Origin of the sequence: Enterobacter sp. Acro-832 (genome assembly GCF_011752745.1) — a bacterium.
In the GTDB taxonomy this organism is placed as follows: domain Bacteria; phylum Pseudomonadota; class Gammaproteobacteria; order Enterobacterales; family Enterobacteriaceae; genus Enterobacter; species Enterobacter quasiroggenkampii.
In genome coordinates this window covers 401,714-629,767 of record NZ_VWWX01000002.1, presented here as the reverse complement: position 1 = coordinate 629,767, position 228,054 = coordinate 401,714, and the positions used below count along the sequence as shown (strand labels likewise).

Annotated in this window: 222 protein-coding genes, 4 tRNA genes, 1 other RNA gene, 1 pseudogene and 1 riboswitch (2 of these 229 only partly in view); of the genes and pseudogenes, 100 read left to right on the top strand and 128 right to left on the bottom strand. The window is 56.3% G+C overall.

Annotated features, from left to right (window positions below):
* The 3 genes in view from lolE to lolC are tightly spaced (each overlapping or abutting the next) and all read right to left on the bottom strand, a layout consistent with a single transcriptional unit that may run on beyond the window.
* Positions 1–1,105: the 5' portion of a lipoprotein-releasing ABC transporter permease subunit LolE gene (gene lolE, locus F3J31_RS09455; protein ID WP_046091778.1), read on the bottom strand. The gene continues 140 nt to the left of window position 1, outside the view; the window shows 1,105 of its 1,245 coding nt (coding positions 1–1,105); its start codon is at positions 1,103–1,105; the stop codon falls past the left edge of the window.
* Positions 1,105–1,806 (bottom strand): lipoprotein-releasing ABC transporter ATP-binding protein LolD, encoded by a 702-nt coding sequence (gene lolD, locus F3J31_RS09450; RefSeq protein WP_008500772.1) that lies wholly within the window; start codon positions 1,804–1,806, stop codon positions 1,105–1,107. The genes lolE and lolD overlap by 1 nt, the downstream gene beginning before the upstream one ends.
* Positions 1,799–2,998 carry a lipoprotein-releasing ABC transporter permease subunit LolC gene (gene lolC / locus F3J31_RS09445; protein ID WP_045372942.1) on the bottom strand — a complete coding sequence of 400 codons (1,200 nt, stop codon included), beginning with the start codon at positions 2,996–2,998 and terminating at the stop codon, positions 1,799–1,801. The genes lolD and lolC overlap by 8 nt, the downstream gene beginning before the upstream one ends.
* 256 nt (positions 2,999–3,254) lie before the next feature.
* Between lolC and F3J31_RS09440 the strand changes: the two genes are divergently transcribed.
* The 3 genes from F3J31_RS09440 (at position 3,255) to F3J31_RS09430 (ending at position 9,373) form a co-directional block, all read left to right on the top strand.
* Entirely contained in the window at positions 3,255–4,328 is a 1,074-nt protein-coding gene (locus F3J31_RS09440; RefSeq protein WP_167212734.1) for an acyltransferase family protein, read from the top strand.
* 149 nt (positions 4,329–4,477) lie between these two features.
* Positions 4,478–7,924, top strand: coding sequence for a transcription-repair coupling factor (gene mfd, locus F3J31_RS09435; protein ID WP_167212732.1), 3,447 nt, complete (start codon positions 4,478–4,480; stop codon positions 7,922–7,924).
* A gap of 483 nt (positions 7,925–8,407) precedes the next feature.
* On the top strand, positions 8,408–9,373 hold the full coding sequence (locus F3J31_RS09430; protein WP_167212729.1) for a L,D-transpeptidase family protein: 966 nt from the start codon (positions 8,408–8,410) through the stop codon (positions 9,371–9,373).
* Positions 9,374–9,448: 75 nt separating this feature from the next.
* Here F3J31_RS09430 and bhsA read toward each other — a convergent pair whose 3' ends face one another.
* Positions 9,449–9,706 (bottom strand): multiple stress resistance protein BhsA, encoded by a 258-nt coding sequence (bhsA, locus tag F3J31_RS09425; protein ID WP_045910210.1) that lies wholly within the window; start codon positions 9,704–9,706, stop codon positions 9,449–9,451.
* A 244-nt stretch (positions 9,707–9,950) separates the two neighbouring features.
* On the opposite strand from bhsA, the gene comR reads away from it, so the two are divergent.
* Positions 9,951–10,586 (top strand): TetR family copper-responsive transcriptional repressor ComR, encoded by a 636-nt coding sequence (comR, locus tag F3J31_RS09420; RefSeq protein ID WP_028015740.1) that lies wholly within the window; start codon positions 9,951–9,953, stop codon positions 10,584–10,586.
* A gap of 59 nt (positions 10,587–10,645) precedes the next feature.
* Here comR and F3J31_RS09415 read toward each other — a convergent pair whose 3' ends face one another.
* From F3J31_RS09415 to hinT, 8 genes are all read right to left on the bottom strand, one after another.
* Positions 10,646–11,185, bottom strand: a complete 540-nt coding sequence (locus F3J31_RS09415; protein WP_008500779.1) for a glycine zipper 2TM domain-containing protein — start codon at positions 11,183–11,185, stop codon at positions 10,646–10,648.
* Positions 11,186–11,378: 193 nt separating this feature from the next.
* The gene (locus tag F3J31_RS09410; RefSeq protein WP_008500780.1) at positions 11,379–12,683 is read right to left on the bottom strand and encodes an NAD(P)/FAD-dependent oxidoreductase; all 1,305 of its coding nucleotides are present in this window, start codon (positions 12,681–12,683) and stop codon (positions 11,379–11,381) included.
* 239 nt (positions 12,684–12,922) lie between these two features.
* Positions 12,923–13,465, bottom strand: coding sequence for an alpha/beta hydrolase YcfP (ycfP, locus tag F3J31_RS09405; protein ID WP_167212726.1), 543 nt, complete (start codon positions 13,463–13,465; stop codon positions 12,923–12,925).
* 34 nt (positions 13,466–13,499) lie between these two features.
* Complete coding sequence (gene nagZ / locus F3J31_RS09400) at positions 13,500–14,525, bottom strand: beta-N-acetylhexosaminidase (RefSeq protein ID WP_167213165.1); 1,026 nt, start codon at positions 14,523–14,525, stop codon at positions 13,500–13,502.
* An 11-nt stretch (positions 14,526–14,536) separates the two neighbouring features.
* Positions 14,537–15,361 carry a thiamine kinase gene (gene thiK, locus F3J31_RS09395; protein WP_167212723.1) on the bottom strand — a complete coding sequence of 275 codons (825 nt, stop codon included), beginning with the start codon at positions 15,359–15,361 and terminating at the stop codon, positions 14,537–14,539.
* On the bottom strand, positions 15,342–15,989 hold the full coding sequence (gene lpoB / locus F3J31_RS09390; protein WP_045326975.1) for a penicillin-binding protein activator LpoB: 648 nt from the start codon (positions 15,987–15,989) through the stop codon (positions 15,342–15,344). The genes thiK and lpoB overlap by 20 nt, the downstream gene beginning before the upstream one ends.
* Before the next feature lie 10 nt (positions 15,990–15,999).
* Positions 16,000–16,374 (bottom strand): YcfL family protein, encoded by a 375-nt coding sequence (locus F3J31_RS09385; RefSeq protein ID WP_045910208.1) that lies wholly within the window; start codon positions 16,372–16,374, stop codon positions 16,000–16,002.
* A gap of 1 nt (position 16,375) precedes the next feature.
* Entirely contained in the window at positions 16,376–16,735 is a 360-nt protein-coding gene (hinT, locus tag F3J31_RS09380) for a purine nucleoside phosphoramidase (RefSeq protein ID WP_008500786.1), read from the bottom strand.
* Between the two features lie 350 nt (positions 16,736–17,085).
* Here hinT and fhuE point away from each other — a divergent pair, with 350 nt between their 5' ends.
* The gene (gene fhuE / locus F3J31_RS09375) at positions 17,086–19,275 is read left to right on the top strand and encodes a ferric-rhodotorulic acid/ferric-coprogen receptor FhuE (RefSeq protein WP_167212720.1); all 2,190 of its coding nucleotides are present in this window, start codon (positions 17,086–17,088) and stop codon (positions 19,273–19,275) included.
* A 144-nt stretch (positions 19,276–19,419) separates the two neighbouring features.
* On the opposite strand, the gene ptsG is transcribed toward fhuE, so the two are convergent.
* The 6 genes from ptsG to pabC form a co-directional block, all read right to left on the bottom strand.
* Positions 19,420–20,853 carry a PTS glucose transporter subunit IIBC gene (gene ptsG / locus F3J31_RS09370; protein ID WP_167212717.1) on the bottom strand — a complete coding sequence of 478 codons (1,434 nt, stop codon included), beginning with the start codon at positions 20,851–20,853 and terminating at the stop codon, positions 19,420–19,422.
* Positions 20,854–21,151: 298 nt separating this feature from the next.
* A complete protein-coding gene (locus tag F3J31_RS09365; RefSeq protein WP_045910206.1) occupies positions 21,152–21,946 on the bottom strand; it encodes a metal-dependent hydrolase in 795 nt (264 codons plus the stop codon).
* A 10-nt stretch (positions 21,947–21,956) separates the two neighbouring features.
* Entirely contained in the window at positions 21,957–22,961 is a 1,005-nt protein-coding gene (gene holB / locus F3J31_RS09360; protein ID WP_048027447.1) for a DNA polymerase III subunit delta', read from the bottom strand.
* On the bottom strand, positions 22,958–23,599 hold the full coding sequence (tmk, locus tag F3J31_RS09355) for a dTMP kinase (RefSeq protein WP_167212714.1): 642 nt from the start codon (positions 23,597–23,599) through the stop codon (positions 22,958–22,960). The genes holB and tmk overlap by 4 nt, the downstream gene beginning before the upstream one ends.
* Entirely contained in the window at positions 23,589–24,611 is a 1,023-nt protein-coding gene (gene yceG, locus F3J31_RS09350; RefSeq protein WP_167212711.1) for a cell division protein YceG, read from the bottom strand. Before yceG ends, tmk begins: the two co-directional genes overlap by 11 nt.
* Before the next feature lie 2 nt (positions 24,612–24,613).
* Positions 24,614–25,423 carry an aminodeoxychorismate lyase gene (gene pabC / locus F3J31_RS09345; RefSeq protein ID WP_167212708.1) on the bottom strand — a complete coding sequence of 270 codons (810 nt, stop codon included), beginning with the start codon at positions 25,421–25,423 and terminating at the stop codon, positions 24,614–24,616.
* Between the two features lie 410 nt (positions 25,424–25,833).
* Here pabC and F3J31_RS09340 point away from each other — a divergent pair, with 410 nt between their 5' ends.
* The 6 genes from F3J31_RS09340 (at position 25,834) to F3J31_RS09315 (ending at position 31,768) form a co-directional block, all read left to right on the top strand.
* Entirely contained in the window at positions 25,834–26,382 is a 549-nt protein-coding gene (locus tag F3J31_RS09340) for a fimbrial protein (protein WP_167212705.1), read from the top strand.
* A gap of 76 nt (positions 26,383–26,458) precedes the next feature.
* Positions 26,459–27,133, top strand: a complete 675-nt coding sequence (locus F3J31_RS09335; protein ID WP_167212702.1) for a molecular chaperone — start codon at positions 26,459–26,461, stop codon at positions 27,131–27,133.
* A 24-nt stretch (positions 27,134–27,157) separates the two neighbouring features.
* Positions 27,158–29,698, top strand: a complete 2,541-nt coding sequence (locus F3J31_RS09330) for a fimbria/pilus outer membrane usher protein (RefSeq protein ID WP_167212699.1) — start codon at positions 27,158–27,160, stop codon at positions 29,696–29,698.
* A 13-nt stretch (positions 29,699–29,711) separates the two neighbouring features.
* On the top strand, positions 29,712–30,698 hold the full coding sequence (locus F3J31_RS09325; RefSeq protein WP_240152756.1) for a fimbrial protein: 987 nt from the start codon (positions 29,712–29,714) through the stop codon (positions 30,696–30,698).
* 12 nt (positions 30,699–30,710) lie between these two features.
* Positions 30,711–31,229, top strand: coding sequence for a fimbrial protein (locus F3J31_RS09320; RefSeq protein ID WP_167212696.1), 519 nt, complete (start codon positions 30,711–30,713; stop codon positions 31,227–31,229).
* A 14-nt stretch (positions 31,230–31,243) separates the two neighbouring features.
* On the top strand, positions 31,244–31,768 hold the full coding sequence (locus F3J31_RS09315; RefSeq protein WP_167212694.1) for a fimbrial protein: 525 nt from the start codon (positions 31,244–31,246) through the stop codon (positions 31,766–31,768).
* Positions 31,769–31,824: 56 nt separating this feature from the next.
* On the opposite strand, the gene fabF is transcribed toward F3J31_RS09315, so the two are convergent.
* From fabF to yceD, 8 genes are all read right to left on the bottom strand, one after another.
* A complete protein-coding gene (gene fabF, locus F3J31_RS09310) occupies positions 31,825–33,066 on the bottom strand; it encodes a beta-ketoacyl-ACP synthase II (protein WP_167212691.1) in 1,242 nt (413 codons plus the stop codon).
* A 91-nt stretch (positions 33,067–33,157) separates the two neighbouring features.
* On the bottom strand, positions 33,158–33,394 hold the full coding sequence (gene acpP / locus F3J31_RS09305) for an acyl carrier protein (protein WP_003857954.1): 237 nt from the start codon (positions 33,392–33,394) through the stop codon (positions 33,158–33,160).
* Positions 33,395–33,548: 154 nt separating this feature from the next.
* The gene (gene fabG / locus F3J31_RS09300; RefSeq protein ID WP_008500795.1) at positions 33,549–34,283 is read right to left on the bottom strand and encodes a 3-oxoacyl-ACP reductase FabG; all 735 of its coding nucleotides are present in this window, start codon (positions 34,281–34,283) and stop codon (positions 33,549–33,551) included.
* 12 nt (positions 34,284–34,295) lie between these two features.
* Positions 34,296–35,225, bottom strand: a complete 930-nt coding sequence (fabD, locus tag F3J31_RS09295; protein ID WP_045910200.1) for an ACP S-malonyltransferase — start codon at positions 35,223–35,225, stop codon at positions 34,296–34,298.
* A 15-nt stretch (positions 35,226–35,240) separates the two neighbouring features.
* Entirely contained in the window at positions 35,241–36,194 is a 954-nt protein-coding gene (locus tag F3J31_RS09290) for a beta-ketoacyl-ACP synthase III (protein WP_008500797.1), read from the bottom strand.
* Between the two features lie 6 nt (positions 36,195–36,200).
* Positions 36,201–37,235, bottom strand: a complete 1,035-nt coding sequence (plsX, locus tag F3J31_RS09285; protein ID WP_063621375.1) for a phosphate acyltransferase PlsX — start codon at positions 37,233–37,235, stop codon at positions 36,201–36,203.
* Between the two features lie 80 nt (positions 37,236–37,315).
* Positions 37,316–37,489, bottom strand: coding sequence for a 50S ribosomal protein L32 (rpmF, locus tag F3J31_RS09280; RefSeq protein WP_003857964.1), 174 nt, complete (start codon positions 37,487–37,489; stop codon positions 37,316–37,318).
* A 16-nt stretch (positions 37,490–37,505) separates the two neighbouring features.
* A complete protein-coding gene (yceD, locus tag F3J31_RS09275; RefSeq protein WP_014883375.1) occupies positions 37,506–38,027 on the bottom strand; it encodes a 23S rRNA accumulation protein YceD in 522 nt (173 codons plus the stop codon).
* Between the two features lie 140 nt (positions 38,028–38,167).
* Between yceD and F3J31_RS09270 the strand changes: the two genes are divergently transcribed.
* Entirely contained in the window at positions 38,168–38,752 is a 585-nt protein-coding gene (locus F3J31_RS09270) for a nucleoside triphosphate pyrophosphatase (RefSeq protein WP_167212688.1), read from the top strand.
* 79 nt (positions 38,753–38,831) lie between these two features.
* Here the strand turns inward: F3J31_RS09270 and rluC are convergent, their stop codons facing one another.
* Positions 38,832–39,779 (bottom strand): 23S rRNA pseudouridine(955/2504/2580) synthase RluC, encoded by a 948-nt coding sequence (rluC, locus tag F3J31_RS09265; protein WP_021240761.1) that lies wholly within the window; start codon positions 39,777–39,779, stop codon positions 38,832–38,834.
* A 572-nt stretch (positions 39,780–40,351) separates the two neighbouring features.
* On the opposite strand from rluC, the gene rne reads away from it, so the two are divergent.
* On the top strand, positions 40,352–43,471 hold the full coding sequence (gene rne / locus F3J31_RS09260) for a ribonuclease E (RefSeq protein WP_167212685.1): 3,120 nt from the start codon (positions 40,352–40,354) through the stop codon (positions 43,469–43,471).
* Positions 43,472–43,519: 48 nt separating this feature from the next.
* Here rne and F3J31_RS09255 read toward each other — a convergent pair whose 3' ends face one another.
* Positions 43,520–44,458: a LysR family transcriptional regulator gene (locus F3J31_RS09255; RefSeq protein WP_205246222.1), complete on the bottom strand. Its 939-nt coding sequence runs from the start codon at positions 44,456–44,458 to the stop codon at positions 43,520–43,522.
* A gap of 109 nt (positions 44,459–44,567) precedes the next feature.
* Here F3J31_RS09255 and F3J31_RS09250 point away from each other — a divergent pair, with 109 nt between their 5' ends.
* A complete protein-coding gene (locus tag F3J31_RS09250) occupies positions 44,568–45,782 on the top strand; it encodes an MFS transporter (RefSeq protein ID WP_167212682.1) in 1,215 nt (404 codons plus the stop codon).
* Positions 45,783–45,857: 75 nt separating this feature from the next.
* On the opposite strand, the gene flgL is transcribed toward F3J31_RS09250, so the two are convergent.
* The 11 genes from flgL to flgB form a co-directional block, all read right to left on the bottom strand.
* Entirely contained in the window at positions 45,858–46,811 is a 954-nt protein-coding gene (gene flgL, locus F3J31_RS09245) for a flagellar hook-associated protein FlgL (protein ID WP_045910193.1), read from the bottom strand.
* 14 nt (positions 46,812–46,825) lie between these two features.
* Positions 46,826–48,466, bottom strand: a complete 1,641-nt coding sequence (gene flgK / locus F3J31_RS09240; RefSeq protein ID WP_063621370.1) for a flagellar hook-associated protein FlgK — start codon at positions 48,464–48,466, stop codon at positions 46,826–46,828.
* Positions 48,467–48,541: 75 nt separating this feature from the next.
* A complete protein-coding gene (flgJ, locus tag F3J31_RS09235) occupies positions 48,542–49,495 on the bottom strand; it encodes a flagellar assembly peptidoglycan hydrolase FlgJ (protein ID WP_021240767.1) in 954 nt (317 codons plus the stop codon).
* A complete protein-coding gene (locus F3J31_RS09230) occupies positions 49,495–50,592 on the bottom strand; it encodes a flagellar basal body P-ring protein FlgI (protein WP_029740346.1) in 1,098 nt (365 codons plus the stop codon). The genes flgJ and F3J31_RS09230 overlap by 1 nt, the downstream gene beginning before the upstream one ends.
* Before the next feature lie 12 nt (positions 50,593–50,604).
* On the bottom strand, positions 50,605–51,303 hold the full coding sequence (flgH, locus tag F3J31_RS09225; protein ID WP_032666985.1) for a flagellar basal body L-ring protein FlgH: 699 nt from the start codon (positions 51,301–51,303) through the stop codon (positions 50,605–50,607).
* Between the two features lie 57 nt (positions 51,304–51,360).
* On the bottom strand, positions 51,361–52,143 hold the full coding sequence (flgG, locus tag F3J31_RS09220; RefSeq protein WP_008500810.1) for a flagellar basal-body rod protein FlgG: 783 nt from the start codon (positions 52,141–52,143) through the stop codon (positions 51,361–51,363).
* Positions 52,144–52,154: 11 nt separating this feature from the next.
* Entirely contained in the window at positions 52,155–52,910 is a 756-nt protein-coding gene (locus F3J31_RS09215; protein WP_008500811.1) for a flagellar basal body rod protein FlgF, read from the bottom strand.
* 20 nt (positions 52,911–52,930) lie between these two features.
* The gene (flgE, locus tag F3J31_RS09210) at positions 52,931–54,181 is read right to left on the bottom strand and encodes a flagellar hook protein FlgE (protein ID WP_032650841.1); all 1,251 of its coding nucleotides are present in this window, start codon (positions 54,179–54,181) and stop codon (positions 52,931–52,933) included.
* Between the two features lie 26 nt (positions 54,182–54,207).
* Positions 54,208–54,918 carry a flagellar hook assembly protein FlgD gene (gene flgD / locus F3J31_RS09205; RefSeq protein ID WP_032650840.1) on the bottom strand — a complete coding sequence of 237 codons (711 nt, stop codon included), beginning with the start codon at positions 54,916–54,918 and terminating at the stop codon, positions 54,208–54,210.
* Positions 54,919–54,929: 11 nt separating this feature from the next.
* Complete coding sequence (flgC, locus tag F3J31_RS09200) at positions 54,930–55,334, bottom strand: flagellar basal body rod protein FlgC (RefSeq protein ID WP_008500814.1); 405 nt, start codon at positions 55,332–55,334, stop codon at positions 54,930–54,932.
* 3 nt (positions 55,335–55,337) lie between these two features.
* Positions 55,338–55,754, bottom strand: coding sequence for a flagellar basal body rod protein FlgB (gene flgB / locus F3J31_RS09195; protein WP_008500815.1), 417 nt, complete (start codon positions 55,752–55,754; stop codon positions 55,338–55,340).
* A gap of 157 nt (positions 55,755–55,911) precedes the next feature.
* Between flgB and flgA the strand changes: the two genes are divergently transcribed.
* The 3 genes from flgA (at position 55,912) to flgN (ending at position 57,388) form a co-directional block, all read left to right on the top strand.
* On the top strand, positions 55,912–56,571 hold the full coding sequence (gene flgA / locus F3J31_RS09190; protein WP_023327100.1) for a flagellar basal body P-ring formation chaperone FlgA: 660 nt from the start codon (positions 55,912–55,914) through the stop codon (positions 56,569–56,571).
* Positions 56,572–56,664: 93 nt separating this feature from the next.
* The gene (flgM, locus tag F3J31_RS09185) at positions 56,665–56,958 is read left to right on the top strand and encodes a flagellar biosynthesis anti-sigma factor FlgM (RefSeq protein WP_008500817.1); all 294 of its coding nucleotides are present in this window, start codon (positions 56,665–56,667) and stop codon (positions 56,956–56,958) included.
* Positions 56,959–56,962: 4 nt separating this feature from the next.
* Entirely contained in the window at positions 56,963–57,388 is a 426-nt protein-coding gene (flgN, locus tag F3J31_RS09180) for a flagella biosynthesis chaperone FlgN (protein ID WP_008500818.1), read from the top strand.
* 59 nt (positions 57,389–57,447) lie between these two features.
* Here the strand turns inward: flgN and murJ are convergent, their stop codons facing one another.
* From murJ to rimJ, 4 genes are all read right to left on the bottom strand, one after another.
* Entirely contained in the window at positions 57,448–58,983 is a 1,536-nt protein-coding gene (murJ, locus tag F3J31_RS09175) for a murein biosynthesis integral membrane protein MurJ (RefSeq protein ID WP_167212679.1), read from the bottom strand.
* Positions 58,984–59,112: 129 nt separating this feature from the next.
* Positions 59,113–60,036 carry a Gfo/Idh/MocA family oxidoreductase gene (locus F3J31_RS09170; RefSeq protein WP_167212676.1) on the bottom strand — a complete coding sequence of 308 codons (924 nt, stop codon included), beginning with the start codon at positions 60,034–60,036 and terminating at the stop codon, positions 59,113–59,115.
* Between the two features lie 2 nt (positions 60,037–60,038).
* Complete coding sequence (locus F3J31_RS09165; RefSeq protein ID WP_167212673.1) at positions 60,039–60,689, bottom strand: YceH family protein; 651 nt, start codon at positions 60,687–60,689, stop codon at positions 60,039–60,041.
* Between the two features lie 9 nt (positions 60,690–60,698).
* Positions 60,699–61,283 (bottom strand): ribosomal protein S5-alanine N-acetyltransferase, encoded by a 585-nt coding sequence (gene rimJ, locus F3J31_RS09160; RefSeq protein WP_008500822.1) that lies wholly within the window; start codon positions 61,281–61,283, stop codon positions 60,699–60,701.
* Positions 61,284–61,519: 236 nt separating this feature from the next.
* Here rimJ and mdtH point away from each other — a divergent pair, with 236 nt between their 5' ends.
* From mdtH to F3J31_RS09115, 9 genes are all read left to right on the top strand, one after another.
* Entirely contained in the window at positions 61,520–62,728 is a 1,209-nt protein-coding gene (mdtH, locus tag F3J31_RS09155; protein WP_047071489.1) for a multidrug efflux MFS transporter MdtH, read from the top strand.
* 123 nt (positions 62,729–62,851) lie between these two features.
* Positions 62,852–63,412 (top strand): lipoprotein, encoded by a 561-nt coding sequence (locus tag F3J31_RS09150; RefSeq protein WP_045910186.1) that lies wholly within the window; start codon positions 62,852–62,854, stop codon positions 63,410–63,412.
* A 126-nt stretch (positions 63,413–63,538) separates the two neighbouring features.
* Complete coding sequence (gene pyrC / locus F3J31_RS09145; protein WP_045334677.1) at positions 63,539–64,585, top strand: dihydroorotase; 1,047 nt, start codon at positions 63,539–63,541, stop codon at positions 64,583–64,585.
* 74 nt (positions 64,586–64,659) lie between these two features.
* Positions 64,660–64,905, top strand: coding sequence for a DNA damage-inducible protein I (gene dinI / locus F3J31_RS09140; RefSeq protein WP_008500826.1), 246 nt, complete (start codon positions 64,660–64,662; stop codon positions 64,903–64,905).
* Positions 64,906–65,177: 272 nt separating this feature from the next.
* The gene (gene bssS / locus F3J31_RS09135) at positions 65,178–65,432 is read left to right on the top strand and encodes a biofilm formation regulator BssS (RefSeq protein WP_008500827.1); all 255 of its coding nucleotides are present in this window, start codon (positions 65,178–65,180) and stop codon (positions 65,430–65,432) included.
* Between the two features lie 116 nt (positions 65,433–65,548).
* Positions 65,549–66,667: an N-methyl-L-tryptophan oxidase gene (gene solA, locus F3J31_RS09130; protein ID WP_167212670.1), complete on the top strand. Its 1,119-nt coding sequence runs from the start codon at positions 65,549–65,551 to the stop codon at positions 66,665–66,667.
* 60 nt (positions 66,668–66,727) lie between these two features.
* Positions 66,728–66,841: a DUF2770 family protein gene (locus tag F3J31_RS09125; protein WP_032645429.1), complete on the top strand. Its 114-nt coding sequence runs from the start codon at positions 66,728–66,730 to the stop codon at positions 66,839–66,841.
* Positions 66,842–67,048: 207 nt separating this feature from the next.
* The gene (locus tag F3J31_RS09120; protein ID WP_048224381.1) at positions 67,049–67,615 is read left to right on the top strand and encodes a cytochrome b; all 567 of its coding nucleotides are present in this window, start codon (positions 67,049–67,051) and stop codon (positions 67,613–67,615) included.
* A gap of 1 nt (position 67,616) precedes the next feature.
* Positions 67,617–68,195 carry a YceI family protein gene (locus F3J31_RS09115; protein WP_045401851.1) on the top strand — a complete coding sequence of 193 codons (579 nt, stop codon included), beginning with the start codon at positions 67,617–67,619 and terminating at the stop codon, positions 68,193–68,195.
* Positions 68,196–68,236: 41 nt separating this feature from the next.
* Here the strand turns inward: F3J31_RS09115 and F3J31_RS09110 are convergent, their stop codons facing one another.
* A complete protein-coding gene (locus tag F3J31_RS09110; RefSeq protein ID WP_008500831.1) occupies positions 68,237–69,286 on the bottom strand; it encodes a rhodanese-related sulfurtransferase in 1,050 nt (349 codons plus the stop codon).
* Positions 69,287–69,507: 221 nt separating this feature from the next.
* Between F3J31_RS09110 and F3J31_RS09105 the strand changes: the two genes are divergently transcribed.
* The 3 genes from F3J31_RS09105 to F3J31_RS09095 all read left to right on the top strand — a co-directional run bounded on the left by F3J31_RS09105 (position 69,508) and on the right by F3J31_RS09095 (position 72,266).
* Complete coding sequence (locus F3J31_RS09105) at positions 69,508–70,434, top strand: Kdo(2)-lipid IV(A) acyltransferase (RefSeq protein ID WP_045910183.1); 927 nt, start codon at positions 69,508–69,510, stop codon at positions 70,432–70,434.
* A 143-nt stretch (positions 70,435–70,577) separates the two neighbouring features.
* On the top strand, positions 70,578–71,795 hold the full coding sequence (gene mdtG, locus F3J31_RS09100) for a multidrug efflux MFS transporter MdtG (protein ID WP_167212667.1): 1,218 nt from the start codon (positions 70,578–70,580) through the stop codon (positions 71,793–71,795).
* 96 nt (positions 71,796–71,891) lie between these two features.
* Positions 71,892–72,266 (top strand): MysB family protein, encoded by a 375-nt coding sequence (locus F3J31_RS09095; protein ID WP_008500834.1) that lies wholly within the window; start codon positions 71,892–71,894, stop codon positions 72,264–72,266.
* A 6-nt stretch (positions 72,267–72,272) separates the two neighbouring features.
* On the opposite strand, the gene F3J31_RS09090 is transcribed toward F3J31_RS09095, so the two are convergent.
* The 3 genes from F3J31_RS09090 to mdoG form a co-directional block, all read right to left on the bottom strand.
* Positions 72,273–72,500, bottom strand: a complete 228-nt coding sequence (locus F3J31_RS09090) for a YceK/YidQ family lipoprotein (RefSeq protein WP_008500835.1) — start codon at positions 72,498–72,500, stop codon at positions 72,273–72,275.
* An 84-nt stretch (positions 72,501–72,584) separates the two neighbouring features.
* On the bottom strand, positions 72,585–75,113 hold the full coding sequence (gene mdoH / locus F3J31_RS09085) for a glucans biosynthesis glucosyltransferase MdoH (protein ID WP_045908288.1): 2,529 nt from the start codon (positions 75,111–75,113) through the stop codon (positions 72,585–72,587).
* The gene (mdoG, locus tag F3J31_RS09080; protein WP_021240787.1) at positions 75,106–76,659 is read right to left on the bottom strand and encodes a glucans biosynthesis protein MdoG; all 1,554 of its coding nucleotides are present in this window, start codon (positions 76,657–76,659) and stop codon (positions 75,106–75,108) included. The genes mdoH and mdoG overlap by 8 nt, the downstream gene beginning before the upstream one ends.
* Before the next feature lie 254 nt (positions 76,660–76,913).
* Here mdoG and mdoC point away from each other — a divergent pair, with 254 nt between their 5' ends.
* Positions 76,914–78,053 carry a glucans biosynthesis protein MdoC gene (mdoC, locus tag F3J31_RS09075; protein WP_045908289.1) on the top strand — a complete coding sequence of 380 codons (1,140 nt, stop codon included), beginning with the start codon at positions 76,914–76,916 and terminating at the stop codon, positions 78,051–78,053.
* Positions 78,054–78,087: 34 nt separating this feature from the next.
* On the opposite strand, the gene ymdB is transcribed toward mdoC, so the two are convergent.
* The 5 genes from ymdB to csgB form a co-directional block, all read right to left on the bottom strand.
* Positions 78,088–78,630, bottom strand: coding sequence for an O-acetyl-ADP-ribose deacetylase (gene ymdB / locus F3J31_RS09070; RefSeq protein ID WP_045908290.1), 543 nt, complete (start codon positions 78,628–78,630; stop codon positions 78,088–78,090).
* A 105-nt stretch (positions 78,631–78,735) separates the two neighbouring features.
* Positions 78,736–79,056: a type 1 fimbrial protein gene (locus tag F3J31_RS09065; protein WP_167212664.1), complete on the bottom strand. Its 321-nt coding sequence runs from the start codon at positions 79,054–79,056 to the stop codon at positions 78,736–78,738.
* 160 nt (positions 79,057–79,216) lie between these two features.
* Positions 79,217–79,549, bottom strand: a complete 333-nt coding sequence (gene csgC / locus F3J31_RS09060) for a curli assembly chaperone CsgC (protein ID WP_048222497.1) — start codon at positions 79,547–79,549, stop codon at positions 79,217–79,219.
* Positions 79,550–79,610: 61 nt separating this feature from the next.
* Positions 79,611–80,063 (bottom strand): curli major subunit CsgA, encoded by a 453-nt coding sequence (gene csgA / locus F3J31_RS09055; RefSeq protein WP_063621360.1) that lies wholly within the window; start codon positions 80,061–80,063, stop codon positions 79,611–79,613.
* Positions 80,064–80,104: 41 nt separating this feature from the next.
* On the bottom strand, positions 80,105–80,560 hold the full coding sequence (csgB, locus tag F3J31_RS09050) for a curli minor subunit CsgB (protein ID WP_048027369.1): 456 nt from the start codon (positions 80,558–80,560) through the stop codon (positions 80,105–80,107).
* A gap of 764 nt (positions 80,561–81,324) precedes the next feature.
* Between csgB and csgD the strand changes: the two genes are divergently transcribed.
* From csgD to csgG, 4 genes are read left to right on the top strand one after another with little or no spacing between them, the layout of a single operon-like run.
* The gene (gene csgD, locus F3J31_RS09045) at positions 81,325–81,975 is read left to right on the top strand and encodes a biofilm master transcriptional regulator CsgD (RefSeq protein WP_021240790.1); all 651 of its coding nucleotides are present in this window, start codon (positions 81,325–81,327) and stop codon (positions 81,973–81,975) included.
* A 4-nt stretch (positions 81,976–81,979) separates the two neighbouring features.
* Positions 81,980–82,369 carry a curli production assembly/transport protein CsgE gene (csgE, locus tag F3J31_RS09040; protein WP_008500845.1) on the top strand — a complete coding sequence of 130 codons (390 nt, stop codon included), beginning with the start codon at positions 81,980–81,982 and terminating at the stop codon, positions 82,367–82,369.
* A 23-nt stretch (positions 82,370–82,392) separates the two neighbouring features.
* A complete protein-coding gene (gene csgF / locus F3J31_RS09035; RefSeq protein WP_023311106.1) occupies positions 82,393–82,806 on the top strand; it encodes a curli production assembly/transport protein CsgF in 414 nt (137 codons plus the stop codon).
* A gap of 26 nt (positions 82,807–82,832) precedes the next feature.
* The gene (csgG, locus tag F3J31_RS09030) at positions 82,833–83,666 is read left to right on the top strand and encodes a curli production assembly/transport protein CsgG (protein WP_045357119.1); all 834 of its coding nucleotides are present in this window, start codon (positions 82,833–82,835) and stop codon (positions 83,664–83,666) included.
* Between the two features lie 43 nt (positions 83,667–83,709).
* Here csgG and F3J31_RS09025 read toward each other — a convergent pair whose 3' ends face one another.
* The 4 genes from F3J31_RS09025 to ghrA form a co-directional block, all read right to left on the bottom strand.
* The gene (locus tag F3J31_RS09025) at positions 83,710–84,192 is read right to left on the bottom strand and encodes a DUF1097 domain-containing protein (protein ID WP_139125294.1); all 483 of its coding nucleotides are present in this window, start codon (positions 84,190–84,192) and stop codon (positions 83,710–83,712) included.
* Between the two features lie 96 nt (positions 84,193–84,288).
* A complete protein-coding gene (locus tag F3J31_RS09020; RefSeq protein WP_045908295.1) occupies positions 84,289–84,843 on the bottom strand; it encodes a molecular chaperone in 555 nt (184 codons plus the stop codon).
* 21 nt (positions 84,844–84,864) lie between these two features.
* A complete protein-coding gene (locus F3J31_RS09015; RefSeq protein ID WP_008500850.1) occupies positions 84,865–85,602 on the bottom strand; it encodes a phosphatase in 738 nt (245 codons plus the stop codon).
* An 84-nt stretch (positions 85,603–85,686) separates the two neighbouring features.
* A complete protein-coding gene (gene ghrA / locus F3J31_RS09010; protein ID WP_167212661.1) occupies positions 85,687–86,625 on the bottom strand; it encodes a glyoxylate/hydroxypyruvate reductase GhrA in 939 nt (312 codons plus the stop codon).
* Between the two features lie 232 nt (positions 86,626–86,857).
* On the opposite strand from ghrA, the gene F3J31_RS09005 reads away from it, so the two are divergent.
* Positions 86,858–86,945: transfer RNA gene (locus F3J31_RS09005), tRNA-Ser, on the top strand.
* 134 nt (positions 86,946–87,079) lie between these two features.
* Here F3J31_RS09005 and F3J31_RS09000 read toward each other — a convergent pair.
* Complete coding sequence (locus F3J31_RS09000; RefSeq protein ID WP_167212658.1) at positions 87,080–87,985, bottom strand: LysR family transcriptional regulator; 906 nt, start codon at positions 87,983–87,985, stop codon at positions 87,080–87,082.
* A gap of 109 nt (positions 87,986–88,094) precedes the next feature.
* Here F3J31_RS09000 and F3J31_RS08995 point away from each other — a divergent pair, with 109 nt between their 5' ends.
* From F3J31_RS08995 to F3J31_RS08980, 4 genes are all read left to right on the top strand, one after another.
* Positions 88,095–88,955 carry a pirin family protein gene (locus F3J31_RS08995; RefSeq protein WP_069719459.1) on the top strand — a complete coding sequence of 287 codons (861 nt, stop codon included), beginning with the start codon at positions 88,095–88,097 and terminating at the stop codon, positions 88,953–88,955.
* Positions 88,956–88,975: 20 nt separating this feature from the next.
* Positions 88,976–89,653: an isochorismatase family protein gene (locus F3J31_RS08990; RefSeq protein WP_048027360.1), complete on the top strand. Its 678-nt coding sequence runs from the start codon at positions 88,976–88,978 to the stop codon at positions 89,651–89,653.
* A gap of 147 nt (positions 89,654–89,800) precedes the next feature.
* Positions 89,801–89,888: transfer RNA gene (locus F3J31_RS08985), tRNA-Ser, on the top strand.
* A 44-nt stretch (positions 89,889–89,932) separates the two neighbouring features.
* A non-coding RNA gene (locus F3J31_RS08980) (RtT sRNA) lies at positions 89,933–90,069 on the top strand.
* A gap of 153 nt (positions 90,070–90,222) precedes the next feature.
* Here F3J31_RS08980 and phoH read toward each other — a convergent pair.
* The 4 genes from phoH to efeU all read right to left on the bottom strand — a co-directional run bounded on the left by phoH (position 90,223) and on the right by efeU (position 94,802).
* Positions 90,223–91,011, bottom strand: a complete 789-nt coding sequence (phoH, locus tag F3J31_RS08975) for a phosphate starvation-inducible protein PhoH (protein ID WP_008503509.1) — start codon at positions 91,009–91,011, stop codon at positions 90,223–90,225.
* 500 nt (positions 91,012–91,511) lie between these two features.
* Positions 91,512–92,795, bottom strand: coding sequence for an iron uptake transporter deferrochelatase/peroxidase subunit (gene efeB / locus F3J31_RS08970; RefSeq protein ID WP_167212655.1), 1,284 nt, complete (start codon positions 92,793–92,795; stop codon positions 91,512–91,514).
* Positions 92,796–92,800: 5 nt separating this feature from the next.
* Entirely contained in the window at positions 92,801–93,928 is a 1,128-nt protein-coding gene (gene efeO / locus F3J31_RS08965) for an iron uptake system protein EfeO (RefSeq protein ID WP_167212643.1), read from the bottom strand.
* 40 nt (positions 93,929–93,968) lie between these two features.
* Entirely contained in the window at positions 93,969–94,802 is an 834-nt protein-coding gene (gene efeU / locus F3J31_RS08960) for an iron uptake transporter permease EfeU (protein WP_167212640.1), read from the bottom strand.
* A gap of 251 nt (positions 94,803–95,053) precedes the next feature.
* On the opposite strand from efeU, the gene F3J31_RS08955 reads away from it, so the two are divergent.
* Positions 95,054–96,238, top strand: a complete 1,185-nt coding sequence (locus tag F3J31_RS08955; protein ID WP_167212637.1) for a nucleoside transporter C-terminal domain-containing protein — start codon at positions 95,054–95,056, stop codon at positions 96,236–96,238.
* 71 nt (positions 96,239–96,309) lie between these two features.
* Here F3J31_RS08955 and F3J31_RS08950 read toward each other — a convergent pair whose 3' ends face one another.
* Together F3J31_RS08950 and putP are read right to left on the bottom strand one after the other, a co-directional pair.
* Complete coding sequence (locus F3J31_RS08950) at positions 96,310–96,729, bottom strand: DUF3574 domain-containing protein (RefSeq protein WP_167212635.1); 420 nt, start codon at positions 96,727–96,729, stop codon at positions 96,310–96,312.
* A gap of 115 nt (positions 96,730–96,844) precedes the next feature.
* Positions 96,845–98,353, bottom strand: coding sequence for a sodium/proline symporter PutP (putP, locus tag F3J31_RS08945; RefSeq protein WP_045908304.1), 1,509 nt, complete (start codon positions 98,351–98,353; stop codon positions 96,845–96,847).
* Between the two features lie 423 nt (positions 98,354–98,776).
* Between putP and putA the strand changes: the two genes are divergently transcribed.
* Together putA and F3J31_RS08935 are read left to right on the top strand one after the other, a co-directional pair.
* A complete protein-coding gene (putA, locus tag F3J31_RS08940; RefSeq protein ID WP_167212629.1) occupies positions 98,777–102,739 on the top strand; it encodes a trifunctional transcriptional regulator/proline dehydrogenase/L-glutamate gamma-semialdehyde dehydrogenase in 3,963 nt (1,320 codons plus the stop codon).
* 101 nt (positions 102,740–102,840) lie between these two features.
* Positions 102,841–103,230 carry a lysozyme inhibitor LprI family protein gene (locus F3J31_RS08935; protein WP_045908306.1) on the top strand — a complete coding sequence of 130 codons (390 nt, stop codon included), beginning with the start codon at positions 102,841–102,843 and terminating at the stop codon, positions 103,228–103,230.
* Positions 103,231–103,300: 70 nt separating this feature from the next.
* Here the strand turns inward: F3J31_RS08935 and rutR are convergent, their stop codons facing one another.
* The gene (rutR, locus tag F3J31_RS08930; RefSeq protein WP_167212626.1) at positions 103,301–103,939 is read right to left on the bottom strand and encodes an HTH-type transcriptional regulator RutR; all 639 of its coding nucleotides are present in this window, start codon (positions 103,937–103,939) and stop codon (positions 103,301–103,303) included.
* A 245-nt stretch (positions 103,940–104,184) separates the two neighbouring features.
* Between rutR and rutA the strand changes: the two genes are divergently transcribed.
* From rutA to rutG, 7 genes are read left to right on the top strand one after another with little or no spacing between them, the layout of a single operon-like run.
* A complete protein-coding gene (gene rutA / locus F3J31_RS08925) occupies positions 104,185–105,276 on the top strand; it encodes a pyrimidine utilization protein A (RefSeq protein WP_023617762.1) in 1,092 nt (363 codons plus the stop codon).
* The gene (rutB, locus tag F3J31_RS08920) at positions 105,276–105,965 is read left to right on the top strand and encodes a pyrimidine utilization protein B (protein WP_167212623.1); all 690 of its coding nucleotides are present in this window, start codon (positions 105,276–105,278) and stop codon (positions 105,963–105,965) included. The genes rutA and rutB overlap by 1 nt, the downstream gene beginning before the upstream one ends.
* A gap of 11 nt (positions 105,966–105,976) precedes the next feature.
* Positions 105,977–106,363, top strand: coding sequence for a pyrimidine utilization protein C (gene rutC / locus F3J31_RS08915; protein WP_167212620.1), 387 nt, complete (start codon positions 105,977–105,979; stop codon positions 106,361–106,363).
* A gap of 7 nt (positions 106,364–106,370) precedes the next feature.
* Positions 106,371–107,171 (top strand): pyrimidine utilization protein D, encoded by an 801-nt coding sequence (gene rutD, locus F3J31_RS08910; protein WP_167212617.1) that lies wholly within the window; start codon positions 106,371–106,373, stop codon positions 107,169–107,171.
* 9 nt (positions 107,172–107,180) lie between these two features.
* Positions 107,181–107,771 carry a malonic semialdehyde reductase gene (locus F3J31_RS08905; protein WP_023327079.1) on the top strand — a complete coding sequence of 197 codons (591 nt, stop codon included), beginning with the start codon at positions 107,181–107,183 and terminating at the stop codon, positions 107,769–107,771.
* Positions 107,772–107,780: 9 nt separating this feature from the next.
* Positions 107,781–108,275, top strand: a complete 495-nt coding sequence (rutF, locus tag F3J31_RS08900; protein ID WP_167213154.1) for an NADH-dependent FMN reductase RutF — start codon at positions 107,781–107,783, stop codon at positions 108,273–108,275.
* 21 nt (positions 108,276–108,296) lie between these two features.
* Positions 108,297–109,619 carry a pyrimidine utilization transport protein G gene (rutG, locus tag F3J31_RS08895; protein ID WP_069719463.1) on the top strand — a complete coding sequence of 441 codons (1,323 nt, stop codon included), beginning with the start codon at positions 108,297–108,299 and terminating at the stop codon, positions 109,617–109,619.
* Positions 109,620–109,692: 73 nt separating this feature from the next.
* Here rutG and F3J31_RS08890 read toward each other — a convergent pair whose 3' ends face one another.
* The 4 genes from F3J31_RS08890 to F3J31_RS08875 all read right to left on the bottom strand — a co-directional run bounded on the left by F3J31_RS08890 (position 109,693) and on the right by F3J31_RS08875 (position 111,757).
* Positions 109,693–110,214: a GNAT family N-acetyltransferase gene (locus F3J31_RS08890; RefSeq protein ID WP_167212614.1), complete on the bottom strand. Its 522-nt coding sequence runs from the start codon at positions 110,212–110,214 to the stop codon at positions 109,693–109,695.
* A 6-nt stretch (positions 110,215–110,220) separates the two neighbouring features.
* On the bottom strand, positions 110,221–110,490 hold the full coding sequence (locus tag F3J31_RS08885) for a DUF1778 domain-containing protein (protein WP_167212610.1): 270 nt from the start codon (positions 110,488–110,490) through the stop codon (positions 110,221–110,223).
* A gap of 61 nt (positions 110,491–110,551) precedes the next feature.
* Complete coding sequence (locus F3J31_RS08880) at positions 110,552–111,469, bottom strand: DMT family transporter (protein ID WP_167212608.1); 918 nt, start codon at positions 111,467–111,469, stop codon at positions 110,552–110,554.
* Positions 111,470–111,586: 117 nt separating this feature from the next.
* On the bottom strand, positions 111,587–111,757 hold the full coding sequence (locus F3J31_RS08875) for a general stress protein (protein ID WP_023311077.1): 171 nt from the start codon (positions 111,755–111,757) through the stop codon (positions 111,587–111,589).
* A 391-nt stretch (positions 111,758–112,148) separates the two neighbouring features.
* Here F3J31_RS08875 and wrbA point away from each other — a divergent pair, with 391 nt between their 5' ends.
* Together wrbA and F3J31_RS08865 are read left to right on the top strand one after the other, a co-directional pair.
* Positions 112,149–112,745 carry an NAD(P)H:quinone oxidoreductase gene (gene wrbA, locus F3J31_RS08870; RefSeq protein WP_006809323.1) on the top strand — a complete coding sequence of 199 codons (597 nt, stop codon included), beginning with the start codon at positions 112,149–112,151 and terminating at the stop codon, positions 112,743–112,745.
* Between the two features lie 20 nt (positions 112,746–112,765).
* Complete coding sequence (locus F3J31_RS08865; RefSeq protein ID WP_008499832.1) at positions 112,766–112,993, top strand: YccJ family protein; 228 nt, start codon at positions 112,766–112,768, stop codon at positions 112,991–112,993.
* A gap of 33 nt (positions 112,994–113,026) precedes the next feature.
* Here F3J31_RS08865 and agp read toward each other — a convergent pair whose 3' ends face one another.
* Positions 113,027–114,268, bottom strand: a complete 1,242-nt coding sequence (agp, locus tag F3J31_RS08860) for a bifunctional glucose-1-phosphatase/inositol phosphatase (protein WP_167212604.1) — start codon at positions 114,266–114,268, stop codon at positions 113,027–113,029.
* Between the two features lie 152 nt (positions 114,269–114,420).
* Between agp and F3J31_RS08855 the strand changes: the two genes are divergently transcribed.
* Both F3J31_RS08855 and F3J31_RS08850 read left to right on the top strand, forming a co-directional pair.
* The gene (locus tag F3J31_RS08855) at positions 114,421–114,864 is read left to right on the top strand and encodes a helix-turn-helix domain-containing protein (RefSeq protein WP_167212601.1); all 444 of its coding nucleotides are present in this window, start codon (positions 114,421–114,423) and stop codon (positions 114,862–114,864) included.
* 124 nt (positions 114,865–114,988) lie between these two features.
* Complete coding sequence (locus tag F3J31_RS08850) at positions 114,989–115,783, top strand: SDR family oxidoreductase (protein ID WP_045908317.1); 795 nt, start codon at positions 114,989–114,991, stop codon at positions 115,781–115,783.
* Between the two features lies 1 nt (position 115,784).
* Here F3J31_RS08850 and F3J31_RS08845 read toward each other — a convergent pair whose 3' ends face one another.
* Positions 115,785–116,144, bottom strand: a complete 360-nt coding sequence (locus F3J31_RS08845) for a helix-turn-helix domain-containing protein (RefSeq protein WP_063621345.1) — start codon at positions 116,142–116,144, stop codon at positions 115,785–115,787.
* Positions 116,145–116,244: 100 nt separating this feature from the next.
* Here F3J31_RS08845 and F3J31_RS08840 point away from each other — a divergent pair, with 100 nt between their 5' ends.
* Positions 116,245–116,994 (top strand): SDR family oxidoreductase, encoded by a 750-nt coding sequence (locus F3J31_RS08840; protein ID WP_048027333.1) that lies wholly within the window; start codon positions 116,245–116,247, stop codon positions 116,992–116,994.
* Between the two features lies 1 nt (position 116,995).
* On the opposite strand, the gene F3J31_RS08835 is transcribed toward F3J31_RS08840, so the two are convergent.
* The gene (locus tag F3J31_RS08835) at positions 116,996–117,499 is read right to left on the bottom strand and encodes a DedA family protein (RefSeq protein ID WP_048222448.1); all 504 of its coding nucleotides are present in this window, start codon (positions 117,497–117,499) and stop codon (positions 116,996–116,998) included.
* A 158-nt stretch (positions 117,500–117,657) separates the two neighbouring features.
* Positions 117,658–117,827, top strand: a riboswitch (M-box (ykoK) riboswitch).
* 60 nt (positions 117,828–117,887) lie between these two features.
* Between F3J31_RS08835 and F3J31_RS08830 the strand changes: the two genes are divergently transcribed.
* Positions 117,888–118,889, top strand: coding sequence for a magnesium transporter (locus F3J31_RS08830; protein ID WP_167212598.1), 1,002 nt, complete (start codon positions 117,888–117,890; stop codon positions 118,887–118,889).
* Between the two features lie 42 nt (positions 118,890–118,931).
* Here F3J31_RS08830 and F3J31_RS08825 read toward each other — a convergent pair whose 3' ends face one another.
* Positions 118,932–120,008 carry a LacI family DNA-binding transcriptional regulator gene (locus F3J31_RS08825; protein ID WP_024909621.1) on the bottom strand — a complete coding sequence of 359 codons (1,077 nt, stop codon included), beginning with the start codon at positions 120,006–120,008 and terminating at the stop codon, positions 118,932–118,934.
* 269 nt (positions 120,009–120,277) lie between these two features.
* Between F3J31_RS08825 and F3J31_RS08820 the strand changes: the two genes are divergently transcribed.
* Complete coding sequence (locus F3J31_RS08820; RefSeq protein WP_010429455.1) at positions 120,278–121,543, top strand: maltoporin; 1,266 nt, start codon at positions 120,278–120,280, stop codon at positions 121,541–121,543.
* 104 nt (positions 121,544–121,647) lie between these two features.
* Here F3J31_RS08820 and F3J31_RS08815 read toward each other — a convergent pair whose 3' ends face one another.
* From F3J31_RS08815 to F3J31_RS08790, 6 genes are all read right to left on the bottom strand, one after another.
* Positions 121,648–121,890: a PTS transporter subunit EIIB gene (locus tag F3J31_RS08815; RefSeq protein ID WP_167212595.1), complete on the bottom strand. Its 243-nt coding sequence runs from the start codon at positions 121,888–121,890 to the stop codon at positions 121,648–121,650.
* A gap of 139 nt (positions 121,891–122,029) precedes the next feature.
* Entirely contained in the window at positions 122,030–124,087 is a 2,058-nt protein-coding gene (locus tag F3J31_RS08810; protein ID WP_167212592.1) for a beta-galactosidase, read from the bottom strand.
* 29 nt (positions 124,088–124,116) lie between these two features.
* On the bottom strand, positions 124,117–125,319 hold the full coding sequence (locus tag F3J31_RS08805; protein ID WP_167212589.1) for an arabinogalactan endo-beta-1,4-galactanase: 1,203 nt from the start codon (positions 125,317–125,319) through the stop codon (positions 124,117–124,119).
* 2 nt (positions 125,320–125,321) lie between these two features.
* On the bottom strand, positions 125,322–126,173 hold the full coding sequence (locus tag F3J31_RS08800; protein ID WP_042715482.1) for a sugar ABC transporter permease: 852 nt from the start codon (positions 126,171–126,173) through the stop codon (positions 125,322–125,324).
* A gap of 11 nt (positions 126,174–126,184) precedes the next feature.
* Positions 126,185–127,489, bottom strand: coding sequence for a sugar ABC transporter permease (locus tag F3J31_RS08795; RefSeq protein ID WP_061715575.1), 1,305 nt, complete (start codon positions 127,487–127,489; stop codon positions 126,185–126,187).
* A 57-nt stretch (positions 127,490–127,546) separates the two neighbouring features.
* The gene (locus F3J31_RS08790) at positions 127,547–128,761 is read right to left on the bottom strand and encodes an extracellular solute-binding protein (protein WP_167212586.1); all 1,215 of its coding nucleotides are present in this window, start codon (positions 128,759–128,761) and stop codon (positions 127,547–127,549) included.
* Positions 128,762–129,082: 321 nt separating this feature from the next.
* On the opposite strand from F3J31_RS08790, the gene F3J31_RS08785 reads away from it, so the two are divergent.
* Positions 129,083–130,198 (top strand): ABC transporter ATP-binding protein, encoded by a 1,116-nt coding sequence (locus tag F3J31_RS08785; protein ID WP_167212583.1) that lies wholly within the window; start codon positions 129,083–129,085, stop codon positions 130,196–130,198.
* Here F3J31_RS08785 and hpxK read toward each other — a convergent pair.
* The 7 genes from hpxK to hpxU all read right to left on the bottom strand — a co-directional run bounded on the left by hpxK (position 130,195) and on the right by hpxU (position 136,543).
* Positions 130,195–131,433 carry an allantoate amidohydrolase gene (hpxK, locus tag F3J31_RS08780; protein ID WP_167212580.1) on the bottom strand — a complete coding sequence of 413 codons (1,239 nt, stop codon included), beginning with the start codon at positions 131,431–131,433 and terminating at the stop codon, positions 130,195–130,197. The two genes, F3J31_RS08785 and hpxK, sit on opposite strands and share 4 nt — an antisense overlap.
* The gene (locus F3J31_RS08775; protein ID WP_167212578.1) at positions 131,430–132,671 is read right to left on the bottom strand and encodes an alanine--glyoxylate aminotransferase family protein; all 1,242 of its coding nucleotides are present in this window, start codon (positions 132,669–132,671) and stop codon (positions 131,430–131,432) included. The genes hpxK and F3J31_RS08775 overlap by 4 nt, the downstream gene beginning before the upstream one ends.
* Positions 132,672–132,684: 13 nt before the next feature.
* Positions 132,685–133,422, bottom strand: a complete 738-nt coding sequence (locus F3J31_RS08770) for an amino acid ABC transporter ATP-binding protein (RefSeq protein ID WP_023327069.1) — start codon at positions 133,420–133,422, stop codon at positions 132,685–132,687.
* Complete coding sequence (locus tag F3J31_RS08765) at positions 133,403–134,059, bottom strand: amino acid ABC transporter permease (RefSeq protein WP_167213146.1); 657 nt, start codon at positions 134,057–134,059, stop codon at positions 133,403–133,405. Before F3J31_RS08765 ends, F3J31_RS08770 begins: the two co-directional genes overlap by 20 nt.
* Positions 134,059–134,724 carry an amino acid ABC transporter permease gene (locus F3J31_RS08760; RefSeq protein ID WP_048027626.1) on the bottom strand — a complete coding sequence of 222 codons (666 nt, stop codon included), beginning with the start codon at positions 134,722–134,724 and terminating at the stop codon, positions 134,059–134,061. The genes F3J31_RS08765 and F3J31_RS08760 overlap by 1 nt, the downstream gene beginning before the upstream one ends.
* 4 nt (positions 134,725–134,728) lie before the next feature.
* Positions 134,729–135,511, bottom strand: a complete 783-nt coding sequence (locus F3J31_RS08755; protein ID WP_008499846.1) for a transporter substrate-binding domain-containing protein — start codon at positions 135,509–135,511, stop codon at positions 134,729–134,731.
* A 192-nt stretch (positions 135,512–135,703) separates the two neighbouring features.
* Entirely contained in the window at positions 135,704–136,543 is an 840-nt protein-coding gene (gene hpxU, locus F3J31_RS08750; RefSeq protein ID WP_048027314.1) for a MurR/RpiR family transcriptional regulator HpxU, read from the bottom strand.
* 144 nt (positions 136,544–136,687) lie between these two features.
* Here hpxU and hpxW point away from each other — a divergent pair, with 144 nt between their 5' ends.
* The 4 genes from hpxW to hpxZ are packed head-to-tail and all read left to right on the top strand — an operon-like array spanning position 136,688 to position 140,247.
* A complete protein-coding gene (gene hpxW / locus F3J31_RS08745; RefSeq protein WP_167212575.1) occupies positions 136,688–138,271 on the top strand; it encodes an oxamate amidohydrolase in 1,584 nt (527 codons plus the stop codon).
* Between the two features lie 10 nt (positions 138,272–138,281).
* Positions 138,282–138,470: an oxalurate catabolism protein HpxX gene (gene hpxX, locus F3J31_RS08740; RefSeq protein WP_024909607.1), complete on the top strand. Its 189-nt coding sequence runs from the start codon at positions 138,282–138,284 to the stop codon at positions 138,468–138,470.
* Positions 138,467–139,864, top strand: coding sequence for an AtzE family amidohydrolase (locus F3J31_RS08735; protein WP_167212572.1), 1,398 nt, complete (start codon positions 138,467–138,469; stop codon positions 139,862–139,864). The genes hpxX and F3J31_RS08735 overlap by 4 nt, the downstream gene beginning before the upstream one ends.
* A complete protein-coding gene (hpxZ, locus tag F3J31_RS08730) occupies positions 139,861–140,247 on the top strand; it encodes an oxalurate catabolism protein HpxZ (protein WP_167212569.1) in 387 nt (128 codons plus the stop codon). The genes F3J31_RS08735 and hpxZ overlap by 4 nt, the downstream gene beginning before the upstream one ends.
* Positions 140,248–140,362: 115 nt before the next feature.
* Here the strand turns inward: hpxZ and puuE are convergent, their stop codons facing one another.
* The 3 genes and pseudogenes from puuE to F3J31_RS08715 form a co-directional block, all read right to left on the bottom strand.
* Positions 140,363–141,295, bottom strand: a complete 933-nt coding sequence (puuE, locus tag F3J31_RS08725) for an allantoinase PuuE (protein WP_167212566.1) — start codon at positions 141,293–141,295, stop codon at positions 140,363–140,365.
* Positions 141,285–142,053: pseudogene (locus F3J31_RS08720) on the bottom strand (aspartate/glutamate racemase family protein); the annotation flags it as partial. The gene puuE and the pseudogene F3J31_RS08720, both read right to left, overlap by 11 nt.
* Positions 142,053–142,769 carry a GntR family transcriptional regulator gene (locus F3J31_RS08715; protein WP_167212563.1) on the bottom strand — a complete coding sequence of 239 codons (717 nt, stop codon included), beginning with the start codon at positions 142,767–142,769 and terminating at the stop codon, positions 142,053–142,055. The gene F3J31_RS08715 and the pseudogene F3J31_RS08720, both read right to left, overlap by 1 nt.
* A gap of 144 nt (positions 142,770–142,913) precedes the next feature.
* Between F3J31_RS08715 and F3J31_RS08710 the strand changes: the two genes are divergently transcribed.
* Positions 142,914–144,410 (top strand): NCS1 family nucleobase:cation symporter-1, encoded by a 1,497-nt coding sequence (locus F3J31_RS08710; protein WP_167212560.1) that lies wholly within the window; start codon positions 142,914–142,916, stop codon positions 144,408–144,410.
* 104 nt (positions 144,411–144,514) lie between these two features.
* The gene (guaD, locus tag F3J31_RS08705; protein WP_167212556.1) at positions 144,515–145,834 is read left to right on the top strand and encodes a guanine deaminase; all 1,320 of its coding nucleotides are present in this window, start codon (positions 144,515–144,517) and stop codon (positions 145,832–145,834) included.
* Here the strand turns inward: guaD and uraH are convergent.
* Positions 145,814–146,137, bottom strand: coding sequence for a hydroxyisourate hydrolase (uraH, locus tag F3J31_RS08700; protein WP_167212553.1), 324 nt, complete (start codon positions 146,135–146,137; stop codon positions 145,814–145,816). The genes guaD and uraH overlap by 21 nt on opposite strands.
* On the bottom strand, positions 146,134–146,634 hold the full coding sequence (gene uraD / locus F3J31_RS08695; RefSeq protein WP_167212550.1) for a 2-oxo-4-hydroxy-4-carboxy-5-ureidoimidazoline decarboxylase: 501 nt from the start codon (positions 146,632–146,634) through the stop codon (positions 146,134–146,136). The genes uraH and uraD overlap by 4 nt, the downstream gene beginning before the upstream one ends.
* A gap of 239 nt (positions 146,635–146,873) precedes the next feature.
* On the opposite strand from uraD, the gene hpxO reads away from it, so the two are divergent.
* Genes hpxO through F3J31_RS08680 form a run of 3 tightly spaced genes read left to right on the top strand, consistent with a single transcriptional unit; the run spans position 146,874 to position 150,027 of the window.
* On the top strand, positions 146,874–148,028 hold the full coding sequence (gene hpxO, locus F3J31_RS08690; RefSeq protein ID WP_167212547.1) for an FAD-dependent urate hydroxylase HpxO: 1,155 nt from the start codon (positions 146,874–146,876) through the stop codon (positions 148,026–148,028).
* A 14-nt stretch (positions 148,029–148,042) separates the two neighbouring features.
* A complete protein-coding gene (gene hpxD / locus F3J31_RS08685; protein ID WP_167212544.1) occupies positions 148,043–149,080 on the top strand; it encodes a molybdenum cofactor-independent xanthine hydroxylase subunit HpxD in 1,038 nt (345 codons plus the stop codon).
* Positions 149,081–149,091: 11 nt separating this feature from the next.
* On the top strand, positions 149,092–150,027 hold the full coding sequence (locus F3J31_RS08680; RefSeq protein ID WP_167212542.1) for a PDR/VanB family oxidoreductase: 936 nt from the start codon (positions 149,092–149,094) through the stop codon (positions 150,025–150,027).
* Between the two features lie 123 nt (positions 150,028–150,150).
* On the opposite strand, the gene F3J31_RS08675 is transcribed toward F3J31_RS08680, so the two are convergent.
* Genes F3J31_RS08675 through F3J31_RS08660 form a run of 4 tightly spaced genes read right to left on the bottom strand, consistent with a single transcriptional unit; the run spans position 150,151 to position 155,092 of the window.
* Positions 150,151–150,750, bottom strand: a complete 600-nt coding sequence (locus F3J31_RS08675) for a DJ-1/PfpI family protein (protein ID WP_167212539.1) — start codon at positions 150,748–150,750, stop codon at positions 150,151–150,153.
* Positions 150,751–150,772: 22 nt separating this feature from the next.
* Complete coding sequence (locus tag F3J31_RS08670; protein WP_045908342.1) at positions 150,773–151,963, bottom strand: glycoside hydrolase family 88 protein; 1,191 nt, start codon at positions 151,961–151,963, stop codon at positions 150,773–150,775.
* Between the two features lie 13 nt (positions 151,964–151,976).
* Positions 151,977–153,257 carry an oligosaccharide MFS transporter gene (locus F3J31_RS08665; RefSeq protein ID WP_063621329.1) on the bottom strand — a complete coding sequence of 427 codons (1,281 nt, stop codon included), beginning with the start codon at positions 153,255–153,257 and terminating at the stop codon, positions 151,977–151,979.
* Complete coding sequence (locus tag F3J31_RS08660; RefSeq protein ID WP_167212536.1) at positions 153,254–155,092, bottom strand: DUF2264 domain-containing protein; 1,839 nt, start codon at positions 155,090–155,092, stop codon at positions 153,254–153,256. Before F3J31_RS08660 ends, F3J31_RS08665 begins: the two co-directional genes overlap by 4 nt.
* Before the next feature lie 228 nt (positions 155,093–155,320).
* On the opposite strand from F3J31_RS08660, the gene F3J31_RS08655 reads away from it, so the two are divergent.
* A complete protein-coding gene (locus tag F3J31_RS08655) occupies positions 155,321–156,202 on the top strand; it encodes an AraC family transcriptional regulator (RefSeq protein WP_167212533.1) in 882 nt (293 codons plus the stop codon).
* A gap of 69 nt (positions 156,203–156,271) precedes the next feature.
* On the opposite strand, the gene F3J31_RS08650 is transcribed toward F3J31_RS08655, so the two are convergent.
* A tRNA-Ser gene (locus F3J31_RS08650) sits at positions 156,272–156,359 on the bottom strand.
* Positions 156,360–156,637: 278 nt separating this feature from the next.
* Between F3J31_RS08650 and F3J31_RS08645 the strand changes: the two genes are divergently transcribed.
* The 5 genes from F3J31_RS08645 (at position 156,638) to F3J31_RS08625 (ending at position 161,679) form a co-directional block, all read left to right on the top strand.
* Positions 156,638–157,774: a D-alanyl-lipoteichoic acid biosynthesis protein DltD gene (locus F3J31_RS08645; protein ID WP_167213143.1), complete on the top strand. Its 1,137-nt coding sequence runs from the start codon at positions 156,638–156,640 to the stop codon at positions 157,772–157,774.
* 128 nt (positions 157,775–157,902) lie between these two features.
* On the top strand, positions 157,903–159,021 hold the full coding sequence (locus F3J31_RS08640) for an MBOAT family O-acyltransferase (RefSeq protein ID WP_048222390.1): 1,119 nt from the start codon (positions 157,903–157,905) through the stop codon (positions 159,019–159,021).
* Entirely contained in the window at positions 159,018–160,451 is a 1,434-nt protein-coding gene (locus tag F3J31_RS08635) for an AMP-binding protein (protein WP_111966963.1), read from the top strand. The genes F3J31_RS08640 and F3J31_RS08635 overlap by 4 nt, the downstream gene beginning before the upstream one ends.
* Before the next feature lie 17 nt (positions 160,452–160,468).
* On the top strand, positions 160,469–160,687 hold the full coding sequence (locus tag F3J31_RS08630) for an acyl carrier protein (RefSeq protein WP_008499867.1): 219 nt from the start codon (positions 160,469–160,471) through the stop codon (positions 160,685–160,687).
* A gap of 155 nt (positions 160,688–160,842) precedes the next feature.
* Positions 160,843–161,679 (top strand): alpha/beta hydrolase, encoded by an 837-nt coding sequence (locus tag F3J31_RS08625; RefSeq protein WP_167212530.1) that lies wholly within the window; start codon positions 160,843–160,845, stop codon positions 161,677–161,679.
* A 106-nt stretch (positions 161,680–161,785) separates the two neighbouring features.
* Here the strand turns inward: F3J31_RS08625 and F3J31_RS08620 are convergent, their stop codons facing one another.
* From F3J31_RS08620 to F3J31_RS08605, 4 genes are all read right to left on the bottom strand, one after another.
* Positions 161,786–162,493, bottom strand: coding sequence for a methyltransferase domain-containing protein (locus F3J31_RS08620; protein ID WP_167212527.1), 708 nt, complete (start codon positions 162,491–162,493; stop codon positions 161,786–161,788).
* Positions 162,494–162,502: 9 nt separating this feature from the next.
* The gene (locus F3J31_RS08615) at positions 162,503–162,760 is read right to left on the bottom strand and encodes a YjhX family toxin (RefSeq protein WP_021240841.1); all 258 of its coding nucleotides are present in this window, start codon (positions 162,758–162,760) and stop codon (positions 162,503–162,505) included.
* A gap of 290 nt (positions 162,761–163,050) precedes the next feature.
* A tRNA-Ser gene (locus tag F3J31_RS08610) sits at positions 163,051–163,138 on the bottom strand.
* Between the two features lie 130 nt (positions 163,139–163,268).
* Positions 163,269–164,897: an ABC transporter substrate-binding protein gene (locus F3J31_RS08605; protein WP_167212524.1), complete on the bottom strand. Its 1,629-nt coding sequence runs from the start codon at positions 164,895–164,897 to the stop codon at positions 163,269–163,271.
* Positions 164,898–165,167: 270 nt separating this feature from the next.
* On the opposite strand from F3J31_RS08605, the gene yccA reads away from it, so the two are divergent.
* Complete coding sequence (gene yccA / locus F3J31_RS08600; RefSeq protein WP_023335168.1) at positions 165,168–165,827, top strand: FtsH protease modulator YccA; 660 nt, start codon at positions 165,168–165,170, stop codon at positions 165,825–165,827.
* Between the two features lie 53 nt (positions 165,828–165,880).
* Here yccA and F3J31_RS08595 read toward each other — a convergent pair whose 3' ends face one another.
* Together F3J31_RS08595 and F3J31_RS08590 are read right to left on the bottom strand one after the other, a co-directional pair.
* Positions 165,881–166,357, bottom strand: coding sequence for a hypothetical protein (locus F3J31_RS08595; RefSeq protein ID WP_045908354.1), 477 nt, complete (start codon positions 166,355–166,357; stop codon positions 165,881–165,883).
* A complete protein-coding gene (locus F3J31_RS08590) occupies positions 166,354–167,109 on the bottom strand; it encodes a winged helix-turn-helix domain-containing protein (RefSeq protein WP_048027267.1) in 756 nt (251 codons plus the stop codon). The genes F3J31_RS08595 and F3J31_RS08590 overlap by 4 nt, the downstream gene beginning before the upstream one ends.
* A 327-nt stretch (positions 167,110–167,436) precedes the next feature.
* Here F3J31_RS08590 and F3J31_RS08585 point away from each other — a divergent pair, with 327 nt between their 5' ends.
* From F3J31_RS08585 to tusE, 6 genes are all read left to right on the top strand, one after another.
* Positions 167,437–168,162, top strand: coding sequence for a fimbrial protein (locus tag F3J31_RS08585; RefSeq protein WP_231597078.1), 726 nt, complete (start codon positions 167,437–167,439; stop codon positions 168,160–168,162).
* A gap of 75 nt (positions 168,163–168,237) precedes the next feature.
* Positions 168,238–168,744 (top strand): CS1 type fimbrial major subunit, encoded by a 507-nt coding sequence (locus F3J31_RS08580; protein WP_167212521.1) that lies wholly within the window; start codon positions 168,238–168,240, stop codon positions 168,742–168,744.
* Between the two features lie 72 nt (positions 168,745–168,816).
* Positions 168,817–171,534: a TcfC E-set like domain-containing protein gene (locus F3J31_RS08575; protein WP_167212518.1), complete on the top strand. Its 2,718-nt coding sequence runs from the start codon at positions 168,817–168,819 to the stop codon at positions 171,532–171,534.
* 1 nt (position 171,535) lies between these two features.
* The gene (locus tag F3J31_RS08570; RefSeq protein ID WP_167212515.1) at positions 171,536–172,693 is read left to right on the top strand and encodes a CfaE/CblD family pilus tip adhesin; all 1,158 of its coding nucleotides are present in this window, start codon (positions 171,536–171,538) and stop codon (positions 172,691–172,693) included.
* Between the two features lie 10 nt (positions 172,694–172,703).
* The gene (locus F3J31_RS08565) at positions 172,704–173,255 is read left to right on the top strand and encodes a LuxR C-terminal-related transcriptional regulator (protein ID WP_047071952.1); all 552 of its coding nucleotides are present in this window, start codon (positions 172,704–172,706) and stop codon (positions 173,253–173,255) included.
* A gap of 68 nt (positions 173,256–173,323) precedes the next feature.
* Positions 173,324–173,653 carry a sulfurtransferase TusE gene (tusE, locus tag F3J31_RS08560; RefSeq protein WP_008499913.1) on the top strand — a complete coding sequence of 110 codons (330 nt, stop codon included), beginning with the start codon at positions 173,324–173,326 and terminating at the stop codon, positions 173,651–173,653.
* Here the strand turns inward: tusE and yccX are convergent.
* Genes yccX through F3J31_RS08545 form a run of 3 tightly spaced genes read right to left on the bottom strand, consistent with a single transcriptional unit; the run spans position 173,650 to position 175,299 of the window.
* On the bottom strand, positions 173,650–173,931 hold the full coding sequence (gene yccX, locus F3J31_RS08555; RefSeq protein WP_023617863.1) for an acylphosphatase: 282 nt from the start codon (positions 173,929–173,931) through the stop codon (positions 173,650–173,652). The genes tusE and yccX overlap by 4 nt on opposite strands.
* 11 nt (positions 173,932–173,942) lie before the next feature.
* Positions 173,943–174,731: an AraC family transcriptional regulator gene (locus F3J31_RS08550; protein WP_167212513.1), complete on the bottom strand. Its 789-nt coding sequence runs from the start codon at positions 174,729–174,731 to the stop codon at positions 173,943–173,945.
* A 10-nt stretch (positions 174,732–174,741) separates the two neighbouring features.
* Positions 174,742–175,299 carry a kinase inhibitor gene (locus F3J31_RS08545; RefSeq protein WP_167212510.1) on the bottom strand — a complete coding sequence of 186 codons (558 nt, stop codon included), beginning with the start codon at positions 175,297–175,299 and terminating at the stop codon, positions 174,742–174,744.
* A 174-nt stretch (positions 175,300–175,473) separates the two neighbouring features.
* Between F3J31_RS08545 and rlmI the strand changes: the two genes are divergently transcribed.
* Positions 175,474–176,664: a 23S rRNA (cytosine(1962)-C(5))-methyltransferase RlmI gene (gene rlmI / locus F3J31_RS08540; protein WP_167212507.1), complete on the top strand. Its 1,191-nt coding sequence runs from the start codon at positions 175,474–175,476 to the stop codon at positions 176,662–176,664.
* Positions 176,665–176,724: 60 nt separating this feature from the next.
* Positions 176,725–177,042, top strand: coding sequence for a heat shock protein HspQ (hspQ, locus tag F3J31_RS08535; protein ID WP_008499919.1), 318 nt, complete (start codon positions 176,725–176,727; stop codon positions 177,040–177,042).
* A 37-nt stretch (positions 177,043–177,079) separates the two neighbouring features.
* Here the strand turns inward: hspQ and F3J31_RS08530 are convergent, their stop codons facing one another.
* Positions 177,080–177,493, bottom strand: coding sequence for a CoA-binding protein (locus F3J31_RS08530; protein WP_028012609.1), 414 nt, complete (start codon positions 177,491–177,493; stop codon positions 177,080–177,082).
* A gap of 173 nt (positions 177,494–177,666) precedes the next feature.
* Between F3J31_RS08530 and F3J31_RS08525 the strand changes: the two genes are divergently transcribed.
* Complete coding sequence (locus tag F3J31_RS08525; RefSeq protein ID WP_045908361.1) at positions 177,667–178,329, top strand: DUF2057 family protein; 663 nt, start codon at positions 177,667–177,669, stop codon at positions 178,327–178,329.
* A gap of 80 nt (positions 178,330–178,409) precedes the next feature.
* A complete protein-coding gene (mgsA, locus tag F3J31_RS08520) occupies positions 178,410–178,868 on the top strand; it encodes a methylglyoxal synthase (RefSeq protein WP_167212504.1) in 459 nt (152 codons plus the stop codon).
* A gap of 58 nt (positions 178,869–178,926) precedes the next feature.
* Here the strand turns inward: mgsA and helD are convergent, their stop codons facing one another.
* Positions 178,927–180,981 (bottom strand): DNA helicase IV, encoded by a 2,055-nt coding sequence (gene helD, locus F3J31_RS08515; protein ID WP_167212501.1) that lies wholly within the window; start codon positions 180,979–180,981, stop codon positions 178,927–178,929.
* 123 nt (positions 180,982–181,104) lie between these two features.
* On the opposite strand from helD, the gene F3J31_RS08510 reads away from it, so the two are divergent.
* Together F3J31_RS08510 and yccS are read left to right on the top strand one after the other, a co-directional pair.
* A complete protein-coding gene (locus F3J31_RS08510; protein ID WP_023343701.1) occupies positions 181,105–181,551 on the top strand; it encodes a YccF domain-containing protein in 447 nt (148 codons plus the stop codon).
* Positions 181,552–181,570: 19 nt separating this feature from the next.
* Complete coding sequence (yccS, locus tag F3J31_RS08505) at positions 181,571–183,733, top strand: YccS family putative transporter (RefSeq protein ID WP_167212498.1); 2,163 nt, start codon at positions 181,571–181,573, stop codon at positions 183,731–183,733.
* On the opposite strand, the gene F3J31_RS08500 is transcribed toward yccS, so the two are convergent.
* Complete coding sequence (locus F3J31_RS08500) at positions 183,690–184,316, bottom strand: TfoX/Sxy family DNA transformation protein (RefSeq protein WP_023618860.1); 627 nt, start codon at positions 184,314–184,316, stop codon at positions 183,690–183,692. The two genes, yccS and F3J31_RS08500, sit on opposite strands and share 44 nt — an antisense overlap.
* 217 nt (positions 184,317–184,533) lie before the next feature.
* Between F3J31_RS08500 and sulA the strand changes: the two genes are divergently transcribed.
* Both sulA and ompA read left to right on the top strand, forming a co-directional pair.
* Positions 184,534–185,043: an SOS-induced cell division inhibitor SulA gene (gene sulA / locus F3J31_RS08495; RefSeq protein ID WP_032637628.1), complete on the top strand. Its 510-nt coding sequence runs from the start codon at positions 184,534–184,536 to the stop codon at positions 185,041–185,043.
* A gap of 354 nt (positions 185,044–185,397) precedes the next feature.
* Positions 185,398–186,453, top strand: a complete 1,056-nt coding sequence (ompA, locus tag F3J31_RS08490) for a porin OmpA (RefSeq protein WP_008499928.1) — start codon at positions 185,398–185,400, stop codon at positions 186,451–186,453.
* A gap of 65 nt (positions 186,454–186,518) precedes the next feature.
* Here the strand turns inward: ompA and matP are convergent, their stop codons facing one another.
* Positions 186,519–186,971, bottom strand: coding sequence for a macrodomain Ter protein MatP (gene matP / locus F3J31_RS08485; RefSeq protein WP_008499929.1), 453 nt, complete (start codon positions 186,969–186,971; stop codon positions 186,519–186,521).
* A 186-nt stretch (positions 186,972–187,157) separates the two neighbouring features.
* Here matP and F3J31_RS08480 point away from each other — a divergent pair, with 186 nt between their 5' ends.
* Together F3J31_RS08480 and fabA are read left to right on the top strand one after the other, a co-directional pair.
* Positions 187,158–188,918: a Lon protease family protein gene (locus tag F3J31_RS08480; RefSeq protein WP_167212495.1), complete on the top strand. Its 1,761-nt coding sequence runs from the start codon at positions 187,158–187,160 to the stop codon at positions 188,916–188,918.
* Positions 188,919–188,986: 68 nt separating this feature from the next.
* Positions 188,987–189,505, top strand: a complete 519-nt coding sequence (fabA, locus tag F3J31_RS08475) for a 3-hydroxyacyl-[acyl-carrier-protein] dehydratase FabA (RefSeq protein ID WP_008499931.1) — start codon at positions 188,987–188,989, stop codon at positions 189,503–189,505.
* 71 nt (positions 189,506–189,576) lie between these two features.
* Here fabA and rmf read toward each other — a convergent pair whose 3' ends face one another.
* From rmf to rlmKL, 6 genes are all read right to left on the bottom strand, one after another.
* Positions 189,577–189,744 carry a ribosome modulation factor gene (rmf, locus tag F3J31_RS08470; RefSeq protein ID WP_013097261.1) on the bottom strand — a complete coding sequence of 56 codons (168 nt, stop codon included), beginning with the start codon at positions 189,742–189,744 and terminating at the stop codon, positions 189,577–189,579.
* A gap of 255 nt (positions 189,745–189,999) precedes the next feature.
* Positions 190,000–190,566 (bottom strand): membrane integrity-associated transporter subunit PqiC, encoded by a 567-nt coding sequence (gene pqiC, locus F3J31_RS08465; RefSeq protein ID WP_167212492.1) that lies wholly within the window; start codon positions 190,564–190,566, stop codon positions 190,000–190,002.
* Positions 190,563–192,203 (bottom strand): intermembrane transport protein PqiB, encoded by a 1,641-nt coding sequence (pqiB, locus tag F3J31_RS08460; protein ID WP_024907768.1) that lies wholly within the window; start codon positions 192,201–192,203, stop codon positions 190,563–190,565. Before pqiB ends, pqiC begins: the two co-directional genes overlap by 4 nt.
* Before the next feature lie 4 nt (positions 192,204–192,207).
* Positions 192,208–193,461, bottom strand: coding sequence for a membrane integrity-associated transporter subunit PqiA (pqiA, locus tag F3J31_RS08455; protein WP_048222348.1), 1,254 nt, complete (start codon positions 193,459–193,461; stop codon positions 192,208–192,210).
* 13 nt (positions 193,462–193,474) lie between these two features.
* Positions 193,475–195,382, bottom strand: a complete 1,908-nt coding sequence (locus tag F3J31_RS08450) for an ABC transporter ATP-binding protein (RefSeq protein ID WP_167212489.1) — start codon at positions 195,380–195,382, stop codon at positions 193,475–193,477.
* Positions 195,383–195,394: 12 nt separating this feature from the next.
* Positions 195,395–197,503: a bifunctional 23S rRNA (guanine(2069)-N(7))-methyltransferase RlmK/23S rRNA (guanine(2445)-N(2))-methyltransferase RlmL gene (gene rlmKL / locus F3J31_RS08445; protein ID WP_021240859.1), complete on the bottom strand. Its 2,109-nt coding sequence runs from the start codon at positions 197,501–197,503 to the stop codon at positions 195,395–195,397.
* A gap of 98 nt (positions 197,504–197,601) precedes the next feature.
* Here rlmKL and F3J31_RS08440 point away from each other — a divergent pair, with 98 nt between their 5' ends.
* Positions 197,602–198,711 (top strand): YcbX family protein, encoded by a 1,110-nt coding sequence (locus F3J31_RS08440; RefSeq protein ID WP_167212486.1) that lies wholly within the window; start codon positions 197,602–197,604, stop codon positions 198,709–198,711.
* Here the strand turns inward: F3J31_RS08440 and zapC are convergent.
* Both zapC and pyrD read right to left on the bottom strand, forming a co-directional pair.
* Entirely contained in the window at positions 198,708–199,250 is a 543-nt protein-coding gene (gene zapC, locus F3J31_RS08435; protein ID WP_032651189.1) for a cell division protein ZapC, read from the bottom strand. The two genes, F3J31_RS08440 and zapC, sit on opposite strands and share 4 nt — an antisense overlap.
* 166 nt (positions 199,251–199,416) lie before the next feature.
* On the bottom strand, positions 199,417–200,427 hold the full coding sequence (pyrD, locus tag F3J31_RS08430; protein ID WP_167212483.1) for a quinone-dependent dihydroorotate dehydrogenase: 1,011 nt from the start codon (positions 200,425–200,427) through the stop codon (positions 199,417–199,419).
* A gap of 248 nt (positions 200,428–200,675) precedes the next feature.
* Here pyrD and ssuE point away from each other — a divergent pair, with 248 nt between their 5' ends.
* The 5 genes from ssuE to ssuB are packed head-to-tail and all read left to right on the top strand — an operon-like array spanning position 200,676 to position 204,916.
* Positions 200,676–201,251, top strand: a complete 576-nt coding sequence (gene ssuE / locus F3J31_RS08425) for an NADPH-dependent FMN reductase (RefSeq protein ID WP_008499940.1) — start codon at positions 200,676–200,678, stop codon at positions 201,249–201,251.
* Complete coding sequence (locus F3J31_RS08420; protein ID WP_048027225.1) at positions 201,244–202,206, top strand: sulfonate ABC transporter substrate-binding protein; 963 nt, start codon at positions 201,244–201,246, stop codon at positions 202,204–202,206. Before ssuE ends, F3J31_RS08420 begins: the two co-directional genes overlap by 8 nt.
* Positions 202,203–203,348, top strand: a complete 1,146-nt coding sequence (gene ssuD / locus F3J31_RS08415) for an FMNH2-dependent alkanesulfonate monooxygenase (RefSeq protein WP_167212481.1) — start codon at positions 202,203–202,205, stop codon at positions 203,346–203,348. Before F3J31_RS08420 ends, ssuD begins: the two co-directional genes overlap by 4 nt.
* A gap of 9 nt (positions 203,349–203,357) precedes the next feature.
* Positions 203,358–204,149: an aliphatic sulfonate ABC transporter permease SsuC gene (gene ssuC, locus F3J31_RS08410; protein ID WP_023311016.1), complete on the top strand. Its 792-nt coding sequence runs from the start codon at positions 203,358–203,360 to the stop codon at positions 204,147–204,149.
* Complete coding sequence (gene ssuB, locus F3J31_RS08405) at positions 204,146–204,916, top strand: aliphatic sulfonates ABC transporter ATP-binding protein (RefSeq protein ID WP_048027219.1); 771 nt, start codon at positions 204,146–204,148, stop codon at positions 204,914–204,916. Before ssuC ends, ssuB begins: the two co-directional genes overlap by 4 nt.
* A gap of 94 nt (positions 204,917–205,010) precedes the next feature.
* Here the strand turns inward: ssuB and pepN are convergent, their stop codons facing one another.
* A complete protein-coding gene (gene pepN / locus F3J31_RS08400; RefSeq protein WP_167212478.1) occupies positions 205,011–207,623 on the bottom strand; it encodes an aminopeptidase N in 2,613 nt (870 codons plus the stop codon).
* 254 nt (positions 207,624–207,877) lie between these two features.
* Here pepN and pncB point away from each other — a divergent pair, with 254 nt between their 5' ends.
* The 4 genes from pncB (at position 207,878) to F3J31_RS08380 (ending at position 213,732) form a co-directional block, all read left to right on the top strand.
* Positions 207,878–209,080: a nicotinate phosphoribosyltransferase gene (gene pncB / locus F3J31_RS08395; RefSeq protein ID WP_167212475.1), complete on the top strand. Its 1,203-nt coding sequence runs from the start codon at positions 207,878–207,880 to the stop codon at positions 209,078–209,080.
* A 166-nt stretch (positions 209,081–209,246) separates the two neighbouring features.
* Entirely contained in the window at positions 209,247–210,647 is a 1,401-nt protein-coding gene (asnS, locus tag F3J31_RS08390; protein ID WP_023615887.1) for an asparagine--tRNA ligase, read from the top strand.
* Positions 210,648–211,253: 606 nt separating this feature from the next.
* Positions 211,254–212,357 (top strand): porin, encoded by a 1,104-nt coding sequence (locus tag F3J31_RS08385; protein WP_047651295.1) that lies wholly within the window; start codon positions 211,254–211,256, stop codon positions 212,355–212,357.
* A gap of 184 nt (positions 212,358–212,541) precedes the next feature.
* Entirely contained in the window at positions 212,542–213,732 is a 1,191-nt protein-coding gene (locus F3J31_RS08380) for an amino acid aminotransferase (RefSeq protein ID WP_167212472.1), read from the top strand.
* 48 nt (positions 213,733–213,780) lie between these two features.
* Here F3J31_RS08380 and F3J31_RS08375 read toward each other — a convergent pair whose 3' ends face one another.
* The 7 genes from F3J31_RS08375 to cmoM form a co-directional block, all read right to left on the bottom strand.
* Positions 213,781–214,428, bottom strand: coding sequence for an MBL fold metallo-hydrolase (locus tag F3J31_RS08375; RefSeq protein ID WP_157188860.1), 648 nt, complete (start codon positions 214,426–214,428; stop codon positions 213,781–213,783).
* Positions 214,429–214,448: 20 nt separating this feature from the next.
* Positions 214,449–215,000, bottom strand: a complete 552-nt coding sequence (locus F3J31_RS08370; RefSeq protein ID WP_014169403.1) for a YcbK family protein — start codon at positions 214,998–215,000, stop codon at positions 214,449–214,451.
* Between the two features lie 174 nt (positions 215,001–215,174).
* Positions 215,175–216,998: a L,D-transpeptidase gene (ldtD, locus tag F3J31_RS08365; RefSeq protein ID WP_167212469.1), complete on the bottom strand. Its 1,824-nt coding sequence runs from the start codon at positions 216,996–216,998 to the stop codon at positions 215,175–215,177.
* Positions 216,999–217,176: 178 nt separating this feature from the next.
* Entirely contained in the window at positions 217,177–221,628 is a 4,452-nt protein-coding gene (mukB, locus tag F3J31_RS08360) for a chromosome partition protein MukB (RefSeq protein WP_167212466.1), read from the bottom strand.
* The gene (gene mukE, locus F3J31_RS08355; protein ID WP_008499954.1) at positions 221,628–222,332 is read right to left on the bottom strand and encodes a chromosome partition protein MukE; all 705 of its coding nucleotides are present in this window, start codon (positions 222,330–222,332) and stop codon (positions 221,628–221,630) included. The genes mukB and mukE overlap by 1 nt, the downstream gene beginning before the upstream one ends.
* Positions 222,313–223,635: a chromosome partition protein MukF gene (gene mukF, locus F3J31_RS08350; protein ID WP_008499955.1), complete on the bottom strand. Its 1,323-nt coding sequence runs from the start codon at positions 223,633–223,635 to the stop codon at positions 222,313–222,315. The genes mukE and mukF overlap by 20 nt, the downstream gene beginning before the upstream one ends.
* A gap of 3 nt (positions 223,636–223,638) precedes the next feature.
* A complete protein-coding gene (gene cmoM / locus F3J31_RS08345) occupies positions 223,639–224,418 on the bottom strand; it encodes a tRNA uridine 5-oxyacetic acid(34) methyltransferase CmoM (protein ID WP_032649174.1) in 780 nt (259 codons plus the stop codon).
* A gap of 124 nt (positions 224,419–224,542) precedes the next feature.
* Between cmoM and elyC the strand changes: the two genes are divergently transcribed.
* Positions 224,543–225,322 carry an envelope biogenesis factor ElyC gene (gene elyC / locus F3J31_RS08340; protein ID WP_167212463.1) on the top strand — a complete coding sequence of 260 codons (780 nt, stop codon included), beginning with the start codon at positions 224,543–224,545 and terminating at the stop codon, positions 225,320–225,322.
* On the opposite strand, the gene F3J31_RS08335 is transcribed toward elyC, so the two are convergent.
* The 4 genes from F3J31_RS08335 to F3J31_RS08320 form a co-directional block, all read right to left on the bottom strand.
* Entirely contained in the window at positions 225,299–226,192 is an 894-nt protein-coding gene (locus F3J31_RS08335; protein WP_045908382.1) for a YcbJ family phosphotransferase, read from the bottom strand. The genes elyC and F3J31_RS08335 overlap by 24 nt on opposite strands.
* A 142-nt stretch (positions 226,193–226,334) precedes the next feature.
* On the bottom strand, positions 226,335–227,081 hold the full coding sequence (kdsB, locus tag F3J31_RS08330; protein WP_008499959.1) for a 3-deoxy-manno-octulosonate cytidylyltransferase: 747 nt from the start codon (positions 227,079–227,081) through the stop codon (positions 226,335–226,337).
* Positions 227,078–227,260 carry a protein YcaR gene (gene ycaR / locus F3J31_RS08325; protein ID WP_006174474.1) on the bottom strand — a complete coding sequence of 61 codons (183 nt, stop codon included), beginning with the start codon at positions 227,258–227,260 and terminating at the stop codon, positions 227,078–227,080. The genes kdsB and ycaR overlap by 4 nt, the downstream gene beginning before the upstream one ends.
* A gap of 45 nt (positions 227,261–227,305) precedes the next feature.
* Positions 227,306–228,054 carry the 3' portion of a winged helix-turn-helix domain-containing protein gene (locus tag F3J31_RS08320; protein WP_167212460.1) on the bottom strand. It continues 481 nt past the right edge of the window, so 749 of the gene's 1,230 nt are visible here — the last part of the coding sequence; its start codon lies off the right edge, out of view; its stop codon occupies positions 227,306–227,308.

Genomic DNA, 228,054 nt, shown 5'->3' with positions numbered 1-228,054 from the left:
CAATAAAATAGATATCACCCGACAGGAACTGGTGACCAATAAGCTTTTCAATCCCGTTGATAATCGGCGTCAGCTGCAGGGAAACCACCACGCCAATCACCACGCCGCACAGGCTGCCGAACAGGCCCGCCAGCAAACCGTACCAGACGAAGATGGCGCGAATAAGACCGTCTTTTGCTCCGAGGGTACGCAGCACGGCGATGTCGCCGCTCTTGTCCTTGACCGCCATGACCAGCGTCGAGACGATATTAAAGCACGCGACGCCAATCACCAGCACCATCGCCAGATACATAATGGCGCGGATCATCTGGATATCACGGTACATATACCCGTAAGTGCCGATCCAGCTTTTGATGTAGACATAGTTATTGGTCACGCTGCCCGCGTCGCGCACCAGTTTGTTGGCGTTAAAGACGTCGTTCACCTTAATCGCAATGCCCGTCACGCTGTCGCCCATGTCGAGATACTGGCGCGCATCCTCCATCGGCACCATCGCAAAGCTGTGGTCAAGCTGGCCGCTCAGCTGAAGAATACCGGTAACGTGCAGGCGCACGCGTTTTGGCTGCTGCAGTTTGTGATCGGCGCTGGCGTTGGGGATCATGATTGACACCCAGTCGCCCTGCTTCACCTTCAGGGCATCAGCAACGCCTTTACCCATGATGATCTGCTGCTCGCCAGCCTTAAAGTTGGCCCACGCGCCGTTCTGCACATAGTTCGGCAGCGCGCTGAGACGCGCTTCCTGCGCCGGGTTCACCCCTTTCACCTGAATGGCGCGCAGGTTTACCCCGCTCTCCACCAGCCCGGTAAAGTTAATGTAGGGCGCGGCCGCGGCGATGCCCGGCACTTTTTCAACTTTGGTGAGCGCATCGCTCCAGTTCGTCCACGGCTGGTTAACCGGTTCGATCTCCCCGTGCGGCACCACCGCCAGAATGCGGTTATTCAGCTCGCGCTCGAAACCGTTCATGGCGCTCAGGCCGACAATCAGCACCGCCACACCCAGCGCAATACCGATGGTCGAGATGACGGAGATCAGCGACACCATGCCGCCGCGACGGCGGCCGCGGCTAAAACGTAAACCGATGAGTAACGATAACGGTGACGCCATTACTCTGCTCCCATCAGGGTCAGTTCCGCGTTCAGATGACCGTCGCGCATCTCAAGCTGGCGCCCCATGCGTTTTGCCAGCTGCAGATCGTGGGTCACCACCAGAAACGCGGTACCCTGTGAGGCGTTCAGCTCGCCCAGAAGCTGGAAAATACTGTCCGCATTGCGGGCGTCCAGGTTACCGGTGGGCTCATCCGCCAGCACCAGACGCGGGTTGTTGACCAGCGCACGGGCAATCGCCACGCGCTGGCGTTCGCCGCCGGACAGCTCCGACGGACGGTGGTTACCGCGATGGCCCAGCCCTACCGCTTTCAGCATGTCGCTGGCCCGGGCGTTAATTTCTGCGGGTTTCTTTTTGCCAATCAGCAGCGGCATCGCCACGTTTTCCAGCGCCGTGAAATCCGGCAGCAGGTGGTGGAACTGGTAGATAAAGCCCAGCTCGCGGTTGCGCAGCTCGGCCTTCGCCGCCGAGGACATTTTGCTCATAGGCTGGCCGGAGAAAATCACGTCGCCGTTGGTTGGGGTATCCAGCCCGCCCAGCAGATGTAATAAGGTACTTTTACCGGAGCCGGAGCTGCCGACAATCGCCATCATCTCGCCTTCGCCCACGCTAAAGCTCACATTGTGCAGCACGTCGGTTTGCACAGTGCCTTCCTGATAGCGTTTGGACAGGTTGTCGCATTGCAACAGGATCTTATTCATAACGTAAAGCCTCAGCGGGTTGAGTGGCGGCGGCGCGCCAGGAAGGATAAAGCGTTGAAAGCAGCGCAATGGCCATCGCGGCCAGCGCAATACCGACCACCTGCAGCGGCTCGATAGCCACCGGCAGCGCCGCGCCGTCGAGCAGCGCGCCGATAATCGGCATTAAGTTGTTGAGCTGGCTGGCAAGCAGTGCCCCCAGCACGGCCCCGAGCAGCGCACCGATGATACCGGCGCTGGCACCCTGCACCATAAACACGGCCATGATCTGGCGCGGCGTCAGCCCCTGGGTTTGCAGGATAGCGACCTCGCCCTGCTTCTCCATCACCATCAGCCCCAGCGAGGTGATGATGTTAAATGCCGCCACGGCGACGATCAGGCTCAGCAGCAGCCCCATCATGTTTTTCTCCATCCGCACGGCCTGGAACAGCTCGCCTTTACGCTCGCGCCAGTCCTGCCATTTGGTGCCGTCCGGCAGTTTTTGCTGGCTGAGGGTATCCACCTTCAGCGGCGCGTCAAGCCACAGGCGCCAGCCGGTGATATTTCCGGCCGGGTAGCGCATCAGGCGTGACGCGTCCTGGATGTTAACCAGCATCTGGTAGCCATCGACTTCGCTGTTGGCGGCAAAGGTACCAATTACGTTGAACAGGCGCTGGCTTGGCAGGCGCCCCATCGGCGTAAACTGGCTGGCTGAAGGGACCATCACGCGCAGCTGGTCGCCACGGTTGACGCCAAGCTGGCCGGCAAGCTGCTCACCCAGAATCACGTTGTATTTCCCGGCTTCCAGGTCAGTCTGCTTCACGTTAACGAGATACGGCGTCAGCGGATCTTTTTGTGCCGGGTCGATACCCAGCATCACGCCGACCGCCACGCTGCGGGCGCTTTGCAGCACCACGTCACCGGTGGTCAACGGCGCAACGCGCGTGACGCCCTGTAACTTCGCCGCGCTTTCCGGCAGCTGCTGCGGGTTAACCGAACCGTTAGTCGATGAGAGAACGGCCTGCGGCATCAGCCCCAGGATGTTATTTTGCAGCTCGCGCTCAAAGCCATTCATGACGGAAAGCACCGTCACCAGTGCCATCACGCCAAGCGTAATGCCAATAGTCGAAAGCCAGGAGACAAAGCGACCGAAGCGGTCCGCGGCGCGCCCACGCATGTAGCGTAAGCCTATGAAGAGTGCGACAGGTTGATACATGAAGTCCGTCTGTTTGCTGATAGCAGACCCACGAGTATATAAGCGAATCCGTTAAGCGTAAATGACTGAAACCGTAAGCTTTGGTAATCATTTTTCCGAAAAATTCAGATAAATCAGGGTACTAATGTCTGAAACCGCCCCTCGCAACCTCCACCTTTTCCGAAAAACCTCCTGATACAGACTGTTACCCATTACAGCCCGGTTTCGTTTAACAACAATTGTTCGTTCGTCTATGGCAATAAGGTAGTTGCGAACAATGAAGCAAAAAGCATTATGGATTAACCAGATAAAAGGGCTATGTATCTGCCTGGTGGTTATCTATCATTCGGTTATCACGTTTTATCCGCACCTGATCGGGCTGCAACACCCGCTCTCCGGCCTTCTCGCCAAATGCTGGGTCTATTTTAATCTCTACCTCGCCCCCTTCCGTATGCCGGTCTTTTTCTTTATCTCCGGCTATCTGATCCGTCGTTATATTGATGAGGTGGACTGGCGAACCAGTCTCGACAAGCGAATCTGGAGCATTGTCTGGGTCCTGGCGCTGTGGGGGATTCTGCAATGGCAGGCGCTGACCCACCTGAATGCCTGGCTGGCCCCCGATCGTGAGCTTGCCACTTCGTCGAACGCGGCCTACGCCGATTCCCTCTGGGGATTTGTGCGAGGCATGCTCACCGCCAGCACCAGCCTGTGGTATCTGTATGCCCTGGTTGTGTACTTCACGCTGTGTAAACTGCTGAGCCGCTGGAAGCTGCCGATGCTGGGGCTGCTGGCGCTGGCAAGCATCGCGATCAACTTCCTGCCGCTGCCGTGGTGGGGAATGAACAGCGTGGTACGCAACATGATCTACTACAGCCTCGGGGCGTGGTATGGCGCAGCGCTGATGACGTGGATGAAAAACCTCAGCCTGCGCCGCAGCTGGCTGACAACCGGCGCTTTCGCCGCCGTCTCCGTGGTGCTGTGGTTTGCTAACGTTCCGCTGCTGCTCTCATTGCTGTCGATTGTGCTGCTCATGAAGCTGTTCTACAGCTTTGAGCAGCGCTATGCCGTTCACCCTGACAACCTGCTGAACGTGATTGGCTCCAATACCATTGCGATTTATACCACCCACCGCATCCTCATTGAGGCCTTCAGCCTGTTCCTGATTGGCGAGATGAATGCCGCTTACTGGCCGGTCTGGGCCGAGCTATCCCTAATTCTTGTCTATCCGTTTGCCAGCCTGCTGATCTGTACCCTTGCCGGACTCGGGGTGCGTAAGATTTCCACCGCGCTGTTTGGGGACATTTTCTTCTCTCCGCCTTCACCGCTCACGCTGTCACCCACCACCCGTTAATGCCCTCACCGCCCCCATTCCGGGGGCGTATAATCCCGCCGTGCGGTTACGATTTGCTTATGTAAAACGATCGAGGATAATAAAGACATTGCGTATCAGTGATATGCCCCAATACTGTTGGTATATCCATAAGAGACTCTGACATAGCCATGCCTGAACACTATCGTTATTCCTTGCCTGTCAAAGCGGGCGACCAGCGCCAGCTGGGTGAACTCACGGGCGCAGCGTGCGCCACGCTGGTAGCGGAAATCGCCGAGCGTCATCCTGGCCCGGTGATCCTGGTTGCCCCGGATATGCAAAACGCCCTGCGCCTGCACGATGAAATTCGCCAGTTCACCGATAATCTGGTGTTCAGCCTGGCCGACTGGGAAACGCTGCCCTATGACAGCTTCTCTCCGCACCAGGAGATCATCTCCTCGCGCCTGTCGACGCTCTATCAACTCCCGACCATGCAGCGCGGCGTGCTGATTGTCCCGGTGAATACCCTGATGCAGCGCGTCTGTCCGCACAGCTACCTGCACGGTCACGCGCTGGTGATGAAAAAAGGTCAGCGCCTGTCCCGTGATGCCCTGCGGGCGCAGCTTGACGGTGCCGGTTATCGCCACGTCGACCAGGTGATGGAGCACGGGGAATACGCGACCCGCGGCGCGCTGCTCGACCTTTACCCGATGGGCAGCGACCAGCCGTATCGTCTGGACTTTTTCGATGATGAAATCGACAGCCTGCGCGTCTTCGACGCCGACACGCAGCGCACGCTGGAGGAAGTGGAGTCCATCAATTTACTGCCCGCACATGAGTTCCCGACGGACAAAACCGCTATCGAACTGTTCCGCAGCCAGTGGCGCGATAAGTTCGAGGTGAAGCGCGACGCGGAACATATTTATCAGCAGGTCAGCAAAGGCACGCTGCCTGCCGGGATCGAATACTGGCAGCCGCTGTTCTTCAGCGAGCCGCTCCCTGCCCTGTTCAGCTACTTCCCGGCGAATACCCTGATTGTTAACACCGGGGATATCGACGCCAGCGCCAGCCGCTTTGAAAGCGAAACCCGCGCTCGCTTCGAAAACCGGGGCGTTGACCCGATGCGTCCGCTGCTGCCGCCGGAAGCGCTGTGGCTGCGTACCGACGAGCTCAACGCCGAGCTGAAGCGCTGGCCGCGCATGCAGCTGAAAACCGATTCGCTTGCCGATAAGGCCGCCAACACCAACCTCGCCTTTCGTACGCTGCCGGACCTGGCCGTCCAGGCGCAGCAGAAATCCCCGCTGGATAATCTGCGCAAGTTCCTGGAGTCGTTTACCGGCCCGGTGGTGTTCTCCGTTGAGAGTGAAGGCCGTCGCGAAGCGTTAGGTGAGCTGCTGGGACGCATTAAGGTGGCGCCGAAGCGCATCCTGCGCCTGAGCGAAGCGACCGGAAACGGTCATTACCTGATGATTGGCGCCGCCGAGCATGGGTTCATCGACACGCTCAACAACCTGGCGCTGATTTGCGAAAGCGACCTGCTGGGTGAGCGCGTCGCGCGCCGTCGGCAGGACAGCCGTCGAACCATCAACCCGGACACGCTGATCCGTAACCTGGCCGAGCTGCATCCGGGCCAGCCGATTGTTCACCTGGAGCATGGCGTTGGACGCTATCAGGGGATGACCACGCTGGAGGCGGGCGGCATTAAAGGTGAATACCTGATGCTGACTTACGCTAACGACGCCAAACTGTATGTTCCGGTGTCGTCCCTGCATCTGATCAGCCGCTACGCGGGCGGTGCTGAAGAGAACGCGCCGCTGCACAAGCTGGGCGGCGATGCCTGGGCGCGAGCGCGCCAGAAGGCCGCGGAAAAAGTGCGCGACGTGGCCGCCGAGCTGCTGGATATCTACGCCCAGCGCGCGGCCAAAGAGGGCTTCGCCTTTAAGCATGATAAGGAACAGTATCAGCTGTTCTGCGACAGCTTCCCGTTTGAAACCACGCCGGATCAGGCTCAGGCCATCAACGCCGTGCTGAGCGACATGTGCCAGCCGCTGGCAATGGACCGTTTAGTGTGCGGCGACGTCGGCTTCGGTAAAACCGAAGTGGCGATGCGCGCCGCTTTCCTTGCGGTGGAAAACAACAAGCAGGTGGCGGTACTGGTGCCGACCACCCTGCTCGCTCAGCAGCACTTCGACAACTTCCGCGACCGCTTCGCCAACTGGCCGGTACGCATCGAGATGCTGTCACGTTTTCGCAGCACCAAAGAGCAGAGGCAGATCCTGGAGCAGGCAAGCGAAGGCAAGATCGATATTCTGATCGGCACCCATAAGCTGCTGCAAAGCGACGTGAAGTGGAAAGATTTGGGGCTGCTGATCGTCGATGAAGAGCACCGCTTCGGGGTGCGCCATAAAGAGCGCATCAAAGCGATGCGTGCCGACGTCGACATCCTGACCCTGACCGCGACGCCGATCCCGAGAACCCTGAACATGGCGATGAGCGGCATGCGCGATCTGTCGATTATCGCCACACCGCCGGCGCGCCGTCTGGCGGTGAAAACCTTCGTCCGCGAGTACGATAATCTGGTGGTGCGTGAGGCCATTCTGCGTGAAGTGCTGCGCGGGGGTCAGGTCTATTACCTGTACAACGACGTGGAAAACATCCAGAAAGCGGCCGACAGGCTGGCGGAGCTGGTGCCGGAGGCGCGCATTGCTATCGGTCACGGGCAGATGCGCGAGCGCGAGCTGGAACGGGTGATGAACGACTTCCATCACCAGCGCTTTAACGTGCTGGTGTGCACCACCATCATCGAAACCGGGATCGACATTCCGACCGCGAACACCATCATCATTGAACGTGCGGATCACTTTGGCCTGGCGCAGCTTCACCAGCTGCGCGGCCGCGTCGGACGTTCGCACCATCAGGCCTACGCCTGGCTGCTGACGCCGCATCCAAAAGCGATGACCACCGACGCGCAAAAGCGTCTGGAAGCCATCGCCTCTCTGGAAGACCTCGGTGCAGGCTTCGCGCTGGCCACGCACGATCTCGAGATCCGCGGAGCCGGTGAACTGCTGGGTGAGGACCAGAGCGGCTCGATGGAGACCATCGGCTTCTCGCTCTATATGGAACTGCTGGAAAACGCGGTTGATGCCCTGAAGGCCGGACGCGAGCCGTCGCTGGAAGATCTCACCAGCCAGCAGACCGAGGTCGAGTTGCGCATGCCTTCCCTGCTGCCGGACGATTTCATTCCGGACGTGAATACCCGACTGTCGTTCTACAAGCGCATTGCCAGTGCGAAGACGGAAAACGAGCTGGAAGAGATTAAGGTTGAGCTGATCGACCGCTTTGGTCTGCTGCCCGATGCGGCGCGAAATCTGCTGGATATCGCTCGCCTGCGCCAGCAGGCGCAGAAGCTGGGCATTCGCAAGCTTGAAGGCAACGAAAAAGGCGGCGTGATTGAGTTCGCGGAGAAGAACCACGTCAACCCGATGTGGCTCATCGGCCTGCTGCAAAAGCAGCCGCAGCATTTCCGTCTGGATGGCCCAACGCGTCTGAAATTCACCCAGGAACTGACGGAGCGCAAAACCCGTATGGACTGGGTGCGTAACTTTATGCGTCAGCTGGAAGAGAACGCGATCGCATAACCTCCATTCCCCTCTTAACTAAGGAATTTCATGTAGTTTATTAACCGGAAGCGATGAAAGTTGCTTCCGGAAAATGAATAGCTTACAGCGACACCCTGGTCCGGCTGTAAATCGCTGAGGCGTTTCCTGACCGCGTAGCGGCGATTTACCGCCGGGAGCCCGGGTCGCCAGGGTGGTGGTGACTGAGCCACCCTGGCACGTTCACAGGTCATGTCGTTACAGAGTACTAAGGGACATAAAGTGAACGGAATGACCACCAGAGTCGTATGTTCCCCCTCACCCCAGCCCTCTCCCTCAAAGGAGAGGGGGTCGTCCGTGCAGGCATTATTTTATGGGGATCCCTTCCCCTGTTAGCCCAGCGCTACGGGGGGACAATTTACAAACTCTTTGCACTTCACCCGATCTTCCCGACACACCCATTCGCCATAATTATCATTAACGCCTTATAAAACAATAACCTTATCATTTGCATGGATTATGGTGATGATGATCTTTTCGCGTTTTACTCGCTGGTTAACCCTGTTTGCGCTGGCAGCCACCGTTGCGGTGGCGCTTCCCGCTCGCGCAAATACCTGGCCCCTTCCTCCGCCCGGCAGCAAAGTGGTGGGGGAAAACCGCTTTCATGTGGTTGAAAATAATGGCGGTTCGCTGGAAGCCATTGCCAAAAAATATAACGTCGGTTTTCTGGCTCTGCTGCAGGCGAACCCCGGCGTTGATCCGTACGTTCCGCGCGCGGGCAGTGTGTTGACTATCCCGTTACAGACGATCCTGCCGGACGCCCCGCGCGAGGGGATCGTGATAAACCTGGCGGAGCTACGTCTGTACTATTACCCGCCGGGTAAAAATGAGGTGACCGTCTACCCGATTGGTATTGGTCAGCTGGGCGGCGACACCCTGACGCCGACGATGGTCACCACCGTCTCGGATAAACGCGCGAATCCAACCTGGACCCCGACGGCCAATATTCGTGCCCGTTATAAAGCTCAGGGCATCGATCTTCCGGCCGTGGTGCCGGCAGGCCCGGATAACCCGATGGGTCACCACGCGATCCGCCTGGCGGCCTACGGTGGCGTTTACCTGCTGCACGGAACGAACGCGGACTTTGGCATCGGCATGCGCGTCAGCTCCGGCTGTATTCGTCTGCGCGATGACGATATCAAAACACTGTTTAACGTTGTTACGCCGGGTACCAAAGTGAATATCATCAATACGCCGATTAAGGTTTCTGAGGAGCCGGGCGGCGTGCGCCTGGTCGAAATTCACCAGCCGCTATCGAAAAACATTGGCGATGACCCGCAGACGCTGCCCATTAACCTGAATGCCGCAATGGTGAGCTTCAAAACGAATGCGAATACCAACAGCGTGGTGATGGAGCGTGCAATGGAGGCCCGCTCAGGCATGCCGACCGATGTCACCCGGCACCATGATGTAATCCAGCAATCGATATAAATCATAAATAAAAAAACGCCCTGCTCAGCAGGGCGTTTTTTATTGCAGTGGCATAAATGAGGGTTTATGCCCGGCTTATTTGTAGATGACGGCGGTGCCGTGCAAGGTGTTAGGACCGGTCACAGAGGTGATACGGTAAGATTTAGCACCCATCTCTTCCGCTTTTTGTGCCAGCTGATCTTCCAGTGAACCCAGGTTAGTACCGGCAGACGCAGAGATCGTCCCGACTTTATGCTGATCGACCGGGGTGGACTGTACTTGTACAGCCGCAAAGCTTGCGAAAGAAAGTGAACTCAGAACAGCAGCAGCGATGAGGGTTTTTACGTTTTTCATGATGTTTACCTTTAGCAGATGAATTTGGAGGTCGTTATCTATTTAGTTAACGATCGATAGGTAAATCATAAATGTGATCCAGGTCACGCGTCAACATAATTTTATAACGTCCATTAACTTAATTTTAAAGTCGTTATTTTTCATATAGATATGATTAATATATTTTTAAGCATTCAGCACTGGTGGTGGGTTGCGTTTATTTTTATAATGGTTATTCACCAAACCAACAGAGGACCAACGGCACATGACAACCGACGTCACGAGTTGTGCGAAGAAAAGCCGTGGCCGACCAAAAGTGTTTGACAGGGATGCAGCGCTTGATAAGGCCATGACTCTCTTCTGGCAACATGGGTATGAAGCAACCTCGCTTTCCGATCTGGTAGAAGCTACCGGAGCCAAAGCGCCGACGCTGTATGCCGAATTTACCAATAAAGAGGGGCTGTTCAGGGCGGTGCTGGACAGATACATTTCGCGTTTTGCGGCGAAACATGAAGCCCAGCTATTTTGTGAAGAGAAAAGCGTCGAACAGGCGCTTCGGGATTACTTTACCGCCGTCGCGACCTGCTTCACCAGTAAAGATACGCCTGCGGGCTGCTTTATGATTAACACCTCTGCCACCCTGGCGGCGTCCTCGAAAGAGATTGCCAATACGGTGAAATCGCGTCATGCGATGCAGGAGGAGACGCTAAGCGCCTTTCTGGCACAGCGCCAGCAGCGCGGTGAAATCCCTGCGCAGTGCAACCCCCAACTGCTGGCACAATACCTGAGCTGTATTTTGCAGGGGATGTCGATCAGCGCCCGTGAAGGGGCAACGCTGGAAAAACTGCAGAATATTAGCGAAACCACGCTGCGGCTGTGGCCTGAGCTCCTCAAAATCTAAAGCAAAAAAAAGCTCCTCAGCCTGAGCGCATGAGGAGCTAAATTCAGAGAACATCTTTTTTACACTTTGTTATTCAGAACCAGCTGACCATTTCCATCCAGTGGAATTTGCGTGCCAGGGTCTTTGTCCATGCGGATTTTGCCCTGCTGATCGCCAATTTTGTACGTCACGTCATAGCCCAGCATTTTTTCCGACTTGTCATAGACGGTTTTGCAGCGTTGCTGAGTCGTGGTGTAGGTATCGTTATCCTGCATCGCGCCCTGCACCTGGTTACCGGCATAGCCGCCACCCAGCGCGCCGACCACGGTCGCCACATCTTTACCCCGGCCGCCGCCGAACTGGTGACCAATCACGCCACCCGCTACCGCGCCCAGAACAGAACCGGCGATACGGTTTTCATCCTGCACCGGACGACGATGCGTCACGGAGACGTTACGGCACTCCTGACGAGGCGTTTTTACCGTTTCTTTAATCGGTGTAGCAGAAACCACCTGCGCATACTGCGGGCCGCGATCTAATACGTTGAGACTGGCAACGGCAGCCACACCTAACGCAGCCGCGACGCCAATCCCTATACCCGCCAACATTGATTTATTCACGGGACTTCCTCCTTTGTTGCTATTGGTAACAATTTTGCAATGGAGGCACGGCTTCGCCAATCAGATAAAGGATCAAAAAAGGGACGTTCAGAGGAGATATATTGTATTTAGGAGAACTCTTAAGCGCTCAATCTGTGATCTACAGCATGAAATGCTAAAAACTCCCTCCGGAGAGCCCGGAGGGAGTGAAAGATTAGTGCAGCTTCAGACGCGGACGGATCACGCGGTTGATTCTGCCCACCAGCATCATCAGCCCGGTTTTGAAGTAGCCGTGCAGCGCAATCTGGTGCATACGGTAGAGGGAGATATACACGAAGCGGGCAATGCGCCCTTCTACCATCATCGAGCCGCGCATCAGGTTACCCATCAGGCTGCCGACAGTAGAGAAGTTTGACAGAGACACCAGAGAACCATGGTCTTTGTAGACATAGGCCTTCATTGGCTTGCCTTTGTACTGCGCCAGAATGTTGTGCAGGACCAGGCTTGCCATCTGGTGTGCGGCCTGCGCGCGCGGCGGCACGAATCCACCTTCAGGACGGGCGCAGGAGGCGCAGTCACCGATAGCAAAGATTTCAGGGTCACGCGTGGTTTGCAGCGTTGGCTCCGTGACCAGCTGGTTAATGCGGTTGGTTTCCAGGCCGCCGATATCTTTCATAAAGTCAGGCGCTTTGATACCGGCCGCCCAGACCATCAGATCCGCTTTGATATACTCGCCGTCTTTGGTGTGCAGGCCGCCTTCGTCGGCGCTGGTCACCATAGTCTGCGTCAGCACCCGCACGCCCAGCTTGGTGAGTTCATTGTGCGCCGCACCGGAAATACGCGGAGGCAGCGCAGGCAGAATGCGTTCACCGGCTTCGACCAGCGTGACGTTCAGTGCTTCATTCGTTAATCCTTTGTAACCGTAGCTGTGCAGCTGTTTCACCGCATTGTGCAGCTCCGCAGACAGCTCAACGCCCGTCGCACCGCCGCCAACAATGGCGATATTCACCTTACCGTTCGCACCCATATTGCTGGTGTACTTCAGGAACAGGTTCAGCATTTCCTGATGGAAACGACGCGCCTGGTGCGGGTTATCGAGGAAGATACAGTGCTCTTTCACGCCCGGCGTGTTGAAGTCGTTGGAGGTACTGCCGAGCGCCATGACCAGCGTGTCATATGGCAGCTTGCGCTCAGGAACCAACAGCTCCCCTTTTTCATCACGCAGTTCTGCCAGAGTGATGGTTTTGCTTTCACGGTTGATGTCCACCACCGAGCCCAGCTGGAACTGGAAATGGTGGTTGCGCGCGTGTGCCAGATAGCTGAGCGCGTCCACGCCCTCGTCCAGAGAGCCGGTCGCCACTTCATGCAGCAGCGGTTTCCACAGGTGGCTGTGGTTACGATCCACCAGCGTGATTTTGGCTTTTTTACCGCGACCCAGCTTCTTACCCAACTGTGTCGCCAGCTCCAGCCCGCCAGCACCACCGCCTACAATCACTATCTTTTTCAATGGCGTAGTCAACGTGACCCCCTCAAATTATTAACCAATTGTTAATTAAAAGTTATAAAAATAACCCTTAATTAACAACAGGTTACAGCACTGAAACCATTCAGGTGCATTGAGAATACCACGTCAGGCGCATTGGTCATACCAAAATTGATATGCATCAAGTTTTGATGGCTTAAAAGTAGACAATTCTGGTCAAAAAGAAAGCCCGGCACGCTTTCGCGTGCCGGGCTTTGATGCCTGCAAACAGAGGATTAACCCAGCGTTTTAAACGCTTTGATACGCTGCAGGTGTGGGGAGATGTTTTTGAACTTGTGGGTCTGTTCTTCGTCCCAGACGATCTCATAGTAATGATGCAGAAGTTCTGCAGCCTGGTGGCTGTTGAGCGCCTCATCGTTACGCGACAGGATCACCAGACAGCGGTCACGGTTTTTCTCACGAAAATTGCTGACGCACTTGGTCGCAATATCGACATACTCTTCCGGGCGGTCGATTTTGCCTTCCATGTTTTCGTTCGGGAAAAGGTTGGGATTGAATACCACCTGACGGATGTCACACAGGAAGCCAATCCGCTCTGCCCAGTAACCGCCCAGCCCCACGCCGCAAATCAGCGGGCGATCGTCGACGTTGAGTTGCAACATCTTGTCCACCTCTTTGAGCAGATGCTGCATATCATGCTTCGGATGGCGCGTGCTGTAGCTGATCAACCGTACATCCGGATCGATAAACTGCAGCTGCAGCACCTTCTCATGATTACCAGGACTGTTTGAGTCAAAACCGTGTAAATAGATGATCATCGTCTTCTCACCACGCTACGCCTTCCGGGAGGGTTTACAGGCTGGCTTTATGTGCCTGCCAGCGCTCATTCAGGTCTTCAAGCCGGGCGTTGACCGTCTTCCAGCGCGCCGAATCCATCAGCTCCTGACGGCTAAATGAACCTTTATGATACAATTGTGTAACACGCTCTGCATTGATCGGCGACAGGTTATCCAGCACGCTCACGGCACCTTTACGATTATTGCAGACCAGGATCATATCGCAACCTGCATCCAGCGACGCCTGACCGCGTTCAGCGTAGCTGCCCATAATCGCCGCCCCTTCCATCGACAGATCGTCAGAGAAGATCACGCCATTGAAGCTCAGTTCCTGACGCAGAACGGTTTTCAGCCAGTGCGGAGAGCCGCTGGCAGGGCGCGGGTCAACGTCGCTGTAAATCACGTGCGCAGGCATGATGGCATCCAGCTTGTTGTCAGTGATAAGCGACCTGAACACCGACATATCTTTGGCGCGAATTTCAGCTTCCGGGCGCGGATCGCGCGGGGTCTCTTTGTGTGAGTCCGCCGTCACCGCCCCGTGGCCCGGGAAGTGTTTGCCGGTGGTTTTCATCCCGGCATCGTGCATGCCGTCAATGAACCGGGTCGCCATGGCCAGCGCAATGCGCGGATCGTCATGGTACGAGCGCTCGCCAATGGCGGCGCTGATATGCCCCACGTCCAGAACCGGGGCAAAACTGATGTCGATATCCATGGCAATCATTTCGCTGGCCATCAGCCAGCCGGCCTCCTGCGCCAGTTTCCCGCCCTCTTCCGTGCCGAGCAGCGCGGCAAAAGACTGGGCCGCCGGCAGGCGGGTAAACCCTTCGCGAAAACGCTGCACGCGGCCGCCTTCCTGATCGACGGCGACCACCAGATGATTGCGCGACGCGGCGCGGATCTGACGCACCAGCTCACGCAGCTGCGCCGGATCGTGATAGTTGCGGGTAAACAGGATCAGACCACCCACCAGCGGATGCGCCAGAATTTCACGCTCCTCCGCATCCAGTTCAAACCCTTCTACATCCAACATGACTGGACCCACATCCACCTCTCTTATCCTTTCGTTTGTAACTGACGCCAGGCATCGTCTGCCAGCGCAATAAAGTGTTTGTCTCTGGACTGCTGATAGCGCATTTCAAACCAGCCAGCCATTAACATGACGACCCAGGGCCGCCAGCGTTTAACCTGACGGCTCAGCGCGTCGGCGTTGATATGTGCCGCCTCGGCGTAGTCCCTGATCAGCGTCTGCCGCGCAGCGTCACTCTCCGTCCAGACTGCCGCCAGCTCCAGCGCCACATCGCCATCTCCGGCATATTCCCAGTCGATGAGCCTGATGCCCGCTGACGTATGCACAATATTTCCGGCATGAACATCCATGTGCAGCGGCGAGAGCCGAATCGACTGCGGCTCGCCCGTTTTACGCAACCGCTTGAGATGCGCCAGCCACACTGGGGTGCGTCTGTCAGGCGCGGCCTGCTGCCAGTAGCGTTCCAGCAGCGGGTATAACGTGATTCGCCATCCCAGACGTGGCTGCCGGTGCAGATGATACAGCATCGCCGCGAGCGCCGGCGTGTCCGGCAGCGCGCTTTTCACGTCACCGTCCAGATAGTCGACGGCCATCCAGCTCTCTCTGAAAAAACGGGGGGCAGGCACGAGATCTGACGGAAGACGCCTCAGGGCGCGAAACTGACGACGGAAATGGGAGGCAGGCGCATAGGGGTCGTGATGTTGCCGCAAGACCAGACGTCGCTCGCCCTGCGCTATAATGCAACTCGCGCCGCCAAGCCCGGAGTGGGCCTGCGGCGCGATAAGGCGGTACTGAGGAAAATAGCGCGTCAGAATCTCTTCACGCGTGCTGTCATTGTTGCGTAACCGCACCTTTACCTGACCAGATAATTTCGCCTGTCTGAACCAGCATCAGCTGCATCTGCAGGGCCGGTGTATTCACGTTACCGGTGGCGTTAGAGTACAGCACATACTGTGCACCAACGTTACGGGCAATGCCGATCGCCTTGCTGCGTGTGCCGAGGCTATCCTGCGGCGACAGGCCCAGCTGCTGTTTGGCTACCGCGAGCTGCTGAGCCGAGACCAGCGTAAACTTACCGTTGTTTGCCAGGGCGTTGCGCAGCGTTTCAGTCGCTTCGCCCGCGTTCAGCGAACCGTTGGTACGGTTGTTCACGCTATCAACCAGCAACACGCTACCTGCCGTCACGCCCTGTGCCTGCAGCATTTTGCCGACCATGGGCTGCATTGCGCCGTTCCAGTCGTAATGGCGCACGCGCGGCGTGGGCTGCGACGTCTGGTCCGGATGCTCGATCGGACCTGGCTGTGCCGGTATAGACGGTACGGACGGCACAGTTGGCTGCGGCTGCGTTGGCTGTGTCGGCTGTTCAGTGCCCGGTTTCGCCTCTTCCACAGGCGCTGGCTGTTCAGTTCGGGTCACACACCCCGCCAGGAACAGCGCGAAAGCTGTCACGAGCGCATAGCGGCTCAAGTTTTTAATCAAGGTTCACCCCTTAGAGATAAAGATAAAGTCTCACCTTATGCGCACCCAGATAGTTGGCGCTGCCATAGAGCGTTACCGACGATCTGGCCGGAATGGTGACGCTGCGCGGCGCCTCCAGCGGATGCATTTCGAGACCTCTTACGTCATACCAGAAAAAACGGTAGTGGACCGTCACGGGTTCATGTCTTTCATTAAAGAGCGTAGAGGAGGCTGATGAATTGATTTCACTGATGGTCAGCGCGGGTTGTTGCGCCGTGATGCCCGCGGCAAGCACGGAGGATTCCATCACCAGCGTCTGTTCATCGTTCACGGGGATCGCCGGGCGCGAACTGCACCCCACAATCATCATCGTCATTACCAGCGCTGCAATACGCCCTTTACGCATGTCAAAGACCTTTATGTGCCAGCATCGGCCCCAGAGGACGTCCACCCAGCAGATGCATGTGAATATGATAGACTTCCTGGCCGCCATGACGGTTGCAGTTCATGATCAGACGGTAACCGTCTTCTGCAATCCCTTCCTGTTCGGCGATTTTCGCGGCCACCGTCAGCATACGACCTAATGCCACTTCATGCTCGGTTTTTACGTCGTTTACGGTCGGAATCAGAATATTGGGAATGATAAGGACGTGCGTCGGAGCCTGAGGGGAAATGTCCCGAAAAGCCGTTACCAGTTCATCCTGATAGACGATATCCGACGGAATTTCGCGACGAATAATTTTACTGAAAATCGTTTCTTCAGCCATGACCTATTCCTTTTTTGATTAATCAGGCGCGATGCGTCCGCTGTTAACACACGCTCTGGATGAGGGCGTGACACAATTCAAGAGTATGAGCGAGTTTCTCCTGTCCTTTCAACCTCCTCCCTCGATTTCTTTCCTTAATGTTTATCAGCTGAGTGAAGAGTGACCGCTCGCGGGCCTTAATGGGCTGAAACATTATTTCAGTTCCGGTCGACACATCTGTTTACAGCATTAATAGCAATGCGTATATTTCGCATTTGCATTTTCATGCGCATTTTTAACATAGAAAACGACGCCAGCCCGCGTCCGCGGGACTGACGCATACCCTCTTCATCGTTCATAAGGGTTTAATCATGTCTTTCATTCATCACACCAGGGATGGGCAACGTCAGCCTGTCGCAACGCCTTCGTTGCTGGCAGTCTGCATTGCTATGGCACTGACGCCAGCCACCGCTTTCGCTGCATCAACAGCCGAAGATACCGTTATTGTTGATGGCGGTTTTGACCAAACGCAGGATCCTTCTGCAAGTCAGGAGCGGGATTACAGCGTCAAAACCACCACCACCGGCACGAAGCTGTTGCTGGTTCCCCGCGATATCCCGCAGTCCGTCAGCGTGATTAGCCAGCAGCGCATGGCCGATCAGAACCTGCAGTCCATCGGCCAGGTGTTAACCAACACCACGGGCGTAACAGCGCAGGTGCAGGACAGCGACCGTACCGTGTTTTACTCGCGCGGATTTTTCGTCAGTAATTACGCCTATGACGACCTGCCAACCTCCATCAGCGAAGTGTGGAACTTTGGTGATACCGCCGCCGATACGGCGATTTATGACCGCATCGAAGTGGTCCGCGGTGCCACCGGCCTGATGTCCGGTACGGGCAACCCGGCAGCGTACGTCAACATGGTGCGTAAGCATGCGGACAGCAATGAATTCAAAGGCAATGTTTCGGCCAGCTATGGCAGCTGGGATAAGCAGCGCTACGTGCTGGATCTCCAGGCGCCGCTGGTGGAGTCAGGTAAGCTACGGGGCCGGATGATCGCAGGTTATCAGGACAACGACAGCTTCATGGATAACTATCACTACCGAAAGAAATTCCTCTATGGCGTGATGGATGCGGACGTCACCGACAGCACCACCCTCTCGGTGGGATACGAATATCAGGAAAGCCATACCGCCGACCCAACCTGGGGCGGACTCCCGACCTGGTACAGTGACGGAAGTAAGACCGATTACAGTCGCAGCCAGACCGTCGCGCCTGACTGGGCCTGGTCTGATAAAGACAGCACCCGCATCTTCGCTAACCTGACTCAGCGTTTCGATAATGGCTGGGAAGCACACATTAACGGCATGCATGCTGAAACCAACTTCGACTCTAAGCTGATGTATATGTCCGGCTATCCGGATAAAGAGACCGGTGCAGGCATGGTTGGCTACGGCGGCTGGAACCGTGGCGAACGGAAACAGGATGCCGTGGACGCTTTCCTGCGCGGCGATTTCGATCTCTTCGGCCGTCAGCACGAAATGATGTTCGGCGGCAGCTTCAGTCGTCAGCGTAACCATTACGACAACTCAATGCCTGACGCGGTTTACGGCATGGTTGATGTGGGTAACTTTAAGAACTGGAACGGTAACATTGCCGACCCGCAGTGGACGCCGTGGAAACTCTACAGCCAGGACGACATTCGCCAGTCCTCAGCGTATACCTCCGCCCGCTTCTCGCTGGCCGATCCGCTGCATCTGATCCTCGGCGCACGTTATACCAACTATAACATCCGCTATAACCCTGCGGGCTCCCCGGACACCCGTCTGGAAAGTACCAAAGATGACGTAACGCCCTACGCGGGCCTGGTCTACGACATCAATGAAGACTGGTCGACCTACGTCAGCTATACCTCTATCTTCCAGCCCCAGGACAAGCGGGACGCCAGCGGACGCTATCTCGACCCTACTACGGGCAAAAGCTACGAAGCCGGTGTGAAAGCAGACTGGTTCAATACCCGTCTTACCACCTCGCTGGCAATATTCCGCATTGAGCAGGATAACGTAGCAAGCAATACCTATACCTATATGCCGAGCGGTGAGTCAATTTACCAATCGCTGGACGGCGTAGTGAGCAAAGGGATTGAGTTCGAGCTGAACGGCGCGTTGACCGATAACTGGCAACTGACCTTCGGCGCGACCCGCTACATTGCGGAAGATAAGAATGGCAACGCCGTCAGCTCCGATCAGCCGCGTACAACCATGAAGCTGTTCACCCGTTATCAACTGCCAATGTTGCCGGAACTGACCGTGGGCGGTGGCGTGAACTGGCAAAACAAGGTGTGGACGGATGTGGATGGCGCGCCGGCTGGCCGTACCCGCGCGGAGCAAGGCAGCTACGGGCTGGTTAACCTGTTCAGCCGTTATCAGGTCACCAAAGATTTTGCTGTTCAGGCGAACGTCAACAACCTGTTCGACAAAGAGTATTACGATTACGTCGGCTCTTATGTGGTTTATGGCGCGCCGCTGAACGTCTCGGTGAGCGCGAGCTACGACTTCTGAGTGTTAAGCCGGGTGGCGGCTACGCCTTACCCGGCCTACATTTGCATTTCGTAGGTCCGGTAAGCGCAGCGCCGCCGGGCATGACAAACAGCACAAATAAAAAAGGCAGCCATTCGGCTGCCTTAGTCTCCCCAGGGTCACAACTTAGTTGTTGCGGATGTACTCATCCATTTCGGTTTTCAGGTTATCGGATTTAGTACCGAAGATCGCCTGTACACCCGAACCTGCAACAACTACGCCAGCTGCACCCAGTTTTTTCAGACCCGGCTGGTCTACTTTCGCGACATCAGCAACGCTCACACGCAGACGAGTGATACACGCGTCCAGGTTAGTGATGTTCTCTTTACCACCGAACGCGGCAACCAGTGCAGGAGCCATTTCGCTGGTCGCGCCCGCTTTGCTGTCTTCTGTCGCATCTTCACGGCCTGGGGTTTTCAGGTCCAGTGCTTTAATCAGCACGCGGAAGATGGTGTAGTAAACAACGGCATAGCACGCACCGACGATTGGGAACAGCCACAGTTTGCTGCTGTTACCGGACAGAACGATGAAGTCGATCAGGCCGTGAGAGAAGGACGTACCGTCACGCATACCCAGCAGAATACAGATTGGGAACGCCAGGCCCGCCAGAATCGCGTGGATAACGTACAGGATCGGCGCAACGAACATGAAGGAGAACTCGATCGGCTCGGTGATACCGGTCAGGAACGAGGTCAGCGCTGCGGAGATCATGATACCGCCCACTTTTGCACGGTTCTCTGGCTTCGCAGAGTGCCAGATAGCAATCGCCGCTGCTGGCAGACCGTACATTTTGAACAGGAAGCCACCAGACAGTTTACCTGCAGTTGGGTCGCCCGCCATGTAACGTGGGATATCGCCGTGGAATACTTGACCTGCTGCGTTGGTGTATTCACCAATCTGCATCTGGAATGGAACGTTCCAGATGTGGTGCAGACCAAATGGCACCAGGCAACGCTCGATGAAGCCGTAGATACCAAACGCCACAACCGGGTTCTGGTAAGCAGCCCACTGAGAGAAGGTCTGGATAGCGGAGCCGATTGGTGGCCAGATGAAGGACAGGATCACGCCAGTGAAAATCGCTGCCAGACCAGAGATGATCGGAACGAAACGCTTGCCCGCGAAGAAGCCCAGGTACTCAGGCAGCTTGATGCGATAGAAGCGGTTGAACATATACGCTGCAATCGCACCGGAGATGATACCGCCGAGAACACCGGTGTCTGCCAGGTGTTTCGCAGCGATCTCTTCTGCCGGTAAATGCAGAACCAGCGGCGCAACCACAGCCATGGTTTTCACCATGATGCCGTAAGCAACCACTGCAGCCAGCGCAGATACGCCGTCGTTATTGGTGAAGCCCAGAGCCACACCGATCGCGAAGATCAGTGGCATGTTAGCAAAGACAGAACCGCCTGCTTCGGCCATCACGTGGGACACTACGGCTGGCAGCCAGCTGAAGTTAGCAGAACCGACACCCAGCAGGATACCTGCGATAGGCAGTACGGATACTGGCAGCATCAGCGATTTACCGACCTTTTGCAGGTTAGCAAATGCATTCTTAAACATAATTGAGAGTGCTCCTGAGTATTTGTGCTTTTTTTTACGCTTTCACGCATTGGCCCGGGGGGAGTACCGTGCCGTGGACAGGACATCTAAGCGCCCTTTATTTATTACACAGAGTAAAATAATTCCCTCTGAGTTTGTTTGACGGCTATCACGTTTCAGCTTAAGACGGTCGAAAAACTTTCAGTTATTTACAAAAAGCATGTCCAGATGTGTCTAAAAACAGCATCACCGCCCCAAATGAGGCGGTGAACTTTACTCGGTTTATTTATTAATTACGAGCCTAAAAAAAACAGGTGTATCAGACAGATTGCAGGCGGGCAGGGTCAATATGGAACAGCGTGGAGAAGTTTTCTGTCGTCACGCGGGCCAGCTCTTCAATGCTGACGCCCTTCAGGACGGCCATGTACTCAGCCACATCTCGCGTCATCGCGGGCTGGTTCTCTTTACCGCGATGCGGAACCGGTGCCAGATAGGGAGAATCGGTCTCTACCAGAATGCGATCGAGCGGAACATAACGTGCAGCATCACGCAGCTGCTCAGCGTTACGGAACGTCACAATCCCGGAAAACGAGATATAAAACCCCAAATCAAGCAGTTTACCCGCCGTTTCTCTGTCTTCTGTGAAACAGTGTAGTACGCCACCGCAATCCGTCACGTTTTCTTCCCGGAGGATCGCCAGGGTATCCGCACGCGCATCGCGGGTGTGGACGATAACCGGCTTGTTCAGTTCGCGGCCAATGCGAATATGGTTGCGGAAGGACGCCTGCTGGCGCGGTTTGGTTTCCGGCGTGTAGAAATAGTCCAGCCCAGTCTCGCCCATTGCCACCACGCCCTCTTCCGCCGCCAGACGACGCAAATCGTCAACGTCATATTCTTCATCCTGGTTCAGGGGGTGTACGCCGCAGGAAAACACCACGTTATCGCGAACGCCCACCAGCTCGCGCATCGTGCGATAGCCCGGCAGCGTCGTCGCTACCGCAAGACAGAATTTCACATCGCGGGCGGCGGCTTTTTCCAGCACGTCATCCACGTTTTTATGCAGGGATTGATAATCCAGGCCATCAAGATGGCAGTGTGAGTCGACTAAAAACATAATGTCTCTCTCAGAGATGGGAAACCGGCGGTGTGGTGCCGGGTTGCAGGTAGTGTTCAATACGCAGTAACTGGTCGGTCAGTAAAAGCTCGCGATTAAGACCCGTCACGGTTAAAAGCTGTTCTCGGCTCTGGCAAATTTCATGAAGCATCGCATGAAGAATCGTCCCTGAGAGGCGGTTCGCCAGCGTATTCACCAGTGTCCACGCGTCCGGGTTGGTCAGCAGCGTTGCTCCTTGCTGAAGTTTGAGGGCATCCAGCAGTAACGAGGCCAGCCAGTGCAGGCGCTCAACGGCCTGATCGCTGTTAAGCGCAGGCAATACGCTTAGCCAATCGTGGTTATTGAGTGCCATTTCGACGGCCCGGCAAAGCGTTTCTCGCTGTGACCATACGTCAGGCTGCAGCAATGCCAGCGCCGCTGCGGGCGCGCCACTGCTCAAGCGCAAGGCGGACAGCGCACTCTCAGGTGACGTTGTCACCTCTCGCTCCAGCCAGCTCAGCGCCCACGATTCCTGAGGCACAGCAAGGTGATGAAGACGACAGCGGCTGCGCAGCGTCGCCAGCAAGCGTCCCGGGTCACGGCACGAGAGGAAAAACCACGTTTTTACCGGCGGCTCTTCCAGGGTTTTCAGCAGGGCGTTAGCTGCCGCCTCGGTCAGCTGCGTGGCGTCTTTAAGCCAGACCACTTTAGCGCCGCCCAGTCGCGCGTGTTCGTACAATTTTTCACTGACTTCCCGCACGGCATCGATACCGAGCGCGCTTTTCCCCTTCTCCGGCTCAAGCGTGTAGTAGTCAGGATGTGTGCCCGCCTGCATCAGCTGACAGCCGCGGCATTTGCCGCAGCTTTTATGCCCTTCCGGCTGCTGGCACATCAGAAAACGGGTGATGGCATAAATCAATGCATCATCGCCCATTCCCGGCAATGCCTGAATCAGTAACGCATGATGCCCCCGCCCCGCCTGATAGCTGCCGATCAGCTGTTCAAAGTGCGGGCGCAACCATGGATACCATTTCATGCCTGCTGCTCCTGCACCCACTGCGTCACGGTTTGCTGAATGTCACGCGTCACCTCATCCAGGGATTGCGTTGCATCGATGGTACGAATGGAGCTGTCCTGTGCGGCCAGCTCAAGATAGCGCGCACGGGTGCGGTTAAAGAAATCAAACGACTCTTGTTCAATGCGGTCGAGTTCGCCGCGCGCGCGGGCGCGTTTAAGACCCACTTCCGGGGTCACATCCAGATAGAGCGTCAGGTCGGGGCGAAAATCCCCCAGTACGGCATTGCGCAGCGTTGCCAGCATGGTCTGGTCAATACCGCGTCCTCCGCCCTGATACGCCTGAGTCGACAGATCGTGACGATCGCCGATAACCCACTTGCCATCGGCCAGGGCAGGTTTGATCACCGTCTCAACCAGCTGTACGCGCGCCGCGTAGAACATTAACACTTCGGCTTTGTCTGTGATCGCTTCATCGCCAACGGATTTAATATCCAGCACCAGGCTGCGCAGCTTTTCAGCCAACTGCGTGCCGCCCGGCTCGCGGGTAAATACCATGTCCGCCACGCCAAGCGCGTTGAGCGTATCCACCACCACGTTGCGGGCGGTGGTTTTACCCGCCCCTTCGAGTCCCTCAATGACAATGTATTTACTGCGCATTTTTTTCCTTAAGTGCCTTCAGATAGTCCTGAACAGAGCGATTGTGGCTGGCAAGGTTAGTGTTAAAGGTGTGTCCCCCTTTTCCATCTGCCACAAAATAGAGATACGGTGTTTTCGCCGGATGCGCGGCGGCTTTCAGCGACGCTTCGCTCGGCGTGGCAATCGGACCAGGCGGTAAACCGCTAATCACGTAGGTATTATACGCCGTTGGCGTCTCCAGATCTTTTCTGGAGATCTTGCCCATGTAGCTCTCGCCCATGCCGTAGATGACGGTAGGGTCGGTTTGCAGGCGCATGCCAATGCGCAGACGGTTGATAAATACTGACGCCACCCGATCGCGCTCGGCGGCAACGGCGGTCTCTTTCTCGATAATCGAGGCCATGGTGACAAACTGGTTTTGATCTTTATAGGGTAACCCCTCCATTCGCCCTTCCCAGGCCGCATCCACGGCGGCGACCATTTTTTTGTGCGCCCGCTTCAGGATCGCCACATCGGTCGTGCCGGCGGTGTACATCCAGGTATCTGGCCAGAACCAGCCCTCCACCCATTCGGGATGCTCAAACTTGAGCACGTCGGCCACCGTCTGGTAGCTGTCATCCTTCAGGGTATGTTTGATATACGGCGCATCGCGCAGCTGTTTGAGGTAATCACTCAGTCGCATCCCTTCAACAAATCGCAGAGGGAACTGTGCTTCTTTGCCGCTTTCCAGCAGCTGCAGCATCTCTCTGACGGTCATTCCCGGCGTAAAGCGATAGGTACCGGCTTTGAAATGTGACAGTTCAGGCTCCACACGCAATAACCACTGGAATACCCGTGGACGATTGATAATTTTATCACCGTAGAGCTGTTCCCCAAGCGCCTGGCGGCCGGTTCCCGCTTTCAGGGTAAAGATCGTTTCGTCTTTAACCAGGATCTTGCTGTCCGCCAGTTGGCGAACTTTCCATACGCCTGCTCCGCCAGCAACGCCCAGCGCAACAATGAGGAGAAGGACAAAGCGCAACATTTTTTTCATGACTATCTGGTTTGCTCACATATCGGGGCTAAAAACTGAAACAGCTCGCGCGACGACCAGCGTAGCTGGCCACAGGCGCGAACGGGCACAACAGGCATCAGCGCGTTGCAAATGATGACTTCATCAGCAGTCTGTAGCACCTCTTCCTTTGCGTTAACTTCGACAACGTGAAAGTCAGAGTGTGCCAGCTGCTGCAAACAAAATTGGCGCATTATGCCGTTCACGCCAGCCTGATCCAGCGCGGGGGTGAACACGTTCCTGCCCTGTCGCCAGAACAAATTAGCCGCACAGCATTCCGTAATGAACCCTTCGCTGTCAAGGACCAGCGCCTCATCGGCGTCCGTCTGTTCAAGATGAGTACGAATTAGGACCTGTTCAAGGCGATTCAGATGCTTGAGACCCGCCAGATAAGGATTACGCCCGAGTGGTACCGGGCTGGGCGCCAGCGTCACGCCGTCCGCTTTCCAGCGGACATAGTGAGAAGGATAAGGGGAAACATGAAGGATGCGCGTTGGATGCTGACACCCTGCCGTACTGTAACCTCGCCCCCCCGCCCCGCGGGTGATCGTCACTTTCAGGACGCCCTCCGCATGAGGCTGTGCCAGGCGACGCATTTCGTCACTGAGTAATTCCCAGTCCTGAAACGGGATAGCCAGTCGGGTACAGGCGTCCTGAAGGCGAGCCAGATGGCGCGCTAACATCACCACATTTCCGGCATCAATACGTGCAGTGGTGAAACAGCCGTCACCAAACTGAACTGCACGATCGTTTGCTGCCAGTTTATCAATCACTTCACCATTAATCAGAAACATGGGGCCCTCCGTACACAGGCGTACCAGAGTGTCAGGTGAAGGACAGCATCGCAAGCTTTTTGCATGCAGGAATCGAATAGATGTTTCTGAATATTAATATTTTTTATTGCAAATGACGCCGCTTAAACGTCACCGTGAAGGGAAAAATAGTTTATTGCGAAATAAAAACAACAAATAAAATACAGCCCTATTATTTATATCAAAAATGAATTTAGTAAAATTAAAATTGTTTTTTAAATTAAGTTTATGGTTAACAAAGCGACAAATAAATATACTCCTGACAAATAATTAACGGATGCAACAAGACTTTGCAGATGAAATAACATGTCATTATGTATTAAGCAAGTTTACCCCCGGGTGAGCTTGCTTAATATTCGCAAAGAAAATAAACCAAGAAAGGAACTTCTGAAATGAAAGGAAAATTGGCTGCTGCGGCACTGCTTACCGCCATGGGTATGGCATCGTCAGCGATGGCACAGGACGGTACCGTCAACTTCACGGGTAAAATTATTGAGGCAGGCTGCCAGGTCGACAGCAGCGTCACCAACCCACAGTCTGTGAAAATGGGTGAAGTGGCAAAAACGGCATTCGCTGCCGCCGGTGACACCGCAGCCACCACCAAATTTTCACTGGTGTTAAGTGGCTGCCCGGCAGACCTGCTGGGCAAACCGGTCTCCGTTAAGTATGACGGTACACCTGATACCCTCAACAATGACTATCTGCAGCTCACGGGCTATGGCACTACCGGTGTTGCCGACGGCGTTGCAATTCAGTTATTGAATGCTGACAGCACGGCGCTGCCGCTCGGTACCGCGTCTAAAGCCATCAACATTAAAGGCAGCACAACTGCACCTGAGTCAACCAAACTCGATTTCTTCGCTCGCTATATTGCAACCAAAGCGGCAGTCACTGGCGGGAGCGCGAATGGTTCCGTCAACTTTACGCTGACCTATAACTAATTGCTGAAAACGGCTTGTCCGTAATATGAAACGCATAAAGCCGGAGGTGCTCCGGCTTTATTTTTAAGGTAATGCCATGAATAAATACATCCCCTATATTGCCGCAACCGTGCTTACCGTTACGGCGTCAGCGCAGGCTGGCGTTATTGTCGGTGGAACGCGCGTTATCTATAACGGCGATAAAAAAGAGACCTCTCTTAGCGTTAAAAACCCTGATAAATCATCCTATCTCATTCAGTCGTGGAGTGATGCGGGTGAAAACAGCGCGGATAAATCCCCCTTCATGGTGACTCCGCCGCTCTTTCGCCTTGGATCTGGCCAGGAAAACACGCTGCGCATCATACGTACGGGTGGCAACCTGCCGGAAGATCGCGAATCGCTTTACTGGATGAATATTAAATCCATTCCGGCCACCGAAAAGCAGGACAACGCCAACACCCTGCAAATTGCGGTTAAAACGCGAATCAAGCTGATCTACCGCCCGACATCCTTAACGCAGCAACCGGAAGCGCTCACCGGCAAGCTCCGCTGGCAGCGCAGTGGAAACACACTCACGGTGACCAATCCCACGGCGTATTACATGAACTTTAGCAAGCTCAAGGTCGGGACCGGCGTGGTAACGGACGCTACCTATGTTGCACCGATGAGCTCAGCCAGCTTCACCCTTCCCATCAATGCCAGCGGGGATGTGACCTGGACATTGATTGATGATTTTGGTTCCGTCGGCGACGAGCATCGCGCGCGCCTCTAACACCATTACCGAAAGGATATCGGGATGCATGCAGACGCATACAAAAAAACAATGACATTGAGTCAACTTGCCTGCTTTATCGCCTTGCAGTGCGCCCTGCCGCTATGTAATAGCGCAATGGCCCGTGAATACTTTGACCCGGCACTTCTGGGGATTGACGGCCCGGGCAAAGACCTGACCGACCTGTCTGCCTTTGAGGAAGGCGTTGGCCAGATGCCAGGCACCTACCGTGTTGACGTGGTTCTCAATAACACCGTATTCGGCACACGCGACATCGCATTCGCGCTGAAAAAAGACGCCGCTGGCAACAGTTCACTTCAGCCGTGTCTGAGCACAGAGATGTTACGTGAGCTGGGTGTACGCCTCGAACAGTTCCCTGCCCTTACGGGCAGCTGCGCCGATTTAAGCGTCATTCCTCAGGCTAGCGCCAAATTTATTTTCGAACGCCAGCAGTTGCAGCTTTCTTTGCCACAGGCGGCTATCAACGCGCAGGCGCGAGGCTATGTACCACCCGAGCAGCTTGATGAAGGGATTAATGCCCTGCTGCTTAACTACAACTTCAGCGGCGATAATACGCAAGGCCGACGCAGTGAAATACCTGACTCTGATAACTACTACCTGAGCCTGCGGCCGGGACTCAACATGGGGCCGTGGCGTATCCGTAACTACAGTACCTGGAACCGCAGCACTAACGGCAGCGACACACAGGAAAGCTGGGATTCCATCTACACCTACGCACAGCGCAACATTATTTCCCTAAAAAGCCAGCTGACCGTCGGGGACAGCAACGCGCCGTCGGACATGTTCGACAGCGTGCCATTTCGCGGCGCGCAGCTCGCGTCTGATGATGACATGCTACCAGACAGCCTGCGCGGCTACGCGCCGGTCGTGCGTGGCATCGCCCGCACGAACGCTCAGGTGATTATTAAGCAAAACGGCTACACCATCTACCAGAGCTACGTCTCGCCCGGTGCCTTTGAAATCACCGATATGTACCCGACAGGAAGCAGCGGCGATCTTGATGTCACGATCAAAGAGGCTGACGGCAGCGAACAGCACCAGACCGTTGCATTCGCCTCATTACCCGTCCTGCAGCGCGAAGGACGCGTTAAGTTCAGTCTGACCAGCGGTCAATATCGGCCCTATGATGGCGATATCGACAAAGAGATGTTTACCCAGGCTACTGCCATTTACGGTCTGCCGGCCGGGTTTACGGTATATGGAGGCGGTCAGTTCTCGCAGCACTATCAGTCTCTGCTCAGTGGTGTTGGTAAGAACTTCGGTACGATTGGCGCGGTATCCATTGATGGCACGCAGGCATGGTCCAGCCAGAAGGATCAGGATAAAGAGAGCGGCCAGTCATGGCGCGTTCGCTACAGTAAAAACATTCTGGAAACGGGGACAAACATCTCTATCGCCGGATACCGCTATTCTACCTCAGGCTATTACACCCTGTCTGAAGTGCTGGATACCTGGCGTGACGACGCGTGGCGCACAAATAACGATCGCCGACGTAACCGCGCCGAGTTTCTCCTGAACCAGAATATTGGTGAGAAACTTGGCTCACTGTCATTAACGACGATGAGCGAAGACTACTGGAACAGCGATCGGAAAATGCGTTCGATCGGCGTTGGCTATAGCAACAGCTGGTCAGGCATCACCTACAACCTTAACTACAGCTATAACCGCAACACGACCGATTCGGAGAACGATAAAATTTACGACGAGGACCAGATTTTCTCGTTAAGTATTACCGTACCGCTCGATCGCTGGTTGAGCAACAGCTACGCCACTTACAGCCTGAATACCAGCAAGCGCGGCGATACCAGCCATAACGTCGGGTTGAACGGGTCGCTGCTCGAGGATCGCAACCTCAACTGGAACGTTCAGGAGAGTCAAACCAACCACGGTGAAGGCAACGGTGGCTATGCCAGCCTGGATTATCAGGGCACCTATGCCCGGGTGAATAGCGCCTACAGCTACGACCACGACCAGAAGCGTGTTAACTACGGCATTGAGGGCGGCATTGTTGCCCATGCCCATGGTGTGACGCTGAGCCAGGCGCTGGGTGAAACAGCCGCGCTGGTGGAAGCCCCTGGCGCGAACGGCGTCTCGGTGAGTAACCAGACGGGGGTCAGAACCGACTTTCGTGGTTACACGGTCGTCCCTTATGTGACGCCGTACCGGGAATCCACGCTGTCGCTGGATACCGCCACTCTGCCAGAGAGTGCTGACGTAGAGCTATCCAGCCAGAAGATCACCCCTACCCGCGGTGCAATCGTCCGTGCGCATTTTGATACGCGTGTCGGTAAACGCGTACTGATGACGCTGATTCGAAGCAATGGCGAACCCGTACCGTTTGGGGCGATGGTGACCGCTTCCGACAATGCGTCAGGGAACATTGTTGGCGACAGCGGGCAGGTTTATTTAACCGGCATGCCGCAGAAGGGCTCCTTGCTGCTGAAATGGGGTAATGCTTCAAAAGAACAGTGCAGCGTCAGCTACCGTCTTCCGGAAGAGACCCCGGCAAGCGGCGTGATTGAACTCAATGCCACCTGCCAATAGAGAGACTCAAGCAATGAAGAAGCTATCTATATTCACCGCGATGATTATGAGCACCTTTTTCGCCATAATCCCCGCCCATGCTGACTATTTTTCGGTCGTTAACTTCCATGTGATGACTTATGACCTTGATGATTTCACCGTTCCCGCTGCAGTGGGTGAAACCAGCAGCAACTGGCACGACTCGGGTTCTATCCATTATGAAGTCAACAGCAGTGAAGGTAACCATTCCTATATGGAGCTCTCTGTTAATGGCACGCTGAGCGGTGATGGCGTCTCATGGGTAACAAATAACCCGGGGATTGGTATCCAGTTTAAAGTTGTACCCGGTATGAGCGGGTTTACGCCAGCAGAAACCACAACGGCGCCTAATTATCGGCTCGACCTCACTGCCGTTACCAGCGGTAAGTGGGTATCAACTTACTACCATTTGCAGTACCGGCTCGTCAGACTGTTAGATAAGGTGCCTGCGGGCCGCATTACCTCAGTGCCGACGGTGACCCTTAATGTCCATAACCTGGATGGCGAAGGTACCGCTGAAATGTCAGGCGTTATTATGGCCGGAATAAGCACGCAGCCTACAGTGGGTGCATGTTCAGTCAGCGCGCCGACTGAAATCAGTCTACCTACGCTTTACGGCAATGTCCTTAAAAATGGGGCGCAGTTGGCTACCGCGTCGCCATCCATTTCTCTAACGAATTGTCCAGGAGCCGTTGACGGGATCTCCTATAACTTCTCGGCCGTATACGGTACCCACGATGCTGCAAACGGTGTGATGAATACCGTGAGTGGCGAAGGCTATGCGCAAAATGTGTTTATCCAGGTACAGAATGCTGATGGGTCACCACATATTGTCAACGGACCCGTGCCGTTAAACGACTATAACGGCTCGGGTGATTACAAAATCCCCGACTTCAAAGTCGCTTATTACGTTGACGATGCCGAAAACGTTACGGCTGGAAACGTCAAATCAGCGATTGAACTCAAAATGATCTACAACTAATAAGGATTATTTATGCAAATCATATATGGAAAGAAGATGATTATCGGTTTACTGGCCTGTAGCGGATTGTTCTCTGCGGCCAGCCATGCGGTCAATATTGATATTACGGGTAAAGTGGTTGCTTCTCCCTGCGTCGTGAATGGCAACAACGAATCTCTGGCCGTTAACTTAGGCGATAATATACAGGCGGATTCGCTGGCAACCAGCGGCAGCGCCACGGCATGGACAGACGTCACGCTTCGACTCACCGGTTGCCCCGCCTCGACCACCTCTTTCAGCGTCGCCTTTGCCGGTACCGCTGACACCGACGGGAATTATTATAAAAACACGGGAACGGCCACCAACCTGAAACTGGAGCTGACGGACAGCACCAGTAATACCGCCTACAAGAATGGTGCAACATTGCAAAACGTTGCGATTCCCGCGTCTCACAGCTATGACCTTGCCATGCGCGCTCGCGCCGTATCAACCGGCAACGTACTGCCCGGGACTATCGTTGGCCAGGTGCAGGCAACCTTTACCTACCAGTAAGTCGGGACAGGACAATGGCGCAACAAAAAACTAAACGGCTTCTTGCTCTTGCTTGTCTGTTGGCAGTCAGTGGAACGCATGCAGTGTACGCTGCCGATATTAATTTAAGCGGAACCGTCGTCGCTTCCGCCTGTACGGTAGATACGGGCACCAAAGAACAGACCGTCACATTTGATCAGGCTCGCGCCGTTGACTACACGAAGGTTGGCAATACCAGCGAGTGGCAGGACTTTGAGCTCACGCTTTCAGGCTGCCCTCTCTCAACCACGCAGGTGACCGCACTGTTCAGCGGCAATGCCGATCAAGATGACGGCACGAAATTTGCCAACGCACAAGGCAGTGCAACGGGTATGGCGCTCCAGATTATGACCCGTGATCATCTCAAGGAGATCCCGCCCGCGGGCAAGCTGGCGGTGAATATCGATGGTACCAGTCGCCGTGCGGTATTCCCGCTTTCTGCACGAATGTATACCCCGACGGGAATGGTAACGGCAGGCGAGTTCAGGACGTTCGTTCAGCTCACCTTTACGTACCAGTGATCAAGTGAAAAAAAACGGAGCGCAATGCGCTCCGTTTTTTTTAGCTTCAGGATCTGCTAGACACGCTTGAAGATCAGAGAACCGTTGGTACCGCCAAAGCCGAAGGAGTTACACAGGGTATACTCCATTCCGCTAACCTGTCGCGCTTCGTGAGGAACGAAGTCCAGATCGCAACCTTCATCCGGGTTATCCAGGTTGATGGTTGGTGGAACAGCCTGATCGCGCAGCGCAAGGATGGAGTAGATTGACTCTACTGCACCCGCCGCACCCAACAGGTGACCGGTCATGGATTTCGTGGAGCTCACCAGTACGCGGCTGGCAGACTCGCCGAAGATAGACTTAACCGCCTGAGCTTCCGCTTTATCGCCTGCAGGTGTAGATGTGCCGTGCGCATTGACGTAGCCAATCTGAGCTGGAGTAATACCCGCATCACGGATCGCGTTTTCCATCGCCAGCGCAGCACCTGCACCGTTCTCCGGAGGAGACGTCATGTGATACGCATCGCTGCTCATACCAAAGCCAACGACTTCAGCATAAATTTTCGCACCGCGTTTTTTCGCGTGTTCGTACTCTTCCAGTACGATCATACCCGCACCGTCGCCCAGCACGAAGCCATCACGGTCTTTATCCCACGGACGGCTTGCCGCCTGTGGATTATCGTTGCGGGTAGAGAGCGCACGGGCCGCACCGAAACCGCCGACACCCAGTGGGGTACTGGCTTTTTCAGCACCGCCGGCAACCATAGCATCTGCATCGCCGTACGCAATAATGCGCGCGGCCTGGCCGATGTTATGTACGCCAGACGTACAGGCGGTGGCGATAGAAATGCTTGGCCCACGCAGGCCGAACATGATGGTCAGGTGACCTGCCACCATATTAACAATCGTGGACGGAACGAAGAACGGACTGATCTTACGCGGGCCGCCATTCATCAGGGATGTATGGTTTTCCTCGATCAGGCCAAGACCGCCAATCCCGGAGCCGATAGCGGCGCCGATACGGGTTGCGTTCTCTTCCGTAATCACAAGGCCAGAATCCTGCATGGCCTGAACGCCAGCGACAATTCCATATTGAATGAAGGCATCCATCTTGCGCTGCTCTTTGCGCGAGATGATCTCTTCACAGTTAAAATCCTTTACTAAGCCAGCAAATTTCGTTGCATAGGCGCTAGTATCGAAATGGTCGATTAGGCTGATGCCGCTCTGACCGGCAAGGAGAGCTTTCCAGGTGGACTCTACGGTATTGCCGACAGGAGACAACATGCCAAGTCCGGTCACAACTACACGACGCTTAGACACGTTTGTCCTCCAGGGAGGGATAAAAAAAGAGATTCGTGGGACTAAAAAAGATAAAACTCAGGCGGTCGAATGACCGCCTGGAGATGTTCACTTACGCCTGGTGACCGTTGATGTAATCAATGGCAGCCTGAACGGTGGTGATCTTCTCAGCTTCTTCGTCCGGAATCTCAGTATCAAACTCTTCTTCCAGAGCCATTACCAGCTCAACGGTGTCAAGAGAATCTGCGCCCAGGTCTTCAACGAAGGAAGCGGAGTTCACAACTTCTTCCTGCTTAACGCCCAGCTGTTCGCCGATAATTTTCTTAACGCGTTCTTCGATAGTGCTCATACTCTTAAATTTCCTATCAAAACTCGCTTTCGCGATGGTTTTCGTAGTGTATAAAATGTTGAAAAATTTGCAACTAAATCCCGGCAGTTCTTACCACGATTTTACGTTATTTTGAGGCCATTCGCCCTAATAACGCAAATATTTTTCATCGTGGTTAAACCATATACATCCCGCCGTTGACGTGGAGGGTCTCACCAGTGATGTAACCCGCTTCGTCAGAGGCTAAAAATGCAACCGCACTGGCGATTTCTTTAGGGTCGCCAAGACGACCCGCCGGAACTGCCGCCAGCGTACCCGCACGCTGCTCATCAGTCAGCGCACGCGTCATGTCCGTTTCAATAAAGCCCGGAGCAACAACGTTTACCGTAATACCGCGGGACGCGACTTCACGCGCCAGCGACTTACTGAAACCAATCAGACCGGCTTTCGCCGCAGCGTAGTTAGCCTGACCAGCATTTCCCATGGTACCAACCACAGAACCGACAGTGATAATACGACCATGACGCTTTTTCATCATAGCGCGCATTACCGCTTTTGACAGACGGAATACAGATGACAGGTTGGTTTCGATAATATCGTTCCACTCGTCGTCTTTCATTCGCATTAACAGGTTATCGCGAGTGATCCCGGCGTTGTTTACCAGAATATCCACTTCGCCAAACTCTGCGCGAATATTTTCCAGAACAGATTCGATAGATGCAGGTTCGGTCACATTCAGTACCAGACCTTTACCGTTTGCACCCAGATATTCACTGATAGCCTGAGCGCCATTCTCGCTGGTTGCTGTCCCAATCACCTTCGCGCCGCGCGCAACCAGTGTTTCAGCAATTGCACGCCCGATACCGCGGCTTGCGCCAGTGACCAGGGCAATTTTTCCTTCAAAACTCATGGTATTCCTCTTTTATTGCGAGAGTGCCGCTGACATCGCTTCCGGCTCGTTAATCGCCGAGGCTGTCAGGGTGTCAACAATACGTTTTGTCAGACCGGTGAGGACTTTCCCTGGGCCGACTTCATACAGATGCTCAACGCCCTGAGAGGCCATAAACTCAACGGTTTTGGTCCACTGTACCGGGCTGTAGAGCTGGCGAACCAGCGCGTCGCGGATAGCTTCCGGCGCGGTTTCGCATTTCACATCGACGTTGTTCACAACGGAAATCGTCGGTGCGTTAAACGTAATTTTTTCCAGCTCAACCGCCAGTTTCTCGGCAGCGGGCTTCATCAGCGCACAGTGAGACGGCACGCTGACCGGCAGCGGCAGCGCACGTTTCGCCCCCGCCGCTTTACAGGCTGCACCGGCACGCTCAACCGCTTCTTTATGACCGGCGATAACCACCTGGCCCGGCGAGTTGAAGTTAACCGGAGAGACAACCTGACCTTCAGCAGACTCTTCACACGCTTTTGCAATCGCGGCATCATCCAGACCGATGATGGCTGACATGCCACCCGTGCCTTCTGGCACTGCTTCCTGCATGAATTTACCGCGCAGTTCCACCAGACGAACCGCGTCAGCAAACGCGATCACACCGGCACAGACCAGCGCTGAGTATTCACCCAGGCTATGTCCAGCAAGCAGTGCGGGCGCTTTACCGCCCTGCTGCTGCCAGACACGCCACAGCGCAACGGACGCGGTCAGCAGCGCAGGCTGGGTCTGCCAGGTTTTGTTCAGCTCTTCGGCAGGACCCTGCTGGGTCAGCGCCCATAAATCATAACCCAGTGCATCAGAAGCTTCACGGAAAGTCTCTTCAATGACCGGATAGGTTGCTGCCATTTCAGACAACATCCCAACGGTTTGAGAGCCCTGCCCCGGGAACACAAAAGCAAATTGCGTCATTTTTTATTCCTTATCCTAGAAACGAACCAGCGCGGAACCCCAGGTGAACCCGCCACCGAAGGCTTCAAGCAAGACCAGCTGGCCCCGTTTGATTCGCCCGTCGCGTACCGCTTCATCAAATGCGCACGGTACTGACGCCGCAGAGGTGTTGCCGTGACGATCCAGCGTCACCACAACGTTATCCATCGACATGCCCAGCTTTTTCGCGGTTGCGCTGATGATACGCAGGTTCGCCTGATGCGGCACCAGCCAGTCGAGCGCGGAGCGTTCAAGGTTATTCGCTTCCAGCGTTTCATCAACGATGTGCGCAAGCTCAGTCACCGCCACCTTGAACACCTCGTTCCCTGCCATCGTCAGGTAAATCGAGTTGTCCGGATTTACGCGATCGGCGTTAGGCAGGGTCAACAGTTCGCCATAGCTGCCGTCAGCATGCAGATGCGTAGAGATGATACCCGGCTCTTCGGACTGCCCCAGCAGCACCGCACCCGCACCATCACCAAAAATAATGATCGTTCCGCGATCGGTCGGATCGCAGGTACGCGCCAGCACGTCAGCACCGATCACCAGCGCATATTTAACGGCACCGGACTTCACGTACTGATCGGCTACGCTCAGCGCATAGGTAAAACCTGCGCATGCGGCAGCGACGTCAAACGCCGGGCAGCCCTTAATGCCGAGCATGTTTTGCACCTGGCACGCCGCGCTTGGGAAAGCATGCGTGGCAGACGTCGTGGCCACCACGATCAAACCGATCTGTTCTTTATCAATGCCCGCCATTTCGATAGCACGCTGTGCGGCTTCGTAACCCATGGTCGACACGGTTTCGTCTGGCGCGGCAATACGACGTTCACGGATACCTGTGCGCGTGACAATCCACTCGTCAGACGTATCTACCATTTTTTCCAGATCGGCGTTGGTACGCACCTGTTTTGGCAGGTAGCTGCCGGTACCTAAAATCTTCGTATACATGTACGCTCAGTCACTTTTAGCTAATACAGATCCCAGGCGAGCGGCAATCCGCTGAGGGACTTGTCGCTGCACCGCCTGCACTGCCTGTTCAATCGCGACAGCAAATGCTCGCTGATTGGCGGCGCCATGACTCTTAATCACGATGCCGCGCAATCCTAACAGACAGGCGCCATTATACTGGTCGGGGTTGAGGTGACTGAATCGCCGCGTCAGGCTCTTTTGTAACCAACGCTTCAATAAAATCAGCCACCAGGCGCTTTTTTTGCCCTCTCCCTGTGATTTCAGCAGAGAAAGAAACATCCGCACGACCCCTTCCATGGTTTTCAACGTCACGTTCCCGGTGAAGCCATCGCACACCAGAACATCCGTTTTACCCGTCAACAACTCATTGGCTTCGAGATAACCAATATAGTTGATGGAGGGAACCTGTTTGAGCAATTCAGCTGCTTCGCGAATGCTGTCCAGGCCTTTGGTCTCTTCTTCACCAATGTTCAGTAACGCAACACGGGGAGTGTTGATCCCGACCACCTCTTCTGCCAGCACCGATCCCATGACGGCAAACTGAGCCAGCATTGTACTATCACAATCGACGTTCGCGCCCAAATCGAGCACTACCGTCTTGCCCTTCTGCTGATGCGGCAACACCGTCACCAGCGCCGGACGCTCAATACCGTCAATCGGTTTGAGCAATAATTTCGACAGCCCCATCAGCGCGCCGGTATTTCCCGCGCTAACGCAAGCCTGGGCTCGACCTTCTTTCACCAGCTCCAGCGCTATCCGCATCGAGCTGCCGCGGCTGTTACGAATCGCCTGCGAGGGTCGGGCATCACTGGCAATAACTGACTGCGCAGGAATAATCTGCAGACGTGAACGTTGTTCAAAGTCAGCTTTTGCAAGTAATGGCGTGATTGTGTCGGGATTGCCGACTAAAAGAAGAGTGAGTTGCGAATTAGAATTCAGTGCCTGCAATGCTGCAGGCACTGTCACGGAAGGGCCAAAATCTCCCCCCATGACATCTAACGCCAGGGTTAGACGTGTCAAGGTATCGTCGCAGCCTGGTTCGGTAAGTTCCCCGTTTGCACGGGGAGCTCCTCACTAAGCCTAATCACGCTGACGCGTGATTACTTAGTGATAACCTTGCGGCCGCGGTAGAAACCGTCAGCGGTGATGTGGTGACGCAGGTGTTTCTCACCAGAAGTCTTGTCTACAGACAGGCTGGTAACTGCAGTCAGCGCGTCATGGGAACGACGCATGCCACGTTTGGAACGGGTTGGTTTATTCTGTTGTACGGCCATGGACCTTACTCCTCAATTACTTACGCTTTAAGCTGGCTAATACGGCAAATGGGTTTGGTTTTTGCGCTTCATCAGGCAGTTCCCCAAAGACCATGTCCGCCTCGGACACTTCACAGTGTTCAGAATCATGCACCGGAACCACTGGCAAGGTGAGGATGATTTCATCTTCAACCAGAGCCAGAAGATCGATTTCACCGAATTCGTTAACCTCAATCGGCTCATACGCTTCCGGGAGTGCTTCAGCCTGTTCGTCAGAACGAACCGGACTGAAACAATACGTTGTGTGAACATGCTGTACAAACGGTTTCCCGCAACGCTGACACTCGAGCGTTACCGTCACCTTTGCATCACCGGTTAAAACGGCGAGACGCTGGTTGTCGATAGCGAACGACATGGAGCATTCTACATCACTGTCCACACTGACTACGGATTCGGCAATACGCTCAGCCTGATCGGAAGTATAGATACCTTCGTAATCGAGGCGTTTTTGAGCCGTACGAACCGGATCAAGAGTCAGGGGTAATTTTACCTTTTGCATAGGGCGCGCATATTAACTTTGTAACGTCATAGAGTCAAAGAAAAAGGCAACCAGAGCTGCCTTTTGCCAATTATTCGCACACATTGCGGCCTGTAGTTTAAAATGGCTGGCATCGATACGCTATATCTGGTGATAAAAATATGCCAAATCTCGTCCTTGCTTCCACGTCTCCCTACCGCCGAATGCTGCTGGAAAAGCTCGGGATCCCGTTTGAATGCGCCGCGCCAGAGGTGGATGAGACGCCACAGCAGGGCGAGTCACCGCGCCATCTGGTGACGCGTCTTGCTAAGGAGAAGGCGCAATCGCTGGCCACACGCTATCCTTCGCATTTGATTATAGGCTCCGATCAGGTTTGCGTGCTGGGCGGCGAAATCACCGGCAAGCCCCATACTGAGGAAAATGCCTGCCAGCAGCTTCTGCGCGCGCGCGGTACTATCGTGACCTTCTATACGGGCTTGGCCCTCTATAACTCCGCGTCAGGCCATCTGCAAACCGAGTGTGAGCCGTTCGACGTACACTTCCGTCATCTCAGCGAACAAGAGATTATGGATTATGTGCGCCGTGAGCGACCGCTGAACTGCGCAGGGAGCTTTAAAAGTGAAGGATTGGGGATTGCGCTGTTCGACAAGCTGGACGGTCGCGATCCCAACACCCTGGTGGGGTTACCGCTGATTGCCTTGTGTCAGATGTTACGGCGAGAAGAGTGTAATCCGCTGATCATGTGACTTTTGCCCAGCGGCGCTTCGCTTGCATGGGCCTACGGGTTTTGTAGGCCGGGTAAGCGCAGCGCCACCCGGCACGAAATCAGCCGCGCAGAACCTTAAGACAGCGTTTCAGCTGCTCATCCAGCGGCGCTTCAATACGGATCACTTCACCGGTATTCGGATGGGTAAACTTCAGCGCTGCCGCATGCAGGAACAGACGCGACAGTCCCGTCCCCGCCAGCTGCTTATCAAACTCGCGGTCGCCATAGCGGTCATCAAACGCGATGGGGTGCCCTGCAAACTGCGTATGCACGCGGATCTGGTGGGTACGACCGGTCACCGGACTGCAGCGCACCAGCGTGGCAAACTCATAGCGCTCTTCAACCTTAAAGCGCGTCTCAGACGGTTTCCCTTCCTGGCTCACGCGGACAATACGCTCACCGCTTTGCAGAATGTTCTTCAGCAGCGGCGCCTGCACCACTTTTACATGGGACTGCCACTGACCGCGCACCAGCGCCAGATAGTCTTTCTGCATCCCTTTTTCACGCAGCTGTTCATGCAGCGAACGCAGCGCGGAACGCTTTTTCGCCACCAGCAGTACGCCTGAAGTGTCGCGGTCAAGACGGTGCACCAGCTCAAGGAAGCGCGCTTCCGGACGCAGGGCACGCAGCCCTTCAATCACGCCGAAGCTCAGACCGCTACCGCCATGGACTGCCGTTCCTGACGGTTTATTCAGCACCAGAATATGGTCGTCTTCGTAAAGGATGACATCGCTCAGGGCCGCCACTTTCTGCAGCTTCGGTGAAACGGTCTCTTCTTCACGCTCTGCCACGCGCACCGGTGGAATACGCACTTCGTCACCGGCTTCAAGCTTATACTCAGGCTTCACGCGTTTTTTGTTAACCCGCACCTCGCCCTTACGCAGGATGCGATAAATCATGCTCTTTGGCACCCCTTTCAGCTGGGTACGCAAAAAGTTATCGATACGTTGCCCCGCTTCATCTTCGGCGATGGCAACCATTTTTACGGCTGGAGTCTCTGTTTTCATGGTTGGCGATTCTAAATATCGACAGCCATTAGCGCCACTCATTTTTCTATGCTTATATTTACTTTTATCCGGCCTGTCCCCCGTTTCGCGCAACCGATTTGGTGGTTATTAAACCAATCGCCATTCTGAAGTGAAGAAACTGTGAGTAACCGGGTGATAATTGGTAAAAGTCATCTTGCTATAACCCGGCGAGCAGTGGAATAATGAGGCTGTTTTCCGTGTTAAATCCTGGTTAAGTAAGGATGTTGACGGAATGACCAATTTTGTCTGACCGATCATCCACGCAGCAATGGCGTAAGACGTATTGATCTTTCAGGCAGTTAGCGGGCTGCGGGTTGCAGTACTTCCCGGTATAAGGATTGTTCTCTGGAGAGTTCTACCCAGGCAATTCCCCTGATAATTGCGCTGTGTTTCCGTATGAAATACAGGCAACCGACACTCTGCGCCTCTTAAGCGAGCGACAACCGTGAGGTTGGCGACGTGAACAGACACGAGGCCATCGGTTCATACCCCGGAAAGCGTCACCTTGCCCGCAGCTTTGTCGTCAATGTAAGAATAACGAGTAAGTTACGATGAAAAGAATGTTAATCAACGCAACTCAGCAAGAAGAGTTGCGTGTCGCCCTTGTGGATGGGCAGCGCCTGTACGATCTGGATATCGAAAGTCCTGGACACGAACAGAAAAAAGCGAACATTTACAAAGGTAAAATCACCCGCATTGAACCAAGCCTTGAAGCTGCATTTGTCGATTACGGTGCTGAGCGTCATGGTTTCCTCCCTCTGAAAGAAATCGCCCGCGAATATTTCCCTGCAAACTACAACGCCCATGGCCGACCAAACATCAAAGATGTTCTGCGTGAAGGTCAGGAAGTTATCGTTCAGATTGATAAAGAAGAGCGTGGCAACAAAGGCGCCGCACTGACTACCTTTATCAGCCTGGCAGGGAGCTATCTGGTGCTGATGCCTAACAACCCGCGTGCGGGTGGCATCTCTCGCCGTATCGAAGGTGATGACCGTACCGAACTGAAAGAAGCGCTGGCAAGCCTTGAACTGCCTGATGGCATGGGGCTTATCGTGCGTACCGCGGGCGTCGGCAAATCCGCCGAAGCGCTGCAGTGGGACCTGAGCTTCCGTCTGAAGCACTGGGAAGCTATCCAGAAAGCAGCGGAAAGCCGCCCTGCTCCGTTCCTGATCCACCAGGAAAGCAACGTGATCGTGCGTGCCTTCCGTGACTACCTGCGTCAGGACATCGGTGAGATTCTGATCGATAACCCGAAAGTGCTTGAGCTGGCGCGCCAGCACATCGCCGCGCTGGGTCGTCCGGATTTCACCAGCAAAATTAAACTGTACACCGGTGAAATCCCGCTGTTCAGCCACTATCAGATCGAATCCCAGATTGAATCCGCCTTCCAGCGTGAAGTGCGCCTGCCATCCGGCGGTTCTATCGTTATCGATACCACTGAAGCGCTGACCGCTATCGACATCAACTCCGCTCGCGCAACGCGCGGTGGCGATATCGAAGAGACCGCCTTCAACACCAACCTTGAAGCCGCTGATGAAATCGCCCGCCAGCTCCGCCTGCGCGACCTGGGTGGTCTGATTGTTATCGACTTCATCGACATGACCCCTGTTCGCCACCAGCGTGCAGTAGAAAACCGTCTGCGCGAAGCGGTGCGTCAGGACAGGGCGCGTATTCAGATTAGCCATATCTCACGCTTTGGCCTGCTGGAAATGTCCCGCCAGCGTCTGAGCCCGTCGCTGGGTGAGTCCAGCCATCACGTCTGTCCACGCTGCTCCGGCACCGGTACCGTGCGTGATAACGAATCGCTGTCCCTCTCGATTCTGCGTCTGATTGAAGAAGAAGCGCTGAAAGAGAATACCAAAGAGGTTCACGCGATTGTTCCTGTGCCAATTGCCTCTTACCTGCTGAACGAAAAACGTGCAGCGGTCAGTGCGATTGAAGCGCGTCAGGGTGGCGTTCGCTGCATCATTGTGCCAAACGATCAGATGGAAACCCCGCACTATCACGTGCTGCGTGTCCGTAAAGGTGAAGAGACGTCAACGCTCAGCTACCTGCTGCCGAAGCTGCACGAAGAAGAGATGGCCCTGCCTTCAGATGAAGAGCCAGCAGAGCGTAAACTGCCAGAGCAGCCTGCGTTAGCCACCTTCATCATGCCAGAAGCCCCACCGGAAGCAGCCCTGGAAAAACCAGCTGCCAAACCTGCGGCGCAGAAACCAGAAGCAACGGCAGCGAAAGCCCAGCCGGCGCAGCCGGGTCTGCTGAGCCGCTTCTTCGGCGCGCTGAAGAAGATGTTTGCCGGTGAGGAAGTTCAGCCAGAGCAGCCGAAAGAAGAGCCAAAAGCGGCCAAGCCTGAACGTCAGCAGGACCGCCGTAAGCGTCAGAACAACCGCCGCGACCGTAATGACCGTAGCGATCGTAATGACCGCAGCGAGCGTCGTGACAACCGTGACAACCGCGCTGAGAACAATGAAGGCCGTGAGCAACGCGAAGACAACCGTCGCAACCGTCGCGAGAAACAACAGCAGAATGTTGAAGATCGTGAAATTCGCCAGCAGGCGGGCGATGAGTCTGAGAAGAGCAAACAGCGTGACGACCAGCAGCCGCGCCGTGAACGCAACCGTCGCCGTAACGACGAGAAGCGTCAGGCACAGCAGGAAGTCAAAAACCTGAACCGCGAAGAGCCTGTTGAACAGCAGGACGGCGAGCAGGAAGAACGTACTCAGGTCATGCCGCGCCGTAAGCAGCGCCAGCTTGCTCAGAAAGTCCGCTTCGCCTCCGAAGCAACCGAAGAGTCAGCAATCGTCGCGGTTGAAACCCGCGAGAGCGCAACCGGCACGCAGCTGGCAAAAGTTGACCTGCCAGCGGTCGTTGATAACAACGTTGAGCAGGATGAAAACGGTGAAAACCGTGATAACGCCGGCATGCCGCGCCGTTCACGTCGTTCCCCACGTCATCTGCGCGTCAGCGGTCAGCGCCGTCGCCGCTATCGTGACGAGCGTTACCCGACTCAGTCGCCAATGCCGCTGACCATTGCCTGTGCTTCGCCAGAAATGGCTTCCGGCAAAGTCTGGATCCGCTACCCGGTAGCACGTCAGGAGCAGGTTGTTGAAGAACAGCCAGTTGCGGAAGAGATCATTGCACCTGCGGTAGCGGTAGAAGACGTTGTGACTGAAGCGGCAACCGTGGTTGAACCTGAGGTTGTTGAAGCGGAAGCACCTCAGGCAGCTGATGTCGAAACCACGCATCCGGAAGTGATTGCCGCGCCGGTTGATGCCGCACCGCAGCTTATTGCTGAAGAAGATGTGGTGGTGGCTGAGGAAATCGCTGAAGAAGCTGAACCTGTAGCCACCGTGGAAGACACCGCTGAAGCCATCGTCGAAACGACCACTGAAGAAATCGTTCAGGACGTTGAGATTGAGGTTGAACCGGTTGTTGAAGAACCGAAAGCGCCTGAAGTGAAACCTGAGCCGGTTGTCTCTGCACCAGCCGCTGCCCACGTGGCGACAGCACCGATGACCCGCGCTCCGGCGCCGGATTACGTGCCAGAAGCACCGCGTCACAGCGACTGGGTTCGCCCGGCTTTCAGCTTCGACGGTAAAGGCGCTGCAGGCGGCCACAGTGCAACGCATCAGGCGACTGCACCCGCGACGCGTCCACAGTCTGTCGAATAACGACAAACAACGCTGAAAGCAAAAAGCCGACCTTAAGGTCGGCTTTTTTTATGGCTGCTGCACAGGCTTCCTCATCCCGGTCACCTCCGGCATGACCTGCCTCATCAACTCAAGAAAACGCCGCAAGCGTGCCGGATAATAACGGGACCAGGGATAGACCAGATGCACCGGTAGCGCCGCTGGCTGCCACTCCGGCAGCAAATGCACCAGCCGCCCTTCCCGAATATCATCCTGTACCGTCCAGCTTGATACGACCGCCACACCGAGCCCGGTCAGTGCCGTATTGCGTGCAACATACAGGCTGTCGGTGCTGAGGCGTGGCGTAATAGCAATTCGCGCGGTGGCGGGCGAAGCATCGTGAAATAGCTCCACGTGGCGCTGGTAGAAAGAGCTGATGGCTATCCAGGGAAACTGCTGCAAATCTTCCGGCTTATTCACCGCCGGGAAGCGGGCCAGCAGCGCTGGCGCGGCCACCACCGAGCGAGGCACTTCCGCCAGCAGCACGGATACGGTCGCCGGATCGACCTCCACACCCACCCGAATAGCGCAGTCAAGATTGTCACCGAGAAAATCTGCCGACCGATCGTTGAGCATCCACTCAATCGAAAGCTGGGGATAGCGTTGCAAAAATTCGGTTACAGGTTTCAGAAGCTGGTCCTGACCAAACGCGTGGGGAGCGCGCACCCGCAACACGCCTACCGGCTCATCTTCCGTCTGCCCCACCTCATCTTCCAGCGCCAGCCAGCTGTCGATCACCCGACGGGCGTGCTGATAGCAGCGCTCGCCGTCATCCGTTAGCCGCGTCGTGTGGGTGGTGCGCAACATCAGGCGCACGCCCAGCATGGTTTCAAGCGACTGCAACCGTCGGCTTACCGTGGCCTGGGTTGTCGCCAGCTGCCGTGCCGCCGCTGAAAGCGAACCCGCCTCGACAATGCGCACAAACGTCCGCATTAGCTCTACCCTGTCTATACGCTCAGCTCTTTTCATCGCATTTTCAGTTATACGTTTAACGTATAAGCGTTTTACCACCGGGCCCGCTACCGTCGCAAGGCGTACTGATAAAAAATAGCCGCACACGACGAATGAGGAACAACTTATGAACACAACAACAACTCCCCATGCTGTAAGCCGCTGGGTGATTTTTATGCTGGCTCTGGGGGCGGGCTTCAGCGTGGCATCAATCTATTACGCGCAGCCCCTGCTGCCGCTGATGGGTGCTGACCTGCATCTGAGCATTGAAGGTATGGGCCTGGTGCCAACATTAACGCAGGCAGGCTACGCGCTCGGCATCCTGTTCCTGCTTCCTCTGGGCGATCGCCACGACCGCAGGACGTTAATTCTGATCAAAAGCGCGGCGCTGGCGCTGTTTCTTCTCGGCTGTAGCCTGACCGGGCAGTTCCATTCTCTTCTGCTGGCAAGCCTGCTCATCGGCATGGCCGCCACCATGGCACAGGATATCGTCCCCGCCGCGGCCATTCTCGCACCGGAAGGTAAACAGGGGAAAACCGTGGGCACGGTAATGACCGGCCTGCTGATGGGTATCTTATTATCCAGAACCGTAAGCGGCGTGGTGGGCGAAGCGTTTGGCTGGCGCGTCATGTACCAGCTGGCGGCGGCGAGCATTGCGTTCATCGGGGTGATGATGTGGTTTGTACTTCCCCGTTTTGCCATTCACTCCACGCTGAGCTACCCCGCGCTGATGCGCTCGATGGAGCACCTGTGGCGTCGTTATCCGGCACTGCGCCGCGCGGCGCTGGCTCAGGGTTTCCTGTCGATTGCCTTTAGCGCCTTCTGGTCAACGCTTGCGGTCATGCTGCTGGAACGCTATCACCTGGGTAGTGCCGTCGCAGGTGGTTTTGGTATTGCCGGTGCCGCGGGTGCGTTAGCTGCCCCACTGGCGGGGGGTCTGGCGGACAAACTGGGGGCAGGAAAAGTCACGCAGCTTGGTGCCGTTCTTGTGACCGTCTCTTTCGCCCTGATGTTCCTGATGCCCGCATTGGGCGTTCATGGACAGCTGATGCTGATCGCCATCTCTGCCGTCGGGTTCGACCTGGGCCTGCAGTCCAGCCTGGTCGCCCACCAGAACCTGGTGTACAGCCTAGAACCGCAGGCGCGTGGTCGTCTCAACGCCCTGCTCTTTACGGTGGTCTTTATCGGGATGGCGCTGGGGTCCGCGTTAGGCAGCAATATCTACTCGCTGGCTGGCTGGACGGGTGTGGTCGCACTGGCCACCGTCTGTGGCGTCATTGCGCTGGTCATCCGTCTGATAGAAAGCGCGCGTGTCGCCTCCGTACCGGCGGAAGCCGCATAAAAAAAATGCCCAATCCAGACGGATTGGGCAGTAAAACATGCCCAGTTTCAAGACATGTTCCAAGAGGTCAAGATGTTATTTGTTCAGCTGGAACAGAGACATGCCCTGCATATCGCTAAACGCTTTATAAGACGCCTGCAAGGCCGCCTGCTGCATGGTGTAAGAGGAAATCGCTTCGTTCCAGTCGACATCAACCAGGTCGCTCATCTGCTTGGTCTGACCCAGCGCGCGGTCATCGCCCAGCGTATCGAGTTTTTCCAGCTCGTTCATCTTGGTGCCCACATCCGCAACGACCGTCAGAATATTGTTCTGGGAGTTTTTGATGCCGATTTGCGCATTGGCAATCACCTGGCTTTGCGCCGTTGCGGCAGCCGGATCGTTCTCAATCGGCGTCTTCAGCGACGCAATCGCAGAATCCAGGATTTTGAACATGTTCGTCTCGCCATATCCACCGCCCGGCAGCTGTTCCGCATTACTGGTAATGCTTTCGAAAATTTGCTGCCCGGTATGGCTAATGGCCATATTACGCGCCGTATCAACCTGCTGCGTGATGGCCTCAGCGCCGCCGTTATAATCCCCGGTCGCGGCATCAAACGGTGCGCTCTCGGTTTTGTATCCCGCAAAGATAAAGCGACCATTACCATCCGTTGTGTTAGCCAGGTTCATAAGCTGATCGCGGATCCCCTGAATATCGGTCGCCAGAGAAAGACGGTCGTCATCGCTTAATGTGCCGTTCGAGGCGTAAACGAGCTTCTCGCGCACGCTTGAGATCGCGGTGTTCACCTGAGTTAACACGTTATCTTCCAGCGAGACTTTTTGCGTGGCGAAGGTACGCGCAAGCGCGAACTGGCTGTTTTGCGACTGCGATTGTGACAGAACGATGGCCTGCGACGCGGCGATAGGATCGTCCGACGGACGGTTGACGCGCTTGCCGGTGGACATCTGTTCACCGTAGCTCAGCCATCTGCTCTGGGAATCGGTGATCCCACGCATGTTCTGCTCATACATCATCTGGGTGCTAATACGCATTGTTCACCTCAACCTTAACGAATGTTGATAATTGCATCGAAGAGCGTACTGGCAGTCTGGAGAACCTGGGCGTTCGCCAGGTAATACTGCTGATAACGCTGCAAATTGCCATACTCTTCGTCGAGGTTTACCCCAGAGATGGTCTGCTGCTGCTTGATTAACTGCGTCTCCACGTTGGCTTTCGTCTGGCTGCTCACCTTCAGTGACGCCGTTGAGCTACCCACGGTACTGACGAGAGAGGCATACGCATCGTTGAAGGTTTTGTTGCCCCCCACGACTTTCGCGTTTTGCAGATCGAGCAGTTTCTGGCCGTTACGGTTATCACTTTCGCCGCCGTTCTGCACTGACGCCATCGCCAGTTTGGACTCGTCGCTGATCGCCAGATCCATGTTCATGATGACGTCGGAAACCGGCTTCACGGTAAAGCTGTCTTTGGTATTTGCCGTGCCGCTCACGTTGACGTTAAGGCCATCAAACGACAGATTGCCGCTGGCATCCGGGCTCATCGTAAAGCTGGTTTTGTCTGATGTACGGGTGATCGTCCAGTCAGTGCCGTTGAACTGCAGCTTATAGTCTGTCGCCTGGACCTGTTTGCTGTCCGTCACAGAGGCCGTAACAACCGCCGATCCGCCGTTCTTGCTGTTGGACAGCACCGCCGGAGAACCAAAGTTGAACAGCTTACCGCCCGCATCACCGTTTGCATCAAAACCGGCTTCATGCTGCGTGTTCATCGAATCGGCAAAGGCCAGCGCCATCTGGTTCAGGGTATTACGGGCTTTATCCAGATCTTCCGTACGGAAAGTCAGTAAACCGCCTAATGAACCGGTAGTGATCATTTTTTCCGGGATCTCGACGTTCCCGGCCACGTCATCGACATAGGCCACGGTAGTACGGGTCGGATCGGCACTCGACTTCACGGCAGCCAGCTGGTTGGCTTTGCTGCCCTGTACCAGGCTGTAACCGTTGCCGAAAGAGATGTTAAACGTGCCGCTATCCTGGACAGAGACTTCCACGCCGACGATTTTGTTCAGCTCATTGACGAGCTGATCGCGCTGATCAAGCAGATCGTTAGGCGATGCGCCCGCGCCGACGCCGGTCAGACGGGAAATCTGATCGTTCAGATTGGCAATCTGTTTGGCATAGTTGTTGATCTGAGAAACGCTGGTGCTAATCGCGGTATTCACCTGCGTATCCTGGTCGCGAAGATACTGATCGTTGGTTTTAAACTGATTGACCAGACCGCCCGCTTTACCCAGCACCGTCTGACGTGCCGCCGGGTCTTCCGCGTTGCTCACCAGCGTTTGCAGACTCTTGAAGAAGTCCTGCAGCGTGGTGGAGAGCGAGTTGGTGGTATCGGAGAGCACATCGTCGATTTTTGACATCTGCTGGTAGCGCGTCGTCAGGCCGCTGCTCTGCGTCTGCGCGGCGCGCAGCTGGTTGGTGATGAAGGCGTCATACTCACGCTGGACACCGGAGACATACACCCCGTTACCCACCCAGCCACCGCCGGTCAGCGTGCTGTTAGATGCGCCCAGCACCGTGGTCTGGCGGGTATAGCCTGCCACGTTATAGCTTGAAATATTATTACTGACGGTATTGAGTGCCGACTGCGCAGCACTGAGGCCACTCATGGCGCTGTTAATCAAACTGGACATGGGGGTTCCTTTTATACGTTCAGACACGAGTCCTGATGAAGGTTATCGGCAACCTCCACCGGGACTTGAGAACTTTCAGAACAGATTTTCAATATCTGTGCTATAGGCTTTGCTGACCTTCTCGCCCATTGATTTCAGCTGCTGGATCATGCTGGTGAGCTTACGCGCATAGTTCGGGTCGGTCGCGTAGCCCGCGTTTTGCAGCGCCTGAGCGCCCTGCTCCGCCGTCGCCGCCTGCGTCACGGCGGTATAGCGCGGATTTCGGCTCAGCAGGCCAACATAATCGGACAAGGCTTCCAGATACGAGCTGTAGACGCGGAATTTGGCTTTCACCTTCACCGCCGCACCGTTCTCGTATTCGGTGGTCGTGATCTCCGTGGTTGGCCCCTTCCAGCTGGAGGTAGCCTTCACGCCGAAGATGTTGAAGCTCGGCTCGCCGTTTTCCTTGCGGATCTGGCGCTGACCCCAGCCCGACTCCAGCGCAGCCTGCGCCAGAATCAGGTGATGCGGCACGCCGCTCTGTTCGCTGGCAAGGCGCGCAGGCAGAGAAAGCTGCGCCAGGAAGTCTTTGCTGTCACCGGAGAGCGGCTCATCGCCGCTGCCCGTGGCTTTCGGCATGGCTTTACGCACCATTTGCGTCAGAGCCTGGTTCTGATAGCTGGTCACCGTTTCCAGGTCGAATTTCATCGGTACCTGCTGCGGCTGATCCTGAGGCTGAATGCCCTGCGCGGCTTCGGTCTGCTTGACAATCATGTCAGCCAGACCAAGGCCTTTCCCGGCGGTCATCTGCTGCGCAATCTGCTGGTCATACATGCTGGTGTAGAGACGCGTTGAATCACTGCTGAACATCCCGTCTTTCGGCAGGGTTTCGCGCATGCTTTTCAGCATCATCTGTACAAACATCCCTTCTACCTGGCGGGCGACCGGGCGGATATTCGCCGCCGGGTCTTTTCCTGCTTTGGTTTTCAGTTCGTTGAGCGACTGGGCGTCCCAGGCTGCACTGGTCAACAGTTTGCTATCGGTCAGCATTAGATGATTTCCAGTTTGGCGCGCAGGCAGCCCGCGCTTTGCATCGATTGCAGGATGGACATCAGATCCATCGGCGTTGCCCCCAGGGCATTCAGGGCACGCACCACGCTGTTCAGGTTGGCGCTGGAGCGCACGCTTTGCAGTGACCCGCCGCTCTGGCGCATATCAATCTGCGTTTGCGGCGTCACCACCGTCTGACCGCCACCAAATGGCGTATTCGGCTGGCTCACGTTCGCGGAGCGGTTTACCGTCACGGAGAGGTTCCCCTGCGCCACGGCGCAGCTGTCGAGCGACACTTCCCGGTTCATGACCACCGAGCCGGTACGGGAGTTGATGATCACCTTCGCATCCTGGACCGGAACGTTCACTTCCATATTCTGGATATCGGCCAGCATGCGCACCTGATTGCTGCTGCCGGTGGAGGTACGGATCTGCACGGTGCGCGCATCGAGTGCCGTTGCATTACCATAGCCACGGCTGCGGTTGATAGTATCGGCAATCTGCTGCGCCATCGTGAAGTCTTCATTATTGAGCTGCAGGTTGATGGTGTTGCCCGCGCCAAACTGGGTCGGCAGTTCACGCTCAATGATCGCCCCGTTGGTTATCCGTCCACCGTTAAGCTGGTTCACCTGCACGCTGCTTCCGCCTGCGGATGCACCCGCACCGCCGACCAGAATGTTCCCCTGCGCCAGCGCATAAACCTGGCTGTCGACGCCTTTCAGCGGGGTCATCAGCAGCGTACCGCCACGCAGGCTTTTGGCGTTACCCATTGAAGAGACCACCACGTCAATGGTCTGTCCCTGGCGCGCAAACGCCGGGTAGGACGCGGTGACCATTACTGCCGCCACGTTTTTCAGCTGCATGTTAGTTCCCGCTGGCACGGTAATGCCGAGCTGAGAAAGCATGTTGTTCAGGCTTTGGGTGGTAAAAGGAGTCTGGGTCGTCTGGTCACCAGTACCGTCCAGACCCACCACCAGGCCGTAGCCAATCAGCGAGTTTTCGCGCACGCCCTGAACGCTGGTGAGATCGCGAATACGGTCAGCCTGGGCAAAGGTAGCCACCAGCGCGAGCGCCACGGCGAAGATCGATTTAAACATGGGTCACCTCGCTTACATCGGCGATAAATTAAGGAAGAAGCGCTGCAGCCAACCCATATTTTGCGCTTCATTGATATAGCCGTTCCCGACGTACTCAATGCGCGCATCCGCCACCTGAGTGGACGGAACGGTGTTGGTGCCGCTGATGGTGCGAGGGTTAACCACGCCCGAGAAGCGAATGAATTCAGTGCCCTGGTTGATGGCGATCTGTTTTTCACCCACAACGTGTAGGTTGCCGTTAACCAGTACCTGGTCAACCGTCACCGTCAGCGTACCGCTGAAGGTGTTGCTGGCATTCGCGCCGCCTTTACCGTTAAAGGTATTGCCGCCGGACGCGTTCACATCAGCACGCGCGTTGCCGAACAGCCCTTCGAGATAGCGTGGCACGGTGTCGAAGCCAAAATTCGTTTTGCCATCGCGGCTGGCGTTCGCCGACGAGCTCTTGCTCGCGCTGACGTTTTCCTGCAGCACAATGGTCAATGTATCGCCGACGTTACGCGGGCGGCGATCTTCAAACAGCGGCTGATAGCCGTAATTAATCGGCTGCGCGGTCTGGAAAATGGAGCCGTTTACCACTGGCGCAGGGCCAGGAACGGGTTGGGCAGTCGTCGCACCCTGGACCAAAGGTTTAGACGGGATCCAGGCACACCCGCTGAGGGTGACGGCCAGAACAGTCAGTATCGGATAACGAAACGCCGCGTTTTTTTGCATTGCCTTCATCTTCGAAAACAGGGAGCCGGCGCGGCGTTTACCGCACCGGGCTACACCTTAGAGTTGCGTCAGTTTCTGCAGCATCTGGTCGGTCGTCGACACTGCTTTACTGTTAATTTCATACGCGCGCTGGACCTGGATCATATTCACCAGCTCTTCCGCCACGTTCACGTTAGAGGTTTCAACATAGCCCTGATACAGCAGGCCCGCGCCGTTCAGGCCTGGCGTACTTTCATTTGGCGTACCGGAGGATTGCGTCTCGGTGTAGAGGTTCTCACCAATGCTTTCCAGACCGGTATCGTTCATGAAGGTGGTCAGGTTGAGCTGCCCAACCTGAACCGGCGCGGCCTGCCCCTGCTGGGTTACGCTGACCACACCGTCACGTCCGATGGTGATGCTCAGTGCGTTCGCCGGGATGGTAATCGCAGGCTGGACCTGGAAACCGCCCGCCGTCACCAGCTGGCCATTCTGATCGACCTGGAACGAGCCGTCGCGGGTGTAGGCAGAAGTCCCGTCAGGCAGCTGCACCTGGAAGAAGCCCTGGCCTTTGATCGCCACGTCTTTGCTGTTGTTGGTCTGAGACAGGTTGCCCTGACTGTGCAGACGCTCGGTGGCCACCGGACGAACACCGGTACCGATCTGCAGACCCGATGGCAACGTCGTCTGTTCAGAAGACTGCGCCCCCGGCTGGCGGATGGTTTGATAAAGCAAATCTTCGAAAACGGCGCGCTGACGCTTGAAACCATTGGTGCTGACGTTTGCCAGGTTGTTGGCAATCACGTCCATATTGGTTTGCTGGGCGTCCAGGCCAGTTTTCGCGATCCATAAAGAACTGATCATAAGGAATCCTGTTAGCTCATAGCCAGAAGTTGGTTAGCCTTGCCCGCGTTTTCATCCACGCTGCTGATGATCTTCATCTGCATTTCAAAGCGGCGGGCGCTGGCGATCATGTCGGTCATGGCTTCGACCGGCTTGACGTTACTGCCTTCCAGGACGCCGGACATCACGCGGATGCTCGGATCGGCCTGTAAGGTGGCACCCCGCGTCGCCTGCGCCGCCTGGGTCAGACGGAACATGCCGTCGTCGCCACGCTGCACCTCTTTGCCTTCCGCTTTGACCAGCTTCAGACGACCGACGGGCGCAACGGTATTGGCCGGGTCGCCTGGGTTGAGCGCCGAAATGGTGCCGTCCGCAGCGATAGTCAGCTCAGAGCCTTCCGGTACGGTCAGCGGACCCGCTTCCCCCATCACCGGATGCCCCTGAATCGTCAGTTGGCCCGTCGCGCTCACCTGGATGTTCCCGTTACGGGTATAGCCTTCACTGCCGTCCGCCGTTTGCACCGCCAGCCAGCCGTCCTGCTGCAGAGCAACGTCCAGCGGGCGTGAGGTGTAGTCCATCTGCCCTGGCGTCATATCGGCGCCAGGGGTCGATGCGGTCACCAGTGTACGGGTCGGCAGGGAAAGCCCTTCTACCGGCACCGCGCGCAGCGCATTAAGCTGCGCACGAAAGCCCGGCGTTGAGGCGTTTGCCAGGTTGCTGGCGGTAACGGCCTGCTGATTGAGCGTCTGACTTGCCGCGCCCATCGCGGTATATATTGCGTGATCCATTGCGCTTTCCTGTTAGCCGCTTAACGCAGGTTAACCAGCGTGTTGAGGATCTGGTCCTGGGTTTTGATGGTCTGCGCGTTAGACTGATAGTTACGCTGCGCGACGATCATGTTCACCAGTTCTTTACTCATATCCACGTTGGAAGCTTCCAGCGCGCCGTTGGTCAGCTTGCCAAAGTTACCGGTGCCTGCGGTACCCAGCAGCGCCACGCCAGAGGACTGGGTGGCAGACCAGACGTTGTCGCCTTCCGATTTCAGACCTTCGTTGTTGGCGAAGTTTGCCAGCACGATCTGACCCAGAACCTGAGACTGTTCGTTAGAGTAGCTTCCCACCACGGTGCCATCGTCGTTGATCTGGTAGCTCACCAGATCGCCTGGCTTGTAGCCGTTCTGATTGGTAGCCACCACGCTGTTCGCGCCGGTATTCTGCTGCATGGAGTTCTGGAAGCTCAGGGAGAATGTCGCCGCCGTTGCACCGCTGACGGAGCCCGTGGTGATGTTAATGGCCGGCGTGGCGTTTGGCGCTGCGCTCAGCACACCCGCTGCGTCGTAGTTATACACACCCGCCAGGTTACCGTTCGCATCAAAGTTCATCTGCGCCGCTTTCGTCGCTGCAGAACCCGCTACGCTGCCGTCCTGAGTGTAAAGATCCCATTTATTGTCAGCCGTCTTAACGTAGTAGACGTACATGTTATGGGCGTTACCCTGGCTGTCGAATACGGTCACGGTCCCTTTTTTGTTGTAGGTATCCGGGTTAGTCGCATCGAAGGGAGCGGTTTGAACAGGATCGGTTGAGTTCAGGTTGATCTGCTGCGTCGCGGTGGTGGTCGATTTCGCCGCCATCAGGGTATTCGGGATGGTAATTGCCTGAGGGTTCGCACCGGTCTGAACGGTAGGCGGCGTTCCCGCTACCGGGTAGCCCGTCAGCTGCATGCCCTGCATGTTAACCAGCGTACGGTTTTCATCCAGCTTGAACTGGCCGTTACGGCTGTAGAACACAGAGCCGTTGGAATCGACCATACGGAAGAAACCGTTCTGGCTGATGGCAACGTCCAGACCACGACCGGTGTTGGTGGTGGTGCCGTCGCTAAAGTCCTGAGTGATGCCCGCAACTTTCACGCCCAGGCCGACTTTGGAACCGGCAAACATGTCTGCAAAGGAAGCAGAACCGGATTTAAAACCATAGGTCGCGGAGTTGGCGATGTTGTTGCCAATGACGTCCAGGTTGGTGGCCGCAGCATTCAGGCCGCTGACCGCTTGAGAAAAGGCCATGACTTACTCCTGATAAGTGTTAAGGCTTAGATAATCTGCCGAACTTCGTCGAGTGTGGTGGAACCAGAGGTTCCCAAATCCAGTTTGTTGCCGTCGCTTCCTTTAATCACGCCCTGGACCAGCGCGAACTGCAGCGGCTGCGCTACCAGCTGGGTCGTCCCGTTGCTGGCGCTGATTGCCACTTTGTAGGATCCGTTTGGTGCTTTGGTGCCGTCGGTCAGGCTGCCATCCCAGGTAAAGGTGTGAACGCCCGCCTTCAGCTCACCGATATCAATGGTGCGAACCACCACGTTATTGGCATCCGTGATCGTTGCCGTCACCTTCTCAGCCGGCTGCTGTAGCTCAACGCCAAACGGCGTGGTTGTCGTGGTGGTATTGCCGTCGGTGGTGCTGGTGCCTGCCAGAATCGTGGTTCCCGGGATCATCACCCCGTGACCAATCAGGCTTGCCGCCTGCAGAGACTGGGCGCTGTTAATCTGCCCAGAGACGGAACCGAGGGTGGTGTTCAGTTTCTCAATGCCGCTCACGGTACTGATCTGCGCAAGCTGCGTGGTCAGTTCGTTGTTCTGCATTGGGTTGGTGGGATCCTGGTTCTTAAGCTGCGCCACCAGCAGCGTCAGAAAGCTGCCCTGAAGGTCGGCGGCGTTACTCCCCGTCAGGGAGTTAGAACCTGTCGTACTCTTTGTGTTGTTAACACCCGAGTTCGTAGGATCATTCACATTTACGGCGATGGACATGCATGTCTCCTTTACTGGCCGAGAGTGAGTGTTTTGAGCATCATGCTCTTCACGGTATTAAGCACTTCGACGTTGGCCTGGTAGCTACGGGAAGCCGACATGGAGTTCACCATCTCACCCACCACATCCACGTTTGGCATCTTCACGTATCCGCTGGCATCCGCAAGCGGGTTACCCGGCTCATACACCAGCCTGTCCGGCGCCTGGCTCTCTACCACATCAGAGACCTTCACGCCGCCCGTCGCCGCGCCTGGCGCAGCATCGACCTGAAAGACAACCTGTTTGGCACGATAGGGCTGGCCGTCGGGTCCGGTGACGCTGTCGGCGTTCGCCAGGTTACTGGCGGCCACGTTCAGGCGTTTGGACTGTGCGGTTAACGCCGAACCGGCGATATCAAAAATATTCAGCAAGGCCATCTATCAGTTCCCCCCCTGCAGGACGTTCATCATGCCTTTGATTTGTCCACCGAGTACGGTCAGGCCCGTCTGGTATTTCAGGCTGTTGTCGGCAAACTGGGTACGCTCCCGGTCCATATCCACGGTGTTACCGTCGAGTGAGGGCTGATCGGGAATGCGATAAAGTAAATCGGTCGCTGGCGCGGTCATCGCCTGAGCAGGAATATGGCGAGAGGATGTCATGGCAAGTGCAACACCCGTTCCTTCGGCACGTCCACGCTCCATCACCTTTTTGAGTTCACTGGAAAAATCAATATCGCGCGCCTGATACCCCGGGGTATCGGCGTTAGCGATATTGGCGGCTAAAATCTCCTGCCGCTGGGCGCGTAAGTTGAGCGCTTCCTGCTGAAAACGTAACGCGGCGTCGAGTTTATCGAGCATGTCTCCTCCGCTGATGGCAAAATTTCAGTTCACAGCTTAAATCTCACCCGGTCTCCCCTATCGACGGAATAAGCGCAAAATGCGTCGCTATTTATTCCGTTGATGCAAAACCACTGCAGGTAGAATTCGTTCAACTCAGGAAACGGTGGAACTTGCGATGCAAACGTTAAAACGTGGTCTGGTGGCGGCTCTCTTGCTGTTAAGCCCTCTGGCGCAGGCTGAAGGGTTACAGGATCGGCTAACGGCTTTTTTTGCTGAAAAACTGGCAGGCTTTAGCGATGACGTGACCGTTACCGTGCGCACGCCACCGAATCTGTACCCGACGTGTGACCAGCCGTCCTTCAGCGTGGTAGGGTTCACAAAGCTTTGGGGGAATGTGAACGTGCTGGCACGCTGCGCCAACGAAAAACGCTATTTACAGGTTGCCGTTCAGGCGACGGGCAATTATGTTGTCGCTGCCGTGCCGATTGCGCGCGGCAGCGTGCTGCAGACAAACAGCGTGACGCTGAAGCGCGGCCGTCTGGATCAGCTGCCGCCACGCACCATGCTGGATATTAACCAGGCACAGGACGCCGTCAGCCTGCGCGACGTTGCGCCAGGCCAGCCGATACAGATCTCCATGCTGCGTCAGGCATGGCGGGTAAAAGCAGGCCAACAGGTGATGGTGGTGGCCAACGGAGATGGCTTTAGCATCAACAGTGAAGGGAAAGCGTTGAACAATGCCGCGGTGGCGCAAAACGCCCGCGTCAGAATGTCCTCAGGCCAGGTGGTGAGCGGAACCGTCGATGCTGATGGGAATATTCTGATTAACCTATAATCTTTTTAAAGATTTCGCGGCGCGTGCCGATAAATATTCCACTAATGATGATGTCAGGCGCAAACGCCGCGAACCCTCGATGAGGACAACACTATGAGCATTGATCGTACATCAGCCCTGAAGCCGGTAAGCGCTGTACAACCTCGCGAAACGAATGACGCTACGGCGCAGAAAACGCGTCTGGAAAAACCGTCAACGTCCAACAGCACCAGCGTGACCCTGAGCGACGCGCAGGCAAAACTGATGCAGCCGGGCAGCAACGATATCAATATGGAACGTGTTGAAGCGCTGAAAACAGCTATTCGTAACGGTGAGCTGAAAATGGACACCAGCAAAATCGCTGACGCCCTGATTCAGGAAGCACAGAGTTTCTTACAGAGTAACTAACCGTATGAGTCGACTGTCAGAAATACTGGATCAAATGACGGTTGTCCTGAACGACCTGAAAACGGTAATGGACGCTGAACAGCAGCATCTCTCTTCCGGTCACATCAACGGCAGCGCGTTGCAGCGTATTACTGAAGACAAAAGTTCGCTTCTGGCAACGCTGGATTATCTGGAGCAGCAGCGACGCGCTGAGCAGGATCCTAAGCGCAGCGCCAATGACGATATTATTGAGCGCTGGCAGACCATTACCGAAAAAACCCAGCACCTGCGCGATCTTAACCAGCATAACGGCTGGCTACTGGAAGGTCAGATTGAGCGTAATCAGCAGGCGCTTGAGGTGTTGAAACCGCATAAAGAAACCGGACTGTACGGTGCGGATGGTCAGACAGCGACTGCACGTATTGCGGGTGTGAAAAAGATTTCGATTTGACGCTTAAGCGACAAATTATGCAGTGGGGAGCACCCTAAGGTGAACTCCCCTTTTGGCGTTTATGCCGTCCGGCGGGCAAACTCTTTGACTTTGAAACCCAGCACCGCGAGCGTGGCAAAGTACGCCACCACCCCGACGCCTACTACGGCCATCAGCCGCATCAGACGATAAGGCATGGTACCCAGGGACCATTCCGGCATCACGTACATCATGCCAAGCAGCGCGGCAGACATCACCAGTACCGCAACAATCAGACGCGCCAGGAACCCCCCCCAGCCCGGCTGCGGCGTGAAAATATCCTGCTTGCGCAGCTGCCAGTACAGCAGCCCGGCATTCAGACAGGCCGCCAGACCAATCGATAATGACAGGCCTGCATGCTTCAGCGGACCAATAAACGCCAGGTTCATCAGCTGCGTCATAATCAGCGTCACGATGGCAATTTTTACCGGCGTTTTGATGTCCTGACGCGAATAAAAGCCCGGCGCCAGCACTTTCACCACGATCAGCCCCATCAGTCCCACCGAGTAGGCAATCAGCGCGCGCTGGGTCATGGCGGCATCGAAGGCGGTGAACTTCCCGTACTGGAAGAGCGACACCGTCAGCGGTTTGGCCAGAATACCCAGCGCCACCGCGCTTGGCAGGGCCAGCAGGAAGCAGAGACGTAACCCCCAATCCATCAGGCGGCAATACTCATCATGATTGCCGCTGGCAAAACTTTTCGACAGCGACGGCAGTAGGATGGTCCCCAGCGCCACGCCCAGCACCCCGGACGGGAACTCCATCAGGCGGTCGGCATAGTACATCCAGGAAACCGAGCCGGACACCAGGAACGAGGCAAAGATGGTGTTGATAATCAGCGAGATCTGGCTGACGGAGACGCCGAGAATGGCGGGCCCCATCTGCTTGATGACGCGCATCGCCCCGGCATCTTTGAGGTTGATGCGCGGCAGCACCAGCATGCCGATTTTTTTCAGATGCGGTAGCTGATACGCCAGCTGCAGCACACCGCCCACGGTGACCGCCCAGGCCAGCGCCAGTACCGGCGGGTTGAAGTGCGGCGCGGCGAACAGGGCAAAGCCGATCATGCTGACGTTAAGGAACGTCGGCGCAAACGCGGGAACAGAGAAGCGGTTCCAGGTGTTGAGGATCGCCCCCACCAGCGAGGCCAGCGAGATCAGCAGAATATAAGGGAAGGTGATGCGCAAAAGCTGCGAGGTCAGGGCAAACTTGTCGGCCGTATCGGCAAAGCCGGGCGCGGTCACCATAATCACCCAGGGCGCAGCCAGCATCCCGAGGACGGTCACCACCGCCAGCGCCAGCGTCAGCAGGCCGGAGACATAAGACACAAAGACGCGCGTTGCGTCCTCGCCCTGCTTGCTTTTATATTCCGCCAGGATCGGGACGAATGCCTGAGAAAACGCCCCTTCCGCAAAAATACGACGCAGCAGGTTCGGTAATTTGAACGCGACGAAAAAGGCGTCCGTGGCCATCCCTGCACCAAATACCCTTGCCACAATGGCGTCGCGCGCAAAACCCAGCACGCGGGAAAACATGGTCATCGAGCTGACGGCCGCCAGCGATTTTAATAAGTTCATTAACGTGAATTTCCAGAACCATACGGATTTCCAGGACGGGCAAGCGTAAGCGCCACCCGGCAAAGCCTACAAGCGGCGCTTAGTCTACCCGGATTTCAACGAATTACTATCCGCAGATGTTACAGCGAGTTATTCACTCATGGCCTCGCGCCAGAGCCTTTCCACAACGCGCTGCGCCATGATGGCCTGCTCGCCGGACGTTTCAGGAACCGTCTGATTTTGCACGCAGGAGATGAAGTGACGGGCACAGCCGGCAAAACCGCGCTGTTCAAGCGTGCTCTGCCAGCCAGGGGCAGGTAGCGTCACCACGCCGCTGCCCTTCTCCTCACGCCATTCACGCATGTCGGTAATGTCGTACAACGCGCCGTCGGTGACGGCCTGGACGCATTCTCGCTGGCTGCCTGCACGACGATGCATACTGGTGGTTACCTGCAGATGGTCAATCGAGAAATGATGTTCGGCGTAGACCATTTCACCCTGCTCGTTCGTCAGTAGCGTGCCACTTTGCAACTGCGCATTGCCGCTGGCGAGCCACAGCGCTGTATCCACAACGTGCAGATAGTCATCCAGCAGCGTGAAGCGCAGATCGTTCGGCCCGATGCTGTCTGTGCGGTGTTTATCCATCCGCAGCGAGGAAAGCGTGCCCGACTGTGCCTTAAGCTGCTGATAAAGCGGTGCGAAGCGGCGGTTGAAACCGACCATCAGCGTCAGTTTTTTGCGCGCGGCCAGTTCAATCAGCCGCTCGGCATCCTGAACATTTTCCGCCAGCGGTTTATCCACGCAGACGTGAACCCCCAAATTGAGCAGCTCGCTCACCACCTGATAATGGGTTGCCGTTGAGGTATGGACAAATACCACATCACACTCGCGGGCCAGATCCTGCAATGAGGCAGCATACGGCATGCGCCAGGTTTCGCAGATACGTTCTGCCTTTTCTCGGGTGGGTGACCATGCCCCTTGCAGGGTCCAGTCCGTCGCCGTACCTAAAACAGGCAGCCAGGCTTTTTGCGCGATACCGCCCAGCCCCACCACGCCTACGCGTAATTTTTTCACCGTCAGTCTCCCAAATGTGCCAGCAAGGCATCCAGACGCTGTTTCAGCCCGGCGACCTCGTCTTCCAGCGCCTCTACGCGGGCAACTAAATCGTCATCTCCAGCATTCATATCAGTTGCGCTGGATTTCACTGAAATATCAACGTCACCGCTGAACAGATGCATATAGCGGCTTTCACGCTTGCCCGGCTCGCGCGCCAGACGCACCACGTATGGGCCGTCTTCGCGAGAAGCCAGCCCTTCCAGGGTCTGCTCGACCTCCTGCATGTCGCTGAACTCATGCATGCGGGAAGCACGGATGCGTAGTTCCCCCGGCGTCTGCGCCCCGCGCAGCAACAGCGTGGTGATGACCGCCACTTCCGCACTGCTCAGCTTCAGGTCGCCAAATTCGGAGTTACAAAAGCGCTGTTCGTATTTGGTCACCCGGTTGCCGAATCCGCTGACGGTGCGCAGATAGTGGCGTTTTACCAGCGCATCCAGCACCTCCTGAACATCATGTTCGCTGAGGTTCATCACCGGCTCGCGGTTGGTTTTCTGGTTGCAGGCCATGGTCACGGCGTTGACGGAGAGCGGATACTGCTCCGGCGTGGTGACCTGTTTTTCGAGTAAGCACCCAATCACGCGCGCTTCTGTACCGTTTAGCTGATACTTCATCTTTTCTCCTTAACGACCTGCAGTCCAGTCCCGGGTGGTTAATGCCGTCAGAACGTGGTCGCGCCACTCTCCGTCTATCAGCAGATAGTCTTTGGCGTAACCCTCTTTCTCGAACCCTAAACGCGCCAGCAGATTTCCGCTGCGCTGGTTATGCGGCATATAGTTCGCCATAATGCGATGAATGTGCTGCGTGCGTTGCATATAGCGGATCGCTACCGTCAGCGCCTCGTACATCAGCCCCTGTCCCTGCCACTTCTGGCCGATAGAGTAGCCAAGGTAGCAGGCGTGAAATGATCCCCGCACCACGTTTGAAAAATTGGCGATCCCGATAATCTCTTTCTCTTCAGGATCCAGCAGCGCGAAGTAAAACGCGCTGCCCTGCTTGTGAAATTCCGTAATCATGCTGAGGCGCGCCTGCCAGCCGGAAGGGTAACAATGGCTCTCATCCCGAACGGGTTCCCAGGGTTTTAAAAACTGGCGATTCTCGGCGTAATAATCCGCCAGACGCCAGGCATCACGCTCATGCACCAGACGAACGACCAGCCTGTCCGTTGTCAGACGCACTTTTGGCACATTACTGCGATAGCCAAACATCGATACCACTCCTTCCCGTCACTTCAGCTTACCCATTAGCTTTACTATACCTGCGCCTGCGCCGTCTGTGAAAACAGTGACATACCATTTTCACCTCTTTTCACACTTTTCGATGAGAACTCTCTATCAAAGCACCCTTTTGATAAAAAAATATTGTCGCGTTCAGGGGTGGGAAAAAACGCGGCGACACCGCAGAATGTTAGCGTGCTCACCATCTTATTTTCCCTGGAGGGAAAATGTCCCGCGTATCACAGGCCAGGAGCCTGGGTAAATATTTCCTGCTCGTCGATAACATGCTGGTCGTGCTCGGCTTTTTTGTCGTTTTTCCGCTTATTTCGATCCGCTTTGTCGATCAGATGGGCTGGGCGGCACTCATGGTCGGCATTGCCCTGGGGCTACGCCAGTTTGTCCAGCAGGGCCTGGGCGTCTTTGGCGGGGCCATCGCCGACCGCTTTGGTGCGAAACCGATGATCGTAACCGGTATGCTGCTGCGCGCGGCAGGGTTTGCCACGATGGCGGTCGCTCAGGAGCCGTGGCTGCTCTGGTTCTCCTGTTTCCTCTCTGGTATCGGGGGCACGCTGTTCGATCCGCCCCGCACCGCGCTGGTGGTAAAGCTGATTCGCCCGCAGCACCGCGGCCGCTTCTTCTCGATTCTCATGATGCAGGACAGTGCCGGGGCGGTTGTCGGCGCCCTGCTGGGAAGCTGGCTGCTGCAGTATGACTTCCGTCTGGTCTGTGCGGCTGGCGCGGTACTCTTTATTCTGTGCGCACTGTTTAATGGCCTGTTCCTGCCGGCGTGGAAACTGTCGACGGTGAAAGCGCCGGTCCGGGAAGGGCTTGGTCGCGTCCTGCATGACAAGCGCTTTGTCACCTATGTGTTGACCCTGACGGGATATTACATGCTGGCCGTGCAGGTCATGCTGATGCTGCCGATCATGGTTAACGATATTGCAGGTACCCCTGCGGCGGTGAAATGGATGTACGCCATCGAAGCCTGCCTGTCGTTAACGCTGCTCTATCCGATTGCCCGCTGGAGCGAGCGACGTTTTCGTCTGGAACATCGTCTGATGGCCGGACTGTTCCTGATGACGCTGAGCATGATGCCGATCGGCCTGGTGAACACGCTCCAGCAGCTGTTTACGCTGATTTGCACATTCTATATTGGCTCGATCATCGCCGAGCCTGCCCGCGAAACGCTGAGCGCCTCGCTTGCGGATGCGCGTGCGCGCGGCAGCTATATGGGGTTCAGCCGCCTGGGGCTGGCACTCGGCGGGGCATTAGGTTACGCCGGGGGCGGCTGGTTGTTTGATGCCGGCAAAGCGTTAAATCAACCTGAACTCCCGTGGATGATGCTCGGCGTGGTGGGCTTTATGACGCTCCTTGCCCTGTGGTGGCAGTTCAGCCAGAAACGCAGCGCGAGCGGCATGCTCGAGCCAGGCGCATAACTTTTCCCTCGGGCGGGCGCCGCTCCCGCCCCACTTCTCAGTTTTTTCTGCTGGTTTCTGCCCATTCACGCTGACATACTGGCGTAACAGGACAGAAGCGCCGATTTTTCGTTGAGGAACACTATGAAGAAAATTGTTTTAGCCGCGGCATTGGTTGTCAGCGGTCTGCTGGTCGGCTGTAACCAGCTCACGCAATATACCGTCAGTGAACAGGAAATTAATCAGGCGCTGGAAAAACATAACAATTTCTCGAAAGACATTGGCGTACCGGGTCTTGCCGATGCGCATATCGTGCTCACAAATCTCACCAGCCAGATCGGACGCGAAGAGCCAAACAAAGTCACCCTGGCCGGTGATGCGGACCTCGATATGTCCTCCCTCTTTGGTAACCAGAAAGCCAACATCAAGCTCAAGCTGAAGGCCCTCCCTGTTTTCAATAAAGAGAAAGGGGCAATTTTCCTCCAGGAGATGGAAGTCGTCGATGCGCAGGTGTCTCCGGACAAAATGGCGCCGGTACTGCAAACCCTGATGCCCTATCTGAATCAGTCGCTGCGGAATTACTTTAACCAGCAGCCCGCGTACGTCTTAAGTGAAGACAAAAGCAAGGGTGAAGCCCTGGCGAAAAAATACGCAAAAGGGATAGAGGTTAAGCCGGGTGAAATTATCATTCCTTTCACAGATTAACCTGAAGGGCGCTGCGGCGCCCTTTTTTTTACGGAAAAGTGTGCAAACGAAAACGTTTCCGCTTATGATTTGTGTCCGGCAAAAACAGCCATCCTAATGACTGATTCCTGACAAGCCGGAGCTTCCATGACTGCACAACCCCAGGTTCTTAAAATCCGCCGCCCTGACGACTGGCATATTCATCTGCGTGATGGTGATATGCTGAAAACCGTCGTGCCTTATACCAGCGAAATTTATGGCCGCGCGATTGTCATGCCTAACCTGGTGCCACCAGTCACCACCGTCGATGCCGCGATAGCCTATCGCCAGCGCATCCTCGACGCCGTTCCTGCGGGACACGATTTTACCCCGTTGATGACCTGCTACCTGACCGATTCACTGGATCCGAACGAAGTGGAGCGCGGCTTTAACGAAGGCGTGTTTACGGCAGCGAAACTCTACCCGGCGAATGCCACCACCAACTCCAGCCACGGCGTCACCAGCATTGATGCCATTATGCCGGTTCTGGAACGCATGCAGAAACTGGGTATGCCGCTGCTGGTTCACGGTGAAGTAACGCATGCTGACATTGACATCTTCGACCGTGAAGCCCGTTTTATCGAGACCGTGATGGAGCCTCTGCGCCAGCGCCTGCCCGCGCTGAAGGTGGTCTTTGAGCATATCACCACCAAAGACGCGGCAGAGTACGTGCGTGACGGCAACGATCTCATCGCCGCCACCATTACGCCACAACACCTGATGTTTAACCGTAACCACATGCTGGTGGGCGGGGTGCGCCCTCACCTCTACTGCCTGCCTATCCTCAAGCGCAACATCCACCAGCAGGCGCTGCGTGAGCTGGTCGCCAGCGGGTTCTCCCGCGCGTTCCTCGGTACCGATTCCGCGCCTCACGCCCGCCATCGTAAAGAGGCAAGCTGCGGCTGTGCAGGCTGCTTCAATGCCCCAACGGCGCTTGCCAGCTACGCAACTGTATTTGAAGAGATGAACGCGCTGGAACATTTCGAAGCATTCTGCTCTCTTAACGGCCCACGCTTCTACGGCCTGCCAGTCAATGACACCTTCATTGAACTGGAGCGTAAAGCGAGCCACGTAGAGGAATCCATTGCCCTGACGGATGACACGCTGATCCCATTCCTGGCGGGTGAAACCGTAAGCTGGACGGTAAAACGTTAAAAAATCAATGCCCCTTGTTGTCAAACTGATAATATACCTGTATAAATAAACAGTATATTACACAGGGGGCATTTATGCGTATTGAAGTCACCATAGCCAAAACTACCGTTCTGCCTGCCGGCGCGCTTGATGCACTGGCAGGCGAATTATCCCGTCGTATTAACAATACCTTTCCTGACAACGCAGGTGCCGTCACGGTGCGTTACGCCGCGGCAAACAACCTTTCCGTTATTGGTGCCGCAAAAGAAGATAAAGATCGCATCAGCGAAATCCTGCAGGAAACGTGGGAAAGCGCTGACGACTGGTTCATCACGGATTAACACTGCTCCCTCATTGTGTTTTTTGCCGGGTCGCCCCGGCTTTTTTTTGCCTAAAATCCCGTAAGTTCAAATTAATTCGGCATCTTCTTTAAAAATCGTGAACGAGATGGTGTTTTATTGTTCGAACAATCCTAAAAAGCAGAAAAATGTGTTGCCACCTGTTTATTTTTCCCTTCGGAACCCTTATTACTTGGTATACTGAAGTTGCTTTCAGAAAAACATGCATTGAACCTCAAAGCCGTTGTCTTCTAACACGCATTAAGGGGGTTATAATGGAAAAGAATAGTGAAGTCATCCAGACCCACCCACTCGTTGGCTGGGATATCAGTACCGTAGATAGCTACGATGCGCTGATGCTGCGTTTGCACTACCAGACCCCAAATCAACTCAACCGTGAAGAAGCGGAAGTTGGACAGACGCTGTGGCTAACAACAGACGTCGCCCGTCAGTTTATTTCTATTTTAGAGGCAGGTATTGCAAAAATAGAATCTGGCGACTATCAGGAAAATGAGTATAAACGGCACTAAGCTTATGCCCACTTTTCACTCAACAGGCACCCTCGCGGTGCCTTATTTATTTCTCCCTTGTCTAACCCCGCGTTGTTAATTACTCTGCTAACAAAACATCAGTTTACGAGATGCATATGAGATACGACTTAATCATTATTGGCAGCGGATCTGTGGGTTCTGCCGCCGGTTATTACGCGACGCAGGCGGGCCTGAAGGTCCTGATGATCGATAGCCATCTTCCGCCTCATGCGGAGGGCAGCCATCATGGCGATACCCGCCTCATCCGCCATGCGTATGGAGAAGGCGAACGCTATGTTCCGCTGGTGCTTCGCGCCCAGACGCTGTGGGACGAACTGGCGAAACAGACTGAAGACCGCATTTTCGAACGTACCGGCGTTATCAACCTGGGCCCGGCCCATTCTGAATTTCTCGCCGGCGTCGAACGCAGCGCGAAAGCGTTTAATCTGGACGTTGAGAAACTGGACGCGACGGGCATTAGCACGCGCTGGCCCGAAATTAGCGTCCCGGACGATTATATTGGCCTCTTTGAAGCTCACTCTGGTGTGCTGCATTGTGAAACGGCGATCAAGACCTGGATCGAGCTGGCAGAGAAGGCAGGCTGCGCGCAGCTGTTCAACTGTCCGGTGGACGCCATCACCCATGACGATAATGGCGTCACGGTAACGACCCTTGACGGTGAATATTCCGCGGATCGCCTGCTGGTCAGCGCGGGAACCTGGGTTACCCGCCTGCTGCCCGATCTGCCGATCCAGCCGGTGCGCAAGGTCTTCTCCTGGTTCCAGTCGGATGGTCGTTACAGCGTCCAGAATAAATTCCCGGCCTTCACTGGCGAATTACCCAACGGCGACCAGTTCTACGGCTTCCCGTCAGAAAAAGACGCGCTGAAAATCGGTAAACACAACGGGGGCCAGGCTATCTCCTCCCCTGAAGAGCGTAAGCCTTTCGGCGCCTTTCCTCAGGATGGTTCGGAAGCCTTCTCGTTCCTGCGCACTATTCTTCCGGGCGTCGGCGGCTTGCTGTATGGCGCGGCCTGTACCTACGACAACACGCCGGATGAAGACTTTATCATTGATACGCTGCCGGGGCATGACAACACGCTGCTCATCACCGGACTGAGCGGCCACGGCTTTAAGTTTGCTTCCGTGCTGGGTGAAATCGCCGCGCAGTTTGCCCAGGGTATTGCACCGCAGTTTGATCTGACGCCCTTCTCCCTCTCGCGTTTTAACAGATAATTCGCCACGGGCGCCGGACATCCCGGTGCCCGTTTCATTCACACTGCATTACGGGGCGTTATGCGCAGGATCGTTAGCTTTCTGATGAATAATATTCGCGAGCATTTTATGCTCTATCTCTTATTGTGGGCGCTGTTGGCCATTATTGATTTTGTTTACATTGTATTTTACTGAAAAGCCTTACTGACAATAATTGACGTTAATTTATCTTTATTGAAACTCACCATTTCGCTTGCACGAAGAGATTGAATTAGCGCTAGCGATCCTTTTCAAAATTGCTGAAATAAATAAAATAAAAATCAATAGACAATTATTTCAGTTGCAATATCCCGCCTTCCCGTTCATTTTTACTTTCCGGTTAATTTGAAAATGGACATTCTGATGCAATTGCGTAACTCCTCCCGGCGCTACGGAATAATATCCATAGGTTTGCACTGGATATTTGCTCTTGCCGTCTACGGTATGTTTGGACTTGGACTCTGGATGGTCACGCTCAGCTATTACGATGGCTGGTATCACCAGGCGCCGGAGTTGCATAAAAGCATTGGTGTCCTGCTGATGCTGGGGCTGGTTTTCCGCGTGATCTGGCGACATATTTCCCCGCCGCCCGCTGCGCCAAAGACCCACAGTAAATTTACCCGCCTCAGTGCCGTCGCCGCGCATATTGCCCTCTATGCACTGCTGTTTGGCATCCTGATTAGCGGCTATCTCATTTCGACGGCTGACGGTAAGCCGATTAACGTCTTTGGCCTGTTCGACGTTCCGGCAACACTGAGCGATGCCGGGGCACAGGCCGACACGGCGGGGGTCATTCACCTCTGGCTTGCCTGGAGCGTGGTGATCCTGTCCGTACTTCACGGGTTTGCCGCCCTCAAACACCATTTTATTGATAAAGACGATACGCTAAAGCGCATGCTTGGCCGCTCGTCAGTTGACTCTGGAGCATAAAATGAAAAAACACCTGCTGGGTATCGCACTGGGTTCTCTGTTATTCACCGCCGGTTCCGCCGTGGCGGCGGATTATAAAATTGATAAAGAGGGCCAGCACGCTTTCGTCAATTTCCGTATTCAGCACCTGGGATATAGCTGGCTGTACGGTACCTTTAAGGATTTTGACGGCACGTTCACCTTTGACGAAAAAAATCCTGCGGCCGATAAAGTCAATGTGACGATTAATACGAACAGCGTCGACACAAACCACGCAGAGCGCGATAAACACCTGCGCAGTGGGGAGTTCCTCAACGTCGCGAAATTCCCGCAGGCGACCTTCACTTCTACTGAGGTGAAGAAAGACGGCGATAAACTGAATATTACCGGCAACCTGACGCTTAACGGCGTAACCAAACCGGTCACGCTTGATGCGAAATTACTGGGTCAGGGTGATGACCCGTGGGGAGGTAAACGCGCAGGTTTTGAAGCGGCAGGGAAAATTCACCTGAAAGATTTTAATATCACAACGGATTTAGGCCCGGCGTCTCAGGACGTGGAGCTGATTATTTCCGTGGAAGGTGTACAGCAGAAATCGTAATAACGTCGCCCGGCAGGCTTTCACCGTGCCGGGCGTTATTATCATTCCGGGTCAGGGATACCCAGTTTGGTATTCAGACGACCGCGTGATTTATTGAAAATCTTGTTGCCGTTTTCACGTCCTGCGCGACGGCGACGCTGCTCTTCTTCCGGCAGGATGCTCTCTTCGCTGCACAGCTCGCTACAGCAGCCGTTAAACTTCTCGGCACAGGCCGGGCACTGAATGAACAGCAGATGGCAACCGTCATTTTTGCAGTTGGTGTGGGTATCGCACGGCGCGCCGCACTGGTGGCACTGGGCAATGACGTCGTCCGAAATACGTTCGCCCATACGCTCGTCAAAGACAAAGTTTTTCCCGATAAAGCGTACCGGCAGCCCCTGCTCACGGGCGCGGCGAGCGTACTCGATTATGCCGCCTTCAATGTGCCAGACCTTATTAAAGCCGTTGTGCTTCATCCACGCGCTGGCTTTCTCACAGCGGATACCGCCGGTGCAGTACATAACGATCTTTTTATCTTTATGCTCCTGCATCATCTCAACCGCTTTCGGCAGCTGCTCGCGGAAGGTATCGGCCGGGATTTCCATCGCGTTCTCGAAATGCCCCACCTCATACTCATAGTGGTTACGCATATCAATAAACACGGCATCCGGATCGTCCAGCATCGCATTCACTTCCGCCGCCTTCAGGTATTCACCGACGTCCGCCGGGTTAAACTCAGGATCGTCGATACCGTCCGCCACGATGCGTTCACGCACCTTCATGCGCAGCACCCAGAAGGATTTCCCGTCATCATCCAGGGCAATGTTCAGGCGTAAGCCGTTAAGGGCCGGGTCAAACTGATAAAGTACGTCACGGAAGGCGCTGACTTTGCTTTCCGGTACGCTAATCTGCGCGTTAATGCCTTCACGGGCAAGGTAGACGCGGCCGAAAACGTTCAGCGCTGTGAACGCCTGATAAAGCGCATCGCGGGTCGCCTGCGGATCGTCGATCGTGAAGTATTTATAGAATGAGATGGTGGTGCGCGGTTCGGTTTCAGCCAACATTCGCGCCTTTAACATCTCATTCGACACGCGGTTGTGTAACACTGGCATGGTGTACAGTCCTGGAATCGTTAGAGAGAATGAAAATTCGGTCGGCATCATATAGCAAACAAAACCAATTTACATCCACACAATTTACGCTACATTTCACACACCCTGATTAATCAGGCTTAACAATTGCTGTATTCGTGCACGCTTCGAAAGCAGATATTTTGGCTACGCCTCAAAAAATGAGACACTAGCGAAACAGGACGTTTGAACACAGGAAAGACATGACCCAGTTACCAACATTTACTGCCGCCCTTTTGCATCCCCGCTATTGGTTGACCTGGCTTGGCATCGGCTTTTTATGGCTTCTGGTACAGCTTCCCTACCCTGTTATTTTTCGGTTGGGTAAATTTCTGGGCCGTTTCGCACAGCTGTTTATGAAGCGTCGCGCCAGAATCGCGTACCGCAACCTTGAGCTGTGTTTTCCGCAGATGAGCGAATCAGAGCGTCACGACATGGTCGCGAAGAATTTTGAATCCGTCGGGATGGGGCTTATGGAAACCGGCATGGCGTGGTTCTGGCCGGACAAACGCATGGCTCGCTGGAGTGAGGTGACGGGAACCGGCATGGATCCGGTGCATACGCTTCAGGCCAACCAGACGGGCGTTCTGCTGATCGGCGTCCATTTTCTGACGCTGGAAATCGGGGCGCGTATGTTCGGCATGCAGGCGCCCGGCATTGGCGTTTATCGCCCTAACGATAACCCGGTCATCGATTTAATCCAGACCAACGGCCGTATGCGCTCTAACAAAAGCATGATCGACCGTAAAGATCTGAAGGGAATGATCCGCGCGCTGAAATCCGGTGAAGTGGTCTGGTATGCCCCCGACCACGACTATGGCCCACAGGCCAGCGTTTTTGTCCCCTTCTTCGCCGTTGAAGAGGCCGCGACAACCACCGGTACCTGGATGCTGGCGCGGATGTCCAAAGCCGCCATCGTGCCTTTTGTTCCCCGCCGTAAGCCGGACGGTTCGGGCTACGAGCTGATGATGCTGGAGCCGGAACTCGCACCGCCGCTTGACGATGCAGAAACCACCGCACGCTGGATGAACAGCGTTGTGGAGAAGTGCATCATGCTCGCCCCGGAGCAGTATATGTGGCTGCACCGTCGCTTTAAAACCCGGCCAAAAGGCACGCCGTCCCGCTATTGATTTTCAACGTGCGGCCCTCAGGGCCGCATGCTGTTTTAGCTTTAAAAGCTCCCCCTCATTGCGGCAATCATAACCCAGGCGCATAATTAGCAGGCTTATTACTTCATGCTTCAGGTGCTCAGCACCTCATTATGCGGATTGTTATGTCACCCTCAGATGCCCCCATAAACTGGAAGCGTAACCTCACGGTTGCGTGGCTTGGCTGTTTTCTCACCGGCGCAGCGTTTAGCCTGGTCATGCCTTTCCTGCCGCTTTACGTCGAACAGCTGGGCGTGACGGGCCACAGCGCGCTCAATATGTGGTCCGGCCTGGTATTCAGCATCACGTTCCTGTTTTCCGCGATGGCCTCGCCCTTCTGGGGTGGTCTTGCCGACCGCAAGGGGCGAAAAATCATGCTGCTCCGCTCGGCGCTGGGGATGGCCATTATCATGGCGCTGATGGGCGTGGCGCAAAACGTCTGGCAGTTCCTGATTTTGCGCGCGTTGCTGGGCTTGCTGGGAGGCTTTATTCCCAATGCCAACGCTCTGATTGCCACACAAATTCCTCGCCATAAGAGCGGCTGGGCGCTGGGCACGCTCTCAACCGGCGGCGTGAGCGGTGCCCTGCTGGGGCCACTGGCCGGCGGACTCCTGGCCGACAGCTATGGCCTGCGCCCGGTGTTCTTCATCACCGCCAGCGTGCTGTTCCTGTGCTTTATCGTCACCCTGCTCTGTATTCGGGAAAACTTCACGCCCGTTGCGAAGAAAGAGATGCTCCACGCCAGGGAGGTGCTGACCTCGCTCAAAAATCCCAGACTGGTGCTGAGTCTGTTCGTGACAACAATGATTATCCAGGTGGCAACCGGATCGATTGCTCCTATCCTCACGCTGTACGTTCGCGATCTGGCGGGCAACGTCAGCAATATTGCATTTATTAGCGGGCTGATCGCATCCGTGCCCGGTGTGGCGGCATTGCTCAGCGCCCCGAGGCTGGGGAAACTGGGAGACCGCGTCGGCCCGGAAAAAATTCTGATCTGTGCGCTGGTGATCTCTGTCCTGCTGCTGATCCCCATGTCGATGGTGCACTCGCCCTGGCAGCTTGGTGTTCTGCGCTTTTTACTGGGCGCTGCCGACGGCGCGTTACTGCCCGCCGTTCAGACCCTGCTGGTCTACAACTCCACAAACCAGATTGCCGGGCGTATTTTCAGCTATAACCAGTCGTTTCGCGACATCGGTAATGTCACCGGGCCGCTCCTCGGGGCTGGCATTTCCGCCAGCTTTGGTTTTCGCGCCGTCTTTATCGTGACGGCAGGCGTAGTGCTGTTTAATGCGATCTATTCGTGGTTCAGTTTATCCCGCGCGTTACGGCCAGTGGCGGAATAAGACGAACGCCTGAAGCTTATTTTCGTATTCATACTTGCAGAATCAGATATTCAGCTATTCTTTCCCTGAAACCTTATGGAAAACAGGGAGACACCAATGACCATGTACGCCACGCTGGAAGAAGCTATTGATGCCGCTCGTGAAGAGTTCCTCGCCGACAACCCCGGCGTTGAAGAAGAAGATGCTGACGTGCAACAACTTAATATCCAAAAATACGTTCTGCAGGATGGGGATATTATGTGGCAGGCCGAATTCTTTGCCGATGAAGGTGAAGAAGGGGAATGCCTGCCGGTCCTGAGCGGTGAAGGTGCGCAGGCCGTCTTTGACGGTGACTATGATGAAATCGAACTGCGGCAGGAATGGCTGGAAGAAAACACCCTGCACGAGTGGGATGAGGGCGAATTTCAGCTCGAGCCACCACTCGATACGGAAGAAGGTCAAACCGCAGCCGATGAGTGGGACGAGCGTTAATTTACGCTACTCGTAAGGGCCGTGGCTGGCATCGATCGGCAGCAGCAGCGTGTCGAAAATTAGCGAGAATGGCAGATCCAGCACGGTGAGGTAGCGCCATGCGGAGTCACGGAGATCCCATTTCACGCCCGGGTAATACTGATTCCCGTGGCCTTGCCCTGGAATGGTGCGGCTGATGATGCTGCCGCAGCCGCTGAGCAGGCATGCCATCAGAACGACGATGATTATTCTCATGAGTAACCTCTAAAAAAATACCGGCGATTAAGCCGGTATTTTATCTGGCGGGTGGCGCTTCGCTTACCCGCCCTACTTAACCACTTACTTCGCCTTCAACGCCAGCGGGTTCAGCTTCAGTTCTTTATAGTAGTTTACCCACGAAGAGTATCTCTCCGGAGCGGACCACACGCGGTAGTGAAGACGCGCCATCGTGACCGGGTCGCTCAACAGGACCAGACGACGGTCACGGTTGAGTTTTTCCGGGGTCTCGTTCAGCGCCTGCTCAACGTGACGATCGCGGGCAATCTCCAGCACCTGGCTGGCACGGTGGCGCGCAGTGGCCATCGCCGTTGCCAGGGCGTTGAATGACGGGTTAAACACGGCGTGCATAAAGCCGTCATCCAGCGTGCGATTGCGGTTCTGCTCGAGATAACGATCGGTATCCACCAGCACCTGCGGCGGGGAATACTCTTCCGGGATCAGGAACAGCTTCCAGCGTTTGGTCCGCAGCCCCACCGTCGAACGGCTGGAGATCACGGAGACAAACGGCGACAGGATCAGCGAGAAGACAATCGGCGCCAGCCAGAACAGGAAGCGCAGATCCAGCCACGCCATCCCGGCTGCCCACACCAGACCCAGCAGCAGCTGAGAACCGTGGCGCATAAAGGCTTCGCTCCACGGCGTGGAGTCGTCATCACGCTGCGGTGAGTTCCAGACCACTTCCCAGCCCAGGAACGCACTGACCACGAACACGGTGTGGAACAGCATACGCACCGGTGCCAGCAGCACGGAGAACAGCACTTCCAGCAGCAGTGAAAGGGTCACGCGGAAGAAACCGCCGTACTCTTTCGAGCCTTTGCACCAGATCAGGATGATGCTGAGCAGCTTAGGCAGGAACAGCAGCACCATGGTGGAGGCAAACAGCGCAATCGCCAGTTCCGGGCGCCACTGTGGCCACACCGGGAACAGCTGCCGCGGTTGCAGGAAGTATTGCGGCTCCGTCAGGGCATGCACGACCTGCAGCGCAGTAGAGAGCGCAAGGAACATAAACCACAGCGGTGCGGAGAGATAAGACATCACGCCCGTCAGGAACACTGCACGGTGAACCGGGTGCATCCCTTTCACCAGGAACAGGCGGAAGTTCATCAGGTTACCGTGACACCAGCGGCGGTCACGCTTGAGCTCGTCCAGCAGGTTCGGCGGCAGCTCCTCGTACGATCCCGGCAGGTCGTAGGCAATCCAGACGCCCCAGCCAGCACGACGCATCAGCGCCGCTTCCACGAAGTCATGCGACAGAATAGAACCGGCAAACGAACCCTCGCCCGGCAGCGGCGCCAGCGCACAGTGTTCAATGAACGGCTTCACGCGGATAATCGCGTTGTGACCCCAGTAGTGCGATTCACCCAGTTGCCAGAAGTGCAGACCCGCCGTAAACAGCGGCCCGTAAACACGGGTGGCGAACTGCTGGCAGCGCGCATAGAGCGTGTCCATACCGGAGGCTTTTGGCGAAGACTGAATGATACCCGCGTTCGGGTTGGCTTCCATCAGACGCACCAGACCGCTCAGGCAGTCACCGCTCATGACGGAGTCCGCATCCAGCACGACCATATAGCTGTACTGATTACCCCAGCGACGGCAGAAGTCATCGATGTTACCGCTTTTACGCTTCACACGACGGCGGCGGCGACGGTAGAAGATCTGCCCTTCGCCCTGCACTTCCGCAATCAGCTCCATCCACGCTTTTTGTTCCGCCACGCAGATATCCGGGTTGTAACTGTCGCTCAGGATGTAGACGTCGAAATGCTCCGCGTTGCCGGTCGCCTTTACGGACTCCCAGGTGGCACGCAGGCCCGCAAACACGCGGTCAACGTCTTCGTTGCAGATAGGCATAATCAGCGCGGTACGGTGCTCAGGATTGAGGGGTTCATCCCCGACCGTTGACGCCGAAATGCTGTATTTGTCACGCCCCATCAGCAGCTGCAGGAAGCCCATCAGCGCGGTCCAGAAACCAGCCGAGACCCAGCAGAAGAGAACCGCGAACAGCAGAAGGATGCCGCTCTGCAGGATGTACGGCAGCAGCTGCATGAAGGAGACCCAGAGGTCCTGGCCCATCATGTCTGTCGGGTTGATAAACGCCCAGCCCTGATAAGGCAGGATGGTTTTCATATACCAGGTCGCGACGACCGTCTGCGCCAGCGTCAGCAGCAGCAGGATGTAGCGACGGATGGTCCCCACGGTACGCCATTTCTGTTCGGAAGCCTGCTCTTCTTTCGTCAGGCGTGACAGATAGCGGGGCGTCACATCACGCCCGCGCAGGCGATCCCAGAAGCGGCCCACCGGGTTGGTGCGCCATGGATCGGGAAACATTGAGGAACGCGTGGCCTTCGGCATCGCCTGAAGCTGATCGCGCCCTTCGTCGTCTTTAATCAACTGCCCTTCTGCCAGCGAGTCCGGCCAGGCCTGCTCCAGACGTGCCTTTACTGACCCCAGCGGCGTATCATCATCACGGGAAAACTGACGATGTTCACCATCCAGCGCGGTGTGAACCGCGCGGATGTCGCTCTTAGGCAGTGCCGCTTTTTCGATATCCGTCAGCGGCATGGCATCAATATATTCAGATGTATTATTCATTGGCAGGTAGCTGATAGCTCCAGGTTTCACTCAGTGGCTGATCGTTACTGACCAGCGCTGCACGCATTTCAGTGGTCTGCTTCGGATCTTTCACTTTCACGCGCAGGGTCAGACGCCAGCCTTTGGTTACCGGGTTGTAACGCACGGTATTCTCAACGATTTCACCGTTATCACCGATGCTGGCCTGAGCGGCAACGGCAGTGTCCGGTGACAGTTTCTTCATATCCTGGCCTGTGAAGTCCACGACAAAGGCCACGGTACCGTCAGGCTGACGGATAAGATTAGACTGCTTCACATCACCCGTTGAGCGGCGAGTCTGCATAACATACGCGTTATCCGGCGCATGCAGCTTATCTTCGTCGCGGCTGAAGGTGATGGTGTACTTGAAGTTCATCTCTTTACCGGCTTCCGGCAGTTGATCCGGCGTCCAGTAAGCCACGATGTTATCGTTGGTTTCGTCGTTGGTTGGAATTTCTACCAGCTCGACCTTACCTTTACCCCAGTCACCGTTTGGCGTGACCCAGGCGCTTGGGCGCTGGTCATAGCGGTCGTCCAGATCTTCAAAGCGGGAGAACTGACGACCACGCTGCAGCAGGCCAAAACCTTGTGGGTTTTCCATTGCGAAGCTGCTCACCGCCAGATGTTTCGGGTTGTTCAGCGGACGCCAGATCCACTCGCCGTTACCGGCGTGAATAGACAGACCGTTGGAGTCATGCAGTTCCGGGCGGAAGTTGGTTGCTGGTGACGGCTGGTTCGGCCCAAACAGGAACATACTGGTCAGCGGCGCAACGCCCAGTTTGCCCACTTTATCACGCAGGTAAACCTTAGACTGCACGTCAACCACCGTGTCACGACCCGGCATGATCACAAAGCGATAGGCACCGGTCGCACGCGGAGAATCCAGCAGCGCATATATAGTCAGACGTTTGTCCGTTGGTTTTGGACGTTCAATCCAGAACTCACGGAAACGTGGGAATTCTTCACCTGATGGCAGCGCGGTATCAATAGCCAGTCCGCGCGCAGAAAGCCCGTATACCTGCCCCGCGCCAATCACGCGGAAATAGCTGGCACCAAGCATGCTGACGATTTCGTCGTTTTTATCTTTGCTGTTGATCGGGTAAAGCACCTTAAAGCCAGCGAAGCCCAGGTCTTTCACCGTATCTTTGTCGTGTTGCACATTGCCAAAATTGAAGTAATCAGGGCTGTATTTAATCTTACGTACCGCTGTGGCCGTCACTTCATTGATGGCAACTGGCGTGTCGAAATACATACCCTGATGATAAAACTCAAGCTTGAACGGGGTCTTGATGTTGCTCCAGTAGGCTTTGTCGTGATTGAACTGGATCTGCTGATAGTCCGCATATTTCATATCGCGGAAAACGGAGGGCAAGTTACTTTTCGGCGCTTCGTAGCTCTTGCCTGCCATCGATTTTGCCTGTTTTGCGACATCGTCGATGTTAAAGGCCAGTGCCGATGAGGTATACAGTGATAACACCACTGCAGCACCTAACCAACGCATTTTCATCATCTGTGGTTTATGTTTCATAATAAGTAAGCACTTCCCCCTTTGTGTGCTTATATCGATCCGATCCATTTTAATGGAAACTCAGGCAATCCGACAACATTATCACTGCTTTGTTCAGCTGCTGGCTCATGGATTAAGCAAATGAAAGAACCCATTATTCACTTTGCGTGCTTATCCTGGAGACAGGGTGTCGGTCTTGGTGTAGGGTTGCTTTCGAATGTAACCATTATGAGTCTTAGGGATAAGACGAAAAGTCTGAGAATGCACAACGTTATATGAGCACAACACCAACAGAACGTGAATATTTCCTCGACTCGATCCGGGCATGGCTGATGCTATTGGGGATCCCTTTTCACATATCACTGATTTACTCCAGCCACACCTGGCATGTGAATAGCCAGATGCCGTCCTGGTGGCTGACGCTGTTTAATGACTTTATTCACGCCTTCCGTATGCAGGTGTTTTTTGTCATCTCCGGCTATTTCTCTTACATGCTGTTTCTGCGATACCCGCTTAAACGCTGGTGGAAGGTGCGCGTCGAGCGCGTGGGGATCCCCATGCTGACCGCGATTCCGCTGCTGACGCTGCCTCAGTTCATTATGCTGCAGTACGTCAAAGGCAAAGCGGAAAACTGGCCGAATCTGTCGCTGTATGAAAAGTACAATACGCTGGTCTGGGAGCTGGTGTCTCACCTGTGGTTCCTGCTGGTCCTGGTGGTGCTCACCACGGTGAGTCTGTTCATTTTTAGCCGCCTGCGCCACCACCTGAGTTCGACAGCCGACACCTTTTTCGCCAACGTTACGATGGGCAAACTGTCAGTGCTCTTCTTGCTGTTGGGGATCGCTTATGCCGCCGTGCGACGGACCCTGCTTATCGTCTATTCGCCGATTTTAAGCGACGGGCTCTTTAATTTCGTGGTGATGCAGTCGCTGTTCTACATCCCGTTCTTTTTAATCGGCGCGCTGGCGTTTATTTATCCGAAGCTGAAAGCACTGTTTACCACTCCGTCACCGTGGTGCGCGATAGGTGCGGCCTTCGCGTTCGCAGCCTATCTGCTGAATCAGCGCTACGGCAGCGGCGACGCCTGGATGTACGAAACGGAAAGCGTGATCACCATGCTGCTGGGTTTGTGGATGGTGAACGTGGTATTCGCGCTCGGCCACCGCCTGCTGAACTTTAAGTCCAGCCGCGTGACCTACTTCGTCAATGCTTCGCTGTTTATTTATCTGGTGCATCACCCGTTAACGCTTTTCTTCGGGGCTTATATCACCCCGCATATCGCCTCTAACACGCTGGGGTTCTTTACCGGTCTGGTGTTTGTCGTGGGGATTGCGATCGTGCTCTATGAAATCCATCTGCGGATCCCGCTCCTGCGTTTCCTCTTTTCAGGAAAACCACAGGTAAAAGCCTCATAAACAACCGCGGCGCACTGAGTGCGCCGCGCTTTCTTCAGGTGTCCAGTTCCTGCCCGCGTTGGGTCAGCAACCGTTGATAAAGGTGGGTAGTTTCTTCGTCGAAACAGACAAAGATAACCTTCTCAGGCATCGGTTTTAGCGACAGGTAGCGGTAAACGGTTTCGACGGCGATCGTCGCGGCAGCCGCCTTAGGATAGCCATACACGCCGGTACTGATGGCCGGAAACGCCATTGTTTTATAGCCGTTGTCGGCAGCCAGCCGCAGACAGTTCCGGTACGCCTCTTCCAGAATACTCGCCTCATGCCGATCGCCACCGTGCCAGACAGGCCCTACGGCGTGAATGACCGCTCTGGCAGGCAGATCCCCCGCAAGCGTAATCACCGCATGGCCGGGAGGACATTCACCCTGCTGTTGCCGCACGGTTTTGCAGGCTTCCAGCAGCTGCGGTCCGGCAGCCCGGTGGATAGCCCCGTCCACACCGCCTCCCCCCATCAGGGAGGGATTGGCCGCATTGACGATGACGTCGACGTGCATGGTCGTAATATCGCCATGAATAACTTCAATTTGCGGTTTCATAAAGCCCCTCTGCAACCCGCCTTTTTCTTAAGTGTATCGCAGGGCTGCCCGGGAGATAAAACTATCAGAAAAAATCCTCTTCCGCACAAAGCGGAAGAGAGAGCGTTATCGATACTGTATTTCGACAACCGCGAGCGTTTTTTCAGGGTTGAGGTATTTCATGCGCAGCGATGCCAGGTTCGAATCAGACACATGGCCATTAAGCGCCTCTTGATAGCTGACCATGCGCGTTTGCATACGATTATTATCCGGGCAGGACAAGGCAAACTGTCTCTGATGCGGCGAAACTTCACAGGGGTCGGCAACAATGGCACCGCGAAAATGAATGACGCCACCGTTCACAATGGTAGCGGAATAAACCGGGAGGCTAAAAACAGAAACGATCAGGCCCAGACCCGTCACGAGTCGAGCGAAAGAGTGGTTCATTATAGGTACTCCTCAATGAAAATCGTCCTTGAGGGGTAAACGCACTTCATTATGGCAAACGAAGTCTCACGTTAAGGAACATAATGACCTGGTCCCTGATATCAGCATAGCTCAACGGTACAGACCCGCCACATTCGCAAGCCATTGATTCCATGAATGTTTAGATAGCGCTTCCCGCTGGCGACCACTGTTGTGATAAATGAAGCGATTTTCCATCTGAGACGGTGACAACGATTTTTACCGTGTCTCCTGCGTTAATATTTAAACTCAGGCGCATTAAATCAATCGTCTGATTAGCGGGTATAAAAAGGGTATTTTGCTGTCGGGACGAACTTTGTCCCCCCTGCCCTTCCCGAACGGAAACAATCTGAACCTGACAATCACACGGCTGCGCCAGAGTGACCTGCGGAATAATGGTGGTCATATTTTCCTGCTGCGACGTTTTGAAGGTTATCTGGCTGGAAAGCGCGGCGAGAAGAATTAAGGTATTCATGATGAACTCCCGAAAAAAAACAGGGCATCAGCCCTGTTTTTTTGTAGCACAGATTTCAGTATCAGTACTGATGAGCTGTCGCGTGGTTACCGAAGCCGATCTGGGTAACGTTGACAGTAGAGTTAGAAGCAGTCTGGTCTACGAGGGCACCGTTAAAGCCGCCGGACTGGCTAACGTTCATAACAGATTTTTTACTGTTCCACTGATCAAGTGTTGCACTGTTGCCAAATCCTTTCTGGCTCAGGTTGATTTTACTGTCATCAGAACCCTGACCAACGTCAGCGCCGTTACCGCCACCTTTCTGGGTAATATTCAGCACAGAATTTCTGGCGTCTGTCTGCAGAGCAACCGCGGAGTTACCGCCACCGTCCTGATAAATATTCAGGGTTGAATTTGGGCCACTGTATCCGCCATGACCATGTCCATGACCCCAGCCGCCCTGATTAATAGAACCCGCCATAGCACTACCAGAAACTACGATTGCTGCAAGCGCTGCCACTTTGAGAAATTTCATGGTAAACCCCCATCGGATTGATTAAAGTCGTCGCGAAGGCGCTAATGTTGAATAACGTTAATCGCCATTTGCGACTGTTTCTGCACTACAACTGCGGTTTTCTGCGTACCGTACTGCGTAATATTTGCTCTATTACCCGACCCTTTCTGGATAATTTTCGCGCTATTACCGTATCCATCTTGCGTAATACCTGCATCATTCGCGTTACCGCTCTGATCGATCCAGGCAATATTGTAACCCCCTGATTGATCAACTCTCGCTCTGTTACCTGCCCCATCCTGGGAAACAATGGACAAGAGTTTTGAACCCTCCTGGCGAACCTGAGCGTCATTGAAAACACCCTGTTGACCAATAATGGCTGCCTGATTGAGTGATGAAAGACTTAATTCGTTAACCGCAAAGTTATATTCAGGATTGGCTAAATCTGAATTCGCTGCGGTTACAAATCCAGGCGCACCCAGTAATGTAAACACCATAAATAACGATGTGTATTTCATGTTGTCACCCTGGACCTGGTTATTGAATCACGCCATAACCGTATAACCGTGTTAATTGTAAAAACGATTCGTATTGTGTTAACGCGTCGTTACGGTGAAGAGTATGTCCGCTGAAACATTTTAAATATCTCACCCGCGCGGCTTATTTTTATTTTTCAGATCACCACAAAGTCGTAATTTACATCAAAAAACACTTTATTCAGGACAGCTTATATTTTTTATTACAGGTGTTTTGCGAAAGGGTTGTACAGCGAGGCGAAGGCTGTCCACGGGTCCTCCCGGGGTGTTTAAACGTAACGGCTGAAGAACATTTTTTCTCAGTGCGTGACACGACCCCTCTTTTCTTAAGCCAGACCACGGCTCATTCCTGGACTTAGAACCAACCTGTAACTCATACTTAATTATCGTTTCATAAAAATAACAAATAACTCTATAAATCAAATAATTATAAATATTTGTATGATTTTTAAAATCTGTGCACCTCTATTAATATGTACAACTTTCTCATCATTTCTCGCCATTCATTACAAGCTAATTTCACAAATTAATATTTATTTTTACATTCAGTTACATGTTTAACACTTGCTTTAAACTTCGTAAAAGCTAGATTGAAATTAGATGTACGAAATTGGTTTTATATTTACCTCCCTGTGGAGGTTATGGTCTGATTCTACACACAGCAGTGCAACATCTGTCAGTACTTCTGGTGTCCTCTAATAAACAGGAGGGCAGCTGCCAGGTGCCAAAAAAAGTGGGGTTTCATCATGTATAATGAAGTCCATAGTTTACATGGTCATACATTACTGTTGATCACAAAACCTTCTTTGCAAGCGACAGCGTTATTACAACATTTAAAGCAATCTTTATCACTGAACGGGAAATTGCATAATATTCAACGTTCTTTTGATGATATTGCCCCTGGCAGCATCATTCTGTTCGATATGATGGAAGCTGATAAAAAGCTTATCCATTACTGGCAGGATATTTTAAGCAGGAAAAACAATAATATCCGCGTGCTATTGTTGAATACACCTGACGAATATCCCTTCAGAGATATTGAAAGCTGGCCGCATATCAATGGCGTGTTCTACGTCACGGAAGAAGAAGACCGGGTGGTTGAGGGCCTGCAAGGTATATTGCGCGGCGAGTGTTATTTTTCGCAAAAGCTTGCAAGCTATCTCATTACGCACTCCGGAAATTATCGCTATAACAGCTCAGAGTCAGCACTGCTCACGCACCGTGAGAAAGAGATCCTGAATAAGTTACGCATTGGTGCTTCAAATATTGAAATCGCCCGTTCGTTATTTATCAGCGAAAATACGGTAAAGACGCACCTTTATAATCTTTTCAAGAAGATAGCTGTGAAAAACCGAACTCAGGCGGTTTCGTGGGCTAACGATAACCTCAGGCGTTAATCACATGAAACGCACGTTGAGTTGGATCGCCGCAGCGAGTTTCCTGCTCGCTGCAGGGAATCTGAAGGCCGTCGAGGTCGAAGTTCCCGGATTGTTAACAGACCACACCGTCTCATCGGTCGGGCACAGTTTTTACCGGGCCTTCAGTGACAAATGGGACAGTACCTATACCGGAAATATAACAATCAACGAGCGGCCCAGTGCACGATGGGGAAGTTGGATAACAATAACGGCCAATCAGTACGTTATTTATCAAACGTTTTTATTCCCCACAAAAATGGACTTCGATAAAAACGTAGCCTTAGCACTGGCACAATCAGAAGACGCTATTAATCGCCTGCAAATAGATAAAGCCCTATTAAGCACCAGCGATTTAGCAAAAGACGAGTTCTAGCGAACCGATATGCGGAGGCTGTCATGCGTATTGCATATGCAGTTGTTTCGATAATGCTGATCACCCCCATAAGCTGGGCCGGAAACATGACGTTTCAGTTCCGTAACCCTAACTTTGGCGGTAACCCTAACAACGGTGCGTTTCTGCTGAATGAGGCTCAGGCGCAAAACTCCTATAAGGATCCAAGCTTAAAGGATTTTAGTATTGATACCCCATCCGCTCTGGACAACTTCACTCAGGCTATCCAGTCGCAGATTTTAGGCGGGTTATTGACCAACATTAATACCGGTAAACCCGGCCGGATGGTGACCAACGATTTTATCGTTGATATCGCCAACACTGATGGACAGCTTCAGCTGAACGTGACCGATCGTAAAACCGGAAGAATATCCACCATTCAGGTTTCCGGTCTTCAAAGTAATTCAACTGACTTTTAAACAATAGCTAAATAAGGACAACGATCATGCAGCGCTTCCTGATATTTGTTGCAGTGTGCTTATTGAGCGGTTGTTTAACTGCTCCACCTAAAGAAGCTGCAAAACCAACATTAATGCCTCGGGCCCAGAGTTATCGTGATTTAACACATTTACCTGCTCCAACGGGGAAAATATTTGTCTCCGTATACAACATTCAGGATGAAACCGGGCAATTCAAACCTTACCCGGCTAGTAACTTCTCTACGGCCGTGCCGCAAAGCGCCACCGCGATGCTAGTTACCGCACTCAAGGATTCGCACTGGTTTATTCCGCTGGAACGTCAGGGTCTTCAGAACCTGTTGAATGAACGGAAAATCATTCGTGCCGCACAGGAGAATGGTACCGTCGCGGCCAATAACCGCACGCCTCTGGAATCTCTGGCGGCAGCAAACGTGATGATTGAAGGATCGATTATTGGTTACGAAAGTAACGTTAAATCGGGTGGTGCGGGCGCGCGGTACTTCGGTATCGGTGCGGATACCCAATACCAGCTCGACCAAATCGCCGTTAACCTGCGTGTGGTCAACGTCAGTACAGGCGAAGTGCTCTCTTCGGTGACCACCAGCAAAACCATACTGTCCTATGAAGTTCAGGCAGGGGTATTCCGCTTCATCGATTACCAGCGTTTGCTTGAGGGTGAAATTGGTTACACCTCTAACGAGCCGGTCATGATGTGTCTGATGTCAGCCATTGAAACCGGCGTGATCTTCTTAATCAACGACGGTATTGACCGCGGGCTGTGGGATCTGCAAAACAAAGCAGACGTGCAGAACCCGATACTGGTGAAATACCGCGATATGTCAGTCCCTCCGGAATCCTGACAGGAAGCGCATAAAAAAGGCGAGATGATTATCTCGCCTTTTTTTATTCGCTCACCGCCGTGATGTTTTGCGCTTTTTCCCGCCGCGACGCCAGCCAAAGACCGCTGTTTTTCATGGCATAGCCAAACAGCAACCCCAGCGCCAGGGAAGGCACCACCAGCTTCCAGTCACCCTGCCCTGCAAAGGTCGCGCACGCTCCCATGAAGGTTCCCGGCACAAACGAAAGCAGCAGATGCTTAGCCTGAACGCACATCAGGAAGGCAACCACGCCCGTCATGACGTACCCCAGTATCTCCAGATGCGGCGCCAGCGCGCTGCCTTTCATGATCACCAGCGCCCAGATAACCCCGCTCATCAGCGTGCAGCCTGAGATGAAGAGCCCTTTGACGCCCCCCTGCGGACAGGCGAAATAGGCCGTACAGCCAAGGAATCCGGCCCAGCTGAGCAATCCGAGAGACACGGCCACCCATCCCCAAAGTCCGGAGAGAATGCCCGTCGTTATTGCGATACAAAGTAATATGTTCATGGCGCGCATCTTAGCAGAAGCGCACCATAGAAATGCGATCAGAAGCACATTATGTGCAAATTGAAATGCGGAGTTGCAGAATTTATGTGATCTAAATCACTCTTCATTCTCTTCTTCCAGCTCATCCCACATCGCCGCGATCGCGTCGCGGGTCAGCGGTGCCAGCGTTCTCCAGAATGGCGAGGTGGCATGGGCTTCGACTTTACCCAGGAATGTGCCGACCCACGGCAGCAGGTACGTTTCGAACAAGGTTTCGATGGCTTCGTTCTCATCATCCCCGGCGTTGTCTTCGATCCAGGAGGCAGCAAGCAGCAGCGTACCGATATGATCGGCTGGCGTATCGCTTAGCGGCATACCGCGGGTGGAGAGGAAAGCACGGACTTCCGCTTCCGTCGCCCCTTCCTGCCAGGCAGAACGGTATGGCGAAACGCGGCACTCTTCACCGACGAACAGCGCATTGTAATCGGTCGCAATCTGCTGCATGTCGCAGCTTTTTTGCAGACGCGCCAGTAAATCATCCTGTTCCAGCGGCCAGTTCTCCGCCAGTTTACCTTCACGAATTAACGTAAAAAGCGGAACCAACAGCGGGTCTTGCGGCTGGCGATAATAGAGCGTACCCAGCACGCGGCAAAGGATGGAAAACTCGTTCATTTTTATTATTCCATTACACAATTAAAGATCGGCAAATTCGGCAATCGGCTCCATGCCGCGCGATTCGAGGAAATCGAGCATGCGGCGCGGGGTGACGTTCAGGATTTGCGCTTCCGGGAAGTTAACGTCATTCAGCACCTTCAGGCACTCGCTGAAATCGCCCAGCGTGAAGGCGGTATGGGAATCCGAACCCAGCGCCACCATGCCGCCCGCATCGCGGACGGCGGCCGCCACCTCGCGGCAGTTGGCTTCACTGCCCTTACGCGAGTGAACAAAGGAGGAGTTGTTAATCTCCAGCGCCACGCGGTGCTTCGCTGCCGCCTGCGCGACAGCCTGAATATCAATCGGGTACTTCGGGTTGCCGGGGTGGCTGATAATATGCACATTGCCGCTGGCAATGGTGGCAATCATCGCCGCGGTGTTGGTCTCTTTATCCTGAGGTGCAAAAACCGGCTCGTGGAAACCGGCGAGGATAAGGTCCAGAGACGTCAGCATCGGGCCGGTGCAGTCGATCTCACCGTCGGTATTTTTGATATTCGCCTCGATGCCGCGCAGTATCCCAATGCCGTCCACCAGACGTGGCCAGATCCGCATATTCACAAAATGCCAGTAGTGCGGCGCATCCGCCATGTCCGGGCCATGATCGGTGATTGCGAACAGCTTAATCCCCTTAAGCTTCGCCTGGGCGATATAATCATGGAGGTTGCTATACGCGTGGGTACTGGCGACGGTGTGCATATGCAGGTCAACGGGATACATCTCTCTCTCCTCTGCGGTTTTTCCAAAGGATAGCAGTTATCAGCGGCGAATATTAGCAAAAACCCGGCGAACGCCGGGTTTCTCTCAGTAGCCGCGCTGTCTGTCGACCTGGCCGGTGACCGCGTTACCCTTCTCCATTTCGCTGATGGTATAGGATATGTACGCCACCGCTTCTGCCGGACGCGTCACGGCGGCCACGTGCGGGGTCATCGCCACGCGCGGATGTGCCCACAGCGGGCTTTCCACCGGCAGCGGCTCACGGCTATAGACATCCAGCATGGCGCCTTTTAGCTTTCCGCTGTCCAGCGCCTTCAGCAGATCGGTCTCGACCAGATGCACCCCGCGCGCCAGGTTCATCAGGTAGCTCTCATCGGCTAACTGGTTGAGCAAGTCTTCATTGATGATACCGACCGTTTCCGCCGTATTGGGCAGCAGGTTGATCAGCACGCGCGTGCCGTTCAGAAAGGCCGGGAGTTCATCCGTGCCGGCAAAGCTCTCGACGCCCGGATAATCTTTGCGGCTGCGGCTCCAGCAGCGCAGCGGAAAGCCCCACGGTGCAAGGGCTTCAGCCACCTTTGAGCCCAGCACGCCCGCACCGAGGATGCCGATGGTAAAGTCTTCACGACGGTAATCCGGCAGCGGCTCCCAGTGGGCCTGCTGTTTAAATGCCTGATAGTCATCAAAGCGGCGGAACCAGTGCAACACCTGGCTGACCGCATATTCCTGCATCTGCTGCCCCATTCCGGTATCTTCCAGGCGGAACAGGGGAATCGCTTCCGGCAGCATGTCAGGGTGCGCCTTCAGCTTGCTCAGAATGGAATCCACACCGGCTCCCAGGGCAAAAACGGCCTTTAGCTTGCGACCCTGGAGCATTTCTACCGGCGGATGCCAGACCAGCGCATAGTCAGCATGTTCGTTATCTCCACGCTTCCACTCGCGAACGCGTGCGCCGGGTAATGCCGCCGTGAGCGCCTCGATCCAGTAGGCCGTATCAAACGTGGGGTGATAGAAAAGTATATCCATAGTCATTCCTGCCTTTTATTGCGCTGATTTATTTTGTTTTTTAACGAGGTTGTCAGCATAACAAATTTATTGCACGGCTGTGTTGTTGATAAAAAAGACGCTTTCAGCACATTTAAGAATCATGTTGTCTGAAGTTTGTCTAAACGCGCTAAATTACTGAAAAAGTGAGTTGACGGCAGTTCGGCTTTTCCTTACATTAGCGCCCGTCCCGTCAACAACGGGATGACAATATGGTGAGGTGTCCGAGTGGCTGAAGGAGCACGCCTGGAAAGTGTGTATACGGCAACGTATCGGGGGTTCGAATCCCCCCCTCACCGCCATATTTAAAGAAGAGCTCGCATGAAAATGCGGGCTTTTTTTTCGCATATTGCACGCATGCAGGGGGGATTCGAACCTTGAAACTCCCTGCGCTCTTTATGTCGGGTGGCGCTGCGCTTACCCGACCTACAAAAAGCTACTCCTCCACCATCTTCGCATACTCTTCAGTCAGAAAATCCACCAGCGTCCTGACCGACGGCAGCATGCCGCGCCGCGAAGGATAAACCGCGTGAATCACTTCCCGTCGGGGTTCCCACGCGTCCAGCACCCGTACCAGTTCCCCTGACGCAAGCTGATCCTTCACCATCAATATCGGCAACTGTACAACGCCCACGCCCGCCATCGCTGCTTCCCGCAGTGCCAGCATGTCGGTGGTAATAAAGCGCGGTGCGTAGTGGATCTCCGCTTTCGCCCCTTCTGGACCACTGAGCTCCCATTTATGCACCTGTTTACCGGCCCCCATACTTAATCCAGGCCATTCACTGAGCTCGGAAGGCATTCGCGGTTTACCCATACGTTCAATCAACTGCAGACTTGCCACCAGGCAATGCCCCCTGTCAGCCAGCACCCTTAACACCAGATCGCTGTCATCAAACGGACGCGGACGCACGCGGATAGCCACATCAATACCTTCGCCAACAAGATCGACCCGACGATTGGTGGCCTCAAGCTGGAGATTAATCCCGGGGTAGCGCGCCATAAACCGCGCCAGCATCGGTCCCACGTGGACGTGCAGTAACGTGACGGGACAGGTGATCCTGACGACGCCGCGCGGCTCAGCCTGCAGTGCAGCAACGGCCTCCTCTGCCGCTTCTGCTTCTATCAGCATTGCCTTACAGTGCTGATAGAAAGTGTGCCCCACTTCCGTTACCGTAAACTGCCGCGTCGTGCGCTGTATCAACCGTACGCCAAGCCGCTCCTCCAGCTGCGCGATCCTGCGGCTCAGTTTGGACTTGGGTTGGTCAAGCGCCCTTCCCGCCGCCGCAAAGCCACCGTACTCCACAACCTTCACAAACCAGACGAAGTCATTGAGATCCTGCATACATCCTCATCGTTCTATTTCCAGAACAGTGAATGCCATTTTCACTATCTACCGGGATATTAACCCTGAATATAAGCTAATTACATCAACAGAACATCAGGAGTTAATCATGAAAAACATCACTGGCGTTTATACCGCTCCTCGTCAGCACTGGGTTGGCGATGGTTTCCCGGTCCGTTCAATGTTCTCTTATCAAACCCACGGCGAGCCGCTCAGCCCGTTCCTACTGCTGGACTATGCGGGTCCATACACCTTTCCGGCAGATGGTGCGAAACGCGGCGTAGGCCAGCATCCTCACCGGGGTTTTGAGACGGTCACTATCGTCTATGCCGGTGAAGTGGAGCATCGCGACTCCACGGGGAAAGGCGGTGTGATTGGGCCCGGCGACGTGCAGTGGATGACCGCAGGCGCAGGCATTTTGCACGAGGAGTTCCACTCCAGCGCGTTCTCGCAGAAAGGCGGGGAACTCAAAATGATGCAGCTTTGGGTCAACCTGCCGGCGAAAGACAAGATGGCCGCACCGGGCTACCAGAGCATCACGAAAGCCGACATCCCGGTGGTGACGCTGCCTGACAATGGTGGAACGCTGCGGGTTATTGCCGGTCGCTACGACACGGTGACCGGCCCGGCGCACACCTTCTCGCCGCTCAACGTGTGGGACATCGCGCTGAACCAGGGAAGCCATCTGACGCTCGCTCAGCCGGAAGGCTGGAGCACGGCGCTGGTCGTGCTTGAAGGCAGCATCACGGTAAACGGTACCGCTCAGGCGGGTGAAGCCCAACTGGTTGTGTTAAGTCAGGAAGGCGACAAACTGCACCTGGAAGCGAACAGCGACGCAAAAGTGCTGCTGATGGCCGGTGAGCCGCTGAATGAACCGATCGTGGGCTATGGCCCGTTTGTGATGAACAGTAAAACCGAAATCAACGAAGCCATTCGTGATTTCAATTCCGGCCGCTTCGGCCAGATCTGAACGTAATAAAGGAGAAGAAGATGTCTACACCTGCGAATTTTAACGGAACCCGTCCGGCCATCGATGTAAACGATGCGGTGATGTTGCTTATCGATCACCAGAGCGGTCTGTTCCAGACCGTCGGGGATATGCCAATGCCGGAACTGCGTGCCCGTGCGGCAGCGCTGGCAAAAATCGCGACCCTGGCGAAAATCCCGGTGATCACCACCGCGTCCGTCCCACAAGGACCAAACGGACCGCTTATCCCGGAGATCCACGCCAACGCGCCGCATGCGCAATATGTTGCCCGTAAAGGCGAAATCAACGCCTGGGATAACCCGGAGTTCGTGGCGGCGGTAAAAGCCACCGGGCGTAAGACGTTGATCATTGCGGGCACCATCACCAGCGTCTGCATGGCCTTCCCGTCAATCAGCGCGGTGGCGGACGGGTATAAAGTGTTTGCGGTGATTGATGCCTCCGGCACCTACAGCAAAATGGCGCAGGAGATCACGCTGGCGCGCGTGGTGCAGGCCGGTGTGGTCCCGATGGATACGGCGGCGGTGGCCTCTGAGATCCAGCGTACATGGAACCGTGAAGATGCCGCGGAGTGGGCGGAAGTGTACACCCACATCTTCCCGGCTTATCAGCTGCTGATCGAAAGCTACAGCAAAGCACAGGAAGTGGTTAAAAACAGCGAAGTGCTCGATTCACAGCGTTAATCCCCTGCTCCACGGCGTAAAAACCGTGGAGCTGATTATTGCTTAACCGAACAGGCACTAAAGCTGAAAATCTGCTTGACCGTGTCAGCGCAACTCCCTATAGTAGCGCCCCGTTGCCCCCCACGCGGTCAGGCAGCAAAACAATATGGTGAGGTGTCCGAGTGGCTGAAGGAGCACGCCTGGAAAGTGTGTATACGGCAACGTATCGGGGGTTCGAATCCCCCCCTCACCGCCATATTCGAGATTAGAGCTCGTACGAAAGTACGGGCTTTTTTCTTTTATCTTCTCTGAAAGGGGGGGATGAAAATCCCCGACCGGGGTTCGACAACTGGCGACAGCCAGTTGGACAGACTGTGAGCGTCGCGAACAGGCTGCCCGCAGGGCGAGCGAAGCGGTCAATCCCCCCCTCACCGCCATATTTAAAGAAGAGCTCGCATGAAAATGCGGGCTTTTTTTTCGTATATTGCACGCATGCAGTATTGTAGGTCGGGTAAGCGCAGCGCCACCCGACGACATGCCCGCACAAAAAACAAAGCCCGGTTTCCCGGGCCTTGAACGCAACAGCAAACTCAGTAATAGGCTTGCAGCGTGCGCTGGCAGAGCGCCGAGCGCACGCAATCATCTTTGGTGAAGCGTACCACCCCAATCATCTCATCTTCCTCAAAACGTGACATGGCGTCGCTCAGTCCGGATTTCACGCCGGACGGCAGGTCACACTGGGTAATATCGCCGTTAACGATAACCGTCACGTTCTCCCCGAGGCGCGTTAAAAACATCTTCATTTGCGCAGCGGTCACGTTCTGAGCCTCGTCAAGAATGACGACCGCATTTTCAAATGTACGTCCGCGCATATAGGCGAACGGCGCGATTTCCACCTTGCCAATCTCTGGCCGCAGGCAGTACTGCATAAAGGATGCACCCAGCCGCTTCACCAGCACGTCATAGACGGGCCTGAAGTACGGGGCAAACTTCTCCGAAATATCACCGGGCAAGAAGCCGAGATCTTCATCAGCCTGCAGTACCGGACGGGTAACAATGATTCTCTCCACGTCCTTATGGATCAGCGCTTCCGCCGCTTTGGCTGCACTGATCCAGGTTTTCCCGCATCCGGCTTCACCGGTTGCAAAGATGAGCTGTTTACTCTCGATAGCATTCAGGTAGTGCGCCTGAGCCTCATTGCGCGCCACAATTGGAGAATTATCACGGCTGTCACGGGCCATGCCAATTGCTTCTACGCCACTCATCTGCACAAGCGAGGTGACCGATTCTTCTTCACGCTGTTTATGGCTACGTGAATCCCGTCTCAGCACACGTTTTGCTTCGCGACGAGCTTTGATCACTGCTTTTTGTCTTCCCATGGATAGCACCTTGAGTTGTTGGTATTCATCACACGCGCCAGCGTCGGCACGATTATGCGCACGAACATCAGAGGGTTGGCTTCCTTGTAAGCCATTGCTTGCACTATCGGATGACGATACGGAACAGCTACGCGCACCGTTCTGCACGTCGGTCGAATCAGATTCTTGAGGGAGGGGGGAAAATTTAGTGGTGAGGAAATCGCTGCCGGAGTCTGAGCCTCCGCGCCGGGTGCTGCGGTTGTTATGTTTACCTTGTCCAGTACAGGACGCAACCATTCGCGATCTCCATAGTGATTCAGCATCACTGCCGGGAACTACCGCTGTCTTATCTTAAGTACATCAGGATTTATCATAAATGCAACATTTATTTTACCTGAACGCAACTTTTAAGACTGTCCCTACAGTTGAAATCAGTCTCATATAGAAATATTACAGAAATATAACAGCAGGATAGTCATATGAAAAAATAATGTCCCTGCGAATCGTCGCAGGGACAATTATCAGGCTTCAATAAGACCTTGAGCGAGATACGCGTTGCTGTCGCGCACGCCTGGCAGGGCAAAGAAATAGCCGCCGCCGATGGGTTTAATGTACTCTTCCAGTGCTTCGCCGTTGAGCCGCTTCTGCACGGTCAGGAAGCCCTTTTCCAGATCGTGCTGATAGCAGACGAACAGCAGCCCCATATCGAGCTGACCGGAATTGGTGACGCCCAGCGAATAGCTGTATCCCCGACGCATCATCAGGCTCGACTGCGTCTCTATGGTGCGCGGATTGGCCAGACGAATATGGCTGTCCAGCGCAATCACATCGCCATTCGGATCGCTGGCGTAGTCAGGCACATCATGCTCGTTCTTCATGCCGAGCGGAGCCCCGCTTTGCTTATCACGACCGAAGATCGTCTGCTGCTCTTTCAGCGGCGTGCGGTCCCAGAACTCCACGTGGAACTGAATAATGCGCACCGCCTGATAGCTGCCGCCCACCGCCCATGCCGGTTCATTCTGGTCGGCAGTGACCCACACCACCTCCTTCATGAGCGCGCTATCGTGGCTGTCCGGGTTGGCCGTGCCGTCCTTGAAGCCCAGCAGGTTCACCGGGGTCTCTTTTCCCTTGCTGCGGGCGGCGTGATCAGAGATAAACCCTTCCCGCTTCCAGCGCACGCTCAGCAGATCCGGCGTATGCTTGATGATGTCGCGCAGGGCGTGGATCACCGTGTCCTGGGTGTTGGCGCAGATCTGCAGGAGCAGGTCGCCGTGACAAAGGGCGGCATCCAGGGAATCATTCGGGAAGCGCGTCATTTTTTGCAGCGCTTTCGGCTTCTGTTTTGCCAGCCCGTAGCGCGCGTCAAACAGCGATTCTCCCAGCGAAACGGTTATGGTCAGGTTATCCGGGGCAATGAATGGCCCCAGAATGCCGGAGTCCATTGGCGGCAGACGCGGGTTCGGCGTATCGGGCGCCGGTCCACCGGCGGTAAGAAACGCGATGCGCGTCGTCAGCAGGCGGAACAGACGTTCCAGATCGGCTTTATCACTGGCCAGCGAATCAAAGGCCACCAGCATCATCGACGCCTGCTGCGGCGTCAGGATACCGGCCTGATGCTCGCCATAAAACGGCTGCGTCTCCATGCGGGCATTAGGTGACAGCGTGCCGGGCGCGCTTTGCGGTTTCGCCGCGTGCGCCACCGGACACCCGCCAGCCAGAGCAAGCGCGCCCCCCAGCGCCCCTACCCCTTTTAACAACCGGCGACGGGAAGGCTCAGCCACGTCGCTCTCGTTATGCTTATTCATCGTGCTTAGTCCAGACCCAGTACGCCACGCAGCAGGGAGAGATCTTCCGCCAGGGCGGTAATCGGGCCTTTCAGCGCGTTGCGGTCGGCATCGGTCAGCTTGTCGTAGGTCTCAAACCCGTCTTTGGTGCGGTACTTCGCCAGGATGGTGTCGACTTTTTTGAAGTTGGCATCCACTTTGGCCAGCAGCTCACCGTTCTCTTTCTGCAGCTGAGGACGCAGCAGGTTAACAATTTTCTGCGCGCCGTCGACGTTAGCCTGGAAGTCCCACAGGTCGGTATGGCTGTAGCGATCTTCTTCGCCGCTGATTTTGCTCGCGGCCACTTCTTCAATCAGCCCGGCCGCACCGCCCACCACTTTTGATGGCGGGAAGGCCAGCTCGCTGATGCGCTTTTGCAGCTCCAGCACGTCGCTGTTCAGCTGGTCGGCATACTTCTCCATCCCTTTGGCAGAATTATCGCCAAACAGGGCTTTCTCCAGACGGTGGAAACCGGTGAATTTCGGATCGGCCGCTTTCTGCTCGAAATCATCTTCACGAGCGTCAATGCTGCCATCAAGGTCAGAGAACAGCTCGGCGATCGGCTCAATGCGCTCGTAATGCTGACGGGTTGGCGCGTAGAGGGATTTCGCTTTTTCGATATCACCGGCCTTCACCGCATCGGTAAAGGCTTTGGTTGACGCAGCCAGATCCGCCGTCTCTTTCGTGACGTACGCTTTATACGCGGTAATCGCATCGCCCAGGCTCAGTACCGCAGCGCCTTTCGCCGCATCGGCCGTCGCTTCACCTTTGACGATAAGCTTCCCTTTCGGGTTGGTCAGCAGACCGCAGGTCATCTCATACTCGCCCGGCTGCAGGTTGGCGGTCATCTTCTGGCTGAAGCCAGGGGCGATATTTTCACGCTCTTCCACCACCAGAACGCCTTTCAGGATCTCCCACTCCAGCGCCTTCTGGCTGTGGTTCTGAATAATAAACTGGGTTTTTCCGCTGTTCACCGTGAGGGTCATCGGCTCACACTGCTTGTCGTTGACGGTGACCTTAACCTGTGGAACATCCGCGCCCCAGGCGGAGAATGCAGAAGCGAACAGCGCGGCAATGCCTGCGCATAACGCACTACGACGGAACTGAATTGCCATGACTCTTCCCTTTAAAAGTATGTTGTTACTCAATCAAAGATTACGGCGCAACGCGTGACGCCTGCGTGCCGGTACGCGGCGGCATTGCGAACAGCACCAGCGCCGGAACCAGATAGATAAAGTACATCGCCACTTCGCTGACGCTCGGCGTTTCCTGATAGCCGAAGATACCTTCGAGCAGGGTGCCGGTCAGAGAGTGCGTGGAGAGAACGTTGCTGAGGTCGAACGCCACGTCCTGGAAATGGTTCCACAGGCCCGCTTCATGGAAGGCGCGAATCGCCCCTGCCGCCAGACCCGCGGCTACCAGCAGAATAAACAGGCTGGTCCACTTGAAGAAGGCGCCCAGGTTCAGGCGAATACCGCCCCAGTAGAGCAGGATACCGAGCACCACGGCCGTGGCAAGGCCCAGCATGGCCCCCAGCGGCGGCCAGATCCCCACATCCTGCTGAAACGCCGCCAGCAGGAAGAAAACAGACTCCAGCCCTTCGCGCGCCACGGCGAAAAAGACCATCATAATGAGCGCCCAGCCGTGGTTGTTCCCCTTCTGCAGGGCGTTATCCACCGCCTGCTCCAGCTGCACCTTCACGTTACGGGAGACTTTACGCATCCAGAACACCATCCAGGTGAGGATCACCACCGCAATCACGGCGACGATACCTTCAAACAGCTCCTGCTCTTTCTGCGGAAACTCGCCGGTGGTTTCGTTGATGAGGATCCCCAGACCCAGGCAGAGCGCCGCGGCAAGGAAGACCCCGATCCACATGACGCCAATCCAGCGCCCGCGCTGGGTTCGCTTCAGATAACTGGCGATGAGGCTCACGATAAGGGCGGCTTCGAGCCCTTCACGTAACATAATGAGAAATGGAACAAACATGCCGACACCTTAAATGTTTATCGCGGTCAACTGATGCAAAGAAAGGTAAATTCTTGTGATAGTGATTATCATTACGGCAGAAAGAAACACAAGCGAAATGTGCGGTGTTTTGATGACGAGTTGTAAACGCAGAGCCTGATAATAGTTACATACGTAACGGTCAAGTTTATAAGTTATAACGAAAATGCCCATTTACGCTGATTCAGGGCTGTGGCTAAATATCCGCCTCAAACACCTGGTGAAAATAAATTATGTTTAAAATTGTCCATTTCCTGCTGGCGCTGGTCATTATTCTCGCGCTTGCCTGGCTTACGAGTTTCGACCGCCGAAAAATTCGCATTCGTTTTGTTTTACAGCTGATTGTCATTGAAATTGCCCTGGCGTTCTTTTTCCTGCACGCCGAAAGCGGGTTATTCCTGATTAAATACGTCTCGGGATTTTTTGAGTCACTGCTCAAATTTGCTGGCGAAGGGACTAATTTCGTCTTTGGCGGTATGGGAGAAAAAGGGCTGGCATTCATTTTCCTCGGCGTACTTTGCCCGATTATTTTTATTTCCGCGCTGATTGGTATTCTTCAGCACTGGCGGATCCTGCCGATTTTTATTCGGGTGATCGGTACGCTGCTGTCCAAACTGAACGGCATGGGCAAGCTGGAATCCTTTAATGCGGTGAGCTCGCTAATCCTCGGCCAGTCGGAAAACTTCATTGCCTACAAAGGCGTGCTGGGCGATCTCTCCTCGCGTCGTCTGTTCACCATGGCGGCCACGGCCATGTCGACGGTCTCCCTGTCGATTGTCGGGGCGTATATGACCATGCTCGATGCCAAATTTGTCGTCGCGGCGCTGATTTTGAACATGTTCAGCACCTTTATTATTCTCTCCGTCATCAACCCGACGCGCCCGGAAGCGGAGCCGGATATCAAGCTTGAAAAACTGCATGAATCGCAGAGCTTCTTCGAGATGCTCGGCGAGTATATTCTGGCCGGTTTTAAAGTGGCGATGATTATTCTGGCGATGCTGATTGGCTTTATCGCCCTTATTAGCGCCGTTAACGCCCTCTTCTCCAGCGTATTTGGCATGAGCTTCCAGCAGATCCTGGGCTATGTATTTTATCCCCTGGCATGGCTGGTGGGTATACCGCTGAGCGATGCCTTAAACGCGGGCAGCATTATGGCGACCAAGCTGGTGGCGAATGAATTTGTGGCGATGATTGAGCTGCAGAAAATAGCACACCAGATGTCCCCGCGCGGGCTGGGGATTTTATCCGTCTTCCTCGTCTCATTCGCTAACTTCGCCTCCATCGGCATCGTGGCTGGGGCGATTAAGGGCCTGAACGAGCAGCAGGGTAACGTGGTATCGCGTTTCGGGCTGCGTCTGGTCTACGGCGCGACGCTGGTGAGTTTGCTGTCAGCGAGCTTTGCGGGGTTGGTGCTCTGATGCAATGCCGGGTGGCGCGCAGCGATCCCGGCCTGCAAAACAACAACGGCGGGTTATCCCGCCGTTTTTCATTAAAACTGTACGCACACCGGCTGATCGACACGCATCACCGACTCCTGCGCGAAGCGTGACTTATAAATCCCGCGTAACGCTTCGATGTTCTTCTCACTCTGCGCATCTTTACCGTGGATCAGCATCAGCGCCTTGCTCGGTTCACGCGCCACTTTTCCGTCGTTCCCCAGCCACTGCCCGCGGGCATCAAATACCGTTAAGCCATCGCGAAAGCGCGGCGTCACGTCCAGGTCAACAAACTGCTGCCACTCGTTGGGGGTAATCTGCGCCCCGGCAGGACGGTTTAAGCCGAAATAGAGCGTGGTTTGCTGCATCTGGTTATCCGCTTTGCAGGTCTCTACCGCCGCGTGTTGCGATGGCGCGTTGCAGCCCGCCAGCATCAATAATGCCGCCGCCATTAACCCTGTTTTGATTGTCATGCTTCGCTATCCTCATTGTTATAAGCACTGGGATATCACAGGAAAAGACGGATTTTGGCAAGAAAAAAGCCGGGTGCGCTTGCGCTTACCCGGCCTACGGTACTGCGTGAGAAAATTATTCTGGCTGCAGCTTAGACGGCGGTGCGGAGTGGTAATGCGCGTCGGCTTCCGCAAAGCGTTTCTGCATGGAGGCAGACGGCGCTTTACCCAACAGGCTGAAGACCACGATACCGATGCTGCCGAAGATGAAGCCCGGAATGATTTCGTACAGGCCCAGCCAGGCGAACTGTTTCCAGACGATAACGGTCACCGCACCGATAATCATCCCCGCCAGCGCGCCGTTACGGGTCATACGGGACCACATGACGGAGAACAGGACGACCGGACCAAATGCCGCACCAAAGCCCGCCCACGCGTAGCTCACGAGCCCCAGCACGCGGTTTTCCGGGTTGGCCGCCAGCGCAATCGCAATCAGCGCCACCAGCAGCACCATAAAGCGCCCTACCCATACCAGCTCTTTCTGGCTCGCGCCCTTGCGCAGGAAGGCCTTATAGAGATCTTCGGTGATGGCACTGGAGCAGACCAGCAGCTGACAGCTCAGGGTGGACATCACCGCGGCCAGGATCGCGGAGAGCAGAATACCGGCAATCCACGGATTAAACAGAATCTGCGCCAGCTCGATAAACACGCGTTCGGCGTTCTGGTTCACCGCGCCCGCCTGCGCCGGGTTATTGCTGAAGTAGGCGATCCCGAAGAAGCCGACCGCACACGCGCCCGCCAGACACAGAATCATCCACGTCATACTGATGCGACGCGCATGGACGATGGTATGGTGAGAATCCGCCGCCATAAAGCGCGCCAGAATGTGTGGCTGACCGAAGTAGCCCAGACCCCAGCCCATCAGGGAGACGATGGCGACAAAGTTGAGCCCTTTCAGCATGTCGACGTTTTCGATGCTCTTCTGCTTGATCACCTCCAGCGAATCGCCAAAGCCGCCAACGGTGAAAATCACAATCACCGGGGTCAGGATCAGCGCGAAGATCATCAGGCTCGCCTGCACGGTGTCGGTCCAGCTGACGGCCAGGAAGCCGCCCACGAAGGTATAGAGGATGGTTGCCGCCGCTCCGGCCCACAGGGCGGTTTCGTAGCTCATGCCGAAGGTGCTTTCGAACAGACGCGCACCGGCCACGATGCCGGAGGCACAGTAGATGGTGAAGAACACCAGGATCACCACCGCCGAGATAATACGCAGCACGCGGCTGTTATCCTCAAAGCGTCCGGTGAAGTAGTCCGGCAGCGTCAGGGCATTATTGTTGGCCTCGGTGTGCACGCGCAGACGGCCTGCCACCAGCTTCCAGTTGATCCATGCGCCCACGGTCAGACCGATGGCAATCCAGCTTTCCGAGATACCAGAGATAAAAATCGCACCCGGCAGACCCATCAGCAGCCAGCCGCTCATGTCCGATGCGCCCGCAGAGAGTGCGGTCACCATCGGGCCTAAACTGCGTCCGCCCAGGATGTAGTCGTCAAAGTTTTTCGTTGAACGCCACGCCAAAAACCCTATCAGGATCATGCCAAAAATATAAACGAGAAATGTCACCAGCATCGGTGTGCTAATTGCCATTCAAATTCTCCAAAAGTGTCGAGCGACAACCGTCCGGGTTGCCTTGTTATATGATCACCGGAACGAGGTGACGGTATCTTGTGTTTCGGTGAGGCGCGCTATCCTGCCGTATGCGCCCTCCGCTGACAAACGATTTAACACTGCATTTACATCAATTTCATCCCCGGTTTGATACGAGTTTCCTATAGGTTGCACTCGCTCACGCTTTTACGGGTTGCACCTTTTAAAAGTGTTAACTCCCGCATAAAAACAGGCTTCCCGGGACAAAGGCAGCACGTTTTTCCAGCTAACTATTCGTTAACAATTCATTCATTTCCCGGGTTGCAAACCAGGTCACATTTAACACGGTTGCACAAAGTTGCAACATGGTGGATATTTCACGCTAACGACCAAACACGATGAAAGCACAACAGGAGCTTTGGCATGGGTATGACCACCATGGGGGTTAAGCTGGATGACGCAACCCGCGAACGGATTAAGACCGCAGCAACCCGCATTGACCGCACGCCGCACTGGTTAATTAAGCAGGCGATTTTTAACTATCTCGAAAGACTCGAGAGCGACGAGGGCCTGCCGGAGCTGCCTGCCCTGCTCGCCGGTGCCGCCAATGAAAGTGAAGAAGCGCCGACCGCTGGCGATGAGAGCCATCAGCCGTTCCTCGAATTCGCCGAGCAGATCCTGCCGCAGTCCGTCAGCCGCGCCGCCATTACCGGCGCGTACCGTCGCGCCGAAACCGACGCCGTACCGATGCTGCTGGAGCAGGCTCGCCTGCCGGAAGCCGTTGCCGCCCAGGCGCACAGCCTGGCGTACCAATTAGCTGACAAACTGCGTAACCAGAAGACCGCCACCGGCCGCGCCGGGATGGTTCAGGGTCTGCTTCAGGAGTTCTCCCTCTCCTCCCAGGAGGGCGTGGCGCTGATGTGCCTGGCGGAAGCGCTGCTGCGTATTCCGGATAAAGCCACCCGCGACGCGCTGATCCGCGACAAGATCAGCAACGGTAACTGGCATTCGCACATTGGCCGCAGCCCGTCGCTGTTCGTTAACGCCGCCACCTGGGGTCTGCTGTTTACCGGCAAGCTGGTCTCCACCCATAACGAAGCCAACCTCTCCCGCTCCCTGAACCGCATCATCGGTAAGAGCGGCGAGCCGCTGATCCGCAAAGGTGTGGACATGGCGATGCGTCTGATGGGCGAACAGTTTGTGACCGGAGAAACCATTGCCGAAGCGCTGGCGAACGCCCGCAAGCTGGAAGATAAAGGTTTCCGCTATTCGTACGACATGCTCGGCGAAGCGGCGCTGACCGCCGCCGACGCGCAGGCCTACATGGTTTCTTACCAGCAGGCGATCCACGCCATCGGTAAAGCGTCCAACGGTCGCGGTATTTATGAAGGCCCGGGCATCTCGATTAAGCTCTCCGCCCTCCACCCGCGTTACAGCCGCGCGCAGTACGACCGGGTGATGGAAGAGCTCTACCCGCGCCTGAAGTCCCTGACCCTGCTGGCGCGCCAGTATGACATCGGCATCAACATCGACGCCGAAGAGGCCGACCGTCTGGAGATCTCCCTCGATCTGCTGGAAAAACTGTGCTTCGAGCCGGAGCTGGCGGGCTGGAACGGGATTGGTTTCGTTATCCAGGCCTACCAGAAACGCTGCCCGTTCGTCATTGATTACCTGATTGACCTGGCCAGCCGCAGCCGCCGTCGCCTGATGATCCGCCTGGTGAAAGGGGCCTACTGGGACAGCGAAATCAAACGCGCCCAGATGGAAGGGCTGGAAGGCTATCCGGTCTACACCCGCAAGGTCTATACCGACGTCTCTTACCTCGCCTGCGCGAAAAAGCTGCTCGGCGTGCCGAACCTGATCTATCCGCAGTTCGCCACCCACAACGCCCACACCCTGGCGGCGATCTACAGCCTGGCCGGGCAGAACTACTACCCGGGCCAGTACGAGTTCCAGTGTCTGCACGGCATGGGCGAACCGCTGTACGAGCAGGTGACCGGTAAAGTGGCGGACGGCAAGCTGAACCGCCCGTGCCGAATTTATGCCCCGGTAGGTACCCACGAAACCCTGCTGGCCTACCTGGTGCGTCGTCTGCTGGAAAACGGCGCGAACACCTCCTTCGTTAACCGCATCGCCGACACCACGCTGCCGCTCGACGAGTTGGTCGCCGATCCGGTGCAGGCCGTTGAGAAGATGGCGGCGCAGGAAGGCCAGATTGGCCTGCCGCATCCGAAGATTGCCCTGCCGCGCGAGCTGTACGGCAAAGGCCGCGTCAACTCGGCGGGGCTGGATCTCGCCAACGAACACCGTCTGGCATCCCTCTCCTCTGCCCTGCTCAACAGCGCGCTGCAGAAGTGGCAAGCCAAACCGATGCTGGAGCAGCCCGTTGCTGACGGTGACATGCAGCCGGTCATCAACCCGGCGGAGCCAAAAGACATCGTCGGCTACGTGCGTGAAGCCACCGATGCGGAAGTGGATCAGGCGCTGGACAGCGCGGTGAATAACGCCCCTATCTGGTTCGCCACCCCGCCGCAGGAACGTGCCGCCATCCTGGAGCGCGCGGCGGTGCTGATGGAAGACCAGATGCAGTCGCTCATCGGCATTCTGGTGCGCGAAGCGGGTAAAACCTTCAGCAACGCCATCGCCGAAGTGCGCGAGGCGGTCGACTTCCTGCACTACTACGCCGGTCAGGTGCGCGATGATTTCGATAACGAAACCCACCGTCCGCTCGGCCCGGTCGTCTGTATCAGCCCGTGGAACTTCCCGCTGGCGATCTTCACCGGCCAGATTGCCGCCGCCCTGGCCGCTGGCAACAGCGTGCTGGCAAAACCGGCAGAGCAGACCCCGCTGATTGCCGCGCAGGGCATCAACATTCTTCTGGAAGCAGGCGTACCGGCAGGCGTGGTCCAGCTGCTGCCGGGCCGCGGTGAAACCGTGGGCGCCAAACTGACCTCCGATAACCGCGTGCGCGGCGTGATGTTTACCGGTTCGACCGAAGTGGCCTCGCTGCTGCAGCGCAATATTGCCACCCGTCTGGATGCGCAGGGTCGTCCTACTCCGCTTATCGCGGAAACCGGCGGCATGAACGCCATGATCGTTGACTCCTCCGCCCTCACCGAGCAGGTGGTGGTTGACGTACTGGCCTCCGCCTTCGACAGCGCCGGTCAGCGCTGCTCCGCCCTGCGCGTGCTGTGCCTGCAGGATGACGTGGCGGACCACACGCTGAAGATGCTGCGCGGCGCGATGGCCGAATGTCGCATGGGCAACCCGGGCCGTCTCACCACCGACATCGGGCCGGTGATCGACGCGGAAGCCAAAGCCAATATTGAAAACCACATTCAGGCCATGCGCGCGAAAGGCCGTCCGGTGTTCCAGGCGGTGCGAGACAACAGCGAAGACGCCCGCGAGTGGCGTTCCGGCACCTTTGTGCCGCCTACGCTTATCGAGCTGGCAAGCTTCGACGAGCTGAAAAAAGAGGTCTTCGGTCCGGTGCTGCACGTGGTGCGCTACAACCGTAACAACCTCAACGAGCTGGTTGAGCAGATCAACGCCTCCGGCTATGGCCTGACGCTCGGCGTACATACCCGTATCGACGAGACCATCGCGCAGGTAACCGGCAGCGCCAAAGTGGGCAACCTGTACGTTAACCGCAACATGGTTGGCGCGGTCGTGGGCGTGCAGCCGTTCGGCGGTGAAGGCCTCTCCGGCACCGGCCCGAAAGCGGGCGGTCCGCTCTACCTGTACCGTCTGCTGGCGAACCGTCCTGAGAACGCGCTGGGCGTCACCCTGGCGCGTCAGGATGCGGAGTACCCGGTGGATGCGCAGCTGAAAACCGTGCTGACCCAGCCGCTGGAAGCGCTGATCGCCTGGGCGGAAAAACGTCCTGAACTGCGTGCCGTGGCGCAGCAGTATGGCGAGCTGGCACAGGCCGGTACGCAGCGTCTGCTGCCTGGGCCGACCGGCGAGCGCAATACCTGGACGCTGATGCCGCGCGAGCGCGTACTGTGCGTGGCGGATAACGAGCAGGACGCGCTGGTACAGCTGGCCGCCGCGATGGCCACCGGGTGTGAAGTGCTGTGGCCGGAAGATGCGCTGCATCGCGATCTCGCCAAACAGCTGCCGAAAGCGGTCTCGGCCCGTATCCACTTCGCGAAAGCCGATGCGCTGCTGACGCAGCCGTTTGATGCCGTCATATATCACGGTGATTCCGACCAGCTGCGCGAGCTCTGCGAGCAGGTTGCGGCCCGCAGCGGGGCAATTGTTTCAGTGCAGGGCTTCGCGCGCGGGGAAACCAACCTGCTGCTGGAGCGTCTGTACGTGGAGCGTTCCCTCAGCGTCAACACCGCGGCAGCGGGCGGTAACGCCAGCCTGATGACCATCGGTTAATCGTGTAAACTCTCCCCGGTGGCGCTATGCTTACCGGGGCGACAAAACAACCGTAGGCCGGATAAGCGCAGCGCATCCGGCTTTTTTACACTGAGGGAAAGATGAAAAGAGTATTTCTCGCAGGCGCAGCACTGCTGCTGAGCGCCAGCGCGCTGGCTGACGAGTGCGACAAAGCGACCACTCAGCTTGAACTGAATACCTGTAGCGCGCAGCAGTACCAGGCTGCCGATAAAAAGCTCAACCAGACCTATCAGGCCGCCGTCAAGCGCGCGGAAGCTCCCCAGCGCGAGCTGCTGAAAAAGGCGCAGCAGGCCTGGATTGCCCTGCGCGACGCGGACTGTGCGTTTATCGGTTCGGGAACGGAAGGCGGCAGCGTTCAGCCGATGATCGTGAATCAGTGCCTGGCGGAGAAAACCGTGGAGCGCGAAGCGTTTCTGGCCTCGCTGATGCAGTGCGAAGAGGGCAACCTAAGCTGTCCCCTCTCCCCATAGGGGCGAGGGAGAAAAGACAGCGCAGAACAGTTCCCTCTCCCCTCTGGGGAGAGGGTTAGGGTGAGGGGAACTAGCGCAAGCGGATCCCTTCGATAATCATCCGCTGCACGTTTTCCAGGGTGCTGTGGAAAAACGCTTCGTCCTGGAGCGTTTTACCGGTCACCGCCTCGACCTGGGCCGCAAAGTCAGCGTAATGCTGGGTGGAGGCCCAAATCATAAAGATCAGATGATGCGGATCGACCGGAGCCAGTTTTCCGCTGGCCACCCATCCGGCGATAATGGCCGACTTATCGTCCACCAGCTGTTTCAAATCTCCGGTCAGCTCCGCCTGCAACAGCGGCGCCCCCTGCAGCATCTCAAGGCAGAACAGCCGTGATGCCTGCGGGTAATCGCGCGACACCTCCAGCTTCAGGCGAATGTACTCTTTGATCGCCACCAGCGGGGCCAGCTCTTCGCGGAACGCTTTCAGCGGCGCCAGCCAGATATCGAGAATCTGCTGCATCACCGCAACATACAGCGCCTCTTTCGACGGGTAATAGTAGAGCAGATTGGTTTTGGATACCCCGGACTGCTCCGCCACCTGCTCCAGGCGCGTGCCGTGAATGCCAAACTGCGAAAAGGTCTCCAGCGCCGCGCTGAGGATCGCCTGCTTCTTGGCTCTCACCGCCTGCGAACGTTTACCTGGTGTTTTCACTGCGCCTTGTGTCATTCCCGCTCTCCTTATTCTGCGTTGCCCTCAGCATAGCAAAACCCCCGTCTCGCCACGACATCCTGCACTCCGATCGCGCATGAATGCCTGTTTTCTGTGCAATGTTTTTGACCAGCTAGTCCACTTTTAGCCGCATCAATCCATCAACCTCTGATTAACACATTAATAACACTGCCATTTTTAAAACTGGCACTGCCTTTGCAAAAACACCGTTACACCTGCGACGTAATGAAGAGAGGTTCGTGATGAAAATTGGCGTATTTGTACCCATCGGCAACAACGGCTGGCTTATCTCGACCACTGCACCGCAATACATGCCGACCTTTGAGCTGAATAAAGCCATCGTGCAGAAAGCGGAGCACTACCATTTCGACTTTGCGCTTTCGATGATCAAGCTGCGCGGCTTCGGCGGCAAAACCGAATTCTGGGATCACAACCTGGAGTCCTTCACCCTGATGGCCGGGCTGGCCGCGGTCACCTCGCGGATCCAAATCTACGCCACCGCGGCCACCCTCACCCTGCCCCCGGCGATCGTGGCGCGCATGGCCTCCACCATCGACTCCATCTCCGGCGGACGCTTTGGCGTCAACCTGGTGACCGGCTGGCAAAAACCCGAGTACGAGCAGATGGGGCTCTGGCCGGGTGACGATTACTTCTCGCGTCGCTACGACTACCTGACCGAGTACGTGCAGGTCCTGCGCGATCTGTGGGGTACCGGCAAAAGCGATTTCAAGGGTGACTTCTTCACCATGAACGACTGCCGCGTCAGCCCGCAGCCGTCGGTGCCGATGAAGGTGATTTGCGCCGGGCAGAGCGACGCGGGAATGGAATTCTCGGCGAAATACGCCGACTTTAACTTCTGCTTCGGTAAAGGCGTTAACACGCCTGCCGCCTTCGCCCCGACCGCCGCGCGCATGAAAGAAGCCGCCGACAAAACCGGGCGCGACGTGGGCTCCTACGTGCTGTTTATGGTGATTGCCGACGAAACCGACGACGCCGCGCGCGCAAAATGGGAGCGCTATAAGGACGGCGCCGACGAGGAAGCCCTGAGCTGGCTCACCGAGCAGAGCCAGAAGGACACCCGCTCCGGGGCGGATACGAACGTTCGTCAGATGGCCGACCCGACCTCCGCCGTCAACATCAACATGGGCACGCTGGTCGGCTCGTACGCCAGCGTTGCCAGAATGCTCGATGAAGTGGCGGCCGTTCCCGGTGCGGAAGGCGTCCTGCTGACCTTCGATGACTTCCTCACCGGCGTGGAGACCTTCGGCGAGCGCATCCAGCCGCTGATGCAGTGCCGCGCCCACATCCCTGCCGTCACGAAGGAGGTGGCGTAATGACAACCCTTAACGCACGCCCGGAAGCCATTACCTTCACGCCACAGCAGAGCGCGCTGATCGTGGTGGACATGCAAAACGCCTACGCCAGCCCCGGTGGTTATCTTGATCTGGCGGGCTTCGACGTCTCCGCTACGCAGCCTGTGATAGCGAATATCAAAACCGCCGTCGCCGCCGCGCGCGCTGCGGGCATGCTTATCATATGGTTCCAGAACGGCTGGGATGACCAGTACGTTGAAGCCGGTGGCCCCGGTTCACCGAACTTCCACAAGTCGAACGCCCTGAAAACCATGCGCAAGCGGCCCGAACTGCAGGGCAAGCTGCTGGCGAAGGGCGGCTGGGATTATCAGCTGGTGGATGAGCTGGTCCCGCAGGCGGGTGATATTGTCCTGCCGAAACCGCGCTACAGCGGCTTTTTCAACACGCCGCTCGACAGCCTGCTGCGCAGCCGGGGCATTCGCCACCTGGTCTTCACCGGCATTGCCACCAACGTCTGCGTGGAGTCGACCCTGCGCGACGGCTTTTTCCTCGAGTATTTCGGCGTGGTGCTGGAAGACGCGACCCATCAGGCCGGGCCGGATTTCGCCCAGAAGGCGGCCCTGTTCAATATCGAAACCTTTTTTGGCTGGGTCAGTAACGTTGCGGATTTCAGCGACGCCCTGAATCCCCCGCTCGCCCGTATCGCCTGAGGAGACGCACGATGTCGAAATCCGTAATCATCCCGCCGGGCACCAACACGCCCATCGCCCCGTTTGTCCCCGGCACGCTCGCCGACGGCGTGGTGTATGTCTCCGGCACGCTGCCGTTTGATAAAGACAACAACGTGGTGTTTATCAACGACCCAAAGGCGCAAACCCGCCACGTGCTGGAGACGATCAAAACCGTGATCGAAACGGCGGGTGGCACGATGGAGGATGTGACCTTCAACAGCATCTTTATCACCGACTGGAAAAACTACGCCGCGATTAATGAAATCTACGCGGAGTTCTTCCCCGGCGATAAGCCGGCCCGATTCTGCATTCAGTGCGGGCTGGTTAAGCCAGACGCGCTGGTTGAGATCGCCACCGTTGCGCACATCGCGAAGTGAGGCGGCCATGAAACTCTCCGTCTCACCGCCCCCGTATGAGGGTGCGCCCGTGGTGGTCCTTATTGCCGGTCTCGGCGGCAGCGGCAGCTACTGGTTGCCCCAACTGGCCGCGCTGGAACCGGAGTATCAGGTGGTGTGCTATGACCAGCGTGGAACGGGCACTAACCCCGATGCCCTGCCGGAAGGCTACAGCCTGGCACAGATGGCGGACGAACTGGCCCAGGCGCTGGCTGAGGCCGGGATCGCACGCTACAGCGTTGTCGGCCACGCGCTAGGGGCACTGGTCGGCCTGCAGCTGGCCCTCGACAGGCCCGACGCCCTCACCGCGCTGGTGTGCGTCAACGGCTGGTTGACCCTCAACGCGCATACCCGCCGCTGCTTTCAGATCCGCGAGCGCCTGCTGCATTACGGTGGCCCGCAGGCGTGGGTTGAGGCGCAGCCGCTGTTTCTCTACCCGGCAGACTGGATGGCCGCTCGCGCTCCCCGCCTGGAGGCCGAAGAAGCGCTGGCGCTGGCCCATTTCCAGGGCAAATCCAACCTGCTGCACCGGCTCAGCGCCCTGAAAAAGGCTGACTTCAGCCGCCATGCGGCGCGCATTCGCTGCCCGGTACAGATCATCTGTTCCGCCGACGACATGCTGGTGCCCTCTGTCTGCTCGTCTGAGCTGCAGGCAGCGATCCCGCACAGCCACAGCGCGGTGATGCGTCAGGGCGGCCATGCCTGCAACGTCACCGAGCCGGACACCTTTAACACCCTGCTGCTTAACGGGCTGGCCAGCCTGCTGCACAGTCATGAACCCGCTTTATAAGGAGCTGTAATGAGCGAAGCCATTAATCCCACCGCGCTGGAAACGCTGTTCACCGGCGCCAGAACCCATAACGGCTGGCAGGATATTGCCGTCAGCGACGAGACGCTGCGCGAAATCTACGACCTGATGAAATGGGGTCCAACCTCCGCCAACTGCTCCCCGGCGCGCATTGTGTTTGTGCGAAGCGCGGAGGGAAAAGAGAAGCTGCGCCCGGCGCTCTCCAGCGGCAACCTGGAGAAAACACTCACCGCCCCGGTCACGGCGATTGTGGCCTGGGACAGTGAATTCTACGAGCGCCTGCCTGAACTGTTCCCGCACGGCGATGCCAGAAGCTGGTTTACCGCAAGCCCCGCGCTGGCGGAAGAGACCGCCTTTCGCAACAGCTCGCTGCAGGCCGCCTACATGATTTTCGCCTGTCGCGCGCTGGGGCTGGACACCGGCCCGATGTCGGGCTTTGACCGCCAAAAGGTCGACGAGGCCTTTTTCACCGGCACGACGCTTAAAAGCAATCTGCTGATCAACATCGGCTACGGCGACCCGGGCAAACTTTACGGGCGCCTGCCGCGCCTGACCTTCGACGATGCCTGCGGGCTGGCGTAAGGAGCGATGATGACGACACCGGATAAACAAACCTTTCGCGATGCCATGGCCTGCGTCGGCGCGGCGGTGAATATCATCACCACCGACGGTCCGGCGGGGATGGCAGGCTTCACCGCCAGCGCGGTGTGCAGCGTCACGGATTCACCGCCCACTCTGCTGGTGTGCCTGAACCGCGGCGCGTCCGTCTGGCCGACGTTCAGCGAGAACCGCACGCTGTGCGTGAATACCCTGAGCGCCGGACAGGAGCCGCTCTCAAACCTGTTTGGCGGCAAAACGCCGATGGGAGAACGCTTTGCCGCCGCCCGCTGGCAAACGGGCGACACCGGCTGCCCGCGTCTGGAGGATGCGCTGGCCTCGTTTGACTGCCGCATCAGCCAGGTGGTGAGCGTCGGTACCCATGACATTCTGTTTTGCGACATCGTTTCGATTATTCGCCACCCCGCGCCGCAGGGCCTGGTGTGGTTTGACCGCGGCTACCACGCGCTGATGCGACCCGCCTGTTAAGGCGCTCTAAGGAGACAGACCATGTTCGGATTTCCCCACTGGCAGTTGAAATCGACCTCCACAGACGCTGGCGTGGTCGCGCCGGATGAACGCCTCCCGCTCGGGCAGACGATGGTGATGGGCGTCCAGCACGCGGTCGCCATGTTTGGCGCCACGGTGCTGATGCCGATGCTGATGGGACTCGATCCCAACCTCTCGATTCTGATGTCCGGTATCGGCACCCTGCTGTTCTTTTTTGTCACCGGCGGGCGCGTGCCCAGCTATCTGGGATCCAGCGCCGCCTTTGTCGGCGTGGTGATCGCCACCACCGGATTTAACGGCCAGGGAATCAACCCCAACCTGAGCGTGGCCCTCGGCGGCATTATCGCCTGCGGTCTGGTGTATACCCTGATTGGTCTGGTGGTGATGAAAATCGGTACGCGCTGGATCGAACGCCTGATGCCTCCCGTGGTTACCGGCGCGGTGGTGATGGCGATCGGCCTTAACCTTGCGCCGATTGCGGTGAAAAGCGTCTCCGGCTCGCCGTTTGAAAGCTGGATGGCCGTCGTGACCGTGCTGTGCATCGGCCTGGTAGCGGTATTTACGCGAGGCATGATCCAGCGGCTGCTGATCCTGGTCGGGCTGATTGTTGCCTGTCTGGTGTATGCCCTGCTGGCGAACGTTTTTGGTCTCGGCAAGCCGGTTGATTTTACGCTGCTGCATCAGGCCGCCTGGTTCGGCCTGCCGAAAGTGACCTCGCCCACCTTTAACACCCAGGCGATGATGCTTATCGCCCCGGTGGCGGTGATCCTGGTGGCGGAAAACCTGGGTCATCTGAAGGCAGTCGCGGGGATGACGGGACGCAGTATGGACCCATACATGGGCCGCGCGTTCGTCGGCGACGGGCTGGCGACCATGCTTTCGGGCTCAGTCGGCGGCAGCGGCGTCACCACCTATGCCGAGAATATCGGCGTGATGGCGGTGACCAAAGTCTATTCGACGCTGGTCTTTGTCGCGGCAGCGGTGATGGCGATGCTGCTCGGCTTCTCACCGAAATTCGGCGCGCTAATCCACACCATTCCGTCACCGGTGATCGGCGGAGCCTCAATCGTGGTGTTTGGGCTGATCGCCGTGGCTGGCGCGCGGATCTGGGTGCAGCATCGGGTCGATCTCAGCCAGAACGGCAACCTGATTATGGTGGCCGTTACGCTGGTGCTGGGCGCGGGCGATTTTGCCCTGACGCTGGGCGGGTTTACGATCGGCGGGATTGGCACCGCGACCTTCGGCGCGATCCTGCTTAACGCCCTGCTGAGCCGCCGGATGGCCGCGGCCCCGCAGGGCGAGGTGGTGCGTCAGGATTCGTGAAATCTCAATGTCGGGTGACGGCGATGCCTTACCCGACCTTTACGTTCCGTAAGAACACCATAATGCCAGGCAATCACACCTGCTCAAACAGTCGTTCGATAGATTTTGTAGGAAAGAAAAGAGAATGGCTGTTTTCACCCGTCAGCGGAATAAAACCCTGCTTCAGATAAAATTGTTTTGCCTGGTCGTTGAGTGCATCAACAAATATTCCGTGTACGCCCACCGCCTGCGATGCCAGATAGACAACCCGCATGGCATGCGTGACGAGCGTCGTTCCCCACTCCTGCCCTTGCAGGTCTTTATGTATCGCCAGACGTCCCAGCGTTACGCTCGGTACGTTGCTATAAGGGATCCGACGCTGCTGAGTCCTGGAAGGCAGCATCGCTTTTTCAAAGCAACTTCCCGATAACGTGTAATAGCCCAGGACTCGCGGACCATCGCGGTCTTTAAGCAGATAGCCTCGTAAAATACGCCCATTGTGCTGACGCACCAGATGTTCTGTGAGGAAGACATTTAGCGAGGGTTCACCACAATCGAAGTCCCTGAAATCATAATCTTTTCCCTCTGAAAACATTTCGATCGTGAGATTTTCCACGACGCTTCACTCCATGTTTCGAAGACGTTTTGCCGCTCGCTTCAGGCGTTCATTTGGCTCTGGCGGATTGTCGATGGCATCCATCACGGCATTCCATGATGCTTCGTTTAAGACGAGACGCCGATGGTGTTCAATGACCTCTGCAGCGCGCTCTGACGCACTGTTCACCATAAACTGGGTGATCGTTTGGTTCGTCATCGCTGCCGCTTCTTCAATCATTGTTTTGTCTTCGTCCGTTAAGCGAAGATCGATACGCTGTTTTTTCAGTGCTGGCATGGTTTACTTCACCGTGTACGGTATTTATCCGTACATATCGTAGATAAACCCGTCTGTTTTTTCAATCTAAACCTTCTTCAGCAGTCATGTCGCTCACCGGGTTCCGACGCTTTCTGAGCTTCAACTCGCTCACCAGCACCCCGGCGACAATAAACGCCGCACCCACCAGGGCCAGCAGCGGCAGACGTTCCCCGGCGAGTCGCCCGAAAATGCCCGCCCAGACCGGTTCACCGGTATAAATGACCGTTGCCCGGGTTGGCGATACGCTACGCTGCGCCCAGTTCATGGTGACCTGGATAATGGCGCTGAAGATCCCCAGCCCCAGCGCCACCACGACCAGGCCGGTGGACATCGGCGGCACGGACTCCCCTGCCGGAACCATCGTCGCAAACGCCACCAGCGACGCGGTCGCGAGTTGCACCACCGTCACCCGCTTAACGTCCACCTTGCCCGCCCAGGCGCTGATCAGAATAATTTCCGCCGCAATCGCAACCGCCCCAATCAGGGTGATGATCTCGCCCGGCCCCAGCGCCAGGAGGTTGTTTTCCGGCCCGGCCAGCAAAATCAGACCGATAAACGCCAGCACGATGCCAATACAGGACATCAGCCCCGGCAGCCGCCCCAGGCACAGCCACTGAAGCAGCGGCACCAGGGGCACATACATGGCGGTGATAAATGCGGATTTGCTGCTGGAGATGGTCTGCAATCCCCACGTCTGCAGGCTGTAGCCCATCGCGATCGCCACCCCAATCGCCACGCCCGCCTTAAGCTCTTTGAGCGTCAGACCCCGCAGCGTGTTAAGGGATATCAGCCCCACGGCTATCGCCGCCGTTGCAAAGCGCAGACCAACAAAAAAGAACGGATCGCTGAGGGTCACCGCGTACTGAACGGCCAGAAACGTCCCGCCCCAGAACATGGTGATGAGAATGAGGATGGCTTCCTGTGGTTTTACGGAAAACTTAAAGCGTGAGACAGACATGCGGCACCAGCAAATGAGAACAATTCTGTAGTGTGCGTTGCCTTTGGTTACAGTTCAATGTTGCAGAAATAAAAAAACCGCCGGGATATCCCGGCGGCAGGGGTTCAACCCGGCGTGTTACTTACTGCTGCCGTGGCTGTTTTTCCCCCCTTTCTTGCCAGCTTCAGATGCGCGTTGCGGGTCATTCTTGAAGTTCCCCCCGCTATGCTGGCCACCTTTACGGCCTGCTTCTGATGCTCTTTCACGGTCTTCTGCGAAATTACCTGAACCACCACGATGGTTTGCCATCTCTAACCTCCAGAATGTGAAACATTAGACATCATATTGCATTCAGTAAAAGAGGATTCTTTCACCTCGCGGCTCAAGGACAACGCCTTTATCTGTGCCGCGTGAAACTAAGCTTAGTGGAATGAGGTTATCCGGCAAGCCGAAGGTAATATCCTGCAACATGATCTCAGTCTTTCGGGTGAGATGACGCGACGGCTATTCATAAGCCTTTCTTATCATTTTAAAAATCCGCACCGGGAAAGTTGTATCATTTTGCTACAAAGTCATTTTTCTCCTCATGTTGTTATAAATCAAATAAATGGCGTTCATTTTTGCAGTCTGGCTGTGATGACATATCTTTAAAAGAGCGCAGCGATCCGCTGTCAGAGAAACCAACGAGGAGTGAAGCAAAATGGCAAAAGTTCTGGTGCTCTATTATTCCATGTATGGACACATTGAAACCATGGCTCACGCGGTAGCAGAAGGTGCAAACAGGGTTGATGGCGTAGAGGTTGTGGTGAAACGCGTACCGGAAACCATGCAGGCGGAAGCCTTCGCGAAAGCCGGGGGAAAAACGCAAAATGCACCGGTCGCCACCCCGCAGGAGCTGGCGGATTATGATGCCATTATCTTCGGCACCCCGACCCGCTTCGGCAATATGTCAGGCCAGATGCGCACCTTCCTCGATCAAACCGGCGGACTTTGGGCATCCGGGGCGCTCTACGGCAAACTCGCCAGCGTATTTAGCTCTACCGGGACCGGCGGCGGTCAGGAGCAGACGATTACCTCAACCTGGACTACCCTTGCTCATCACGGGATGGTGATTGTGCCGATTGGCTACGGCGCGCAGGAGCTGTTTGACGTTTCCCAGGTGCGCGGCGGTACGCCGTACGGCGCAACCACCATTGCCGGTGGGGATGGCTCACGTCAGCCAAGCAATGAAGAACTGTCTATCGCCCGCTATCAGGGTGAATACGTCGCGGGTCTGGCCAAAAAACTGAACGGCTAACACCCAACAGGAGGACAAGCATGCCAACTCAAGAATCCAAAGCTCACCACGTGGGCGAATGGGCAAGTTTACGCAACACCTCGCCGGAGATTGCCGAAGCTATCTTTGAAGTCGCGAAATACGATGAAAAGCTGGCCGAGCAGATTTGGGAGGAAGGTAACGATGAGGTGCTGGTGCGCGCCTTCGAAAAAACGGACAAAGACTCGCTCTTCTGGGGTGAGCAAACCATCGAACGTAAAAACGTCTAAGCGTTTCCCCCCGCCGCAGCGGGGGGTTCTCTCTTACTTCGCCGCGTTATTCATCACCGCATTGAATTTATCAACAGGACAGAAGCCGTTCGCATCCACCGGGCAGCCCTTCAGCTCCAGCGTCACGCGCTGTGCCGGAGACTGCAGCGACAGCACGCTGGCGTTGCGCAACTGCTCTGAACTCTGGTAGACATACTCAATTTTCATCAGCTCCTGGTTGGCATTTTTGTCATGCCAGCGCTGGAAGACAATCTTGCCGCCGATCGGGGTACGTTCCTGCTGATCGTGTAGCTGATACGGTTTGAAATCGAGGGCGGTGAGCAGGGAAGCAATGTTCGAATCATGCCCCACCAGCAGGGTGATTTTCGGCGCTTTCGCCTGGTCGGTAACCAGCGTTTTATCGATATATTTCACCAGCGGTTTCGCCACGTTTTGCGCCACCTCGGTGGAGGTAAACAGCGAGTCCTGATAGCCGTTCTTCAGCTTCGACAGCACGCGCCACTGCTGGTCGGTTTTGATTTCTCCCCAGGCGACCTGGTCGGCCGGGAAGCCTTCGTAATACTGCAGCGTGAACGCATCCACCAGCGAGTTGCCCACCTTCAGCGGCCCGGATACGCCAGGCTCTTTTTCATAGTCAGCGCTGAAGGTATCTTTCGCGTCCGCCAGCGAGCAGACCTTTTTCTCTTTGCAGGACGGCGAGTCGGCGTAGTTCGTCATCTGCTCCAGCAGCTTATAGCTTTCGCCAAGCTGCATTTTCTGCCGTTCCGCCTCCATCGCCTTGAGCGCTTTTTCGCGGAATTCCGGCGAATTATCGGTGATCACCGGATTAAATGTCGGATCCATGGTGCCCATTTTTTCCTGATGGTGCACGGGCACATCGCAGCCCGGGAACGCGCCGGTAATGAAGAACTGCGCGGTGGCGACGGTGCGCTGCAGGCTGTTAGCATAGGCGTAAACGCTCTCCGCCGGTGGACATTCTCCCGTCTTCACCATCCCCTGCTGCGCCAGCCACTCGCGCATGTAATGGCCCATATAGACCTCCAGCACGCCCCCTTTGGTCGTGAGCTGGCCGCCCGGCACCTCCCACTCCGGCCACTGCTTCGGCGTGGACTGCTCCAGCACGCTGCCGCTGTTAGCCAGCGGCGCGCGCAGGTTATGGCGACTCATGATTAAAACTTGCTCCAGCTGATACCCTTCCGGCGTCTCTTGCGCCTGCACGCCAAACGTTGCTGAAATGGAACCGGCGACTGCCAGCGCGAGTAGTGCTTTTCTCATCCCTAATTCCTCACTCGTTTTAAAATGTCGCGCTCAGTGTGACAGATTCGTCACAATTTTCCGGGAAGCATTTCTCAAACTGATGATTAACGTGCTTACGGTGTGTATGGATTAGTTTTATAATAAAACCATACCCCACCGGAGAATTCGCTGTGAAACGTACCCGCCTTGAAGAGAGCACCTGCCCCGTCGCCCGTTCGCTGGATATCATCGGCGACTGGTGGTCGCTGCTGATCGTCCGCGACGCGCTCCGCGGGATTAAACGCTTCGGCGAGTTTCAGAAAAGCCTCGGTATCGCGAAAAACATGCTGACCACGCGGCTCAAGCTGCTGGTGGACGAAGGCATTCTCCGGCTTCAGCCCGCCTCCGACGGCAGCGCCTGGCAGGAATACGTCCTGACCGACAAGGGACGCGCCCTGCAAACCGTGCTGGTTGCCCTGTCCCAGTGGGGCAATGAATTTTTGTTCGCGGAAAACGAATGCGGCACCGTGCTGGTCGATAGCGAACAGCGCAAACCCCTGCGTAAACTGATGCTTATCGCCGACGATGGCCGCGAACTGACGCCTGAAGAGATCGTGGCCAGACTCCCCTCCTGACCGTTCCCGACGGCAAAAGCACAAAATGATCGCCAATATGGTTGCATTATAAAACCAAATGACCGAGAGTTAATTCAGTTTCATATTGAAACCAAATAACCCACTTTGACTGAGGTAATGCACGATGACTACGCAAATCACCACCGCCCTGATTACGGGTGCCTCTTCCGGGATCGGTGCCGTCTATGCCGATCGCCTTGCCGCGCGCGGTGCTAACCTGGTCCTGGTCGCCCGCCGCGAGGATCGCCTGAAAGCCCTCGCCGCCGACCTGCGCGCACGCTATGGCGTGGCCGTCGATATTCTGGTGGCCGATCTCACCGATGAAGCCGGGATCCGCGCGGTGGAAGACGAACTGCGCAGCAATACCGCCATTGATACGCTGATTAACAACGCGGGCACCGCGCAGATGGCACCGTTCCTCGCGGGCGAGGTGGCGCAGCATCAGGCCATTAACACCCTGAACACCACGGCGCTGATGCGTCTGACCTACGCCATCCTGCCGCGCCTGGCGCAGAATAATCGCGGCACGCTGATCAATATCGCGTCCGTGCTGGCGCTGCATGTTCGGGCGGGCAGCGCGCTCTACAGCGCCACGAAGGCGTGGGTATTGAGCTTTACCCGTGGGCTACAGGAAGAATTTGCCGACAGCAGCGTGCGCATTCAGGCCGTGCTGCCCGCCGCCACCGCGACGGAGATCTGGAGCCATTCTGGCGTCACGGTGGACGATCTGCCGGAAGGATCGGTAATGACCACCGACGATATGGTGGATGCGTCGCTGGCGGGTCTGGATCAGGGCGAACCGATCACCATCCCGCCGATGCATGATGCAGGCCTGTGGGACCGCTACGAAGCGGCGCGCCTTGAGCTGTTTAGCAGCGCGCGCACCGGCATCCCGGCACCGCGCTACGTAAAACAGTAGCCTAACGCTGAAGCTGGTCGCCGTACTCGCTCATCCAGGCGGCCAGCGGCGAGAGCGCATCCTGCAGGGTTAACCCCAGCCCGGTAATCTGATACTCCACGCGCGGCGGGATCTCCGGGTAGACCGTCCGCGTCACCAGCCCGCGCTGTTCAAACAGGCGCAGCTGCTTCGTCAGCTCTTTCTGGGTGATGGGGGCAGCCGCCCGCAGCAGGTCGCCAAAGCGGACAGGCGTGTTAATCACAATAAGACGATAGAGGATCGGGATTGCCCATTTGCCGGAAATCAGGTTTACAAACTGCGTCATCGGGCAGGTATAGGCCTCAGATTTTTTTTCACAGCACTCCTCCAGCATTTCTGCCATAGCACACCTCTTGCCTCTTTAGTATCCATTTGGTACCTGGTTTCCTTTCGATACTAACGTTTCTATAGTGCTTTCTCCAGTGACATTTCAGGAGAAGAACATGGGTCGTTTAACCGATAAGTATACGTTGATTACCGGCGGCACCAGCGGTATCGGTCTCGCCACCGCGCAGGCATTTATCGCCGAAGGGGCGCACGTCGCTGTGACCGGACGCAACCCGGACACCCTCGCCGAAGCAGAGCGCATTCTGGGCGATAAGGCCTGGGTGATCCCAACCGATGCGGGCGATATCGCGTCGCAAAAAGCGCTGGCGGCAACCCTCGCCGCCCGCTGGCCACGCCTGGACGCGGTCTTTCTCAACGCCGGCGACGTGACGCACGCGCCGCTGGAAGCCTGGCAGGAAGAGACCTGGGACCGCCTGATGAACATCAACCTGAAGGGACCGTTCTTTTTAATCCAGGCGCTGCTGCCGCTGCTGAATAACCCGTCGTCGGTGATCCTCTGCGGCTCCGTGAGCGCGCGCATCGGACTGCCCACCAGCAGCGTGTATGCCGCGAGCAAGGCCGCCCTGCTGTCGCTGGCGCGCACGCTGTCGGCGGAACTGCTGCCGCGCGGGATCCGCGTCAACGGCCTGAGCCCCGGTCCGGTGGAAACCCCGGCCTTTACGAAAACGGGCTTAAGTGAAGAGGCGCTTAACGCAATGATGGCGGAGATCATCAAGCTGGTGCCGCTGGGCAGAATGGGCTCGACGACGGAGCTGGCAAAAGCCGCGCTCTATCTCGCCTCCGACGAGTCGAGCTACACGGTAGGAACAGAACTGCTGGTGGACGGCGGAATGGGGAGCCTGTAACTCAAAAGGCGCTGATGCCGGTGACGATGCCGACATACAGCGCCGCCCATACGGCGGCAGAGGCCAGGCTCACGCCGTAAACTTTCACCACGTTCAGCCTGAGCATGCCTGCAGCCAGTGGCACGATGTAGCGCAATACCGCCAGGAAGCGCGCGGTGAACAGCACCAGCACCCCGTTTTTTTGTAGCTGATGCTGCACCCGCAGAAATTTACCGGCGTGTTTTGCCGTGAAGCGGGTCATCCAGCGCGTGTGCCCCATCCGCTGCCCTAAGTGGTAGTTCAGCGCCGAGCCCGCCGTTGCCCCCATCACCACGGCCAGCCACGCCAGGGCAGGATGCATGCTTGCCTGGCTGACGGTAATGCCCGCCAGCAGCATGACCGAGGCGGGCGGCAGCACGGAGGAGATCAGCACCGTCGACTTGCTCAGCGCCATCATAAATAACAGCGCGAACAGATGTGCCGGATACAGCGCAAAATGATTCAGCAGATTATCAAGCCACGCCATTTTCCCTCCCCCGTTAATTATTTAATTCTCCATTTAAAATGAATAACCTTAAATAAACCCTCAACATTCTATTAATAATATTCTCCTAAACCGTTCTTAAACATTTTTTAAATTCCTGAGCGGCAATGTTAAATAAGCGTATTATTCCTCTCGTTTTACAACGATCTCGTTATGGCGAGGCTCCTGTACAAATACACGTTATCGCTCTGGTAGGTTCGAGAGAATCGACACAGGGTAAAACAGGCACTGTCGAATCAAGGCTTTGTCAGTATAACTTCCCTCGCGGGATACGGTGTACAGTGCTGAACCCAGGACGTGGGGATCTCCTCTTCGACATGCCCTGTCTTGCTCGCCCCTGAGAGATTTTATTATTCAAAGGGAATTCACTATGTCTTACGCTATTCACAACCAAAACCTGGCATTCAATGACAGCGCGATCGCGCAATATATGAATACCGATTTTATCGTCCTCGATATAGCATTATGCGTAGCGCTGGCGCGCGAGCAATTCTTCGAAAAATTAAAAGACGATGATATTCCGTCGCATATTTTTATCGAAGACCATGGCCGCCTGGCGGGGATGGTTGCCGTGCGCAAATTGCTGCAGACCACCGATACGGTGCAGCCGGTAAAATCGCTGATGATTTCGCAGTTTTTGCAGGTCAAACCGGAAGATGAACGTGCCGATGTTGCCGGACTGCTGGCGCACGGCGGCGCGGATGTCGTGCCCGTGGTCACCCACGGCAAGCTCGTCGGCTGCCTGACCGAGCGCGAAATCGCCCATCTGTTGGAAGATGACGTCACCGAAGATGCCCAGCTTCAGGGGGCGACGCTCCCCCTGGAGAAGCCCTATCTGGAGACCAGCCCGTATAACCTGTGGAAAAAACGCTCCGTCTGGCTGCTGCTGCTGTTTGTCGCCGAAGCCTACACCAGCTCGGTTATTCAGCATTTTGAAGAGGCGCTCGAGTCCGCCATCGCGCTGGCGTTCTTCATTCCGCTGCTGATCGGCACGGGCGGCAACAGCGGGACGCAGATCACCTCCACGCTGGTGCGCGCGATGGCGCTGGGAGAAGTCCACCTTCGCGACGTCGGGCGCGTGCTGCGCAAAGAGATGACCACCTCGCTGATGATTGCCGCCACACTCGGTATCGCCGGGTGTATCCGCGCCTGGATGATGGGTATCGGCCTGGAGATCACGCTTATCGTCAGTCTGACGCTGGTGTGTATCACGCTCTGGAGCGCGATTGTGTCGTCCGTGATCCCGATGGTGCTCAAGCGCTGCCGGATCGACCCTGCCGTGGTGTCCGCGCCGTTTATCGCCACGCTGATTGACGGGACCGGGCTGATTATCTACTTCAAAATTGCCCAGTACACGCTGGGGCTAGAGTAAGCTTGCGAGCACCTCATTCACGTGATTGAGGTGCTCACTTCGCTACGCATCGCCGAGCTGATGCGCGATCTCACGCAACTGCTGGGCAAGCGCCTGCAGGTTTTTCCCCTTCTCCCCTTTTGGGCCGGTGGACTGACGCACCACCAGACGGGCAGGTAAAATCGAGGACATGCGCTGGGCATTCTCTTCACCGCTGTCGAGAATACGGCGCACCGCCTCTTTACCCTGCAGATCTAAATCCAGCGATACCGTCGTCAGTGCCGGGTAGAAGAACGAGCTTTCATAGGTGTCATCGTAGCCAATCACCGACTTCTCGCCCGGAATTGAAATCTGCTGCTGATGGAACGCGCTCAGCACGCCGAGCGCCATCTGGTCGTTCGCCACCAGCACGGCGGTAAACTGCGCCGTTTCCCGCAGCATTTGCAACGCTCCCGAATAACCGCTTTGCGCATCCCAGTTGCCGCGAATGACCGATGCTGGCTCCAGACCGTAGCCCTTCAGGGTCTCGATCCAGCTTTTTAGCCTCAGCTGCGCCGACACGGAAGACGCCGGCCCCGCCAGCAGGGCAATGTCGCGATGCCCCAGCTCGTAAAGATATTTGACGCTGGCGCGGGTGCCGTCCGCCGGATTAAACGAAACGTTAAACACGGAACTGTACGGGTCAACGTCGAGGAACAGACAGACAATGTCGTCGTTGTCGGCGGCGATTTTCTGCGCCGCTTCAGCCTCCAGCGGCACGTTGATGATCACTTTGCTCACCAGCTGGGATTTCAGCTCGTTGATGGAATCCTGGATGCTGTGGTTTACGTTCTCATCAATCATTGAGATCAGTACCTGGTAGCCTTCCACATTGGCATAGCGTTTCACCGCCGCCGCAACCTGCGAAGGCGCGTGCAGCGCCAGCGAAATGGTCACCAGCCCAACGGTCTGGCTCTGCTTGCCCACCAGCTGCTGAGCCAGTCGGTTGGGTACATACCGCAATAACTCTATGGATTTCTCCACCTTGATGCGCGTGGCGTCGGATACATTGGCAGATTTATTCAGTACCCTGGACACGGTCTGATAGGAGACGCCCGCATGGCGTGCCACGTCCTCTAACGTTGCGCTTTTCGACTTCATGGTCCGGTTCCTTATGTTGTTATGCGCTGATTGTAACAGGGGTGCTGAAAAAAAACGCTTATCACCCTCTCGCTGCGGGCATAACACCATCAAAAAGTATGACGCTCACAATGCCATAATTTGTGTCCAATCTCATTACTCGTAACAAAATTGTCTATTTTATTTGCAGTTAATCACACATTTCAGATCGTGTAATTGCCAGCCAACGGGTTTAGGCATTTTATGACAGCGGATTTGTGAACGTATTACAAAACAATAAGAGGGTTACAATGAACACGACGATCCGCTCTGTATCTGTTGCGTTGGCTGCCGCGCTGGCATCGCCTTCGCTGTTTGCAGCGTCTTCAGTACCGATTGATTTTCATGGATATCTTCGCTCCGGTGTGGGCGTCTCACGGGATGGTGGGATGGAGGAGTGGCAAAAAAACAAGATTGGCCGTCTGGGTAACGAGGCCGACACCTACGGCGAGCTGGAGCTAGGCTCCGAGGTATACAAAAAGAACGACGTCAGTTTCTATCTCGACAGCATGGTGAGCATGGTATCAGACGGCTCCAACGACAATGAAACCACCTTAGATGACGATGCCCAGTTCGGCCTGCGCCAGCTTAACCTGCAGATCAAGGGGCTGATCCCCGGGGATCCCAATGCGGTGATTTGGGGCGGTAAGCGCTACTACCAGCGCCATGACCTGCACATCATTGATACCAAATACTGGAATATTTCCGGCTCCGGTGCGGGTATCGAGAACTACACGCTTGGCCCGGGCGCAGTCTCCGTTGCGTGGATCCGCGGCGATGCTAACGACGTGGACTATCGCGTGGATGGCGACAGCGACGTTAACATCAACTATATCGACCTTCGCTATGCGGGCTGGAAGCCGTGGGCGGGCGCGTGGACGGAAGTGGGTATTGATTACGCCATGCCAAACCCGACCAACAAGCAGAAAGAGTATGGCGGGCTGTACGAGGCCGATAACGGCGTGATGGTCACCGGTGAGATCAGCCAGGATATGTTTGGCGGCTATAACAAGCTGGTGCTGCAGTACGCCAATAAAGGTCTGGCCCAGAACATGGTGTCACAGGGTGGGGGCTGGTACGACATGTGGAACTACGTGAACGACGCCACCGGCTACCGCGTGATTAACACCGGCTTAATTCCGATTACCGACAAGTTCTCTTTTAACCACGTCCTGACATGGGGTTCGGCAGACGACACCACGCAGTATACGGACAAATCACGCCTGGTATCGCTGGTGGGGCGCGCACAGTATCAGTTTACCGAGTACGTGCGTCTGATTGGCGAAGTGGGCGGATTCTACCAGGAAGATACCTACACCGACGGCACTAAGTACAAGCAGAGCGGCGAGAAGTACACCCTCGCGCTGGGCCTGGCAGACGGTCCTGAGTTTATGTCACGTCCTGAACTGCGCGTATTCGCCTCCTATCTGAATGACTCCGAAAAAGGGCAATCCTTCGAAGATGGCACGGCCAACAATACCTGGAACTTTGGTGTGCAGGTCGAGGCCTGGTGGTAAGTCTTAATTCATAATTTGCGTTAATCGTTATCGTATCTCCAGCAACCTGCAGTCTATTTTACTGCTTTGGGATAGCCATTACTTTGGCTATCCCTTTTTTATATTTACTGATTAAAATGTTCGTCTAATAATTTCCGTAATGTATCAGACTGCCTGCCGAATATAGCGTGCACCTGCTGACCGATAATAATCACCCCCAGCGCCCCCTCACTCTGTAACGTCTGTGAATCGACCTTATTTAAATCTTTTACCGTCACGCGCAGGCGGGTAATACAGGCTTCGACGTGCTCGATATTATCGTCGCCGCCAAATGCAGGAATTAAACGCTGAGTAATTTGACTGTCCATAATACGCCTCTCTTTTATGCAGATAAAAAAATGCCTGCTCGGGGAGCAGGCGTTTTGTGCCTTGTTGCCGGGTGGCGCTGCGCTTACCCGGCCTACGGGTTTTGTAGGCCCGTGCAAGCGCAGCGCCGCCGGGCGGTTCTTACGCTTTACGCCTGAGCACCCGACAGTCCCACGCCAGCAGCACGGTATCGCCCGCCGCGGCGGCGTCGGTCATGCAGTCGGTATACCCCTGCGGCAGCGTGATGAGCTGCTGCTGGGCCGTGTAGTTCTGTACAAACACCCAGGCGGTTTCGCCATCCGTGCGCGCCGCGGCGACCACGCCCGGAGGGAAATCTCCTTCGACTGCGCGCGGCAGCGCCAGCTCGTCGATAATCCCGGCGAAGAAATCGCGCTGGAACGGCAGGTCGTTGCGCGACGCCACGTGCCACGCCTTGCCTTTGCCGAAGCGGTTGACCGTCACCGCCGGGCGACCGGCGTAGAAATCATCCCGGTAGGTCGCCAGCGCCTGCGCGGATTCAGTATGGATCAGCTCGCACAGATGCCTGACCTGATACGGTCCCTGCAGGCCCGCCGCATTGCCCGCCAGCCCCTGGACCAGGTTTCGCTCCCCCTCGCCCAAACAGTCAATCTCTTCCGCCCAGATGCCGAGGAGCTTGCGCAGCGGGCCCGGGAAACCGCCGAGGTGGCAGAGATCGGTCTCATCCACTACCCCGCTCCAGTAGGTCGTCACCAGATGCCCGCCCGCGGCCACAAAGGCTTCCGCCCGCTCGGCGAAACCTTCGCGCACCATGTAGAGCATGGGGGCAATCACCAGCGCGTAGCGGCTCAGATCGCCGTCAGCGTCGATGACGTCGACCGCGATGCCCTTTTCCCAGAACGGACGATAGTGTTCGTTGACGGTTTTTTCGTACTCCAGCCCCATGTTCCGCGGGCCTTCAGCATCGTCCAGCGCCCAGCGGTTTTGCTGGTCAAAGATAATGGCCACGCGCGCGTCGGTGCGGCAACCCACCACCTCAGGCAGACGTGCCAGCATCTCCCCCAGACGCGTTACTTCGCGCCCGACGCGGGTATCAAGATGCCCCACGTGATCGATAATTGCACCGTGGAATTTCTCCACCGATCCGCGGCTCTTACGCCACTGGAAGTACTGCACCGAATCCGCCCCGTGCGCTACCGCCTGAATAGAGGAGAGAATATGCATCCCCGGCTTTTTCAGCTTGCTGGTCGGCTGCCAGTTGGTGGTGCTCGGCGTGGACTCCATCAGCACAAAGGGTTTACCGCCCTTCAGGCTGCGCATCATGTCGTGGTACATGGCGGTATAGCAGGCCAGCTGCGTTTCGTCTTTCTCCTTGTGCCACATCGGGTAGCTGTCCCAGGAGATGAAGTCGATCGCTTTCGCCAGCTGCCAGTAGTCGTAATCGTAGAAATACTCCATAAAGTTGGTTGTCACCGGCAGTTCGGCATTGGCGGCCTTCAGCGGCGCCACCTCATGCTGGCAAAAATCGGTGACCTGCGCGGTATTGAAGCGGCGCCAGTCGAGATTCAGGCCGTGAATCGACACTTCCCCCTGCGGCGCGGGGGACTCAATCTGCGACCAGTCGGTGTAGGTATGGCTCCAGAAGGTGCTCCACCACGCATGGTTCAGCGCGTCGAGGGTTTTGTAGCGCGCCTTTAGCCAGTCGCGGAAGCGTTCCTGGCACAGGCTACAGTGGCATTCGCCGCCGTACTCATTGGAGATATGCCAGCCCAGCACCGCCGGATGATGCGAATAACGCGCCGCCAGCAGGCTGTTAATTTTCATCGTCTTTTCGCGGTAAACCGGAGACGACATGCAGTGGTTGTGACGCCCGCCGTGCAGCGCGGGGACGCGGTTGCGCCCGACGCGCAGCACTTCAGGATATTTTTGCGACATCCATGCCGGACGCGCGCCGCTCGGCGTAGCGAGAAATATATGAATGCCCGCCGCATAGAGTTTTTCAATAATGCTGTCCAGCCAGGCAAAATCATATTCCCCTTCCTGAGGCTCCAGTTTCGCCCAGCTAAATATCCCCACCGACATGACATTACATTTCGCCTGCTGCATCATGGCGATATCTTTTTCAATAATACCGGGGTAATTCTCCCATTGCTCCGGGTTATAGTCGGCGCCATGCAATAACGCCGCGACCTTTGGACTTAAAGGCGCAAATTTATTCATATTTAAAACGTCCTGAATGAAGATAAAAACTAGTTAAATACCGTGATTGACGGCAGCACTTTGCCCTGGCAATCAAATAACGCCTGATTCTCGCGGGCATTACCCTCTTTCCACTCGTCATGGATATATTTCATGCCGGTTTTGGTGGCCCACGTGGTGCCCGGAACGGCAATCCAGGTCGGTTCCCAATAAAAGATGCCCTTGCCGCGACGGTCAGGCACATCAATCACGGACTGCATTAAATCGTGAATATAGTCGTACTGACCCTGAACGGTGCCGGGATAGCCGCCGTCCTTTTCCTCTTTGGCCTGGAAACTGTTCTCGGCGTTATCGCAGTTCTCCAGCGTATAGCCATAGGCCGCTTCCACCACAATCACGTCTTTGTTATAGCGCCTGCTGATGTCATCCATGTTGTTCTTCAGCGCGCTAATCGGGCCGTTCCAGTAGGTGTACATCGACAGGCCGATGATATCGAACGGCACGCCGCGCTTCGTGATTTCATCAAACCACCAGCGGAAGGTGTCATTTTTGGTGCCTTCGGCCAGATGCAGCATGATTTTCACCTGCTCGCCGTCGGTCAGGTTCTCCTTCAGTCCACCAATCGCGGCGTTGAGCAGCCCGGCCAGGCGGTCAAATTCGCCGCCGCCCTGCCCCCAGCTTTTCCCTTCCGACCACAGCATGCCGCCGTTAATTTCGTTTCCTATCTGCACCATGTCCGGCAATACGCCCTCTTTCTTAAAGCGGGCAATCGTGTCGCGGGTGTAGTCATGAATTGCCGTTTTCAGCTGCGGGTAGTCCATCTTCTCCCAGGCTTTTGGCTTAAACTGTTTGCCCGGATCGGTCCAGAAGTCGCTGTAGTGGAAATCGAGCAGCAGCTTCAGGCCCTGCGCCTTTACGCGCTTCGCCAGCGCGAGGGTGTTTTCGAGATTATTACTGCCGCCGCCGTAGGTGTTGCCGTCGGCATCCTGCGGGTCAACCCACAGGCGCAGGCGCACGGTGTTCACCCCGTTAGCCTTCAGGATCGCAATCGCGTCCTGCTGCTGGCCGCTGTGGTTATAAAATTTGGCGCCGTGCTGTTCCGCTTCCAGCAGCGTCGAAATATCCGCGCCCTTGATAAAGTCCGCGGGCATGGCGTTAAAAGGACGCGTTTTGACCCCGTCCGCCGCAAACGCGCTCGCGGCAAGGCCGCAGGAGAGGCAAACGGCAAGTAAAGCAGGTTTGAGTCTTTTCATGATTATCCTTTGGTACTCCCGGAGGTCAGGCCGGAGACGAAGTATTTTTGTAATGCCAGATAGAGGATCGCTACCGGCACCGCAATCAACACCGCGCCTGCCGCGTAGGTGGTGTAGCTGGCACCCATTTTTTGCGCCACCAGGTTATAGAGCCCGATGGGTAAGGTGTATTTGTCCGGGGTGCGCAGAATCGTGCTGGAGAGGATGAAATCCCCCAGCGGCCCGGTGAAGGAGAACAGCGCCACCACCGCCACAATCGGCTTCGAAAGCGGCATGATAATTTCGATGAAAATCCGGAAATTGCTGGCCCCGTCCATGCGCGCGGATTCATCCAGATCTTTCGGGATGGCGTCGAGGTAGCCTTTCATCAGATAGGTATTCATCGGGATCATGCCGCCCACGTAGATCAGCACCAGCGCCAGATGGCTGTTGATGAGGCCCAAAAGCTGCGACAGCACGAAGATGGCAATCAGCGCCGAGAACTGGGGGATCATCTGCAGGAGCAGGAACAGCATCAGCCCGTTCTGGCGTCCCTTAAAGCGAAAGCGCGAAAAGGCATAGGCGGTAAAGCTGACGCTGATTAAGGTCAGCACCATGGTCAGGAAGCTGATTTTCATCGAGTTCCAGTACCAGGTCATGTAGTTCACCTGGCCGTTGAACAGGTCGGCATAGTGCTGCACCGAAAAGTTCTCAGGAATAATTGAGGAGCTGAGCAGGCTATTACCCGCGTTAAACGACGCGCCGACCGTCCACACCAGCGGGTAGATGATAATCGTCGACACCAGCACGATAACCAGCCAGGAGAGCGAGAGGCGTACCCACTTCTCACGTTTAATACTTTGTGATTGAGCCATTGTTACGTCCCTTACGCCATGTCGTCGTTTTTGAAAGATTTGGTGGCGCGGAACTGCCACAGCGCCAGGCCGACGACAAAGATCGACAGCAGGATAGTGATGGTCGCCGCAATCGCGTACTGCGACGACGACATGGTGAGCTTGTAGATCCACGACACCAGGATATCTGTCCCACCCGCATTGGACCCCACCACCGCTGGTCCGCCGTTATTGAACAGGTAGATGATGTTGAAGTTATTGAAGTTGAAGGTGTATTGGGTAATCAGTATTGGCGCAATGGAATAAAGCACCAGCGGCAGCGTGATGGTGCGCAGCTTGGTCGCACTGCTGGCCCCGTCCATGGTGGCGGCTTCGTACAGATCGTCAGGGATCGCCTGCAGCACGCCGGTGGTCATAGCAAAAACAAACGGGAAGCCGAGCCAGGTCTGCATCAGGATCAGCGCCGTTTTGGTCCAGAACGGATCGGTCATCCAGGCTTTCGGCGCAATGCCGAAGAAGGCCAGAATGGCGTTGTTTATCACACCGAAAGAGTCATTGAACATTCCGGCAAACACCAGAATGGTGACAAAACCCGGCACCGCCCACGGCAGAATGAAAATGGTGCGGATAAGCGGCTTAAAGCGCAGGTCTTTCTGGTTCACCAGGATAGCCAGCAGCACGCCCACGGTACATTGCAGCGTGGTGGCGAGCAGCGTCCAAACCACCGTCCACTGCAGGACGTCGAAGAAGGTTGAGCGCCAGATGGAGAGCGTAAAAATATTGACGAAGTTCTTAAACCCAACCCAATCTACCAGCTTAGCCGGCGGCGTGTGGTAAAGATTGTAATTAGTAAAGGCGATGGCAAAACCGAAGAGGATCGGGAAAACCACCACAAACACCAGCAGAATAAAGCCCGGCGTGATCATCAGATACGGAAAGCCGTCGCTCAGCAGCATCTGATACTGCTTACGCACGCTGTTTAGCCCCAGCCCTTCATCACGTTTTCGACCGTTAACCCAGGCATCGCGCATCGACAGGTAATACACCATCACGCCAAAGGCGGCGATCAGTACGCTAATGATCCCTTCTGCCAGCAGGAAGATGGAGTTATCCCGCGGCACTTCCTCCCCCAGCGTCACCAGCCCCCAAAGTCCTTCGCGCAGGAAATCGGCAAAAACGCCGATAAAACTGGCCAGCAGCACCAGGAAGATAACGCCCTTCAGCCACTGGCGGTGATAGAACTGGCCGAAGCCGGGGATGACCGCCAGCAGCAGCCCGGTCCAGGCGTGACGCCCGGCCCCGTGCGGTCTGGCAAAATTTTCCGGGATGATACTCACAGACAACTCCTTTCAATAAAACGGGAGAGTGGCCTCCCGTTCTGCGACGTCAGAAAATTACTGGTTGCTGGCCTGCATGGCTTCGATTTGCATCTGGACCTGTTTCTCTGCGCTGTCCAGCGCGGCTTTGGGATCCTGTTTGCCGGTCAGGCTTAGCTCCAGCGCGGCGTTGGCCGGCCCCCAGACTTCGCCCATTTCAGGGATACCCGGCATGGCGGTGGCTCGCGCGGCCTGCACCGCAACGGCGCTTGCCTTCTCGTCGTTCTTGATTACCGGGTCGTCGATCATTGCGGTCAAAGGCGGGATCTCACGCGTGGCCACGTAGCGGGTTTTCACGTACTGCGGCTGGTTGATGAATTCGATAAATTTCTGCGCCAGCGCTTTGTCCTTGCTCCAGGTGGAAACGACGTAGCCTTTCACGCCGAGGAAGGAGCTCATTGGCTTGCCGTCCGGCAGCGTGGGCAGCGGCGCCACGCCGTAGTTGATGCCTGCCGCTTCATACGGCTGGAACGCCCACGGGCCGTTGATGACGGCTGCCGCTTTCTTCTCAGTAAACAGGGAGTCGATAGCGTTCAGGCCGTTGTCACCGACTATCCCGGCCGGGAAAATATCGTCAGCGTAGAATTTTTTCAGGTACGTCACGGCTTCTACCGCGCCCGGCTTGTTAAGGCCGACGTCGCTGGCGTTATAGCCGCCTTTGCCGTTTTGACCGAAGATGTAGCCGCCCATCGGGGAGATCGCGCCCCAGCTGTAGTAAATCTGATCGAACTTGGCGAGCAGACCGTACTGGTTTTTTGCGCGCTGCTGTTTGGAAAAGTCATACCAGTCCTGCAGCGAGTTGAGCGGCTTGTCGATGAGATCTTTGTTGTAGATCAGCACCAGCGTCTCAACCGCTTTCGGCACGCCGTAGAGGGCGTTATCCATTTTGAAGGCGTTAATCGAGGCCGGGGTGTACTGTTCGGTCTGCTTAGCCTCCAGATTCAGGGGGGCCAATAACCCTTGCACGACGGCGCCGCCCAGCTGATCGTTAGGAATGACCAGCACGTCCGGGCCAATGCCTGCCGGGCCGTCCAGGCGCAGTTTTTCCAGCTGCTGTGCGTAAGGAGTTTCCTGCACGTTGACCTTAACGTCGTACTGTTTTTCAAAGTCCGCGACCGCATCTTTAATACCGGACGACTTCTTGATGTCTTCCCAGACGTTAAGCTGCGCGGTGGCGTGAGCCTGTACCGCGAGCGTAGAGAGGATCAGAGCAGCGAGTATGTTCTTTTTCATTATCAACCTCATGTGAAGGTATAACAATTTTATGGTTGTTATCGCATATGACGCCCTACAAACCCCGCTATATATCCTGATTAAACTGGCGTTGTACGTCTGACACCAAATGCTTTTGGTTTGTTATACGCTACCCTTCACATCATGATAACTCTACATAAAACTGTAAGTTGTGTGATCGTCATAACATTAATGGAATATCTATATAGGGCGCATGAATGCTGGAAGTTATAGTCAAGGCAGACAAATTGCACCGTCCGGCCACGTTGAACACAATTGTTATACGTAAAACATACTCGGCGGTTTACCTGGGGAACACTGATGTCGAACATACAATTGAGGAATGTCACCAAGCGCTTTGGCGACACCGTCACGCTCCACAACGTTAATCTTGATATTGAGGACGGTGAGTTTGCCGTATTCGTCGGGCCTTCCGGCTGTGGCAAATCCACTATGCTGCGTATGATTGCCGGGCTGGAGGAGATAAGCGAGGGTGAAGTGCTGATCGGTAACGAGGTGATGAACGACATCGCCCCTTCCCATCGGGGTGTGGCGATGGTCTTTCAGTCCTACGCGCTCTATCCGCATATGACGGTGGCCGAAAACATGGGCTACGGGCTGAAGGTGAATAAAGTGCCGAAAGATCAGATCCGCCATCAGGTCGAGATGGTCGCCAAAACGCTGCAGCTCTCCCACCTGCTAGACCGCAAACCTAAACAGCTTTCCGGCGGCCAGCGCCAGCGCGTCGCGATTGGCCGCGCTATCGTACGTAACCCGCGCGTCTTTATGTTCGATGAGCCGCTTTCCAACCTGGATGCCGAACTGCGCGTGGAGATGCGCCTGCACCTCGCCCGCCTGCATCAGGAGCTGAAAACCACCATGGTGTATGTCACGCACGACCAGATCGAAGCGATGACCCTGGCCGACAAAATTGTGGTCATGAACTACGGCAAAGTGGAGCAGATGGGCGCCCCGATGGATCTCTATTACAAACCGGCGAATAAGTTTGTCGCCGGGTTTATCGGTTCTCCGAAGATGAACTTTCTGCCGGCGACCGTTGAGGCCTGGCAGCCGGGCAAGTTCACCGTCAGGTTGTCGCAGCAGAAGTCGCTCACGCTCGCGATAACCACCACACCGCTGCAGCCGGGCAGCCAGGTCACGCTGGGCATCCGTCCGGAACATTTAACCACTGACCTTCACCGCGGCACGCGGCTGGAATTTAGCTGTGAAGTAGTGGAGCGGCTGGGGAACAATACTTACCTGTTTGGACAATGCTACGGCCATGACAACGTGAAGATCTTGCTGCCGGGCGACGTGAAGTTCGCGCCCTGGCAGAAGATAGACGTGGCCTTCGACGATCGCCACTGCATGGTCTTTGACGAGCAGGATGTCCGGGTGAGCGCGGATATCGAAGATGCGGTGCGTTCGGTGGCTTAACGCGCGCCACCGTCAGCAAGCTTTCTCACCGCCCGCCCAAACGCCTCAATCGCCAGGGCAACATCCTCAGCCATCACCGATTCCGCCGGATGGTGGCTGACGCCCCCCCTGCAGCGCACAAACAGCATCCCGACCGGCCAGCGCTCTGCCAGCGCGATGGTGTCGTGCCCGGCACCGCTCGGCAGCGATAATGAGCGCCCCTGCACCGACTCAACGGCCTGTCCCAGCAGATCCTGCAAACGCGCATCGCACGGCGTGGCAGCGATCCGGTAAAACTCCTCGGCGCTGAAGCTCAGCCCGCGACGAGCGGCAATCGCCTGCGCCTGCGCCAGCAGCTCAGCGAGCAGCGCGTCAAGCGGGGCATCCTGCGGGCCGCGAATATCCAGCGAGAGCGCAACCTCGCCGGGGATGACGTTGACCGCACCGGGCAGGCAGCGCAGTTCACCGACCGTCGCCACCCGGTTGCCGCCCTGCTGTCGGGTGGTGTTTTCAATCAGCACCATCCATTCGGCGGCGGCGGCCAGGGCATCCTTACGGTGATGCATCGGCACAGTACCCGCATGCCCGGCCTCGCCGGTGAAGCGGCAGTTGAGGCGGCGCGCGCCGTTAATGGCTTCCACCACGCCCAGCGCCAGCCCTTCCTGCTCCAGACACGGTCCCTGTTCGATATGCAGTTCCAGGCAGGCGCTAAAATCGTCCTGATGACGTGCCGCGAGCGCCACGCGGGCAGGATCGAGCCCCGCCTGCACCATCGCCTGCGCCACGCTGATGCCCTGAGCATCACACGTCTCCAGCCAGCCCTGCGGCCAGGTGCCCGTCAGCCCCCGGCTGCCTAGCAGAGTGATCCCAAAACGGGTTCCCTCTTCGTCACCAAAGCCGACAATCTCTATGGCCTGTGCCAGATGCACACCCTGCTGGTGCAGGCTATCCACCACTTCGATGGCGGTAAGCACCCCGAGCATGCCGTCGTAGCGCCCGGCGTTGCGTACGGTGTCCAGATGCGAGCCAAGCAGCACCGCCTGGGCTCCCTCCTGCGCGCCTTCGTAGCGTCCACAGATATTGCCCACGCTGTCCTGCCAGACGGTCATGCCCGCCTGGCGCATCCACTCCCCGACCAGCTGGTTGGCCTGCAGATGCTGCGTGGAGAGATACACCCTTGTCAGCGCATCCGGGGTTTCGCTGATGGCGGCCAGCGCGTCGGCGCGCGCCATCACCCTTTCTGCCGCCGGGCTCATTGCGGCGTCTCGCGGCGATAGTGGTCCCACGCGGCCTGCATGGCGGCCCCCTGCGTGGTGGTAAATTTGAGGTAGTTCAGCACCGACTCCAGCGCGCTCAGGGTGGTCATCACGCAGTCCTTGCGCGCGTTATAGCCCATAGTGCCAATACGCCACACTTTGCCGTGCAGCGGGCCAAACGAGGTGCCGATTTCAATCCCGAAATCCTCCAGCATCAGCTTACGCACCTGATCACCGTTGATGCCCTGCGGAATGACCACGCCCAGGACGTTGTTCATCTTGTGCTTCAGGTCGCCGAAGGTCTCCAGCCCCATCGCCTGAATCCCCTTAAGCAGCGCATCGCCGTGCAGCTTATGACGCGCGATGCCGTTATCCAGCCCTTCCTGCAGGATCAGCCGCGCGCATTCGCGGGCGCCAAACAGCGCGGTAGTTGCTTCGGTGTGGTGGTTCAGCCGCTCCGGCCCCCAGTAGTCCATCACCATGCCGAGATCGAAGTAGTTGGAGTAGATCATCTCCTCATCGCCGTCGCGGTGGGCGTCGGTGCGAATGCCCTCCTCCACGCACTTGCGGCGGCGGATCGCCTCTTCCATCCGCGCGCTCAGGGTGATCGGCGACGTGCCCGACGGGCCGCCGAGGCATTTCTGCATCCCGGCCGAGACGGCATCCAGCCCCCAGGCGTCGGTCTCCAGCGCGTTACCGCCGAGCGACGCGGTGGCGTCGGTGTAAAACAGCACGTCGTAGCGGTGGCAGATCGCGCCCAGCTCCGCGAGCGGCTGCAGCATGGTGGTGGAGGTGTCGCCCTGCACGGTCAGCAGCAGGCGCGGACGAATACGTTTTATCGCATCCTCCACCTGGTCCGGGGTAAACACCTCGCCCCACGGCACCTCGATGGTATGGACCTCTGCACGGCAGCGGCGGGCAATTTCGCACAGCAGGTGGCCAAAGCGGCCAAAGACCGGCACCAGCACCTTATCGCCCGGTCGAATGGCGGAAACCAGAATGGCTTCAATTCCCGCGCGGGAGGTGCCGTCCACCAGCATCGTCCAGCGGTTTTCGGTGCGGAATACGCCGCGATAGAGCGCCATCACCTCGTTCATGTAGTGGGTCATGGCCGGATCGTACTGGCCGATCAGCTGGCTCGACATGGCGCGCAGCACGCGCGGGTCGGCGTTGATCGGGCCCGGGCCCATCAGCAGGCGCTGCGGCGGGTTGATTTGCGGAAAGTGTGCGATATCCATTGTTCAGTCCTTATCAGTTGAGGCCGCGCACGGAGGAGATGAACTGCTTCAGTTCCGTGGTCTGCGGGTTGGCGAACAGCGTTTTGCTGTCGCCCTGTTCCCAGACTTTCCCCTGGTGCATAAACACCACGCGGTCGCCCACTTCGCGGGCAAAATTCATTTCATGGGTAACCAGTATGAGCGTCATCCCCTCGGCCGCCAGTTGCTCCAGCACTTTGAGCACTTCGCCCACCAGCTCCGGATCCAGCGCGGAGGTGATCTCGTCGCAGAGTAATACTTTCGGCGACATCGCCAGCGCGCGGGCTATCGCCACGCGCTGCTGCTGGCCGCCGGAGAGGCTCGACGGGTAGTAATCCAGACGATCGCCAAGGCCAACCTTCTCCAGCATCTGCTGCGCCAGCGCCCGGCATTCGGCGGCGCTTTTTTTCAGCACCCGACGCGGGGCGAGCATCACGTTCTCCAGCGCCGTCATGTGCGGGAACAGGTTGAAGCTCTGGAAGACCATCCCGACCGAGCGGCTGATTTCACGCGCCTGGGAATCCCGGTCGGTAATGGTCATGCCGCCCAGCTTGATGCTGCCGTCCTGATAGCCTTCCAGGCCGTTAATGCAGCGCAGCAGCGTGCTTTTGCCCGATCCGCTGCGCCCGATGATGGAGATCACCTGGCCCATGTCGATATCCAGATCGACGCCCTTGAGCACGTGGTTATCGCCGTAGTACTTCTGCACCTGATTAATGGTGATGAGAGGCATTGAATTTCGTCTCCAGATAGCGGCTGTAGCGCGACAGCGGATAACACAGAATAAAGTAGCCGAGCGCCACCAGCGCAAAGACCTTAAAAGGCTGATAGGTCACGTTGGTCAGCATGGTCCCGGCCTTGGTCAGCTCGACAAAACCGATAATCGACGCCAGCGCGGTGCCTTTGATCACCTGCACGGCAAAGCCGACCGTCGGCGCAATGCCGATGCGCAGCGCCTGCGGGGCGACCACGCGAAACAGGGTCTGGCCGAAGGTCAGCCCCAGGCAGCGCGAGGCTTCCCACTGCCCCTTCGGTAAAGCACGAATGCTGCCGTACCAGATATCGAGCAGAAACGCGCTGGTGTAGAACGTCAGCGCCAGCGAGGCGGCGGTCCACGGCGAGACGTCGATGCCGAACAGCGCCACGCCGAAGAAGGCCAGGAACAGCTGCATCAGCAGCGGCGTGCCCTGAAACAGCTCAATGTAGCCGCGGATAATGCGCTTCACCGTGCGTGCGCCCGTCAGGCGCAGCAGCAGGAGCGGCAGGGTCACCACCGCCCCGCCGACAAACGCCACCAGCGACAGCAGCACCGTCCAGCGTCCGGCCAGCAGCAGGTTGCGAATAATGTCCCAGTCGGTAAAGGTGGTCATCATGCCTGCACCCCCAGCCATTTCCGTCCTGCCGCCATCATCAGCTGGCGCAGGGTAATCGACAGCGCTAAGTAAATCCCGGTGGTCACCAGATAGACCTCAAAGCTTAAAAACGTTCTGGACTGGATCAGGTTGGCGGCGAAGGTCAGCTCTTCATAGGAGACCTGCGACACCACCGACGAGCCGAGCATCACGATGATGCACTGGCTCACCAGCGCCGGATAAATGCGCTGCAGCGCAGGCGGCAGCACCACGCGGATAAAGGTCTGCAGGCGGGTCAGCCCCAGCACGCGACCGGCCTCCCACTGCCCTTTCGGCGTGACCTGAATGCCCGCGCGAATAATCTCGGTGCTGTAGGCGCCCAGGTTGACCACCATGGCCAGCAGCGCCGCTTCCCCCGCCGTCATCTTCAGCCCCAGGTTCGGCAGGCCGAAGACGATGAAAAACAGCTGCACCACAAACGGCGTGTTGCGGATGATCTCCACATACCCGCCCCAGATCCGGCTGTACCAGGTGGTGCGTCCGCTGCGGATCGCCGCCCCGACAATCCCTGTTGCCAGCCCGCCGACGGTGGCCATCACCGTCAGTTGAATAGTGACCCACAGCCCGGCCAGCAGCTCCGGCCAGTGCGGCCAGAGGGCGGAAAAATCAAGTTGCTCAGTCATCGGCTCAGGCGCCAAGGTTTGCCGGCAGCGGGGCTTTCAGCCATTGCTCAGACAGACCGTTCAGCGTGCCGTCCTTAATGCCCTGCTCGATCAGCGCGTCCACTTTTGCTTTCAGGGCCGGTTCGTTTTTCTTCAGGCCAATGAAGCACGGCGAGTCTTTCAGCATAAAGCTCGGCACCGGGGCTTTCGCCGCGTTCTGGCGCGAAATGGCCGCCACCACGAGATTGCCGGTCGCCACGTACTGCACCTGGCCGGACAGATATGCCGACAGCGTGGTGTTGTTGTCTTCGTAGCGCTTCACGTCCGCGTCTTTCGGCGCCAGGCCGGTCAGCACCATGTCCTCCACCGCCCCGCGCGTCACGCCGATGGTTTTTCCGCTGAGCGCGGCGGCATCCTTCAGTTCAGCCCCTTTCGGGCCAAACACGCCGAGGAAGAACGGCGCGTAGGCGCGGCTGAAGTCGATTACCTTCTCACGCTCCGGGTTTTTACCCAGGCTGGAAATGACCAGGTCCACCTTGTCGGTTTGCAGGTACGGCACGCGGTTAGCGCTGGTCACTGGCACCAGCTGCAGCTTGAGCTTCATCTGTTTAGCCAGATAGCGCGCCATGTCGATGTCATAGCCCTGCGGCTGCAGATCGGTTCCCACCGAGCCAAACGGCGGGAAATCCTGCGGAACGGCGATGCGGATGGTGCCGCGCTTCTCAATATCCTGAAGCTGGTCAGCCTTTGCAGGCAGCTGTGTGAAGAGGCATGCTGCCCCGGCCAGTGCAATCAACAATTTTTTCATGGTGCTTCCCCGTAACGTTAACATGAAACAAAAGATTCTTTGAATGTGATTTTGCAACTAATGTGCCAAATCAGGCGAAACGGGGGATATTGTCATAAAGCCTGATAAATCGGGGAATGGCGAAAAGGGGGCGCTCTTTTACGCCCCGTCTGATTGCACTGTTTTAATGCAAAGCACCAGCCTGATGCCCCATTATCGCTGTTCCAGCTCGTCCAGTTGCTGGTAGAGGGAGGCAATCTCGTGAATGCGCGGGCGGCCCTTATCGAGAATGTCATGCAGGAAGGCGTTCGCCAGCAGGTTGATCAGACTGTTGACCGACGAATAGCTGTCATAGGCGGAGACGCTGTCCAGTGGGGTGCAGAGCTGCCAGCTCGCCAGCGGGAACAGGCTGTGGGCCTGCGGCTCGCACATCAGCAGCACCGGAATACCGCTGCTCTGAAGCTGCTGCATCAGCGGGCGAATGATGCGCGGGCGACGGCGGAAGGCCATCATCACCACCAGATCGTCCGGCGTTAAGTCCACCAGCTCCTCGCTCAGGCTCTGCCCCGGCTGCGGCAGCACCAGCACCTGACCGCGCGCCTGCAGCAGCTGCTGGCGCAGGTGCAGCGCCGCCGGATAGGCGTTACGCATGCCGATAATGACGATACGGCGCGCCCTGACCATGCAGGCCATGGCGTCGGCAAACTGCTGCGCGTCGAGGGCATTGACCCACTGGGTCAGGTTTGCCATCTCCTGCTTATAGTGGCGCGCCAGCAGCGTATTGCCCTGCACCGCATCGCGATTGTCGGTGAGCGGCATCCCGCTCTGGCGCAGGGTGCGCAGCTCTTCGCGCATGTCCTTATATTTCTCATAGCCCAGACGCTTAAACAGACGGCTCACCGTGGCTTTCGACACCCCGCTCAGCTGCGCCAGCTCGGCGCTGTTGTAGCTAATGAGGTCGTCAAAATGATCGAAAATAAAATCCGCCACCCGCTGCTCCTGCGGCGACAATGACGCGTATTGTGCTTTCAGTCGTTCATCAAGCTGTTCCATAACGCCTCTGTAACGTTTGTTTCATCTCATGCTCATCATTCATTAAGCATGCCAGCTTCTGCGGCAACTGGCATGAAACTTTTTATTCAGAACTGGAACAGCTTTTGCAGCACCTTGTGACTTTCAGGGTTACGAGGACTCTTCATGCAAAGTAATGTCTCCACACACGGTATGGCGGTTGCGCCTCACCACCTCGCCAGCCAGAGCGCGCTGGCAGTGCTGCGCGAAGGCGGCAGCGCCATCGAAGCGATGGTCGCGGCGGCGGCAACCATCGCCGTAGTCTATCCGCATATGAACGGGCTGGGCGGCGATGGCTTCTGGCTTATCGTGCCCCCGGAAGGCGATCCCATTGCCATCGATGCCAGCGGCGCGGCGGGATCGCGCGCGACGCTGGCCGCCTACGACGGGCTCACGCAGATCCCCCATCGTGGCCCCCGTGCGGCGCTGACCGTCGCCGGAACCGTCAGCGGCTGGGACGAGGCGCTGACGGTCTCGCGCGAGATGACCGGCAAGGCGCTGCCGCTGGCCCGCCTGCTGGCCGACGCTATTGACTATGCGCAACACGGCACGCCGGTCACGGCCTCTCAGGCCCACGCTACGGCCAGCAAGTTCGACGAGCTGAAGGACGTTCCCGGCTTCGCGGAAACCTGGCTGGTGGACGGTAAGCCGCCGCAGGTCGGGAGCCGCTTTTACCAGCCCGCCATGGCCACGACCCTGATGCGCCTGGTGGAGGACGGTCTGGACAGCTTTTATCGCGGCCCGCTGGCGGAAGTCCTGGCGCGCGGCATGGAGACGCTGGATCTCCCCGTGACGCTGGCCGATCTCAACGCGCACGCCGCCCGACGCACCGTGCCGCTGAAGCTGCAGCATCAGCAGGGAGAGATCTTTAACCACGCCCCGCCGACGCAGGGGCTGGTCTCGCTGGCGATACTCGGCATTACCGACCGCCTGAACATGGCGGAGGCCGACGACGCCGACACCCTGCACCGCATCGTGGAAGCCACCAAGCTGGCCTTTGGCCTGCGGGATGCCCACATCACCGACCCGCGCGCGCTGAACACCGATGTTCAGCAACTGCTGGATCCCGCCGCCCTGCAGGCGCTTGCCGACAGGGTTGACGACAGTCGCGCGGCGCCGTGGGGAACCGGAAAAGGTCCCGGCGATACGGTGTGGATGGGGGTGATGGACAGCAGCGGGCTTGCCGTGTCGTTTATCCAGAGCCTTTATCACGAGTTCGGCAGCGGCGTGGTGCTGCCCGATACCGGCATCGTCTGGCAGAACCGCGGCGCATCCTTCAGCCTCGATCCCGCCCATCTTCTGGCCCTCGCGCCGGGCAAACAGCCGTTCCACACCCTGAACCCGGCGGCGGCGCGTCTGAAGGACGGTCGCGTGATGGTCTACGGATCGATGGGTGGCGACGGACAGCCGCAAACCCAGGCCGCGCTCTTTACCCGCTACGTTATCCAGGGCGTCCCCCTGCAGGAGAGCATTACCCGCCCGCGCTGGCTGCTGGGGCGCACCTGGGGACAAACCTCGGACACCTTAAAGCTTGAAGGGCGTTTTTCACCCGAGACGGTCGCGCGCCTGCAGGCACTCGGCCACGAGGTGGAGCTTTTCCCTGACTTTAGTGAAGCCATGGGCCACGCGGGCGCGATTGTCCGCCACCCCAACGGGCTGTTCGAAGGGGCATTTGACCCACGCAGCAACGGCACAGCCGCCGGATTCTGAGGAGAAAACAATGACGACACACCAACCCGACTGGCAGGCGTACCTGGCGCAAATGGAAACCGTACTCGGCGTTGAGCTGGATGACGCCCGCCGCGCCGAGCTGCAGCTGCAGTTCAGCCGCATTGCCAGCATGGCCGCCCCGCTGATGGCGCTGCCGCTCGACGACCGTCTGGAGATTGCAGGAGTGTATAAAGCATGACGCTACACGAGATGAGTATCAGCGCGATCCAGCAGGCGCTGAGCGCGGGGGAGCTGAGCGCCCACGAGATCGCCCGACAGACGCTGGAGGCGATTGCGCGCGTAAATCCGCTGATCAACGCCTGGACCACCGTGACGGAAGCACGCATGCTCGCCGAAGCCGATAATATTGATACTCTGCGACGGGAAAAGCGTCCCCTGCCGCCGCTGGCGGGTGTGCCTTATGCGGTGAAAAACCTGTTCGACGTTGCCGGTCACCCCACCCTCGCCGGGGCCGAGCTGTTCAGCCAGCGCCCTGCCGCCGCGGCTGACGGCTTTGCGGTACGCCAGCTGCGCAGCGCGGGCGGGCTGCTGACCGGGATGGTCAATATGGACGCCTACGCCTACGGCTTTACCACCGAGAACAGCCACTACGGCACGACGCGTAACCCGCACGACCTGTCGCGTATTGCGGGCGGGTCGTCCGGCGGGTCAGCGGCCGCGGTGGCTGCCGGGCTGGTACACTTTTCACTCGGCACCGACACCAACGGGTCGATTCGCGTTCCGGCCTCCCTGTGCGGCATCTACGGCCTGAAGCCCACCTTTGGCCGCCTGTCGCGCGCCGGAAGCCATCCGTTTGTCCCGAGTCTGGATCATATCGGCCCCTTCGCCCGCCGCGTGTGTGACCTGGCGTCCGTATATGACGCCCTGCAGGGACGGGACACCAGCGACGGTTTTCAGGCAGAGAGCTCGCGGGAGCAGACGCGCCCCCTGCTCGATCGCGGGCTTGACGGCCTGCGCTGCGCGGTGCTCGGCGGCTACTTCACCACCTGGTGCGACGCGGACGCCAGAGACGCCGTGGCGCGGGTGGCGAAGGCGCTCGACGTGCAGGATGAGCTACAGTTCCCGGACGCCGAGCTGGCACGTTCGGCGGCGTTTATCATCAGCGCCGCCGAAGGGGGAAACCAGTACCTGCCCGCGCTTCGCCAGGAGCCGGCGCGTTTTGAACCGCACTCCCGCGAACGCCTGCTGGCCGGGGCGATGATCCCCTCCGCCTGGTACATTCAGGCCCAGCGGTTTCGCGCTCACGCCCGGCAGGCGTTTAAAACCTTATTCGCGCAGGCCGACGTGCTGATCGCCCCGGCCACCCCGCGCAGCGCCACGCTGGCAGGCGAGCAAACCATGGAAATTAACGGTCAGCCGCTGCCCATTCGCGCCAGCATGGGGATGCTGACCCAGCCAATTTCGTTTTTGGGCCTGCCCGTGACCACCGTTCCGCTGCGCACCGCGCAGGGCGCGCCCATCGGCCTGCAGCTGATTGCCGCGCCGTTTAACGAGCAGGCCTGCCTGCGCGTCGCGCGGGTTCTGGAGGAGAGCGGCATCACCGATGCCCGTCCGGCGGAGATAGCAGCATGATGAATCACGATGACATTAACCTCCCGTGGGTGGTTGCCGAGGTGACGGCCGCGTTTTACCGCTATGAGGACGCGCTGGTGAGCAACAACGTTGCGGTGCTGGACGAGCTGTTCTGGCACGACAAAAACACGGTGCGGCTGGGGGCGGGGGAAAACCTGTACGGAATTGATGAAATCCGCGCCTTTCGCGCGGCGCGCCCAGCCGCCGGGCTGCTGCGGACGCTGCGCCACACCGTCATCACCACTTTCGGGGAGGATTATGCCGTGTGCAGCACCGAGTTTACCCGGGAGAGCACAGAACGCATTGGCCGCCAGCAGCAGACGTGGGTGCGGTTTGCTTACGGATGGCGCATCGTGGCGGCGCAGGTGAGTTTGATGGTGTAACGCTGAAAAACCTGCCCGGTGGCGCTGCGCTTACCGGGCCTACGATGTCCCGTATGCCCTGTGGGCCCTGTAGGCCGGGTAAGGCGCAGCCGCCACCCGGCAAAACATCTCACACTTACTTCTGAAACGGATGCACGTCCCGCCAGTGGTCGGCAATCTGCTGGCGGGTACAGACCCACACCCGCTCGTGCTGCTGCACATAATCCAGGAACCGCTGCAGCGCGCGAAAACGCCCCGGTCGCCCCAGCAGGCGGCAGTGCATGCCGATGGACATCATCTTCGGCGCGCTTTCCCCCTCTTCGTACAACACGTCAAAACTGTCCTTCAGATACGTATAAAACTGCTCGGCGGTGTTAAACCCCTGCGCGGTCGCAAAGCGCATGTCGTTCGCATCCAGCGTATACGGCACAATCAGGTGCGGTTTACGGGAGCCGTCGCTGCAGGCCACTTCCGTCCAGAAGGGCAAATCGTCGCCGTAGTAGTCGCTGTCGTAGTCAAAACCGCCGTGCTCTACCACCAGCTGGCGCGTATTGGGGCTGTCGCGCCCGGTGTACCAGCCCGTTGGCGGCTTGCCAAACAGGTCGGTCAGAACATGCACCGCCTTGTGCAGGTGTTCGCGCTCCTGGCTGAAGTCCATATTCTGGTAGTGGATCCAGCGCCAGCCGTGGCTGACCACGTCGTAATCCGCGGCTTTGATTGCCTCGACTATCTCCGGGTGACGCGCCAGCGCCATCGCCACGCCGAAGACCGTCAACGGCAGGCCGCGTTTCTGAAATTCACTGTGGATCCGCCAGAACCCGGCGCGACTGCCGTATTCGTAGAGAGAGTCCATCGACATGTGTTTGTCCGGGTAGCTGGTCGCGCCGATGATGTCCGACAGGAACTGCTCGGATCCGGCATCGCCGTGCAGAACGTGGTTTTCTGCCCCTTCTTCGTAATTGAGCACAAACTGCACGGCGATGCGCGCCTGATTCGGCCACCGCGCGTGCGGCGGGTTGCCCGCGTAGCCGCGCAGATCCCGCGGATAATCCTGTTCAAAAAGCCCCATTGCCACCCCCCAAAAAATTAAAATGGATTCAATGCCTGAAAATGCCCGCTTAACGCTTTGTTCTCCGGGAACGCCAGATCGCCGTGCTTGCTGGTCGACAGCCCCAGCGCCACCAGCGATTCCACCATCTTCACCGCCGCGCTGACGCCGTCGATCACCGGCACGCGCAGTTCGCGGGTCAGCTCCTGCGCCAGCGTCGCCATGCCGCCGCAGCCCAGCACGATGGCGCCACAGCCATCCTCTTTCAGCGCCTGTATACAGCGCGCGCGCACTTTCTCCTGCGCCAGACCGCTGCCGTCTTCCAGCGCCAGCACCGGAAGGTCGATGGCGTGCAGCGCCGCACAATGGTCCTGAAAGCCATACTGGTGCAGCAGATGACGGGCAATGATCAGCGTGCGCGGCAGCGTAGTAACCACCGAAAAGCGCGTCGCCACCAGCGTCGCCATATGCATGGCGGCTTCCGCAATGCCGACTACCGGCCCCTGCGCCAGCTCGCGCGCCGCCAGCAGGCCCGGATCGCCAAAGCAGGCGATGACGTGACCGTCCACGCCCTGCTCCCTGCCTTTTTTGATCTGTTCCAGGACACCGACGGCGGCGATGGCTTCATCAAAGTGGCCTTCTATGGACGGCACGCCCGCGCTCGGGCAGACCGCGAGGATCTCCGTCCCCGGCGCCGCCACCGCGCGGGCCGCCGCGCCGATGGTTTCCGTCATGGCGAGGCTGGTGTTGGGGTTGATCACTTGTATACAGACAGACATTACGACTCCTTGTGGCCGGCAAACAGCCGGGCAAAATCAGGCAGGCACTCGCCCGCCCGCTCGAAGCAGAGGCTGGCGACGATATGTTCAAAATGGTGCATTAATGCATCGCTGAGCGGCTGGAGCGCCTTCTGGCGCAGCAGATCCACCAGCTGCTCGTGATCGTTGCAACGGCAGCCCTGACGCCACGGCGCGCCCCAGGTGGCAATCACCAGCGAAGAACGCTGGCTCAGGCTGGTCACCATCTCAGTGAGCACCTGGTTGCCGGAGATGGCCTGCAGCTGAATGTGGAAATTGGCGGAGTGGCGGATCGCCGCCGGGCCGTCATAGGCCTCGTGCGCCTGCTGCTCCTGACGAATAATGGCCTCCAGCGCGGCAAGGTGCGGCGGCTGGCAGTGCGCCAGCACGTCCGGCAGGTTAGCGACCTCCAGCAGGGCGCGGGTGAGGAAGATGTGCCGCGCCTCTTCCACCGTCGGGCTGGCGACGTGTGCACCACGCTTGGGCGTCAGGGTGACCATTTGCACAGCGGCGAGTCGTTGAAGCACCTTGCGGATGCCCGTTCGGCTCACGCCAAAGACATCGGCCAGCGCCTCTTCCGGCAATTTGCTCCCCGGCAGCAGCTGGTGTTCGACAATCGCGGTCATCAGCGCCTGGAAGATGGATTCGTCTTTATCATGCAGGTCTGGCGCGGTCTGCAGGGCGTTTATGTTGTTCATTCACCACTCCGAATTTTACTTTCCGTTATCGAATCGTATACATAAAAATAAAATATTGCATACAAGATTTATTATTTTGGCCTGGATCCTGCAACACCGTTTGCACTCCCACTCAACGGGTTTTCATTCACAGGAGCAGGTTTCATGCCAAACAGTCAAAACGCACAGCAAGGTACGGCCGCTGATTCCGGTGCGGTTTACAGCCCACGTCTTTGCAATGAGGATCTGGCACCGACGCGTGACCAGAACTGGAGCTGGTACAACATCTTTTCGTTCTGGATGTCGGACGTTCACAGCATGGGGGGTTATGTTGTCGCCGCGAGCTTCTTTACGCTCGGGCTGGCAAGCTGGCAGGTGCTGCTCTGCCTGCTGGTGGGGATTTGCATCGTGCAGTTGTGCGCCAACCTGGTGGCCAAACCGAGCCAGATGGCGGGCGTGCCCTACGCGGTGATCAGCCGTCAGGCGTTTGGCGTGTTCGGGGCCAATATCCCGGCGGTGATCCGCGGGCTGATTGCCTTCGCGTGGTACGGGATTCAGACCTATCTCGCCGCCAACGCGCTGATGCTGGTGGCGCTGAAGTTCTGGCCATCGCTCTCTTCACTCACTACCGGCGCATTCCTGGGCCTGTCGCACCTGGGCTGGATCTGCTTTGCCATTATGTGGGTCCTGCAGGCGATGGTCTTCTGGCACGGCATGAGCGCCATCAAGCGCTTTATTGATATCGCCGGTCCGGCGGTTTACATGGTGATGCTGGCCCTCGCCGGCTGGATTGTATACAAGACCGGTTTTGACGGCATCTCCTTTACCCTCGCCAGCAAATCCCTGAGTGCGGGCGAGCAGACCTGGCAGATGATCACCGCCACGGCGCTGGTGGTCTCCTACTTCTCCGGTCCGCTGCTTAACTTTGGCGATTTCTCCCGCTACGGCAAAAGCATGGGTGAGATCCGCCGCGGCAACCGCTGGGGGCTGCCGTTTAACTTCCTGCTGTTCTCCATCGTCACCGTAGTGATTGTCTCCGGCACCCAGTCGCTGTTTGGCCGCATGATCACCGACCCGATTGAGACCGTCAGCCGCGTGGGCAACGATCTGGCCGTGGCGATTGGCCTGCTGACGATGATCACCGCCACCATCGGGATCAACATCGTGGCGAACTTCGTCTCACCGGCGTTTGATTTCTCTAACTGCTCGCCGCAGAAAATCAGCTTCCGCACCGGAGGAATGATTGCCGCCGTCGGCTCGATCCTGCTCACCCCGTGGAACCTGTTCAACTCGCCGGAGCTTATCCACTACACCCTGGACGTGCTCGGGGCGTTTATCGGCCCGCTGTTCGGCATTCTGATCGCCGATTTCTACCTGATTAAACGCGGCAAGGTATCGGTTGACGATCTGTTCGACGACACGCCAAAGGGCAAATACTGGTACCGCAACGGCTTTAACCCGAAAGCCATTGGTGCGCTGATCCCGTCCGTTGCCGTGGGCCTGGTCATTAGCTTTATCCCGGCCCTGCATGAGGTGGCAAACTTCAGCTGGTTTATTGGCGTCTTCCTCGGCGGCGTCACCTACCGCTGGCTGGCGCGGGAAGAGCGCGAGACGGCAGGTGCAACGTCGTTTGGCTCCCGCGTGGCGACGCAAAAAGAGTAACCTTTCCCTCCCTCCGGCCGCAGCATCTCTGCGGCCCGTTCATTCTGGCACCGTTCTTGCTGAGCCTTCTAACCCCCCGCTACGCACACACGAAGGCAGGAACCATGATGGAATACCAGACTGCGATACGCGGTGCTTTTTTTGATATTGCCCGGGTCTGCGACAGCGCAGACGCCATTGCCCAGCACGCGCGCTACCTTGAGGACGGCCTGCTGTTTATCCAGCACGGAAAAATTCTGGCACAGATGCCGTGGCAGGAGGGCGAGCAGTATCTTGACCCGCACAAAGGCTATACCGACCTGCGCGGCAGGCTGCTGCTACCCGGTTTTGTGGACACCCACATCCATTATCCGCAAACGGAGATGATTGGCGCCTTTGGCGAACAGCTGCTGGAGTGGCTGACCACCTACACCTTCCCGGTGGAGAGCCAGTTCGCCGATGAGGCCTACGCAAAAGAGATCGCCGAATTTTTCATTAACCAGTTGGTGAGCAACGGCACCACCACCGCGCTGGTGTTTTGCACGCTGCATCCGGAATCGGTCGAGGCACTGTTTACCGAGGCCCTGCGCCTGAACATGCGCCTTATCGCCGGAAAGGTGATGATGGACAGGCACGCGCCGGACTACCTGAGCGAAGACGCGAAGCAGAGCTACCGGCAGACCCGGGCGCTGATCCAGCGCTGGCATCACCGTGGACGGCTGGGCTATGCGATTACGCCGCGCTTTGCGCCGACGTCATCACCCGAGCTGCTTGCGGCGGTCAGCCTGCTCAGAGAGGAGTTCCCGGACACCTGGCTGCAGACCCACCTGAGCGAGAACCCCAACGAAGTGGCCTGGGTGAGCGATCTCTGGCCGGAGCATGAGCGCTATCTGGACGTGTATCACCACTACGGCCTGACCGGCGAGCGCAGCGTGTTTGCCCACGCGATCCATCTGCACCACAGCGAGTGGCAGTGTCTGCATGACACCGGCTCGGCGGTGGCGTTTTGCCCCACCTCTAACCTGTTTCTCGGCAGTGGGCTGTTTCGCCTGCCCGCCTGCTGGCAGCACAGGGTGCGGATGGGCATCGGCACCGACGTCGGGGCGGGCACCACCTTCAGCATGCTGCGCACGCTGGGGGAGGCCTACAAGGTGGGCCAGCTTCAGAGCTACCGCCTGCGCGCCAGCGAGGCGTTTTATCACGCCACGCTGGGCGGCGCGCACGCCCTCCGGCTGGACGATAAGATTGGCAACTTCGCGGCAGGCAAAGAGGCGGATTTCGTGGTTATCGACCCCGACTTGACGCCGCTGCAGCGCCTGCGCAATCGCCGCTGCCAGGATATCTACGAGCAGCTTTTCGTGCTGATGACCCTCGGCGACGAGCGCAACATCAGTGAGACCTGGGTCAACGGCGAGCGGGTGTGGTCAACTGCCCCGGTAGGTTGACCATCCGCCGGGGGCAATCACAAACGGCAGATGGAAATGCTCGTCTGCCGTTTCTCCCGTCACAAACTCAATGTGCGCGCAGGGATAGATCGTCTCCCGGCCGGTATCGCTAAACCACGTCCCTATCTCCGCCACCAGCCGATAGCGGCCCGCGGGCAGAGAGGGAACGAACGCGGCGATGCGTCCCTGGACGTTGGTCACGCCCGTGGCCAGCGTCTTCCCGTCCTGTTGCAGATGAACCGTCACGCCCTCTGCGGGTTTGCCCGTCGAAATATCGAGGATATGGGTGCTGAGTGTGCTCATTCGTGAATGACTCCTTCCAGTCGCAGCAGCGTAATTTCCCGCAGCTGTTCCAGCGCGGCACGGATTTCCTGCGCGTCGCTGTTCTCCAGCCGCGCGTGCAGGGCCTGTAATATCTCCTCGCCGCTGCGTCCCTTCGCGCGGATCAGAAAGACGCGCCCAAAGCGGGCTTCATAGCGGGCATTACCTTCACGCAGCGCCTGGGCAAGGGCGGTATCGCGATCGTTCACCGCACCCTGCTCCTGGCGCGACAGTGCCGCCTCCGTCGCTGAACCTGCGGGCTTTTCCCCGATGCGCGGATGGGCGCTCAGGGCTTGCGTTAAGGCCGCTTCATCCCAGCGTTGCGTCAGAGCCTGCGCCGCAATGAACAACGCGTCCCGGCTCGAATAAGGCCGCCCACTCACCAGCGCGTCGGCCCAGCCGGGTATCGCCACGCAGGGCTGAAGCAGCGTAAAAGCGTCTTTCTCAGGCAGCTGATTGAAGTCGTGCAGTGCGATCATAGGTTCTCCTTGATTATCCTCCTTCAGGTTAGTGCACAAACCACGCCACTCTTGAGACAAACGTGAAACAGTCGATTCCGGATGGCTAACCAGGAAATTTTTGATTCATAAAAAGGCACGCTCACCGCGTTTGCGCACCTTAGCAGTGCAAACATCTCCCTCACAACGCCGTTTTCACCACTCTGCAGCCTGGTACGCAAATTGCTGAATGTCTTTACACCCTGCAAAAGGAGAGAAGCATGAGAGCAATCGTTATTGGTGCGGGTATTGGCGGCCTGAGCGCCGCCGTCGCGCTCAAGAAAGCGGGCATCGACTGTACCGTGTTTGAAGCCGTAAAGGAGATCAGGCCCGTCGGGGCGGCCATCTCCATCTGGCCGAACGGCGTGAAATGCATGCAACACCTCGGCATGGGCGACATCATCGAGACCTGGGGCGGGCCGATGCGTTTTATGGCCTATAAGGATTACCGGCGCGGCGATACCCTGACCCGCTTTAGCCTTGCCCCGCTGGTTGAGCGTACCGGCGGGCGTCCCTGCCCCGTCTCGCGCGCTGAGCTTCAGCGCGAAATGCTGGACTTCTGGGGGCACGACAAGGTGCAGTTCGGCAAGCGCGTCGAACGCGTTCATGAAGACGAGGCTGGCGTGAGCGTCACCTTCACCGATGGCAGCACAGCTGCCGGGGATTTCCTGATTGCCGCCGACGGCAGCCACTCGGCGGTTCGCCCGTACGTGCTGGGGTATACCCCCGAGCGCCGCTACGCCGGCTACGTGAACTGGAACGGTCTGGTGAAGATTGACGAAGAGATCGCCCCGGCGCACCAGTGGACCACCTTCGTTGGCGAAGGCAAACGGGTGTCGCTGATGCCCGTCTCCGGTGGACGCTTCTACTTCTTCTTTGACGTGCCGCTCCCTGCGGGTCTGGCGGAGGATCGCACTACCCTGCGCGCCGACCTCACGGGCTACTTCCGCGGATGGGCGCCGCCGGTGCAGACGCTTATCGCGGCGCTGGATCCTGAAACCACCAACCGCATTGAAATCCACGACATTGAGCCGTTCGACAGCCTGGTACGCGGCAACGTCGCGCTGCTGGGCGATGCCGGACACAGCACCACACCGGATATCGGCCAGGGCGGCTGCGCAGCGATGGAAGACGCCGTGGTGCTGGGGGAATGCCTGCGTGAAAACCACAACATCACGCTGGCGCTTCGGCAGTACGAGGCGCTGCGCTGCGACCGGGTGCGTGACCTGGTGCTGAAGGCGCGTAAGCGCTGCGACGTCACCCACGGCAAAGACATGGCGTTGACGCAAGCCTGGTATCAGGAGCTTCGCGAGGAGACCGGAGAGCGCATCATCAACGGTCTGTGCGAGACCATTCAGGGCGGCCCGTTAGGCTGAATGTAAGAGGGATAATGATGAAAAGAGAACCGACTCCACCCGCCCACTGTACGTTTGAGCCAGAGGACTGGCTGCGTCTGGCGAAATGCTGGCATCCGGTCGCGCGTGCCTGCGACGTCGGTCCGGCGCCGGTCAAAGCGACGCTACTGGATGAACAGCTGGTGATTTACCGCATTAACGACCAGGTCGTGGTCGCCCGTGACGTTTGCCCGCACCGCGGCGTGCCGCTGACGCTCGGCTTTCACGACGAGCACGGGATTATCTGCCCCTATCATGGCTTACGCTTTGGGGAGGACGGGCGCTGCAACCGTATTCCCTCCAGCCCCGACCAGCCCGTTCCGGTGAAGCTGAACCTGATTAACTACGCCGTGGAGGAGCGGTTCGGGCTCATCTGGACCTGCCTGGCGTTTGATCCGGAAAACCCCGCGCCGCTGCCCACCATGCCGCACTGGGATGACGACGGATTTCAGCAGATTAACTGCCCGGCGTTTGAGGTCAACGGCTTTGCCGGACGTCAGGTAGAGGGTTTTCTGGACGTGGCGCACTTTGCCTGGATCCACACTGATACTTTTGCGGACCCGAATAACCCGCTGGTGCCCCACTATCAGCCTCAGGAGACGCCGTTTGGCTTCGTGGCAGATTACTGGAGCTCCGTGAGCAACTATCCCGCCAGTTCCCCCGTGCAGGCTCCGGAAGGGTTCCAGTGGTTGCGCCATTTTGAAATGCACCTGCCGTTCACCGCCACTCTGACGATTCATTTTCCGGGTGAGTCGAGACTGGTCATTATGAACGCCGCATCGCCGGTGTCATCGCGCGTGACCCGCATGTTCGCCCCTATCGCCCGCAATTTTGACCTGCATATTCCGGTGGAGGATGTGCATGCCTTCAATCTGCGGATTTTTGAAGAGGACCGTCTGATGGTGGAAACCCAGCGCCCGGAAAGCCTGCCGCTGGACCTGACCCTGGAAGCGCATATCCCCGCAGATAAAAGCTCGATTGCCTACCGTCGGGGACTGAAAAAGATGGGCTTTGGCGAGTTTTTCCTGGTATGACGGAGGCCAATATGCTGAGCGTGATTGTTGACGGGTTGTGGCGCGAGGGCGACAAAAGCCTCGCCGTCAGGCTGGTGGCGGAAGACGGCGAAGCGCTGCCACCGTGGCAGCCCGGTGCGCACATTGATGTTCACCTGCCCTGCGGCGTGGTTCGCCAGTATTCCCTGACCGGAGCGTGTGGCGGCGAGAGCTACCTGATCTGCGTGGGGCGGGAAACCGCCTCGCGCGGCGGGTCGCGCTACGTTCACGAGACGCTGCGTCCCGGGCAGAAGCTGATGATATCGGCCCCGCGCAACCTGTTTCCGCTTCAGCAGGCAGAGCGGGTTTTGCTCCTGGCGGCGGGAATTGGCATTACGCCGCTGTATGCGATGGCCCTGCAGCTGAAGGCGACCGGAACGCCGTTCACGCTGCACTACTACGTCAGGAACCGGGAAAGCGCGGCGTTTACGCGCGAACTCTCGCTTTGCGATGAGTGCATCATTCATACCGCCAGCCCGCGCACCGCGCTGGCGGAACATCTCCCGGCGGCCGAATCGGGCCTTCACGCCTGGGTCTGTGGTCCGGCAGGTTTTATGGAAAAAGTGCGTGAGGTCGCCACGGCAAAGGGATGGGATGACGCCCATCTTCACAGCGAGGCGTTTCAGCCCGTTGCGCCCGCCGCAGGCGGTGAAACCGGGGAGATCTTCACGGTCAAGCTGGCCTCCACCGGGGAGCGCTGGCCGGTGCCTGCGGATAAAACCATCGCCCAGGTGCTGCAGGAAAATGGCGTGGCAGTCCCGCTTTCCTGTGAGATGGGGATCTGCGGAGCCTGCCTGACGCCGGTGATTGACGGCGTGGTGGATCACCGGGATAGCGTGCAGTCGGAGGCGGAAAAAAGCGCAACGGACCAGCAGGTGGCGCTGTGCTGCTCGCGGAGCCATTCCGGGGAGCTGGTGATTGGGCTGTAAACCGTCTGCACACGCTTTCTTGCCGGGTGGCGCTGCGCTTACCCGGCCTATAATCCGTAACAATATCAATATATTGCACTATTCATTGTAGGCCCGTGCAAGCGTAGCGCCGCCGGGCGAAACTTACAAATCGCGCTTTGCCAGCCCGTAAACGGGCTCGCTATCCTGCCACGCATAATCAATATGGCTGGCCTGCTCGCGCGCCAACGCGTCATCGCCCTGCAATCGCGCCGCCAGGGTAAAGGCGAAATCAAACACTTTACCCAGCCCACGGCCGCTCAGCAGATTGCCGTCTTCCACCACGTCGGCATCGACGTAGATGCCATCGCTGACTGTTTTCCACAGATCGCCGGAACAGACATAGCGACGCCCCTTCAGCAGTCCATTGCCGCCCAGTACGCGGGCGGCGGCGGAACAAATTGGGCAGATATATTTGCCCGCTTCATCGTGGCGGCGGACGAAGGCAATGACCTCCGCGCTTTTCGCCAGGTTAATGCTGCCTTGCGGGCCGCCCGGTAACACCACGGCGTCAAAGGTCCGGTCGAGGCTGGCCTGCAGAGTACTGTCCGCCACCATAGGGATGGCGTGATAGCTCACCACTTCGCGACTCTCGCCGCAGGCAATCGTCTGCACCGAAATATTCAGGCGGCGCAGGATATCGATAGTGACAATCGCTTCCCCCTCTTCAAAACCAGGGGCTAATAGCACGGCTACGCTTTTCATTTTGCTCTCCATTGCTTAAGGGTTACCAGTACGGGTGCCAAATCTGTCGCAGCCGCGCCAGCAGTTCAAGATAGAAATAGTCTCCCCAGCTACAGCATTGATCGACGCCCTTACCGCTGCCCATATGATAAACCGAGTGCTGCAGCAGCCCTTCGGTCGGATCGTCGTCGTGAGCAAGGTAGTTATCGGTCAGCGACAGCGCAATACGCAGCGCCATCTCTTCATAATACGCACGGTTTGCGTCGAGCGTCGGCAGCGCCTTGACCAGCTCCAGCAGGCCACAGGCGGCAATCGCCGCCGCTGAACTGTCGCGCACGGCGTCGGTACCGAGCAGCGCCAGATCCCAGTGGCAAACATCATCTTCCGGCAGACGGTTGAGGAAGTAATGCGCCAGGCTGCGGGACAGCTCCACCATCTGCTTATCGCCGGTGTGCTGATAGCTGAGCAGGAAGCCGTAAATGCCCCATGCCTGGCCGCGCGACCAGCACGAGGTATCGCTGTAGCCCTGATGGGTGTTGCCAAAGCGCGGCTCACCCGTCTGCACATCCATATAGTAAGTGTGATAAGTCGAGGCATCTTCACGCACGATATAGTTCGCGGCCTGTCCGGCATGAGCCGTCGCCGCCTGCGCATAGCGCGGATCCCCGGTCTGTTCGCTGGCCCAGTACAGCAGCGGCAGGTTCATGTTGCAGTCGATGATCATTCTCCCCTGCTGCTCCGGGTCGTTTAAATCACCCCACGCCTGAATAATGTTGGCCGTCGGGTTAAAACGCTCCATCAGGCGCTCGGCTGCCAGCAGCGCCGACTGGCGAGCGGCTTCGTTGCCGGTGAGGCGCCAGGCGCTGATGCAGGAGAGCGAATAGAGGAACCCGAGATCGTGCGTTGCGGTATCGATGCGCTGCTCAATACGCCGGGCGAACGACGGTAAATAGCGTTCGGCGGCTTCGCGATAATGCGCTTTGCCGGTCATCTCCCACGCCAGCCACAGCTGGCCAGGCCAAAAGCTGGTGGTCCATTCCACGTTATCGGTGCGCGGCCAGACCCCCTTCTCACAGGCCTCGCCGGGGAACTTATCGCCGAAGGCGACAATATTGTTGTCGAGCTTGCGCGTGACGCGGGCTAACGCCGCTTCCAGCTTCTGGCTCAGTGCCAGGCGATCGACCTGATGCAGTTCGATCGGCCGCAGCGCTTCGGTGATAACAGATTTGGTCATAACAACTCCTGAATTAATGTTTGGCCGGTTCAACCGGGGCGGTATCTAAAGCCGGAGCAAAGGATCGTGAGTCATCGCGCGTCGACTGGCAGCGCGACAGCGTAAAGGCGGAAATCAGCGTAAATACCAGGGCGCAGCTGCCCATCAGCAGATAGGTATGCTCAAAGCCAATCTTGTCGTACAGATAGCCGGCAGGTGGGGCGACCACAATCGAACCCACGTAAATCATCGCCTGGTAGCCCAGCAGGTACATCGTGGCGTTAACCCGACGATGGAAATGTTCGGCAATGTATTTGAAGACGGAGATGAGCAGCAGCGCGATCTCGACGCCATAAAACGGTTTGATGATGGAGATAACAATCGGGTCACTGGTCAGCCCGGAGGCGATCAGCCGTGCCCCGACCACGCAGCCGCAGAACAGCAGGCCGCGCTTAGCACCGTAGTGGTTCACCAGCCACGGGATAAACATCATCATCACGAACTCCATCCCCGACTGGACGGTACTCAGGTAGCCGTACCAGGCATTCCCCTGCTCTTTGGTGGCGAAGAACGAGACGAAGTAGCGCGGGAACTGCTGTTCGGCGATAAACATCATCCACGCGACCCCAGCGACATAGAGGCTGAACATCCAGAATTTGCGGTTTTTCAGGAGCATCAGCACATCGGCGAAGACGATCTTATTAGCGGAAATGACGCTGTTATTGCGCAGCTGCTCATCGCCGATTTTGAGGCTAATCAGCACCAGCAGCATCAGTACCGAGGTACCGCTGCTGAGGAGAAAGTTGGCCAGCGGGGTGACGTTAAACAACAGCCCGGAGACCGACGCCGCCATCGCCCAGCCCAGTGAGCCCCACATTCTGATGCGGCCAAACTCCAGCCCGTACAGGCGGCTAAAGCGGTCGGCGTAAGATTCAGACGCCGCCACACCGGCGTACCAGCCCAGGCTCAGATACAGCGCGCCGATGATAATCCCCGCCATCGCATGGCTTTGCAGCAGCGGCTGGTAAACCAGCGCAAAAAACGGCGCCATCAGCGCAGAAATTGCGCAGACAAAATAGAGCAGCCACTTGCTCATGCCGATTTTGTCCATGATGTAGCCGTACACCGGCTTCAGAACCACCGCGAAGACGCCATTTATAGCGAACACGCTGCCGATGGTGACGCTATCGAGGCCCACTTTCTGGCTCAACCACAGGGCGTACAGGCCAAAGCTGGATGACCACGTGAAGAAGTAAAGGAAAATAAAGGTACTCATTTTGTACTGCGCGGCGCGTACGGACGATGATGTGCTCATAGCGATGCCTCCGGAGCCAGAACGAGCGTCGTTTCTTGTCGTGCCGTCACGAAGCGTACCGCGTCATCGCTAATGAAGGCCTGCGGGCAGCGTTGCGGATCGAAGTCGGCGGCATTTCCCGCCCACACCGCGCTGATTAACACATGCGTACCGGGGTCGAGCTCGCCGCGCAGCACCGGCACCGCCGCGCGCTCGGCGAACAGCAGATTACTGTTTGGCGGCGTCAACACCGTCTCGCCGCGGCGAGCGCGCGGATGTAAACAGAAAATGGCTGAGACATCCCGGGCATTGCGTAACCAGCAGGCGCCGTCACTCTCGTGTACCTGCGGCTGCGGGCGGTTTGCCAGGCTAAAGCCGCCTTCCGCACAATCCAGCGCGCGCCGGGTATCGATACGATGAACGCGCAGCTGCCAGTCGCCCAGCGCCAGCAGCCAGCTATCAATCACCACGTCGTGCCACGGCAGCCAGCGGCTGTATATAGTGCCGTCAGCGGTGACCACGTGCTGACATTCGCGACGGCCACGCCAGTAGTTGTCCTTTTCGGCCAGCAGCAGCATCGAATCGGGCGCGGCATGGTTCAGGCCGTAGCGGCCGCGTTCGATGGTGAAGCCAAAACGGGTGGAATAGGCAAATTTGCAGTATTTCGCTTCGGTGTTCACGAAGTTGTTCAGCTCCAGCTGGCCGGACGTCAGCATCCACAGGTGGTCGGCCTGATGTACCACCACCTGATCCGCGTGGGCTATCGTGTGCTGCGCGGGCAACGGCGGCAGCGGCAGCTCAGCCGCCTGCCAGAAGGCATCGCCCTCATCTAATGCCAGCACCAGCAGGGTCTTCAGGCCCCAGTACGGCGACCCCGGCGCGTTGTAATCTTCCGCCATCGCCAGGTTCGGATAGCTGTAACCGACGCTCAGTACGCCGTCGCGGTCGAATATCGGCTGCTTCAGCCACCAGCGCAGATGACGCAGGACGATGCCCTTCATCACGCCGGGCGAAAAGACTTCCAGCCCGGCGAAGGCCGCCGCACTCCAGAATGCCGCCTCGGCAAAGCGGTAGGTCAGGCTACGGCCAAACGGGATCGCCGCGCCGTCTTCGGCAAAGAAATGGATGAAGTCAGAGGAGAAACGCGCGGCCCGATCGCGCAGCGTTGCACAGCGCTGTGGATCGATCCCGGCCATGAGCTTCGCGTAAATCAGGCCATAGAAATGGAAGCCCATCGAGATGTAATAGTCGCGCGGCCGTCCCGGACCATCGGAATACCAGCCATCGCCGAGGTAGTAGTGCTCCATGGCAGCAAAATGATCTTCCAGCGCCTGCGGGTTGGTCGGCATGCCGCAATAATGGAAGCCGACCTGCACCAGAATCGGGAAGAAGTGCCAGTTGTTATCGGGGATTTCCTGGGTCTCGCACTGCTTTAGCCAGCGCCATAAATGCCCTTTCTCCGTCTCAGTGAAGTGTGCCAGTACGGTTTCACCCGCCAGCGCCAGCAGCAGCCCGTAGGCCGCCATCTCGACGATTCGCTGATCGTAAGGCCCGACATCGCCCCAGTAATCGGCATGCTGCGGATCGGTGCCGTTTTTTATCGCCTGTAAATAGAATGAGAAGTGCTGCGGCTCGCTGCCGCCAGCTAACAGCGGCGTCACGCCCCACAGCAGGCGGGAAAACGTTTCCATGCTCGCCACCTGCTGACCGTAGTGAGCGGTAAAGTTCGCTAAATCAATGCGGCTGGCGTCTTTTTTAAACCAGGACGCCACCGCGTTCAGCATGTCGTTGACCAGCCGTAGCACCTCTTCCCGGCTTGTCAGTGGATTATCCAGATGAATATTTTCAGGTTGCACAGGGTCCTCCCGCATTACACGAGGGTAGAGATAAGTTATTGTTATTAGGCTTTTTAAAGCCACGAGTGCGACGTCTGAATGAAGAGTAACTGCTTTTATTCCTGGCGCTGAGTGAGCAGACTCACAAAATTAAACCGCCATTTCATTTTTTCTGGATTTTGTCGAATGCGAGGGGGATAAATTACAAATGATGGCCTAAAAATTTAAATCTGTTGTTCTGGAGGTAATATGGGTGAAACGCAACTACTGGAACGCATTACGCTCGATCGGCAGGCCATTTCTTTTAACCGCATGTACACCACCAGCGCGATTTACTACCACTGGCATCAATGCGTTGAATTGCTCTATATCTCCAGCGGCTACGGCATCGTGGTGGTGGATAACCAGCACTACACCGCCCGTCCGGGGCGACTCTTTATCTTCCCGCCCTTCCGTTTGCACAAAGTGCAGGTCGATCATAGCGATAAGAACCCCTATCACCGCACGACCATGCACATTGAGCAATCGGTCGTCGAAAGTGCGCTCGGCGCCTTCCCGCGCCATCAGGCCCGGTTCGCCGCGCTGGCCGCCAGCAATCTGCCAGCACAGATTTACGATCTCAGCACTCACGCGGCGTTTATCGAGAGGATCCTTGAACAGTTTCAGCGCCTGGAGGGCAACGAGCAGACAGAGGCCTGCGAGGTGGCCTTTCTGATGATGCAGCTCATGACGTTTCTGCCCGAGCAGCCGCAGCCCTACCCGCCGCGCCAGCAGACCGTCGCCTCGCGGATTATGAGCTGGGTCGAAGCCCACTATGCCAGCAAGTTTTCGCTCGACCAGTTAGCCCACGACCTGGGGCTTTCACGCAGCTATACCTCACGCATTTTCCGCCAGCAGACCGGCGGTACCATCCACGAATATTTGCTGACCCGGCGAATAAAAAGCAGCTGCGAGCTGTTACGGTACAGCGATGAGCCTGTTGACGCTATTGCCCTGGCAGTCGGGTTTAGCGAGGTGACCTATTTCATTACCTGCTTTAAAAAGATGATGCGTCAGACGCCACTGCAGTATCGGCGCAGTATCCGCTGCACCAGGATTCCCTCTCAGGGCGATTTTGGACAGGTTTGCTGAACCTCAGCCTGGCCAGGGGATTTTATGCACAAAAAAACCCAGGTCGCATAACGACCTGGGTTTCGAATTTGGCGGAAGCGTAGAGATTCGAACTCTAGAACCCTTTCGGGTCGCCGGTTTTCAAGACCGGTGCCTTCAACCGCTCGGCCACGCTTCCAAAGTGAGGCGCACTATAAACATCTATTAGCGCCTTGTAAAGCAGGAATTTTTCTATTTTTCCCCACACGCGTTTGACTGCGCAAAAAGTCACCCGCACGCTGACCTCACGTCACTCTCCACGACCTTGTACATACCGTAACATAGCAACGCTCATCCTTTTAAATCGCTCTGGTATAGAATGCCACAAAAATAGACGGTCATTTGTAGTGTAATTGTTATAAATCTGAATTCCCGCAGATTTTAGACATTACTGCCATGCAGTGTTACGGGTTGATGATGAAAATCAAGAATACGCTTTGCTTACATATCCTGATGGCAACCCTGGCCATTTTGTTCCTTTGTATTCACCCGCTGGTGACGAGCTTCGATCCACCGCTCGCCTTCCAGCCGCTGATTAAATCAATGGCGGGCACGCCTAAAGAACAAGCGGAAAAAATTGCCACTATTTCTCATGCCTTAGAAGGGAATGCGATATTCTTCATTGGTGCGTCTGAGGTAGCGACCTCAGAAGATGAACATTACGCTGTCTATAATTATTTTAATAAGCAATTACACAAACCCGTCGTGGCGTATGGCGATGCGTTTGTTGATGACGAAACGCAGTTTTTACTGTTCTCACGTTTTAAAAATAGTCTTAACGCAAACAGTAAAGTTGTTTTGCTTCTGGCACCCGACAGCTTTTACTCAAAAGGTCTGCCACCCGCTATCTATGCCGATAATTTCCCGGGCTCTGTTTTTAATCCTTTGATGAAGGATCCGCAGGCGCGCCCAATATTAGTCAATTATTTAAAACATATTGATAGTAAAGAAATAAGCCATTTAACCTTTGGTCAAATGCGTGTCTTTGGCTGGCACCTCGATCTGATATGGGACGAGGTGAGTTTCCAGTTTGCCAACGTCTGCACCATGATAAAAAACGACTGGCTGGCGCTGCTCAACGTTACGCCCCGGACGGTACAGCCGTGGCCGCCGCAGCCAACCACCCATATTGCCCCAGACTGGGATAAAGAGCTGGCGAATGCCCGCGAGTTAAATAAAAAACGCCTGCAGAGCGCGGCCACCCTGTGGATGGACAAAACGATTTACGAGGAGGACGGTACGCGACAGCAATGGGATGACACGCCGGTCGTACCTGCGCAAATTGCCGCGTTCAGAAAAACCGTCCAGCTGCTGAAAGACCGTCACGTGCAGGTGATTGCTATCGTCGACCCGGTTAACCCCTGGGCGCTTTACAATACCGATACCTTCCGCCCGGTTGATAAGCAAATTCAAACCATTCTGGAAGCGAACCAGATCCCCTATTTAGATATGTACGCCATGCCTTATCAGAATGGCTGGAACTGGGATCGTTTGCACCCTTCCGAGCTGGCCTGGGTTCCTATGATTCGCTTTATTGCACAGAGCTTTAAATAATGAAAATCGCGATCCGTCTTTTTTTCCTTTATCTCCTGCTGGCGATCACTATCGTCGCGTGGACCTCTGTCGATGACAGCATGAGTATGCAGCTGCATTTTGAATATCAAAAGTTCTGAGGCCGAATGATGTATAGCTCAGGCATGTTTTTTGTCTATTTGTTTTCATCCGCCCTGGCGTTTGCGCTGGTCAATCGTGTATTACGTCATCGCCTGACGTATTTATCGGCGTTATCCGTCCTCGCCGCATTAGGCTGGGGCTATATTTTTCAGGGTGATTACCGTGTTCCCGCGGTCGTTTTTTTCAGTTTTTACCTTGTCGCCACGTTAAAAGAAAAAGGATGGTTAAAAACCTGGCAGGCGATTGTGTTAACGCTGCTGCCTTTATTTTTGGTGAAATTGCACCTTAATCATCATCTCGGCATGATCGGCCTCTCTTTTATGACGTTCCGCGCGGTGGATGTGCTGCTCTATCGCAGTAAAAAAGAAGGGCAGAATTTCCTGCATTATTTCTGCTATCTGTTTATGCCCTTTATTATTCTGGCGGGCCCAATGTATCGCTGGCGGACATGGATGAGCGACGTCAGTAAGCCCGTCTTTGCCCTTAATCGCGAACAGTTTTTAGTGGCACTGGAGCAAATCATTACCGGCATTGTCCAGAAGTTCCTGTTTGCCATGCTGGTTGATTCACTTGTCGTGCAGCCCTGGAGCCATAAGCCGTTTACGCTGACCGTGGGCGTGGTGATGTCGATTGCCTATAGCGCCTACCTCTACTTTGATTTTGCGGGCTACAGCAATATGGCCATCGGTGCGGGCCGCCTGTTTGGGTTGAATATTCCGGCAAACTTCAATATGCCGCTTCTGGCAAAGAATCCGCAGGACTTCTGGCGCCGCTTCCACATTAGCCTGTCTGAATGGCTGCGCGATGTGGTCTTTATGCCCGTTTATATGAACCTGATGAAGTTCAACTTTTTCCGTCAGAACAAAACGCTGGCGCAAAATATCGGTATTTTTTGCACCCTGTTTTGCATGGGGGCATGGAATGGCCTGGAACGCCATTACGTCATCAGCGGCGCGCTGTTTGGCGCCATCTCTGTCGCTCACAACATGCTGCTGTGGTCAGCCAAACGCAGCCCGGCGTTACACCGCGGGTTGCAGTATCCGGCTGTTGCGTTTTTGGGACGCATTCTGACGCTGGGAAGCGCCGCGGGCTCCCTTTACATCTTTAGTGGAATGTCACCTCTATGAAAAATCACTCCGATCTTCAGGAACTGCAGGATTTCTTGCGTGCGGCATTATACGATCCCGCCTCCCCGCAGCAGCTGGCCATCAGCGGCAGCGACGAAGCCTTAAGCTGGCTGCAGCTTTCCGCTGCCGTGACGGACTGGGCTCAGCGCTATCAGGGTTGCCAGCCTGTTGCCGGTACGCCGGTCGTCTTGTACGGACACCAGCAGGCCGAGTTCGCCGTGGCGATTTATAGCTGCCTGCTGCACAACATTCCGTACATTCCGGTGGACTGCATTTACCCGCAGGAGCGCCTGCGGGAGATCTGCCATCTGGCCAGCGCCCCTTACTATTATGACGTCGCGACCCGGCAGTTCATCGCCACGGGTGAACCGGGCAAAGTGCTGGAGGAGCAGGATCTGGCCTATATCATGTTTACCTCAGGCAGCACCGGCAAGCCTAAAGGGGTGCAGATTGGGCGTGAAAGCGTGTGGCACTTCATGAAATGGGTCAGCCAGGACTTTTCGCTGCCGGAAAAACCGGTCCTGATGAACCACGCGGTGTTCAGTTTTGACCTCTCCCTGATCCCTTTGCTGGCGAATCTGGCGATGGGTGGACACATCGTGCTGAACGCCAAAGACGATATTCAGAAAGAGAACTGGCTGGAGCGACTGAAAAGCAACGCCGTCTCCGCCTGGGTTTCCACCCCCTCTTTTGCGTATCAGCAGCTACTTTCCCCGCAGTTCAACAGCGAGTATTTGCCTGCGCTGAGCGTCTTTATCTTCATTGGTGAAGTGTTGAATAAAGCGCTGGTCAAACAGCTGCGCCGCCGTTTCCCGCAGGCCAAAATTATTAACTCCTATGGCCCAACAGAAGCGACCATCGCAACAACCGTCGTCGAGATCACGGATGCAATCCTGAACAGCGACAGCGCCGTGCTGCCGGTGGGGGTCATGATGCCTGAGAGCAGAATGGAAATTTCCGCTGAAGGCGAGCTGATCATCTGGGGGAAAAACGTCATGCGCGGCTACCTCGGCCTGCCGCAGGAGAACGCGGCGAAATTACTTCATCGGGAAAACGAGGCGTTTCGCGGCTACCGGACCGGCGATCTGGGTTATGAAGCGGGGCTCATCTACTGTCAGGGCCGCAACGACAGCCAGGTCAAACTGAATGGCTACCGTATTGAAATTAACGAGATCGAAAACCGCCTGCTGGCGATGTCCGGCATCAACGAAGCGGTGGTTCTGCCGCTGATGAAATCCTGCGGCAGCGTGCTGCGCATTGCCGCGTTCTGCGTGACGGAGCTGGCGCCGGATACCATTAAAACCTCGCTGTCGAAGGTGGTTCCCCACTATATGGTGCCTTCACAAATTATCGTAAAAGACGCTTTGCCGCTGAATCCTAACGGCAAAATTGACCGCAAGTTGCTGGACGCTTACGCCCGCACAAATTAATGACCCCAGGAAAAATTATGGAACAAGAAATTCTCGCCCTGTTCGAAAAAGTGTTATCCCGCAAGGTGGGCTTTCACGATGAACTGATTGAATCCGACATTCTCGACTCCATCCTGGCGGTCGATATGGTCCTGGAAGTACAGGACGTTTACGGCTGCATGATCCCGCCGACAGACGTGGCGACGGTGCTGAAAACCCCGGCGGACCTGGCCCGCTATATTGAAGAAAACCGCTAAACGCCTCTGCTGTTAATCCTGTCCTGAAGGCTCTGGCGCATCGCGCCAGAGCCCAGACGCAAAATGAATATCCTTCACCGGAATTAAACCAACCGCTTTTGAGATTTCTCCTACACTTTAGGGGTCGTGTTGTTCTTAACAGAGGAGTCTGCGGTATGGCATTCGTAACCACGAAAGACGGCGTCAATATTTACTACAAAGACTGGGGCCCAAAAGAGGCCCAGCCCATTGTCTTCCACCACGGCTGGCCGTTGAGTGCCGATGACTGGGATAACCAGATGCTCTTCTTCCTTGCAGAAGGCTATCGCGTTATCGCTATCGATCGCCGCGGACATGGACGATCGGACCAGGTGAGTGAAGGCCACGATATGGATCATTATGCGGCCGATGCATCAGCCGTGGTTGAAAGCCTGGATCTGCACAATGCCGTGCATGTCGGTCACTCCACCGGCGGCGGCCAGGTCGCCCGCTATGTTGCGCGGTATGGACAACCGCAGGGGCGCGTCGCGAAAGCGGTGCTCGTCAGCGCCGTCCCGCCTCTGATGGTCAAAACGGAGACGAATCCCGGCGGAACGCCCATCGAGGTCTTCGACGGCTTCCGCAAAGCGCTGGCGGCTAACCGCGCCCAGTTTTATCTCGACGTTGCCAGCGGTCCTTTCTACGGTTTTAATCGCGATGGCGCCGAGGTTTCGCAGGGTACGATCCAGAACTGGTGGCGACAGGGTATGATCGGAAGCGCCAAAGCCCACTATGAGGGGATTAAGGCGTTTTCAGAGACCGACCAGACGGAAGATTTGAAAACCATCACGGTTCCCGTTCTGGTGTTGCAGGGCGATGACGATCAGGTTGTACCGTATAAAAATGCCGCCCTTCTCCAGGACAAGCTGCTGGCGAACAGCGTGCTGAAAATTTATCCGGGCTTCCCGCACGGGATGCATACCACCCATGCGGATACTATCAACGCGGAAATTCTGGCTTTTATTCGCTCATAACGCCGCGTTTCTTGCCGGGTGGCGCTGCGCTTACCCGGCCTACATTCCGCTACGATATTCCATTCAATGCATGAACGCCACCCGAGGGTGGCGTTGTTTATTCTGCTTAGCGCTTCTGCGCAACCAGTTGGATCATATTGAAATACGCTCCGGCCCCCGCGTCCATAATGGGTACCATCATCTCCTGAGCGATCTCGCATTGCATAAACTCATCCCACGCCTGCTGACAGGTATCCATCTCCCGCACGGCGATCAGCGCCGCTCCGGGCTCTTTTTCCCACAGCGCTTTCCACCAGGAGAGCGGATAGAAATACCACTCAGGGGTCCAGAAAGGTTTAACCACCTCCGGGAGATGCGTTTCGCTGTACTCCCCGATAAACCCGGGAACGGCAACCGCAATGTACCCGCCGGGTTTGATGAAGGGTAGCAGCGTGCCCAGCATGGCGTCAGTGTTGCCAAAGTATTGATATGCATCCACGCTGACGATCAGGTCAAAGTAATCATGTGCGAACGGGATCGCTTTTGTAGCATCAACCCGCAGCGGAAAGATTTTTCCGTCCAGATCCCGTTCGCTGAAACGCGCTGCATTTTCTCCCGGCGTAATCCACAGATCGGCGGCAAAAACCGTGGCGTCATATTTTTCGGCGAGCAGGATAGAAGAGATCCCTTTCCCGCAGCCGAGATCGAGAATGCGCATCCCTGGAGCGATATGCAGTTGAGCAACCAGCTCCTCGGTAAGCCGCATGGCGTTTGGGCCCATCATGGTGTCGAGCAAAAAAGCGCGGTCATAGCTATCTGTATAGGGTGTATTCATCACTGCTCCTTAGCGATTATCCAGCTGGGCGCGAACGTTGTTCAGCCCGGTGGTGTTGATGCGGTAAGGCTGCCCGTTCACGGATCGGATCAGCTTTTTGGTACGGAGTTTTTTGAAGACGCTGAGCGTGCAGTCGCTCAGCACCAGCCCTTCACGGGTATAGCACTCAACGGACGTGACGCGGCCAGAACTGTCGCGGACGTGCACAATACGTCCACCTTTGGCGAGAACGTGTAAGGTACGTTGTTCCTGACGAGATAAATTCATACTGGAAAACCTGTGTAATCATCATGCGTAAAAACAAGCCCACACCCGCAGGTGCGTGCGTAAGGTTTAAGCGCAGCGATAACCAGTCCGTCCTGAAAAGGGCGGGAAGCTGATTATCTGATGAAAACATTCTCCAGCATCAATGCCTCGGTAAGCGATGAAAAGGTATTTACGGGGTGAATGATAACACCTGTTTTTTACAGGGAAATATCGGAACCTGAAAAGTGTGACCTGAATCATTCAATCCAAAAGAAAAACCCCAGGTTAACAAGTAACCTGGGGTTTATATCTGGCGGAAGCGCAGAGATTCGAACTCTGGAACCCTTTCGGGTCGCCGGTTTTCAAGACCGGTGCCTTCAACCGCTCGGCCACACTTCCTGAGTGAGGCGAACTATAAACACCTCACCGCGTGCTGTAAAGAGTGCCAGCAATCGTTCGCTGTAAAAATAGTCAAAACGTGTTTAATCGGTTGAACTGACAACACATCGACGATTTTATCAGCACAGGCCTAGTGTTTTTTGATGTACATGTCTTTCGTGTAATAGTACCCCAGCTTATCCGGCGTAAATCCGCCCACCCACGGTTTAACCAGGTGCGTACGGACGTAGTGATAAACCGGAATGGCGGGCACATCGCGTCCCAGCAGATCTTCCGCCTGCTGGTAGAACTTACCCCGCTCTTCCGTTGTTTTAGCTTTTGCGGCATTCACCAGCGCCTGGTCATATTCCGGATTGCTGTACTGGCTGGTGTTTTCGCTGTCGCCGGTGCGGAAGTTGTTCAGGAAGGTCGCCGCGTCGTCGTAGTCGGCAATCCACGCGTAACGCACCGCGTCAAAGTTGTGGGTGTGCATGGTATCCAGCATGGTTTTCCACTCCTGATTTTGCAGCTTCGCCTCCACGCCGAGGTTTTTCTTCCACATAGAGCTGGCCGCAATCGCGATACGCTGGTGCGATTCAGAAGTGTTATAGAGCAGGTTAAAGCTCAGAGGGTGGCTTTCGTTGTACCCGGCCTCGTTGAGCAGTTTTTTCGCCTCAGCGATGCGTTTGTCCAGCGGCCAGCTGGCGTAGTCTGGATTCTGAAGCTTAACGCCGCCGATATCCGGCTGGCTGATGAGCCACGCCGGGCGCTGCCCCTGCCCTAAGACTTTCCCGGCAATGATGTCTTTATCGAGCGCCATGTTCAGCGCCTTACGCACGCGGGCGTCGTTGAACGGCGGTCGGGTGGTATTGAATTCGTAGTAATAGGTCGCCAGCTGCGGGGAGACATCGAGCTGGCTGCCCAGGGTTTTCTTGAGCTGAGCGAACTGGTTGATCGGCACCGTGTAGACAATATCAATTTCGCCCGCTTTATAGCGGTTCACATCCGCGGCCTCGGAAGTGATAGGCAGATAGGTGACCTTATTAATCACGGTATGCGCGTTATCCCAGTAGCGCGGGTTACGCTCCGCCACGATGCGTTCGTTGACCACCCACTGGGATAGCTTATAGGCCCCACTGGTGACGATATGTTCAGGCTTGGTCCACTTGTCGCCAAAGCGGCCAATCAGCACTTTATCCACCGGCACCAGCGACGGGTGCGCCAGCATCGCGAGGAACGCCGCGTTAGGCTGGGTGAGCGTCACTTCCAGCGTGGTGTCGTTAATGGCTTTCACACCCAGCCTATCGGGCGCTTTTTTCCCCTGCGCGATATCCGCACCATTTACGATGTGCATGTTGCCTGGATAGCTGGCATAAGGTGAAGCGGTTTTAGGATCAACCAGACGCTGCCAGCTCCAGACCACATCTTCCGCGGTGATTGCAGTGCCGTCGCTCCAGGTAATGCCCGGACGCAAATGGAACGTCCAGACGGTGTTGTCCTTGTTCTCCCATTTTTCCGCCAGCCGTGGCTGAACTTCACCCGACGGGGAAACGCTGACCAGCCCGTCGAATAAATCACTGATAATATTGAATTCGACGTCGCTTTCGACTTTATGCGGGTCGAGCGAAGCGGGCTCATTACCGTTGTTCCTGACCAGTTCCTGCTTATCGGCCAGCTGCGTTCCTGCCGGCACGTTAGCCGCCCAGGCTGCCGTGCTGGCGCACAGGATCCCGGCGGTTAACAAAGAGAGCGTAAAGCGCGTGCGTGTTTGTGGTTTCATTTCCTTCGCCTTATTGTCTGTTTTTGTGACGATCCGGAAATAACTCTTAGCGGCCTTATGGTAATAACGCAATAATTTTCAGTAACCTATAAGAGGTTGATCTGATTAATCGCGTCAAACCGCTGTTCATACTGGTGAAACGTATTTATGCAGAAGAAACAACCAGCTCCCGCGCTAACCTGCTGAGTAAAGATGGGTAAAACCACTTTGAGAGTGACGCGCCGTTTCCTATTCTTTCCGTTAATTACATCTGTCATAAGAGAGTGACTCATGGATCGTATAATTACTTCCTCACGCGACCGCACATCGCTACTCAGCACCCACAAGGTGCTGCGCAATACCTATTTCATGCTCAGCCTGACGCTGGCGTTTTCCGCGATCACCGCCACCGCCAGCACCGTGCTGATGCTGCCGTCTCCGGGGCTGATCCTGACCCTGGTGGGCATGTATGGCCTGATGTTCCTGACCTACAAAACCGCTGACAAACCGGTCGGTATTCTGTCCGCGTTTGCCTTCACCGGCTTCCTGGGCTACATCCTGGGACCGATGCTGAACGCGTATCTGTCTGCCGGTATGGGTGACCTTATCGGCATGGCGCTGGGCGGTACCGCACTGGTGTTCTTCTGCTGCTCGGCCTACGTGCTGACCACCCGTAAGGACATGTCCTTCCTCGGCGGCATGCTGATGGCGGGTGTTGTGGTGGTGCTGGTGGGTATGGTGGCCAACATCTTCCTGCAGCTGCCTGCCCTGCATCTGGCGATCAGCGCCGTGTTTATTCTGATTTCTTCCGGCGCGATCCTGTTTGAAACCAGCAACATCATTCGCGGCGGTGAAACGAACTATATTCGCGCCACCGTCAGCCTGTACGTGTCGCTGTACAACATCTTCGTCAGCCTGCTGAGCATCCTGGGCTTCGCCAGCCGCGATTAATCACAACGGATATGAAAAAGGAGAATGCCCCGGCATTCTCCTTTTTTTATGCCCTACTCACCCCGGCAAATATAGGTCGGATAGCGCCGGTCCTGAATCAGCCACACGGAAGGCGAGAGTTCAGAGATGGTGAGATAGTAGCGTGCGGTCGGACTGGCAAAGCTCCCCCACTGGGCGTCGGGCGTATTGTCGTTGTGTCGACGCCAGGTTTCGGTGTAGCTCAACACAATGACGTTATCATCGTCCCGCTGCTGCCAGGTAAAATCCACGTCCCTGTCAACGATCAGATTTTGCCCGTCAGCCCTTGCCGCGCCTTTATAGGTGGTCACTCCGGTACCGTCCCGATGAAAATAGAACTGGGCAACGGTATTGACCTTCACTTCGCTGGCTTTTCCCTCATTGCGCGTAAAGTTAAATTCGGTGCTGCAGGCCAGCACATCCTTTTTAAACACACAGCCGGAATAGTAAAACAGCGCCAGGGCACTGCCGACCAATGCACCACCCAGCCCAAAAAGAAGTTTTATTTTCATTTTTGTGCCCCGCTTTTATAACGGATGGTTTTGCACAGGCTGGATTGACTGACCGGGCAGGCGCCAATGAACACCTCATCTGCGGCGGCAATAGAAAAACGGGCACTGAAATAATAAATGTCGTACTCCTCTCGTTCGCACGCCACGTTATTGGCCGCCAGCTGCGCCGCTAATTTCGATAACACCAGCGGTCTTCCGTGATCGTTGATAATCCAGAGACGACAATGCGCGATTTTCTCCTTAACCGGCATGAGTTTCGCCGGAACGAATATCCCCTGCTGCCGGCTAAAGTAGAAGCTCGCCCCCAATGCAGCAATAATCAATACGGCCGTCATCCCCCATCGTTTCAGGGAAGCGCGTTGTGGCTTTTCCACTTTCGCTGCAGACTGAGGCTGCGGTTCGGCGGGTTGAATACGCTCTCCGGGCTGAAAAATCACATCGGCCTCAAAACGAAACCCATAACGGGGTACGGTTACGATAAATTCATACCCCTCTCCCAGTGCCTGGAAGCTTTTACGTAATTCGCTCACCGCTTTATTGAGATTATTTCCCGATGGCGTAAAGCCAAACTCCTCCCACACGCGGGTAATCAATTCCTCCCGACTCAGGTCGTGCCCTTTGTGCTTAATAAATTCCTGTAAAAGGCGAACGGCGGGGGCCGAAAGCGTTAATACAGATTCCGGTTGCCCAACAAGACTTATTGCATGTGCTTCAGGATCAAATAACAACGAATTATTGCATATAAAAAACATCTTTTATTCTCGGCTGTTACCGCATGCTTTTTAATCCCTGGTACATCGACATGAAAACCCCCTCCTGACTTGCTTATTTTTTCATCAGAAGGAATTTTCTCTCCATCCCTGGTCGCGGTATTTTCGCTTAACTATACAACCTTAAAGCCAGAAAATCAGGATAAAAAACTGTATATAACGAGTTAATTAATACAAATTTTCACAAACTGCTGTTCTGGTTAAAGTTTCCCTGCCCTGAAGCGATACGAAAGCAGACGGTGTCCTGGTGTTAACGCGCCGCCTTTAAACTCAGAGCAGGCAGACTTGATCGTGAAACAGAAAAAAAGAGTGAGCGTCACAACCGCCTTTTATGTCGCCGCGCTGTCATTGCCATTTTTCCCGGAAATGGCACTGGCCAATATGAGCGTGTATCCCATGGAACTTAACGTGGATAAGTCCGGTGCGGCGCAAATTAAGGTGGCGTCAAAAACGGATGATATTCAGTTCATTCGGGTGAGGCAAAAGAAAATTCTTAATCCCGGCACGGCCCTGGAAAAAGAGATTGATGTGGCGTCGTGGAAAGAGGGTGGCGTTGTTGTCACGCCGGAAAAATTCGCCCTTGCGGCAGGCGCAATGCGCGTGGTTCGCCTGGTATCGCTTACGCCCCCGGAAAAAGAGACGACCTGGCGCGTCTATTTTGAAGGGGTCAAGCAGCCTGACAGCATTATTCCGGGCAAGGCAGAAAGCCCTGCTGCGACGGCAAGACTGGGCGTCAATGTAATCTGGGGCGCCCTGATCCATCTCGCACCGGAAAAAAGCGTGGTTTCGCTGTCGATTGACCCTCAGAGGGGAACGTTAAAAAACAACGGCACGTTGCGCGTGCCGCTGAGAGAGATCGGTATTTGTGATGCGGATTCGTCGTGCAGATGGATTAAAGAAGACGCGACGATTTATCCGGATACCGAACGGAAATTAAAAACGCTCGCGAAGGCACAAGGCCAGAAATATAAATTCCGCTACTTCAACTGGCTGAATAAAACCGCTGAAGAAGCTGATTTACCCGTCGTGCAATAACACGACGTTACCGTAAAGACCCCAAAGGGTTTGTTTAAAGAGCCAGGGTGCTCATTTGTAAATATGGAGATATCAATGCGTAAGTATTTTAAAACTCTGATGATTGTTGCCGCGATGACCACGTCCGTTAACGCGCTGGCGATTCAAAAAGATATTACCGTCAACGCCAGCGTTGATTCACAGCTGGATATGACCCAGGCCGATAACACGCCGCTGCCGGCAAGCATCGATATGCAGTACCTGCCTGGCCGTGGCCTGGAAAGCTACCGCCTGAATACCAAGGTGTGGTCTAACTCCGCGACCAGCAACGTAAAAGTCCGTCTGGTAAGCGCCGCGAAGCTGGCGAATGCCGACGGTGCTGAGACCATCCCAATGACGGTGATTCTGGGTGATAAAACCCTCTCTACCGCAGATGTGGAATATACCGGCGCCGAACTGTTCCCGGGGAGCATTGAAAACGGTTCTGCGGTACTGCCGCTGACCATTTCCCAGACCACCAAAGGCATTCTGAAAACCGGTCAGTACAGCGGCGTTGTCAGCCTGATGCTGACGCAGGCGACGACCACGGAAGGCGGTGCGTAACACCACAGCACCTAAGGAATAACGTCAGAGGGTGCTCACCCTCTGACGTCAGGATGATGTCGAGGCTCGTTCATGGCGTTTCACAGAAATACCCTCCTCTTTGTTGCTTTGTTACCCGCTTCCATCCAACTCGCCTGCGCAGGGATGGCCGTCCCGCCAGGTTTTGAAGACCTGGCGAAGACGCAGCGCCTGTGGACAGAGGTGAACCTCTACGGCGAGGCGCTTGGCCTTTTTGAAACGGATATCACCCTTGAAACGGTCAGCTTTGTCGCACCTGAAACCGTGGTAGCGGCCATCAAACGCCGGTTTAATGACGACCCATCCCTCGTTGCCACCGTGTCTGCCGCGCTGGCCGTTCCGCTTGCCCGTAACGGCAACCTGGCCTGCAGCAGCAACGGCTCCGCAACGGGCTGTGATTACATCAATACCGACCGCGCGGCCATTATTTATGACGAGAATAACGCCCGCATTAACCTGTTCCTGGACAAGAAATATCTGCCTAAGCAGACAGCAGAGAATCAATGGTATCAGCCCACTCAGGGCACCGAAAATGCGCTGATCCATCAGCAGAACATTAACTTCGTTGCCGACAGGGATTATCAGTCGGCAACCGTGCAGGGCAACGGCGCGCTGGCGCTCACCCAGGACGGCTATGTGAATCTCGACTGGACCTGGCTGGGGCAGCGTTCACGGCACCAGCAGCAGCAGGAGGTCACCGTCAACAACGCCTGGTTCCGCCAGGATATCCTGCGTCAGTACTATGTCCAGTTAGGTGAGATGGATACCCGCGATCTGTTCAGTAACGCTGGCGGAAATATCAACCTCAGCCAGCTGCCGCTGGGCAAAATTCTCGGCCTGCGCACGGGTTCAACACGAGCATGGATGAACCCGGTTCAGCAGTCGAAGGGAACCCCAGTTACCGTGCTGCTTTCCCATGACGCGCGTATCGATGCCCGCCGGGGAAATCAGCTGCTGGCGAGCTTCTATCTGAATGCCGGGGCGCAAACCCTGGACACGCGTTCGTTCCCGGACGGGAGCTACACCGTGACGCTCTCCATCTATGAAAATAACCGGTTGACGCGCACCGAGCAGGTGCCGTTTACCCGAACCGGCATTACGCCATTTGACCGCGTCGAGTGGTTCCTGCAGGCGGGCGAAACCGACAACAGCGATCAAAACGAAGAACGCCGCGCGGTTGCGCAGGCGGGCGTTCGTCTGCCCGTGACCCCGACGCTGGCGCTGACCAGCGGGGCAACGTTCAAGAAAAACCAGCGTTTTCTGGAAAACGCGATCGACTGGAGCCGGGGCTTCAACGCGGGCCCGATCGATGGCGTGCTGAGTACCCGGTTTAGCTACCTCTACGGCAGCGAAGGCCAGCGCGGCAATATTCAGCAAATCAGCTACAACGACGGTTTTTCTTTGAGCGTCTATCGCAACGCGTTATCCGCTGAAAACTGCAACACCCAAAGCGCGGGATTTGACGCCGTGAATGGCTGTTATCGCACCCTCTCGGTGATGTTCTCCGTCCCGGTCGGCGCCTGGTATGCAAGCCTGGGGTATTCGGATAACCGCAACGAAGGCCGGTACGTTTCACGCCGGGAGCTGCCGGACAGTGACGATCGCCACGATGCGGGTCTGCCGTGGGAATCGGTCTATATGACCCGCTCGCGCACGCGGGCCTGGCAGGCTGGCCTGAGCAATGCCTTCAGCACCCATGGCCTGAACATTAACAGCAGCATTAACCTCTTCATGCGTAACGATGACGCCCGCGACGGCAGGGATAAAGGCGGCTACCTGAGCGTGAGCCTGTCCATGGCGCATAACCGTCAGGGTGATGCGTCAAGCTACACCTCTCTGGGCGCGACATGGCAGCACCAGCAGCGTGAAAAAAACCAGCTGAGCTACAGCGTGGCGCATAACTGGTATGCCGATGCCCGAGGTGAAAATGAGTATGGCCTCAGCGCGTCGGGCATTAACAGCGACTCGCTGAATACCTCAGCCTATACGCGCCAGGGCGGACGATTTGGCAACGGAAGCCTGACGGTCAGCGACGCCTGGGATCGTCAGGACCGCCGCCATACGCTGAGCAGCAGCGGCAACTACAGCTCAACGCTCGCGCTGTCCCGTTCTGGCCTGTGGCTGGGCCGCTGGAGCGACGGTCGCCCTGCTTCCGCCGTCGCGGTGAACGTGGCGACGCCGGAAGATGCTCAGGATCCGCGCGTCGCCGTGTCGCTGGATAACGGCGGCAGCGCAGACATTCCGGGCAACAGCCGCGCGCTTTTCGCGGTACCGGGCTATCAGCAGACGACGTTGACGATTAACGAATCGCTGGACGTCTCCCGGGGAGCCAGCAGTGAAATCACGCAAGGGTCAGGCAGCAGAACGCTGTTTATGGTGCCAGGCAAACTGCTGCGCCGGGACGTGCAAACGACCGCAAGCTACACCTGGCTTGGCCAGTTAACCGACGAGCACCATTCGCCGTTTATCGGCGGCGTGCCGCTGAACGTGAACGGCTGGAGCGACCTTGGCAACGGCGGGTTTAGCGCGCAAAGCGACGCCCTGCTGCATAACCTCTACCTGGTGCGTCAGCAGCAATTTTATCAGTGTGCGCTGAACGTGAAGAGTATGCGCGACGTCGTGCGTTACGTCGGTTCGATTCCCTGTAAGGAATTAACTTTCTCCGCCCTGCCGGATGCCGTCCAGCAGCAGGCACAGCTGATGCTGGCCGGACGGTCGGTCCCTGCTGGCCCGACAGCCATGAATACCGATAGCCTCACTAAAGGGAAATGATGTGATTAAATGCCTCTTTATTTTACTGCTGTTAAGCCTGTGGGCTGGCCAGGCGCTGGCGGGCGCCCCCGCGGGACGAAACTCCAGCGTTGGGATCAGCTTCGATCGTATGGCACCGCCTGCGCGTTTTGACATCTGGTTTCATGAATCGGGCGGTTATGACCCCGCCGATCCGCAAAAATGGGGACGCAACACCCTGACCTGTGAGTCCCGGACTGACACCACGAACGGCGCCTGCATGAACGCCCCGGTCTGGTTCTCGGCGAACCCGGCCGCGCCTTATGCCATCAACTTGCGTTTTACGCATGCCCTCACCAGCAAGACGGTGGATATCAAGGTGTATGGCGATCACTACATGTTTATCAACAACAGAGTGTTTATTTTCGCCAGCTTCGTGACCGGAGGAACGGTCGACCTCCCGGCGTGGAACAGAGAGCCCTACTTCGATTTCTATATCGTGAAAAGCGAACTGGATAAGCTCGCCCTACCGGGGATCTGGACCGCCACGCTGAAGCAGAACCTGCGCCAGTGGGGAAGCGCCGACTGCGGCGGGAACTTCAATGACGTGAATGTCGGCTGTCCTGGCTATCTCACCATCGCCAAATGGCAGGCCAATATTCGCATTGAGGTGGTCGACCCGGGGAACCAGCAGATTTATCTGCCGGCCTTTCCGCACTCCACGCCCATCGTTAACCTCAACCTGACCAACTTCCCGGGGCGCCCCGGGGGCAGCGAGATTAAGGGGGAAAACACGCTGGATATGTGCCTGTACGACGGCAAAAACAGCACCAGCACCCGCGCCTATCTGCGCTTTGAGGATGACGGGCTTCCCTCAGAGGGACGTGCCGAAGGGGCGTTTTCTATCAGGCGGCGCGGTGGAAGCCAGACCGACGCGCGGGATCGTCTCGATTATCGGGTCTCCGTCACTAATCCCATCACAGGCGCAACCGAAACGGTCGCGAACGGTAAAACCGTGGTCTGGCAGGGCACGAACGATCCGCAGTATCTGCGTCAGGTCGTGCTGCCGGGCGGACGCGAGAGCGTACTGTGCATTCCTGCGCCGATTATCCTGAAAACGCCCGCGTTTGCCGCCAGCAGCAAAAACGCGGGCGACTATACCGGCACGCTGCGCGTTATCTATACGCCCAGCACGTTATAACGAGGTCACCGTGAGTTACGCCATTCTCGACAATAATCGATTTTACGCCGAAGGGTTGCGCTATGCGCTGCTGCGTCGGGGCGTCCAGCCAGAGGTCATAAGCGATACCGTACAATGGCAGCCAACGCTGCTTACCCGCCGCGTGGTCGTTGTCCGCTGCCGTTTTTCCGTGGCGGCGACGCATCAGGCGCTGATCAACATTTTGCTCAGGCTGGAAGCCGCCCGCTGGAAAGGCAGCCTTTATCTGGTCTGCAACGAAAAGGGGTGGGCGCTGGCGACGCATTTACGCAAGCGTTTCAGTACGCTAACGCTTTATATCATCGACGACCGGATCGCCGTTGCCGATGCGGCGTATTTGCTGGCAAAAGAGCCGCGTCGCGTTCGAAGCCTGGACTGTTGCCTGACCGTTCCTGAATTCAACGTGCTCGATCTGATGCTGACCGGGTTGCCGGTCCGCCACATTGCCATCGTGACGCACATGTCGGAGAAACAGGTTTCAACCCATAAATGCAACGCGCTGAAGAAGCTCAATGCCAACAACCTGCTTCAGCTGCTCCTGTAGGTCACGGTTTATCCTGAGCCCGCTTTTTTGCTACACTGTCGCCGATTTTTCACCTACGACAGAAGATTATGTTCATTTTTGCAGGCCAGGAAATTGAGACCGATAGCGAAGGCTATCTGAAAGATACGACGCTCTGGAGCGAACCGCTGGCGGAGAAAATTGCGGAAAACGAAGGCATTACCCTCTCCCCCGAACACTGGGAAGTGGTGCGTTTTGTCCGCGAGTTCTACCTTGAATTCAACACCTCTCCGGCCATCCGCATGCTGGTCAAGGCGATGGCCAATAAGTTCGGTGAAGAGAAAGGCAACAGCCGCTATCTCTATCGTCTGTTCCCGAAAGGCCCGGCAAAACAGGCCACCAAAATTGCCGGCCTGCCTAAACCGGTGAAGTGCATTTAGTAGCGAATACCGAAGTTAACGTACTCCCGGCCGGGTTGATGCGGTTCCGTTAGTACCTTATCAACCCGCGCGCTGCGCGGCCCGCCCGCCTTTAGCCACGCCACCAGCTTGTCGACCTGCTCCGCTTCGCCGCAGGCGACCACCTCAACGCTGCCGTCATCCATGTTGCGCGCGTATCCCGTTAGCCCAAGCTGAACGGCCTCGCGCTGAGTGCTGTAGCGGAACCCGACGCCCTGAACGACGCCGTGAACCCAGGCAATAGTGCAGACTTTTGACATTCTTCTTCTCCTTAACGTAGCGTTTTCGGCAAACAGCCGTAGTGTTGCCGAAAACGGGCGGTGAAACGAGAGCTGGACAGATACCCACATTGTAATGCGATTTCGCCGATCGGTAATCGGGTTGACTGTAACTGTGACAGCGCAATGCCCATCCTCACCTCCTCCACAATCTGGCGAAAACTCTGTGACTCCTCGCGTAACCGCCTGCGCAGCGTCGGCACGCTTAATGCGAGACGGCTGGCGACATCCTGCGCGGTCCAGGCTCTGGCGGGCGACAGCATGATGAACTGTCGCACCTGCTCGGTCAGGTTATTGTTTCGCTCAATAAGCAGCGGACCTGCCACGCCGTCATGCAGCAATGCCAGCAACAGACCGAAGGCCTGATGTTTTTGCAACGCCTCCGGTAAATCCTGACGCACGGCGTGCAGCAGGTTATCCCACATAAATGCCAGCCCTTCGCTCAGCGGAGCGCAGAGCGAATGCAGCGTCATGCGCGGCCAAGATTTCAGGTAATGCGCTTTAAACTCGGCAACAATTTCCGGCGATAACATCAGCAAGTCCGAGTGAAACAGACCGTTTGCAGGCTGATTAATGATTTCCATCGCCGTATTGGCAGGAATAATGATGAGCTCATCCCGGGTTGCCACCAGGCGGTTATTGTCCTGCACAATCACCTTACTGCCGTGAGTGATATGGCAAATCGCCGGAAAAAAGAGCTTAACCTGGTGCAGGCGATGCATTTTGCTGGCACTCACTTCACCCGCCGTGAGATGTTTATGTCGAAAATGGAACTCCTGCACCCCGCCATCCTTATCTGCTGTAGGTTGCTGTTAACTGAGCCTTTGCCAGAACGTGACTATTGAGCATAAAACCGACCAGCGCGCCGCTGGCATTTTTGTCGACGGGCAGTTTATCCACGTCCAGCGCCCAGACGGTAATCTGATAGCGGTGAGGCTTGTCCCCGGCAGGGGGGCATGCGCCGCCGAATCCAGAATAACCGAAATCATTACGCCCCTGCACAGCGCCAGCAGGTAATTTTTCGCCATTTGGGTTACCGGCACCAGCGGGCAGCCTCATTGTCTTCGCGGGAATGTTGGCTACAGTCCAGTGCCACCAGCCGCTGCCGGTAGGCGCATCCGGGTCATAGACCGTAATGGCAAAACTTTTCGTACCGGCTGGCGGATTTGTCCACACCAGCTGCGGTGAGGTATTCCCACCATGGCAGCCAAATCCCTCAAACACCTGCGGTGACGCTAACCGCCGGTCGCCGGAAATATCCCGGCTGGTCATGCTGAAAGGCGTTGCTGCGAAAACCTGAAAACTCATTGCCGTCAGAGCGGCTATTGTGATGACACTACGCTTTTTCATGGGTATTTCCTTTGCTGAACCGGAAACCCTAAGATAAAGCACGCAACAATGCCCCAATGTGCCTAAGCGATTTGATTTTGTGCCGAAACGCTCAACGGCATCCGCAGATGATTGCGCCTTGCTGAATGTGGTACTCTACGCGCCATTTCCCTGAAATCGACAGAACAGCAAATTATGAGTGTACGTTTAGTGTTAGCCAAAGGGCGCGAGAAATCATTACTGCGCCGTCATCCCTGGGTCTTTTCCGGCGCGGTTGCCCGTATGGAAGGCAAAGCCAACCTCGGTGAAACCATTGATATCGTGGACCACCAGGGGAAATGGTTAGCGCGAGGCGCCTACTCGCCAGCGTCCCAGATCCGTGCCCGCGTCTGGACCTTCGATAAAGACGAAACCATCGACATCGACTTCTTCGTGCGTCGTCTGCAGCAGGCGCAGCAGTGGCGTGAGTGGCTGGCAAAACGCGACGGGCTGGACAGCTACCGCCTGATTGCCGGTGAGTCCGACGGTCTGCCGGGCGTGACCATCGATCGCTTCGGTAACTTCCTGGTGCTACAGCTCCTGAGCGCCGGGGCGGAATACCAGCGTGCCGCGCTGATTAGCGCCCTGCAAACCCTGTTCCCGGAATGTGCTATTTACGACCGCAGCGACGTGGCGGTGCGCAAAAAAGAGGGCATGGAGCTGACGCAGGGGCCGGTCACGGGTGAGCTGCCGCCTGCCCTGCTGCCGATTGAAGAACACGGCATGAAGCTGCTGGTAGATATTCAGGGCGGGCATAAAACGGGTTACTACCTTGACCAGCGCGACAGCCGCCTTGCTACGCGTCAGTACGTTGCCGACAAGCGCGTGCTGAACTGCTTCTCCTACACCGGTGGTTTCGCCGTTTCGGCGCTGATGGGCGGCTGTGCCCAGGTGGTCAGCGTGGATACCTCGCAGGAAGCGCTGGACGTGGCAAAACAAAACGTCGAGCTGAACAAACTGGATCTGAGCAAAGCCGAATTTATACGCGACGACGTCTTCAAGCTGCTGCGTAAATACCGCGACCAGGGCGAGAAGTTCGACGTCATCGTGATGGATCCGCCAAAGTTTGTGGAAAATAAAAGCCAGCTGATGGGTGCCTGCCGTGGGTATAAAGATATCAACATGCTGGCCATCCAGCTGCTGAACCCGGGCGGAGTTCTGCTCACGTTCTCCTGCTCCGGCCTGATGACCACAGATTTATTTCAGAAAATCATCGCCGATGCCGCAATAGATGCTGGCCGTGATGTACAATTTATAGAGCAGTTCCGTCAGGCAGCCGATCACCCCGTGATTGCTACCTACCCGGAAGGACTGTATCTGAAAGGGTTTGCCTGTCGCGTCATGTAACTTGAAAAGAGAAATATTGCCCGCACATAACGTGTAAGTCGTATTTCCCGGGAGGTGACTATGATTGCCAGCAAATTCGGTATCGGCCAGCAGGTCCGCCACACTTTGCTCGGGTATTTGGGTGTGGTCGTGGATATCGACCCGGAGTATTCTCTTGATGAACCGTCAGCAGACGAACTGGCGGTGAACGCAGAGCTTCGCGCCGCGCCCTGGTACCATGTGGTGATGGAGGGGGATGATGGACAACCCGTTCACACCTATCTTGCTGAAGCGCAGCTAAGCAGCGAACTGCAGGAAGAGCATCCGGAACAACCCACTATGGATGAACTTGCTCAGACTATCCGCAAACAGTTACAGGCTCCGCGCCTGCGGAACTAAGCGTGTAAAAAAAGCCCGATGAACGGGCTTTTTTTTATTACTTCGCCAGCCCCAGACGGGGGATATCGATCGCCGGACAGCGATCCATGACGACCTTTAACCCCGCATCCCGCGCCAGCACCGCAGCCTGCTCATTAATCACGCCCAGCTGCATCCACAGCGTTTTCGCCCCGACGGCGATAGCGTCCTGCGCCACTTCCCACGCCGCCTCGGAGTTTCGGAAGACATCAACCATATCAATTTTTTCCGGCACGTCAGCGAGCGTGGCATAACCCTGCTGGCCCAGTAAGGTTTTCCCCGCCACTTTTGGCGAGACCGGGATGACGTGGTAGCCCTGATCGAGAAGGTATTTCATCACCCGATAGCTTGGACGATCGGGTTTATCGCTCGCGCCCACCAGCGCAATGGTACGCGTGGATGTCAGAATCTCGGCAATATCGTTCTCTTTCATGGTTTTTCTCCTGGCTTTTTTAAAAGTGTACGCCAAACCGCACATCTCAACCATCCATCCCATACCGACGCATGAGGGCAAAACGGCGAAATATGTCTATATGTTAGTAAACATGATTCTCGAAAAATTTAGATACATTAATGCGGCGACAGGATTTCTGACGGGAGCCTTCTATGAAAACCGGTATTGCCACTGCTCTGATTGCGTTAGTGATGCCGGTCTGCGTTTTTGCTACCACGCTCCGGCTCTCTACCGATATTGATCTCCTGGTACTGGACGGAAAAAAGGTCTCCAGTTCCTTATTGCGCGGTGCGGACAGCATCGAGCTGGATAACGGGCCGCATCAGCTGGTATTCCGGGTGGAAAAATCGATCGGTCTGGCGAATCACGAGCAAAGGATGTATATCTCCCCGCCGCTGATTGTCAGCTTTAATACCCGGCAAATCAGTCAGGTCAATATTACCCTGCCTCGTCTTGAAACCGAGAAGGAATCGGCGGCCTTCGACGCTTCACCCCGCATTGAACTGCTGGACGGGGATGCGATGCCGATTCCGGTGAAGCTGGATATTCTGGCACTGACAACCTCACCGAAAGGTCCGGACTACGAGGCCGCGACGCAGACCTATAACAAAGCGGGGAAACGCGCGTCGCTTCCCCAGTTTGCCACCATGATGGCTGACGACAGTACGCTGCTTTCCGGCGTCTCAGAACTGGACGTCATTCCTCCCCAGTCCCAGACCCTGACGGAACAACGCCTTAAATTCTGGTTCCAGCAGGCCGATGCCGATACCCGGGCCCGATTTTTACAGTGGGCAAAACAACAACCTTCATCATAAGCCACATTTTTTACGCCTTTCTCTTGCAGCGTCAAACGGTTCCCGTCATCGTGTAGGCAGTTAACCTGATGGATATGATTATGGAACTGACAACACGCACGCTCCCGGAACGCAAACACATTGCTCTGGTGGCGCACGATCACTGTAAACAAATGCTGCTTAACTGGGTTCGCCGCAATCAGTCTTTGCTGGAAAAGCACGCCCTGTCGGCAACCGGCACCACCGGTAACCTGATCCAGCGCGAAACGGGTCTGGAGGTGAACGCCATGCTGAGCGGCCCGATGGGTGGCGATCAGCAGGTCGGCGCGCAGATCTCCGAAGGGAAGATTGATGTGCTGATCTTCTTCTGGGACCCGCTGAACGCGGTTCCGCACGACCCGGATGTCAAAGCCCTGCTGCGTCTGGCGACGGTGTGGAATATTCCGGTGGCGACAAACCTCTCGACGGCGGATTTCATCATCGAATCGCCGCAGTTTAACTCGCCGGTAGATATCCTTATTCCGGACTATCAGCGTTATCTTTCAGAGAGATTAAAGTAGCTTTTTTGCCGGGTGGCGGCTACGCCTTACCCGGCCTACCCATCCTTGCCCGTCTTCGTTAAGGCTTTCGCGCCACTGGCACATCAATACTCTTCAAAATATCGACAAACACGGATGGCTCCTCTTTATTGAACAGCAGCCACACGCGATGGCGCGCGCGAGTCATGGCCACATACAGCAAACGCCGCTCTTCGGCATCCGGGAAGTCTTCCGGCACCGGCAGCAAGGCCTGCTCCATGACCGACTCGCGGGCCGGAGCCGGGAAACCGTCGCTGCCCTCTTTCAACCCCATGACAATCACATAGTCGGCCTGCTGCCCTTTGCTGGCGTGAATCGTCATAAATTCAAGCTGCAGCTTCGGCCAGCGGGTGGCCGCCTTTTCCAGCGCCTCGGGTTTGAGGTGATGGTAGCGCGCCAGCACCAGGATACGCTCATCAGGCTTCGCATAGCCGCTGAGCTTGTCCAGCAGCGGTTCCAGCTGATCGTCCGCCAGCAGGGTCACGGCTTTTTTATCCCCTGCCCGCAGGCTATTGAGCGGCTTTGCCAGCTGATGCGGGTTCTGCTGGATAAAGCGGTTGGCGATTTCACCAATCCGTGAATTGAAGCGGTAGGTCGTGTCCAGATCGCTGCGATCGCCTTCGCCAAAATAGTGGTGGAATGCGGTCGTCAGCGAAAGCTGTGCCCCGCTGAAGCGATAGATGGCCTGCCAGTCATCCCCCACCGCAAACAGAGAGGTATGCTTATTTTGCGCCCGCAGCGCTGAGAGCAACGCTGCACGCTGCGGAGAGATGTCCTGGAACTCATCCACCAGAATATGCTTCCACGGGCTGACAAAACGTCCCTTCTCAAGAATGATGATGGCCTGATGGATCAGGCCGGAGAAATCAACGGCATTTTCCGCTTTCAGCGCGGTTTTCCAGGCCTTCAGCAGCGGTGCCATCAGCTTGACCCGCTTCGAAAACAAATCGCGGATCGCCTCCGGCGCGCTTTCAATCATCTCTGCCTGCGTTCCGCCGTGCATTCGCATCAGGCTGACCCAGCGGTCAAGCCGTGAACCCAGCCGACGCGCCAGTTTGTCATCCTGCCAGAAGCTACCTTCCGGCACGTCCCAGTTGAGTTCCTCCTCGAGCCACTGACGCCATCCTTTCGCCTGCGCCTTTTTCTCACTGCACTGCTGGCGCCACGTTTTGATAAACAGCGCCTGACGCGCCTGCGCATCGTTTTCCAGCTTACTGATAGCAGGCACTTTTTTACTGCCCTGCTGAATAATATGCAGGGCAAGGGCATGGAAGGTTCTGGCCGTGATATCCCGGGTATGCAGACGTTCCTGGATCCGTTCGTCCATCTCCTGGGCCGCCTTGCGACCAAAGGCCAGAAGCAGAATTTGATCGGCGACCGCTTCCCCGGTGGTCAGCAGCCAGCCGGCACGGGCCACCAGCACCGACGTTTTACCGCTACCGGCCCCCGCCAGCACCAGCAGCGACTGCTCGCCGTTAACCACCGCGCGCGCCTGGGCCGGGTTGAGCGGAGAAGACTCCACCGTACTGAAAAAGTCGGCGTATTGGGTGAGCATGGCGTCCGTCCAGGCCTGATTATGGGCGAGCCGACTTTTATCCTTATCATTCAACCAGGCCTGGCACTGGCGCCAGGCGTCGCGACAGTTGTCAAACTCCTCGAGACGCGTCACGGAGATCGGCAGCGCCGAGAGTGCCTGCCGGATTTTTTGCTGTAGCCCGGCGGTCTGCTGACGGGTGAGCCAAGAATGCTGCGCGTTGCTTTGCGCGATATCGTCCAGCACCTTCTGAAGCACCCCGGCGGCAATCACGCTCATATCCTGACTCCACCGCTGCCAGAGCGCGTTCAGGTGATGATGAAAACGCTGGGTTTCTACCCACTCGGTGCCGTGAAGACGCACGACTTTATCGTCAGGCAGTACGAACTCCAGTTCGCCCCACACCAGCCCGCGTTTGCAGTGGATAGCCAGAAGCTGATTAAACGGAATAAGGTATTCGTGGCGTTCCCCGGAGACTTTCACCCCGGCATTAAGGAGAACCACCCGGTCGTATGGGTGTTGCGCCAGACGTTTGCCTAACGACGTTGCTTTCAGTTCCATGTTCCGCCAAATCCACGAAAAGATAATTTACCTGACAGTGTAACTGCCAGTTTTAAGGTGCTCCAGCCTAAAAAAACGTTACAATCATTGGGCGTTAATTTTATCGAAAGGAAGTGAGGGTTTATGCGTACCGTTCTGAATGTGTTGAATTTTGTGCTGGGCGGTTTTGCCACCACCCTTTCCTGGCTTTTTGCCACGCTGGTGAGCATCGTCCTGATTTTTACGCTCCCCCTGACCCGCTCTTGCTGGGAAATCACAAAACTCTCCTTCGTCCCCTACGGGAATGAAGCCATCCACGTTGACGAGCTGAATCCGGAGAACAAAAACGCCCTGATGAATACGGGCGGAACCCTGCTGAACATTCTGTGGCTGATTTTCTTCGGCTGGTGGCTGTGCATCATGCATATTTTTGCGGGGATTGCGCAGTGCATCACGATTATTGGTATTCCGGTGGGGATCGCGAACTTTAAGATCGCCGCTATCGCCCTTTGGCCCGTCGGGCGCAGGGTTGTTCCGGTCGAAGTGGCCCAGGCGGCGCGTGAAGCCAATGCGCGTCGTCGTTTTCAGTAACTAAGGACTGGCCGCGTTTATGCTAAGCCCACTGCTTCGCCGTTATACCTGGAACAGCACCTGGCTTTATAACGTCAGGATATTTATCGCGCTTTGCGGCACGGTTGCCCTGCCCTGGTGGCTGAATGATGTCAAGCTCACCATCCCACTCACGCTGGGCGTCGTGGCCGGGGCGCTGGCGGACCTGGACGATCGTCTGGCCGGGCGTTTACGTAACCTGGTCATCACGCTCGTCTGCTTTTTTATTGCATCAGCATCCGTTGAGTTACTTTTCCCCTGGCCCTGGCTGTTTGCCCTGGGTCTGACGCTCTCAACCAGCGGGTTTATTTTGCTGGGCGGCCTTGGGCAGCGCTATGCCACTATCGCGTTTGGCGCCCTGCTGATCGCCATCTACACCATGCTGGGCGCATCCCTCTACGACCAGTGGTACCAGCAGCCGGTTCTACTGTTGCTCGGTGCCATCTGGTATAACCTGCTGACCTTAACCGGTCATCTGCTCTTCCCGGTTCGCCCTCTGCAGGACAACCTTGCCCGCAGCTTTGAGCAGCTAGCCCACTATCTGGAACTGAAATCCCGGCTTTTCGACCCGGATATCGAGGAAGAAAGCCAGGCGCCGCTCTACGATCTGGCGCTGGCTAATGGCCTGCTGGTTGCCACCCTCAACCAGACAAAAGCCTCTCTGCTGACCCGTCTGCGCGGCGATCGCGGTCAGCGCGGAACGCGAAGAACCTTACACTACTATTTTGCCGCTCAGGACATTCATGAACGCGCCAGCTCCTCGCATGTTCAATATGCCGCCCTGCGCGAGAAGTTCCGCTATAGCGACGTGATGTTCCGCTTCCAGCGCCTGCTGTCCATGCAGTCCCAGGCGTGCCAGCAGCTCTCGCGCTCCATTCTGCTGCGCACGCCCTATCAGCATGACCCACGTTTTGAACGCGTTTTCAGCCATCTTGACGCGGCGCTCGACCGCGTTCAGGCCAGCGGAACGTCACCGGAACACATCAAAGCGCTGGGCTTTCTGCTGAACAACCTGCGGGCGATTGACGCACAGCTGGCGACCATTGAGTCCGAGCAGGCGATGGCGCTTCCGGGCAGTGAAGTGGACAATCAGCTTGCTGATGACAGCGTGCACAGTTTTAGCGATATGTGGCTTCGCCTGAGCCGCAACTTTACCCCGGAGTCGGCTCTCTTCCGCCACGCGGTGAGAATGTCGCTGGTGCTGTGCGTGGGGTATGCCTTTATCCAGATAACCGGGCTGCATCATGGCTACTGGATCCTGCTGACCAGCCTGTTCGTCTGTCAGCCGAACTATAACGCCACCCGGCACCGTCTTGCGCTGCGCATTATCGGCACGCTGGTCGGCGTCGCAATCGGCCTGCCGGTGCTCTATTTCGTGCCTTCCGTCGAAGGGCAGCTGATTCTGATCGTGATCACCGGCGTGCTGTTTTTCGCGTTTCGCAACGTGCAGTATGCCCATGCCACCATGTTCATCACGCTGCTGGTGCTGCTCTGCTTTAATCTGTTGGGTGAAGGGTTTGAAGTCGCCCTGCCCCGCGTGATTGATACGCTGATTGGCTGCGCGATCGCCTGGGCCGCGGTCAGCTTTATCTGGCCGGACTGGCGTTTTCGCAATTTGCCGCGCGTGGTAGACAGGGCGATGAATGCCAACTGTCGTTACCTTGACGCTATTCTGGAGCAGTATCACCAGGGCCGCGATAACCGTCTGGCTTACCGGATAGCACGTCGCGACGCGCATAACAGTGATGCTGAACTGGCCTCCGTTGTGTCTAACATGTCAACGGAGCCGCGCGCCACGGCAGAGATTCGTGAAACCGCGTTTCGCCTGCTTTGCCTTAACCATACGTTCACCAGCTATATTTCGACGCTGGGGGCCCACCGTGAGAAGCTCACCAACCCGGGAATTCTCAACCTCCTTGATGACGCCGTCTGCTATGTCGATGATGCACTGCATCACCGCCCAGCCGATGAACCGCGTGTGCAACAGGCTCTGGATGAACTGGCTCAACGCATTGCGCACCTTGACCCGGGAAACGACAGCAAAGCGCCGCTGGTTCTTCAGCAGATAGGCCTGCTTATCGCTCTGCTGCCTGAAATTTGCCGGCTGCAACAGCACATCGCTACCTGGAGGAACGACTCTCCTGTGGCTCAGGCAGCGCATTAAACCACTCCGTCAGCTCCCGGCGGATGCCTGCCGGGAGTGCCGCCTCATGCAGCCCTTCGATAGCCCCTTCCAGCGCAAAGAGAACTTTAATACTGAGTGCTTTATTCTTAGCCCGCATCTTCAGCCAACTCGCTCTGGCGCCCAGCGCCCGCAGCGTTTCTTCATTGGTGATACCGGCTTCAAAGAGCAAGACTTCAAGCTGAAAGGTCAGGTTCGGCAGATCCTTAAGACGGTTTCGTTGATGACGCTGGTAGCGCTCTTTCCTTGCCGCACTGAGCGCAAACGAGGAGAGCTGAAGCAACCGCTCCCTGTCCTGCCATAATCCGTCATCCACACGATAATAGTTGAGCAGCACCGGTCTGCCTCGCTTCATCAACGTCAAAAAGGAGGAGGCGTTTTTTACACAGTATTTTGCACTCTCCTCACACGCACGAAGATAAAGTTCGCCATCGGACACCATTGCAAAGACCGCATCATCCACCGCCAGGGTGTAGCCGCCAAACAGCGCGCGATGATGAATCTCGCCCAACGGGGACAGGTATTCCTGGGATTTATAAATCCGTTCATAAGATATCTTTTTCATGATATTTCCCTTCAGAATCATAGACTAACAACAAAATTTCTTACTAGCGGATCCGTTAGCAGGAAAATAGGCAACTTATCGTCGTTGAGCAAGATGATTTTTCGAGGGGCATCAAGATTGAATGAATTTTGCGAGTCGCTTTCCGAAAATGAGGTTGATCTTTGGGCATACAGGGGTTACTGTATATCCATACAGTAACTACAGGGCTGGAATGAATATGCACACTTCAGGCTATGCAAATCGCGCAATCTCTCTCTCTTCTGCCGCAGGCAATGTCGCGCAGAATTCCGTCGAGCGTGTTTCCACAGGGCTTATCAGTGAAGTGGTTTATCGTGAAGACCAGCCCTTGTTAACGCAACTTCTGCTACTGCCGTTATTACAACAACTCGGTCAGCAATCGCGCTGGCAGCTTTGGCTCACGCCACAGCAAAAGCTGAGCCGCGAGTGGGTTCAGTCCGCTGGCCTGCCGCTGACCAAGGTCATGCAGATTAATCAGCTCTCGCCTTGCGATACCGTTGAGTCGATGATCCGCGCGTTACGCACAGGGAATTACAGCGTGGTGATTGGCTGGTTACCGGAAGAGTTGACGGAAGAGGAACATTTCCGCCTGACTGAAGCTGCTGAAGAAGGGAATGCGATCGGGTTCATTATGCGTCCGGTTCGATCGGATTCTTACCGCAGAGGACAACTTTCTGGGCTAAAAATTCACTCAAATTTGTATCATTGAGTGAAATTAAGATTTTTCCTGGAATTTTTTTTGACCGCAAGATGAGGTTTTAGTTCCCGACCTCAAAATTGCGGCAAGGCTTGTCTGGTGCGGTTCTCCTTCATTTTATTGCACAAAATTCGTTCGAAAAATGTTAAATAATCGGTATACGGAACTTTTTTTTTCATATGCCTGACGGACTTCACACTTGTAAGTTTTCAGCTACGTTGTAGACTTTACATCGCCAGGGGTGCTCGGCCTAAGCCGAAGATATCGGTAGATTTATATTTGACCACGCCCCCCGGTGAAGGATTTAACCGTGATTCTCTCTTGAGACTTTCATGGCGAATTTTGGATGATAACGAGGCGCAAAAAATGAAAAAGACAGCTATCGCGATTGCAGTGGCACTGGCTGGCTTCGCTACCGTAGCGCAGGCCGCTCCGAAAGATAATACCTGGTATGCAGGTGGTAAACTGGGCTGGTCTCAGTTCCACGACACTGGCTGGTACAACAGCAGCCTGAACAATGATGGCCCAACTCACGAGAGCCAGCTTGGTGCAGGTGCGTTCGGTGGCTATCAGGTTAACCCGTATGTTGGTTTTGAAATGGGTTACGACTGGTTAGGTCGTATGCCATACAAAGGCGACACCGTAAACGGCGCTTTCAAAGCACAGGGCGTTCAGCTGACCGCTAAACTGGGTTACCCAGTAACTGACGATCTGGACGTGTACACCCGTCTGGGCGGCATGGTATGGCGCGCTGACTCCAGCAACAGCATCGCTGGCGACGACCATGACACCGGTGTTTCCCCAGTATTCGCTGGTGGCGTTGAGTGGGCTATGACCCGTGACATCGCTACCCGTCTGGAATACCAGTGGGTTAACAACATCGGCGACGGCAACACCGTTGGTGTTCGTCCAGACAACGGCATGCTGAGCGTAGGTGTTTCCTACCGTTTCGGCCAGCAGGAAGAAGCAGCACCAGTTGTTGCTCCAGCGCCGGCTCCAGCTCCAGAAGTACAGACCAAGCACTTCACTCTGAAGTCTGACGTTCTGTTCAACTTCAACAAAGCGACTCTGAAACCAGAAGGCCAGCAGGCACTGGATCAGCTGTACACCCAGCTGAGCAACCTGGATCCTAAAGACGGTTCTGTAGTGGTTCTGGGCTTCACCGACCGTATCGGTTCTGACGCTTACAACCAGAAACTGTCTGAGAAACGTGCTCAGTCTGTTGTTGATTACCTGATCTCTAAAGGTATCCCAGCTAACAAGATCTCCCCACGTGGTATGGGCGAATCTAACCCAGTTACTGGCAACACCTGTGACAACGTGAAAGCTCGCGCTGCACTGATCGACTGCCTGGCTCCAGATCGTCGCGTAGAGATCGAAGTTAAAGGCATCAAAGACGTTGTAACTCAGCCAGCGGCATAAGTTATCGTCTTATAAAAAAACCCCGCAATGCGGGGTTTTTTATTGTCTGAAGAAAAGTAAAAAATCTACTTTTTACCCAACAGCGCCTGAAGGTCGTTCTTCAGTGTCGACATCTGGTTGGCGTATTTCTCTTTATGTTCTGCATCCTCAATCAGCTGCACGATGGTTTCCGACAGCGTTTTGCCCCGACGTTGTGCCAGCCCGGCCAGGCGCTGCCAGACAACAAATTCCAGGTCGATTGATTTTTTGCGCGTGTGCTGATGCTCAGCATTAAAATGCCGTTTGCGTCGCGCACGGATAGTTTGCTTCATCCGGTTTAACAAGGCAGGATTGATGTGTTTCTCAATCCAGCCGTTAACCTGTACCGGTTCATTTTCGAGGGTCAGCAAAATATCCACGGCTTCTTGTGCAGCGCTGGCTTCGATGTAGCAGGTGATCAGTTCCCCTTCACGGTGCTTTTTGACCAGGTACTTCCATTTCCAGCCGCTTTCGAGATTTTCCAGTTGTTGATATTTCATTGCGATCTCAGTGTTACCACGTAACTCTGTTCAGAATATCAGTTTTTTAGCAATCTGCTGAAAAGAAATCATATCCTGTGAGTGAATGCAGCCAATCACCCTGTCGAAATCCCCAATCCTGCTTGGGTACAGCCCCCCGCTTACGGTATACTCCACGCTTTTACATCTGACTAAAAAACATCAACTTTGACCATTACGAAACTTGCATGGCGTGACCTTGTTCCGGATACCGAAAGTTATCAGGAACTGTTTGCACAGCCAGATCTCGCAAAAGAAGACGAATTCATCCTTAGCGATACGCAGCCCCGTTTGCATTACGCGCTGGAGCAGGCATTAAGCCCATGGGCAACTGCGCCTTTCATGCTGCTCAAAGCCCCGGAAGAAGCGGAATACCTGACGTTGTTCGGGGATGCCGTGCGTCAGTTAAAGCCGGAAGCGAATGCCGTTTTTGGCGGCCAGTATCGTATTACGGGACATGATGTCACTTTCGAACCGGCGGCACAGGCCGACGGCCGTTTTGCCGCTAAGGGCGAGGTGATTACCGCGAACTGGGTCGAGGCAGAACAACTCTTTGGTTGTCTGCGCCAGTTTAACGGCGAGCTTTCGCTGCAGCCGGGGCTGGTACATCGCGCAAATGGCGGTGTTCTGATTATTTCACTGCGTACCCTGCTCTCGCAGCCGCTGCTGTGGATGCGTCTGAAAACCATCGTGCACCAGCAGCGTTTCGACTGGGTCGGCTATGATGAGTCTCGTCCTCTGCCCGTCTCTGTTCCGTCTATGCCGCTGTCGTTAACCGTCGTGCTGACGGGCGATCGTGAATCGCTGGCGGATTTCCAGGAAATGGAGCCGGAACTGGCTGAGCAGGCGGTATATAGCGAATACGAAGACAATATCCAGATTGCCGATGCCGACGATATGGCGCAGTGGTGTCAGTGGGTGATGGCCGTTGCCGAACGTTTTGCGCTGCCAACGCCTGCGGCTGACGCGTGGCCAGGCCTGATCCGCGAAGCGGTGCGCTATACCGGTGACCAGGAAACGCTGCCACTCTGCCCGCTCTGGATCGGCAAGCAGCTGCGTGAAGTGGGTGTGATTAGCGGTAACGGTGCGTTCACCGGAGAACAACTCACCCAGATGCTGGCTCAACGAGAGTGGCGAGAAGGCTATCTTGCTGACCGTATGCAGGATGAAATTCTGCTGGAACAAATTCTGGTGGAAACCGAAGGCGAACGCGTCGGGCAGATTAACGCCCTGTCAGTGATTGAATTTCCTGGCCATCCGCGCGCGTTCGGGGAGCCGTCTCGTATCAGCTGCGTTGTGCATATTGGCGATGGTGAATTTACCGACATCGAACGCAAAGCCGAGCTGGGCGGAAACATTCACGCCAAAGGCATGATGATCATGCAGGCGTTTTTGATGTCTGAACTGCAGCTTGAGCAACAGATCCCCTTCTCCGCCTCGCTGACGTTTGAGCAGTCCTACAGCGAAGTGGATGGCGATAGCGCCTCTATGGCTGAACTGTGCGCCTTAATCAGCGCCCTGGCGGAAGTGCCCATCAATCAGAACATCGCGATCACCGGTTCGGTGGATCAATTTGGTCGTGCGCAGCCTGTGGGTGGCCTCAACGAGAAAATTGAAGGCTTCTTCTCTATCTGTCAGCAGCGTGGCTTAAACGGCAAGCAGGGTGTGATTATTCCGGCTCCCAACGCACGCCATTTAAGCCTCAGTCAGGAGATCCTGGATGCGGTTGAACAAGAGCAGTTCGCTATCTGGGCCATCGAAGGGATTGAGGATGCACTACCCTTACTGACAAACCTGGTATGGGATGGCGAAGGGCAAACCACCCTGATGCAGACTATCCAGGAGCGCATTGCTCAGGCGACACAGCAGGATGCTCGTCATCGTTATCCATGGCCGTTACGCTGGCTGGGCTGGTTTAGTTCGAACTGATCGGACTTGTTCAGCGTACACGTGTTAGCTATCCTGCGTCCTTCACTAAAATAAGGCTTACTGAGAACATGGTAGATAAACGCGAATCCTATACAAAAGAAGATCTTCTTGCCTCTGGTCGCGGTGAACTGTTTGGCGCGAAAGGCCCACAGTTACCGGCCCCGAACATGCTGATGATGGACCGTGTCGTGAAAATGACCGAAACCGGCGGCAACTTCGATAAGGGTTACGTAGAAGCAGAACTCGATATCAACCCGGACCTGTGGTTCTTCGGTTGCCACTTTATCGGCGATCCGGTAATGCCTGGCTGTCTGGGTCTGGATGCGATGTGGCAGCTGGTTGGCTTCTATCTGGGCTGGCTGGGTGGTGAAGGTAAAGGCCGCGCGCTGGGCGTAGGCGAAGTAAAATTCACCGGCCAGGTTCTGCCTACAGCGAAGAAAGTGACCTATCGTATTCACTTCAAGCGCATCGTTAACCGCCGCCTGATTATGGGCCTGGCAGATGGCGAAGTGCTGGTCGACGGTCGTCTGATCTATAGCGCAAGCGACCTGAAGGTTGGCCTGTTCCAGGACACGTCCGCGTTCTGATCGTGCTTTTTGCCCCCCCGGAAAGGCGAAACCTCCGCATTGCGGAGGTTTCTTTTTTAAAAGAGACGTTATCAGGCTATGAGTGCCCTGTCGCCGATGGCTTCTCGCCAGCCTCCAAGCCATTGTGACCTTTGATTTATCGTCTGATAAGGACACATTTCTTTAGAACGTCCAGCGATGCCGGCCTGATAACCACGTTGATGAGCCCGTTCCAGGCGATCTCGTTTCTGTCTCTTCATGCCTCGTTTCCCTCATTCTTTTGTCTGGTGGAAAGAAAACAGTGTCTGCACTATCTGCACAGGCACAGATAACGAATACCCCGAATTAGTCGCATCGTCAATGTTCAAAATTCATACGGGTGTCATATTTGTGAGCTACCTGGAAGATCATTTGTACAAAAATTGTGACGTGGCACAAGTAACGGCCTGAAGTGAAAACGAAAAAAAACCGCAATCAGCAACAGACCGATTGCGGTTTTTGATGATGAATTTTACTTATGGCAGCCGGGAAATCTCTCTTGCGATACTGGCCGACTCCTGCACCCAACCCTGAGCCAGGACTTTCACCATTTCGTCATAGCCATCCTTCTGCTGCTTCAGCTCCAGATGGAAAGGACGCTTAATCAGCTGCCCCTGATGATTCAGCAACCACTCCCCGCTGATCACCACTGCACCGTCATAGCGGCCGTGGAAGCCCGTTACGGTGACGTTCAGCGTATCCTGATCGTTACCCAGCGGCTGCGACGCGACAACCCAGCCCGGAAGCTGGCTACCCAGATTGGCCACCAGCGTGTTGCGCAGCTGCTGATCCAGCGGGCTGGCCCACAGGTTGTTGGTCGCAATCACATATTTAACGTCGCTGGTCTGATAGACCACGCCGTTTCCTGCCAGATAATCCGGCACGGCAACCTGCTCAACCCACAGCTGGCGGTTTCCCTGACTCGCCGTGCTTTGCCCGCCGCTGTGGATCGCCACAGGCAGCTGATAGTAGCTTTTATTCTCTACCCCTGAACTGCACGCCGTTAACAGCAGAGTGCCAACCATCAATAGCCACTTTTTCATTCTTTTGCCCTCTTCGGCTCAGGATCCTTTTTATCTTTCGCTTCGAACACCAGCGCGTTGCTCTTCTCGTTGAGCGTTTTCAGAACAGGCTGCAGTTCACGCAGGACCTGATCAAGACGCTGCATATCTGCCACCATCTTGTTATAGGCTGCTGAGCCCGGCTGGAAGCCCTGCATACTGCGGTTCAGCTCACGCAGCGTTTTCTGCATGTCCTGCGGCAGCTGCTGCATGCTCTGGCTCGCCGTGATCTTGTTGATGTTATCCAGCGTGGTTTGCAGGCGCTGCATTGTCTCCTGACTCTGATGTAACGACCCGGTCGCCGCTTCAATCATCGGATTCAGTGGCAGATTGTTGATCTTATCCAGCGTCTCCATCAGACGCTGCTGGATCTGCGCCAGGCCGCTGCTCACCGTTGGGATGATCTTATAGCCACCGAATTCACGGATACCGGTAATCGGCGGTGCTTTCGGGTAGAAGTCCATATCCACATACAGCGCACCGGTGACCAGGTTGCCGGTTTTCAGCGACCCGCGCAAACCGCGTTCCATCAGCTGAGAGATATGGGCTGCAATATCCTGATTTTCGCCAATCTGGTTTAGCAGACGCTCCGGCTCAATGCGGATCAGCACCGGAATGCGATAGTCATCATCCAGCATCTGGCTCAGACCCGGGACGAAGAACGGCACTTGCCCAACCGTACCGAGGCGAATACCTCGGAACTCAACGGGCGCCCCCGGCTGCAGGCCGCGAACGGAGTCTTTAAAGAACATCAGGAAGTCAACGTGATCGGTATAGAGCGCATCCTGAATGCTTTTTTGATCGTCAAAGAGACGGAAAGCGGTGTTCTCTGCAACCGGCTGGCCCAAATCCAGGCCCTCCGGCACATCAAAACTCACGCCGCCGCCAAACAGCGTGGTCAGCGAACCCATTTCAACGCGCATACCTGCCGAAGTCAGATCCACCGCGATCCCGCTGTCTTTCCAGAAACGGACATTGCTGGTGACCAGGCGATCGTTTGGCGCATTGATGAAGAGCTGATAGCTGATCGCGCGTTTCTGCGGATCAAATGTGCTTTTCTCAACCGACCCGACGCGGTAGCCGCGGAACAGAACCGGGTCGCCCGCCGTGAGCTGACCTGCTTTTTTACTGTCGAGGATCACGCGGATACCCTTGGCATCAGGCGGCGCAAGCGGCGGTGAGTCCAGGAGCTGGTATTTGGCTGGCTGGTTACCCTTAGCGCCGGGCTGCAGCTCAATGTAGGCGCCCGAAAGCAGCGTCCCTAAGCCGCTGATCCCTTCACGCCCCACCTGCGGCTTAACGACCCAGAAAACGGAATCGCCGTGCAGCAGTTTTTCCATGCCGGCATTAAGGCGCGCCTTAATCTCCACATGGGTTAAATCGTCCGTCAGGGTTGCGCTTTCGACCACGCCCACATCCACGCTACGGCTTTTGATGGTCGTTTTACCGCCCTCAATCCCCTCGGCATTGGTGGTTATCAGCGTCACTTCCGGTCCCTGATGACTGTAATGATAAAACAGGATCCAGGCACCGATCAGCGCAGTCACGATGGGAAAAATCCACACCGGAGACCAGTTTTTGACCTTCTGCACTTTCGCCTCTCCACTCTTATTTTCCATGCTCTTACTCTTCCTCATGGCTTGATTCAGGCTCACGATCCCACGATAAACGAGGGTCGAAGGTCATGGCCGCAAACATGGTCATGATCACGACCAGTGCAAACATTAAAGCCCCCATCGCAGGATAAATACTCATCAAACCGCCCATCCGCACCAGCGCAGAGAGAACGGCGATGACAAACACGTCAATCATTGACCAGCGTCCGACAAACTCGACCACTTCATAAATCAGGTGCATGCGTTCGCTATCGCGTTTCCCATGCCCTTTCGCATCCCAACAGAGCCAGGCGATGGCGATCATTTTTAAGGTGGGCACCATAATACTGGCGATAAAGATGACGCCAGCGACCGGATAGGAACCTTCGCCCCAGAGCAGTATCACCCCGGCGAGGATCGTCGAGGGCATTTTGTCACCGAGCAAATCGGTGATCATGATTGGCAGAATATTGGCTGGCAGATACAGCATGACGGACGTGACCAGCAGCGCCATCGTCCACTGCAGGCTATTTTTACGGCGTACGTGCCCCTTTGTTTCGCAGCGCGGACAGACGTCGAGATCGGCGGGCAGCACGGCGGTACAGCACGGGCACGAGCGAAGCCCCTGGCGAATGCCGGGCACTCCGACCTTCACCGTCTGTGCAAGCGTCGGCGCTGGCGCGATATCGTCCCACGCCCAGCGCCTGTCCACACACTGGAAGGCGCGCAGCTGCAGAACGCAGTACAGACACCAGGGAATAAAGCTGCTGCCAATCCCCACGTCGCCGTACGCCATCAGCTTCACGAAGCTGACCAGAATCCCCGCCAGAAAGATCTCGGCCATCCCCCAGCTTTTGAGCTGAAAAAGGATACGCGCCAGTCGGATTTTCAGCGATGCCGGCATCCTGACCCGGTTCACCAGCAAAAGGATGACGACCAGGCAAAAAGCCGGGACTATCTGGACAAACAGGAGAAAAAAGGTCCCCAGGCTGGCGTAATCTTCCGAGAACATCACGCCCGGGATTTCAAGCAAATCCACCTGGCTGGTGATCCCCCCCACCTTCATATAGATGAAGGGGAAGAGATTGGAGAGGAGCAGCATAAACAAGGCTGCCAGAGCGTAAGCAGTGGGACGCTGCCGCGGCGCGTCCCACTCGGTTGTCAACGTCGCACCGCAACGTGGACACAGGGCTTTATGTCCGTGACCAAGCTCTGGCAACGCCACGAGCATATCGCATTGCGAGCATAAAATATGCCTGTCGGCATGGTGCTGGTCACACATATGTTATCCCTGTTTATGCGCCGTTTTTCAGAGACTCAAGGTACTCCCAGCGCTCAAATGCTTCTTCCAGGGCTTTTTCAGCCGCGGACAGTTCTGACAGTACTTTCTGAGTATAGTCATGCGATTGAGTAAAGAATGACGCATCAGCAACCTGTTTTTGCAGATCCTCAAGCGCGGCCTCCAGCTCTTCAAGACGCTGCGGTAGCCCCTCCAGTTCGCGCTGCAGGTTATAGCTTAGTTTAGCCGAGGTTTTCTTGACAGTTTCTGCTTTTGTTACAGCAGGTTCAGAACTTATTTTGGACTTTGACTGCTTCGTCGCCAGCGACTGTGCCTGCTGCCCTTTTGCATCGTGATAACCGCCGACATATTGACCAATTCGCCCTTCACCTTCGAAGATCCAGCACTCGGTCACGGTGTTGTCAACGAACTGACGATCGTGGCTGACCAGCATCACGGTGCCCTGATAGCCGTCAATCAGCTCTTCGAGTAATTCCAGCGTTTCGACATCCAGGTCGTTCGTCGGTTCATCGAGGATCAACAGGTTGCTTGGCTTCAGGAACAGGCGCGCCAGCAGAAGGCGGTTTCGCTCACCGCCGGACAGCGCGCGCACCGGCGTCATGGCGCGTTTCGGATGGAACAGGAAGTCCTGCAGGTAGCCCAGCACGTGGCGAGGCTTGCCGTTCACCATCACTTCCTGCTTACCTTCGGCGAGGTTGTCCATCACCGTACGGTCCGGATCCAGCTCCGCGCGGTGCTGGTCGAAGTAGGCAACCTCGAGCTTGGTCCCGCAGTGAATACGTCCGCTGTCGGCCTGCAGCTGGCCCAGCATCAGTTTCAGCAGCGTGGTTTTACCGCAGCCGTTCGGGCCAATCAGGGCGATTTTGTCGCCGCGCTGAACCTGCGCGGAGAAATCGTTCACCAGCACTTTACCGTCAACCTGATAGTTGACGTTTTCCATTTCAAAGACAATCTTGCCGGAACGGGACGCCTCTTCCACCTGCATTTTGGCGCTGCCCATCACTTCACGGCGTTCACTGCGCTCGCGACGCATCGCCTTAAGGGCACGCACGCGGCCTTCGTTACGGGTACGGCGGGCTTTGATGCCCTGGCGGATCCAGACCTCTTCCTGCGCCAGCTTGCGGTCGAACTCGGCATTCTGCAGCTCTTCCACGCGCAGGTTTTCTTCTTTTTCCAGCAGATACGTATCGTAATCGCCGGGATAGGTCACCAGCTTGCCGCGGTCGAGGTCGACAATGCGCGTCGCCATATTGCGAATAAACGAACGGTCATGCGAGATAAAGATGATGGTGCCGCTGAAGGTTTTCAGGAAACCTTCCAGCCAGTCGATCGCTTCGATATCCAGGTGGTTGGTCGGTTCGTCCAGCAGCAGCACCTTCGGCCCGCTGACCAGCGCGCGGCCCAGGGCCGCTTTACGCAGCCAGCCGCCGGAGAGCGCCGACAGCTCCATATCGGGTTCCAGGCCGAGCTGCGCCAGAACTTCATTAATGCGGTTTTCAAGCTGCCACAGACCGTGGTGATCGAGCATCTCCTGCACTTTCGCCAGTTCGTTGAGGTTTTTGTCGCTCGGATCGGTCATCACCAGATGCGAAATCTCGTGATAGCGTTTCAGGTATTCAGCCTGCTCGGAGATCCCTTCCGCCACGAAATCGTAAACGCTGCCGGTCACGTGACGCGGTGGATCCTGCTGCAGGCGGGAGACAATCAGATCCTGCTCGTAAACAATACGCCCGTCATCCAGCCCCTGTTCACGGTTAAGGATTTTCATCAGCGTGGATTTACCCGCGCCGTTACGGCCCACCAGACAGACGCGCTCGTTATCTTCGATGTGCAGTTCTGCATTGTCGAGAAGCGGTGAGTCGCTGAAGGAGAGCCACGCGCCGTGCATACTAATTAAAGACATTTATTTTTCCTTTCAGACCGCGGTAATCAACCAGCAGTTATGGATTTGACGGTTACGGGCAAAGTCCTGAGACAGCGTTTTTTGGCTGATTTCTTGTGCTTTCAGTCCCAGGGCTGCTAAGCCGTCATGATCCATACGGAAGCCGCGTTTGTTGTTCGAGAACATAATGGTGCCGCCTTTGCGCAGCAGGCGCTTCAGGTCGGTCATCAGGCGCAGGTGATCGCGTTGTACATCAAAGCTATCTTCCATACGCTTGGAGTTGGAGAAGGTCGGCGGATCGATAAAGATCAGGTCAAACTGCTCGTCGGTATCGCGCAGCCAGCCCAGCACGTCAGCCTGCATCAGGCGATGCTGACGTCCGGTTAAGCCGTTAAGACGCAGGTTGCGCTCCGCCCACTCCAGATAGGTACGGGACATGTCCACCGTGGTGGTGCTGCGCGCGCCGCCCAGACCGGCATGCACGCTGGCGCTGCCGGTATAGGAGAAGAGATTCAGGAAGTCCTTGCCTTTACTCATCTGGCCCAGCATGCGGCGGGCGATACGGTGGTCGAGGAACAGACCGGTATCCAGATAGTCGGTCAGGTTGACCCACAGGCGCGCGTTGTATTCGCCCACTTCGATAAAGTCGCCCTTCTCGCCCATCTTCTGGTACTGGTTTTTGCCTTTCTGACGTTCACGCGTTTTCAGCACCAGCTTGTTTGGCGCAATACCCAGCACGGCGATGGTGGCGGCAATGACGTCCAGCATGCGCTGACGCGCTTTTTGCGCATCAATGGTTTTCGGCGGCGCATATTCCTGAATCACCACCCAGTCCGCGTAGCGGTCAACCGCCACGTTGTACTCCGGCAGGTCGGCATCGTACAGTCGATAGCATTCAATGCCCTCCTGCTTCGCCCACTTCTCAAATTTCTTCAGGTTCTTGCGCAGGCGGTTGGCGTAATCTTCCGCCACGCCGGACGGCTTGCTGTCGGCCGCCTTCTCCGCCAGATGGTAGTTTTTCTGCACGCAGTCCAGCGGGCCGTTTTTCGCTTTAAACTGGCGATCGGCGCGCAGCTGCAGGCAGCTCAGCAGTTCCGGCGAGGCGCTGAACAGAGACAGGTTCCAGCCGCCGAAGTGGTCCTTCATATTGCGGCCCAGCAGGCTGTGCAGGGCAATCAGCGCCGGTTCGCTATCGAGACGTTCGCCGTATGGCGGGTTGCTGATGACGGTACCGTACGGGCCTTTTGGCAGCGGGTTGGTCAGGTTCGCCACGTCTTTCACTTCAAAGGTGACCAGCTCGCCGATGCCGGCACGGCGGGCGTTGCTGCGCGCACGCTCAATGACGCGAGGGTCGCTATCGGAGCCGTAGAAATGAGAGGTATATTCCGCCAGCCCCTTCCGCGCACGGGTCTGTGCGTCGTCTTTGACCTCTTTCCAGAGCGCTTCATCGTGCTGCGCCCAGCCCTTGAAGCCCCACTGGCCGCGGTGAAGTCCCGGCGCGCGATCGGTGGCCAGCATAGCCGCTTCAATCAGCAGGGTACCGGAACCACACATCGGGTCGAGCAGCGGCGTGCCCGGCTGCCAGCCGGAGCGCATCACAATCGCGGCCGCCAGGGTCTCTTTGATGGGTGCCATACCGGTACGATCGCGGTAGCCGCGCAGATGCAGGCCCGCGCCGCTCAGATCGAGGGAAATACTCGCCGTGTCGCCGTTCAGCCAGACGTTAATACGCAGATCGGGGTTTTCACGATCGACGTTGGGACGTTCCTTATTTTTACGCGTGAAGCAGTCCACAATGGCGTCTTTTACGCGCAGTGCACCGTACTGGCTGTTGCGGATCTCGTCGTTCACACCGTTGAAATGCACCGCAAAGGTGGCATTCGGGGTGAAGATCTCTGTCCAGTCGATCATCTGTACGCCGGTATAGAGGTCAAGGTCGCTATAGACCTTGCACTCCTTCATCGGCAGCATGATGCGCGACGCCAGGCGGCTCCACATCAGGCTCTGGTAAATAAGCCGCGTGTCGCCCTCAAAATGGACACCACCCTGAACCACCTGGCACTCTTGCGCGCCCAGGCTTTCCAGTTCAGTTTTTAACAGCTCTTCCAGCCCACGGGCCGTACTGGCAAACAGAGAATTCATATCGTCACTTTTACTCTTAGAAAATTGTCGCGCATTATAGCTAATATGGCGTGTATGTCATAAAGTTGAAGGCTTATTTTCATTCGAGGGAGTGTGCAGTGGCGACGTTATCCAGGCTTTTTATTCATCCGGTGAAATCCATGCGCGGCATCGGCGTCTCTCACGCGCTGGCCGACATGAGCGGATTTGCCTTTGATCGTATTTTTATGGTCACCGAGCCTGACGGTACGTTCATTACCGCACGCCAGTTCCCTCAGATGGTTCGCTTTACCCCTTCCCCGCTTCACGACGGTTTGCACCTTACCGCACCGGACGGTTCCAGCGCGGTGATTCGCTTTGCTGATTTTGCGCCCGTCGATGCGCCAACGGAAGTGTGGGGTAATCATTTTACCGCGCGCATCGCCCCGGATGAGATTAACCGCTGGCTGAGCGACTTCTTTTCCCGTGACGTGCAGCTGCGCTGGGTTGGGCCTGAACTGACGCGTCGCGTAAAGCGCCACGACGCCGTTCCTCTCTCCTTCGCCGATGGCTTCCCGTTCCTGCTGACCAACGAAGCCTCGCTGCGTGATCTACAAGGCCGCTGCAAAGCCAGCGTTCAGATGGAACAGTTCCGTCCGAACCTGGTGGTGACGGGTGCAGAGGCCTGGGACGAAGATACCTGGAAAGTGATCCGCATTGGCAGCGTCATTTTTGACGTGGTGAAGCCGTGCAGCCGCTGCATTTTCACGACGATCAGCCCGGAGAAAGGCCAGAAGCACCCTTCCGGCGAACCGTTGAAGACGCTGCAGTCATTCCGCACCGCGCAGGATAACGGTGATGTCGATTTCGGCCAGAACCTGATCCCGCGCTCCAGCGGCGCGATCCGCGTTGGTGATGAGGTAGAAGTGCTCGCCCGTGGGCCAGCAAGGGTGTACGGCTCGGGTCAGGAAGAGGAGTTTGTCGACGTTGAGACAAACGTCGCCGCTGCGGTAGAGATTCACTGGCAGGGCAACGTGATCCGGGGTAATAACCAGCAGGTATTGCTTGAGCAGCTGGAACAAGCAGGGATCCGCATCCCCTATTCCTGTCGCGCGGGAATTTGCGGATGCTGCCGCATCAGGCTGGTGGATGGCGAAGTGAGTGCGTTGAAAAAATCGGCAATTGGAAATGACGGCACAATTCTGTGCTGCAGCTGCGTCCCGAAAACGTCCGTACAGCTGGAAGCTTAAACCGCCTGCTCGAGGCTGAAGGCATCCACGCGAAGCTGGGGCTTCAGCCTGTCGTTCATAACCTTAATGGCATCCCCAAGCTGCATTGTCCGCCCGGCAATCGTCACGCCGGGCTGGGCCAGCAAACAGAGCGCGGCATTTTCGCCGGGCTCCACCACCAGCAGGCTCACCTCTTCTGCGGTATCGCTCAGATTGACGCTGGCCGCATCACCCGTTGCCGGGGTCCAGTTCATGCCGTGCGGCAGGAAATGCCAGCTCTTTGGCATTTGCGGTTTCAGGAAACGGATAGCCACCAGCGCATTTAATACCAGTTCGGCACGCTGCTCTTTCGAGAGCACCAGATCGCGACATTTTTCCTCAAAGGAGAAATACAGCGCCGCGTCATCAACGCAAAAGCCTGACGGGGAAAAGGCGTCCGGGGTTAACATTCGGCGGGCAAAACGAGAGCGAAACAACATGCCATTGGCTAAGTCGAGCATCATTCGGTCATGCTCGTCGCAAAAATACCAGCGCCAGTTATCGTCAGGTTTAATTCGCATGTTTCTCTCCCGTCCCCGAAACGTCCTGTACTAAAAATGTCCTGATCGCCGCTTCGTTTATAACACCATTAATAAAAGACTATAATGTCTAAATAAGCAACAGTGACGGAATATAAAACAACCAGGGCTGGAAATAAAGCCCTGGTTGTCTGATTAAGAGAAAAGATTAGATATGAGTAACGATTTCTTTAATCAGCGGCGGCCCTTTAAAAATAAAGCCGGAATAGATTTGCACCAGTGATGAACCCGCTGCCATCTTCTCGCGCGCAGCAATCACCGAGTCAATGCCACCGACGCCAATAATCGGCAGACGGCCATTTAATTCCGCAGACAGCGCGCGAATAATTTCGGTGCTTTTTAATTGCACCGGACGGCCGCTTAACCCACCCGCTTCGTCACAGTTTTTCATTCCCTGCACGAGGGAGCGATCGAGGGTGGTATTGGTCGCAATCACACCATCAATATTATGACGAACTAAACTGTCGGCAACCTGGATCAATTCTTCGGCAGAAAGATCCGGCGCGATCTTAACCGCGACCGGAACATATTTATGGTGGATCGACTGGAGTTCATTTTGTTTATTTTTAATGGCACTCAGAAGATCGTCCAGCGCCTCACCATATTGTAAGGATCGCAGCCCCGGGGTATTGGGAGACGAAATATTCACCGCAATATAACCGGCATAGGCGTAGACTTTTTCCATACAAATCAGATAGTCATCTTTACCCTGCTCGACTGGCGTGTCTTTATTTTTGCCGATATTGATGCCCAGAATTCCGTCAAAGTGGGCTTTTTTAACGTTCTCAACGAGATGATCAACACCGTGGTTATTGAAGCCCATGCGGTTGATCAGCCCTTCGGCTTCCACCAGTCGGAACAGGCGCGGCTTGTCATTTCCCGGTTGCGGGCGCGGAGTAACGGTGCCGATTTCAATGGAGCCAAAGCCCATCGCGCCCAGGGCATCAATGCACTCGCCGTTTTTGTCCAGACCGGCCGCCAGACCCAGCGGATTTTTAAAGGTCAGCCCCATGCACTGCACAGGTTTTACCGGCACATGCTGGCGCACCAGCGCGGCCAGAGGCGTTCCGGTAATACGACGTAATTGCTGGAATGTCAATTCATGAGCGCGCTCAGGGTCGAGCTGGAAAAGGGCTTTACGAACGAAGGGGTAGTACATGAACTCTCCTGGATTCCCGGTGTGCAAACCGGGAGGGGATTATGGGCGATCCCGGCGCGAAAGGGAATTGACCTGCGGCAAAAAATCAGCGTAAAACGCAATCGTTTACCTCCCCGTCTATTTCTTATGCACTTTTTCGCATTTTAATTGCAGATAAATCATTTAGTGGAATAAACGCGCGGTGTCACACTCCTTAAAATTGTTATGAATGTTAGATAAAAGCAAACAATTAGTTATAAGGAGGAAGTATGCGCGTCATTACCCTGGCCGGAAGTCCACGATTCCCGTCACGCTCCAGCGCCCTGCTGGAATATGCCCGTGAAAAACTGAATGCTCTGGATGTGGAAGTGTGCCACTGGAACCTGCATAACTTCGAACCTGAAGATTTGCTCTACGCCCGTTTCGACAGCCCCGCGCTGAAAACCCTCATTGAGCAACTTAACGGCGCGGACGGCCTGATCGTGGCAACGCCCATTTATAAAGCCTCTTTTTCCGGGGCGCTGAAAACCCTGCTCGATCTGCTTCCGGAACGCGCGCTGGACGGAAAGGTGGTGCTGCCGCTGGCAACGGGCGGTACGGTTGCCCATTTACTGGCCGTGGATTACGCCCTGAAGCCGGTGCTGAACGCGCTGAAAGCGCAGGAGATCCTCCACGGCGTTTTCGCCGATGACTCACAGGTTATCGACTATCAGCACAAACCCCACTTTACGCCCAACCTGCAAACCCGCCTCGATAACGCTCTGGAAACCTTCTGGCATGCCCTGCATCGCCGGGATATCCAGGCTCCGGCGTTTGGTCAGCCTCAAGGAGTCGCCCATGTTTAAAATCTTAACCCGCATCGGACTGGCCGGTTTGATGGCATTTACCTCGCTGGCCCATGCCGCAGAAACGGCTCCGGAAAGCTTACGTATCGGCTATCAGAAAGGCAGCGTCAGCATGGTGCTGGCAAAAAGCCACCAGCTTCTGGAAAAACGCTTCCCGGACACCAAATTCTCCTGGGTGGAGTTCCCTGCCGGCCCGCAGATGCTGGAGGCCCTTAACGTGGGCAGTATCGATCTCGGCAGCACGGGCGATATTCCGCCAATATTTGCCCAGGCGGCGGGAGCAGACCTCGTCTATGTAGGCGTTGAGCCGCCCAAGCCGAAGGCCGAGGTGATCCTGGTGCCTGAAAACAGCGATATCAAAAGCGTCGCCGATCTCAAAGGCCATAAGGTCGCATTCCAGAAAGGTTCCAGTTCACACAACCTGTTGCTGCGTGCCCTGCAAGAGGCCGGGCTCAAGTTCACTGACATTCAGCCTGTTTACCTGACGCCTGCCGACGCGCGCGCCGCGTTCCAGCAGAAGAACGTTGATGCCTGGGCCATCTGGGATCCGTACTACTCCGCCGCATTACTGCAGGGCGGCGTTCGCGTGCTGAAAGACGGTACCACGCTGAAGCAAACCGGCTCGTTCTATCTGGCCGCGCGCCCTTATGCGGAAAAGAACGGCGCATTTATTCAGGGCGTGCTGGATACCTTTACCCAGGCCGATGCCCTGACTCAGAGCCAACGTCAGGAGAGCATTGCCCTGCTGGCGAAAACCATGGGCTTACCTGAGCCGGTGATCGCGAGCTATCTCAACCACCGTCCGCCGACCACCATTACGCCCGTTGACGCGCACGTCGCCGCGCTTCAGCAGCAAACGGCCGACCTCTTCTATCAAAATCACCTGGTTCCAAAACAGGTCACTATTCGCGAACGCATCTGGCAACCCGCAGGCAAAGAAGGAGCTAAATCATGAGTCTGAATCTTTTCTGGTTTTTACCCACCCACGGTGATGGACACTATCTTGGCACAGAAGAGGGTTCACGCCCGGTTGACCATGGCTACCTGCAGCAGATTGCTCAGGCAGCAGACCGAATCGGTTTCACCGGGGTGCTGATCCCAACCGGACGGTCATGTGAAGATGCGTGGCTGGTCGCCGCGTCGATGATCCCGGTCACCCAGCGTCTGAAGTTCCTGGTCGCGTTACGCCCGAGCGTCGTCTCCCCTACCGTGGCGGCACGTCAGGCGGCAACGCTGGACCGACTGTCCAACGGCCGCGCCCTGTTTAACCTGGTGACGGGCAGCGATCCGCAGGAGCTGGCGGGCGACGGCGTGTTCCTCGACCATACCGAACGCTACGAAGCCTCCGCCGAGTTCACCCGCGTCTGGCGACGTCTGCTGGAAGGGGAAACCGTCACCTTTGAAGGCAAGCATATTCACGTTCGCGACGCGAAGCTCTACTTTCCGCCGGTGCAGCAGCCGCGCCCGCCGCTCTATTTTGGCGGGTCGTCGGATGTGGCGCAGGATCTGGCAGCAGAGCAGGTCGATCTCTATCTGACCTGGGGCGAACCGCCTGAGCTGGTGAAAGAAAAAATTGCCCAGGTTCGCGCAAAGGCGGCCGCCCATGGCCGCAAAGTGCGCTTCGGTATCCGTCTGCATGTGATTGTGCGCGAAACCAATGAAGAAGCCTGGCAGGCGGCGGACCGCCTGATCTCCCATCTGGATGATGAAACGATCGCCAGAGCCCAGGCCGCATTTGCCAAAACCGACTCCGTCGGGCAGCACCGGATGGCCTCCCTGCACAATGGCAAGCGCGAGAATCTGGAGATCAGCCCGAACCTGTGGGCAGGCGTCGGTCTGGTGCGCGGCGGTGCAGGCACAGCGCTGGTCGGCGACGGCCCGACCGTGGCCGCGCGTATCAATGAATACGCCGAACTGGGCATCGACAGCTTTATTCTCTCCGGTTATCCGCATCTGGAAGAGGTGTACAAGGTGGGCGAACTGCTGTTCCCGCACCTGGATGTCGCCATTCCGGAGGTGCCACAGCCGCAGCGGCTTCAGCTTCAGGGCGAAGCCGTGGCGAACGAATTCATTCCACGCAAAGCCGCACAGAGCTAAGGAGTGACCATGTCTGCCACCTCACAAAAATGGCTGCTGCGCGCCGCACCGTGGTTTTTACCCGTCGGCATTGTGGCGCTCTGGCAGCTCGCATCGTCTACCGGCTGGCTGTCGAGCCGCATTCTGCCCTCTCCGGAGGGCGTTGTAGAAGCGTTCTGGTCGCTGAGCGTTAGCGGAGAGCTGTGGCAGCACCTGGCGATCAGCTCCTGGCGCGCCGTGATCGGGTTTTCCATCGGCGGCAGCATCGGGCTGGTCCTGGGCCTGATCAGCGGCCTTTCACGCTGGGGTGAACGGCTGCTGGATACTTCTATCCAGATGCTGCGTAATGTGCCGCATCTGGCGCTGATCCCGCTGGTCATTTTGTGGTTTGGAATTGATGAGAGTGCCAAGATCTTCCTCGTGGCGCTGGGCACGCTGTTCCCGATTTACATCAATACCTGGCACGGCATCCGCAATATCGATCGCGGTCTGGTGGAGATGGCGCGCAGCTACGGCTTATCGGGTTTTTCCCTCTTTATTCATGTGATTCTGCCGGGCGCCCTGCCCTCCATTATGGTCGGTGTGCGTTTTGCGCTCGGCCTGATGTGGCTGACGCTGATTGTGGCGGAAACCATCTCAGCTAACTCCGGGATTGGCTACCTGGCGATGAACGCCCGTGAATTCCTGCAAACGGACGTGGTGGTGGTTGCCATTATTCTTTATGCCCTGCTCGGCAAACTCGCTGACGTCAGTGCCCAGTGGCTGGAGCGCAGCTGGCTGCGCTGGAACCCGGCCTATACCCTTCAGGAGGCGAAAGCATGAATACGGCACGACTGAATCAGGGGACCCCGTTACTGCTGAACGGCGTCACCAAACGCTACGGCGAAAACACCATTCTTAACGGGCTGGATCTGCATATTCCCGCTGGACAGTTTGTGGCCGTTGTCGGGCGCAGCGGCGGCGGCAAGAGTACACTGCTACGGCTGCTGGCCGGACTTGAAGCCCCCAACGGTGGCGACATTCTGGCAGGGACAACGCCGCTTGCGAATATCCAGGACGATACCCGCATGATGTTCCAGGACGCGCGGTTGCTGCCGTGGAAAACGGTTATCGACAATGTCGGGCTCGGCCTTAAGGGCAGCTGGCGGGATGAAGCCCGCCAGGCGCTGGCCGCCGTTGGGCTGGAAAATCGCGCCGATGAGTGGCCTGCTGCCCTTTCGGGTGGACAGAAGCAGCGCGTGGCGCTGGCGCGGGCGTTAATTCACCGTCCGGGCCTGCTGTTGCTCGATGAACCGCTGGGCGCGCTCGACGCCCTGACGCGAATCGAAATGCAGGATTTAATTGGATCCCTTTGGCAGGCGCACGGCTTTACGGTACTGCTGGTGACGCATGACGTGAGTGAAGCCGTCGCAATGGCCGACCGGGTGCTGTTAATAGAGGAAGGGAAAATCGGTCTGGATCTGACGGTGGATCTTCCGCGGCCTCGTCGCGTGGGTTCGGCAAGACTGGCGGAGCTGGAGGCTGAGGTATTGGATCGGGTGATGAAGCGAGGGGAAACGGAGTTGCGGCGAGTTAAGGCTAATGTCTGATACCCTCATCCCACGGGGAGAAAGAGAAAACACTAAAAACGGCAACCGAGGTTGCCGTTTTGCTTTTACCTGCCCACCGGGCTTTTTTTCTACATCACGCTAAGGCTTTAGCAATCTTCTCGTACAGATCGCCAGACAGGTTTTCCAGCCCTTTCAGTTGCTCAAGCGCAGCACGCATCTTCGCCTGACGCTTCGCATCGTAGCGTTTCAGACGGATCAGCGGCTCAATCAGACGCGACGCCACCTGCGGGTTACGGCTGTTCAGCTCGGTCAGCATTTCCACCATGAACTGATAACCGCTGCCGTCTTCGGCGTGGAACGCGGCCGGGTTGCTGCTGGCAAACGCGCCAATCAGCGAACGCACGCGGTTTGGGTTGCTCAGGGTAAAGGAGCGATGCTTCAGCAGGCTGCGCACGTTGCTGAGCGCATCGGCCGCCGGGCTGGTCGCCTGCAGGATGAACCACTTGTCCATCACCAGGCCATCCTGATGCCACTTGTCGTCGTACTCCTGCATCAGCGCATCGCGGCACGGCAGTTCGGCGGCAACGCTTACGCCCAGCGCAGCCAGCGCGTCGGTCATGTTATCCGCTTCGTGATACTGCTTGCTCACCAGGGTGTTCGCCAGCTCGGTTTCACCAAACGCCAGATAGCGCAGGCAGGTGTTGCGCAGAGAACGTTTGCCGATGTCCGCGTGCTCAACGCGATAAGCGTCAAGCTTGTTGGCGTTATAAATGGCGAGGAACTCGTCCGCCAGCTCAGCAGCCAGCGTACGGGTCAGCGCTTCACGCACCGCCACGATCGCGATCGGATCGATAATCTCGAACAACTCCGCGATTTCCGTTGCTGACGGCAGGGTCAGAATTTCAGCGGCGAGCGCCGGGTCAATCTTCTCATCCAGCAGGATCGCGCGGAACGCGTCAGCGACGTGAACAGGCGGCGACAGCGGCTGGCCCTGCTGATGACGGTTGACGTTGAGCTTGATGTAGGTCGCCAGCAGGCTTTGTGCGGCATCCCAGCGGGAGAAGTCGTTACGCGCGTGACGCATCAGGAACGTCAGTTGCTGATCGCTCCACTTGTACTCCAGCTTCACCGGCGCGGAGAATTCACACAGCAGCGCAGGCACCGGCTGGAAGTAGACGTTATCGAAGATAAAGGTCTGCTCGGCCTGGGTCACGTTCAGCACGTGGTGTACCGGGTGACCGCCCTTCTGCAGTGGAATGACTTTGCCTTCGTTATCGTACAGCTCAATGCTGAACGGAATATGCAGCGGATATTTCTCTTCCTGCTCTGCCGTCGGCGGCGTGCGCTGGCTGATGGTCAGGGTGTACTGCTCGGTCTCTGGATTGTAATCGTCTTTGACGGTAACAATCGGCGTACCGGCCTGGCTGTACCAGCGGCGGAAGTGGGAAAGATCGACATTAGAGGCATCTTCCATTGCCTGCACAAAATCGTCGCAGGTGGCCGCGCTGCCGTCATGACGCTCGAAGTAGAGCTGCATCCCTTTCTGGAAGTTCTCTTCACCCAGCAGAGTGTGGATCATGCGGATAATTTCAGCGCCTTTCTCATACACCGTCAGGGTGTAGAAGTTGTTCATTTCGATGACTTTATCCGGACGGATCGGATGCGCCATTGGGCTGGCATCTTCCGCAAACTGCAGGCCGCGCATGGTACGCACGTTGTTGATGCGGTTCACCGCGCGTGACCCCAGATCGGAGCTAAACTCCTGGTCACGGAAGACGGTCAGGCCCTCTTTCAGGCTCAGCTGGAACCAGTCGCGGCAGGTGACGCGGTTACCGGTCCAGTTGTGGAAATATTCGTGGCCGATGACGCGTTCGATATCGAGATAATCTTTATCGGTGGCGGTATCGGTGCGCGCCAGCACGTATTTGGAGTTAAAGACGTTCAAGCCTTTGTTTTCCATTGCGCCCATGTTGAAGAAATCAACGGCGACGATCATATAGATGTCGAGGTCATATTCGAGGCCGAAGCGCTCTTCATCCCACTTCATGGAGTTGATGAGCGAGGTCATCGCCCACGGCGCGCGGTCCAGGTTACCACGGTCAACAAACAGCTCCAGCTCCACCTCGCGGCCTGAGCGCGTTTTGAAGGTGTCGCGCAGCACGTCGAAATCGCCCGCCACCAGCGCAAACAGGTAGCACGGTTTCGGGAAGGGATCCTGCCACTGAACCCAGTGACGGCCATTATCCAGCTCGCCTTCACCTACGCGGTTGCCGTTGGAGAGCAGGAAGGGATACAGGGTTTTATCGGCGATGATCTTGGTGGTGAAGCGCGCCAGGACATCCGGGCGGTCGAGATACCAGGTAATGTGGCGGAACCCTTCCGCTTCACACTGGGTACACAGCGCCACGCCAGACTGGTACAGCCCTTCCAGCGCGGTATTGGCGGCCGGGCTGATTTCATTCACGATGCGCAGCGTAAACTGATCCGGCAGGTTGTCGATGACCAGCTGGTTGTTTTCTTCTTTATAGTCCGACCAGGCTTCATCATTAATATGCAGGGAGACCAGCGTCAGGTCTTCGCCATCCAGACGCAGCGGCACGGCAGTTGCGCTGTGGCGCGTCACCTGACTCACCGCCGTGACAACGGTTTTAGTGGCATCCAGGTCAAAAGTCAGATCGATTTCGCTAATCAGATAATCCGGCGCACGGTAGTCGTGGCGGTATTTGGCTTGTGGCTGTTGTGTCATAGAAAACCTTATGCATCGTTTGTCGAGTAACGTTTCAATATATTCCTGTTGCGCAAAACGCGCTATGCAGAATGTTCATCTTTTCAGGGTCAACACCTTTTTTTGCTACATTTGTATAACACGGGGCACAAAATGCCCTCGACCATAAAACGCGCTTATGTTGTGATCGGGGTTCAATAAATCACTAAACAAGGTATACTCCGGAGTTGTTTATTGTACTAAACGCTCCTGTGAGAGGATGCTACTGCGCACCTATGACTCAATTCGCTTCTCCAGTTCTGCATACGTTGCTGGATACCGACGCGTATAAACTGCATATGCAGCAAGCCGTTTTCCACCATTACTATGACGTTCATGTCGCGGCGGAATTCCGCTGCCGTGGCGACGACTTGCTCGGTATCTACGCAGACGCCATTCGTGAACAGGTCAATGCTATGCAGCATCTGACGCTGCAGGACGAGGAATATCAGTGGCTTTCTGGCCTGCCTTTCTTCAAAGCCGACTACCTGAACTGGCTGCGCGATTTCCGCTATAGACCGGAGCAGGTCACCGTGGTTAACGATAACGGCAAGCTGGATATTCGCCTTGAAGGTCCGTGGCGGGAAGTGATCATGTGGGAAGTGCCGCTTCTGGCGGTGATCAGCGAACTGGCTCACCGCTATCGCTCACCGGAAACGGGCGTAGCGCAGGCGGTCGCCTCGCTGGAAAACAAGCTCGCTGACTTCTCCACGCTGACCGCAGGGCTGGACATGTCCCGCTTCTGCCTGATGGACTTTGGCACCCGTCGCCGTTTTTCGCGCGACGTCCAGGAGGCCATCGTTAAACGTCTGCAACAGGAGCCATGGTTCGTGGGCACCAGTAACTACGATCTGGCCCGCCGCCTCAACCTGACGCCAATGGGTACCCAGGCACACGAGTGGTTCCAGGCGCATCAGCAGATCAGCCCTGACCTGGCAAACAGCCAGCGCGCGGCACTGGCCGCATGGCTTGAGGAGTACCCGAATCAACTCGGGATCGCCCTCACCGACTGTATTACGATGGATGCCTTCCTGCGCGACTTTGGACCTGAATTTGCGGAGCGTTATCAGGGGCTACGCCACGATTCAGGGGATCCGATTGAGTGGGGCGAGAAGGCCATTGCCCATTACGAGAAACTGGGCATTGACCCGATGAGCAAGGTGCTGGTCTTCTCCGATAACCTCGATCTGGCGAAAGCCGTCGAACTCTATCGCCATTTCAACGCCAGAGTGAACCTGAGCTTCGGGATTGGTACCCGGTTAACCTGCGACATTCCTCAGGTAAAACCTCTGAATATCGTGATAAAACTGGTGGAATGTAACGGCAAGCCGGTGGCGAAACTCTCCGACAGCCCGGGCAAAACCATCTGCCATGACAAGGCGTTTGTCCGCGCATTGCGCAAAGCCTTCGATCTTCCTCAGATCAAAAAAGCCAGTTAAGCGCTTAAGGGAGCCGTCATGGCTCCCCTCTTCTTATTTATTTCTCAATTCTTCTCTTTTGACTGCGAAATTTACTTGTCTGATAGCGGATGGCAGGTAACATAGATATCCCCCCATAAGGGTGGACAAGTGTTTATTTTTTCCGACTATTAACAGAGAGAATATTATGAGCGTTGTGCCTGTAGCCGACGTACTCCAGGGCCGTGTCGCCGTTGACCAGGAAGTCACTGTGCGCGGATGGGTGCGTACCCGCCGAGATTCTAAAGCTGGCATCTCCTTCCTTGCCGTCTATGACGGTTCCTGCTTTGATCCTGTACAGGCCGTCATTAATAATTCTCTGCCCAATTACAATGATGACGTTCTGCACCTGACGACGGGCTGTTCCGTTATTGTCACCGGCGTGGTCGTGGCATCCCCGGGTCAGGGTCAGAGTTTCGAAATTCAGGCTTCTGCCATTGAAGTCACCGGCTGGGTTGAAGATCCGGATACCTATCCGATGGCGGCTAAACGTCACAGCATTGAGTATCTGCGTGAAGTGGCGCACCTGCGTCCACGTACCAACCTGATTGGTGCGGTTGCTCGCGTACGTCATACGCTGGCGCAGGCGCTGCATCGTTTCTTCGATGAGCAGGGTTATTTCTGGGTGTCTACCCCGCTGATCACCGCGTCCGATACGGAAGGCGCCGGTGAGATGTTCCGCGTCTCAACGCTGGATCTCGAAAACCTGCCGCGCACCCCGGAAGGTAAAGTGGACTATGACAAAGACTTCTTTGGTAAAGAGGCCTTCCTGACCGTATCCGGTCAGCTCAACGGCGAAACGTACGCCTGCGCGCTGTCTAAAATCTACACCTTTGGCCCTACCTTCCGTGCCGAAAACTCCAACACCAGCCGTCACCTGGCGGAATTCTGGATGCTGGAGCCTGAAGTGGCGTTCGCCAACCTGGACGATGTTGCGGGTCTGGCGGAAGCGATGCTGAAGTATGTCTTCAAAGCGGTGCTGGAAGAGCGTCCCGACGACATGAAATTCTTCGCCGAGCGCGTTGACAGCGACGCAGTAGCCCGTCTGGAGCGCTTCGTCTCTGCCGATTTTGCGCAGGTGGACTACACCGACGCGGTGGCGATCCTCGAGAAATGCGGTGAGAAGTTCGAAAACCCGGTTTACTGGGGCGTAGACCTGGCGTCTGAGCACGAGCGCTATCTGGCCGAGAAGCATTTCAAAGCGCCGGTTGTCGTTAAAAACTATCCGAAAGACATTAAGGCCTTCTATATGCGCCTTAACGAAGACGGTAAAACCGTGGCGGCGATGGACGTCCTGGCGCCGGGCATCGGTGAAATCATCGGTGGTTCACAGCGTGAAGAGCGTCTTGACGTGCTGGACGCGCGTATGGAAGAGATGGGTCTCAACCCTGCGGACTACAGCTGGTACCGCGATCTGCGTCGTTACGGTACCGTACCGCACGCTGGTTTTGGTCTGGGCTTCGAGCGTCTGATCGCCTACGTGACCGGTGTGCAGAACGTTCGTGACGTGATTCCGTTCCCACGTACACCACGTAACGCCAGCTTCTAATCGGTAAAAGACTAAAATGGCCAGCTTGTGCTGGCCATTATTTTATTCTGCATTGTCAGTTTTCGTCAGCGCAAAGTCAGCTTCTTTAAACCATCACCCCGTCACAATCCCTGGTTGTTACGTTTTATTTCCACGAAATATCCAGCCACAAAAAATAAACCCCATTCTTATTGCGATTATTACATTCTTAAGCGATAGCATAAATTTCAACCAGCTTTACAGCCGTCCAGAAGGCTTTTCGGCGCCATAAGAAAAAACGAGTCGTTTAGCGTCTGTTTATATGAAATGCCTTTATCCAAATTAATCATAAGGAATTCATATATATAGGATATGTCCTGTCGCTTAATTCGCCAGGGCGCTCTGAAGTTTGAGGTGGTTCACAAAGTTCCCAAAAATACACACTTAGTTACACATATTTTCTTTTGGTTACCCAATCTTGAGAATTGTAGCACTTTCAGGCTAGCGAAACGCTTCGGCGAATGGAAAGATGCCTGTCAGATACATAAAGACACCAAACTCTCATCAATAGTTCCGGAAATATTTATTGACAGAATTTATTGACGGCAGTGGCGAGTGTCATAAAAAAACCAATGAGGGTAATAAATAATGATGAAGCGCAATATTCTGGCAGTGGTAATCCCTGCCCTGCTGGTAGCCGGCGCAGCGAACGCTGCAGAAATCTATAACAAGAACGGCAACAAACTGGACTTCTACGGTAAAGTTGTGGGCGAACACGGCTTCACCACTTCTGGCGTACACAAAAACGCTGACTCCTCTTATGGCCAGATCGGCTTCAAAGGCGAAACTCAGATCAATGATCAGCTGACCGGTTACGGCCAGTGGGAATACCGTGCACGCGCCGGTGCAGCTGAAGGTGACCAGACTAACGTAACTCGTCTGGCTTTCGCTGGCCTGAAAATCGCTGACGCGGGTTCTCTGGACTACGGTCGTAACTACGGTATCGTGTATGACGTAGAATCCTACACCGATATGGCTCCATCCTTCTCTGGCGAAACCTGGGGTGGCGGTTATGTTGATAACTACATGACCAGCCGTTCTACTGGCCTGCTGACCTACCGTAACAACAACTTCTTCGGTCTGGTTGATGGTCTGAACTTTGGCGTTCAATACCAGGGTAAAAACGATCGTAAAAACCTGAATGAAGCAAACGGCGACGGCGTTGGCCTGTCACTGGGTTACGAGTTCGGTGAAGGCTTCGGTCTGATCGGTGCCTACAGCACCGCTAACCGTACGCTTGAGCAGAAAAAAGATGGTAAAGGCGATAAAGCTGAATCCTGGGCTGTTGGCGCAAAATACGACGCAAACAACATCTACCTCGCGACCGTTTATGCGGAGACTCGCAACATGAGTCGCTTGGGTAACAGCGGCGAAAACTATGTTCCGAATGATGATGGTAATGTTTATAACATTGCTAACAAGACTCAGAACTTCGAAGTTATCGCTCAGTACCAGTTCGACTTCGGCCTGCGTCCTTCCGTTTCTTACGTTCAGTCCAAAGGTAAAGACCTGAACGGCATCGGCGACCGTGACCTGGCGAAATACATCACCACTGGTGCGACTTACTACTTCAACAAGAACTTCAACGTGTACGGTGACTACCGCTTCAACCTGCTGGACGACAAAGATGCGTCCACCAGCTGGGTTGGCTCTGACAACCAGGCTACCGTTGGCGTAACCTACCAGTTCTAATCAGTACACCACTTTGTTATATGCTTAATGAACAGGGCTTCGGCCCTGTTTTTTTATGCCTGACAGAAAATAATGGCGACTTTTGAAAAGCCGCACGCTTTTCGTCACAAACGGTTGGCATTTTGTAAATCTACCGTTAACCTGATAGCGGATTTCACTTCTGTAATCACAATGGAACTTCGTCATGTTTGAGAACATTACCGCCGCTCCTGCCGACCCGATTCTGGGCCTGGCCGATCTGTTTCGTGCCGACGACCGCCCTGGCAAAATCAACCTGGGTATTGGTGTATATAAAGATGAAACCGGCAAAACTCCGGTACTGACCAGCGTCAAGAAAGCTGAGCAGTATCTGCTGGAAAACGAAACCACCAAAAACTACCTCGGTATTGATGGTATCCCTGAATTTGGTCGCTGTACCCAGGAGCTGCTGTTCGGTAAAGGCAGCGCAATTGTGAGTGACAAACGTGCCCGTACAGCACAGACTCCGGGCGGTACCGGTGCGCTGCGCGTGGCGGCGGATTTCCTTGCGAAAAACACCTCTGTTAAGCGCGTATGGGTAAGCAACCCAAGCTGGCCTAACCACAAGAGCGTTTTTAACTCTGCGGGTCTGGAAGTGCGTGAATACGCCTACTACGACGCAGCAAACCACTCTCTGGACTTTGACGGCCTGCTGGCAAGCCTGAGCGAAGTGCAGGCGGGTGACGTGGTGCTGTTCCACGGCTGCTGCCACAACCCAACCGGTATCGATCCAACGCTTGAGCAGTGGGAACACCTGGCGAAGCTGTCTGTAGAGAAAGGCTGGCTGCCTCTGTTTGACTTTGCCTACCAGGGCTTCGCCCGTGGTCTGGAAGAAGATGCTGAAGGCCTGCGCGCGTTCGCCGCCGTGCATCAGGAGCTGATCGTTGCCAGTTCCTATTCCAAGAACTTTGGTCTGTACAATGAGCGTGTAGGTGCCTGTACGCTGGTTGCGGCTAACGATGAGACCGTCGATCGCGCGTTCAGCCAAATGAAATCCGTTATCCGCGCTAACTACTCTAACCCGCCGGCTCACGGTGCATCTGTCGTTGCGACTATCCTGAGCAACGATGCGCTGCGCGCCATCTGGGAACAAGAGCTGAACGATATGCGTCAGCGTATTCAGCGCATGCGCCTGCTGTTTGTGAACACCCTGGCGGAGAAAGGCGCGGATCGCGACTTCAGCTTTATCATCAAACAGAACGGCATGTTCTCTTTCAGCGGCCTGACCAAAGAGCAGGTTCTGCGTCTACGTGAAGAGTTCGGCGTGTACGCCGTGGCGTCTGGCCGCGTGAACGTTGCAGGCATGACGCCTGACAACATGGCGCCGCTGTGCGAAGCGATTGTCGCCGTACTGTAATTTGCGCCTATAAAAAAGCCTGCATTATGCAGGCTTTTTTTATGCGGGTTACCAGACAGGCATTTCATCCTGAAGGAACGGATTATGGAGCCGTTCATAGCCCAGCGTCGACATCGGACCGTGCCCAGGGATAAACGTCACATCATCACCCAGCGGCAATAACTTCTGTTTAATCGACTGAATCAGCTGTCCGTGATCGCCGCGCGGAAAATCGCTGCGTCCTACGCCACCTTTGAAAATCACATCGCCGGAGATCAGCAGACGGGACTGGTCATCAAAGAAGACGATATGGCCTGGCGTATGCCCAGGACAATGCAACACCTGTAAAGTCACATTCCCTATGCTAACGCGCTCTCCTTCATTCAGCCAGCGATCGGGCGTCAGGGGCAGACACTCATCAAGGCCAAACATGCGGCTTTGGGCAGGTAACCCCTGCAGCCAGAACTCATCTTCTTTTTCCGGACCGACAATCGGCACGCCGTAGTGTTCAGCCAGTTCAGCCGCTGCGCCCACATGGTCGAGGTGACCATGTGTTAGTAAAATCTGCATGAGCGTCACGCCGCTGTCGGCGACTTCCTGCTTGATCTTCTCAGCGTCACCGCCGGGATCGACAAGCGCGGCCAGTTTAGTCTGTTCGCACCAGATGAGTGAACAATTCTGGGAGAACGCGGTAACCGGAATAATACGATAGTTCATACTGCTCCTGTGTTTCGTTATTACCAGTGCCGAACCGGACCGGTATCAATATGCACAAAGTTGCTGCTGGGGTAATATCCTACACCACCTGCGCGCATAGATAACGCAGCTTTGCGAATATTGGCTAACGAAACGCCCTCAATATGGAAATCCATTGCCTGGCCCTTCGTGTGATAGCTTTTTTTCGCTACCCCGCGACTGTGGGCGCGCAGTTCATTATTGGTATCAACCGAGCGATAACCAGAAATAAGCTGCACCGGCTTGCTGGTACCCAGCAGGCCCTGAAGGCGGAAAAGCTGATCAAACAGTCCTGGGTCGATGGCTTTAATTTTATTCGCGCGGAAATCACGGAAAAAATGGTTAAGTCTTGCTAATTCATCCTGAATATAGCCTCTGCCATCGAAGAACTCCGCTTTTAACGACTCACCGGTATGAAGATTGTTGAGCGTTAAAACTCGCGGACGAGGTGTCGAGAGGGTGGCAAATGCTGGCGTCGGCAAGATGGCCGCTGCGCCAAGCGCAACACCACCTAACGCCAGCAGTTTGCGGCGATTAGCGTCAAATTTGTCCATGATAATCAGGTCTACAGGTAAAAGAAATCGTAATATGCTTAGCGCACGAAGGGCACCTTAACTGGCAAAACCGGGTACGTCAAGGCGCCCAACCCCAGTGCATACGCGGCTTGCAGCGATATAGCCCCTTATTCACCCTAACTTACGACAATCATTTTTCCCGAACTGCTTCATTTACCTGATTAATTGTTCCGCTTTTGGCAAAATTTGTGCGCCAGATCGCGCGGTGAGATCATAATTGTAAATATCTGTACGGTACTGAGTCCGCCCGTCTTCGCCAACAAACGCCGTCAGATAGTAAAGATTGACCGGAATATTGTGTCGAATATTAACGTAACGCGTATCCCCCTGCTTCAGGGCATCCGAAATGCGCGTATCGTTCCAGCCCGCATCCTGCAGCAGCATATTGGCCAGCTCCGAGGCTTTGTTCACGCGCACGCAGCCAGAACTCAGCGCGCGCGTATCTTTCTGGAACAGATTGTGGTTCGGCGTATCGTGCAGATAGATAGCGTCAGAACTCGGCATATTGAATTTGTAACGCCCTAAAGAGTTATGCGCCCCCGGAGCCTGCTGGAAACGGAACGGCAGGTTAGAAGCCGTGATTGTCGACCAGTCGACCATATAAGGATCGATGGCCTCTTTACTGTTCCAGCCACGCATTACCGTATAGCCATGACGTTCCAGATAACCCGGATCGTTCCAGACTTTCGGCAGAATGTCTTTACGCGCCAGCGTCGGTGGCACGTTCCACGGCGGGTTAACCACCACGTTATTCAGCGCGCTGCTCATCATCGGCGTTTTGCGATCCGGACGCCCGACAATCACGCGTGACGCCAGTTTTTCGCTACCGTCCTGGTAATAGACCAGTGAATACGCCGGAATGTTAACCATAATCCCGGTAGAGAGAGTTCCAGGCAGCAGGCGCAAACGCTGGATATTGAGCGCCAGCACCCCAGCCCGCTGCGCAGGCGATACGTTCAGCCAGTCTCGTGTCGTCTGGCCAATGACGCCATCGGCTCCCAGTCCCTGAGCGGCCTGGAATTGCTTCACTGCCGCAACCAGCTCGCGATCGTATGCTGCGGGTTTATTGCTGACGGCAATCGCTTTTTTCTCTTTCACGGGCGCTGACGGGCTGACCGCCGTGTTTTGTGGATCGTCACCAGGCAGAGCGATATGTGGCCCGCCATCAAGAAGACCGGAGCGCGTCAGGATCTCTCGCAGAGCAGGCACATCGCTGCTCCACTGCCCCGGACGCAGCGTCGCGGTGCCGCGCATCTGCGGCCATGGACGCGAGTCGCCCACCAGCGCGAGAAGCGACTCGTGCAGAGTGGCATATTGTGGATGCGCTGGTGCGAGGCTGGCAATAAAGCGCGGCAGTTCGCCGTTATCCAGGGCTAACTGCCACTGGTTAATCACCGACAGCGCCGGCGTCGCCAGCTTATACGGCTTATCGCTGTACAGCCAGCGGTTGCCATTGACCGGAATACCCGCCACAAACTGCAGATAGCCCATCATGGCATCGGAAAGCACGACGTCCCGTGCCTGACCGGACACGGCAGGATCGGTTAACAGCTCAACCCACTTTGTAAACTGCGGCTGAAACCCTGCAATCGCGACCTCCGCCAGCTGCTGCTGGAAGGCGCGCACGGCATCGCGGTTTTCCCACATCGGTTTCATATCGCGGGCAGCATAGAGGAGCGTGAGCTGATTGATATAGACCGGCGTGTAGCCTGACGGCAGCCCTGACTGCAGCTGCTGGCTGAGCGATTCGGCATCGATGCCTTCCGGCAGCGGCTTAATACCGGCCATGATAGCCGTCGCCGGAGACTGTTCCAGCGGCTGGGACAACGACGTAGGCTGCGCGCCTGTCGTTGCCGAGCTGTCAGTCGGCACAATTTCAGGCTCGTCGGCCTGGGCGGTTAACAGTGGAGCAAACATCACTGCCAGGCATAAACTAAGCGCCGACAGCTGACGACCACATTCTTTCTTAAGCAACATCCCTTGCCCCCTGTTTTCACGACATGCCCATCACGTTGGGGCTTTCTTTCATTATAGGTAGACGGCTAAGCTGTTGCCTTACCTTATGTAAAGAAGTTTAAAGATAACGCAGCCCTAAGCACAAGTTAAGTTTAAAAAAAAAGCGGCGCCAGGGCGCCGCTTCGGATCGGAAAACGCGTCAGGAAGCGTCCGCCGTGGTTTCTGGCAGTGACTCTGGCGGCTGCGGCGCAAAGCCACGCAGCCCCACAACGTGAACGTGTTCGCTGTTCTGGAACACTTTACGCACCAGCTTGTAGGTTGTTCCTTTTTCAGGACTGATGTTCTCTGGTGCCGCAATGATGAGCTGCATATCGAGACGTTCGCAAAGCTCAAACAGCGTGGCAATGGAGCGCGCATCAAGACGCGCAGCCTCGTCCAGGAACAGCAGTCGGCATGGGGAGATATCTTTGCCGCGCAGGCGGCGCGCTTCGTCTTCCCAGCTCTGTACCACCATCACCAGAATTGACATACCGGTACCGATCGCTTCACCGGTTGAGAGTGCTCCGGACTCCGCACGCAACCAGCCGTCTGAACCACGGTTTACCTCTACCTCCATTTCCAGGTAGTTACGGTAATCCAGCAGCTCTTCACCGATGGTTTGCGGCGTACGCTGGCCCATATCAATCTGCGGGTTCAGGCGCTGATACAGTTTCGCCAGCGCTTCAGAGAAGGTCAGACGGTTACTATTGAACAGATCCTGATGCTGTTCGTGCTGCTCAGACAGCACTTCCAGCAGGGTGGCATGCGCTTCGCGCACGTTAACGTTGAGGCGCACGCTGTTCACCTGGCCAAACGACACGCTCTGCAGACCCTGGTTGAGCTGGCGGATACGGTTCTGCTCGCGCTGAATGGTTTTACGAATGATGTTCGCCACGCTGCGGGAGCTGATCGCCAGCTTCTGCTCGCGAGAGGTCAGCTCTTCCGTCAGACGACCCAGCTCGATTTCCATCTGTTCGATAGCCTCGACCGGATCGTCAGTACGAATGATGTCCTGACGAATACGTTCGCGCAGGTGCTGGTAAACCGCCACGAAGAACTGGATTTTACGTTCAGGACGTTTCGGATCTTCAGACATGCGCAGAACATCGCGCAGGTGTTCGTTATCCGCCACCGCCAGACGCAGGGCACCCAACGCCTTATCCGACATGGAACGCAGCTCATCGGCAGAAAGATATGCCAGCTCGCGACGGTGCAGGCGACGCTCAACGTTATTGTCTTTCACCATGCGCATCACCGCGCACCAGCCCGCCTTCGCGGTCACGACCTGCTCGCGCATCTCAAAGTAGTCGCGCTCCAGCTTGCGCAGGCGACGGGTCAGGTTATCCATTTCTGCTTCGCAGAAGGTCAGCGCTTTTTCCAGCTGATTGCGACGCGCACGGTTGTTGCTCAGCTGAGCATGCAGCTCGTCACGACGAATGCGCGCGCGCTCCTCTGCCCCGCTGTCGGCACGAACGCCGATGTCCTGAAGCTCTTTCTGCAGGTCGTTTAACAGCTCTTTCTTGGTATCGAAGGAGCTTTTCAGCGAGGCCAGCACCTGGTTGTACTGGTTCAGCTGAGCGGAATGGCTGCGCATTGCTTCGCGGGCGCGGGTACGTTCCGCTTCCGCCTGCTCAAGGCGCTGACGCAGCTTTTCATTCAGATCGCTGTTACCGCTCAGCATTTCTGCCGAATCGGAGTAGCCGAAGTGGGCGCGACGCTGCACCACCTCCGTCAGGGCGAACGCCTGCTGACGCGCCTCGCGCTGCACCTGCTGCGACCAGGCATAGTCTTCTTTCAACTGCTCAAACTGTTCCGGGTCGCTCTGCAGGACAGAGACAACCGGCTCCAGCTTCGCCAGCTGATTGCCGTGCTGCTGCACGAAGCGCGCGGCTTCCTGCGCTTCATCCAGGCGCTCCTGGATCTCGTCCACGCGATCGGCCAGCGTGTCATCCGCCAGCAGATTCAGGCGCGGCAGAATGCGGTTAAGGGCCGCGACGCCCTCTTTCGCCTGCTCGAACTGGACGCGGCTCTGCTGGTTGTCGCTTTCATGACTGGCAATCGCCCGCTCCAGCTCGCCGCGACGGGTATTGAGCTTGCGAATTTCCGCTTCCGGATCAGCTTCAAAGGCCACGGCCAGATGGCTGCCGATAAAGCGGCTAAACGCCTGATGCAGGCGCTGGGTTTTCTGCACGTCAAACGACAGCGTCGCAAAACGTTCAGATAGCGTTTCACGCTCGGCGTGCAGGCTTTCGATGCGGCTTTCGCGCGCGGCGCGGCCAAACAGCGGCAGCTCAGGGAAGCGGGAATAGCGCCACTGACGGTCAGCGATTTTCACCACCACCGCTTTTTCCAGTTCGTCGACGCTGAATACGCTGTCATCGAACGACTGCGGATCCCCTTCGATCAGGTAGAGATCTTCCGGACAATCTTCCAGGCCGGCAAGCTGCTCAGAAATCAGCGACAGATCCGGCACCACAATCGCATTACGGGATGGACCGTACAGCGCGGAGAAGTATGGCGCATCGTCCAGACCGACATCGTCGTAAATCTCGGACAGCAGCACGCCGCCAAAACGTTCCGCCAGGGCATTGAGACGCGGGTCTTCCGCACCGCCCGGCTGGCTTAAGCGTTCAATTTCTTCGTCGACTTCACGCTTGCGCGTGCCGACTTCATCACGCTCAACAATGGCTTCGCGCTCACGCTCCAGCAACTGCTGTAGGTATTCGGTCACTTCCTGACTGGATTCAAACTGCTCGCCGCACTGTTCGCTGAGCTGGTTAAGGCTGCTCTGGGCCGCCAGCCAGACCGGTGCACGCTGCAGAAGCGCTTGCGAACGGGACTGCAGCTGTTCCAGCTCCTGACGCAGCGTCATACGCTGTTCGCTGGCGCTGGAGACCGTGTCTGAAAGCGCAGCGATACGCGCCTCGAGTTCCTGATGCAGGGCCTCAAGCTCGTCAAAATCGTAATTTTTGCCCTGACGTTTGCAGAATTCCGCCAGCAGACGCTCGGCTTCCTGCTGCTCGCGCAGGCGCTGTTCCAGCTCGTTCAGACGCATACGCAGCGGCTGAACCTGCTCGGCCAGATGGCGCTGGTTCACGCCGTCGCGCAGCAGTTCACGGGCAACGTCCCAGGCTTCGTTACGCGCCAGCGGGCCGTTAATCGCTACGACCAGCTGATAGGCCTGCTCAAACTGGCTGTGCGCCGTTTGCGCAACGCTCATTTTCTGTTCGAGGGACAGCAGTTTCTCAGTGGCTTCCTGCTCTTTGGCCTGGAAGGTATCCAGCCACTCGTCGGCGCTTTCCGGCGTCAGGTCAGGCAGATGGCACAGCTCTTTCGCGCGCTGTAATGCCTGCAGTGCCTGGGTGTACTGGATCGCACGCGTCTGCTGCACGTCCAGCGCCTGCTGGTAATCGGCAAGCTGGCTTTTCAGCTCATCCACTTCCAGCTCGGCCGCTTCGGCGCGGGCTTCGTTCTCTTCCTGCATCTCGGCGGCTTCGGCCACCACTTCATTTTGCTCTTCGAGACGGATCTGCAGCTCATCGAGGTCCGCTTCATAGCGCTCGATTTTTTCCTGCTGACGGAGCGCAGTTTGCACCAGGTTCAGGTGATCGCTGGCGGCCTGGTAATCGGCTTCCAGGTCGCCCTCGGCACCGTTGTGCTCACCGAGCTCGCGCGCCATTTCGACGTGCTTGTACTGCTCGGCCACCAGCTGTTTACGGGAGGTAAACAGCTCGCGGCGATATTCTAATGCCTGATCGAGATGGACGCGGCGCTCGTTGGCGTGGCGCATGTAGTCCGCCGCCACGTAGTTGGTGGCTTCACTGATCAGGTGTTTAAACAGGTCACGGTCAGACTGGGTCACGCGAATCGCTTCCAGCGTCATGCGGTTTTCACGCAGCGCCGCTTCCATATCCTGGAAGGCCTTACGCACGCCGCTGTTTTCCGGCAGCAGGTAGTCGCGCAGGGAGCGGGTAATCGCGCTGGAGATACCGCCGTACAGAGACGCTTCAATCAGGCGATAGTATTTGCTGCGGTCTGATGCCGTGCGCAGACGACGCGCCACCACGCCCAGATCGAACATTAACGAGTGGTAGTCGGTAATCGAGTTGAACTGTTTGAACTGCACGCCTTCGATCGCTTCGAGCTTATCTTTCAGCTCCTGGAGCGTCAGCACGCGCGCCTGGCGTTCGTTCAGGGTTTCCGTCAGCAGCGCCGTCGGCTGCACAGACGTTGGCAGCCCCTGGATGGCGAACGGTTTAATGTCGACTTTACGATCGCGACCGGCAACCTGCTGCAGGCGTACGCCCACCACCACGCGCTGATGGCGGGAGTTAATGACGTCCAGAACCGAATAACAGACGCCGGCCTTCAGCTTCCCGTGCAGACCTTTATCACGGGAACCGCTTGTGGCACCCGCTTCGGTGGTGTTACGGAAGTGAAGCAGCGTCAGGTCAGGGATCAGCGCCGTGACAAAGGCCGCCATGGTGGTGGATTTACCCGCCCCGTTACCGCCGGAGAGCGTCGTGACCAGCTCATCCAGATCGAACGTTCGGGCAAAGAAGCCGTTCCAGTTAATCAGCGTCAGTGAGCGAAATTTACCGCGTTCAATCATTACTCTTCCTCCCCGCTATCCGGCAGATTCTCTTCATGCTCATCATTGAGCTGCAAATGGTTTTCCACCGGCATCGCTTCACCGTCGCGGATCATGCGAAGCTGCGCTTCACGCGCGTCATCGCCCGCACGCACGTCGGCGCCGAAGCGGAAGACAGATTCCGTAATGCGGAATTTGCTGCTGTCGTGACCCATAAACCAGACCATCCCCAGACGACGCAGACGGTTCAGGGAAGAGCGGACCTTTTCCTGTAATTTCTGACGGTCAAGATCCGACCCCGTGGAGCGGTTGTTCACCAGCTTGAGCAGCTTGCTCTCATCTGCCAGCGTCAACAGCTCGTCGTAAAGCTCCTGCTGGGTGAAGATCCCTTCATTCGCCAGACGTTCCGGGCTGAGGTAGAGGTAGCAAAGAATTTTGCCGACCATCATATCCAGCTCGGAGAGCACGGAACGCGGAATCAGCGTCGTGGAGCGCGGGCGCAGGTAGAAAAACCCTTCCGGCGCGCGGATAAGCTCCACGTTGTAGCGTGCGTAAAACTCTTCCAGGTACTCCTGGAAGTCCATCAAAAAGGCGTGATTATCCAGCTCGTCTAAGCCAATGTGACGACCGGCACGCAGCTGGCTGTCCAGCGCCGGAAATAACGGATTCGCCAGCGCCTGTGCCAGCTTAACCGGCATCACTTGTTCAATATTTGTCAATGACATGCGCCTGTACCTTGGCTCCGTAATCGTTAATTGGCTGCCACTTCGGCGGCAGTCCGGTGAAGTCTGCTTGCGCGATACCCAGGCGAACCGCCTGGTCTACCACAATGCGGGCAACGTCGAAGTGGCGCGCGCGCGGATATTGCGCCAGATAGTCGCGCACCACGAGTCCAAGATCCAGCGGAGCTTGTCTGGTTTTATAGACCGCGAGCTGTTCTTCGATCATCGCCGCAAGCTGCTCGCGAATTTCGTTAAATTCTTCGTATTCGAGATCCGGCGGCAGTTCACCGGTCACCTCTTCATCGCGCAGCGCCATCTCTTCGTCGCGCATATCCAGCAGACGATCGGCATTGGCGTAGGTCAGCGCCCACGGTGCATCGAAATAGGTCTGCACTGACTGGCGCAGACGCTGGGCAAAGACGCGGTTCTTATCCATATCGATCGCGGTACGGATAAATTTATGCACGTGTCGGTCATAGCCAATCCACAGGTCGATCGACTGCTGACCCCAGCTGATAATACGGTCCAGTTTGCTCTGCAGATCGAACACTAAACGATCGATAAAGTGCAGATCGTCGTGCGCCAGCGTCGCGTCCTGGATGCGCAGCAGGTTCGCCTGCAGCTTATCCCCTGCGGCTTCCAGCGTATCCTGCAGCTCACGCAGCGTACCGGAGGTTTCTGACAGCAGAAGTTCACAGCTGGAGATGGCCGCTCGCCAGTCTTTATTCAGCAGCTGTGCGATATCGTCTTTCACCTGTTGCTGCTGTTCGTCCATCAGGCGCTGGGTCAGATCGATACTGTCGAAGATTTCCGCCACCGAATATTTCAGCGGTGCATAGACGTTTCGGTGCCAGTGGAATTCGTCACCGTCTTCATCTGCCGCATCGGCGGCGCGCTTAAGCTCACCGGCCACGATCGACAGCTGCATGGAAAGACGCAGCGTGGAAAATTCACGCTGGCGGATATAATAATCGGTGATGCCGATGCCCAGTGGCGTCAGGCGATAGATGGCGTTTCCTTCCGCCTGCTCACTGGTAAAGCGGTTCAGCAGACGTTGACGCACCATATCGTTGATCGCGTTGTTGGCACGGACGCTAATGGTTTCGCTGGTTTGCTCAAACGCATCACTGACGTGGCGGAACGCATCCACCAGTTCACCCTCGCTCATTTCACCATCCAGCCGCTCGCCGTTCAGCGTGGCGACCGCCAGCAGGAAAGAGAGTCTGTCTACCGGCAGCGAGATGGAGAAATCGTTTTTCCTGGCCCAGGCAACCAGTTCGGGGACTGTCTGGGAAAATTCACTCATAGGTTATCCTTGCATCTGCGGCTTGTGCGCGGTGACGTGAATATAGCGGCCAAGGCTGACAAAAGGCTCCTGACGGCAATACCGCGTTTCCAATTCTGTTAAGGTGTCAAAACAGTCACGCTGTTTGTGTTTTTCACGCAGATAATCATGAAACACCCTGACGCCCGTCTTCCCGACAATCTGCCAGCCAATCGCTTCCAGCCAGCCATAAACCTGCTGTGGATCGCGCGGATAGTCCGGGGAAAGCGTGCGCTTTTTCTTTTTGGGCATCCCGACCTGAACATAGTCGAAGTTTCCCGCAACCATGTTGTGCATCAGGAAGCCGTTAGCATTGTAGAACATCAGCGACAGCGTGCCGCCCGGGCGCAACATCGACCACAGGGTTTGTAACACGCTTTGCGGATCGGCAACCCACTCCAGCACCGCATGAAACAATATCAGATCAACCTGGGTTTCCAAATGCTGTGCGATGTCCTGAGCGGCGCATTGTATAAAATGCATGTTGTCGCTCACACCTTTCTCTTCTGCCGCACGCGTCGCGCGGGCGACCATTTCAGCAGAAAGATCGCAAAGCGTGACGTGATGACCGCGTTCAGCCATTTTTATGGCCGTCTGCCCTTCACCACCACCGGCGTCCAGCACGCGCAACGTTTGGCCACCGAACGTAGCCAGAATGGTGTCCAGATCCTGCCAGAGGATCGTCTGACGGAGCTGCCCCTTCGTGGTGCCATAAATGTTGCGCGAAAATTTTTCCGCGATGTCATCAAAATTGCGATCCCGCATTGGGAGAGTTCCACTCGCTAACTGCAAAACCGCTATTTTGTCACACCCGCGCGGAGAATGAACCTCTCTGGTGTAATATCACCGGCAATCACCTGCTATATGGTCAAAAAAGGAACCAAAAAGGATGCTTTTTACCCTTAAGAAATACATTGGAGGGATGATGCTTCCCCTTCCGCTGCTGCTCATCATCATCGCGCTGGGGCTGGCGCTGGTGTGGTTCAGTCGCTTTCAGAAGAGTGGCAAAACGCTTATCACGCTCGGCTGGCTGGTCTTGATGCTGTTGAGCCTGCAACCGGTCGCGGATGGCCTGTTACGCCCCATCGAAAACAGGTACCCAACATGGCAGGGAAATCAGAAAGTGTCGTACATCGTGGTGCTGGGCGGTGGATATACCTGGGATCCTGACTGGGCCCCGAGCTCAAACCTGATCAACAACAGCCTGCCACGGCTGAACGAAGGTATTCGCCTGTGGCTGGCGAATCCGGGATCAAAAATGATCTTCACCGGCGCGGCGGCCAAAACGAACCCGGTGAGTACGGCTGAAGCGGGCGCCAGGGTCGCGGAATCTCTCGGCGTGCCGCGTTCCTCAATCATCACGCTGGACAGCCCGAAAGACACCGAAGAAGAGGCTGCTGCAGTGAAGCAGGCGATTGGCGATGCCCCGTTCCTGCTGGTGACCTCCGCCTCGCACCTGCCGCGCGCGATGATTTTCTTTGAGAAGCAAGGCCTGCGCCCGCTTCCCGCACCGGCAAACCAGATGGCCATCGACGCACCGCTCAACCCGTGGGAACGGGCGATCCCCTCCCCGGTGTGGCTGATGCACAGCGACCGCGTCGGCTACGAGACGCTCGGACGTCTCTGGCAGTGGCTGAAAGGATCCTCAGGCGAGCCAGGGCAAGAGTGATTTTGTTGCCAGATCGAAGTTTGCGCGATTAAATCGTCCGGTGTTCACCAACTGCGCGACTTCGTCCCAGAGCAGGTAGAGCCAGCGTCGCCAGAGAAACGCTTCCGCAACGGGGGCGCGTTGAAGGTAATGCCACAGTAAGCCTTCCGCCGCCCCGCTGTCGCTGAGCCTGAACAGCTCATATTCGCGCGGTGCCCAGAGCATGATGCCCGGCCCCACCATTGCCAGAAGCTGATCGCTGCGGGCGTCTTTGAGCATGCTGCGCAGGGTAAAATTGCCGTGGATCAGCACGCAGTTGTCATTAAAACCGTCGAACAAGGCCGGTAAGCACTCCCGGGTGCGAAACAGGATACGTTTGTCCTGCATGGTTAAACCGGTATTGTTGAACTGGTTAAGCGTTCCCCACAGCACTTCAACCCGCTGGCGGTACCACAGCGGCCAGAGGTTTTCCTGGGTGCTGTCAACCGGTCCGACAAGTCCACGGCTATCCTGACGGTGCCAGGCCAGCAGCGCCTCGACAATCTGGTCTTTCAGCTGCTCCCAGCGTTCCGGCGTTCGCGCGGGCGCTTCAACGGGCACACCGCGTAAACGTTCAATCAGCAGTACGTCCGGGCCGGGGTGTTCCTCATGGGTCATCACGCCATACACCGTTGGCATACGCACGGTTCCCTCCCGCGCCAGCATCGACATTTTCCATGCAAGCTGCCTGGCAACGCCGGGTGACGTGAAACTTCTTGCCATTAGCGGCATCGGGTTACCCTGACTGTCGTAAAGCGACCAGAGCGCGGTATCGGCTTTTTCACTCACGCATTCGACCCGGCTTAACTTTTCACCCAGCAGATGGCTAAGTTCGGCACGCAGCTGTTCCATATGAGATTACCCCCATTAAGACTACTGCTTTTATAATGAGCGTCCTTAATGAAGATGTCACCCGGAAGAGATCAATCAGGAAAAAGAAAGTGAAAAATAAAGCGGAGAGTGCATCCCTCCCTGCGGAGAGATGCCGGTAAGATTAACGCAGTTCGGCGCGAACGCGCTCAAGATCTTCAGGGGTATCTACGCCCGTGCCGGGGACTTCCTCAGCAACGGCAACGTGAATTTTCTCGCCGTACCAGAGCACGCGAAGCTGCTCCAGCATTTCGATATGCTCCAGCGGGCTCGGCGCCCAGGCCACATAGCGGCGAATAAAGCCGGCGCGATAGCCGTAGATCCCAATATGACGCAGGAAGGTATCACCGATGGTCTCTTTAGAGAGCGCAAAGCGATCGCGATCCCACGGGATCGTGGCGCGGGAGAAATAGAGCGCATAGCCTTCCGCATCCATGACGACCTTCACCGCATTCGGGTTGAAAGCTTCTTCTGCATGATGAATGGGTACCGCCAGCGTCGCCATTCCGACCTGACGCTGCGCCAGGTTTTCGGCCACCTGACGGATAATGACCGCGGGGATCATCGGCTCGTCACCCTGCACGTTTACGATGACCGTATCATCACTGAAACCGCATTTCTCAACCACTTCCGCCAGACGTTCGGTGCCGGACTGGTGATCGGCGCGAGTCATGCACACCTCTCCGCCTGCGGCCTCAACCGCACGAGCGACATCCGGATGGTCGGTGGCAACAATCACGCGGTCAGCGCCCGATTCACGCGCGCGCTCGAGGACATGCACAATCATCGGCTTGCCGTTAATATCCACCAGCGGTTTACCCGGCAGACGCGTTGAAGCATAACGCGCAGGAATAATGACGACAAAACTCATGGCTTGCTCTCTTCTGCCACCAGGGAACGGGCTTCATTTTCCAGCAATACCGGAATACCGTCACGCAGCGGGAAAGCCAGACTGTCCAGCTTGCAAATGAGCTCTTGTTTGTCCTGGCTGTAGTAAAGTTTGCCGTTGCATACCGGGCAGGCAATAATTTCAAGTAAACGGTGATCCATAGTTCCTCCGTATGGGTAATCGCTAAAGCTTAACACATTCCCTTTTCAGGGCGTGCCTGTTTCCCAGCCACTTCGACAGGATGTAAACAATCCGTCGGGTAGCCTGCCCAGCGTCACGTCGTCGGCACCCTGCCAGCGCGCGAATTCGCTAATGGCGGACGTTAATCCTTTTTCCAGGCTCGCCGTCACCCTGACGCCCTCTTGCAGATAAAGCGCAATGATTTCAAGCGTGCCGGTCTTGCGGTGCATTTTGGCATCCATGCGCCCGACCAGCTGTCCCTTATGCAGCAGCGGTAAAACAAAGTAGCCATACTGGCGCTTTGGGGCCGGGGTATAACATTCCAGCCGGTAGCTGAAATCAAAGAGCTGCTCGGCGCGTTTTCTGTCCCAGACGACCGGGTCGAAAGGCGACAATACCGCGCTGTGGGTTGCCTGCAGTTTCCCCTCCAGGGCCTGAGGCAATAGCGGGAGGAGATCCGCATGTAGCCACATTTCGCCCAGCGTTTCCACGGTAACGGGAATGACGCGCTGTTCCCGTTGCCACATGTCCAGCAGCGGTTTCAGCACGGGCTGGCGCAGGCGATAATAATCCGCCAGCCACTGCGCGCGAAAAATCCCCAGACTACGGGCGCTGTTTTCTAACATAATGGCCTCAGCCGTCTCCTGGGTAAGCAGGTCGCGCTCGTCGTCCCAGTGCGGCATCACGCGATGCGTGAGGTCGTAGACGCGCTGAAAGTTACGCCGCTCAATCACCATGACTTTGCCAGAGGTAAATAACCCTTCGAGATGACGTT

Excerpts from the sequence above, each read along its gene's own strand:
- lolC (WP_045372942.1), bottom strand. The coding sequence starts at position 2,998 with ATGTATCAACCTGTCGCACTCTTCATAGGCTTACGCTACATGCGTGGG.
- wrbA (WP_006809323.1), top strand. The coding sequence starts at position 112,149 with ATGGCAAAAGTTCTGGTGCTCTATTATTCCATGTATGGACACATTGAA.
- rutC (WP_167212620.1), top strand. The coding sequence starts at position 105,977 with ATGTCGAAATCCGTAATCATCCCGCCGGGCACCAACACGCCCATCGCC.
- mfd (WP_167212732.1), top strand. The coding sequence starts at position 4,478 with ATGCCTGAACACTATCGTTATTCCTTGCCTGTCAAAGCGGGCGACCAG.
- murJ (WP_167212679.1), bottom strand. The coding sequence starts at position 58,983 with ATGAACTTATTAAAATCGCTGGCGGCCGTCAGCTCGATGACCATGTTT.
- rutB (WP_167212623.1), top strand. The coding sequence starts at position 105,276 with ATGACAACCCTTAACGCACGCCCGGAAGCCATTACCTTCACGCCACAG.
- F3J31_RS08370 (WP_014169403.1), bottom strand. The coding sequence starts at position 215,000 with ATGGACAAATTTGACGCTAATCGCCGCAAACTGCTGGCGTTAGGTGGT.
- pncB (WP_167212475.1), top strand. The coding sequence starts at position 207,878 with ATGACTCAATTCGCTTCTCCAGTTCTGCATACGTTGCTGGATACCGAC.
- ssuB (WP_048027219.1), top strand. The coding sequence starts at position 204,146 with ATGAATACGGCACGACTGAATCAGGGGACCCCGTTACTGCTGAACGGC.
- pepN (WP_167212478.1), bottom strand. The coding sequence starts at position 207,623 with ATGACACAACAGCCACAAGCCAAATACCGCCACGACTACCGTGCGCCG.
- acpP (WP_003857954.1), bottom strand. The coding sequence starts at position 33,394 with ATGAGCACTATCGAAGAACGCGTTAAGAAAATTATCGGCGAACAGCTG.
- yceG (WP_167212711.1), bottom strand. The coding sequence starts at position 24,611 with ATGAAAAAAATGTTGCGCTTTGTCCTTCTCCTCATTGTTGCGCTGGGC.
- F3J31_RS08905 (WP_023327079.1), top strand. The coding sequence starts at position 107,181 with ATGAGCGAAGCCATTAATCCCACCGCGCTGGAAACGCTGTTCACCGGC.
- F3J31_RS08880 (WP_167212608.1), bottom strand. The coding sequence starts at position 111,469 with ATGTCTGTCTCACGCTTTAAGTTTTCCGTAAAACCACAGGAAGCCATC.
- F3J31_RS08845 (WP_063621345.1), bottom strand. The coding sequence starts at position 116,144 with ATGGCAGAAATGCTGGAGGAGTGCTGTGAAAAAAAATCTGAGGCCTAT.
- F3J31_RS08630 (WP_008499867.1), top strand. The coding sequence starts at position 160,469 with ATGGAACAAGAAATTCTCGCCCTGTTCGAAAAAGTGTTATCCCGCAAG.
- F3J31_RS08375 (WP_157188860.1), bottom strand. The coding sequence starts at position 214,428 with ATGAACTATCGTATTATTCCGGTTACCGCGTTCTCCCAGAATTGTTCA.
- rutD (WP_167212617.1), top strand. The coding sequence starts at position 106,371 with ATGAAACTCTCCGTCTCACCGCCCCCGTATGAGGGTGCGCCCGTGGTG.
- fabG (WP_008500795.1), bottom strand. The coding sequence starts at position 34,283 with ATGAGTTTTGAAGGAAAAATTGCCCTGGTCACTGGCGCAAGCCGCGGT.
- F3J31_RS09015 (WP_008500850.1), bottom strand. The coding sequence starts at position 85,602 with ATGTATCCCGTTGACCTGCATATGCACACCGTCGCCAGTACCCACGCG.
- F3J31_RS09440 (WP_167212734.1), top strand. The coding sequence starts at position 3,255 with ATGAAGCAAAAAGCATTATGGATTAACCAGATAAAAGGGCTATGTATC.
- ptsG (WP_167212717.1), bottom strand. The coding sequence starts at position 20,853 with ATGTTTAAGAATGCATTTGCTAACCTGCAAAAGGTCGGTAAATCGCTG.
- F3J31_RS08710 (WP_167212560.1), top strand. The coding sequence starts at position 142,914 with ATGCCAAACAGTCAAAACGCACAGCAAGGTACGGCCGCTGATTCCGGT.
- flgE (WP_032650841.1), bottom strand. The coding sequence starts at position 54,181 with ATGGCCTTTTCTCAAGCGGTCAGCGGCCTGAATGCTGCGGCCACCAAC.
- hpxK (WP_167212580.1), bottom strand. The coding sequence starts at position 131,433 with ATGAGCCCGGCGGCAGAAAGGGTGATGGCGCGCGCCGACGCGCTGGCC.
- F3J31_RS08500 (WP_023618860.1), bottom strand. The coding sequence starts at position 184,316 with ATGAAAAAGATATCTTATGAACGGATTTATAAATCCCAGGAATACCTG.
- helD (WP_167212501.1), bottom strand. The coding sequence starts at position 180,981 with ATGGAACTGAAAGCAACGTCGTTAGGCAAACGTCTGGCGCAACACCCA.
- F3J31_RS08420 (WP_048027225.1), top strand. The coding sequence starts at position 201,244 with ATGTTTAAAATCTTAACCCGCATCGGACTGGCCGGTTTGATGGCATTT.
- yceD (WP_014883375.1), bottom strand. The coding sequence starts at position 38,027 with ATGCAAAAGGTAAAATTACCCCTGACTCTTGATCCGGTTCGTACGGCT.
- ssuD (WP_167212481.1), top strand. The coding sequence starts at position 202,203 with ATGAGTCTGAATCTTTTCTGGTTTTTACCCACCCACGGTGATGGACAC.
- hpxW (WP_167212575.1), top strand. The coding sequence starts at position 136,688 with ATGCAAAGTAATGTCTCCACACACGGTATGGCGGTTGCGCCTCACCAC.
- F3J31_RS08620 (WP_167212527.1), bottom strand. The coding sequence starts at position 162,493 with ATGAATACACCCTATACAGATAGCTATGACCGCGCTTTTTTGCTCGAC.
- F3J31_RS08755 (WP_008499846.1), bottom strand. The coding sequence starts at position 135,511 with ATGAAAAAATTGTTGATTGCACTGGCCGGGGCAGCATGCCTCTTCACA.
- flgC (WP_008500814.1), bottom strand. The coding sequence starts at position 55,334 with ATGGCCTTGCTGAATATTTTTGATATCGCCGGTTCGGCGTTAACCGCA.
- ldtD (WP_167212469.1), bottom strand. The coding sequence starts at position 216,998 with ATGTTGCTTAAGAAAGAATGTGGTCGTCAGCTGTCGGCGCTTAGTTTA.
- yccA (WP_023335168.1), top strand. The coding sequence starts at position 165,168 with ATGGATCGTATAATTACTTCCTCACGCGACCGCACATCGCTACTCAGC.
- ycfP (WP_167212726.1), bottom strand. The coding sequence starts at position 13,465 with ATGATCATCTATTTACACGGTTTTGACTCAAACAGTCCTGGTAATCAT.
- flgL (WP_045910193.1), bottom strand. The coding sequence starts at position 46,811 with ATGCGTATTAGCACCCAGATGATGTATGAGCAGAACATGCGTGGGATC.
- efeO (WP_167212643.1), bottom strand. The coding sequence starts at position 93,928 with ATGGCAATTCAGTTCCGTCGTAGTGCGTTATGCGCAGGCATTGCCGCG.
- ompA (WP_008499928.1), top strand. The coding sequence starts at position 185,398 with ATGAAAAAGACAGCTATCGCGATTGCAGTGGCACTGGCTGGCTTCGCT.
- F3J31_RS08525 (WP_045908361.1), top strand. The coding sequence starts at position 177,667 with ATGAAAACCGGTATTGCCACTGCTCTGATTGCGTTAGTGATGCCGGTC.
- F3J31_RS08950 (WP_167212635.1), bottom strand. The coding sequence starts at position 96,729 with ATGACAATCAAAACAGGGTTAATGGCGGCGGCATTATTGATGCTGGCG.
- F3J31_RS09320 (WP_167212696.1), top strand. The coding sequence starts at position 30,711 with ATGCAAATCATATATGGAAAGAAGATGATTATCGGTTTACTGGCCTGT.
- bhsA (WP_045910210.1), bottom strand. The coding sequence starts at position 9,706 with ATGAAAAACGTAAAAACCCTCATCGCTGCTGCTGTTCTGAGTTCACTT.
- F3J31_RS08840 (WP_048027333.1), top strand. The coding sequence starts at position 116,245 with ATGGGTCGTTTAACCGATAAGTATACGTTGATTACCGGCGGCACCAGC.
- F3J31_RS08670 (WP_045908342.1), bottom strand. The coding sequence starts at position 151,963 with ATGACCAAATCTGTTATCACCGAAGCGCTGCGGCCGATCGAACTGCAT.
- fabA (WP_008499931.1), top strand. The coding sequence starts at position 188,987 with ATGGTAGATAAACGCGAATCCTATACAAAAGAAGATCTTCTTGCCTCT.
- flgG (WP_008500810.1), bottom strand. The coding sequence starts at position 52,143 with ATGATCAGTTCTTTATGGATCGCGAAAACTGGCCTGGACGCCCAGCAA.
- yccS (WP_167212498.1), top strand. The coding sequence starts at position 181,571 with ATGCTAAGCCCACTGCTTCGCCGTTATACCTGGAACAGCACCTGGCTT.
- F3J31_RS08835 (WP_048222448.1), bottom strand. The coding sequence starts at position 117,499 with ATGGCGTGGCTTGATAATCTGCTGAATCATTTTGCGCTGTATCCGGCA.
- F3J31_RS08885 (WP_167212610.1), bottom strand. The coding sequence starts at position 110,490 with ATGCCAGCACTGAAAAAACAGCGTATCGATCTTCGCTTAACGGACGAA.
- sulA (WP_032637628.1), top strand. The coding sequence starts at position 184,534 with ATGCACACTTCAGGCTATGCAAATCGCGCAATCTCTCTCTCTTCTGCC.
- hpxZ (WP_167212569.1), top strand. The coding sequence starts at position 139,861 with ATGATGAATCACGATGACATTAACCTCCCGTGGGTGGTTGCCGAGGTG.
- rimJ (WP_008500822.1), bottom strand. The coding sequence starts at position 61,283 with ATGTTTGGCTATCGCAGTAATGTGCCAAAAGTGCGTCTGACAACGGAC.
- F3J31_RS08715 (WP_167212563.1), bottom strand. The coding sequence starts at position 142,769 with ATGAACAACATAAACGCCCTGCAGACCGCGCCAGACCTGCATGATAAA.
- F3J31_RS08530 (WP_028012609.1), bottom strand. The coding sequence starts at position 177,493 with ATGAAAGAGAACGATATTGCCGAGATTCTGACATCCACGCGTACCATT.
- F3J31_RS08680 (WP_167212542.1), top strand. The coding sequence starts at position 149,092 with ATGCTGAGCGTGATTGTTGACGGGTTGTGGCGCGAGGGCGACAAAAGC.
- efeU (WP_167212640.1), bottom strand. The coding sequence starts at position 94,802 with ATGTTTGTTCCATTTCTCATTATGTTACGTGAAGGGCTCGAAGCCGCC.
- putA (WP_167212629.1), top strand. The coding sequence starts at position 98,777 with ATGGGTATGACCACCATGGGGGTTAAGCTGGATGACGCAACCCGCGAA.
- kdsB (WP_008499959.1), bottom strand. The coding sequence starts at position 227,081 with ATGAGTTTTGTCGTCATTATTCCTGCGCGTTATGCTTCAACGCGTCTG.
- F3J31_RS08790 (WP_167212586.1), bottom strand. The coding sequence starts at position 128,761 with ATGAAAAAGAACATACTCGCTGCTCTGATCCTCTCTACGCTCGCGGTA.
- F3J31_RS08935 (WP_045908306.1), top strand. The coding sequence starts at position 102,841 with ATGAAAAGAGTATTTCTCGCAGGCGCAGCACTGCTGCTGAGCGCCAGC.
- F3J31_RS08640 (WP_048222390.1), top strand. The coding sequence starts at position 157,903 with ATGTATAGCTCAGGCATGTTTTTTGTCTATTTGTTTTCATCCGCCCTG.
- hinT (WP_008500786.1), bottom strand. The coding sequence starts at position 16,735 with ATGGCTGAAGAAACGATTTTCAGTAAAATTATTCGTCGCGAAATTCCG.
- F3J31_RS08380 (WP_167212472.1), top strand. The coding sequence starts at position 212,542 with ATGTTTGAGAACATTACCGCCGCTCCTGCCGACCCGATTCTGGGCCTG.
- F3J31_RS09365 (WP_045910206.1), bottom strand. The coding sequence starts at position 21,946 with ATGTTTTTAGTCGACTCACACTGCCATCTTGATGGCCTGGATTATCAA.
- lolD (WP_008500772.1), bottom strand. The coding sequence starts at position 1,806 with ATGAATAAGATCCTGTTGCAATGCGACAACCTGTCCAAACGCTATCAG.
- pyrC (WP_045334677.1), top strand. The coding sequence starts at position 63,539 with ATGACTGCACAACCCCAGGTTCTTAAAATCCGCCGCCCTGACGACTGG.
- F3J31_RS08335 (WP_045908382.1), bottom strand. The coding sequence starts at position 226,192 with ATGGAACAGCTGCGTGCCGAACTTAGCCATCTGCTGGGTGAAAAGTTA.
- F3J31_RS08805 (WP_167212589.1), bottom strand. The coding sequence starts at position 125,319 with ATGAAAAGACTCAAACCTGCTTTACTTGCCGTTTGCCTCTCCTGCGGC.
- mukF (WP_008499955.1), bottom strand. The coding sequence starts at position 223,635 with ATGAGTGAATTTTCCCAGACAGTCCCCGAACTGGTTGCCTGGGCCAGG.
- F3J31_RS08450 (WP_167212489.1), bottom strand. The coding sequence starts at position 195,382 with ATGTCTTTAATTAGTATGCACGGCGCGTGGCTCTCCTTCAGCGACTCA.
- agp (WP_167212604.1), bottom strand. The coding sequence starts at position 114,268 with ATGAGAAAAGCACTACTCGCGCTGGCAGTCGCCGGTTCCATTTCAGCA.
- flgH (WP_032666985.1), bottom strand. The coding sequence starts at position 51,303 with ATGCAAAAAAACGCGGCGTTTCGTTATCCGATACTGACTGTTCTGGCC.
- F3J31_RS08605 (WP_167212524.1), bottom strand. The coding sequence starts at position 164,897 with ATGAAACCACAAACACGCACGCGCTTTACGCTCTCTTTGTTAACCGCC.
- guaD (WP_167212556.1), top strand. The coding sequence starts at position 144,515 with ATGATGGAATACCAGACTGCGATACGCGGTGCTTTTTTTGATATTGCC.
- flgK (WP_063621370.1), bottom strand. The coding sequence starts at position 48,466 with ATGTCCAGTTTGATTAACAGCGCCATGAGTGGCCTCAGTGCTGCGCAG.
- hpxX (WP_024909607.1), top strand. The coding sequence starts at position 138,282 with ATGACGACACACCAACCCGACTGGCAGGCGTACCTGGCGCAAATGGAA.
- F3J31_RS08625 (WP_167212530.1), top strand. The coding sequence starts at position 160,843 with ATGGCATTCGTAACCACGAAAGACGGCGTCAATATTTACTACAAAGAC.
- hpxD (WP_167212544.1), top strand. The coding sequence starts at position 148,043 with ATGATGAAAAGAGAACCGACTCCACCCGCCCACTGTACGTTTGAGCCA.
- comR (WP_028015740.1), top strand. The coding sequence starts at position 9,951 with ATGACAACCGACGTCACGAGTTGTGCGAAGAAAAGCCGTGGCCGACCA.
- F3J31_RS09090 (WP_008500835.1), bottom strand. The coding sequence starts at position 72,500 with ATGAGAATAATCATCGTCGTTCTGATGGCATGCCTGCTCAGCGGCTGC.
- F3J31_RS08800 (WP_042715482.1), bottom strand. The coding sequence starts at position 126,173 with ATGGCTCAATCACAAAGTATTAAACGTGAGAAGTGGGTACGCCTCTCG.
- csgE (WP_008500845.1), top strand. The coding sequence starts at position 81,980 with ATGAAACGCACGTTGAGTTGGATCGCCGCAGCGAGTTTCCTGCTCGCT.
- putP (WP_045908304.1), bottom strand. The coding sequence starts at position 98,353 with ATGGCAATTAGCACACCGATGCTGGTGACATTTCTCGTTTATATTTTT.
- ssuE (WP_008499940.1), top strand. The coding sequence starts at position 200,676 with ATGCGCGTCATTACCCTGGCCGGAAGTCCACGATTCCCGTCACGCTCC.
- fhuE (WP_167212720.1), top strand. The coding sequence starts at position 17,086 with ATGTCTTTCATTCATCACACCAGGGATGGGCAACGTCAGCCTGTCGCA.
- flgN (WP_008500818.1), top strand. The coding sequence starts at position 56,963 with ATGAGTCGACTGTCAGAAATACTGGATCAAATGACGGTTGTCCTGAAC.
- asnS (WP_023615887.1), top strand. The coding sequence starts at position 209,247 with ATGAGCGTTGTGCCTGTAGCCGACGTACTCCAGGGCCGTGTCGCCGTT.
- F3J31_RS08770 (WP_023327069.1), bottom strand. The coding sequence starts at position 133,422 with ATGCCTCTCATCACCATTAATCAGGTGCAGAAGTACTACGGCGATAAC.
- mukE (WP_008499954.1), bottom strand. The coding sequence starts at position 222,332 with ATGTCATTGACAAATATTGAACAAGTGATGCCGGTTAAGCTGGCACAG.
- csgA (WP_063621360.1), bottom strand. The coding sequence starts at position 80,063 with ATGAAATTTCTCAAAGTGGCAGCGCTTGCAGCAATCGTAGTTTCTGGT.
- flgA (WP_023327100.1), top strand. The coding sequence starts at position 55,912 with ATGCAAACGTTAAAACGTGGTCTGGTGGCGGCTCTCTTGCTGTTAAGC.
- F3J31_RS09110 (WP_008500831.1), bottom strand. The coding sequence starts at position 69,286 with ATGCCAGTGTTACACAACCGCGTGTCGAATGAGATGTTAAAGGCGCGA.
- fabD (WP_045910200.1), bottom strand. The coding sequence starts at position 35,225 with ATGACGCAATTTGCTTTTGTGTTCCCGGGGCAGGGCTCTCAAACCGTT.
- csgG (WP_045357119.1), top strand. The coding sequence starts at position 82,833 with ATGCAGCGCTTCCTGATATTTGTTGCAGTGTGCTTATTGAGCGGTTGT.
- F3J31_RS09315 (WP_167212694.1), top strand. The coding sequence starts at position 31,244 with ATGGCGCAACAAAAAACTAAACGGCTTCTTGCTCTTGCTTGTCTGTTG.
- F3J31_RS09095 (WP_008500834.1), top strand. The coding sequence starts at position 71,892 with ATGACCATGTACGCCACGCTGGAAGAAGCTATTGATGCCGCTCGTGAA.
- F3J31_RS08955 (WP_167212637.1), top strand. The coding sequence starts at position 95,054 with ATGTTTAAAATTGTCCATTTCCTGCTGGCGCTGGTCATTATTCTCGCG.
- F3J31_RS08815 (WP_167212595.1), bottom strand. The coding sequence starts at position 121,890 with ATGGACAGTCAAATTACTCAGCGTTTAATTCCTGCATTTGGCGGCGAC.
- F3J31_RS08765 (WP_167213146.1), bottom strand. The coding sequence starts at position 134,059 with ATGACCACCTTTACCGACTGGGACATTATTCGCAACCTGCTGCTGGCC.
- F3J31_RS09330 (WP_167212699.1), top strand. The coding sequence starts at position 27,158 with ATGCATGCAGACGCATACAAAAAAACAATGACATTGAGTCAACTTGCC.
- F3J31_RS09165 (WP_167212673.1), bottom strand. The coding sequence starts at position 60,689 with ATGAAGTATCAGCTAAACGGTACAGAAGCGCGCGTGATTGGGTGCTTA.
- F3J31_RS08875 (WP_023311077.1), bottom strand. The coding sequence starts at position 111,757 with ATGGCAAACCATCGTGGTGGTTCAGGTAATTTCGCAGAAGACCGTGAA.
- elyC (WP_167212463.1), top strand. The coding sequence starts at position 224,543 with ATGCTTTTTACCCTTAAGAAATACATTGGAGGGATGATGCTTCCCCTT.
- csgC (WP_048222497.1), bottom strand. The coding sequence starts at position 79,549 with ATGAATACCTTAATTCTTCTCGCCGCGCTTTCCAGCCAGATAACCTTC.
- pqiA (WP_048222348.1), bottom strand. The coding sequence starts at position 193,461 with ATGTGTGACCAGCACCATGCCGACAGGCATATTTTATGCTCGCAATGC.
- bssS (WP_008500827.1), top strand. The coding sequence starts at position 65,178 with ATGGAAAAGAATAGTGAAGTCATCCAGACCCACCCACTCGTTGGCTGG.
- mdoC (WP_045908289.1), top strand. The coding sequence starts at position 76,914 with ATGAGCACAACACCAACAGAACGTGAATATTTCCTCGACTCGATCCGG.
- dinI (WP_008500826.1), top strand. The coding sequence starts at position 64,660 with ATGCGTATTGAAGTCACCATAGCCAAAACTACCGTTCTGCCTGCCGGC.
- rutG (WP_069719463.1), top strand. The coding sequence starts at position 108,297 with ATGTTCGGATTTCCCCACTGGCAGTTGAAATCGACCTCCACAGACGCT.
- F3J31_RS08735 (WP_167212572.1), top strand. The coding sequence starts at position 138,467 with ATGACGCTACACGAGATGAGTATCAGCGCGATCCAGCAGGCGCTGAGC.
- hspQ (WP_008499919.1), top strand. The coding sequence starts at position 176,725 with ATGATTGCCAGCAAATTCGGTATCGGCCAGCAGGTCCGCCACACTTTG.
- efeB (WP_167212655.1), bottom strand. The coding sequence starts at position 92,795 with ATGAATAAGCATAACGAGAGCGACGTGGCTGAGCCTTCCCGTCGCCGG.
- hpxU (WP_048027314.1), bottom strand. The coding sequence starts at position 136,543 with ATGGAACAGCTTGATGAACGACTGAAAGCACAATACGCGTCATTGTCG.
- cmoM (WP_032649174.1), bottom strand. The coding sequence starts at position 224,418 with ATGCGGGATCGCAATTTTGATGACATCGCGGAAAAATTTTCGCGCAAC.
- F3J31_RS09000 (WP_167212658.1), bottom strand. The coding sequence starts at position 87,985 with ATGCAGGATCTCAATGACTTCGTCTGGTTTGTGAAGGTTGTGGAGTAC.
- F3J31_RS09115 (WP_045401851.1), top strand. The coding sequence starts at position 67,617 with ATGAAAAAACACCTGCTGGGTATCGCACTGGGTTCTCTGTTATTCACC.
- rutF (WP_167213154.1), top strand. The coding sequence starts at position 107,781 with ATGACGACACCGGATAAACAAACCTTTCGCGATGCCATGGCCTGCGTC.
- F3J31_RS08830 (WP_167212598.1), top strand. The coding sequence starts at position 117,888 with ATGTCTTACGCTATTCACAACCAAAACCTGGCATTCAATGACAGCGCG.
- matP (WP_008499929.1), bottom strand. The coding sequence starts at position 186,971 with ATGAAATATCAACAACTGGAAAATCTCGAAAGCGGCTGGAAATGGAAG.
- solA (WP_167212670.1), top strand. The coding sequence starts at position 65,549 with ATGAGATACGACTTAATCATTATTGGCAGCGGATCTGTGGGTTCTGCC.
- mdoH (WP_045908288.1), bottom strand. The coding sequence starts at position 75,113 with ATGAATAATACATCTGAATATATTGATGCCATGCCGCTGACGGATATC.
- F3J31_RS08385 (WP_047651295.1), top strand. The coding sequence starts at position 211,254 with ATGATGAAGCGCAATATTCTGGCAGTGGTAATCCCTGCCCTGCTGGTA.
- tusE (WP_008499913.1), top strand. The coding sequence starts at position 173,324 with ATGTTCATTTTTGCAGGCCAGGAAATTGAGACCGATAGCGAAGGCTAT.
- puuE (WP_167212566.1), bottom strand. The coding sequence starts at position 141,295 with ATGGGGCTTTTTGAACAGGATTATCCGCGGGATCTGCGCGGCTACGCG.
- mdtG (WP_167212667.1), top strand. The coding sequence starts at position 70,578 with ATGTCACCCTCAGATGCCCCCATAAACTGGAAGCGTAACCTCACGGTT.
- F3J31_RS08545 (WP_167212510.1), bottom strand. The coding sequence starts at position 175,299 with ATGAAAAAGCGTAGTGTCATCACAATAGCCGCTCTGACGGCAATGAGT.
- F3J31_RS09270 (WP_167212688.1), top strand. The coding sequence starts at position 38,168 with ATGCCAAATCTCGTCCTTGCTTCCACGTCTCCCTACCGCCGAATGCTG.
- uraH (WP_167212553.1), bottom strand. The coding sequence starts at position 146,137 with ATGAGCACACTCAGCACCCATATCCTCGATATTTCGACGGGCAAACCC.
- F3J31_RS09065 (WP_167212664.1), bottom strand. The coding sequence starts at position 79,056 with ATGAACCACTCTTTCGCTCGACTCGTGACGGGTCTGGGCCTGATCGTT.
- F3J31_RS09125 (WP_032645429.1), top strand. The coding sequence starts at position 66,728 with ATGCGCAGGATCGTTAGCTTTCTGATGAATAATATTCGCGAGCATTTT.
- F3J31_RS08990 (WP_048027360.1), top strand. The coding sequence starts at position 88,976 with ATGTCTACACCTGCGAATTTTAACGGAACCCGTCCGGCCATCGATGTA.
- flgB (WP_008500815.1), bottom strand. The coding sequence starts at position 55,754 with ATGCTCGATAAACTCGACGCCGCGTTACGTTTTCAGCAGGAAGCGCTC.
- rlmKL (WP_021240859.1), bottom strand. The coding sequence starts at position 197,503 with ATGAATTCTCTGTTTGCCAGTACGGCCCGTGGGCTGGAAGAGCTGTTA.
- F3J31_RS09215 (WP_008500811.1), bottom strand. The coding sequence starts at position 52,910 with ATGGATCACGCAATATATACCGCGATGGGCGCGGCAAGTCAGACGCTC.
- F3J31_RS08655 (WP_167212533.1), top strand. The coding sequence starts at position 155,321 with ATGGGTGAAACGCAACTACTGGAACGCATTACGCTCGATCGGCAGGCC.
- F3J31_RS08590 (WP_048027267.1), bottom strand. The coding sequence starts at position 167,109 with ATGTTTTTTATATGCAATAATTCGTTGTTATTTGATCCTGAAGCACAT.
- F3J31_RS09290 (WP_008500797.1), bottom strand. The coding sequence starts at position 36,194 with ATGTATACGAAGATTTTAGGTACCGGCAGCTACCTGCCAAAACAGGTG.
- yccX (WP_023617863.1), bottom strand. The coding sequence starts at position 173,931 with ATGTCAAAAGTCTGCACTATTGCCTGGGTTCACGGCGTCGTTCAGGGC.
- F3J31_RS08760 (WP_048027626.1), bottom strand. The coding sequence starts at position 134,724 with ATGACTGAGCAACTTGATTTTTCCGCCCTCTGGCCGCACTGGCCGGAG.
- rne (WP_167212685.1), top strand. The coding sequence starts at position 40,352 with ATGAAAAGAATGTTAATCAACGCAACTCAGCAAGAAGAGTTGCGTGTC.
- hpxO (WP_167212547.1), top strand. The coding sequence starts at position 146,874 with ATGAGAGCAATCGTTATTGGTGCGGGTATTGGCGGCCTGAGCGCCGCC.
- F3J31_RS08580 (WP_167212521.1), top strand. The coding sequence starts at position 168,238 with ATGCGTAAGTATTTTAAAACTCTGATGATTGTTGCCGCGATGACCACG.
- F3J31_RS08575 (WP_167212518.1), top strand. The coding sequence starts at position 168,817 with ATGGCGTTTCACAGAAATACCCTCCTCTTTGTTGCTTTGTTACCCGCT.
- F3J31_RS09430 (WP_167212729.1), top strand. The coding sequence starts at position 8,408 with ATGATGATCTTTTCGCGTTTTACTCGCTGGTTAACCCTGTTTGCGCTG.
- F3J31_RS08645 (WP_167213143.1), top strand. The coding sequence starts at position 156,638 with ATGAAAATCAAGAATACGCTTTGCTTACATATCCTGATGGCAACCCTG.
- F3J31_RS09340 (WP_167212705.1), top strand. The coding sequence starts at position 25,834 with ATGAAAGGAAAATTGGCTGCTGCGGCACTGCTTACCGCCATGGGTATG.
- F3J31_RS09385 (WP_045910208.1), bottom strand. The coding sequence starts at position 16,374 with ATGCGTAAAGGGCGTATTGCAGCGCTGGTAATGACGATGATGATTGTG.
- flgJ (WP_021240767.1), bottom strand. The coding sequence starts at position 49,495 with ATGCTGACCGATAGCAAACTGTTGACCAGTGCAGCCTGGGACGCCCAG.
- rlmI (WP_167212507.1), top strand. The coding sequence starts at position 175,474 with ATGAGTGTACGTTTAGTGTTAGCCAAAGGGCGCGAGAAATCATTACTG.
- F3J31_RS09250 (WP_167212682.1), top strand. The coding sequence starts at position 44,568 with ATGAACACAACAACAACTCCCCATGCTGTAAGCCGCTGGGTGATTTTT.
- ycaR (WP_006174474.1), bottom strand. The coding sequence starts at position 227,260 with ATGGATCACCGTTTACTTGAAATTATTGCCTGCCCGGTATGCAACGGC.
- F3J31_RS08825 (WP_024909621.1), bottom strand. The coding sequence starts at position 120,008 with ATGAAGTCGAAAAGCGCAACGTTAGAGGACGTGGCACGCCATGCGGGC.
- flgD (WP_032650840.1), bottom strand. The coding sequence starts at position 54,918 with ATGTCCATCGCCGTAAATGTGAATGATCCTACGAACTCGGGTGTTAAC.
- F3J31_RS09335 (WP_167212702.1), top strand. The coding sequence starts at position 26,459 with ATGAATAAATACATCCCCTATATTGCCGCAACCGTGCTTACCGTTACG.
- F3J31_RS09150 (WP_045910186.1), top strand. The coding sequence starts at position 62,852 with ATGAAGAAAATTGTTTTAGCCGCGGCATTGGTTGTCAGCGGTCTGCTG.
- ymdB (WP_045908290.1), bottom strand. The coding sequence starts at position 78,630 with ATGAAACCGCAAATTGAAGTTATTCATGGCGATATTACGACCATGCAC.
- F3J31_RS08675 (WP_167212539.1), bottom strand. The coding sequence starts at position 150,750 with ATGAAAAGCGTAGCCGTGCTATTAGCCCCTGGTTTTGAAGAGGGGGAA.
- F3J31_RS08510 (WP_023343701.1), top strand. The coding sequence starts at position 181,105 with ATGCGTACCGTTCTGAATGTGTTGAATTTTGTGCTGGGCGGTTTTGCC.
- csgD (WP_021240790.1), top strand. The coding sequence starts at position 81,325 with ATGTATAATGAAGTCCATAGTTTACATGGTCATACATTACTGTTGATC.
- F3J31_RS09255 (WP_205246222.1), bottom strand. The coding sequence starts at position 44,458 with ATGAAAAGAGCTGAGCGTATAGACAGGGTAGAGCTAATGCGGACGTTT.
- holB (WP_048027447.1), bottom strand. The coding sequence starts at position 22,961 with ATGAAATGGTATCCATGGTTGCGCCCGCACTTTGAACAGCTGATCGGC.
- tmk (WP_167212714.1), bottom strand. The coding sequence starts at position 23,599 with ATGCGCAGTAAATACATTGTCATTGAGGGACTCGAAGGGGCGGGTAAA.
- F3J31_RS08820 (WP_010429455.1), top strand. The coding sequence starts at position 120,278 with ATGAACACGACGATCCGCTCTGTATCTGTTGCGTTGGCTGCCGCGCTG.
- F3J31_RS08775 (WP_167212578.1), bottom strand. The coding sequence starts at position 132,671 with ATGGATATCGCACACTTTCCGCAAATCAACCCGCCGCAGCGCCTGCTG.
- mdoG (WP_021240787.1), bottom strand. The coding sequence starts at position 76,659 with ATGAAACATAAACCACAGATGATGAAAATGCGTTGGTTAGGTGCTGCA.
- F3J31_RS08785 (WP_167212583.1), top strand. The coding sequence starts at position 129,083 with ATGTCGAACATACAATTGAGGAATGTCACCAAGCGCTTTGGCGACACC.
- pyrD (WP_167212483.1), bottom strand. The coding sequence starts at position 200,427 with ATGTACTACCCCTTCGTTCGTAAAGCCCTTTTCCAGCTCGACCCTGAG.
- pqiB (WP_024907768.1), bottom strand. The coding sequence starts at position 192,203 with ATGGAAAATAAGAGTGGAGAGGCGAAAGTGCAGAAGGTCAAAAACTGG.
- zapC (WP_032651189.1), bottom strand. The coding sequence starts at position 199,250 with ATGCGAATTAAACCTGACGATAACTGGCGCTGGTATTTTTGCGACGAG.
- rmf (WP_013097261.1), bottom strand. The coding sequence starts at position 189,744 with ATGAAGAGACAGAAACGAGATCGCCTGGAACGGGCTCATCAACGTGGT.
- rluC (WP_021240761.1), bottom strand. The coding sequence starts at position 39,779 with ATGAAAACAGAGACTCCAGCCGTAAAAATGGTTGCCATCGCCGAAGAT.
- F3J31_RS08595 (WP_045908354.1), bottom strand. The coding sequence starts at position 166,357 with ATGAAAATAAAACTTCTTTTTGGGCTGGGTGGTGCATTGGTCGGCAGT.
- F3J31_RS08615 (WP_021240841.1), bottom strand. The coding sequence starts at position 162,760 with ATGAATTTATCTCGTCAGGAACAACGTACCTTACACGTTCTCGCCAAA.
- F3J31_RS09025 (WP_139125294.1), bottom strand. The coding sequence starts at position 84,192 with ATGAACATATTACTTTGTATCGCAATAACGACGGGCATTCTCTCCGGA.
- csgF (WP_023311106.1), top strand. The coding sequence starts at position 82,393 with ATGCGTATTGCATATGCAGTTGTTTCGATAATGCTGATCACCCCCATA.
- F3J31_RS08635 (WP_111966963.1), top strand. The coding sequence starts at position 159,018 with ATGAAAAATCACTCCGATCTTCAGGAACTGCAGGATTTCTTGCGTGCG.
- rpmF (WP_003857964.1), bottom strand. The coding sequence starts at position 37,489 with ATGGCCGTACAACAGAATAAACCAACCCGTTCCAAACGTGGCATGCGT.
- F3J31_RS09230 (WP_029740346.1), bottom strand. The coding sequence starts at position 50,592 with ATGTTTAAATCGATCTTCGCCGTGGCGCTCGCGCTGGTGGCTACCTTT.
- ssuC (WP_023311016.1), top strand. The coding sequence starts at position 203,358 with ATGTCTGCCACCTCACAAAAATGGCTGCTGCGCGCCGCACCGTGGTTT.
- F3J31_RS09020 (WP_045908295.1), bottom strand. The coding sequence starts at position 84,843 with ATGAACGAGTTTTCCATCCTTTGCCGCGTGCTGGGTACGCTCTATTAT.
- mukB (WP_167212466.1), bottom strand. The coding sequence starts at position 221,628 with ATGATTGAACGCGGTAAATTTCGCTCACTGACGCTGATTAACTGGAAC.
- flgM (WP_008500817.1), top strand. The coding sequence starts at position 56,665 with ATGAGCATTGATCGTACATCAGCCCTGAAGCCGGTAAGCGCTGTACAA.
- uraD (WP_167212550.1), bottom strand. The coding sequence starts at position 146,634 with ATGATCGCACTGCACGACTTCAATCAGCTGCCTGAGAAAGACGCTTTT.
- csgB (WP_048027369.1), bottom strand. The coding sequence starts at position 80,560 with ATGAAATACACATCGTTATTTATGGTGTTTACATTACTGGGTGCGCCT.
- ghrA (WP_167212661.1), bottom strand. The coding sequence starts at position 86,625 with ATGGATATACTTTTCTATCACCCCACGTTTGATACGGCCTACTGGATC.
- F3J31_RS09120 (WP_048224381.1), top strand. The coding sequence starts at position 67,049 with ATGCAATTGCGTAACTCCTCCCGGCGCTACGGAATAATATCCATAGGT.
- F3J31_RS08665 (WP_063621329.1), bottom strand. The coding sequence starts at position 153,257 with ATGAGCACATCATCGTCCGTACGCGCCGCGCAGTACAAAATGAGTACC.
- pqiC (WP_167212492.1), bottom strand. The coding sequence starts at position 190,566 with ATGAAAAAGTGGCTATTGATGGTTGGCACTCTGCTGTTAACGGCGTGC.
- F3J31_RS08865 (WP_008499832.1), top strand. The coding sequence starts at position 112,766 with ATGCCAACTCAAGAATCCAAAGCTCACCACGTGGGCGAATGGGCAAGT.
- mgsA (WP_167212504.1), top strand. The coding sequence starts at position 178,410 with ATGGAACTGACAACACGCACGCTCCCGGAACGCAAACACATTGCTCTG.
- F3J31_RS08810 (WP_167212592.1), bottom strand. The coding sequence starts at position 124,087 with ATGAATAAATTTGCGCCTTTAAGTCCAAAGGTCGCGGCGTTATTGCAT.
- F3J31_RS09105 (WP_045910183.1), top strand. The coding sequence starts at position 69,508 with ATGACCCAGTTACCAACATTTACTGCCGCCCTTTTGCATCCCCGCTAT.
- rutA (WP_023617762.1), top strand. The coding sequence starts at position 104,185 with ATGAAAATTGGCGTATTTGTACCCATCGGCAACAACGGCTGGCTTATC.
- pabC (WP_167212708.1), bottom strand. The coding sequence starts at position 25,423 with ATGTTTCTGATTAATGGTGAAGTGATTGATAAACTGGCAGCAAACGAT.
- rutR (WP_167212626.1), bottom strand. The coding sequence starts at position 103,939 with ATGACACAAGGCGCAGTGAAAACACCAGGTAAACGTTCGCAGGCGGTG.
- F3J31_RS08850 (WP_045908317.1), top strand. The coding sequence starts at position 114,989 with ATGACTACGCAAATCACCACCGCCCTGATTACGGGTGCCTCTTCCGGG.
- mdtH (WP_047071489.1), top strand. The coding sequence starts at position 61,520 with ATGTCCCGCGTATCACAGGCCAGGAGCCTGGGTAAATATTTCCTGCTC.
- phoH (WP_008503509.1), bottom strand. The coding sequence starts at position 91,011 with ATGGGAAGACAAAAAGCAGTGATCAAAGCTCGTCGCGAAGCAAAACGT.
- F3J31_RS08995 (WP_069719459.1), top strand. The coding sequence starts at position 88,095 with ATGAAAAACATCACTGGCGTTTATACCGCTCCTCGTCAGCACTGGGTT.
- F3J31_RS09325 (WP_240152756.1), top strand. The coding sequence starts at position 29,712 with ATGAAGAAGCTATCTATATTCACCGCGATGATTATGAGCACCTTTTTC.